197 protein-coding genes and 11 pseudogenes (1 of these 208 running past the window's edge) are annotated in these 230,686 nt (G+C 61.2%); 100 read left to right on the top strand and 108 right to left on the bottom strand.

All coding sequences use genetic code 11. The features are described from left to right. Positions 1-203 precede the first annotated feature (203 nt). Together B0G76_RS17870 and B0G76_RS17865 are read left to right on the top strand one after the other, a co-directional pair. Positions 204-368, top strand: coding sequence for a glycine zipper 2TM domain-containing protein (locus B0G76_RS17870; protein ID WP_259460840.1), 165 nt, complete (start codon positions 204-206; stop codon positions 366-368). A gap of 222 nt (positions 369-590) precedes the next feature. After that, on the top strand, positions 591-2,555 hold the full coding sequence (locus B0G76_RS17865; RefSeq protein ID WP_120293779.1) for a carboxypeptidase-like regulatory domain-containing protein: 1,965 nt from the start codon (positions 591-593) through the stop codon (positions 2,553-2,555). A 93-nt stretch (positions 2,556-2,648) separates the two neighbouring features. On the opposite strand, the gene B0G76_RS17860 is transcribed toward B0G76_RS17865, so the two are convergent. The 6 genes from B0G76_RS17860 to B0G76_RS17835 form a co-directional block, all read right to left on the bottom strand. Further along, positions 2,649-2,999: a copper-binding protein gene (locus B0G76_RS17860; protein WP_120293778.1), complete on the bottom strand. Its 351-nt coding sequence runs from the start codon at positions 2,997-2,999 to the stop codon at positions 2,649-2,651. Further along, on the bottom strand, positions 2,996-6,202 hold the full coding sequence (locus tag B0G76_RS17855; protein WP_120293777.1) for an efflux RND transporter permease subunit: 3,207 nt from the start codon (positions 6,200-6,202) through the stop codon (positions 2,996-2,998). Before B0G76_RS17855 ends, B0G76_RS17860 begins: the two co-directional genes overlap by 4 nt. Further along, complete coding sequence (locus tag B0G76_RS17850; RefSeq protein WP_120296477.1) at positions 6,199-7,731, bottom strand: efflux RND transporter periplasmic adaptor subunit; 1,533 nt, start codon at positions 7,729-7,731, stop codon at positions 6,199-6,201. Before B0G76_RS17850 ends, B0G76_RS17855 begins: the two co-directional genes overlap by 4 nt. Positions 7,732-7,742: 11 nt before the next feature. Further along, the gene (locus B0G76_RS17845) at positions 7,743-9,038 is read right to left on the bottom strand and encodes a TolC family protein (RefSeq protein WP_120293776.1); all 1,296 of its coding nucleotides are present in this window, start codon (positions 9,036-9,038) and stop codon (positions 7,743-7,745) included. Positions 9,039-9,130: 92 nt separating this feature from the next. Then, positions 9,131-9,493, bottom strand: a complete 363-nt coding sequence (locus tag B0G76_RS17840) for a hypothetical protein (RefSeq protein ID WP_120293775.1) — start codon at positions 9,491-9,493, stop codon at positions 9,131-9,133. Positions 9,494-9,637: 144 nt separating this feature from the next. After that, positions 9,638-10,111: a hypothetical protein gene (locus tag B0G76_RS17835; protein ID WP_120293774.1), complete on the bottom strand. Its 474-nt coding sequence runs from the start codon at positions 10,109-10,111 to the stop codon at positions 9,638-9,640. 821 nt (positions 10,112-10,932) lie between these two features. Here B0G76_RS17835 and B0G76_RS17830 point away from each other — a divergent pair. After that, positions 10,933-11,283, top strand: a complete 351-nt coding sequence (locus tag B0G76_RS17830) for a DOPA 4,5-dioxygenase family protein (protein ID WP_120293773.1) — start codon at positions 10,933-10,935, stop codon at positions 11,281-11,283. Between the two features lie 39 nt (positions 11,284-11,322). Here B0G76_RS17830 and B0G76_RS17825 read toward each other — a convergent pair whose 3' ends face one another. Further along, positions 11,323-11,634 (bottom strand): high-potential iron-sulfur protein, encoded by a 312-nt coding sequence (locus B0G76_RS17825; RefSeq protein WP_120296475.1) that lies wholly within the window; start codon positions 11,632-11,634, stop codon positions 11,323-11,325. Positions 11,635-11,662: 28 nt separating this feature from the next. Then, a complete protein-coding gene (locus B0G76_RS17820; protein WP_120293772.1) occupies positions 11,663-12,352 on the bottom strand; it encodes a nitroreductase in 690 nt (229 codons plus the stop codon). Positions 12,353-12,545: 193 nt separating this feature from the next. Between B0G76_RS17820 and B0G76_RS17815 the strand changes: the two genes are divergently transcribed. After that, complete coding sequence (locus tag B0G76_RS17815; RefSeq protein ID WP_120293771.1) at positions 12,546-13,541, top strand: aldo/keto reductase; 996 nt, start codon at positions 12,546-12,548, stop codon at positions 13,539-13,541. Between the two features lie 64 nt (positions 13,542-13,605). On the opposite strand, the gene B0G76_RS17810 is transcribed toward B0G76_RS17815, so the two are convergent. From B0G76_RS17810 to B0G76_RS17790, 5 genes are all read right to left on the bottom strand, one after another. Next, positions 13,606-14,175: a YbhB/YbcL family Raf kinase inhibitor-like protein gene (locus B0G76_RS17810; protein WP_120293770.1), complete on the bottom strand. Its 570-nt coding sequence runs from the start codon at positions 14,173-14,175 to the stop codon at positions 13,606-13,608. A gap of 166 nt (positions 14,176-14,341) precedes the next feature. Continuing rightward, the gene (locus B0G76_RS17805) at positions 14,342-15,142 is read right to left on the bottom strand and encodes an ROK family protein (RefSeq protein WP_120293769.1); all 801 of its coding nucleotides are present in this window, start codon (positions 15,140-15,142) and stop codon (positions 14,342-14,344) included. 35 nt (positions 15,143-15,177) lie between these two features. After that, a complete protein-coding gene (gene zwf, locus B0G76_RS17800; RefSeq protein WP_120293768.1) occupies positions 15,178-16,788 on the bottom strand; it encodes a glucose-6-phosphate dehydrogenase in 1,611 nt (536 codons plus the stop codon). 21 nt (positions 16,789-16,809) lie between these two features. Further along, entirely contained in the window at positions 16,810-19,626 is a 2,817-nt protein-coding gene (locus B0G76_RS17795; RefSeq protein WP_120293767.1) for an MGH1-like glycoside hydrolase domain-containing protein, read from the bottom strand. Between the two features lie 69 nt (positions 19,627-19,695). Further along, complete coding sequence (locus B0G76_RS17790) at positions 19,696-21,720, bottom strand: amylo-alpha-1,6-glucosidase (RefSeq protein ID WP_120293766.1); 2,025 nt, start codon at positions 21,718-21,720, stop codon at positions 19,696-19,698. A 211-nt stretch (positions 21,721-21,931) separates the two neighbouring features. Here B0G76_RS17790 and B0G76_RS17785 point away from each other — a divergent pair, with 211 nt between their 5' ends. After that, complete coding sequence (locus B0G76_RS17785; protein WP_120296473.1) at positions 21,932-22,267, top strand: hypothetical protein; 336 nt, start codon at positions 21,932-21,934, stop codon at positions 22,265-22,267. Between the two features lie 63 nt (positions 22,268-22,330). Then, the gene (locus B0G76_RS17780) at positions 22,331-24,463 is read left to right on the top strand and encodes a phosphocholine-specific phospholipase C (RefSeq protein ID WP_120293765.1); all 2,133 of its coding nucleotides are present in this window, start codon (positions 22,331-22,333) and stop codon (positions 24,461-24,463) included. Positions 24,464-24,873: 410 nt separating this feature from the next. On the opposite strand, the gene B0G76_RS17775 is transcribed toward B0G76_RS17780, so the two are convergent. Beyond that, a complete protein-coding gene (locus B0G76_RS17775) occupies positions 24,874-25,992 on the bottom strand; it encodes a succinylglutamate desuccinylase/aspartoacylase family protein (protein ID WP_120293764.1) in 1,119 nt (372 codons plus the stop codon). A 33-nt stretch (positions 25,993-26,025) separates the two neighbouring features. Beyond that, positions 26,026-26,793: a transporter substrate-binding domain-containing protein gene (locus B0G76_RS17770; RefSeq protein ID WP_120293763.1), complete on the bottom strand. Its 768-nt coding sequence runs from the start codon at positions 26,791-26,793 to the stop codon at positions 26,026-26,028. A 123-nt stretch (positions 26,794-26,916) separates the two neighbouring features. Here B0G76_RS17770 and B0G76_RS17765 point away from each other — a divergent pair, with 123 nt between their 5' ends. Then, positions 26,917-27,837: a LysR substrate-binding domain-containing protein gene (locus B0G76_RS17765; RefSeq protein ID WP_120293762.1), complete on the top strand. Its 921-nt coding sequence runs from the start codon at positions 26,917-26,919 to the stop codon at positions 27,835-27,837. 11 nt (positions 27,838-27,848) lie between these two features. On the opposite strand, the gene lysA is transcribed toward B0G76_RS17765, so the two are convergent. Next, positions 27,849-29,186 (bottom strand): diaminopimelate decarboxylase, encoded by a 1,338-nt coding sequence (gene lysA, locus B0G76_RS17760; protein ID WP_120293761.1) that lies wholly within the window; start codon positions 29,184-29,186, stop codon positions 27,849-27,851. 16 nt (positions 29,187-29,202) lie between these two features. Between lysA and B0G76_RS17755 the strand changes: the two genes are divergently transcribed. Then, a complete protein-coding gene (locus B0G76_RS17755; protein ID WP_120293760.1) occupies positions 29,203-30,132 on the top strand; it encodes a LysR family transcriptional regulator in 930 nt (309 codons plus the stop codon). A gap of 57 nt (positions 30,133-30,189) precedes the next feature. Further along, on the top strand, positions 30,190-31,044 hold the full coding sequence (locus B0G76_RS17750) for an oxidoreductase (protein ID WP_120293759.1): 855 nt from the start codon (positions 30,190-30,192) through the stop codon (positions 31,042-31,044). A gap of 62 nt (positions 31,045-31,106) precedes the next feature. On the opposite strand, the gene B0G76_RS44570 is transcribed toward B0G76_RS17750, so the two are convergent. From B0G76_RS44570 to B0G76_RS17720, 5 genes are all read right to left on the bottom strand, one after another. Further along, positions 31,107-31,523, bottom strand: coding sequence for a rubredoxin (locus tag B0G76_RS44570; protein ID WP_120293758.1), 417 nt, complete (start codon positions 31,521-31,523; stop codon positions 31,107-31,109). Positions 31,524-31,912: 389 nt separating this feature from the next. Next, on the bottom strand, positions 31,913-33,151 hold the full coding sequence (locus B0G76_RS17735; protein WP_120293757.1) for an aromatic ring-hydroxylating dioxygenase subunit alpha: 1,239 nt from the start codon (positions 33,149-33,151) through the stop codon (positions 31,913-31,915). Positions 33,152-33,349: 198 nt separating this feature from the next. After that, complete coding sequence (locus tag B0G76_RS17730) at positions 33,350-34,801, bottom strand: glycosyltransferase family 2 protein (protein ID WP_120293756.1); 1,452 nt, start codon at positions 34,799-34,801, stop codon at positions 33,350-33,352. A gap of 71 nt (positions 34,802-34,872) precedes the next feature. After that, positions 34,873-35,472: a cytochrome b gene (locus B0G76_RS17725; RefSeq protein WP_120293755.1), complete on the bottom strand. Its 600-nt coding sequence runs from the start codon at positions 35,470-35,472 to the stop codon at positions 34,873-34,875. A 184-nt stretch (positions 35,473-35,656) separates the two neighbouring features. Beyond that, positions 35,657-36,256 carry a uracil-DNA glycosylase family protein gene (locus B0G76_RS17720; RefSeq protein WP_120293754.1) on the bottom strand — a complete coding sequence of 200 codons (600 nt, stop codon included), beginning with the start codon at positions 36,254-36,256 and terminating at the stop codon, positions 35,657-35,659. A gap of 163 nt (positions 36,257-36,419) precedes the next feature. On the opposite strand from B0G76_RS17720, the gene B0G76_RS17715 reads away from it, so the two are divergent. The 3 genes from B0G76_RS17715 to B0G76_RS17705 all read left to right on the top strand — a co-directional run bounded on the left by B0G76_RS17715 (position 36,420) and on the right by B0G76_RS17705 (position 39,136). Then, positions 36,420-37,484: a DMT family transporter gene (locus B0G76_RS17715; protein ID WP_120293753.1), complete on the top strand. Its 1,065-nt coding sequence runs from the start codon at positions 36,420-36,422 to the stop codon at positions 37,482-37,484. 187 nt (positions 37,485-37,671) lie between these two features. Continuing rightward, a complete protein-coding gene (locus B0G76_RS17710; RefSeq protein ID WP_120293752.1) occupies positions 37,672-37,875 on the top strand; it encodes a DUF3562 domain-containing protein in 204 nt (67 codons plus the stop codon). A gap of 157 nt (positions 37,876-38,032) precedes the next feature. Beyond that, positions 38,033-39,136, top strand: coding sequence for an FAD-binding oxidoreductase (locus B0G76_RS17705; RefSeq protein WP_120293751.1), 1,104 nt, complete (start codon positions 38,033-38,035; stop codon positions 39,134-39,136). 2 nt (positions 39,137-39,138) lie between these two features. Here the strand turns inward: B0G76_RS17705 and B0G76_RS17700 are convergent, their stop codons facing one another. After that, positions 39,139-40,638, bottom strand: coding sequence for a PLP-dependent aminotransferase family protein (locus tag B0G76_RS17700; RefSeq protein WP_120293750.1), 1,500 nt, complete (start codon positions 40,636-40,638; stop codon positions 39,139-39,141). Positions 40,639-40,795: 157 nt separating this feature from the next. On the opposite strand from B0G76_RS17700, the gene B0G76_RS17695 reads away from it, so the two are divergent. From B0G76_RS17695 to B0G76_RS17685, 3 genes are all read left to right on the top strand, one after another. Next, a complete protein-coding gene (locus B0G76_RS17695; protein WP_120296472.1) occupies positions 40,796-41,257 on the top strand; it encodes a GNAT family N-acetyltransferase in 462 nt (153 codons plus the stop codon). Between the two features lie 279 nt (positions 41,258-41,536). After that, a complete protein-coding gene (locus tag B0G76_RS17690; RefSeq protein WP_120293749.1) occupies positions 41,537-43,246 on the top strand; it encodes a molecular chaperone HscC in 1,710 nt (569 codons plus the stop codon). 6 nt (positions 43,247-43,252) lie between these two features. After that, positions 43,253-44,962, top strand: coding sequence for a J domain-containing protein (locus tag B0G76_RS17685; protein ID WP_120293748.1), 1,710 nt, complete (start codon positions 43,253-43,255; stop codon positions 44,960-44,962). A 137-nt stretch (positions 44,963-45,099) separates the two neighbouring features. Here B0G76_RS17685 and B0G76_RS17680 read toward each other — a convergent pair. From B0G76_RS17680 to B0G76_RS17615, 14 genes and pseudogenes are all read right to left on the bottom strand, one after another. Next, positions 45,100-46,504: pseudogene (locus tag B0G76_RS17680) on the bottom strand (MFS transporter). 25 nt (positions 46,505-46,529) lie between these two features. After that, complete coding sequence (locus tag B0G76_RS17675; protein WP_120293747.1) at positions 46,530-47,795, bottom strand: NAD(P)/FAD-dependent oxidoreductase; 1,266 nt, start codon at positions 47,793-47,795, stop codon at positions 46,530-46,532. After that, positions 47,788-48,753 (bottom strand): VOC family protein, encoded by a 966-nt coding sequence (locus tag B0G76_RS17670; RefSeq protein ID WP_120293746.1) that lies wholly within the window; start codon positions 48,751-48,753, stop codon positions 47,788-47,790. The genes B0G76_RS17675 and B0G76_RS17670 overlap by 8 nt, the downstream gene beginning before the upstream one ends. 26 nt (positions 48,754-48,779) lie before the next feature. Continuing rightward, positions 48,780-50,270: an aldehyde dehydrogenase gene (locus B0G76_RS17665; RefSeq protein WP_120293745.1), complete on the bottom strand. Its 1,491-nt coding sequence runs from the start codon at positions 50,268-50,270 to the stop codon at positions 48,780-48,782. Between the two features lie 32 nt (positions 50,271-50,302). Further along, positions 50,303-51,133, bottom strand: a complete 831-nt coding sequence (locus tag B0G76_RS17660; protein ID WP_120293744.1) for an aspartate dehydrogenase — start codon at positions 51,131-51,133, stop codon at positions 50,303-50,305. Further along, positions 51,126-52,784 (bottom strand): thiamine pyrophosphate-binding protein, encoded by a 1,659-nt coding sequence (locus B0G76_RS17655; protein ID WP_120293743.1) that lies wholly within the window; start codon positions 52,782-52,784, stop codon positions 51,126-51,128. The genes B0G76_RS17660 and B0G76_RS17655 overlap by 8 nt, the downstream gene beginning before the upstream one ends. After that, a complete protein-coding gene (locus tag B0G76_RS17650) occupies positions 52,777-53,574 on the bottom strand; it encodes an SDR family oxidoreductase (protein WP_120293742.1) in 798 nt (265 codons plus the stop codon). The genes B0G76_RS17655 and B0G76_RS17650 overlap by 8 nt, the downstream gene beginning before the upstream one ends. Continuing rightward, positions 53,571-54,464 (bottom strand): IclR family transcriptional regulator, encoded by an 894-nt coding sequence (locus B0G76_RS17645; protein ID WP_120293741.1) that lies wholly within the window; start codon positions 54,462-54,464, stop codon positions 53,571-53,573. The genes B0G76_RS17650 and B0G76_RS17645 overlap by 4 nt, the downstream gene beginning before the upstream one ends. Further along, positions 54,465-55,355: an alpha/beta fold hydrolase gene (locus B0G76_RS17640; RefSeq protein ID WP_120293740.1), complete on the bottom strand. Its 891-nt coding sequence runs from the start codon at positions 55,353-55,355 to the stop codon at positions 54,465-54,467. A 46-nt stretch (positions 55,356-55,401) separates the two neighbouring features. Then, positions 55,402-55,929, bottom strand: a complete 528-nt coding sequence (locus B0G76_RS17635) for a cupin domain-containing protein (protein ID WP_120293739.1) — start codon at positions 55,927-55,929, stop codon at positions 55,402-55,404. 26 nt (positions 55,930-55,955) lie between these two features. Continuing rightward, on the bottom strand, positions 55,956-56,732 hold the full coding sequence (locus B0G76_RS17630) for an SDR family oxidoreductase (RefSeq protein ID WP_120293738.1): 777 nt from the start codon (positions 56,730-56,732) through the stop codon (positions 55,956-55,958). Further along, positions 56,725-57,828, bottom strand: a complete 1,104-nt coding sequence (locus B0G76_RS17625; protein WP_120293737.1) for an aromatic ring-hydroxylating dioxygenase subunit alpha — start codon at positions 57,826-57,828, stop codon at positions 56,725-56,727. The genes B0G76_RS17630 and B0G76_RS17625 overlap by 8 nt, the downstream gene beginning before the upstream one ends. Before the next feature lie 49 nt (positions 57,829-57,877). Beyond that, positions 57,878-58,189, bottom strand: coding sequence for a recombinase-like helix-turn-helix domain-containing protein (locus tag B0G76_RS17620; protein WP_120293736.1), 312 nt, complete (start codon positions 58,187-58,189; stop codon positions 57,878-57,880). A gap of 1 nt (position 58,190) precedes the next feature. Further along, positions 58,191-58,505 carry a non-heme iron oxygenase ferredoxin subunit gene (locus B0G76_RS17615; protein WP_020068683.1) on the bottom strand — a complete coding sequence of 105 codons (315 nt, stop codon included), beginning with the start codon at positions 58,503-58,505 and terminating at the stop codon, positions 58,191-58,193. A gap of 440 nt (positions 58,506-58,945) precedes the next feature. Here B0G76_RS17615 and B0G76_RS17610 point away from each other — a divergent pair, with 440 nt between their 5' ends. Further along, positions 58,946-60,022, top strand: a complete 1,077-nt coding sequence (locus B0G76_RS17610) for a porin (protein ID WP_120293735.1) — start codon at positions 58,946-58,948, stop codon at positions 60,020-60,022. On the opposite strand, the gene B0G76_RS17605 is transcribed toward B0G76_RS17610, so the two are convergent. Next, positions 60,023-60,994 (bottom strand): IclR family transcriptional regulator, encoded by a 972-nt coding sequence (locus B0G76_RS17605; protein ID WP_120293734.1) that lies wholly within the window; start codon positions 60,992-60,994, stop codon positions 60,023-60,025. A gap of 199 nt (positions 60,995-61,193) precedes the next feature. Here B0G76_RS17605 and B0G76_RS17600 point away from each other — a divergent pair, with 199 nt between their 5' ends. Together B0G76_RS17600 and B0G76_RS17595 are read left to right on the top strand one after the other, a co-directional pair. Further along, positions 61,194-61,481, top strand: coding sequence for a hypothetical protein (locus B0G76_RS17600; protein ID WP_120293733.1), 288 nt, complete (start codon positions 61,194-61,196; stop codon positions 61,479-61,481). Positions 61,482-61,596: 115 nt separating this feature from the next. Beyond that, the gene (locus B0G76_RS17595; protein ID WP_120293732.1) at positions 61,597-63,282 is read left to right on the top strand and encodes an acid phosphatase; all 1,686 of its coding nucleotides are present in this window, start codon (positions 61,597-61,599) and stop codon (positions 63,280-63,282) included. A gap of 80 nt (positions 63,283-63,362) precedes the next feature. Here B0G76_RS17595 and B0G76_RS17590 read toward each other — a convergent pair whose 3' ends face one another. Continuing rightward, positions 63,363-64,037, bottom strand: a complete 675-nt coding sequence (locus tag B0G76_RS17590; protein ID WP_120293731.1) for a DUF4410 domain-containing protein — start codon at positions 64,035-64,037, stop codon at positions 63,363-63,365. Between the two features lie 160 nt (positions 64,038-64,197). Here B0G76_RS17590 and B0G76_RS17585 point away from each other — a divergent pair, with 160 nt between their 5' ends. From B0G76_RS17585 to B0G76_RS17575, 3 genes are all read left to right on the top strand, one after another. After that, positions 64,198-64,560 (top strand): DUF3564 domain-containing protein, encoded by a 363-nt coding sequence (locus tag B0G76_RS17585; RefSeq protein WP_120293730.1) that lies wholly within the window; start codon positions 64,198-64,200, stop codon positions 64,558-64,560. 367 nt (positions 64,561-64,927) lie between these two features. After that, positions 64,928-65,677, top strand: a complete 750-nt coding sequence (locus B0G76_RS17580; protein ID WP_120293729.1) for a DNA/RNA non-specific endonuclease — start codon at positions 64,928-64,930, stop codon at positions 65,675-65,677. Continuing rightward, complete coding sequence (locus B0G76_RS17575) at positions 65,670-65,930, top strand: hypothetical protein (protein ID WP_120293728.1); 261 nt, start codon at positions 65,670-65,672, stop codon at positions 65,928-65,930. The genes B0G76_RS17580 and B0G76_RS17575 overlap by 8 nt, the downstream gene beginning before the upstream one ends. A 26-nt stretch (positions 65,931-65,956) precedes the next feature. On the opposite strand, the gene B0G76_RS17570 is transcribed toward B0G76_RS17575, so the two are convergent. From B0G76_RS17570 to B0G76_RS17550, 5 genes are all read right to left on the bottom strand, one after another. Next, entirely contained in the window at positions 65,957-68,620 is a 2,664-nt protein-coding gene (locus B0G76_RS17570; RefSeq protein WP_120293727.1) for a bifunctional diguanylate cyclase/phosphodiesterase, read from the bottom strand. Between the two features lie 154 nt (positions 68,621-68,774). Beyond that, a complete protein-coding gene (gene argE, locus B0G76_RS17565; RefSeq protein ID WP_120293726.1) occupies positions 68,775-69,938 on the bottom strand; it encodes an acetylornithine deacetylase in 1,164 nt (387 codons plus the stop codon). Further along, a complete protein-coding gene (locus B0G76_RS17560) occupies positions 69,931-70,608 on the bottom strand; it encodes a DUF1028 domain-containing protein (protein WP_120293725.1) in 678 nt (225 codons plus the stop codon). Before B0G76_RS17560 ends, argE begins: the two co-directional genes overlap by 8 nt. Before the next feature lie 10 nt (positions 70,609-70,618). Beyond that, positions 70,619-71,056, bottom strand: coding sequence for a RidA family protein (locus B0G76_RS17555; RefSeq protein ID WP_120293724.1), 438 nt, complete (start codon positions 71,054-71,056; stop codon positions 70,619-70,621). Between the two features lie 9 nt (positions 71,057-71,065). Further along, on the bottom strand, positions 71,066-72,382 hold the full coding sequence (locus B0G76_RS17550) for an NAD(P)/FAD-dependent oxidoreductase (protein ID WP_120293723.1): 1,317 nt from the start codon (positions 72,380-72,382) through the stop codon (positions 71,066-71,068). Between the two features lie 179 nt (positions 72,383-72,561). Here B0G76_RS17550 and B0G76_RS17545 point away from each other — a divergent pair, with 179 nt between their 5' ends. The 6 genes from B0G76_RS17545 (at position 72,562) to B0G76_RS17520 (ending at position 78,649) form a co-directional block, all read left to right on the top strand. Continuing rightward, positions 72,562-73,488: a LysR family transcriptional regulator gene (locus B0G76_RS17545; RefSeq protein ID WP_120293722.1), complete on the top strand. Its 927-nt coding sequence runs from the start codon at positions 72,562-72,564 to the stop codon at positions 73,486-73,488. A 264-nt stretch (positions 73,489-73,752) separates the two neighbouring features. After that, positions 73,753-75,225 carry an aldehyde dehydrogenase gene (locus tag B0G76_RS17540; RefSeq protein ID WP_120293721.1) on the top strand — a complete coding sequence of 491 codons (1,473 nt, stop codon included), beginning with the start codon at positions 73,753-73,755 and terminating at the stop codon, positions 75,223-75,225. A 48-nt stretch (positions 75,226-75,273) separates the two neighbouring features. Continuing rightward, positions 75,274-76,665: an aspartate aminotransferase family protein gene (locus tag B0G76_RS17535; RefSeq protein ID WP_120293720.1), complete on the top strand. Its 1,392-nt coding sequence runs from the start codon at positions 75,274-75,276 to the stop codon at positions 76,663-76,665. Positions 76,666-76,853: 188 nt separating this feature from the next. Continuing rightward, entirely contained in the window at positions 76,854-77,225 is a 372-nt protein-coding gene (locus B0G76_RS17530; RefSeq protein ID WP_120293719.1) for a hypothetical protein, read from the top strand. Positions 77,226-77,420: 195 nt separating this feature from the next. Beyond that, positions 77,421-77,762: a hypothetical protein gene (locus tag B0G76_RS17525; protein WP_120293718.1), complete on the top strand. Its 342-nt coding sequence runs from the start codon at positions 77,421-77,423 to the stop codon at positions 77,760-77,762. Between the two features lie 2 nt (positions 77,763-77,764). Next, positions 77,765-78,649, top strand: coding sequence for a 4-hydroxy-tetrahydrodipicolinate synthase (locus tag B0G76_RS17520; protein ID WP_120293717.1), 885 nt, complete (start codon positions 77,765-77,767; stop codon positions 78,647-78,649). 126 nt (positions 78,650-78,775) lie between these two features. Here the strand turns inward: B0G76_RS17520 and B0G76_RS17515 are convergent, their stop codons facing one another. Next, entirely contained in the window at positions 78,776-79,498 is a 723-nt protein-coding gene (locus tag B0G76_RS17515; protein ID WP_120293716.1) for a Crp/Fnr family transcriptional regulator, read from the bottom strand. A 91-nt stretch (positions 79,499-79,589) separates the two neighbouring features. On the opposite strand from B0G76_RS17515, the gene B0G76_RS17510 reads away from it, so the two are divergent. Beyond that, the gene (locus B0G76_RS17510) at positions 79,590-80,129 is read left to right on the top strand and encodes a DUF962 domain-containing protein (protein WP_120293715.1); all 540 of its coding nucleotides are present in this window, start codon (positions 79,590-79,592) and stop codon (positions 80,127-80,129) included. An 89-nt stretch (positions 80,130-80,218) separates the two neighbouring features. On the opposite strand, the gene rarD is transcribed toward B0G76_RS17510, so the two are convergent. Then, a complete protein-coding gene (gene rarD, locus B0G76_RS17505; RefSeq protein WP_120293714.1) occupies positions 80,219-81,115 on the bottom strand; it encodes an EamA family transporter RarD in 897 nt (298 codons plus the stop codon). 576 nt (positions 81,116-81,691) lie between these two features. Between rarD and egtD the strand changes: the two genes are divergently transcribed. After that, positions 81,692-82,675 carry an L-histidine N(alpha)-methyltransferase gene (gene egtD / locus B0G76_RS17500; protein ID WP_120293713.1) on the top strand — a complete coding sequence of 328 codons (984 nt, stop codon included), beginning with the start codon at positions 81,692-81,694 and terminating at the stop codon, positions 82,673-82,675. A gap of 47 nt (positions 82,676-82,722) precedes the next feature. Here egtD and B0G76_RS17495 read toward each other — a convergent pair whose 3' ends face one another. Continuing rightward, positions 82,723-83,016 (bottom strand): acylphosphatase, encoded by a 294-nt coding sequence (locus B0G76_RS17495; protein WP_120293712.1) that lies wholly within the window; start codon positions 83,014-83,016, stop codon positions 82,723-82,725. 167 nt (positions 83,017-83,183) lie between these two features. Here B0G76_RS17495 and hpnA point away from each other — a divergent pair, with 167 nt between their 5' ends. The 4 genes from hpnA to B0G76_RS17475 all read left to right on the top strand — a co-directional run bounded on the left by hpnA (position 83,184) and on the right by B0G76_RS17475 (position 85,576). Continuing rightward, positions 83,184-84,194: a hopanoid-associated sugar epimerase gene (gene hpnA, locus B0G76_RS17490; RefSeq protein ID WP_120293711.1), complete on the top strand. Its 1,011-nt coding sequence runs from the start codon at positions 83,184-83,186 to the stop codon at positions 84,192-84,194. A 142-nt stretch (positions 84,195-84,336) separates the two neighbouring features. Next, complete coding sequence (locus B0G76_RS17485) at positions 84,337-84,912, top strand: hypothetical protein (RefSeq protein WP_120293710.1); 576 nt, start codon at positions 84,337-84,339, stop codon at positions 84,910-84,912. Between the two features lie 95 nt (positions 84,913-85,007). Then, positions 85,008-85,259 (top strand): type II toxin-antitoxin system Phd/YefM family antitoxin, encoded by a 252-nt coding sequence (locus B0G76_RS17480; RefSeq protein WP_120293709.1) that lies wholly within the window; start codon positions 85,008-85,010, stop codon positions 85,257-85,259. Further along, positions 85,259-85,576, top strand: a complete 318-nt coding sequence (locus tag B0G76_RS17475) for a type II toxin-antitoxin system RelE/ParE family toxin (protein WP_120293708.1) — start codon at positions 85,259-85,261, stop codon at positions 85,574-85,576. Before B0G76_RS17480 ends, B0G76_RS17475 begins: the two co-directional genes overlap by 1 nt. Positions 85,577-85,686: 110 nt before the next feature. On the opposite strand, the gene B0G76_RS17470 is transcribed toward B0G76_RS17475, so the two are convergent. After that, a complete protein-coding gene (locus tag B0G76_RS17470) occupies positions 85,687-86,859 on the bottom strand; it encodes a glycosyltransferase (protein ID WP_120293707.1) in 1,173 nt (390 codons plus the stop codon). A 357-nt stretch (positions 86,860-87,216) separates the two neighbouring features. Here B0G76_RS17470 and ispH point away from each other — a divergent pair, with 357 nt between their 5' ends. Both ispH and hpnH read left to right on the top strand, forming a co-directional pair. After that, positions 87,217-88,161: a 4-hydroxy-3-methylbut-2-enyl diphosphate reductase gene (gene ispH, locus B0G76_RS17465; protein WP_120293706.1), complete on the top strand. Its 945-nt coding sequence runs from the start codon at positions 87,217-87,219 to the stop codon at positions 88,159-88,161. A 10-nt stretch (positions 88,162-88,171) separates the two neighbouring features. Beyond that, on the top strand, positions 88,172-89,332 hold the full coding sequence (gene hpnH / locus B0G76_RS17460; protein ID WP_120293705.1) for an adenosyl-hopene transferase HpnH: 1,161 nt from the start codon (positions 88,172-88,174) through the stop codon (positions 89,330-89,332). Positions 89,333-89,400: 68 nt separating this feature from the next. Here hpnH and B0G76_RS17455 read toward each other — a convergent pair whose 3' ends face one another. Then, complete coding sequence (locus tag B0G76_RS17455; RefSeq protein ID WP_120293704.1) at positions 89,401-90,006, bottom strand: phospholipid-binding protein MlaC; 606 nt, start codon at positions 90,004-90,006, stop codon at positions 89,401-89,403. 213 nt (positions 90,007-90,219) lie between these two features. Here B0G76_RS17455 and B0G76_RS17450 point away from each other — a divergent pair. Together B0G76_RS17450 and B0G76_RS17445 are read left to right on the top strand one after the other, a co-directional pair. Then, a pseudogene (locus B0G76_RS17450) lies at positions 90,220-92,836 on the top strand (MMPL family transporter). 2 nt (positions 92,837-92,838) lie between these two features. After that, positions 92,839-93,813, top strand: a complete 975-nt coding sequence (locus B0G76_RS17445; protein WP_120293703.1) for a VacJ family lipoprotein — start codon at positions 92,839-92,841, stop codon at positions 93,811-93,813. 413 nt (positions 93,814-94,226) lie between these two features. On the opposite strand, the gene B0G76_RS17440 is transcribed toward B0G76_RS17445, so the two are convergent. From B0G76_RS17440 to B0G76_RS17410, 7 genes and pseudogenes are all read right to left on the bottom strand, one after another. Beyond that, the gene (locus tag B0G76_RS17440; RefSeq protein ID WP_120293702.1) at positions 94,227-94,958 is read right to left on the bottom strand and encodes a phosphorylase; all 732 of its coding nucleotides are present in this window, start codon (positions 94,956-94,958) and stop codon (positions 94,227-94,229) included. Positions 94,959-94,961: 3 nt separating this feature from the next. Beyond that, positions 94,962-97,034, bottom strand: coding sequence for a squalene--hopene cyclase (gene shc / locus B0G76_RS17435; protein WP_120293701.1), 2,073 nt, complete (start codon positions 97,032-97,034; stop codon positions 94,962-94,964). Beyond that, entirely contained in the window at positions 97,031-98,326 is a 1,296-nt protein-coding gene (gene hpnE, locus B0G76_RS17430; RefSeq protein ID WP_120293700.1) for a hydroxysqualene dehydroxylase HpnE, read from the bottom strand. Before hpnE ends, shc begins: the two co-directional genes overlap by 4 nt. Before the next feature lie 4 nt (positions 98,327-98,330). Continuing rightward, complete coding sequence (gene hpnD, locus B0G76_RS17425; RefSeq protein WP_120293699.1) at positions 98,331-99,179, bottom strand: presqualene diphosphate synthase HpnD; 849 nt, start codon at positions 99,177-99,179, stop codon at positions 98,331-98,333. Positions 99,180-99,414: 235 nt separating this feature from the next. Next, positions 99,415-100,352 (bottom strand): annotated as a pseudogene (locus tag B0G76_RS17420) (GGDEF domain-containing protein). After that, on the bottom strand, positions 100,349-100,972 hold the full coding sequence (locus B0G76_RS17415; RefSeq protein ID WP_120293698.1) for a chemotaxis protein CheC: 624 nt from the start codon (positions 100,970-100,972) through the stop codon (positions 100,349-100,351). Before B0G76_RS17415 ends, B0G76_RS17420 begins: the two are co-directional and overlap by 4 nt. Further along, entirely contained in the window at positions 100,965-101,333 is a 369-nt protein-coding gene (locus B0G76_RS17410; protein ID WP_120293697.1) for a response regulator, read from the bottom strand. The genes B0G76_RS17415 and B0G76_RS17410 overlap by 8 nt, the downstream gene beginning before the upstream one ends. Before the next feature lie 678 nt (positions 101,334-102,011). On the opposite strand from B0G76_RS17410, the gene B0G76_RS17405 reads away from it, so the two are divergent. Next, positions 102,012-104,300, top strand: coding sequence for a hybrid sensor histidine kinase/response regulator (locus B0G76_RS17405; protein ID WP_120293696.1), 2,289 nt, complete (start codon positions 102,012-102,014; stop codon positions 104,298-104,300). A 268-nt stretch (positions 104,301-104,568) separates the two neighbouring features. After that, positions 104,569-105,603 carry a hypothetical protein gene (locus tag B0G76_RS17400; RefSeq protein WP_120293695.1) on the top strand — a complete coding sequence of 345 codons (1,035 nt, stop codon included), beginning with the start codon at positions 104,569-104,571 and terminating at the stop codon, positions 105,601-105,603. Between the two features lie 83 nt (positions 105,604-105,686). On the opposite strand, the gene B0G76_RS17395 is transcribed toward B0G76_RS17400, so the two are convergent. Next, positions 105,687-106,241, bottom strand: a complete 555-nt coding sequence (locus tag B0G76_RS17395; protein ID WP_120296471.1) for an NADPH-dependent FMN reductase — start codon at positions 106,239-106,241, stop codon at positions 105,687-105,689. 476 nt (positions 106,242-106,717) lie between these two features. Beyond that, on the bottom strand, positions 106,718-106,849 hold the full coding sequence (locus tag B0G76_RS43840; RefSeq protein WP_256390494.1) for a hypothetical protein: 132 nt from the start codon (positions 106,847-106,849) through the stop codon (positions 106,718-106,720). A gap of 450 nt (positions 106,850-107,299) precedes the next feature. Between B0G76_RS43840 and B0G76_RS17390 the strand changes: the two genes are divergently transcribed. Both B0G76_RS17390 and B0G76_RS17385 read left to right on the top strand, forming a co-directional pair. Beyond that, positions 107,300-107,908 (top strand): RNA polymerase factor sigma-70, encoded by a 609-nt coding sequence (locus tag B0G76_RS17390; protein ID WP_120296470.1) that lies wholly within the window; start codon positions 107,300-107,302, stop codon positions 107,906-107,908. Next, on the top strand, positions 107,895-108,098 hold the full coding sequence (locus B0G76_RS17385; protein ID WP_120293694.1) for a zf-HC2 domain-containing protein: 204 nt from the start codon (positions 107,895-107,897) through the stop codon (positions 108,096-108,098). The genes B0G76_RS17390 and B0G76_RS17385 overlap by 14 nt, the downstream gene beginning before the upstream one ends. Positions 108,099-108,178: 80 nt before the next feature. Here the strand turns inward: B0G76_RS17385 and B0G76_RS17380 are convergent, their stop codons facing one another. Both B0G76_RS17380 and B0G76_RS17375 read right to left on the bottom strand, forming a co-directional pair. Further along, positions 108,179-108,469 carry a DUF1272 domain-containing protein gene (locus B0G76_RS17380; RefSeq protein WP_120293693.1) on the bottom strand — a complete coding sequence of 97 codons (291 nt, stop codon included), beginning with the start codon at positions 108,467-108,469 and terminating at the stop codon, positions 108,179-108,181. Positions 108,470-108,609: 140 nt separating this feature from the next. Next, on the bottom strand, positions 108,610-109,986 hold the full coding sequence (locus B0G76_RS17375; RefSeq protein ID WP_120296469.1) for a gluconate:H+ symporter: 1,377 nt from the start codon (positions 109,984-109,986) through the stop codon (positions 108,610-108,612). Between the two features lie 250 nt (positions 109,987-110,236). On the opposite strand from B0G76_RS17375, the pseudogene B0G76_RS17370 reads away from it, so the two are divergent. After that, positions 110,237-111,221, top strand: a pseudogene (locus B0G76_RS17370) (sulfonate ABC transporter substrate-binding protein). A 27-nt stretch (positions 111,222-111,248) separates the two neighbouring features. On the opposite strand, the gene arsC reads toward B0G76_RS17370, so the two are convergent. After that, a complete protein-coding gene (gene arsC / locus B0G76_RS17365; protein ID WP_120293692.1) occupies positions 111,249-111,608 on the bottom strand; it encodes an arsenate reductase (glutaredoxin) in 360 nt (119 codons plus the stop codon). Positions 111,609-112,823: 1,215 nt separating this feature from the next. On the opposite strand from arsC, the gene parA reads away from it, so the two are divergent. After that, positions 112,824-113,486, top strand: coding sequence for a ParA family partition ATPase (gene parA / locus B0G76_RS17355; protein ID WP_028195981.1), 663 nt, complete (start codon positions 112,824-112,826; stop codon positions 113,484-113,486). Positions 113,487-113,510: 24 nt separating this feature from the next. Further along, positions 113,511-114,554, top strand: a complete 1,044-nt coding sequence (locus B0G76_RS17350) for a ParB/RepB/Spo0J family partition protein (protein WP_120293691.1) — start codon at positions 113,511-113,513, stop codon at positions 114,552-114,554. Positions 114,555-114,623: 69 nt separating this feature from the next. Here B0G76_RS17350 and B0G76_RS17345 read toward each other — a convergent pair whose 3' ends face one another. Beyond that, positions 114,624-115,973 carry a replication initiation protein gene (locus B0G76_RS17345; protein ID WP_120293690.1) on the bottom strand — a complete coding sequence of 450 codons (1,350 nt, stop codon included), beginning with the start codon at positions 115,971-115,973 and terminating at the stop codon, positions 114,624-114,626. Positions 115,974-117,931: 1,958 nt separating this feature from the next. On the opposite strand from B0G76_RS17345, the gene B0G76_RS17340 reads away from it, so the two are divergent. Continuing rightward, positions 117,932-119,137 carry a DNA-binding protein gene (locus tag B0G76_RS17340; protein WP_120293689.1) on the top strand — a complete coding sequence of 402 codons (1,206 nt, stop codon included), beginning with the start codon at positions 117,932-117,934 and terminating at the stop codon, positions 119,135-119,137. Positions 119,138-119,224: 87 nt separating this feature from the next. Here the strand turns inward: B0G76_RS17340 and B0G76_RS17335 are convergent, their stop codons facing one another. The 3 genes from B0G76_RS17335 to B0G76_RS17325 form a co-directional block, all read right to left on the bottom strand. Then, positions 119,225-120,292, bottom strand: coding sequence for a tyrosine-type recombinase/integrase (locus B0G76_RS17335; RefSeq protein ID WP_120293688.1), 1,068 nt, complete (start codon positions 120,290-120,292; stop codon positions 119,225-119,227). Between the two features lie 76 nt (positions 120,293-120,368). Continuing rightward, positions 120,369-120,767, bottom strand: a complete 399-nt coding sequence (locus B0G76_RS17330; protein ID WP_120293687.1) for a DUF2471 family protein — start codon at positions 120,765-120,767, stop codon at positions 120,369-120,371. Positions 120,768-120,882: 115 nt separating this feature from the next. Beyond that, entirely contained in the window at positions 120,883-121,509 is a 627-nt protein-coding gene (locus B0G76_RS17325) for a helix-turn-helix domain-containing protein (protein WP_120293686.1), read from the bottom strand. Between the two features lie 164 nt (positions 121,510-121,673). Here B0G76_RS17325 and B0G76_RS17320 point away from each other — a divergent pair, with 164 nt between their 5' ends. Beyond that, complete coding sequence (locus tag B0G76_RS17320) at positions 121,674-122,873, top strand: glycine C-acetyltransferase (RefSeq protein ID WP_120293685.1); 1,200 nt, start codon at positions 121,674-121,676, stop codon at positions 122,871-122,873. A gap of 13 nt (positions 122,874-122,886) precedes the next feature. Then, positions 122,887-123,918, top strand: coding sequence for an L-threonine 3-dehydrogenase (gene tdh / locus B0G76_RS17315; RefSeq protein ID WP_120293684.1), 1,032 nt, complete (start codon positions 122,887-122,889; stop codon positions 123,916-123,918). Positions 123,919-123,994: 76 nt separating this feature from the next. Here tdh and B0G76_RS17310 read toward each other — a convergent pair whose 3' ends face one another. Then, a complete protein-coding gene (locus tag B0G76_RS17310) occupies positions 123,995-124,645 on the bottom strand; it encodes a YceI family protein (protein ID WP_120293683.1) in 651 nt (216 codons plus the stop codon). Positions 124,646-124,754: 109 nt separating this feature from the next. On the opposite strand from B0G76_RS17310, the gene B0G76_RS17305 reads away from it, so the two are divergent. The 11 genes from B0G76_RS17305 to B0G76_RS17250 all read left to right on the top strand — a co-directional run bounded on the left by B0G76_RS17305 (position 124,755) and on the right by B0G76_RS17250 (position 135,524). After that, entirely contained in the window at positions 124,755-125,456 is a 702-nt protein-coding gene (locus B0G76_RS17305) for a TetR/AcrR family transcriptional regulator (protein WP_120293682.1), read from the top strand. Positions 125,457-125,469: 13 nt separating this feature from the next. Further along, the gene (locus tag B0G76_RS17300; RefSeq protein ID WP_120293681.1) at positions 125,470-125,949 is read left to right on the top strand and encodes a nuclear transport factor 2 family protein; all 480 of its coding nucleotides are present in this window, start codon (positions 125,470-125,472) and stop codon (positions 125,947-125,949) included. A 223-nt stretch (positions 125,950-126,172) separates the two neighbouring features. Next, positions 126,173-126,691 carry a hypothetical protein gene (locus B0G76_RS17295; protein ID WP_120293680.1) on the top strand — a complete coding sequence of 173 codons (519 nt, stop codon included), beginning with the start codon at positions 126,173-126,175 and terminating at the stop codon, positions 126,689-126,691. A 376-nt stretch (positions 126,692-127,067) separates the two neighbouring features. Continuing rightward, entirely contained in the window at positions 127,068-127,316 is a 249-nt protein-coding gene (locus tag B0G76_RS17290) for a hypothetical protein (RefSeq protein ID WP_120293679.1), read from the top strand. A gap of 654 nt (positions 127,317-127,970) precedes the next feature. Continuing rightward, positions 127,971-128,666: a DNA alkylation repair protein gene (locus B0G76_RS17285; protein ID WP_120293678.1), complete on the top strand. Its 696-nt coding sequence runs from the start codon at positions 127,971-127,973 to the stop codon at positions 128,664-128,666. A gap of 280 nt (positions 128,667-128,946) precedes the next feature. Continuing rightward, the gene (locus B0G76_RS17280) at positions 128,947-131,337 is read left to right on the top strand and encodes a HAMP domain-containing protein (protein ID WP_120293677.1); all 2,391 of its coding nucleotides are present in this window, start codon (positions 128,947-128,949) and stop codon (positions 131,335-131,337) included. A 54-nt stretch (positions 131,338-131,391) separates the two neighbouring features. Continuing rightward, complete coding sequence (locus tag B0G76_RS17275) at positions 131,392-132,126, top strand: methyl-accepting chemotaxis protein (protein ID WP_120293676.1); 735 nt, start codon at positions 131,392-131,394, stop codon at positions 132,124-132,126. After that, positions 132,123-132,662, top strand: coding sequence for a hypothetical protein (locus tag B0G76_RS17270; RefSeq protein ID WP_120293675.1), 540 nt, complete (start codon positions 132,123-132,125; stop codon positions 132,660-132,662). The genes B0G76_RS17275 and B0G76_RS17270 overlap by 4 nt, the downstream gene beginning before the upstream one ends. 44 nt (positions 132,663-132,706) lie before the next feature. Continuing rightward, complete coding sequence (locus tag B0G76_RS17265) at positions 132,707-133,678, top strand: chemotaxis protein CheX (RefSeq protein ID WP_120293674.1); 972 nt, start codon at positions 132,707-132,709, stop codon at positions 133,676-133,678. 20 nt (positions 133,679-133,698) lie between these two features. Further along, positions 133,699-134,064: a response regulator gene (locus tag B0G76_RS17260; RefSeq protein WP_028196001.1), complete on the top strand. Its 366-nt coding sequence runs from the start codon at positions 133,699-133,701 to the stop codon at positions 134,062-134,064. 713 nt (positions 134,065-134,777) lie between these two features. Further along, the gene (locus tag B0G76_RS17250) at positions 134,778-135,524 is read left to right on the top strand and encodes a winged helix-turn-helix domain-containing protein (protein WP_120293672.1); all 747 of its coding nucleotides are present in this window, start codon (positions 134,778-134,780) and stop codon (positions 135,522-135,524) included. A 62-nt stretch (positions 135,525-135,586) separates the two neighbouring features. Here B0G76_RS17250 and B0G76_RS17245 read toward each other — a convergent pair whose 3' ends face one another. Beyond that, positions 135,587-136,345, bottom strand: a complete 759-nt coding sequence (locus tag B0G76_RS17245; protein ID WP_120293671.1) for an SDR family oxidoreductase — start codon at positions 136,343-136,345, stop codon at positions 135,587-135,589. Between the two features lie 59 nt (positions 136,346-136,404). After that, positions 136,405-136,563: pseudogene (locus tag B0G76_RS17240) on the bottom strand (helix-turn-helix domain-containing protein); the annotation flags it as partial. On the opposite strand from B0G76_RS17240, the gene B0G76_RS17235 reads away from it, so the two are divergent. Next, complete coding sequence (locus B0G76_RS17235) at positions 136,562-137,146, top strand: HD domain-containing protein (RefSeq protein WP_120293670.1); 585 nt, start codon at positions 136,562-136,564, stop codon at positions 137,144-137,146. The pseudogene B0G76_RS17240 and the gene B0G76_RS17235 sit on opposite strands and share 2 nt — an antisense overlap. Positions 137,147-137,408: 262 nt before the next feature. Continuing rightward, positions 137,409-137,702 carry a hypothetical protein gene (locus B0G76_RS17230; protein WP_120293669.1) on the top strand — a complete coding sequence of 98 codons (294 nt, stop codon included), beginning with the start codon at positions 137,409-137,411 and terminating at the stop codon, positions 137,700-137,702. A 55-nt stretch (positions 137,703-137,757) separates the two neighbouring features. Here the strand turns inward: B0G76_RS17230 and B0G76_RS17225 are convergent, their stop codons facing one another. The 3 genes and pseudogenes from B0G76_RS17225 to B0G76_RS17215 all read right to left on the bottom strand — a co-directional run bounded on the left by B0G76_RS17225 (position 137,758) and on the right by B0G76_RS17215 (position 140,804). After that, entirely contained in the window at positions 137,758-139,344 is a 1,587-nt protein-coding gene (locus tag B0G76_RS17225; protein WP_120293668.1) for a Na+/H+ antiporter, read from the bottom strand. A gap of 476 nt (positions 139,345-139,820) precedes the next feature. Beyond that, positions 139,821-139,973, bottom strand: a pseudogene (locus B0G76_RS17220) (IS5/IS1182 family transposase); the annotation flags it as partial. 105 nt (positions 139,974-140,078) lie between these two features. After that, a complete protein-coding gene (locus B0G76_RS17215; RefSeq protein WP_120293667.1) occupies positions 140,079-140,804 on the bottom strand; it encodes a GntR family transcriptional regulator in 726 nt (241 codons plus the stop codon). Between the two features lie 162 nt (positions 140,805-140,966). Here B0G76_RS17215 and B0G76_RS17210 point away from each other — a divergent pair, with 162 nt between their 5' ends. The 4 genes from B0G76_RS17210 to B0G76_RS17195 all read left to right on the top strand — a co-directional run bounded on the left by B0G76_RS17210 (position 140,967) and on the right by B0G76_RS17195 (position 147,547). After that, positions 140,967-142,187 carry an alanine--glyoxylate aminotransferase family protein gene (locus tag B0G76_RS17210; protein WP_120293666.1) on the top strand — a complete coding sequence of 407 codons (1,221 nt, stop codon included), beginning with the start codon at positions 140,967-140,969 and terminating at the stop codon, positions 142,185-142,187. Positions 142,188-142,428: 241 nt separating this feature from the next. After that, positions 142,429-143,715, top strand: coding sequence for an MFS transporter (locus B0G76_RS17205; RefSeq protein ID WP_120296468.1), 1,287 nt, complete (start codon positions 142,429-142,431; stop codon positions 143,713-143,715). A gap of 37 nt (positions 143,716-143,752) precedes the next feature. After that, a complete protein-coding gene (locus B0G76_RS17200) occupies positions 143,753-144,502 on the top strand; it encodes a 2-keto-4-pentenoate hydratase (RefSeq protein ID WP_120293665.1) in 750 nt (249 codons plus the stop codon). A 24-nt stretch (positions 144,503-144,526) separates the two neighbouring features. After that, positions 144,527-147,547 carry an FAD-binding and (Fe-S)-binding domain-containing protein gene (locus B0G76_RS17195; RefSeq protein WP_120293664.1) on the top strand — a complete coding sequence of 1,007 codons (3,021 nt, stop codon included), beginning with the start codon at positions 144,527-144,529 and terminating at the stop codon, positions 147,545-147,547. 50 nt (positions 147,548-147,597) lie between these two features. Here B0G76_RS17195 and B0G76_RS17190 read toward each other — a convergent pair whose 3' ends face one another. Continuing rightward, positions 147,598-148,518 carry an AraC family transcriptional regulator gene (locus B0G76_RS17190; protein WP_310793940.1) on the bottom strand — a complete coding sequence of 307 codons (921 nt, stop codon included), beginning with the start codon at positions 148,516-148,518 and terminating at the stop codon, positions 147,598-147,600. A 160-nt stretch (positions 148,519-148,678) separates the two neighbouring features. On the opposite strand from B0G76_RS17190, the gene B0G76_RS17185 reads away from it, so the two are divergent. Then, entirely contained in the window at positions 148,679-149,578 is a 900-nt protein-coding gene (locus tag B0G76_RS17185) for a DMT family transporter (RefSeq protein ID WP_120293662.1), read from the top strand. 136 nt (positions 149,579-149,714) lie between these two features. On the opposite strand, the gene B0G76_RS17180 is transcribed toward B0G76_RS17185, so the two are convergent. Continuing rightward, the gene (locus B0G76_RS17180; protein ID WP_120293661.1) at positions 149,715-150,629 is read right to left on the bottom strand and encodes a LysR substrate-binding domain-containing protein; all 915 of its coding nucleotides are present in this window, start codon (positions 150,627-150,629) and stop codon (positions 149,715-149,717) included. Between the two features lie 175 nt (positions 150,630-150,804). Between B0G76_RS17180 and B0G76_RS17175 the strand changes: the two genes are divergently transcribed. From B0G76_RS17175 to B0G76_RS17160, 4 genes are all read left to right on the top strand, one after another. Beyond that, entirely contained in the window at positions 150,805-152,133 is a 1,329-nt protein-coding gene (locus B0G76_RS17175) for an MFS transporter (RefSeq protein ID WP_120293660.1), read from the top strand. A 169-nt stretch (positions 152,134-152,302) separates the two neighbouring features. Further along, a complete protein-coding gene (locus tag B0G76_RS17170) occupies positions 152,303-153,562 on the top strand; it encodes a CaiB/BaiF CoA-transferase family protein (RefSeq protein WP_120293659.1) in 1,260 nt (419 codons plus the stop codon). Positions 153,563-153,692: 130 nt separating this feature from the next. Then, on the top strand, positions 153,693-154,493 hold the full coding sequence (scpB, locus tag B0G76_RS17165; RefSeq protein WP_120293658.1) for a methylmalonyl-CoA decarboxylase: 801 nt from the start codon (positions 153,693-153,695) through the stop codon (positions 154,491-154,493). Between the two features lie 443 nt (positions 154,494-154,936). Continuing rightward, the gene (locus B0G76_RS17160; RefSeq protein WP_259460608.1) at positions 154,937-155,947 is read left to right on the top strand and encodes an IS110 family transposase; all 1,011 of its coding nucleotides are present in this window, start codon (positions 154,937-154,939) and stop codon (positions 155,945-155,947) included. Between the two features lie 525 nt (positions 155,948-156,472). On the opposite strand, the pseudogene B0G76_RS17155 reads toward B0G76_RS17160, so the two are convergent. Both B0G76_RS17155 and B0G76_RS17150 read right to left on the bottom strand, forming a co-directional pair. After that, a pseudogene (locus B0G76_RS17155) lies at positions 156,473-157,790 on the bottom strand (IS701 family transposase). Between the two features lie 376 nt (positions 157,791-158,166). Next, positions 158,167-159,573 (bottom strand): MFS transporter, encoded by a 1,407-nt coding sequence (locus B0G76_RS17150; protein ID WP_120293656.1) that lies wholly within the window; start codon positions 159,571-159,573, stop codon positions 158,167-158,169. A gap of 128 nt (positions 159,574-159,701) precedes the next feature. Here B0G76_RS17150 and B0G76_RS17145 point away from each other — a divergent pair, with 128 nt between their 5' ends. The 4 genes from B0G76_RS17145 (at position 159,702) to B0G76_RS17130 (ending at position 164,013) form a co-directional block, all read left to right on the top strand. Next, complete coding sequence (locus B0G76_RS17145) at positions 159,702-160,571, top strand: LysR family transcriptional regulator (protein WP_220700789.1); 870 nt, start codon at positions 159,702-159,704, stop codon at positions 160,569-160,571. 217 nt (positions 160,572-160,788) lie between these two features. Beyond that, positions 160,789-162,972 (top strand): hypothetical protein, encoded by a 2,184-nt coding sequence (locus B0G76_RS17140; RefSeq protein ID WP_120293654.1) that lies wholly within the window; start codon positions 160,789-160,791, stop codon positions 162,970-162,972. Positions 162,973-163,092: 120 nt separating this feature from the next. Further along, positions 163,093-163,350, top strand: a complete 258-nt coding sequence (locus tag B0G76_RS17135) for a hypothetical protein (protein ID WP_120293653.1) — start codon at positions 163,093-163,095, stop codon at positions 163,348-163,350. Positions 163,351-163,413: 63 nt separating this feature from the next. Next, a complete protein-coding gene (locus B0G76_RS17130) occupies positions 163,414-164,013 on the top strand; it encodes a LysE family translocator (RefSeq protein ID WP_120293652.1) in 600 nt (199 codons plus the stop codon). 22 nt (positions 164,014-164,035) lie between these two features. Here the strand turns inward: B0G76_RS17130 and B0G76_RS17125 are convergent, their stop codons facing one another. The 6 genes from B0G76_RS17125 to B0G76_RS17100 form a co-directional block, all read right to left on the bottom strand. Then, a complete protein-coding gene (locus B0G76_RS17125; protein WP_120296467.1) occupies positions 164,036-165,259 on the bottom strand; it encodes a winged helix-turn-helix domain-containing protein in 1,224 nt (407 codons plus the stop codon). Between the two features lie 90 nt (positions 165,260-165,349). Beyond that, on the bottom strand, positions 165,350-165,628 hold the full coding sequence (locus tag B0G76_RS17120) for a hypothetical protein (protein ID WP_120293651.1): 279 nt from the start codon (positions 165,626-165,628) through the stop codon (positions 165,350-165,352). Positions 165,629-165,854: 226 nt separating this feature from the next. After that, positions 165,855-167,570: an FAD-dependent oxidoreductase gene (locus tag B0G76_RS17115; protein WP_120293650.1), complete on the bottom strand. Its 1,716-nt coding sequence runs from the start codon at positions 167,568-167,570 to the stop codon at positions 165,855-165,857. A gap of 92 nt (positions 167,571-167,662) precedes the next feature. Beyond that, entirely contained in the window at positions 167,663-168,658 is a 996-nt protein-coding gene (locus B0G76_RS17110; RefSeq protein WP_120293649.1) for a DedA family protein/thiosulfate sulfurtransferase GlpE, read from the bottom strand. A 342-nt stretch (positions 168,659-169,000) separates the two neighbouring features. Next, entirely contained in the window at positions 169,001-169,252 is a 252-nt protein-coding gene (locus B0G76_RS17105) for a hypothetical protein (RefSeq protein ID WP_007178686.1), read from the bottom strand. A gap of 484 nt (positions 169,253-169,736) precedes the next feature. After that, positions 169,737-171,413, bottom strand: coding sequence for a PAS domain-containing methyl-accepting chemotaxis protein (locus tag B0G76_RS17100; RefSeq protein WP_120293648.1), 1,677 nt, complete (start codon positions 171,411-171,413; stop codon positions 169,737-169,739). A 298-nt stretch (positions 171,414-171,711) separates the two neighbouring features. Between B0G76_RS17100 and B0G76_RS44565 the strand changes: the two genes are divergently transcribed. Both B0G76_RS44565 and B0G76_RS17095 read left to right on the top strand, forming a co-directional pair. Then, entirely contained in the window at positions 171,712-172,797 is a 1,086-nt protein-coding gene (locus tag B0G76_RS44565) for a hypothetical protein (protein WP_310793939.1), read from the top strand. A gap of 60 nt (positions 172,798-172,857) precedes the next feature. Further along, positions 172,858-175,317, top strand: coding sequence for an ATP-binding protein (locus B0G76_RS17095; protein WP_310793938.1), 2,460 nt, complete (start codon positions 172,858-172,860; stop codon positions 175,315-175,317). Between the two features lie 22 nt (positions 175,318-175,339). Here the strand turns inward: B0G76_RS17095 and B0G76_RS17090 are convergent. After that, positions 175,340-176,741: pseudogene (locus B0G76_RS17090) on the bottom strand (GntP family permease). A gap of 312 nt (positions 176,742-177,053) precedes the next feature. Between B0G76_RS17090 and B0G76_RS17085 the strand changes: the two are divergent. The 5 genes from B0G76_RS17085 (at position 177,054) to B0G76_RS17065 (ending at position 181,332) form a co-directional block, all read left to right on the top strand. Beyond that, positions 177,054-178,529 (top strand): sigma-54-dependent Fis family transcriptional regulator, encoded by a 1,476-nt coding sequence (locus B0G76_RS17085; RefSeq protein ID WP_120293647.1) that lies wholly within the window; start codon positions 177,054-177,056, stop codon positions 178,527-178,529. A gap of 87 nt (positions 178,530-178,616) precedes the next feature. Continuing rightward, positions 178,617-178,877 (top strand): hypothetical protein, encoded by a 261-nt coding sequence (locus B0G76_RS17080; RefSeq protein ID WP_120293646.1) that lies wholly within the window; start codon positions 178,617-178,619, stop codon positions 178,875-178,877. 510 nt (positions 178,878-179,387) lie between these two features. Beyond that, entirely contained in the window at positions 179,388-179,591 is a 204-nt protein-coding gene (locus tag B0G76_RS17075) for a hypothetical protein (RefSeq protein ID WP_120293645.1), read from the top strand. Between the two features lie 94 nt (positions 179,592-179,685). Continuing rightward, positions 179,686-180,885, top strand: a complete 1,200-nt coding sequence (locus tag B0G76_RS17070) for a serine hydrolase (RefSeq protein ID WP_120293644.1) — start codon at positions 179,686-179,688, stop codon at positions 180,883-180,885. 156 nt (positions 180,886-181,041) lie between these two features. Continuing rightward, positions 181,042-181,332: an H-NS family nucleoid-associated regulatory protein gene (locus B0G76_RS17065; protein WP_120293643.1), complete on the top strand. Its 291-nt coding sequence runs from the start codon at positions 181,042-181,044 to the stop codon at positions 181,330-181,332. Between the two features lie 109 nt (positions 181,333-181,441). Here B0G76_RS17065 and B0G76_RS17060 read toward each other — a convergent pair whose 3' ends face one another. Continuing rightward, positions 181,442-181,657 carry a hypothetical protein gene (locus B0G76_RS17060; RefSeq protein WP_120293642.1) on the bottom strand — a complete coding sequence of 72 codons (216 nt, stop codon included), beginning with the start codon at positions 181,655-181,657 and terminating at the stop codon, positions 181,442-181,444. A gap of 319 nt (positions 181,658-181,976) precedes the next feature. Between B0G76_RS17060 and fae the strand changes: the two genes are divergently transcribed. The 7 genes and pseudogenes from fae to B0G76_RS17025 all read left to right on the top strand — a co-directional run bounded on the left by fae (position 181,977) and on the right by B0G76_RS17025 (position 190,066). Further along, positions 181,977-182,501, top strand: a complete 525-nt coding sequence (fae, locus tag B0G76_RS17055; protein WP_120293641.1) for a formaldehyde-activating enzyme — start codon at positions 181,977-181,979, stop codon at positions 182,499-182,501. A 105-nt stretch (positions 182,502-182,606) separates the two neighbouring features. Then, positions 182,607-183,644: an aldo/keto reductase gene (locus B0G76_RS17050; protein WP_120293640.1), complete on the top strand. Its 1,038-nt coding sequence runs from the start codon at positions 182,607-182,609 to the stop codon at positions 183,642-183,644. Further along, positions 183,641-185,080 (top strand): NAD-dependent succinate-semialdehyde dehydrogenase, encoded by a 1,440-nt coding sequence (locus B0G76_RS17045; RefSeq protein ID WP_120293639.1) that lies wholly within the window; start codon positions 183,641-183,643, stop codon positions 185,078-185,080. The genes B0G76_RS17050 and B0G76_RS17045 overlap by 4 nt, the downstream gene beginning before the upstream one ends. A 59-nt stretch (positions 185,081-185,139) precedes the next feature. Continuing rightward, a complete protein-coding gene (locus B0G76_RS17040) occupies positions 185,140-186,462 on the top strand; it encodes an IS1182 family transposase (protein WP_120289662.1) in 1,323 nt (440 codons plus the stop codon). A 217-nt stretch (positions 186,463-186,679) separates the two neighbouring features. Next, positions 186,680-186,904: pseudogene (locus B0G76_RS44830) on the top strand (fimbrial protein); the annotation flags it as partial. 818 nt (positions 186,905-187,722) lie between these two features. Beyond that, a complete protein-coding gene (locus B0G76_RS17030) occupies positions 187,723-188,145 on the top strand; it encodes a fimbrial protein (RefSeq protein ID WP_120293638.1) in 423 nt (140 codons plus the stop codon). Between the two features lie 319 nt (positions 188,146-188,464). Then, the gene (locus B0G76_RS17025; protein ID WP_120293637.1) at positions 188,465-190,066 is read left to right on the top strand and encodes a peptide chain release factor 3; all 1,602 of its coding nucleotides are present in this window, start codon (positions 188,465-188,467) and stop codon (positions 190,064-190,066) included. 703 nt (positions 190,067-190,769) lie between these two features. Here B0G76_RS17025 and B0G76_RS17020 read toward each other — a convergent pair. The 3 genes from B0G76_RS17020 to B0G76_RS17010 all read right to left on the bottom strand — a co-directional run bounded on the left by B0G76_RS17020 (position 190,770) and on the right by B0G76_RS17010 (position 192,577). Then, entirely contained in the window at positions 190,770-191,198 is a 429-nt protein-coding gene (locus tag B0G76_RS17020) for a RidA family protein (RefSeq protein WP_120293636.1), read from the bottom strand. A 195-nt stretch (positions 191,199-191,393) separates the two neighbouring features. After that, complete coding sequence (locus B0G76_RS17015; RefSeq protein WP_120293635.1) at positions 191,394-192,140, bottom strand: SDR family oxidoreductase; 747 nt, start codon at positions 192,138-192,140, stop codon at positions 191,394-191,396. Between the two features lie 161 nt (positions 192,141-192,301). Further along, on the bottom strand, positions 192,302-192,577 hold the full coding sequence (locus B0G76_RS17010) for a hypothetical protein (RefSeq protein WP_220700760.1): 276 nt from the start codon (positions 192,575-192,577) through the stop codon (positions 192,302-192,304). Positions 192,578-192,647: 70 nt separating this feature from the next. Between B0G76_RS17010 and B0G76_RS17005 the strand changes: the two genes are divergently transcribed. After that, positions 192,648-193,970, top strand: coding sequence for an IS1182 family transposase (locus B0G76_RS17005; protein WP_120289662.1), 1,323 nt, complete (start codon positions 192,648-192,650; stop codon positions 193,968-193,970). A gap of 104 nt (positions 193,971-194,074) precedes the next feature. Here the strand turns inward: B0G76_RS17005 and B0G76_RS17000 are convergent, their stop codons facing one another. Continuing rightward, positions 194,075-194,806 carry an SDR family NAD(P)-dependent oxidoreductase gene (locus B0G76_RS17000; RefSeq protein ID WP_220700759.1) on the bottom strand — a complete coding sequence of 244 codons (732 nt, stop codon included), beginning with the start codon at positions 194,804-194,806 and terminating at the stop codon, positions 194,075-194,077. A gap of 123 nt (positions 194,807-194,929) precedes the next feature. On the opposite strand from B0G76_RS17000, the gene B0G76_RS16995 reads away from it, so the two are divergent. Continuing rightward, positions 194,930-195,544: a TetR/AcrR family transcriptional regulator gene (locus tag B0G76_RS16995; protein ID WP_120293634.1), complete on the top strand. Its 615-nt coding sequence runs from the start codon at positions 194,930-194,932 to the stop codon at positions 195,542-195,544. Positions 195,545-196,417: 873 nt separating this feature from the next. Here B0G76_RS16995 and B0G76_RS16990 read toward each other — a convergent pair. The 3 genes from B0G76_RS16990 to B0G76_RS16980 form a co-directional block, all read right to left on the bottom strand. After that, positions 196,418-197,746, bottom strand: coding sequence for an FAD-binding oxidoreductase (locus tag B0G76_RS16990; protein ID WP_120293633.1), 1,329 nt, complete (start codon positions 197,744-197,746; stop codon positions 196,418-196,420). 465 nt (positions 197,747-198,211) lie between these two features. Further along, on the bottom strand, positions 198,212-200,323 hold the full coding sequence (locus B0G76_RS16985) for an acetate--CoA ligase family protein (RefSeq protein WP_120296463.1): 2,112 nt from the start codon (positions 200,321-200,323) through the stop codon (positions 198,212-198,214). A gap of 17 nt (positions 200,324-200,340) precedes the next feature. Next, positions 200,341-201,123 (bottom strand): enoyl-CoA hydratase/isomerase family protein, encoded by a 783-nt coding sequence (locus tag B0G76_RS16980; RefSeq protein ID WP_120293632.1) that lies wholly within the window; start codon positions 201,121-201,123, stop codon positions 200,341-200,343. A 231-nt stretch (positions 201,124-201,354) separates the two neighbouring features. On the opposite strand from B0G76_RS16980, the gene B0G76_RS16975 reads away from it, so the two are divergent. Next, positions 201,355-202,692: an MFS transporter gene (locus B0G76_RS16975; RefSeq protein ID WP_409076719.1), complete on the top strand. Its 1,338-nt coding sequence runs from the start codon at positions 201,355-201,357 to the stop codon at positions 202,690-202,692. 18 nt (positions 202,693-202,710) lie between these two features. Here the strand turns inward: B0G76_RS16975 and B0G76_RS16970 are convergent, their stop codons facing one another. Next, positions 202,711-203,502, bottom strand: coding sequence for an IclR family transcriptional regulator (locus tag B0G76_RS16970; RefSeq protein WP_120293631.1), 792 nt, complete (start codon positions 203,500-203,502; stop codon positions 202,711-202,713). A 64-nt stretch (positions 203,503-203,566) separates the two neighbouring features. Here B0G76_RS16970 and B0G76_RS16965 point away from each other — a divergent pair, with 64 nt between their 5' ends. Beyond that, on the top strand, positions 203,567-204,367 hold the full coding sequence (locus B0G76_RS16965) for a substrate-binding domain-containing protein (protein ID WP_120296459.1): 801 nt from the start codon (positions 203,567-203,569) through the stop codon (positions 204,365-204,367). Positions 204,368-204,906: 539 nt separating this feature from the next. Here B0G76_RS16965 and B0G76_RS16960 read toward each other — a convergent pair. The 5 genes from B0G76_RS16960 to B0G76_RS16935 form a co-directional block, all read right to left on the bottom strand. Further along, complete coding sequence (locus B0G76_RS16960; RefSeq protein ID WP_183082073.1) at positions 204,907-205,866, bottom strand: restriction endonuclease; 960 nt, start codon at positions 205,864-205,866, stop codon at positions 204,907-204,909. Between the two features lie 541 nt (positions 205,867-206,407). Then, positions 206,408-206,983 (bottom strand): helix-turn-helix domain-containing protein, encoded by a 576-nt coding sequence (locus B0G76_RS16950; protein WP_120293628.1) that lies wholly within the window; start codon positions 206,981-206,983, stop codon positions 206,408-206,410. 239 nt (positions 206,984-207,222) lie between these two features. Continuing rightward, positions 207,223-207,852 carry an NAD(P)-dependent oxidoreductase gene (locus B0G76_RS16945; protein ID WP_120296457.1) on the bottom strand — a complete coding sequence of 210 codons (630 nt, stop codon included), beginning with the start codon at positions 207,850-207,852 and terminating at the stop codon, positions 207,223-207,225. A gap of 140 nt (positions 207,853-207,992) precedes the next feature. Continuing rightward, on the bottom strand, positions 207,993-208,865 hold the full coding sequence (locus B0G76_RS16940; protein ID WP_120293627.1) for an NmrA family NAD(P)-binding protein: 873 nt from the start codon (positions 208,863-208,865) through the stop codon (positions 207,993-207,995). 44 nt (positions 208,866-208,909) lie between these two features. Continuing rightward, complete coding sequence (locus B0G76_RS16935; RefSeq protein WP_259460607.1) at positions 208,910-209,305, bottom strand: DoxX family protein; 396 nt, start codon at positions 209,303-209,305, stop codon at positions 208,910-208,912. A gap of 116 nt (positions 209,306-209,421) precedes the next feature. Between B0G76_RS16935 and B0G76_RS16930 the strand changes: the two genes are divergently transcribed. Continuing rightward, positions 209,422-210,327 carry a LysR family transcriptional regulator gene (locus B0G76_RS16930; RefSeq protein ID WP_120293625.1) on the top strand — a complete coding sequence of 302 codons (906 nt, stop codon included), beginning with the start codon at positions 209,422-209,424 and terminating at the stop codon, positions 210,325-210,327. Positions 210,328-210,539: 212 nt separating this feature from the next. Here B0G76_RS16930 and B0G76_RS16925 read toward each other — a convergent pair whose 3' ends face one another. Beyond that, entirely contained in the window at positions 210,540-211,334 is a 795-nt protein-coding gene (locus B0G76_RS16925) for an SDR family NAD(P)-dependent oxidoreductase (RefSeq protein WP_120293624.1), read from the bottom strand. 104 nt (positions 211,335-211,438) lie between these two features. Between B0G76_RS16925 and B0G76_RS16920 the strand changes: the two genes are divergently transcribed. From B0G76_RS16920 to B0G76_RS16900, 5 genes and pseudogenes are all read left to right on the top strand, one after another. After that, positions 211,439-212,329 carry a LysR family transcriptional regulator gene (locus B0G76_RS16920; protein WP_120293623.1) on the top strand — a complete coding sequence of 297 codons (891 nt, stop codon included), beginning with the start codon at positions 211,439-211,441 and terminating at the stop codon, positions 212,327-212,329. Positions 212,330-212,760: 431 nt separating this feature from the next. Beyond that, a pseudogene (locus tag B0G76_RS16915) lies at positions 212,761-213,174 on the top strand (integrase); the annotation flags it as partial. A gap of 14 nt (positions 213,175-213,188) precedes the next feature. Then, on the top strand, positions 213,189-214,049 hold the full coding sequence (locus B0G76_RS16910) for a hypothetical protein (protein ID WP_259460606.1): 861 nt from the start codon (positions 213,189-213,191) through the stop codon (positions 214,047-214,049). A gap of 56 nt (positions 214,050-214,105) precedes the next feature. Continuing rightward, on the top strand, positions 214,106-214,408 hold the full coding sequence (locus B0G76_RS16905) for a group II intron maturase-specific domain-containing protein (RefSeq protein ID WP_120293622.1): 303 nt from the start codon (positions 214,106-214,108) through the stop codon (positions 214,406-214,408). A gap of 235 nt (positions 214,409-214,643) precedes the next feature. Further along, positions 214,644-214,964: a DUF4148 domain-containing protein gene (locus tag B0G76_RS16900; protein ID WP_120293621.1), complete on the top strand. Its 321-nt coding sequence runs from the start codon at positions 214,644-214,646 to the stop codon at positions 214,962-214,964. 45 nt (positions 214,965-215,009) lie between these two features. On the opposite strand, the gene B0G76_RS16895 is transcribed toward B0G76_RS16900, so the two are convergent. From B0G76_RS16895 to B0G76_RS16845, 12 genes and pseudogenes are all read right to left on the bottom strand, one after another. Then, on the bottom strand, positions 215,010-216,353 hold the full coding sequence (locus tag B0G76_RS16895; RefSeq protein WP_120296455.1) for an IS4 family transposase: 1,344 nt from the start codon (positions 216,351-216,353) through the stop codon (positions 215,010-215,012). A gap of 421 nt (positions 216,354-216,774) precedes the next feature. Then, positions 216,775-217,539 carry a GntR family transcriptional regulator gene (locus B0G76_RS16890; protein WP_259460605.1) on the bottom strand — a complete coding sequence of 255 codons (765 nt, stop codon included), beginning with the start codon at positions 217,537-217,539 and terminating at the stop codon, positions 216,775-216,777. Continuing rightward, on the bottom strand, positions 217,536-218,585 hold the full coding sequence (locus B0G76_RS16885; protein ID WP_120293620.1) for a proline racemase family protein: 1,050 nt from the start codon (positions 218,583-218,585) through the stop codon (positions 217,536-217,538). The genes B0G76_RS16890 and B0G76_RS16885 overlap by 4 nt, the downstream gene beginning before the upstream one ends. Before the next feature lie 12 nt (positions 218,586-218,597). Beyond that, positions 218,598-220,079, bottom strand: a complete 1,482-nt coding sequence (locus tag B0G76_RS16880; protein WP_120293619.1) for an aldehyde dehydrogenase family protein — start codon at positions 220,077-220,079, stop codon at positions 218,598-218,600. 12 nt (positions 220,080-220,091) lie between these two features. Further along, the gene (locus tag B0G76_RS16875) at positions 220,092-221,384 is read right to left on the bottom strand and encodes an FAD-binding oxidoreductase (RefSeq protein ID WP_120293618.1); all 1,293 of its coding nucleotides are present in this window, start codon (positions 221,382-221,384) and stop codon (positions 220,092-220,094) included. After that, positions 221,381-222,397, bottom strand: a complete 1,017-nt coding sequence (locus B0G76_RS16870) for a 4-hydroxyproline epimerase (RefSeq protein WP_120293617.1) — start codon at positions 222,395-222,397, stop codon at positions 221,381-221,383. Before B0G76_RS16870 ends, B0G76_RS16875 begins: the two co-directional genes overlap by 4 nt. A gap of 47 nt (positions 222,398-222,444) precedes the next feature. Then, complete coding sequence (gene dapA / locus B0G76_RS16865) at positions 222,445-223,323, bottom strand: 4-hydroxy-tetrahydrodipicolinate synthase (protein ID WP_120293616.1); 879 nt, start codon at positions 223,321-223,323, stop codon at positions 222,445-222,447. Positions 223,324-223,353: 30 nt separating this feature from the next. After that, on the bottom strand, positions 223,354-224,019 hold the full coding sequence (locus tag B0G76_RS16860; RefSeq protein WP_120293615.1) for an amino acid ABC transporter permease: 666 nt from the start codon (positions 224,017-224,019) through the stop codon (positions 223,354-223,356). An 8-nt stretch (positions 224,020-224,027) separates the two neighbouring features. Then, positions 224,028-224,414: an ABC transporter permease subunit gene (locus B0G76_RS43835; protein WP_259460838.1), complete on the bottom strand. Its 387-nt coding sequence runs from the start codon at positions 224,412-224,414 to the stop codon at positions 224,028-224,030. An 18-nt stretch (positions 224,415-224,432) separates the two neighbouring features. After that, positions 224,433-224,699, bottom strand: coding sequence for an ABC transporter permease subunit (locus B0G76_RS43830; protein ID WP_259460604.1), 267 nt, complete (start codon positions 224,697-224,699; stop codon positions 224,433-224,435). A gap of 10 nt (positions 224,700-224,709) precedes the next feature. Beyond that, positions 224,710-225,541 (bottom strand): annotated as a pseudogene (locus B0G76_RS16850) (amino acid ABC transporter ATP-binding protein). Positions 225,542-225,895: 354 nt separating this feature from the next. Continuing rightward, positions 225,896-227,026 carry a porin gene (locus B0G76_RS16845; protein WP_120293614.1) on the bottom strand — a complete coding sequence of 377 codons (1,131 nt, stop codon included), beginning with the start codon at positions 227,024-227,026 and terminating at the stop codon, positions 225,896-225,898. 420 nt (positions 227,027-227,446) lie between these two features. On the opposite strand from B0G76_RS16845, the gene betC reads away from it, so the two are divergent. The 3 genes from betC to B0G76_RS16830 form a co-directional block, all read left to right on the top strand. After that, positions 227,447-228,997: a choline-sulfatase gene (betC, locus tag B0G76_RS16840; protein WP_120293613.1), complete on the top strand. Its 1,551-nt coding sequence runs from the start codon at positions 227,447-227,449 to the stop codon at positions 228,995-228,997. A 102-nt stretch (positions 228,998-229,099) separates the two neighbouring features. Continuing rightward, positions 229,100-229,813: a GntR family transcriptional regulator gene (locus B0G76_RS16835; protein ID WP_220700758.1), complete on the top strand. Its 714-nt coding sequence runs from the start codon at positions 229,100-229,102 to the stop codon at positions 229,811-229,813. 191 nt (positions 229,814-230,004) lie between these two features. Then, positions 230,005-230,686: the 5' portion of an ABC transporter substrate-binding protein gene (locus B0G76_RS16830; RefSeq protein WP_120293611.1), read on the top strand. Its footprint extends 152 nt past the window's final position; 682 of the gene's 834 nt are visible here — the first part of the coding sequence; its start codon is at positions 230,005-230,007; its stop codon lies off the right edge, out of view.

The following is a 230,686-nucleotide window of genomic DNA, read 5'->3' as shown; positions in this document are numbered from 1 at the left end:
AAAACCCGCTTACAGTTGGGTTGCGAAAGCCAGTCTAGCAAGCACGGATAACTCCAGCAAACCCGTTTCGCCGCCCGGGCGCCGATGGACTGCGGGCCCTACGGACACTCGTAACGTAATACGGACGCGGCATGGGGATTGCTGCTTCGCTGGTATCCACACATATCAAGGGTGACATCATGCGGAATCTATTTGGCGTGGGCATGATCGCAATGGGACTGGCGTTGCTGACATTGACAGCCGGTTGCACGCTGGGCGGTGCGGCGGCGGGTGGGGTCATCGGCAACGAGGCGACCAATCACAGCACGGTGGGCACGGTCGGCGGCGCGGTGGCCGGGGGGATTATCGGACACGAATTGGGCAAGTAATTGAAACGCTCAACAGCTTCCGCGGCGAGCGACACAAAACCGCCGCTTTGAAGTATTCTCCGATCGCGCTAAAGCCCGTCAGGAATTTGCCGTTTATCGATTAATCGCAGTCGATAATCCGCGTTCAATCCGGCGGCACCGCGCGGCAATCACAATCAAACTCATCGGCATAATCTGCCGGCAAAAGAAACAAATCATATAAACAGAGCATCGGGGAAATTCATGTATCGATCGTTCGTGCGTACCGGCGTCGCGGCCGCCGTGGCCTTCGCCTTGATCCAGCTCGGCGGTTGCGGTGGTGGCGGCGGCTCCAGCTCGACGTCATCGAGCACGCCGACGGTCACGGCCACCTCGGTGGGCGGCACGGTCGCCACCGGCACCGCCATGGTGGGCGCAACCGTCACGCTGACCGATTCGACGGGCGCGCAGGCCACGACCACCACCAACGCCCAGGGCGCGTACACGATCTCGGTGAAGGGCATGACCGCGCCGTTTCTGATCGTCGCCACGGACCCCACCGGCGTCTCCGCTCCACTCGTCTCGGTGGTCGCCAAACTGCCGAACGGCACGGCGCCGGCGGTTGTCAACGTCACCACGCTGACCACTGCGATTGCCGCCATGCTCACGGCCTCGGGCAACCCGCTCGACCTCGCCTCCACCACGGCGCTGGCCAAGGTCACGCTGCAGTCCGTGCAGATCGCCACCATCACGCTCGACGCGATACTCGCGAAAATCCTCGCGCAGAACGGCATCCAGGCGGCCGGCTTCGATCCCATCGGTACAGCCTTTACGCCGAACCACACTGGCGCCGATGCAGTGCTCGACATAATCTCGGTGGTGTCGGCGGCCAACGGCGGCTTGCTGCTGCTGTCGAATGCGGCGCCGGGCACGACCGTCGCGCTGAACAACCAGACTGGCCAGACGCTCACGCTGGCAGCGCCTTCCGCGGCGGCAAACTATCTGGCGCCGCTGGCCTCCCTGCTGACTGCCTGCGCGGCGAACGGCACGCTCAACACCTCATGCTCGCCGGCCATCGACTCCGCCTACCTCGAAAGCGGATCGACCGATCTGGCCGTAGCCCACGGTCTGACCGACGCGATCTTCAGTGGCGCGGTGTTCGGTTCGCCAAAGACGCTCGCCTTCTTCACGCGCAACGGCAAGCAGTTCGCGTTCGTGCAGTTGCCGGTCACGCTGGCGAACGGCGCGGCAAGCGGCGTGCTCTATACCGTCGCGCAACAACTTTCCACGCCCGTCACGCTCGCCAACGGCACGCAACTCGGCTGGAATCTGATCGGCAATCAGTCGCAATTCGCTGTATCGATCATGTCGCAAATGCAGCGACGCACTTTCCTCGATACGAAGCTGAACGACGTGAACCGTTACGAGTCCGGTCTCAGGATCGCGATCCCGACCGCGTCGAATCCGACGGTGTATTCGGCCTCCGTCACGGGGCCAGGCCTCGCCGCGCCGGTCTGGCTGATGCCGCGCAATGCGCTCGGCGTCAGCTCGCTGGGTCTGTCGGATCTGCCGTTGAGCGCGGCGCCGGTTTCGCCGGCGACGACCAACAGCAATACGGAGCTGTACCGGTGGTCATGGCAATCGCTGTCGTCGACCGCGAACTTCACGCCGCCGGCCTCGAACGGCTATTACTCGGCGCAATCGGTCGACGCGAGCACCGTGCCGCTCTACTCGGCCTACACCGTCACGTTCTATGACAAGAACGGCGCGCAGCTCGGCCAGTCGTCGATCATCAATCCGGGGAGTCCGTTGAATGCGGCGGCGGGCAGCACGGTCGCGTGGCCGACGTTGTTGCCGGACTTCGCGACGCAGTTCCTCACGCCGGGCGGGGCGCTGTCCGGCGTGCAGTACGCGATGAGCGTAACGTGGTCGAGCGTCGTGACGGGGCCGAATCCCACCTATCCGGTGACGTCCGTGCAGATCCAGGCTTCCCCCGGAACAGGCTCGGGCTCGACGACTGAAATCGACGGCTTCTTTGGCGGCGCGCCGAACAACACATCGGTGGGTCAGTATCAAACCACCGTTTTTGCGGGACTCAACGCCTTGGGCGTGCAGACGTGCACGAATTGCCCGTTCCCGGCGTTGACGTCCGGCGGTTCGCGGCTCGTGCAGTTGGGTAGTGGGCAGAATGGGACCCTGTACTACGATATTACGAAGTACAACGATTAAAGGCGGATCAATCGGCGAATGTATTGATCCAACCGCCGCCCTGCAAACTCGCAGGCCAAAGTACCAGGCCCGCGAGTTTGCATCAACAACGCATCACGACGCTTTTTCCAGTTTCACAATGGTCAGCGTGCCGTCAACGTCTTCAATGCGGACCTTGACCTTGTCGCCTTCGTGAATCTGCTTGACCATCGCGGCATCCTTCGCCTTGAAGGCCGTGGTCATGGCCGGCATTCCAACGTTGTGCAGCGCGCCGTGTTTCAGCGTGATCATGCCGGACGCCCGGTCGATCTTTCGCACTTCCGCATCCGTGAGCGCCGCATTCGACGACGCCATTGAAGCCGCCGGCTTGGTGGACATGTTCATCCCCGCCATATCGTCGCCCGCGAATGCAGGTGTTACGGCCATGGCGCCGAAAGCCGCGAATGCAATCATCAATTTCGTCATCGAATTTCTCCAGTTTGAGTGGTTGGCACGGTGGTGCCGGAAGGTACTGCGTGAGGAAGCCGCGCGTCGTGCAGACGCGTCGCGCGGCGGCGTTGCAGCAGAAACCACGCTGCAGGAATAACCAGCATCGAGAGGAGGGGGGCCGTAATCATTCCGCCGACCATCGGGGCGGCGATGCGCTGCATGACTTCCGAGCCGGCGCCGCGCCCGACCATGATGGGTATGAGACCCGCAAGCACCACGGCGACCGTCATCGCCTTGGGTCGCACACGCTGCACCGCCCCCTCTCGAATCGCGTCGAGCAGCAGCGCTTCGGTTAGCGGCTCGCCGGCGTCGAGCCTGCGATTCAATGCGCCCTTCAGGTAAAGCAGCATCACAACGCCGAACTCAGCAGCCACGCCCGCGAGCGCAATGAATCCCACCGCGGTCGCGACAGATACGGCATGCCCCAGCATCCAGATGAACCAGAAGCCGCCGACCAAGGCGAAGGGCACGGTCGACATCAGCAGAAGAGCATCGCCAACGGAGTTGAACGTCAGGAAAAGCAGCACGAAAATGACCACCAGCGTCACTGGAATAACGGTGCGCAACTTGGCCGCCGCGCGCTCGAGATATTCGAACTGACCGGACCACGCAATCGAATACCCCGCGGGAAGCGTCACCTTCTCAGCGACCGCGCGCTGCATGGCCTGCACGGCCGAATGCAGATCCGTGTCGCGAATATCCACGTACACGTAACCAGCGAGCCGGGCGTTCTCGCTGCGAATCATCGGCGGGCCATCGGCAATCGTGATGTGCGCCACGTCGTCAAGCCGGATTTGCGCGCCACGGTCTGTCACGACCGGCAGCTCGCGCAGCTTCTCGAGCGAATCGCGGATCTCGCGTGGATAGCGGATGTTGATCGGAAAGCGCTCCCGCCCGGCAATGACCTCGCCGACGTTTTCGCCGCCGACCGCTGTGGACACGATCGACTGGATGTCGGCAACCGCGAGGCCGTAGCGTGCCGCTGCCAGCCGGTCGATATCGACGTCGATGTATCTGCCGCCGTTCAACCGCTCGGCCAACGCCGACGTCACGCCGGGCACGGTCTTGACCGCCGCTTCGACCTGCATGGCGACCTTGTCGATCTGCCCGAGGTCGGGGCCCGAAATCTTGACGCCGACCGGCGTCTTGATACCCGTCGACAGCATGTCCAACCGATTGCGGATAGGCGGAACCCACACGTTCGAGAGTCCAGGCACTTTGACGGTGCGGTCCAGTTCGTCGACCAGCTTCTCCGGCGTCATGCCGGGCCGCCATGCTTTGCGCGGTTTGAACTGGATCGTGGTCTCGAACATTTCGAGCGGCGCCGGGTCGGTAGCCGTATCGGCGCGGCCGGATTTGCCGAACACGGTCTGCACCTCCGGCACGGTCTTGATGAGCCGGTCGGTCTGCTGCAGCAGTTCACTCGCTTTCTCTGCCGAAATGCCCGGCAGCGCTGTCGGCATATACAGCAGATCGCCTTCGTCGAGCGGCGGCATGAATTCACCGCCGAGCTGCGAGAGCGGAATCGCCGATGCCGCGAGCGCAACCACCGCCAGACCGATAGCGCGCCACGGACGGCGCAATGTCGCCTCCAGTAACGGCCGGTACAGCCTGATCAGCACGCGATTGATGGGGTTCGCGCTTTCGCGCGGAATGCGGCCGCGAATCAGCAAACCCATCAACACCGGCACCAACGTCACCGAGAGCCCCGCCGCCGCCGCGATCGTGTAGGTCTTGGTGAACGCCAGTGGAGAAAACAGCTTGCCTTCCTGGCCTTCGAGCGAGAACACCGGGATAAACGACAACGTGATGACGAGCAACGAGAAGAACAGCGCCGGCCCGACCTCGGCGGCCGACGTGGCAATGAGTTCCCAACGTTCAGCCGAAGTCAACGGCGTGCCGGGATACTCATGCTCGAACGCCTCAAGATGCTTGTGCGCGTTCTCGATCATTACGATGGCCGCGTCGATCATCGCCCCGATGGCAATCGCGATGCCGCCGAGCGACATCAGATTCGCGTTCACGCCTTGGTACCGCATCACGATAAAGGCGGCCAGCACACCCAATGGCAGCGACATAATGGCGACGAACGCACTGCGCAGATGGAACAGAAAGACCGCGCAGACCAGCCCGACGATGATGAATTCCTCCACGAGCTTGTCTTTCAGGTTGTCCACCGCGCGTTCGATAAGCTGTGAACGGTCGTACGTCGTCACGACTTCGACGCCCGCGGGCAACGAACGCTTCAGCTCGGCAAGCTTGGCCTTCACCGCCGCGATGGTTGTCAGCGCGTTCTTGCCGGAACGCATCACGATGACACCGCCCGCGACTTCACCCTGACCGTTCAGCTCCGCGATGCCGCGCCGCATCTCCGGTCCGATCTGAATGCACGCGACGTCGCCTAGCAGTACTGGCGTACCGGCTTCGTTCGTTCTCAGAACGATATGGCGGAAGTCATCGAGGGTGCGCAGATATCCGGACGAACGCACCATGTATTCGGACTCGGCCATCTCGACGACCGAGCCGCCCGATTCCTGATTCGCCTTGCCCAATGCGTCGGCGACCATCGTCTGCGTGATGCCGTACGCGCGCAGTTTGTCCGGGTCGAGAACGACCTGATACTGGCGCACCATGCCGCCGATGCTCGCGACCTCCGACACGTCCGGTACCGATTTCAGCTCGAACTTCAGAAACCAGTCGTTCATGGCGCGAAGCTGTCCCAGGTCGTGCTGTCCGCTTCGGTCGACGAGGGCATATTCGTAGACCCAGCCGACACCGGTGGCATCGGGCCCGAGAGAAACCGTCGCGCCCGGCGGCAGCTTGCTCTGCACCTGGTTCAGATACTCGAGTACGCGGGAACGGGCCCAGTACTGATCGGTTTTGTCGTCGAACAGAACGTAGACGAACGCATCGCCGAATGACGAATACGCGCGAATGGTTTTCGCCCCCGGCACACCGAGTAACGTCGTGGTGAGCGGATAGGTCACCTGGTCTTCGACGACTTGCGGTGCTTTGCCAGGGTAAGACGCCTTGATGATCACCTGCGTGTCGGACAGGTCCGGCAGCGCGTCGAGCGGCGTTTGAGTGACCGAGTAGACACCCCACGCGCTAACCAGCACAGTGGCGAGCAGCACCAGAAAGCGGTTGTGGATAGACCACCTGATAAGACGCGCGATCATTTGGCGCCTCCTACCGGTTCGACTGTCGTCAACTGGTAGCCGCTGTCCGTCTGCCGGAACGCGAAGTGCACCATGTCTCCGGGCTTTGCGTCCGGAAAGGCAGTCGACGATGCTTTGCCGAAGGCCATCGTCATCTTGCCCCAGCCCAAGGCCGGAACCGGCTGGTGGGAGAAGGTGATGTCTTCGGCGGTCACCTTTTCGACCCTGCCGGTGGTCTCGTAGGTTTCGGATGCAGCGGCCGTGGCGGACGCCGACGCAGGTGCGACTGCGCCTGCGTTTGCGCTGCCCCCCATGCGAGGAAGAACCGATTTCAGGCTGGCTTCCGAGTCAATCAGAAACTGGCCGGACGCCACGACCTGATCGCCGTCGTTCAGGCCGTTCAACACTTCGGTTTCATCGCCGGTATCCTGGCCGACCGTGACATTCACTGGCTGTAAGCGGCCGTTTCCGTCCTTGACGATAACCACGCTGCGCTTGCCCGTCGTGATGACCGCCTCGGACGGGACCAGCAAACGCGAGACCGGCGTGTGAGCGCCGACCCGCACGCGCATCAGCATGCCGGGCGTCAGCTTGAAGGCGGCGTTATCGATCTCGAGACGCGCCTGCAACGTGCGGCTGCCGGCGCTGATACCCGGCAGAATTTCGCGAATCTGCCCTTTGAAGCGCTGGGTGGAATCGCCAGCGAATGCCGCGTCTACCGTCATGCCGGGCCGCACGGTCAGCGCCAGGGATTCCGGTATCTCGACGATGAGCCACAACGTCGAGAGGCCCGCGATCTTGGCGAGCGTCTGTCCGGGCGCCACCATGGCGCCGTCGCGGACATTCAGTTCGCTGACAACGCCCGTTTCGGGCGAGCTCAGCACAACATGCGTCTGCGCCTTTCCGGTCCGGTCGAGATTCGCGACGACACCGTCAGGTATCGACATCGCCCGCATGCGCGCGCGAGCGGCTTCCAGCAGGCCGCTATCCATGCTGCTGCGTTTGAGCGCGAGATACTCCTCCTGCGGCGCCAGCCAGTCCGGCACAAAGAGCGACGCGATCGGCGCGCCTTTCGCTATCCGCTGCATCGGCGCGCTCGCGTACAGGTGGTCGATGTAGCCGGTCACGCGCGACTGCACGACGTCAGAACGCGACTCGTCGAATTGCGTGGTCCCGACGGCATCGAATCCTTCAGCGATGTCTTGCCGCCGCGCGGTTGCGTAGCGGATGCCAAGGTTCTGCTGCAAGCCCGGGTCGATTTTGATGCCACTCGTGCCCGCATCATCGGCGAAGACGGGTTCGAGCTGCATGTCCATGAAAGGCGACTTGCCCGGTTTGTCGAAGTGCTGATTCGGCACCATCGGGTCGTGCCAGTACAGCACTTTGCGCCCCGTCTTCGGATCGATCCTGTCGCCCGTGGCAGACATCGTGGCGGCGGACGCGGAAGCCGCCTGCGCCGAATGACGCGTACCGGCCAGGTAGCCTGCGCCTAATAAAGCCGCGGCGGCGAACGTAACGAGCACTGCGCGCACCAGTTGTTTCTTTTGCATGGCGTTCTCCTTCACTGGCTGATGGACATCGACGCGGGCACAACCTGGTATTCGAGCTGGGCCCATGTCTGGGACACTTCGCGCCGAAGATCAAGCACCTGTAGTTGAGCGTCGAGCAACGCCCGTCGCACGGCAAACGCGTCCGCGAGCGAGCCGCTACCCGCCTGATAGGCCGCGGCAGCAAGCTGGACGCGGCGATCCGCAGCGGGCAGCAGAGAGTCCGTGAGATGCGCGATGCGCTCTCGGCCGCTGGCGAGCGTGGCCGACTGGGTGCGGATATCCGCTTCGACTTGCCGCTCGGCGTCTTCGTACATCAGTCGTGCTTTGGTGCCGAGTTCCGCCTTCTCCGCGGCGTCGCGGTCCTGGCGATTCTTGCGATTGATCGGCAGCGGAATGCTGACGCCAACCGACACCATGTTCGAGTACTGCCCGCCGCGCTGCTGATAAGAGACTTCCCACGTCCAGTTAGGACTGCGGTTGCTGTTGGCGACGGCCGTGTCGGCATCGGCTACCGCGATATCCCGCGAAGCTGCAATGAGCACCGGTTGAACGTCGCGCAGTTCGTCGGATGGCAGGGATGCAACATACAATTGCGGCGCGGGTGGATCGCCGCTCACGTCGGAAACGGGCGTGGCAGTCCAGCGGGACAGACCGATAAGAGCGGTTTGAAACGTCTGTTGGGCCTTGAGCTGCTGATCCTGCGTTTGCGCAAGCATCGCCTGGGCTTGCACGACGTCGACGGCCGTTGCCTTCGCTCCACGATAAGACGCTTGCGTCGCATCCAGTTCGTGCTGCATATGACGCACCAGATCCTGCTGCAACACGAGCGCCTGCTTGGCATAGACGGCGCTCAGCCACGCAGCCGCCGTTTGCTGCCGTGTATTCACGAGCTGCACCAGATATCCGGCGCGCTCGCGGTCCACCACATCGTTCGCCCGGGCGGTGCTCAGGCGGCGTTTATCGGCGGAGACCCATTCCTGTTCGATGCCGATACGGCGCATCGTCATGAAGTCCTGACCGATGGTGAACCGTTGCGGTCCGTTCACCGGCAGGTTGTCGATACCTGCTTTGAGCATCGGGTCGGGCAACTGCCCGGCCCGCGCTGCGGCATTGGAGCTGGCGCGCACGGATGCCTGCGCGGCCCCCATGGCGGAAGAACGGTCGGTCGCGGCCTGAAGCGCCGCGTCGAGCGTATAGCCTGGCTCCTGAGCGTGCGCCGCACCGCTCGCGAAAATCAGCGCGGCGCAAAGCGAGCGCGCGCGCAGTGGTGCACGCCGGTTTGACGGCGTGCGAAGAATGAATGGCATGTTCTAACCCCAACGGCGAACTCCCAAAGGGAGTCCACGTCCTGGACGCAGGACGACCTCACCGCAAATGCGGTGAACCTGTCAGCAAGGGATTAGATGGCGCGAGGAGGTCGCCACAAGCCGGTCGGCTCACGGACCGGCAGCGACTGCGAGTAGTGGAAAGCAACGGTGCTCGATAACCCGGCAGGGCGGGTTATGCCGGCCGGAGAGACCGGGTGATACAGACTGCCAAGCTGGCATTGCGCCGTTACTTTGCAGAAAAAGCTTTTGGCCTTTCCGGTCTGCGATGAAGGCTTGGACTCGCAGCCGGGCATGTCCGCCGACATCGAATCGCCTTCGTCGGCGTTCATGCTCATCTGCATGGGACATTCTCCAGTCAAGCCGCTGGCCGCCAGCCCACTAACGGGCAACGCAGCACACAGCAACAGGAGGAGCAAGGTCCGCAGAAATTTCATGACCGAGATTATAGCCGCGGTGCTTTAACCTCGGTACATCGGATTGGCAAGCAACAGAATTTGCGTCGAGATACAAAAACGCCCCGGGTAAGCAGGGCGTTCCTTGTTTGTGCGTTCGTTGCCGCAGAGCGGCGACGCGGTTTGTTAGGCAACCGCTTCGACAATTGCCTGCGCACGGGCCGATCTCATCAGCCCTTCAACCATCTTCGCTTCCGCGTTCGCGATTTCGCTCAACGATGCGGCGGACAGTTGGCCGTCGAGAATCGCCAGCGCCGTGCAAAGACGGGCGTATTCGCCGTCCTCGAGAATCCAGGCGCCGTCTTGATGCTCACGCGCGTCAAGCTGCACCATCGCCGCATGCGCGCTTTCGATATCGGCCAGAACGTCTTCTCCAAGACCCAGACGCGCCAATTCTTGCGACACCAGCAAATGCCGGCTCAAGGTCAGGTGCAAATCCCGCGAGCCGCGGCCGCGCTGGAATGCATCGAGGGCGGTGTAGCACTGCAGGAGCATCGCCGTGGTGACCGGCTCGTGGGCGGTGCGGCTATAGGTCAGCGCGCGCAGTAGCGGCGACATGGCCGGCTGGGTGTGCTTGCGGACTCGCGATTTACTGGACATATGAATTCAACCTCCTTCGCTAACTCTTGGCTTTGCCACCGAATGGTGTGTTCTCCGGTGACAAACGCCGCCGATACGCCGGCGGCTTGACAGGCCCTAATGTGAGTCTGTGCAGCCATCATGGCAAGCAACTATTAAGACAGACTTAAACGACTCAAAGTCTCGATTGCGCGTGACTTGTGCAGGACTTGCGCGTGACTTGTGCGTGACATCGCGCCGCGCGCGAGCAGAATGTCCCCTGCTGCGAGCCTGAAATGCAACTCTGCCATATAGGTTCGGACCGGCGAAATACAAGTCGTATTGGCCGCACGGACGAAAAAAAACCCTGTTCCCGCGAGGGAACAGGGTCGGACAGGATGGAGAGTCGTACAGGCGCGTGGATGCTTGCCGACCTATACCCACCACAAACTAACAAAGCTGTTGCTACTTGAACTGCTACTGCGTTACAGCTCGGTCCCTCGCTATCAACATCACCTCGCTGCAACCCCCTGCGGATTCGCGCGCATTGTTGCTTCGATCGCGCACTTTTTGCATTGCTTCGACTTCCTACTGCTTTACTGCCCTGCCACGTTAAACAACCGCGGCAAACTGCTATCAACGGTACGGTTCAAAACAACGCGGGGGAAGACCGCGTCGATGGGCTCGGTGACTTGTCGCTCCATGGAAAACAGTTTATGTGAGAGTGCGCGAATGCAATTGCGCGAAACGAGGGGAATTGGCAGGTCAATTTGCCGAATCGGCGCGTAGGTATGCGCCGCACGCGTCGGCGGAAACTCAAGCAGAATGGGTGTCTGATAAACGGAACCGGTACGGACCTTGTTATGACCCTTCGCGATATTTCGGCCATCGAAAGCTGGCACGCCCACGTTTACTTCGATTCAGACAGCCGCGACGCCGCGTGGGCTTTTCGCGAGCAGATCGAAGCACACTGGAACGGCAAACTGCAAATGGGCCGTTTTCACGAACGCCCGGTTGGGCCACATCCGATGTGGTCGTATCAGCTCGCGTTCGCGCAAGAGCAGTTCGCCGAACTCGTCGGCTGGCTCACGCTGAATCACGGCGCGCTCGATATTTTTCTGCACCCGAATACCGGCGACGCCTTGCGCGACCACCGTGACGCGGCGATTTGGATCGGTCATTCGCATGACCTGGTATTGAGCGCGTTGAACTAGGGCCACGGCGTTTTTTTAATCACCCCTGCCCGCGCGCGGTCACATATTCGAATACGAACTGCACCAGCCGCGCGCGGCGACCTGCTTGTCGCCGAACAGAGTGCAGCCGCCGTAGGTGTCCGTGGCTTTACCCTGGAACAGCGAGCAGTTGGCGCAGGTTTGCCCGGCGGTATAGGCCGGGAATTTCGCCTTGTCGACCATCGATGCATCTTCTTTATAGCCGACGGCTTGCGCCTTCGGATCAGCTTCGCTCAGTGTGTCCGCGGTGTCGGCGAAAGCAATGCGGGACAGCATGAGCGATGAGCTCATGCCCACACTCAGCATCAGAAAATGGCGGCGTGAGGTTTTCATCATGGTCCGAGGGGAAGTGGGGATACCGTCAATCCAGGAATCGCGTGAACCGTTCAACCGGTTCGCGCTCGGTGCGTAACGTATTGATCAGCGCGCTTTCGTCAGCGAAACCGAGCGACATGCCGCACACCAGTTGCTCTTCGTCCGGCAGCCCGAGATGCTCGGAAATCACGCGATGAAACGGCGTAAATGCTGCCTGCGGACAAGTATCGAGACCACGGCCGCGCGCCGCCGTCATGACCGCTTGCAAGAACATGCCGTAGTCCAGCCAGCTGCCGCGCTCCATCACCCGCTCGATCGAAAAGAACAGGCCGACCGGCGCACCGAAAAAACGATAGTTCTGAGCGTGCTGTTCATGCATGCGCGCCTTGTCGCCCTTTTCGATGCCCAGCAGGCCGTACAGATCCCAGCCAACCTTGCGGCGGCGATCGATATACGGCGACACCCATTGATGCGGGTAGTAGCGATACTCTTCCTGATACAGCGCGTCGCGCCGGGGATCGTTATAGGCGGCGACCAAAGTCTGCGACAGCCGGGCGAGCGACTCGCCCGTCATCACGTAAACCCTCCACGGTTGAGTGTTGGTGCCCGATGGCGCGCGGCTGGCCGTTTCGAGAATCGCTTCGATATCGGCGCGCGCGACCGGCGTGGGCAGAAAGGCGCGGATCGAGCGCCGCGACATCAGCGCGGCGTCGATCTGATTGGGGAGTGTGGTCATCGGCAGAATTCCGGCGGGGCCAACATTTTGGACGTCTGCGAAGATTCTAGCGCGGGTGCCTACTTTCCCGCTGGCGGGCGTGCAGGGTTCCGGGCGGGCGAGCCACGGGTGATCGAACGCGAAATCGCCACATCGTTTATCCTTTTTTCAACGCCGCATACCGCTACCGTTCCGTCCTGCTTCGGAGTTGACCATGCAATACCGCAAATTCGGCCGCACCGGCCTGACCGTTTCGCGCCTGTGCCTCGGCACGATGACCTTTGGCCTGCAAACTGAAGAAAACGATTCGCATCGCATTCTCGACACGGCGGCGGATGCCGGCGTGAACTTCATCGATACCGCCAACGTCTATCCGCTCGGCGGCGGCGAGAGCATTGCCGGGCGCACGGAGGAGATCGTCGGCCGGTGGCTGAAGGGCAAACGCGACCGCTTTATTCTGGCGACCAAGGCGGTTGGCAAGATGGGGCCGTCTGCGTGGGACCAGGGTGCGTCGCGCAAGCATCTGCTGGACGCGATCGACGCATCACTGCGGCGGCTCGGCACGGATTACGTGGACCTGTACCAGCTCCATTCCGACGACGCGAATACGCCGCTCGATGAAACGCTCGAGGCGCTGGACGTGATCGTACGATCGGGCAAGGCACGGTATATCGGCGTGTCGAATTTCCTGGCCTATCGGCTGGCGCGGGCTCTAGGCCGCGCCGATGTGTTGCGCGTGTCGCGATTTGTATCGGTGCAGCCCCGGTATAACCTGTTGTTCCGGCAGATCGAGAGAGAGTTGTTGCCGTTGGCGGATGAAGAGGAACTCGCCGTCATGCCTTACAACCCGCTGGCGGGTGGCTTGCTGACAGGCAAGCATCGGGTGGATGCAGCGCCCACGTCCGGGCGATTTACCGATACAGTCGGCAAGGCGGGGGCGATGTACCAGGAGCGGTACTGGCATCAGCGCGAGTTCGAAACGATCGAAAAGTTGAAGGCGATCGCGTCATCGACCGGCGAGTCGTTGACTCGGGTTTCGCTTGCCTGGGTGTTGGCCAATCCGCTGATTACCTCGGCGATTATTGGCGCCAGCCGCGCCGAGCAATTGAGCGATACGCTGGCTGCTCCGGAATTTGTGCTCGACGCGCATGTCAAGGCGCAGCTCGACGAGGTTAGTCTGGAATATCGATGGGGCGATGCCGCCAGGTAGTGTTTTGCTTCTTTGACGGCGGCGCTGGTTGGTTGCACGGCCGCCGCCGTCAAGGCAGGAGAAATCATCGTCCGTATCGCAGCACCGTACTGGTAGCGGCAAGCACATGATTCTTCATGGCCGCCTGCAACGCGTCCCGTGTCAAACCTGCCGGCAATGCGTCGGGCGGCAAATCAAGTGCATAAATCTGCACGGTGTAATGATGCGGAACCTCTCCGACGGGTGGACAGGGTCCGTAATATCCCGGGCCGCCCGTCCGGTTCGTTCCGGCCACACTGCCGGCCGGCGGCGTAGCGCCGGCATCAAGCCCGGTCGCCGAAGGCGCGACGCCATAGAGCACCCAGTGCACAATTCCCAATCCCTTTGCGCCGTCCGGGTCGAAAATCGTAATTGCGTAACTCTTCGTGCCGGCAGGTGCGTTCCGCCATTGCAAGGCCGGCGACACATTCCCGCCACCGCAATTGTTCGCGCTCGCCGCATGGCTCGAATCCAGCGTGCCGCCATCGGTCACACCCGGCGACGACAGCGCGAAGGCATCCGCCGCGCGGACATTGACCGCAGTTAAAGCCAGAGAAACGCAAACACTTGCAGCGAGCAGGCGTCGCGCAATGCTGGCGTCATTGATTCGAATCATCGTTGACCGTCCCTCGTTTCAGGTTTGATGGCTAGTCGAAAAAAAGCGGCCGCAGGGAAACGCGCGAGCGTAGGTGTCGCGGCACCGGATGGTCAAACGTATCGACCTGCCGCTTTATTCCGCCGACGCAACGTGAATCGCTCAACGACATCGCACGCATCACGTATCACTTGAACCGGCCAGTCCGCGCATTCGCCTCCGGCAACTGCCGCGTTTCACGCAATGACTTCGGATGCCACAGCCGCGCGCCGCCTTCTATTCCTGCATCGTTCGATACTGTCGCGACGTTCTCGGGCAACTTGAACGTCAACCGCGCCGCGTTGCCACCACCAATCCACAGCTTGTCGTAGTTCACCAGCGCATCGAGAATCCCGATCACCTTCTGCACCCGGCGATTCCAGCGCTTATTCCCCGTCTTCTCTCGCGCCGCGTCGCCGATGTACTCGTCGTACGCCACGCCCTTCTTGCTGACAGGATGATGCGCAAGCTCAAGGTGAGGCATCAGCTCGCCGTCGCGGAACATCGCCGTGCCCGCGCCTGTGCCAAGCGTCAGCACGAATTCGAGCCCATGACCTTCGATCGCGGCAAAGCCCTGCATCTCGGCATCATTGATCATCCGCACCGGCAAACCACCCAGGCGCTGCGCCAGCGAATCCGCTAGCGGGATGTCGTGCCAGCCTTCAACGCCAAAGTGTGGCGCCGTTAGAATGCGGTTGTTGCGCACCACGCCAGGAAAGCCGATCGACATCAGCGTGGGCGTCTCCTTTTTGACGAGCGGCTCGACCAGCTTCGCCAATGCATCGACCAGTTGATCCGGCGTGCACGGATGCGGCGTAGGCACGCGCAATCGGTCGGTTTTCATCTGCCCATCCGCATCGATGATCGCGGCTTTCAAGCCGGTGCCGCCCACGTCGATCGCCAGAATTCGCTCGGTACTGCTTTTTACTTTCGTCTTACGTGTGACCACGGTGTCCCCCGATTGTGTCGGTGCGTCTCATGGAGTTACTTCTTTTCGATTGCATCCTGTTTCAAAGGCCGCCATGCATGGCCGTCTCGTGCGAGCAGCGCGTCCGCTTCGGCAGGTCCCTCGCCGCCAGCCGCATAACCGTGCACCGGTATCGCACCGCCGGTCTTCGGGTGCAGCACATCGTCCACCGCGCACCAGCTTGTTTCGATGCTGTCGGCGCGCTGGAACAGTGTCTCGTCGCCCAGCATGCAGTCATATAGCAAGGTCTCGTAGCCGACATTGGCCTGGTCCGCGAAGAAGTCGGCGTAGTCGAATGACGATTGAACCGCGCCGACCCGCATCACTGGTCCCGGCGTCTTCACGTTGAAGTCGAAACTCGTGCCGTGCGCGGGATCGATGCGCAAGGTCAGCACATTCGGCGTCAGCGCGTCGACCGGCGTGTCGCGGAACAGGCGAAACGGCACCGGCTTGAGTTGCACCGATATCTCCGTGCGGCGCGCGGCAAGCCGCTTACCGGTGCGCAAATAGAACGGCACGCCCGCCCAGCGCCAGTTCTCGACATACACGCGCGCGGCGGCGTAGGTTTCCGTCGTGCTGCCCGGTGCGACGTCCGGTTCCTCACGATAGCCAACGCCCGCCGGCCCCTTTTCGTATTGACCGAAGACGACATCGTCAGCGGTCAACGGCAGGATCGCGTCGAAGATTTCAGCCTTCTTGTCGCGCACGGCTTCCGCATCGAACGAATTGGGCGGTTCCATGGCGACCATGCCGAGCAATTGAAACAGATGATTCGGCAGCATGTCGCGGAACGCGCCGGTCTGCTCGTAAAACTTGCCGCGCCCTTCCACGCCGATCGTTTCGGCGGCGGTGATCTGGACGCTGTCGATATGTTCGCGCCGCCAGATCGGCTCGAACAACGCGTTCGCGAAACGCACAGCGAGAATGCTCTGCACCGTGTCCTTGCCGAGAAAGTGATCGATGCGATACACCTGCGACTCGTTCGCATACGACAGGATGTGCGCGTTCAGATCGCGTGCCGAAGCGAGATCGGTGCCGAACGGCTTCTCGATCACGAGGCGGCGAAAGCCAGCCGCGCCACCCGCGCGGCCCTCGCCTTCTTTCAGCAAGCCCGCCTTGCCGAGATGCTCGACGATCGGCTTGAAAAAGCGCGAGCTGACCGCCAGGTAAAAAATCACATTGCCGCCCGACGATTGATCGAGCTTTTGCTTGAGCTTCGTGAACGTATCGTCGGTTTCGAACTCGCCGGCCATGTATTCGAGCCGCTGCGCGACCCAGTCCCACGCTGTGTCGTCGAGCTTGCCCGCGTGGAAGGTGCTGGCTTTGTCGGCGGCGAATTGCTGCAGCGACGTGTGCAGGTCTTCGCGCCATGCGCTCGTCTCGCGCGCGCCGTGATTCACGCCGATGATCTTCATGCCGTCGTCGAGCAGGCCGTCCACCGCGAGGTTATACAGCGCGGGCATCAGCAGGCGCTTGGTCAGGTCGCCGCCGGCACCGAAGATCACCAGCGTGCAAGACGGCGCGGGCCGCTTGCCGGCCGGCGACGACGGTCCCTCATGCGGACCCGCGCGGACTTTGCAACTGGGTTCGTGGCTCGTGGAAGTTGGGGTATTCGGAGTAGTCGACATGGGATTCGCCTAAGGAAGCCGTTACTTGGTCACCGCCGCTGCCAGCGCAGGCGCGGGTTCGGGCGCGGACTCGGGTGGGCATGCAGGAGCAGGCGCCGAAGTGGAGTTTGGCGATGTTGGTATGGGCGCCCGGTCCGGCTCGCCTGCCAGTGGCACACTGCCCGATGCGGCCACTGCCCTCGGTTGCAGGAGCAACGCCACCAGCCCGCTCCAGCCGGTTTGATGCGACGCGCCCACGCCGCGCCCGTTGTCGCCATGAAAATACTCATGGAACAGCACGAGATCGCGCGAACGCGGGTCAGCCTGCAAGAGTGGATACGCGCCCATCACCGGACGTTCACCGTTTTTGTCCTTCAGGAACAGGGTGGTCGCCCGGCGCGCCAGTTCATCGCCGATTTCGCTGAGCGAGAACTTCTGCCCCGAACCGGTCGGATATTCGACACGGAAATCATCGCCGTAATAGCGATGAAATTCGTACAGCGATTCAATCAGCAGATAGTTCACCGGCATCCACACCGGTCCACGCCAGTTCGAATTGCCGCCGAACACGCGCGTATCGGATTCGGCCGGCAGATACTTGACGGTGACGCGGGTGCCGTTGTGGTCAAACTCGAATGGATGGTCGCGATGGATTTGCGACAGCGCCCGCACGCCGTGATCGGAGAGGAATTCGCTTTCGTCGAGCGCACGGCGCAGCAATGCTTTCATCCGATGCCCGCGCAATAGCGAGAGCAGCAACGCATTGCCCTTGCCGGGCTGGTTCCAGCGCGAAACCAGCTTCGCCAGATCGGGGCGATGTTCAAGGAACCAGACGAGCCGCTCGCGCAGACCCGGCAAGTGACCATGCAGACGTTCTTCGAGCACATGTACGGCAAAAAGCGGAATCAGGCCGACGATCGAGCGCAGGCGCATGGGAATATTGCTGCCGTCGGGCAGGCGCAGCTTGTCGTAGAAAAATTCGTCTTCGCTGTCCCATAGGCCGGTATCGCAGCCGTCGTCGCAACTCACGGCCTCGGCGATATACAGGAAGTGCTCGAAGAACTTCACGCCGATATCGACGAACACGTGGTTCGCATACGCCAGTTCGAGCGCGATCCGCATCAGGTCGAGCGCGTACGCGGCCATCCACGCGGTACCGTCGGCCTGATCGATATGGCCGCCGGTAGGTAGCGGCGACGAGCGGTCGAAAATGCCGACGTTGTCCAGCCCGAGAAAGCCGCCCTGGAAAATGTTGCGACCGTCCGCATCCTTGCGGTTCACCCACCACGTGAAGTTCAGCAGCAGCTTGTGGAAGACAAGTTCCAGAAAATCGCGATCCGCTTTGCCCGTGAGCGCACGGTCGATTTCATACACGCGCCACGCAGCCCAGGCATGCACAGGGGGATTCGCGTCGCCGAGCGCCCATTCGTAGGCGGGCATCTGGCCGTTCGGATGCTGAAAACGGTCCTTCACCAGCAGCAGCAATTGACGCTTGGCAAACGCGGGATCGATCAGCGCGAACGCAGTCGCATGAAACGCCAGGTCCCACGACGCGTACCACGGGTATTCCCACTTATCGGGCATCGACACGATGTCCGCGTTGCACAGATGCCGCCAGTCCACATTGCGGCCGCGCTTGCGGGACTCCGGCGGCCTGGGTTGCAGCGGATCGCCTTCGAGCCAGCGCTGCACGTCGTACTGGTAGTACTGCTTGGACCACAACATGCCGGCGAGCGCCTGGCGCTGCACAAGGCGCGCGTCGGGATCGTCGATCTCGTGTTGCAGCGCGCCATAGAACTCGTCGGCCTCGGCAATGCGGTGAGCGAACACCGCATCGGCATCGAGTTGCACGTTATCGGGACTCGACTGCGGACGCCAGCGCATGTACACCACCGCGCGGCCATGCGGGCCGAGCTTGATCGATGCGTGCGCGCCCGCCTTGGTGCCGGCGTCGCGGCGTATCGCCTGTTCGTCGCCGTGGACGAGGTAGTCATTGAAGCCGTCCTTGAACGGCCCGGCGCCGTCCATGTTGAACAGGCGCTTGACGTTGGTGTCGTTCTCGCAGAACAGCCACGCCATCTGCGGCGCGTCTTTCGACCACGCTGTCACGACGATCGGCTCATGGCCATGCTGACGGCCGGTCACGTAAGCCTCACCGTCGTGGTCCTTGCCTGCTACGAGCGACGGCTTGTCCTTGTTCTCCTTCCACGACCACGAATTGCGCGCCCAGATCTGCGGCAGCACGTCGAGCGAGGCCGCCTCGCCGGCACGATTCTCGATCGTGACGCGCATCAGGATGTCGTCGGGCGTATGTTTCGCGTATTCGACCTGCACGTCGAAGTAACACAGATCGTCGAACACGCCGGTGTCGAGGATTTCGTATTCCGGCATGTCACCGCCACGCCGCGCGTTTTCCTCAACCAGGTTCTCGTACGGAAAGGCGGCGTGCGGATACTTGTAGAGCATCCGCATGTACGAATGCGTAGGTGTGCCATCGACGTAGAAGTACAGCTCCTTCACATCCTCGCCGTGATTGCCCTGCGCGTTGGTGAGGCCGAACAGACGCTCCTTCAGGATCGGGTCTTTGCGGTTCCACAGCGCGAGCGACACACACCAGCTGAGTTTGTCGTCGCCGAAACCGGCGATGCCGTCTTCGCCCCAACGGTAGGCGCGGCTGCGCGCGTGATCGTGCGGAAAGTGGTCCCAGGCGGTGCCGTCCGCGCTGTAATCCTCGCGCACGGTGCCCCACTGACGCTCGCTGAGGTACGGCCCCCAGCGCTGCCAATGGGCGCAGTCGGCGGAATGGAGGCGGGAGCCTTCGATCGTGGCGAACAGATTGGCAGCGCGCAGCGGTGGCATGACGATGTCCTTGCGACGGGCCTGGCGGTGGGATTCACATCGTAGCGCGGTTTAGGCGGCGATGGGCTCCTACCGGGCAAGCAGGTTTTCGATGCGCAGCAACTCCCCCAGCGACCATGCCTGAAACGGTGTGCCGGCGGGCGTGTGCGGCGCGTCGCCGTCGGCGATTTCGGAGAGATGGTCGAGGCCGGCGTGATCGAGATGCGCGTACAGGGGGGCGAGAAAACGCGCTGTGGCTTGTGCACGGGCATCTGGCTCGGTACCGTGAACCCGTAGCCATGCTTCGACGAACGGGCCTAGCAGCCATGGCCAGACCGTCCCTTGATGATAGGCGCCATCGCGCTCCAGCGGCGTGCCGCCATAGTGCCCGCGGTAGGCCGGATCGGACGGGGCCAGTGTTCTGAGGCCAAGCGGCGTGAGCAATTGCGCTTCGACCTGATCGACCACGGCCCGCGCAGCCGCGCCTTCGAGTAACGGAAATGGCAGACCGCCTACGGCGAAAATCTGGTTCGGGCGGATCGAGCGATCGACCGTGCCTTGCACAAAATCCACGTCGACGATGTCGACCAGCGTTTGCGTCGACGGATCGGTGAAGCGTTCATGAAACGCTTGCAACGCTCGCTGCGCAGATTGCTGCCACTGCGGATTCCACGTTGCTGCAATGCGCAATGCGTTGATCCAGAGCGCCTGCACTTCCACCGGTTTGCCGATGCGCGGCGTGACCACCCAGTCGCCGACCTTTGCATCCATCCACGTAAGCTGTACGCCTGGAACGCCGGCGCTGAGAAGGCCGTCGTCGGCGGATGCCTTGATGTTGAAGCGCGTGCCGTTCGTGTAACCCGTGAGGATGGCTTCGACTGCCTGCTGCAGGCGCGCTTGGGTGTCGGCCTTTGCGTGGTTCGTTGCCAGATAGTCGTGGACGGCGATGACAAACCATAACGATGCATCGACGGAGTTGTATTCCGGGGTATCGCCATAGTCGGGGAAACGATTCGGCAGCATGCCTTCGGACAAGGTGCCTGACCATCCGAGCAGGATCGCTTCGGCTTCGTCGAGGCGGCCCGTCACGATCAGCAGGCCGCGCATGGCGATGAACGTGTCACGGCCCCAATCGGTGAACCACGGAAAGCCGGCGAGGATCGTGCGGCCTTGGTTACGTGCTACGACGTAGGAGTCGGCGGAGCGCTGCAGGCGCGAGCCGAGTGCGCAACGGCGCTGCTGTTCGATGCGCGCGAGTTCGGTTGCGTGGGCGGTGGCTGATTGGGTGCTTAGTGATTCGGTTACACGTGCGGCAGTGCCAGCCGGTTCCGTTGCGTAGCTGGCTGTCTTCGTGCCTGTCGGCGCTGACGATTCGATCGACGCGCTAAAGATCATCACCGCTTCGCCATCAGCGAGATCGAAGCTGAACACGCCGGGCGTGGCGAGGTCTTCGCTGAAATCCAGGCCCCGCTCGCGCTCGCGAACGTAGCAAAAGTTCCGGTACCAATCAGGCGCGTGCATGTAGACGCCGTTTGTTACAGCGTTGATGACCGGCAGGTCGCCATAGGGTTGCCAACTCGCACAGGCCAGGTCGCCACTCGTCTGCGCGTTGAAGTTGAACGCGGAATTCTCGTGGTGCAGCGCGTGATAGTCGCGGCCGGACAGCAAAGGCCTGACTTTCAGACTGAACGCGCTCGCAGCGGTCGCTACTCCCGAACCTTCCAGCCGCCAGCGCAGAACAGTTTCGCCCGTCGCCTTGCTCACGAATACTTTAGCCGTCATCACGCTCTGCGAATCAGGCTGGAAGCGCCACGTGGGCCATGGCTCGGTACTAAACGCGAGGAGACTCGCGCTCAGGTCCGGATAGATCACGTCCGGCACGTAGCGCTGCATGCTCAATGGATAACGCTTGCCGTCCGCTTCGAGCCACGCCTCGATGCCGTTGACTAGCACCACGCGCCCGCCGGGCGCACGCGTGGCGGTAAGCAGCAACGCGTGATAGCGGCGCGTGCGCAGCGTGCCGACGGTTCCCGATGCGAAGCCGCCGAAGCCGTCTGTTTCGAGCCATTCGTCTTCGAGACGCGTGATGTCGAAAGGTCTGTCGATGTGTGTCATGCGCGTACCGGAGTGATGCAAACCGCAATTCTTTCGGTGTGCCTGGACTTCAGGCGGGTGGCGCTACGGTGACTATTCTCCTGCTTATCGCTTTCCGCTTCCTTTCGATTATCTGACGCGAATTGTTAAGCTTTGTTCACTCGCAAACGTTTCACAATTATTTCTCGAAAGGAATGGAGACTGCATTCGCAGCCACAAAATGGATGCAGACATGAGAACAGACACTCGCCTGGTCAGCGTCGCTTTCGTTGCAATTGCGACTTTCGCGTTGAGCGGTTGCGGCGCCGACGACTCCACCTCGGTCTCGACGTCTTCAACGTCTTCATCACCGGGCGCCGCTAATAACGATGCTGCGCAAAGCGCCACGCTAGCCCCCGCGGTTGGCATGCTCAATGCATCAGCGCCACTCGCAGCCGAGCCCGCTGCCGGGTCTGCTGCCGCCTCCGACGCCATCACCCAGATCATGCAAGCCAGTCTCGCTGCCGACAGCCAGCAAGTCGCGCCCGTGATGCATTACGCACCGGGCGACAACGCCAATAGCAACTGACCTGACTCCACCGGCGCGCGCGTGGCGCGCTATTCTTTCTCTACTCGCAGAAGGTGATATTCGATGACATCAAATAGCCGTCGCCGTTTCCTGCAGACCGTGGCTTCATCCGCCGGCGCTGCTGCCGCGCTGACCGCGCTGCCCGAGTCCATTCGCAACGCGCTTGCCGTGCCCGCGTTTTCGCGCACCGGCACGATCCGCGATGTCGAGCACATTGTCGTTTTCATGCAGGAGAACCGTTCCTTCGACCACTACTTCGGCCATCTGCGCGGCGTACGTGGCTATAACGACCGCTTCCCGATTCCGCTGCCGGGCGGCCAGCAACCCGTGTGGTACCAGCCGTCGAAAGAAAACGCGGCGCAACCTGTGCTGCCGTTCCATCTGAACACGCAGACGACCAGCGCGCAATGCATCGGCGATCTCGACCACTCGTGGTACCCGACGCACTACGCGATCAACAACGGCGCGTACAACCAGTGGCCCCAGTACAAGACCGACATGACGATGGGCTACTACTTGCGTAGCGACATTCCCTTCCACTACGCACTAGCCGACGCCTTTACGGTTTGCGATGCTTACTTCTGTTCGCTGCCGGGGCCGACGCACCCGAACCGTTCGTACCTGATGACCGGCATGGTCGATCCGACCGGCACGATGGGGGGCCCGCTGCTCGACAACAGCGACTACGTCGACGGCGACGGACCGCCGAATTATCAATTGCTCTCGTGGACCACGTACCCGGAGCGTCTGCAAGCCGCGGGCATCACATGGCAGATCTACCAACAAGGTCTCACTGGCGCGGACCCGTTGAACGGCAACTATGGCACCAACGTTCTGCAAAACTTCGCGAACTTCATCAACGCGCAGCCGGGTTCGCCGTTGTACGAGCGCGCGCAGACGGTGCGCACGATCACGGACCTGAAGAACGACGTGCTCGCGGGTAATCTGCCACAGGTATCGTGGCTGTGCCCGCCCGCTGCCTATCCGGAACATCCGAGCTATACGCCCGCCTACGGCGCGGAATACACGTCGCAGATTCTCGATGCATTGACGTCGAGTCCCGAAGTGTGGAGCAAGACCGTGCTGTTCATCATGTACGATGAGAACGACGGCTTCTTCGACCACCTCGTGCCGCCGCAACCGGCGACGACACCGGCACAAGGCCAGTCGACGGTCAGCACCGACGGCGAGATTCACAACGTGGTCAATCCTGCGCGTGGCGGCACGTACACGGCAGACGGTTTGCCGTACGGCCTCGGCCCACGCGTACCGATGACGATCGTGTCGCCGTGGAGCAAGGGTGGATTTGTATGCTCGCAGGTGTTCGACCATACGTCGGTGATTCGCTTCATCGAAACGCGCTTTGGCGTGTATGAGCCGAATATCACGGCATGGCGCCGTGCGGTGTGCGGCGATCTGACGACAGCGTTTGACTTTCGCACGCCGGACGCCAGCGTGCCGCCGCTCCCGGATACGAGCAACTATCAGCAGATCGCCAACGAGTGTACGTCGCAGCCGAAACCCACGGTGCCTGCGACGCCAGTCGCATTCGATCCGCAGGAATCGGGCATTCGTTTCGCTCGTGCGTTGCCGTACGAATTGCACGTGAACGGTCACGCGGATGTGAAGAAGAACACGTTCGAGATCGTGCTTGCCAACACCGGCGGTCAAGGCGCGCATTTCTACGTGTACTCGACGAATCGCACGGATGGCCCGTGGCGCTATACGGTCGAGGCCGGCAAGTCGCTCAACGAGACCTTCGATCTGACGACGACGAACGGCGTGTACGCGGTCGAGGTGTTCGGGCCGAACGGCTTCGTGCGCAAGTTTGAGGGCAATACGCAGCAGGCGACGGGTGGGCGCGGCCACAATAAACCCGCGCTACCGGAGATCAAGGTGCAGTACGACGTTGCGAACGGCAATGTGTTTTTGAAGTTCAGCAACAAGGGCGGCGGCGTTGCGCGATTGACGGTGACGGACAACGCGTATGGGGCACGGACGCGTCCGGTGCTGGTCCCGGCGGAGGCACATATCGAAGAGGCGTGGGTGCTGGCGTCGAGCCATCACTGGTACGACTTGACGGTGACGAGCAATGACGACGCCAGCTTCTCGCGTCGTCTGGCGGGGCACGTGGAAAATGGCCGGCCGAGCATTAGCGATCCGGCGGCCGTGGCGCCGGTGCTGGTGGTGAATTAAGGGCTGGGGGTTGCGAACTGGGCTTCGGTTGGGCGGCTGCTTGTTGGACCACTCGATCGAAGCCCGGACGAAGTACGGAGCGTCGGGCGAACCTCCCACGAAACCAAACAGATGGTTCAATGAAGTACGCGTCGGCGCGCGCAGCGCCGCCGGAAGTATGAGTGCTTTGTCACTCACGCCGAATGTGCGAGAACCCAGATTCCAGATGCACCACTACCGTGACTGTGCGGGGGACCCGCTTATAAGCTCGCGGTGTGAGCCGCTTTCTTTTGCCTACTTTTCTTTGCGGCAGGCAAAGAAAAGTAGGTGCTGCCCCGCACAGGGGCGACACTAATAGACCACTAAGAAAACAAGGAAAGGCCAACACCCCAAGCGAACAGACAAAAAGCGCCGCGAAGGCAAAAAAACCGTCACGCCCCCAACAAAACCCCAGTCCTAAAAGCCGTCACCCCAGTCACCCGCCCCAACGGCGCCCCAGCCGTAACAAATCGAATCGCTCGCCGCATATAGAACACACCGTCTGTATTACTAACAAGCGTAGTCGTCTCATCAGTCAACGGATCGACAATATCGAACAGCGCCTGCCCGACGCGAATCATGTCCCCAATCTTCGCCCGATGAACAAGAATCCCACTAACGGGCGCATAAAACTGCTCACTTCCAGCAAGCGGCGTCGCAGGCGACAACAACTCGGGCAACGGTTTAACAACATCAAGCTTGATAGCGTTCCGCCAGACCAGATAATCGATCAACGCGTCAGCGTCCTCCTGCGCGACTTCATAAGAAACATCCCGCTGCCCACGGCACTCCACCGTCACAGCAATCGTCCCATTCGGCACAGGCTTATCAGCGGGCATTTCCTGTTGCAACGTCCACCACAACAAGCTATGCGTCTCATCGAAAGACTCACCACCCGAGTTAGTAGCCAGCAACGAAGCCTGCGCCCCCAAATACCGCGACAAAGCCTCAAACTCAGGCCACGCAGCCTCACTGGTATACAGATGCATTGCCGCTTCCAAAGAGCAATGCAAATCGATCACCACATCCGCATCGAAAGAGAGCTTCAGCAACGCCAATTGCAGCGACTCAAATTCAGTCAACGGTTTCTGTTCAGCCAACTCAGCCGCGATCAACTCACGAACAATCCGCCGATTCTCCACAGCATCCGAACCCAAAACCTCCTTAGCCCGCGCCACCAACTTCGAAAACTGCGGAAAATGTCGATTGAAGTTCTTGCCACTGCCCAGATCGAAACGCCCGAGAAACTGCCCGAGCACATACTGCCCAAGCCCTACGGGATTCGCCACCGGCACCAGCACAATCTCGGCGTTCAACGCGCCCTGCTTCTCCAGCTCAGTCAATCGACGCTTAAGCAAAACCGTCGTCAACATCGCTGGCGTTTCATCAGCATGCAACGACGATTGGATGTAAATCTTCTGTCCGCTATCCGCAGGACCAAAATGAAACGACACCAGTTCACGGTGCGTACCGATAGCCGGCGATAGAAGCGGAATCGATTGCTTATTCATGAGCGCAAGGTTTAAAAAGAGAAATTAGAAGAGTCAATTACCGTACGGATCGAAGTCGAAGTACTTCTTCGCGATCTGCGCGTACGTACCGTCCTTGAGCATCGAAGCAATCGCTTCGTTAATGGACCCCTGCACCGCAGTCTCGTCCTTACGCAAACCAATGCCCACACCGCGATCACCCATCGAAAGCGGCTCGCCGACAAACGCAAAACCCTTCCCCGCAGCCGTGCGCAAAAACCCGTAGTCGGCTTCGACGGACCCAAGCAACGCGCCATCAAGACGACCATTCTGCAAGTCGGCGAACACTTCATCCTGACTCTTGTACGCGACCACATGTACGCCGAGCGGCGCCCAATTCTTCAACGCGTACCCCTCGAACTGCGTGCCCGACTGCACGCCGATCTGCTTGCCGGCCAACGCATTCGTACCGCCCGCGAGCGCCGAACCTTGCCGTGCGATCAGCCGCGATTTGAACTGGAACAGCTTCGACGAAAACAGAATCTGCTGCTCGCGTTTCTCGGTGATCGCCATCGACGAAAGAATCGCGTCGATCTTGCGCGCCTGCAACGCGGGAATCATTCCCGAGAACTCGAGTTCGACCCACTGGCAACGCGCATGGATGCGCCGGCAGATTTCGTTGCCGAGATCGACGTCGAAACCTTTGAAGCTGCCGTCGGGCGCCTTTGCGTCCATCGGCGGGTAGCTCGGATCGATACCGAGGCGCAGCGTCGTCGGCTCGGCGGCAATCGCACCACTGCTAAAAGCCAGCGCGGCGCTCAAGATCATCAGCGGGATTTTCATGGGAGGCAGGTGTGGGTTGGGCGGATTACTACGGAGTACAGGGCCATCCTATGCCGCCGCCGCGCCTCAAAGAAGCCCCAAAAGTAATATCATGATCATTTTTACCGATCACAGAGTTTCTTCATGGCGTTGACGATCTCCCAGTTGCGCGCGTTCACCGCCGTTGCCGAGCATGGCAGCATCCGCGCGGCGTCGCGGGCGCTCGGCATCGCCCAGAGCGGCATCACGCAGCAGTTGCAGAACCTCGAATCGATGTTGGGGGCGACTTTATTCACCCGCACGAATCGCGGGATTGCACTGACGGCGCTCGGTCAGCGCCTGTTACAGCGCGCCGGCGCGATTCTCGGCGAATGCGAGCGGGCCGAACAGGAGGTGCAGCAATTGCGCGGCGATTACGCGGGCGAGGTCACGTTCGGCATGACCACTGAGCCGCTCATCGATGCCTTCGCGCCGGTGCTGATGGAATTCCGCGCGCGCTTCGAACGGGTCGCGGTGCATTTGCGCACCGGCACTTCGCGGATGATGATCTCGTGGATTCGCGAAGGCACGCTCGATTTCGCTGTCGCGCTTGTGTCGAAACATACCGACACAGCCGATCTGTCCGTCACGCCGCTCTATCCGTCCGATCCGGTGATCGTCTGCCGTCGCGGTCATCCGAAAGCCGGCGCCACCACGCTTGCCGAGCTCGCCGATTGCACGTGGGTGGCCACGCGTTCGCCGAATCTCACCGACGATCCGCAAATCAACCGTTTGAGCCATCTGTTGGAGAGCCACGGCTTGCCGCCGCCGAAAATCATCGCGACGGTGGAAGGTTTGTACGAGACGCTGCATCTGGTCGGCGCGACGGACTGCCTGTCGCTCGAGTCGTCGATCGTCGCGAAGCGCGGGCCGTTTGCGAGCACGCTCACGTCGATCAACGTGCGCGAGCGCGCGATCGAACAGAACGTGTGCCTGCTGCAGCGCGCGGCGATTCCGGTCACACCCGCCGCGCAGGAACTCGCGACGATGATCGCGTCGTACACGCGCACCGTACGGGCGCGATGAAATCAGCGTGCTCAGTCCAGCGTTTCGAGCGCGATCAACTCCTCGATGGTTTGCCTGCGCCGAATCAAACGCGGCTTGCCGTTCTCCAGCAACACTTCAGGCGCCAGCGGCCGGCTGTTGTAGTTCGATGACATCGACGCGCCATACGCCCCCGCGTCATGAAGCACGATGAAGTCCCCCACTTCCGGCGTCTGCATGGAACGGCTCGTGACGACGCCACCCGCCGCCTGCGTGAACACATCGCCCGCTTCGCACAAGGGCCCGGCCACTGCGAACGGGCCGACCGGCGCTTCACTCCGCATGCCATTGCATTTCATCACCGTCATCTCATGATGACTGCCGTAAAACGACGGCCTCACCAGATCATTAAAGCCCGCATCGACTAAGGCGAACTGCCGGTTCGGCCGCCGGTTCAGCGCATGCACCTCGGCAACCAGCACGCCTGCTTCGGCAACCAGAAAACGCCCCGGCTCGATCTCCAGCCTCACGCGATGCCCGAGATGCGCTTCGATCTGCCGCCGCGCCGTGTCCCAAAGACGAAAATAATGCTCGGCGTCAATCCGCGGCTCACCTTCGCTGTACGGCACCGACAAACCGCCGCCCGCCGAAATCGCTTCGATATCGTGCCCCAGGCTTTGCACCGCTTCGACCATCGCATCGCACACGCGCGAAAGATGCGTGTAGTCGACGCCGGAGCCGATATGCATGTGCAGCCCGACCAGCTTCAGGCCGTAACGCCGCACCATGGCGATCGCCAGCGGCAGGTCGTCGAGCCAGATGCCGTGCTTGCTATGCTCGCCGCCCGTGTTGGTCTTGTTGCTGTGTCCGTGACCGAAACCGGGATTGATCCGCAGCCACACACGGTGACCCTCAGGCGCATGCTGTCCGACACGTTCAAGCATATCGAGCGACCCGGCGTTGACCGTGATGCGATGTTCGATCACGGTGGCCAGCGTCGCGTGATCGATGAGATCCGCCGTAAAAACCACGCCCTCGGGATCGCCATCCGGTGTAAAACCCACCGCGAGACTGCGCGCGATTTCGCCCAAAGACACCGCATCGACCATCGTCCCTTCGTCTCGCATCAGCTTCAGGATGTGCACGTTCGAACATGCTTTCTGCGCATAGCGAATCACGTCGAAGCGGCGCAATTCGGCAATACGCTGGCGAATGACGTCGGCGTCATAGACCCAAAGGGGTGTGCCGTGCTGATGCGCGAGTTCGCCAAGTTGTTGTGGATTGAACGTGGTCACGATTTGCGGTTTTCTATATCGAAGTATGGGTATGAGCAAGATGATGCTGAAAACCGGCCATTCAGTAAAATACCTATTCTTCGCAGACTCATTCATTCTTGATATAGGCATCATGGCGCTCACTCATCGACATATCGAAGTTTTCCGCGCGTTGATGACGGCAGGCAGCGTCACCAAAGCGGCCGACATGCTCTTCACCTCGCAGCCCACCGTGAGCCGCGAACTCGCGCGCATGGAGCAGAGCATCGGCTTTGCCTTGTTCGAACGCGTGCAGGGTCGATTGCGCCCCACCCTGTCCGCGTTGACGCTGTTCGACGAAATCAAGCGCGCGTATGTCGGACTCGAACGAGTGGTGTCCACGGCGGCAAGCCTGCGCGAGTTTCAGGGCGGCCAGCTTTCTATCATCGCGTTACCCGCGTTTTCGCATTCGATCCTGCCTGGCGCGTCGAAACGTTTCCACGACGCACAGCCCGGTGTCAGCCTCTCCATCGCGACGCAGGAATCTCCGTTTCTCGAAGAATGGCTGACCGCGCAGCGCTACGACCTCGGCTTGACCGAACACGGCGCGCCGCCCGCCGGCACCCGCCTGACGCCGTTGCTCGAAGTGGACGAAGTCTGTGTGATGCCCGATGCGCATCCCTTGCTCGCCAGGCGCGTGATCGAGTTGAAGGATTTCCTGAATCAGCCATTTATCAGCCTGTCGTCGAACGATCCCTACCGGATCCAGATCGACGAAGCCTTCACGCAAGCGGGCATCGCGCGCCGCCAGATGATCGAGACGCCCACCGCCGTCTCCGTTTGCAGTTTCGTGCGGCAAGGCCTCGGCATGGCTATCGTCAATCCGCTTACCGCGTTCGATTTCGTGGGCCGCAATCTGCATATCCGGCCGCTAGCCGTGTCGCTGCCGTTTCGCGTGAGCGTGATTCATCCGGAGCATCGTCCGAGCCATCCGCTGGCCGGCGCGTTCGTCGAAGCGCTGCAAAGCGAAGCCGCCGCGCTCCGACTACAATTAAAAACCCACTCAAAACGCAAGCAGCAGTAAGGGCGCCATTCGACGATTGGTCCGCGCCACGTTGGCCCATCAACAGGAGCTTCCCAAATGATGAATCGAGACCATCCCGTCTGGCTGATTACAGGCTGTTCCACTGGCTTCGGCCGCGAGTTGGCGAAGTTGGTGCTGGAGCGCGGCTGGCGCGCGGTCGTCACCGCACGCGACTCGTCGAAAGTGAAAGATATCGCCGAAGGACACGGCGATCGCGCGCTGGTTCTGCCGCTCGACGTGACGAACCGCAAGCAGATCGACGACGTAGTCGCGCAGGCCAAACGGCATTTCGGCCACATCGACGCGCTCGTCAATAACGCGGGTTACGGCTATCTGGCCGCGATCGAAGAAGGGGAGGACGACGAAATCCGCGCGATGTTCGAGACCAACGTGTTCGGTCTGGTCGATATCACGAAGGCGGTGCTGCCGATCATGCGTGAGCAGCGCGGTGGCCTGATCGTGAATGTGTCGTCGATTGGCGGCATTACCAGTTTCGCCGCGACCGGCTACTACCACGCCACCAAATACGCGGTGGAAGGTTTATCCGAATCGCTCGCAACGGAGGTGAAGCCGCTCGGCATCGACCTACTGATCGTCGAACCCGGCCCGTTCCGCACGAACTGGGCGGGCCCGTCGATCAAGCAATCGACCACGGTGATCGACGACTACGCCGCCACGGCCGGCGAGTGCCGCAAACAGACCGAGGCGCGAAGCGGCAAACAGGCGGGTGATCCGGTGCGCGCCGCTCAGGCGATCATCGACGCCGCGCTGTCGGAGAAGCCGCCGCTGCGTTTGCTACTCGGCAAGACTGCGCTCGAACTGGCGCGCAAGAAACTGGACTTCATGCGCGGCGACTTCGATACGTGGCAAGCCACGACGATCGGCGCGGATTTTCCAGAGGGAGCGGGCTAAGGGTTAAGTTCGCCGTGTTGCCCGGCGTCTAACCTGATTAAAAGCCGGTTTAGAAATCAGATTTAAAACTCGACCAACGCAAAATCTTCCTTGCCCACGTCGCACAGTGGGCAACGCCAGTCGGCCGGGACATCTACCCAGCGGGTGCCCGGCGCGATCCCTTCTTCCGGCACGCCGGCGGCTTTATCGTAAATCCAGCCGCAGATCACACAGACCCATTGTTTGAAGTCGTCGGCCGAGGCTGCGCTTTCTTCTGAGGTATGCGCTGCAGCGAGCAGGTGCGACGCCGGCGTCTGATCGAGGCTCACCACTAACGGCGGGGCCGTACCCACGCTGCTTTCGGCAAGACGTGCCTGCAGGCTTTCCAGTAGCCGTTGCGCTTCAGCCTGCGTTAAATCGATCCAGTACGGATCGCCTGCGCCGTCATTGAGCCGCTCGGGGGAAAACTGGATTTCTACGGCTACGCCCTTCTTGTACATGGCCAATCGGAATATCGATGAAGCCGGCGGCGAGCGCCGGCATAGGGTCGGATGCTTGAAGCGAGCGCTTCGTGGCAGGAGTCAGGGTCAGGCGAACTGGTTCAGCACGATGGCCGCGATCAGTCCGGCGGCGCCGATGAGGCCCAGCAGTTGCAGCAGAGTCAGAGATTTACGGGATGTGGTGGGGATGTGTTGCGTAGTCACAGGGAGGTTCTTAAAGATCGGAAAAAGCGAAATGGTACACGGATCGAAGGCCGCCGCATCTCGATTGGCGCAAACCCAAGTGTGTTAGATGCCATTATCGCTGCTCGATCGGGCTGAATTCCCTACCCGGTGGAGATGGATTCATTCTCCAGCGGGTGGAAACGCAGCGCCAAAAACCTCGAATATCAAGTATTCGACAATGGGTTGCCGTGACGCGAGTCCCAGAAGCGGATCACTGCTTCGCCGCCCGTGCCGGCGCCCACCCGCAGATCCGGCGCGCCGTTCTCGCGCAGCAAGGCGCGTAGTTCGTTGATGACCGGAAACACCTCGTGATTCCAGTCCGCACCCTGCGAATCATGCGCGCGCTGTTCGGCTTCGACGATGGCGCGGTCTTCCTTGAAAATGCGTTCGGTGAACCACACGAGCAGCGGCCACGCGAGATTCAGCACGCCGGGAATACCCGGTTTGCGAATCGATAGGAGGCCGAACGTACGGTTCGTGCGCTGCTCGCGATCGAGCGGCACGTAGACAATCCACAAATCCATCACCAGCGTCTGATCGGACGTGCGGATCTGCAGCGTCTGATACGGATACTCGGTGCGGATCGTCATCACGTCCTTGTCGTTGTCGCCGCCGGTCTTGCGGCTCTGGCCGAACACAATCGCTTCGCCGATCGGCTGCTGGCCGGCCATGCGCGCAAACGTGTAATCGACTTCGACCCAGCCTTCGCCGCGCCGCCGCCCGATCGAACGCGCACGCATTTGCCCCATCTGCCGGCGATGCAGGAACTGATGGTTCATGTCCATCAGGTTCTCGTGCATGAACGAATAGTGGCAACTCACTGGACGGCCGAAACGGCGTGTCTTGTACTTCTTGTCGGATACGGCGCCAAACGCGGGTAGCGCCCGCTCCTCGGCCAAAGCGGCATTGCCGGGGAAGACGAAAATCAGGCCTTCGATTTCGCGGCACGGATAAGAACGCACGCCATTGGGCAGACGCTCGCGGCCCAGATACGGCACGTCGATGCACGCGCCCGAGCAGTCGTAGGTCCAGCCGTGATAGCCGCAACGAATCGATTCACCATCCACCACGCCCTGATGCAACGGCACCTGACGATGCGCGCAGCGATCTTCGAGCGCAAACACCTTGCCGGACTCTGTACGCGCCAGCACGATCGGCTCGCCCGCGAACGTCACACCATGCGTCTTGCCCCGCTTCACTTCCTGCGACCACGCGAGCGGATACCAGTAATCAGGGTGAATACCGACACGGCGCAGATCGCGCACCGGAGCTTCGTTGGCGGCCTGATCCGGCGCGTGTGCATTCCCTGCTGCGGGAGCGTTGGTTTGTGCGGCTGCATCAGCAGCCGACACATCGACCGGCGCATCGACGGTGTCTTGTTCGAGCGGGGGAACAGCATGCATGGGTGGAGCCTCCGTGCACCAGCGGATAGAAGGTTGCCGCCCTGCAATTCGCAGGCCGACATCGATGCACAGTCTACTCGAACCCGAAGGGGCATGGTTCCGCTGTCGGGACCACATGCTCCTCCGCGCAGCCGATGGGCGCATTCGCGCCTGTCTGCCGCCCTGCATGCACGCGTCCAATAAGAAGGCGATGGGCTGTTAGCTTTCGTCGTGCGTCACGAGCCCGGAGCGGCGCTGCACGCCCCACGAGCGGCCGCCACGCAGGAAATGCAGCCAGCCGAGCAGCGCGCCGACATGACGCACCAGCTGGAACGTGAACGGCTCGGCGATCGCAGCGAGCATCGCCATCCATAAACTGGAGCGGGTGCGCTCGCCGGTCCAGCAGCGGTACAGATGGATACACCAGAGATAGAACGCGAGATCGATCGCCGTTTTGAGGCCGATCACGCTGAAGATCGACACGACGATCGCGCCGTGTCCGCCGAACAGAAAGCCGAGTAGCAACGCGAAGGCAGTCAGTCCGTAGATCGGCTGCATGGTGTCGATGGCTTTGACCGGCAGCATCAGCATACCCATCGTGCCGTAACGCGGGTTGCCGGTCATGTCGCGGTTCCAGTATTGCGTTTGCAGGAAGCCCGCAAACCAGCGGCGACGCTGCCGCAGGAAACTGCCGAGGTTGCCCGGCGCGTCGGTATGCGCGTGGGCATCGCCAACTACACGTACGTCCCAGCCGAGACCATGATCGACCGAATAGCGGCGCAGCCGATGAATCAGTTCGTAGTCTTCGACCAGACACTGCGGATCGAAGCCGCCCACGTCGACTAACGCCTCGCGTTTGAACGATGCGAAGGCGCCTGAAATCAACAGCAGGCTGTCGGCGCGCATCCACGCAAAGCGAGCGATGAAGTTGCGCATGTACTCGTAGGTCTGGAACCACTGGAACACGCGGTCCGATAGCGATTTGCCGCACACCGGCACGAGAATGCCGGCCGCCGCGACGAGCTTCGGCTCGCTCGCGAAGGCGGCGCGCATCGCGTAGGTGGCGTCGTCGTCGAGCAGCGTGTCGGCGTCGACGGTCATCACGGTGTCGGTGGTCATGACCGTGATGGCGGCGTTCAGCGCACGGGCCTTGCCGCCGTGCGGCACGCGCAGCCAGTACAGATTCGGGTAGGGCGCACTCGGCGCGCTCAGCACACCGTCGGCCGCGGCTGTGAGACCAAAGCGCCCGGTGAGCAGCGCGTGAGTGGCATCGGTGGAACCGTCGTCGGCGATCACGATTTGCGCCGGGCCATGCGTCTGGCGCAGCAACGCCGCGAGCGTCACCGGCAACACCGCCGCCTCGTTGTGCGAAGCGACGATCACACCCATGTCCGGCAAGCTGCGCGAATCGAAGTCAGGCTCGAGCGGCCGCGTGGGCCGCATCAACGGCAGTGTTTTCCATGTGACGAACGCGAGCAGCAACGTGTCGTACACCACGTACGCAATACCCGTCGACCACGCCACCACGCCTTGCAGGAAGAACGCGCGCGCGAACAGTAGCAGCCACAGTACGACGACGCTGAAATGAATCATCGTGCTCAGCAGCGTAGTGGGGCGCGGCACAATGCGCGGAGATGCGAGGGCGAGCGCCTGTTCGAGAGTTTTCTTCAAAATGACTGCCGAATCCGTCGTTGATGCGGTTGTTAGAAAGGAAGCAGATAGCAGACAGCATGGCGCGGTGCTTACGGCACCATGCGTTTCAGAACCGACTTGCGATCGATCCATTGATGCTTCAACGCGCCGCCGATATGCATCGCCAGCAACGCATACAGCGCGTAGCCGAGCCATGTATGCAAGGCGCCGAAGCGATCGTGCAAGGTCTCCTTGAGCGCCGGGTCGAGATTCATCACATAGCCGATGCGCGGCCAGGGGACCAGGTTGAACAGGCGCATTGGATGCGTGGCTGCGTCTTTCCACGCGGAATCGTGCAACCAGCCGGACAGCGGCAACGCGATCATCAGCAGATACAGCAGGAAATGAGCGACATGCGCGGCGATTTTCTCCCACGAGGGAAACTCGCGCGGCAACGGCGGCGGCTTGTGCGACACGCGCCACAAGATGCGCATGAGCGCGAGACCGAGCACCGTGATGCCGATCGACTTGTGGGTATCGACGACCGGACGCACCCAGTCGTCGGGCCATGATTCGGCGGTCAGGCCGAGTACGACATTGCCGATCATCAGCAACGCGATCAGCCAGTGCAGCGTGATCGCCGTGCGGGTATAGCGCGACGGCAGCGGCATGCCGGTCGAATCGGTCAGGGAATCGGCGTGAGTGTTCATAGGTCGTTCCGTCTGCAATGGGTTTTGTTGCGAAAGCTATTTGAAAATTCGGCCAATACCTGAGCCTGGATGCCGGAGCAGGTCCGGCCGCGCCGCCGATATGAAGCAAACGCTTTAGTGTGACGTTTTATTCCATCAGGCGCTTGGCGACGTGTTTCGGATTATTTCGACCGCGCGTAGCGAGTCATTCCTTGAGCGCCGCAGCAACCCGAGTCCGCAAAGTCGGCAACACCTCCGCCTCGAACCACGGATTACGCTTGAACCAGGCGATATTGCGCGGCGAGGGATGCGGAAGCGGGATCACCTTCGGGCCATATTCTCGCCAGCGCAGCAACGTATCGGTTAGCGTCGGACCGAATGCGTCGCCGAGACCGAAACGCTGCGCGTATTGGCCAATCAGCAAGGTGAGCCGGACCTGGCGCAACTGGGCAAGCAAGGCCTGATGCCAATGCGCGGCACATTCGGGCCGCGGCGGCAGATCGCCACTCGCGCCTCGGCCCGGAAAGCAGAAGCCCAACGGCACGATTGCAAATTTGGAGGCGTCGTAGAAAGTCTCGTCTGAGACCTCGAGCCAGTTGCGCAAACGTGCACCGCTTGCGTCGCTCCATGGAATGCCCGAAGCATGCACGCGCGCGCCGGGCGCCTGGCCGATGATCAGAATGCGCGAGTCGGCGGACGCCACGACGACCGGCCGCGGCGCATGCGGCAGCACCGGCGCGCATACGGTACAGGCGCGTATGTCACGCAATAGCTGATTCAGAGGAATGGGTTTGCTTACGGTCATACCTTGACGCTGATCTGGATTCAATTTCGCCGCCCGCCTACGCAGCGACATCCATTAGTACTTTAAGCCCCACGCGTCACCGAGATCGAAATCCCGCTGAGGCGTGCGCGCCCCGATAGCGGTATCGTGTCGGCAACGCCCGCATCCACCGACTTTCCCGCTCATGCCTACCCGCTTCAACGCAGCTTTCACTGCCCTGCTCGCCGCCGCCTTGTTCGGTGCGACCACGCCGCTCGCCAAGGCGCTGCTCGGCTCGCTGTCGCCGTTTCTGCTGGCCGGACTGTTCTACCTCGGCAGCGGCACCGGCCTTGCCGCCGTGATTCTGGCACGCCGCCTGAAAGGTCGCGCGGACGGGCAACCGGTCAGTCACCACCGCTTCCCGTTGCGCGACGTGCCGTGGCTCGTTGGCGCGATCGTGGCTGGCGGTGTCGCGGGACCGGCGCTGTTGATGCTGGGTCTGAAGACGACGCCGGCCGCCACCGGTTCGCTGCTGCTGAATCTCGAAGGCGTATTCACTGCGCTGATCGCGTGGATTGTGTTTCGCGAGAACGTGGACATTCAGGTGTTCCTCGGCATGGCCGCGATCGTTGCGGGCGGCGTCGCGTTATCGTGGCAGCCGGCCGCGGTCGGCCTGCCGGCCGGCACGTTGCTGTTGATCGGCGCCTGCGCGTGCTGGGCAGTCGACAACAATCTCACGCGCAAGGTGTCGACTCACGACGCCATGTTCATTGCCTGCGTAAAAGGACTCGTCGCCGGTTCGGTTAACGTGACGCTTGCGCTCACTTTTGGTGCATTGTGGCCCAAGGCCGCGACCGTCGCGCTCGCCATGCTGACGGGTTTCGCGGGCTACGGCGTGAGTCTCGTGCTGTTCGTCGTCGCGCTGCGCAATCTCGGCACCGCGCGGACCGGCGCCTATTTCTCGGTTGCCCCGCTATTTGGTGTGACCTTATCGTGGCTGCTGTGGCCGGAGATGCCGCCGCCGCTGTTCTGGGTGGCCGCAGCGCTGATGACGCTCGGCGTCTGGCTGCACATTCGCGAACGTCACGAGCATCCGCACACGCACGTTCCGCTGGATCACACGCATCGCCATCGGCATGACGCGCATCACCAGCACGAGCACGATTTCCCCTGGGACGGCAACGAGCCGCACACCCACCCGCATTCCCATGCGCTGATCACCCATGCACACGCGCATTTCCCAGATATTCATCATCGGCATACACATTGATTTTCCGCAGCGCCATGCAGCGCGAGCGCTTGCGGCAGTGCAAGACAAAAATCTCTGTGGAACGGTTTATGCGATAGACCGATTCAATTGGCATCAACGCCAAACGCATCCTCTAATGAAACTCCTGTCGTGCGCGCCCGCTCATGGCAACCCCGCCAGTCCACCCCCGCCTGCCCCGGAGATATCCATGTCTCAACCCGAGCCTAAAGTCGACGAAGTCGTGAAAAGCATCGCTGAGGAAACCGACACGCCCACGGAAACGGTCTCGAAGATGTACGCAGACACACTGGCCGACTACCGGCTCGAAGCGCGTGTGTTTGATTACGTTCCCCTGTTCGCCGCGAAGAAAGTGCGCGACCAGTTGCGCCTTACGTCGAAGCACAAACACTGATACGGCGGCGCGCGGAGACCACTGCTTGCCCGTAATACGCTGAATCGACCTCGCTGGCTCGCGTGGCGATTTATTTTTTGATTCGCTGGAACGCGTACGATTTATTTTCCCGCTGCTAGACTCTGACCCGGATACATCGACTCGGGGGGAAGGCGGCATGCGGGTGACAATCGTAGGCGCTGGCATTGCCGGCTTGAGCACGGCGTGGTCGCTCGCCAAGCTGGGACACGACATCACGCTGATCGAGCAGGGCTCGATTCCGAATCCACTCGCCGCCTCGGGCGACCGTCATCGCATGATCCGTCGCGCTTATGGCGACGCCGACGGCTACGCACGCACTATCGCCGAGGCGTTCGATAGTTGGGACCTGCTGTGGAATGACCTGGGCGTGTCCCACTATGCGAACTGCGGCATACTCGGCATTTCGCAACACGCGGGCGATGGCGCCGAGCAATTCCGTGCCGGCCTCGACCGCCTGAAATTCGATTATGAACAGCTCGACCCGCGCGAAGCGGCCGAGCGCTATCCGTTTCTCGATCCCGCCACGTTTCGCTACGCCTACCTCGATCACGATGGTGGCGCGCTGTTTAGCGAACGCATTGCACGCGACATGAAAGCGTGGCTCAAGATGCGCGGCGCGGAAATTCGCACCCACACCAAGGTGCTCGCAGTCGATGCGCACTCGGCCTCCGTGCGTATCGAGGACGACACCCTCATCCGCGCCGACCGGCTCGTGGTCACCGCCGGCGCGTGGACGCTGCAACTGTTCCCCGCGCTCGCTGAAAACCTGATGACTTATCGCAATGCGGTCGCGTATATGGAGCCGCCCGCGGACTTGGAGGACGCATGGTCGAATGCGCCCGCTATCGTCGATATTGGCGGCGATAACGGCGGTTACGTGTTGCCGCCGATCGACGGCGTCGGTTTGAAGTTCGGCGCCGGCGTGCATAAATCACGCGCGCCTGATCCTGACGCCAATCGGGTCGCGGCGCCCGGAGAAGGCGATAGTCTGCGCCGGTTGTTTTCACCGCCCTTCAGCCGCATCGACGAATATACGGTCACCGAAGTAAAAACCTGTGCTTATACGTTTACTGCGGACGACCGGTTTTTTTCGAAACGCGTCGGCAACACGCTGGTGGTGTCGGCATGTTCGGGCCACGGCTATAAATTCGGTGCGGCAGTCGGCCGCCGGGTCGCGCAAGCCCTGGATACCGACGACGACGCTACGCTCGCGCGCTGGCTGCGGGCGGAAGCGGCCTAGCGTTATTTCTTCGTAATAATGCGGCGTTCACGGTTTAGCCCACGCACCACGGCAGCGAGCCGCGCCACTAGCGCGTCCGCTTCGTGCGGTTTGATCCCCGCGTAGCCAAGCATGAAGCCGTTGTAGCGCGCGGCATTTTTAGCAGACGGCTGACAAAACGCACTGAGCGCCGCGATATGCAAGCCGTGCGCACGCGTCGCTGCGCTCACGTCCTGATCGCGCAGCGGTGCATCGAGCCGCACCGTCAAATGCATGCCACCTCCGTCTGACGAAACCGTCACCAGGTCGCTCATGTGCCGCTCGATCGCATTCACCAATGCGGTGCGGCGCTGCTGATATAGCCGCCGCATGCGCCGCAAATGCCGCGCATATTTCCCACTGTCGATGAAATCCGCTAACGCGATCTGTTCAGCCACGCGCCCTTGCCGGGCGATCTCGCTGAGCGCCTCGTCGATTTCGGCGACGAGGTGCGCAGGCACGACCATGAAGCCCATCCGCAGCGCCGGAAACATCGTCTTGCTGAAGGTGCCGAGGTAAATCACCGGCGTGTTGGCCGCGAGGCCCTGGATCGACGGCAGCGGCGGACCGCTGTGGCGCAGTTCGCTGTCGTAGTCGTCTTCGATGATCCAGGCGCCACGCGCTACCGCGTTCTCGATGATCGACCAGCGCCGCTCCAGGCTCAGCACGCTGCCCAGCGGATATTGATGCGAGGGGGTGATGTACATCAGACGTGGCGGCGTCTGGTCCCAGTGATCGGGCGTCGGCGCCATGCCGGCGGCATCCACAGGAATCGGCACCGGTTGCAAACCGGCGGCCTGAAACGCAGCCTTCGCGCCGTGATAGCCGGGGTCCTCGACCCAGACGCTGTCGCCGGGGTCGGCCAGCATGCACGCGCATAGATCGAGACTCGCCTGCGTGCCCGAGGTGATGAACACCTGCTTCGCCGAACATCGCACGCCGCGCGACACGCGCACGTATTCGGCAATCGAACGGCGCAATGCGGGGTGCCCGGCGTTGTTGCCATAGCCGAGTTCGCTCGGGTCCACCAGCCGCCATGCACGCTCCATTGAAGCACGCCATTGCGCGAGCGGGAATTCGTCGAGCGCGGGCACGCCGGGACGAAACGGCGTGGGGTCGTCGGGGTTCGTGCGTTCGCGCGGCAGATCGGCGACGCGGCGCGACAGGCGATTTTCAGGCGTCCGCGTGCTGCCGCTTGTTGCTGAGATCGACGTAGCGGAACCGCTCACCATGCTGACGATGGACCCATGCCGGCTCGCCGTGATGAAGCCCTCGTCGGTCAGCCGTTCGTAGGCGTAGAGCACCGAGTTGCGCGCAATGCCCAATTGTTCGGCGAGCGCGCGCGTGGCAAGAAGACGGCTGCCGTGACGGATATCGCCATCGAGAATGGCGCGGCGCAGACTCTCATAAAGCAAGTCCTGCTGCGTGAGCTTGCGCCCACCCATTGCGCGTTCCACGTTCGACATCAACAGGCCGTAGTCCAATTTCGTGGCTCCAAATTCTGGTCACATTGTGGAGCTAACAATGGTGCCACAAATTTCTTATGCTGACGACTTGCACGGCCGTCTATGCTTGTTCGACCCAGCCTTGGCAGCGGCGATCCGCTCGCCGACAACCCTCACCACACAAGGAGCCACGCCCATGCCCGATTCGATTCAAATCCGCCCCGTCACGCGCGCCGACTTCGACGCCTGGCTGCCGTTGTGGGACGCCTACAACGCGTTCTACGGCCGCTCGGGCGAAACGGCCTTGCCGCGCGAGGTGACAGAGGTCACGTGGGGGCGTTTCTTCGACGCCTACGAGCCGATTCACGCGATGGTCGCCGAACGCAACGGCCAGTTGCTTGGCCTCGTGCACTTCCTGTATCACCGTCACACCACCATGGTGGCGCCGACCTGCTATCTGCAGGATCTCTACACGCTGGAAGCGGAGCGCGGTAAAGGGGTCGGCCGTGTGCTGATCAAAGCGGTGTATGCGCGAGCCAAGGCTGACGGTTTGGAGCGGGTCTACTGGCAAACGCATGAGACGAACCACACGGCGATGAAACTGTACGACAAGGTCGCTGACCGCTCTGGCTTCATCATCTATCGCAAAGCCTTGTGATTCTGCAAAACACGCCCGTATAGCAGGCGTTCGCTCCCCTCCTCGCGCCGCCGGCCACCCGCGGCGCACAGCATTCGTATGGCGGGCTGCTTGTCCAGCTGCCATGCGAATCGCATCCCCTAAGCCGATTCGAATCGCAGCTGCGACCCAGCGCGGCTCAAGTTTGTATGCAGTCTGCCGTTATCGCCATTGGACGGGGCTACACCTGGCCCCCACGCGACCTTAGCGACCTTGGGCGATCTCCTCACGGAGGGGCGCAGAACGAATCGGAAACTGTACATGCCTTCGATCATCGGCATCGATCTTGGAACCACGCATAGTCTTGCGGCGGTCTGGCGCAATAATCAGGCGGCCCTCATCCCGAATGCACTGGGCGACGTGCTGACGCCCTCGTGCGTCTCGATCGACGACGACGGCTCGATCCTCGTCGGCCGTCCTGCCCACGATCGATTACATACGCATCCCGAACGCACCGCCGCCAACTTCAAACGCTACATGGGCACGAATCGCAACGTGTCGCTTGGCGTGCAGACACTGCGTCCGGAGGAACTGTCTTCGCTGGTGCTCAAATCGTTGAAGGCCGATGCCGAGGCGTTTCTCGGCGAAGCCGTATACGACGCCGTGATCGCCGTGCCCGCCTATTTCAGCGACGCGCAACGCAAAGCCACGCGCATTGCCGGCGAACTGGCGGGGCTCAATGTGCTGCGCCTCGTCAACGAACCGACCGCGGCCTCGCTCGCGTACGGCGTGCATCAGCGCGACAGCGAACGCAAATTCCTGATCTTCGATCTGGGCGGCGGCACATTCGATGTCTCGGTGCTCGACTTCTTCGAAGGCGTTATGGAAGTGCGCGCCAGCACGGGCGACAACTTTCTGGGTGGCGAAGACTTCACCGAGGCGCTGGTCGAGTTGTTCTGCAAGCGCAATAACCTTCGAGTCGAATCGCTCACGCCGATTGCCGCGCAGCGCCTGCATCAGCAGGCCGAACGCGCGAAACGAATGCTCACGCAAAACGGCGCCGATAGCGTCACGCTCAAGCTCACGATTGGCGACGGCGAGCATAGCCTCGAACTCGATGCGGCGGCTGCGGAGCGGACCTGCGAACATTTGCTGCAACGGCTGCGCAAACCGGTTGAGCGCGCGTTGCGCGATTCGAAGATCGCCGTCGATGCACTCGACGAAATTATTCTTGTCGGCGGCGCCTCGCGTATGCCGATGGTGCGCAAGCTGGTCTCGAAGATGTTCGGCCGTTTGCCCGCCGCCCATCTGAACCCGGACGAAGTCGTCGCGCTCGGCGCTGCGGTGCAGGCAGGGCTCGTTACGCGTGACGCAGGCCTCGACGAAATGGTGTTGACCGATGTCGCGCCGTATAGCCTCGGCATCGATACCGCGATGCAGGTCGGCGCCAATCAATATGTGCCGGGGCATTTTCTGCCGATCATCGAGCGCAACACGATCGTGCCGGTCAGCCGCATGCAGCGCATTTTTACAGTGAGCGACCGTCAGCAGGCCTTAAGCATCAAGGTGTTCCAGGGCGAAGCGCGCTTGACCGCCGGCAACGTGCCGCTCGGTGAATTCAAGCTGGAGGTGCCGGTCAAGCCTGCCGGCCAGGCTGGTGCGGATGTGCGTTTCACGTATGACATCAACGGCGTGCTCGAAGTGGAAGCCACGGCCTTTCCCGACGGCGTGAAGCGCGCGATGGTGATCGAAGAAAACCCCGGCGTGCTGACCCCGGAAGAAATCCGCGAACGACTCGCCGCATTGAGCGCGCTGAAGATTCATCCGCGCGATCAATTGGAGAATCGTACGCTGCTCACGCGCGCGGATCGTGTCTATGAGGAAACGCTCGGCGACCAGCGGCAACATCTGGCCGCGCATATCGCGCGGTTCCAGTCGCTGCTCGAACGGCAGAACACTGAGGAAATCGCTCATGCGAGAAGTGAACTGAGCGCGCTGCTGGATCGTTTCGATGTGCACGTGACGTATTGATCGGCTATGGATACGACTTCTACCTATCACTGGCCGTGGGACCTGCTCGGCATCGCGGCGAACGCCGACGAGCGCACCGTGCGCCGCGCTTATGCGCGTCTTTTGAAACAGCAACGCCCGGATGAAGATGCGGAGGCGTTTCAGCGTCTGCGGTACGCGTATGAGTCTGCTTTGCAAATGGCGGCGGGCGCCGCGGCGCCCGTAATTGCCGAGACAGCTAGTGGTGAGCCCGCGAAAGCACCCGTCATAAACGTGACGCCAACGCCGCGAGCATCTCCTGAGCCCGCGCCGGAAGCGCCCGTGCCATCCGCCGCGATGCGCGCGGCGCAATCGCGAGAAGACGCGACCCGGCTTTGGCATGCGTTTCTGGCGAACCCCGACAAGGTATCGCTGCGCCGCTCGGTAGCCGATCTTTTCGAATCCGTCATCAGCTTCTCGATACTCGACGAACTCGAATGGCTGGCGCTGTGCCACTGCCTGAACGAAGACATGCCAGCAGAACTTAGAACCGCGCTTTGCACGGTCCTCCGCTGGCGTGAAAACGCAGAGCATCTGCTGCGACGTGATCGGGCCACGGCGACCCGCGCATTGACGCGCATCTACACTGACGAAGACTACCTGGCGTTGCGGGTCCGATTTCCACGCGCGATCGCTCTGATGGACGCGCCTGCGCCGGGCCTCACTCGTGGCTTATGGGCGCTACGTACGGAAACGGTCCGTGACGAGATGGCCGAGCTCGTACCGGCACTGCTTAACTACTACCCGAACGTCGTGAAGGCCCGCGGCGAAACAGCCAGGCTCGACTTCTGGGCGCGATGTCTTACCCTGCGCGCAGGTTTCTCCGGATTGGTCGGCACCGCACTGCTGATCGGCACGACGAGCAGCATGCTGCTCGTCGGTACGCTCGTGCCGGCGGAGAAACATCGCTCGATCGTCGCATGGGGCCCACGCGAATTGTTCGCGGCGCTGGCTATCGTCGCGATCCACCTCGGCATTGCAGCAGCACGCCTGTATGACCTCGCCCCGGCCATCATGCGAAAAGTGCACGCGCTGCGCCTGTCGCCCTTTGTGCGCTATGGATGGGTGGTGTTGTGGCTCGTGGTCGTGACGAGCGATCTGGCCACCGGACCCGACCCGTCGACTACACCCACGGCGATGGTTTTGCTGGCGCTATGTATCGGGTGCGCGATCATCGCGCACGGGCCATTGCGAAGCACGATGAACGTCCTTATCCTCGCGGCGCAGGTGGCCTACTGTTGCGGCTATTACGGCCATTGGACGTCGGTCGATCCCGGCTCATGGACCTTGCCGATTGCGCACGGCGTGCTGATCGCATTGTTCTGTGAGTTTTCGCTGCCTGCGCTGCGTGGCTTGCTGCAGCACCGACCTGCGCTGATCCGGCTTTTAGCTGCAGGCTGGTTTTTCGGCGCCGCTGTGTTCGTCGCGCTATCCATGTCGTCGGCGCCGAACGCGGCGCAGTTTGCGTGGTGCCTGTTTGCGGTATTGCCGGTTGCCGGCAGCATAATCGGCAAGACGTCATGGCGAAAAACGATTGCAGCGGTCAACCCGCTTGCCAAGGTCTATCTCTTTCTGATTAGTCTGACGGTCGCGATAGCGATGCCCAAAACGCTCGCCGCAGCGTCGGTTGGATTGATGGCTTTGTGGATCCTGGGTGAGTTGTGGAACAACTACTCCGCCAAGCAAGTTTCGCAATGACCGGCTCGCCTGGCGCCACACCTCTCGCTCAAAAGCGAAGGGCGCACCACCCAGTGCGCCCTTCGCTTTCCTGCCATTGCGGTACCGCTACCTCAACCGCCCACCAAACTCATCAAACTCATCGCACGTAATAAGCATCAAGCCTCGAGCTGCTCAAGCACCTTGCCCTTGGTCTCAATACCCAGAAAGTGCACTGCGATCGCCGCCATGAACGGCACGGCCGCGAGAATATAAAACGCCACGTCCAGATTGCCGCCAATCATCGTCTTCGACACGATCGCCGGCGCGAAGATCGCCGCCACCTTCAGCCACGCGCCGCCCACACCGCAACCCATCGCACGAATACTCGTCGGATACAACTCCGGCGTATAAACATAAGCCGTGATGAAGCCGCAAGCGAGGAAGCCGAGCGAAAACGCGCAACACGTCGCCACCACATACACCGACGAATTGTGAAACACACCCGCGAGCAGCAACGACAACGCACACGCCAAGAACGACACATTGATAATCGGCTTGCGACCCACCTTATCGACCAGCAACGCACAAGTCAGCGAACCCACTACACCCAGCACCGAAGCCGCCACCGCCAGATTCAACGCCAGTTGCAGCGGCGCGTGATAAACCGTGCGATAGATCGTCGGCAGCCACGTCGACAAACCGTACTGAATAAAGCCGCATGTAATCCACAACATCGCCACAGCCATCGTGCGCTTCAGATAGGCCGGTCCAAAAAGATCGCCCATACGGCGCTTCGGATGGCGATTGGCCATCGCTTCGAATTCAGCCGAATTAAGAACTGGCGGCAGCGGACCCTTCACAGCGCGCTCGAAAGCGTGCGCCGCAACATCGGCGTCGGCCATCCGTTCACGCTCGGCGAGCCAGCGCGGCGATTCCGGCACCAGCTTGCGCAGCACGAAGAACAGGATCAACGGCATGCCGCCGATAAAGTACATCGCCTGCCATCCGAAACGCGGCACGATCCATGCACCCAACGCGTTCGATGCGAGCAAACCAACCGGAAAAAACGATTTCATACAGGAGCACGAAACGACCACGGCCATGCGCACGGCTGATCTCATTGATATAGGTCGCCGCTACCGGCAATTCACCGCCGAGCCCGAGCCCTTGAATCACGCGCAACACGACAAACGCCGCGAAGGTCGGCGCAAAGCCGCAAGCAATACTCGTGATACCGATAATCCCCGAGCTCAACGCAATTGCCTTCACGCGGCCCTTACGCTCCGCGTACCACGGAAACACGAACGCGCCGATCAATTGCCCGACCGAACCGGAACCGATCAGGAAGCCGATTTCCCAAGGCGTCAGATGCCATTTCGCAATCAGGATCGGCAGCGTCGCCGCGATCGCGATCACGTCGAAGCCGTCGAAGAACGTCGCGAGTCCGATCAGTATGCGCGCGCGCACCTGCATCGCATTCTTCGGCAAGCGCTCGAGACGCGCGATGATCGAGCCCCGGGTCACGGGGCCTGAGACACCGGCGCTGCTGCGGTCCCCCATGGTGTTGTCGATGGTTCTCATGCCGTGGTGCCGTCCGTAGATGTGGTTAGGCAAGCGCCGTTGAGGCGTCAGTCAGGGTGGCCAGGTCGATGGTTCGGCCCTGGTTCATCCACTTGCGCGACAATTTCAGTTCGCGCGGAGTGTTGATGGAGATCACGCCGCGAATCGTGCCGTCTTCCAGATGGAAAAGCGTGGCGCGTTTGCCCGGCACATCGCCGCGTACGGCGAGTTGCGCATCGCCCGGAATGTCGCCGAGGATTTGCAGGTTCACGTCGTATTGATCGGACCAGAACCACGGAATATCCGCATACGGTTCGAAATTGCCGAGCAATGCTTTCGCCGTCGAGATCGCCTGGTTCTGTGCATTGGCCCACGATTCGAGCCGCACGCGGCGCTTCAACCACGCGCTCGGATGATTCGCGACGTCGCCGCACGCGAAGATGCGCGGGTCGTCAGTCGCGCCGAAGTGATCGACGACGATGCCGTCTTCCACCTTGATGCCCGCTGCTTCCGCGAGCGCCGTATGCGGCGTGAGGCCGATGCCGGCGACGGCGAAATCGGCGTCCAGTGTCGAACCATCAGCGAACGTTGCGCGAATACGGTTGGCGTCGTTCGGATGATCCGCAATCGAGACCAGCGCCGCCTTCAACCGTACATCCACGCCGTTCGCACGATGCAGTTGCAGCAGGAAATCCGACACCATCGGCGGCAACGAGCGAGCGCATAAACGCGGCGCACCTTCTACTACGGTTGCCTCGACGCCGAGCTTGCGCGCAGTAGCCGCGACTTCGAGGCCAATCCAGCCACCGCCGACTACCAGCACGCGCTTGCTTGCACGCAAGCGTTCGCCCAAAGCGACGGCTTCGTCGAGCGTACGCAGATAAGTGATGTGCGAGGTCTTCACCAGCGATTGCGGCAAGCGGCGCGCCGCGCCGCCCGTAGCGATCACGAGACGGTCGTATTGCACCTCACGGCCCGACTGCGTGCGCACGACCCGCTGTTCACGATCGATCGACGTCGCGCATTCCGGTTGCCATGTTTCGACATTCAGCGCGTCGAAATCGTCGGGTGTCACGAGGCGCACGGTTTCGATATTCGCTTCACCTGAGAGCACAGCCTTCGACAACGGCGGGCGCTCGTACGGCAAATGAATCTCGTCGGCGATCATCACGAGGCGGCCGGCGAAACCTTCCTTGCGCAATGTCTTCACGACCCAACCCGCCGCCTGACCACCGCCGATCACGACGATCGTGCGCGGCGCTTCGAGTCCGGCATGCGCGGCTTGAGCCTTTTCAGCAGCAGCGTCAGTCATTTTTTCGCTCCGTCATGAACTTGCCTTCCGGCGCCTTCGCGTTTTTCTGCCGACGTGTATTACCATCGATGCCGCCATCGATCGCCCATTCAGCGAACACGTTCGGACCCGGTTCGAAATCGCGCGGCTGCCATTCGGGCGTGAGATGGTCTTCGTCGGCGTAGTACTCGATCAGGCCGCCGGCCGGATTCTGGAAGTACCAGAAGTACGCCGACGACACCGGATGACGCCCCGGGCCCAGTTGCGTATCCCAACCGCAACGGCTGACGTGCATGCCGCCGCCGAACACTTCGTGGATATCGCGCACGGTGAACGCGACGTGATTGAGACCGCGCTTACCGCCCGGCAAGGCCAGCAAAAAGATGTCATGGTGGCCACCGTGCGGTGCGCAGCGCATGAACGCGCCGCGGCCCGGATAACGGTCCGACATTTCGAAGCCGAGCAGCTCCTGGTAAAACTTTTCCTGTTCCGCGAGTTGATTCGTGAAGAACACCACGTGACCCACTTCGACCGGTTCGGCACGTTCGTAAATCGGCGACGGTTGATCGACTCGCAGCGTTTGCCCCCACACGTTCGAAGGCGAACCGTGAATATCGAGCGCACGCTTGCGGGTCACTTCAACGCGAATCGCCATGCCGTTCGGATCGATACAACCCACAGCGTCTTCCGTTTCGAAATGACCCGGCTGACCGGCGAATCGCCCGCGCAATGCGTCGAGTTCGCCTTTGGTTGCCACACCCCATGTCACTTCGCGCAACGTCGGCCCTTCTTCGAACGCGGGCGGCAGCGACGGGTCGTTCGCATCGACCGCAAGAATCGTGCAGCCGTTCAGCGTTTCGAAGCGTGCGTGCTGGTCGTCGTGCGCGATCTCTTTCAGGCCCCAGTCAGCGAAAAACCGCCGACAGGTCGCGAGATCCGTCACACCGTAAATAATCTGTTCAATGCCGAGAATCGTCATAACGTGCCTCTTGCGTATCTTGCGTATTAGTTCGCCCACGCCAGCGGCGCGTCGTTCAAGCCCCAGTAGAGGCTCTTCTGCTGCATGTATTCGCGGATGCCGAGACGGCCCTTCTCGCGTCCCATGCCGCTCTCCTTCCAGCCGCTGAACGGCGTCGAGATCGAGAACAGCTTGTAGGTGTTGATCCACACAGTGCCGGTCTCAAGCGCGCGGGCGATCCGGTAGGCGCGTTTGTAATCGCGCGTCCAGATGCCGGCGGCGAGGCCGAACACACTGTTGTTCGCTTCTTTCAGGAGCGAGGCTTCGTCGTCGAACGGCATGGCGACAAGCACGGGGCCGAAAATTTCCTCCTGGCAAATGCGGGCGTCGTTCGCGAGGCCTTCGAGTATCGTCGGCTGGAAATAGGTGCCCTGTTCGCGGCCATCGCCCACCGGACGCTCGCCGCCGCACAGCAGGCGGCCGCCCTCTTCCAGACCCAATGCGACGTAGCGTTCGACGGTTTCGCGATGGGCCGAGGTAATCAGCGGACCCATCTGCGTTTCCGCACGCGACGGATCGCCGACGCGCAACTTGCGTGCGCCTTCCACGAGACGTTTCATGAATGCGTCGTAGATCAAGCGCTGCACGAACAGGCGCGAGCCCGCGATACACGCTTCGCCCGACGAACTGAAAATGCCGTACAGCACGCCGTTGACCGCGTGGTCGAGATCGGCGTCGTCGAATACGATGGTCGGCGACTTGCCGCCCAGTTCGAGCGAGACCGGCATCAACTTGTCCGCAGCGATGCGCGCGATACCGCGGCCAACTTCGGTGCCACCCGTGAACGACACTTTCTTCACCAGCGGGTGGCGCACCAACACGTCGCCGATCACCGAGCCTTTACCGGGCACCACGCTAATGACGCCCTTCGGCACACCGGCTTCTTCACAGATGCGAGCCAACGCAAGCGACGCCAAAGGCGTCACTTCAGCCGGCTTCAGCACCACGGCGTTGCCGCCTGCCAGCGCCGGAGCCAGCTTCTGCGCGTCCGATGCAATCGGCGAGTTCCACGGCGTAATCGCCGCAATCACACCGATCGGCTCGTAAATGCTCATCGTCAGATAGTCGCCACGCGAAGGCGTGACTTCTTCGTCAAGCGTTTCAAGGCAGGCCGCGAAATAGCGGAAGGTGTTCGCCGCGCTCGCCACCAGCACGCGCGTTTCGCCGATTGGCTTGCCGTTGTCGCGACGCTGCAATTGCGCGAGCGCTTCGTGGCGCGCCATGATCAGATCGGCGATGCGGTACAGAATCAGTGCGCGTTGATGCGGCTTCAAACCCGACCAATCCGCGCGGCGCCAGGCGATATCCGCGGCTTCCACGGCTTCGCGGGCGTCGTCGGCATTCGCCGTCGAGATTTCCATGTTGACCGACTGATCCGCCGGATACAGGCTTTTGTACGGGTTGCCACGCCCTTGCCGCCATTCGCCGCCGATGAAAATATCGCCGGTGGGCACGAGGCTGGTATCGAAGTGAGTCATGTCGGTCGTTCCGGTTTGCTTCAGCTAATGTCTTAAATCACGCAGCGGGCCGCGCGATTGCGTAGCGCACGAATCGCGCTGAACGCGGTCAATGCGGACGTCTTGGGGTTATCCGGCAGCGGCTTGCCGCACATTTCCAGCGACATCTCGCCGAATGCGCCGCGCGCCACGATGCGGTGCACGTTGCGCGACACCTGCGGGTCGGCGATCAGGCGGACCATGGTCTGATCCAGACCCAGCCCGGCAAGCGCGATCGTCGCGGCAACGTTGGCGTTCTTCGGATACAGCCGCGCCGCTTCGCGCGCGCTGCCTTCGAAAATCACGGTTTCTTCGCTCAGCGTGTGCAGATTGCAGACTTGTTCGGCGGGCGTGCCGAGCCAGCCCGTGGGCGGCTTGCGGCCCGTATACAATACTTCGTCGAGACCGCCGAGCTTGGCGGCGGACAACGCATCCACCCCACCGATCGCGCCCGCCAGCAGCGTCAACGTTGCGTCGCCTTCATCGGCTGCGGCGGAAAGCGCGTCCAGCAACATCATGTCGGACAGCGCGCCGATCGAGGCGACCGCGCAATCCGTACCGGCTTTCAGCAACGGCACCACGTGGTCGACCAGTGCGCTATGCCCCGCGCATTCCAGCGCGAAATGCGGCCGGCTGCTCAACGCGGACACCGACGCCACGACATCGACCGACGAACCCACCACCTCACGCACCGAAGCCATATGACGCTCCGGCACGATCACGTGCGACACGCGCACCGTCGGATCCGACTCGACCGAGCGATACACCGCCTGGCCGATCGCGCCGAAGCCGATCATCGCGACGTCGATGGGTGCGTGATGCCCCGCGTAGCCGGCGTCATGCATGTTCCGGCTCCTGTTCCTTGACCGGTGGGCCCGCGAACGCGGTGGCGAACGAGCCGACCGACAGCATGTCCACTTCAACCAGCACGGGGCCCGTCTTCGCCATGCCTTCGCGGATGATGTCTTCGGCCTGGTCGAGCGATTTGATGCGGTAGTGCGTGAGCTTCAGGCTCTCGCAGAACTGCGCGAAATCCGGCTGGTGCAGATCGACGTAGCAGCGGCGGCCGCCGTATTGCGCGTCCTGAATGTTGCGGATCACGCCGTAGCACTGATCGTTCATCAGCACGATCATGACGTTGGCGTTTTCCTGCACGGCCGTCGCGAGTTCACCGACGTTGACCATCAGGCCGCCGTCGCCAACCAGGCACACGGTCTTGGCCGCATTGCCGGCGAGCGCGGCGCCGATGCCCATCTGCATGCCCTGGCCGATGCCGCCGCCGAGTGCATGAACGCCCGCGCGCGGCGAGAAGATCTTCAGCATGCGGTTGCCCCACGTGCTGTTCGAGATCGTGACGTCGCGCACCCAGTTGTAGTCGCGGCCCACGGCCTGTTGCAACGCGTCGACGAGCCGCTTGTACGGGCCGAGGCCCTTGCCCACATCCGCGACAGCGCTTTCGCGCGCGGCGGCCAGGTCTTGCGCGAAGGTCGGATCGACCTTCAGGCGGCCTTCGAGCAGCGTCGCGAGTTCTTCGAGAACGGCCGATGCATCGCCGTGCACGAACATGTCGTTGCGATAGCCGCGGTTGTCGGCGAGCGCGTCGGCGTCGATGCGATACAGCGGTTGCGGCAACGCCAACTTATATTTCAGCGTTTCATTGCCACGCAGACGCGAACCGACCACCACCAGCGCGTCACACGTCTTGTAGAAGCGCTCGACAGCGGCGTGCACGTTGAACGCGCCGAGCGTTGCCGGATGATCTTCCGGCAGCACGCCACGGCCTTGCACGCTGGTCACGACACCGAAGCCCAGCGCCACGAGACGTTCGATCGCAGCGCGAGCGTGACGCGTGCCGCCGCCGAGCCACAGGAGCGGGCGCTTCGCATTCGCGAGTTGATCCGCCAATTGCGCGACGCGCGTGCTGCAATGCGTGAGCGTGGTGACGTGCGGCGCGCCCAGATCGGCGGGCCATTCAATTTCGGCCGCTTGAATGTCGATCGGAATTTCGACGCTGACCGGACCGCTCGGCGCGGTTTGCGCGACACGTACGGCTTCGCGGATCGTCGGCAATGCGGTTTCGACCGAGCGCACGCGGAACGCGGCCTTCGAAATCGACTGCAGCATCGACAGTTGATCCGGTGCTTCGTGGATGTACGCGAGGTCCTTGTCGAGGTATTCGGTTTCGATCTGGCCGGTGACGTGCAGCAGGGCGGTGCCGGCCGTCAGTGCTTCGACCATTGCGCCGGCGGCATTACCCGCTGCCGTGCCGGTGCTGGTGAATGCCACGCCAAGGCCGCCGGAGACACGCGCGAGGCCATCGGCCATGTTCACCGCGCCCGCTTCGCCGCGTGCGCCGACGTAGCGAATCTTGCCGCGATTGTGGATCGCGTCGAGGATCGGCATGTTGTGGATCGAGATCACGCCGAATGCGGTTTGAACGCCGCATTGCTCGAGAAAAGCGGCGATCAGTTCGCCAACGGTGGTTGTGTTAGACATGTCGTGCAACGCCTCCAGAAACATCGATGTGACTGCCCGTCGTATAGGACGACAGCGTCGTAGCCAGATAAAAGAGCGCTTGTGCGGCTTCTTCGGGGCGACCGAAGCGGCCTAGCGGAATGTTTTTCTTGCGCGCCAGTTCGGCGGTCCAGTCTTCCCAGCTCTGGCCCGGCTGCGCTTCTTTCGCGTAACGCCGGCGCCATTGACCCGATTCGACGATGCCGATCAGAATCGAATTCACGCGGATGCGTTGCGGCGCGAGTTCGACCGCGAGCGATTTGATGAGGCTCAGCACGCCGGCGCGCGCCGACGACGTCGCCACCATGTGCGGCTCGGGTTGCAGCGCGAGCAGCGAGTTCACGCAGACCACCGCTGCGTTTGCTGCATCACGCAGCATCGGCAGGAAGGCGCGGGTCGGGCGGATCACGCTGAAGTACTTCAGGTCCAGTTCTTCGCGCCAGGCGTCGTCGGTGGTGTCGGCAAAGGTCGATACGCGGCCCTGGCCGGCGTTGTTCACCAGCATGTCGGTGCGACCGAAGCGTGCCCGCACCGCTTGCGCGAATGCGTTCACTTCGTCGGCGTCGAGCACGTCGCAGGTTTGCGCCAACAGTTGCCCTTGAGGAAACTGCGTCTTCAATGCAGCTTCCGCTTTTGCAAGCCGTTCGGCATCGCGTCCGCAGATCGCGACCGTTGCACCTGCCCGCAGAAACAGTTCGGCAGTCGCGAGGCCGATGCCGGACGAGCCACCCGTCACCACCGCTACCTGTCCGGTCAAGTCGATTTGAATCATTTGAGCCCCAGTGCCTTCATGTATTTCGTGCCCGCATTCGGGCTACCCTTCGGCCGATAGTTGAGCCGCTGCGAAAGTTCATCAGCCGCGTGGCGGACCTTGTCGATCAGGCCGCTGTCGAGCAGCGAGGCATCGATCTCGTGGCGCGGAATCGTCGTCGTGATCACCGCGACGATGCGGCCCGTGTCGTTGCGAACCGGCGCGCTCACCACCGAAATACCGCGCTCGAATGACGACTCGCTGATCGCGAAACCGCGCTTGGCGTCGTCGCGAATCCGTTCGTACAGATCGTCGACGGTGGCGGGCGTCTGTTTCGTGAAGCGTTCGAGTTCCGGCTCGGGATAGAGCTTTTTCAGCTCGTCGAGCGTCATGTCGCCCATCAGCACCTGGCCGTGCGTCGTCGCGTAAGCCGGCAGACGCGTACCGACATTCACCTTCACCGAGCTGAAAATCGGCGCGTGGCTTTGCGCTTTGGCGACGAACACGACGTCGCGTCCATCGCGAATCACAATGTGGCTGGTGAGACCGGTGTCGTCACGCAGCGCTTCGATGATCGGCAAGCCGAGATCGGTCAATTCGAGCGAGCTCAGATATTCGAAACCGAGCCGCAGCACCGCGACGCCGAGGCGATAGTTACGGTCTTTGTCGGCACGCTCGAGAAAGCCGAGCGATTCGAGGGTTTGCAGCAGACGGAACACCGTCGTGCGGGGAATCTTCAGGCGCTTGGATAATTCCGGTGCGCCGAGAACCGGCTCGCGTGGCGAGAACTCCGTCAGAATCTTCAGACCGCGTTCCAGACCCGGCACGCGATAGCTGATCTCGCTGCTGGTGTCTGCGTCATTGCGGTCGTTGTCCGCGCCGCGCTCGGCGCTAATCGTGTCGGGCGTCATTCATAGGCTCCGTTGTCCGTCGCTCGCGCGGCAGAACGTGTCGATGATCGCGGTGTACGCGGCGGGTGCTTCGATATAACCGGCATGCCCCGCGCGTGGCACGACCTGCAGTTGGGTGCCGGCGGCCAGCGCGAGTCGCTCGCAGGCTTCGGGGGGCGTAATGGCGTCGTCGGCGCCGACCGCGATGTTGATGCGGCCTGTGTAGCGCGCGAGATCGCTGGCAAGATCAGCGTTGGCGAGCAGATGCGTCGCTTGCGCATAGCCGTGCGGGATCACGCGTGACATGTTCCAGCGCACCCATGCGCGCGCTTCGTCGCTCGCGTGCGCGGACAACATATTGGTGCTGCGCTTTTCGGCGAGGCCTTGCGGACCGAGTTCTTGCAACATCGCGAGACGCTGGTCGCGCTTCGTTTCCCGCACTTCCGCTGACGAAGCGCCATAACCGCCGGCGGGCGACAACAAGAGCAAGCCGGCCACCCGCTGCGGATTCGTTACGGCAAACGCACCCGCGATGATCGCGCCAAGCGAATGCCCCAGCAGCACGCAACGTTCGATGCCGAGCGCGTCGAGCCACGCCTTCAATACAGTGACGTAATCGCTCGCAACGGGCGATTCGGCCTCCACAGGTGTGGATGCTGCGTAGCCCGGCGCATCCCACGCCAGCACGCGGCGCGTTTCGCCCAGCACTTCAAACTGCTGTACCCACGAAGCCGCGCCCGAACCGATACCGTGCAGCAGCACCACAGGCAGTGCTTCGCTTGTGGCGCTATCCACCTCGCGATAGCTCACGGCGCGTTGTGACGCGAGCCAGATCTGCTGCGCGGGAAAGCGCGCAAGGCGCGCTTCGAGCGTAGCGTTCTGATCGGCGGTAGCGGACGGGACTGCGGACATGATTTCCTTCGCGGGTGTTTTCAAAACGGCGTAGATAACGGAAGGCTCAGCGCTTGAGCCTGGCCAACGGCGAATCCGGCGGATACGTCGGCGTAATCGGCTTCGGCGAACCGAGCATCACGCACATCAATGCGTCTTCTTCGCCGATGTTCACTTCCGTGCGGTACACGCCAGGCGGCACCGAGATCAGATCGCGCTCGCCGAGCACGGCTTCCCACGTTTCGCCGTCTTTCTCGCAGATCACTTTCATCTTGCCGCGCAGCACGAAGAAGATTTCTTCGACATCCATATGAATATGGCTCGGACCGATATTGCCGGCCGGGATCACCATCGTCGAAAACGTGAAGCCGCCCGCGGGCACCGTGTTCACATCCTTCGCGACGCCTGTGCCGCCCGTGCCGACATAGCGCATTTGCGCGCGGCGGTATTTCGGGTCGTAGTCGGCCTGGAACTTCAGCGCGTCCCAGTCATAACGACGCGTTTCCAGACGCGCGACGCGGCTGTCCAACCATTGTGCAAAGTTCGCGTCCGCGGGTTGTTCCCACGATTTGCGTTCCAGTTCGGCGTCCGCCATCTCTTTCTCCTTTCGATTCGACAAGATCAATTCATCACGAAGCCGCCGTTGACCGGCAGCAACTGGCCGGTCACGAAGCGCGCGGCGTCGGACAACAGGAACAGCACCGGCCCGGTGACGTCGTCGGGCACTTGTGCGCGCGTGAGCGCGCGGCCTTGCAGGTAATACTGGTGGCGCTCGGCGGGCACGTAAGCCGTGGCTTCGACTTCGGTGAGGCCCGGGGCGATGGCGTTGACCGTCACGCCGTGGGCGCCGAATTCGCGCGCCAGCGAGCGGGTCATCGAGATCACCGCGCCTTTGCTCGCGACATACGCGAGCAGCTTCGGCGCGCCCCACATCGCCGTGTCCGACGCGATGTTGACGATGCTGCCGCGGCCCGAGTCGCGCAGATACGGCAGCGCCGCGGTGCTCATCAACCAGGTGCCGCGCACGTTGACGTTCATCACCGCGTCCCACGTGTCGACCGACAATTCGTCGGCGAACTTCCCGCCGGAGTTCGTGATCGCCGCGTTGTTGATCAGTGCGTCCGCACCGCCAAGCTGCGCCGCCGCCTGATCGGCAAATTGCTTGATGCTGGCGGGGTCGGCGAGATCGAGCGGCAGATATGTCACCGCATGACCCTGCTCGACGAGCGATGCGGCAAGCGCACAGCCTTCGTCATGCAGCACATCGCCAAACACCACTTGCGCACCGGCTTGCACCAGCGAGCGAACAAACGCCGCGCCGAGACCGCGCGCGCCGCCGGTCACCAAGACGCGCCGGCCGTTGAGTGCTGACAATGCCGGTGCCGCTTCGTTATGCATGGCTGTGGCCTGCTTCGGTTTGAGCCGTGCCGGCTTGCGTGGCTTGATCCGCTTGAACGCGATACGCGTCCAGCTCGGCGAAATGTTGTTGCGCGCGCTGACGGAACATGCGGCGCACACGCGTCATGCCGACGTCGTGCTGATAGAGGAATTCGTGCTGACGTGCATTCGGCGCCATGCTTTCGAGAACATAGCGATCCTGCTCCAGCACGTCCCAATGCAGACCTTCCAGACGGTTGCGATACATGAAGCGCCATGCGTCGCGCTGCCAGCCCGACACCTTGCGCGTGCGCCAGAAGTAAACCTGGCAGTTGTTTTCGTCGACCGGCGTAGTAAAGCCGATGATCCCGAAGTTGCCGCCCGGGCCGAATTTCTTCTTGTACGGAATCGCGAGGCGCATCCACAGCGTGCCGGTTTCGCCAAGCTCGACCCAGTCGAAATTCACGTCGCGCTGGCCGACCTTTTCGAACATCAGACCGGTTTCGGTCTTGCGCACGCGCATGTCGGCCTGCTTGTCGCCTTCGGCCATCGAGTGCGAGGTGGCGTGCAGATACGCGCCGTGCATCGGGTCCATCACGTTGTCGATCGCGTACTGGTAATTGCACTTCCAGTTCGACATGCACAGGAAGTTGGCGTACTCCTCGCCGACCAGTTCTTCCGGCAGCACGAGGGGCGCAGGTTCTTTGTGGGCGTCGTCGCCGAACCAGAGGAAGATCGCGCCGGCATGCTCTTCGACCGGATACGACTTCACGCACTTCTGGCCTTCCAGCGGACAGTTCGAGACGGCCGGGACTTTCGTGACCGTGCCGCCGCCGTCGATTTCAATGCCGTGATACCAGCAGGCAACACTGCCACCAAGGTTCCAACCGAGCGACAGACGCGCGCCGCGGTGCGGGCAGCGGTCTTCGAGCGCACGGACTTTGCCTTCCTTGTCGCGCCACAGCACGATCTGGTCGCCGAGACGTGTGATGCCGACCGGCGCGTCGCCGACTTGCCAGCTCGGCGCGACGGGATACCAGTAATTGCGCAGCCCGCGGTCCAGATAGGACTGGATCGGATCGGCCGCGCCTTGAATCGTTGTATTGGGGGACGTCATAAAGAGACTCCGGATACGAAAGCGATGAGACGTGTTCGGGAAAGCGCGCTTATTCGGCGAGCAGGCGGAATTCGGCGGCGAGACGGTCGGCATCCCACGTATTGCCTTCCGGAGTGCGGAAACCCACGTGGTTCAGCCCGTCGACGACTTCCTGCAACTCGTTCGCGCCGGCTTCGAAAACTTTCTCGAGCGCGTCGCCGAAGTCGTTTTCGTATTGGGTCGGCACCGCCTTACGCGTTTGCCAGATGAAGTTTTCGGTCTCGCCCGGTTTTTCGATCACGCCCTTGCCGGCGACGTTGTTCGGCTGCGGCGCGAGCCACGGCTTCAGGAAGGGATTGAAGTTCACGATTTGTTCTCGCATGTCATTCCACCTTGATCTGGATTTCTTCACCGGCGAGACGTACGGAGTACATCTTCAGGTCGCGGCCGCCGGGCTCTTTCAGGCATTTGCCGGTCGGGATATGGAACACGGCTTCGTGCAGCGGGCATTCAACGGTGTCGCCGTCGACAAAGCCCTGCGTCAGCAACGCGTACGCATGAGGGCAGACGTTTTCCAGCGCGTACAGCGCATCGCCCACCTTGTAGATGCCGATTTCGGTGCCGTCGAGTTTGAACTCGAGCGGCGCGTCTTCGGACAGGTCGCCGGCATGGCCGGCGCAGCGCCATTGTTCAGTCATTTCTCGCCTTCTCCTGAAGCCTTATGTTCCATACAAGGAACATCAGTTCGTGTATGGATAATTATAGGAGTGGCTTTGATTCGAGAAAATAAAAATCTGGGCTGGTAGGGGAAAACACCGACTGTCGCGTTCATCACACAGCTTTGTGTGGACTGACATGAATGGCCAAATGTGCTCAGAAGCCTTTCTGGGCTTGAGTTTCCCTATAATTTTCAGACAAATGCCAAAGCGCGCATGCGGGTTTGTACGGGGTCCGAAAATTTATTTTGACTACGCCAAGACTCACTATACTTTTCCATAGGCGATACAAACGCCCATAGGTGGAACATAAAGCGATGCAGTTTTGGCGCATAAACCCGAAGCTGCTTTCAACCCAAAGCAAGGATCAGGGACGACGACAAGGGCGCGAGCTATCCGTCGTGTGATCAGGAGAACCAACGGTGAAGCACATCATTGCGGCGGCCGGCTTGACGGCAATTTGCGCAACGACTGGCGCATGGGCGCAGAGCAGCGTGACGCTATACGGCAGCCTGGATGCCGGTATCGCGTACATCAGCAATGCAGGCGGCCATGCGAAGTGGATCGAGGAACAAGGCAACATGCAGCCGGACCGCTGGGGCCTGAAAGGCGTCGAGGATTTGGGCGGCGGTCTGAAGACAGTTTTCCAGTTGGAAAACGGCTTCTATACGAACACGGGCGCATTCGCCAAGGCCGGCACACTGTTCAATCGCCAGGCGTTCGTGGGTTTGAGTTCGGACCAGTTCGGCACCGTGACGCTCGGCCATCAGACGCCGTTCAGCTTCGACGTGCTGGGTCCGCTTAGCACCGCTTATCAGGCCGCGAGCTGGTACGCGTTCCACCCGGGCAACATCGACGAACTCGCTGACACGGGCGTGGTCCCGTTCGACAATTCGGTGAAGTTCCGTTCGGCGAGTTTCTACGGTTTCTCGGTCGGCGCGATGATGGGTCTCGGCAACACGACCAACTTCTCCACCGGCAAGACACTGAGCTTTGCGCTTAGCTATGCGAACGGTCCGTTCAAGGCCGGCGCGACTTATGCAAATGAGCACGACCGTACGCCGTCGATCGTGACGACGGGTATCACCACCTTCCAGGGTGTCGCGGCCGCGACCTACACCGCGGCCAAGGTCGAGAACATGGGCGCGGGCGCGTCATACCAGTTCGGCAAGCTGCTGGTGCATGGTTTGTACACGCGCGTGAAACTGGAATCGTCCGGCCATTCGGACACGTATCAGAGCTACGACGTGGGCGCGAATTATCAGTTCACGCCGTTCAACAGCGTCTCGGGCGGTGCCGCGACCACGACCATGGCCGGCCATCGCTGGACGCAGTTCGAGATCGGCGATATCTACGCGCTGTCGAAGTCGACGCAGTTATACGTGAATGCGCTGTATGAGCGCGCGGGCTCGAATACGGACGCCGCGTTTTTTACAGCAGGTGTATCGAGTGGCCGGAATCAGACGATTGTCCTGACGGGTATTCACCACTCGTTCTGATCAGTTCGCCGTCACCGGTCTGCGACGCGCTTGAGCCGCGGTCGGATCATCCGGCCGCGGACGATAGCTGAGGCGTTCGGACAATTCGAGCGCCGCCTGGCAAACCGCGATCACGAGCGGCTCGCGCTCTTCCGCTTCGCCGATATCGGATCGCGGAATGGTGACGGTCAACGCGGCCGTGATCTTGCCGCTTTGATCGCGCACCGGCGCGCTCACAACCGAAATCCCCCGTTCAAAAGACGCTTCGCTCACCGCATAACCGAGCGCCGCGCTTTCGCGCACTCTTCCATACAGCTCTTCGACGGTCGCCGGCGTGCGTTCGGTGAAACGTTCGAGTTGCGGCTCGGGGTACAACTGGCGCAATGCTTCGAAACTCAAATCGCCCATCAGCACCTGGCCGTGCACCGTGGCGTGCGCGGGCAGACGCGTGCCGACATGCACCTTCACCGAACTGAACATCGGCTCATGGGTTTGCGCCTTGGCGACGAACACCACGTCGCGCTGGTCGCGGATCAGCAGATGCGTGCTGAGGCCGGTCGCGTCGCGCAAACGTTCGAGAATCGGCGTGCCGACGTCGGTCAGTTCGAGCGAACTCAAGTATTCGAAACCGAGTCGCAGCACCGCGACGCTCAGGCGGAAATAGCGGTCACCGTTCACGCGCTCTAGAAAGCCTAAAGCTTCGAGCGTTTGCAGCAGACGAAATGTGGTCGTGCGCGGAATGCCAATACGCTTCGACAATTCGGGCGCGCCCAGAATCGGCTCGCGCGCGCTGAATTCGGCGAGGATGCGCAGGCCGCGCTCCAGCCCCGGCACGAGATAAGTCGATCCGCCGGCGTTATCTTCGTCGGTGGAATCGGGGGATTCGGCGCTTTCCGCGTGGGACAACGCCGTATCGTTCTGCGAAGTCGCGACCGTCGCGCCGCGTGGCCTCGCGTGCTTGCGTCCCGCTCCTGTCTGCTCTTCTTTTGCCATCTTGGCTGCCGTCTTTGCCGTTGTCTCTGCTGTTCATCGGATACAGATCAACATCATAGCGCGAAGCATCCGCAGGTCATTTATCGCCACCGCGATCGTTTCGCGCGGTGCTATCCCGGTGCTATTCTTTGGTGCGGTCCATCGCGCGAGGTCTCATTGCCGCCCGTTGGCTCCCGCCAGGCGTCCGGAGGCCACGCTCATGTCCGATTCCGTCCAGATCCAGGTTGCCGATTCACATCTTTATCCGGGCTGCGCCGTGCAAATCGCGCATCTGCCCGAACCGGCCGGCGCGGCCGCAGCGATAGTCGAATTCGCGGACGGCTCCGGGGCGCACGCCACCTGCCATCGGCGGACTTTCGATGAACTCGAGTTGACCGTTGACGGTTACGCTACGCAGCGGCGTCATCCTGTGGACGCCAGACATTGGCTTCTATTCGCCATCGATTCGACGCACAGCAGTTGGCGCGTGAAGCGACGATTACCTTAGCTGTGCCGGAACCTTCCGGCCCCTTCGATTCTGAACCCGGTGCCGCGCGCACGCCGCCCCGAGCGGCAGCTGTCTGATTGTCATGCGCCCGTCACGCTAACCTCGAAACCTACCGATGACAGACAACGACTCCACCCTGCCGCCAAACCCCGACGACACCCCCGACGACCCCGAACGCCGCCGTGTCCTGACCGGGATCGCCGCGGTCGGCCTCGGACTCGCGCTGACCGGTTGCAAGACCGAGCAAGGTGCCGCGAGCGAGATGGCGCCGCGCAGCGCCGCCGACTTGCGGCTCGACGCCGCGCTACGCGACCAGGTCAAACAGATCGTGGTGATCTACGCCGAGAACCGCAGCTTCGCGAACCTGTACGGCAACTTTCCCGGCGTCCAGCATCCACTGGATGCGGTGAGCGCCGAGCGCTATCTGCAACTCGACCGCGACGGCAAGACGCCGCTGCCGCGCCTGCCGGCAATCTGGGGCGGCCTCGTGCCGCAAGCCCAGGAGGTGGACGGCAAGCGCTACATGATCGGTCAGAAGGATATCGGCAACCTGCGCAACGGCCCGTTCCATATCACCGACGCGCAAGGCGCACCATTGCCGAACGGCGTGATCACCCGCGATCTGATACACCGCTTCTATCAGAATCAGATGCAGATCAACGCCGGGCGCAACAATCAGTTTGCCGCATGGGGCGACTCCGGCGGCCTGGTGATGGGGCATTACCGTAATTCCGCCGACACGCTGCGTCTGTGGAATCTCGCGCAGCAATACACGCTGTGCGACAACTTCTTCATGGCGGCCTTCGGCGGGTCGTGGCTGAACCACATCTTTCTGATCGCGGCGCAGGCGCCGTTCTATCCCGACATCCACAACAGTCCGGCGAAGAAAATGGTCTCGGTGCTCGACGGAGACGATCCGACCGGCACACGGCTCAAGGTGGCGCCGGACTCGCCGGCATCCGCGCTCGACGGTCCGCCGAAATTCGTCAACGACGGTGCGTTTACCGCCGACGGCTACGCCGTCAACACGATGGCGCCGCCGTTCCAGCCGAGCAGTGTGCGTCCGGCCGAAGGTGGCAATCCCGCGCTCGCCGACCCGTCGAATCCGCGCGTGATGCCGCCGCAGAACTTCGCGACGATCGGCGACCGTCTGACGGACAAGGGCGTCGACTGGGCGTGGTACAGCGGTGCGTGGCAGTACGCGCTGGAGCATCAGGATACGGGCGCGGTGCCGGACTTCCAGTACCACCATCAGCCGTTCAACTACTTTGCCAATTACGCGCCGGGCACGGCCGCGCGGCGCAAGTATCTGCGCGACGCGGGACTCGGCGACGACGCGTCCACCAATCGTCTGCTTGCCGACATCGACGCGGGGCGTTTGCCGGCGGTCACGTTCTACAAACCGCAAGGCGACCTGAACATGCACGCGGGGTACGCGGACGTCGCTTCAGGGGATCGTCACATCGCGACGGTGATTGAGCATCTTCAGCGCGGCCCGCGGTGGGCCAGTACGGTCGTGGTCGTCACGGTCGATGAGAACGGCGGCTGGTGGGATCCGGTCGCGCCGCCAAAGGGCGACCGCTGGGGGCCGGGATCGCGGGTTCCCGCGTTGGTGATTTCGCCGCTGGCGAAGAAGGGCTATGTCGATCACACGGTGTACGACACCAATTCGATTCTTCGCCTGATTAGCCGCGTGCATGGGCTGGCGCCGCTCGATGGAATTGCCGCACGAGATCGGGCTTTTGCGCAGAACGGCCTGGCGCCGCTTGGCGATTTGACGGGTACGCTGAATCTGGCCTGAGAGGCTTAGCTGCGTCGCTTAGTTGCGTCACTTACCTGCGTCACTTACTTAGCTCGCGGGGTGAGCAAGCAGTGCGTCAATCACTGCGCCACCCCGTGCAGCTTCGCAATCACCGCATCCGAGATCTCTTGCGCGGTCTTCTTGATCGTCTTTTTCTCATCGCCGCTCGCCATCACGAACTTGGCCGCGATCACGTAGGGATTGAGTTTGATCACCGCGCCCGGCTTACTCTTGCTGTCGGCCTCTTCCACAGCCTGATAGAGCGGCGGCAAGTCAGCCGACCCCAGGCTGTCGCACGACACCACGACCTGAATATTGTTCTGACCCGCACCGAGACCGACCATGGCGCGTCTTAGACGATTGCCGTCGTCGACATTCAGAAACACGCCGCGCACTTGCCAACCCGTTGCGGGCAACGGCTGACCGGACGCAAGGCGGCGTGCATCGACGCCACCTTTTTTCAGATCCGCCGTAAGCGCGTCCGCCATCTCGTTCACGATGTCCTTGGCGTGATCCTGCGGATTCTTGTCCTTGCCCATCGGGCCGGGGCCGCTCGGCAGCAGACCCCGCAGGCGGCGCAGTCGTTCCCCGGGTCCGCTGTCAGGTGTCACGTTGGCCACGTCGAGGTCGAAGTCGGCCACATAGACGATCGGCGCCGGCGCCGCGAAGGGCGCGCTATCCGCCGCGGCACTGAGTGCCGGTACCGCACTCAGGCATCCCGCGATTACCGAAAGTTGGAAAAATCGACGCAGCATGGTGCGGCTCCGCGAAAGTTTTACTGAGGCGGCTATCGTACAACCGGATGCGCTGGACGTATGTTTTTTCGTTCCCGATCGTCGACCCTTTTTGCCTTGCATAACGCACGTTGCGGCATAGACTGATAAAGCAATACTTCGCAATTTGTACGGAACTGCTATGCGCCTGACCATCCTCATCAACGGTTCCGATCCCACCGTCAGCCATGACTACGCTGTGCTATGGCTCGACACCGAAGAACACCGGTGGTCGAGAGAAGCGCATCAAGGGATCGATCTGCCCCCGTGGGGCGAGTTACACGACGACGACGACGGCGTGACAACGCTCTGTGCGCCAAGCGCGGATGCGCCGCTATGCACGCTGCGTGGATTGCATGTTGATCGCAAGCAACGTGTGAGCGCGGCGCAAGGCGCCGCGGCCTGGACAGCCTTGCCCACACACGCAGCGACGAGCGGCTTCTGGCGCTTGCAGGCCGTCGACCGCCAGAACGTGCATGCCGAGCACAGCGTATTCGGCAATTAAGTTCCGGCACTTTTTCGCCGGTCGAAATTTTTACTCGTTCAAACCGCACCGTTCGTGTGCGGGGGATTGGTTTGCGAGTTCGATCTTCAACCTATTCGATACTCTGCACCGCGCGCTTAAGTCGATCTTAAGTTTGCGCGCGTAGAGTTTGAATTCCACGCATTAGGGTCGCTGCAAAGCGGCCCGTTTTTTTTGGTGCGGCGCTTTTGCCGTGCGCCATGCACTTCATACGCTTTGCACCATTTTGATCGCCGCCGGCGCCGCGCAAAATCCGCTTCGTTCCTCTGTAATTTCCTGCATTCCACCTCTCTCGATACAGGCCTCCGACGCTATACTTGCGCCCCCCGATCCTTCAACTGATTGAAACATGAAGAAGTGGTTTGCCTGTCTGTTGTTCGCCGTTGCCGCTCACGCGAGCGCGGCGCCTTCCTGCACCCAGTTCACCCCGAATGCGCAATGGCCGGTTCTGACCAATCAGAAGATGGCGCCGAAAACGCGCATGCTTTGCTACAGCGATTTCGCTGTGCTGCATTCGGGTATCACGCATGGTCCGCTGTGGTCCGCCGAGCATCTGACGCGCGACCATATCGAAGCCGCCAAAGACATGGTGCGCACCAACAAATTCTTCGAAGACGCGCGTTTGCCCGACGGCGAAGGCGCAACGCTCGCGGACTATAAGCGCAGCGGCTTCGATCGCGGGCATATGAGCCCGGCAGGCAATCGCTGGAATCAGGAAGCGATGGCACAATCGTTTTCGCTGGCCAACGTCGTGCCGCAGAACCGCGAGAACAATCAGCGCCTGTGGGCGCGTATTGAAACGTCGGTGCGTAAGATCGCGGTGTCGTACAACGATGTCTATGTGATTACCGGACCGATTTTCAACGGCCAGCAACTGCAGACAATCGGACCGACGCGCGTCTTCGTACCGACGCAATTGTTCAAGGTGGTCTACGTGCCGTCCCGGCAAATGGCGTTCGCGGTGGTGGTGGACAACGTTTCGACCAACCGCTACGACCTCAGGACGATTCACGAGCTCGAGGCGGCCTCGGGCATCCGTTTTCCGGGTATTCCGGAGAATCTCAAAGACCAGCGACCGGGAGGACTGAAAGGTGTTTAAACCCTATTCGAACGATGACGACGTGCTCAACATCCAGGGCGACGCACTCACTGTCAGCAACGGCACCACACGCGTGGTGCTGAACGGAACGCTGGAGTTGACGCAAGATCAGCGCGGGCTGAAGGCGGCGCTTGCATTGAAGGAAGCGATCGATGCGGTGGTGACTGCGCTGCAGGCGCAGCCCAATTTGCCGGCGAAGGTGAAAGACGAGCCGGATGCGAAACCGGGCGTGGTGCAGAATCCGTTTCAATAACGCATTTCCAATTTGCACCGTCACACTCATACCATTGTCGTTGCCGGTCGCCTCGCTTTCGCACCGGCCGAATCTTTCGACAACCACTGCGCGGTCATCTCCTCCGCTCCCGCCGGCCGGCCATAGAAGTAGCCTTGCGCGATATCGCATCCCATGTTCGTCAGTAAGTCGGCTACCTCGGACGTTTCCACCCCCTCGGCCACCACTTCCAGATTGAAGCTATGCGCCAGCGCGATGGACGATTCCACGATCCGGCGATCCGCTTCTTCGGTCATGAGTGAGGCAATAAAGGAGCGATCGATCTTCAGGATGTGGACAGGAAGCCTCTTCAGATAAGCGAGCGAAGAGTGGCCCGCGCCAAAGTCGTCGATAGACAGTCTGACGCCGATGTCCCGAATCTGACAAAGTTGCATCAGTGCCGTACCGGGATCGCTCATCAGTGCGCTTTCCGTGACTTCCAGTTCGAGTTGCTCGGGCGAAACATCGAACTCGACGAGCAATGCGCGTACTTGCGCCACGAAATCCCGATGCAGCAGATTGTTCACGCTAACGTTGACAGATACCGACGCCCTCCGATCCAGCAGCGACCACCACTTCAGTTGCTGCATCGCCATCCGGATCACGCGATCCGTAAAGGGATAAATCAACTCCGTCGTTTCCGCCAAAGGAACGAAAATACCAGGCGATATGGCACCCTGACTCGGATGTGTCCATCGCGCCAATGCCTCGAAGCCGACCAGGGCCCCATCGCTCAAGCGCACTTTTGGCTGGTACGCCAGCGCCAGATCGCCGTTGCGGATGGCGCGCGCAAAATCGGACTTGAAGGTCAATGAGCGCGGCGCGTAGCAATCCAGCTTCGACGAATAGTGCTCAAACGGAATCAATGCCCGTTTTGCGGAATACATGGCAATGTCGGCACAGCGCAGAAGCTGCTCGGGATCGGTTGCGTCATCGGGATAGACCGCGATGCCGACACTCGCGGAAATTTCGAAATTCGCATCGTTGAGCGTGAAGGTTCTTTGCACGGCTGCGTGCAATTCGTCGCAAAACTCGGCGACGCCACCTGCCCATTGCGTCGGGTCCGCGCAAACCGCAATTTCGTCCCCCCCAAGTCTGCCAATGCAGCCAGACCGGCTTCCAAGCACGCGGCTTAGTCTCCCGCCCAGAATTTCAAGGACCGTGTCGCCAGCGTGATGCCCCAATGAATCGTTAATGTCCTTGAAACGGTTCAAGTCCACAAACGCAACGAAGAACGACGTGTTCGAATCGCGGCCGATTCGGCTAGCAAGATGATCGAGGAACGCGGAACGATTCAGCAGCCCCGTGAGCGCATCGTGCCGGGCGAGAAATTCCTGCCGCGCAAGGTACTCGCGCTCGGCCGTCACGTCTCGCAGCAGCGCGGTGACGCATGCATCCGTCTCGTGCGGAGACGCGAATAGCTGCATTTTCACGTGGACCATGCCCGACTGGCCAACGCGCCGAAATTGCCAGTCATGGATGCACGTTTCGCCCGGCTGGAGTTTGCGCAGTTGTCTTAGTCCGCGGGACTCGACCACCGCTGAATCTCTATCCGTAACAGTCAGATGGAAAAGATTCACACCGGCGAGATCCTGTTCCGATCCAACACGCAAAAGGCGGGAAGCCGCCTGATTGCATTTCTGGATGACGCCGTCGCGATTCAGAATAACCAATCCGTCGCCCACCGATCTGAACAGTTGCCGATACTGGCTGTGGCTGCCCCTCAGGTCCAGAACGGTCTTCTTCAGTCGCAAACCGAAGACAAGCGATGCAATAGTCCCTGCCAACAGTAAAAAAAGCTGCACGGCAGACTGTCTCAACCACGCGATTTCAAGCGAACGCTTAGGCACGCCCACCACCACAAAGAGCGGTAGCGCGTCGGAGTGTGAGTAACCGAATATGTCGTATTGTCGATCGACGGAGGATTCGCTTTCAAATGTCCCCGATTGCTGCGCCGCCAGGATTCGTAGCGCGTTCGGTGGAACCGGAGCCGGGCGAATCTCGAAGACGCGCTCGCGGCTAAGGTAGCGGAACAGCCTTTTCCCGTCGCCCGTGAACAAACCAAAGCGTCCATCCGTTACCAATTGAAGACTGGCGGCCGCTTCGATCAACTTCTCCGCCGGAACGAGTGAGAAGAAAACGTCCGCGTCCCTGCTGGACTCCGCGCTGCGTAACGCCAGGGGTAAATACCAGATGCCGCTCTCATCGTCATGGATCAGCGGGAGGGGCTCGACAACGTTCGCCTGCAGGGTCCTGAACGCCGCCTTTAGCGCGCTTGCCATGGCGGGTTGATTGAGGAAGAAGCCCGCGCGGTCCACCATCAGGACTTCGCCACCGTGGTCGACCCCAACACGCGCCGAAACGGTGTCGTAGCGCATCGCATCCGACAGGCTAGCCTGCATCAGACGCGTGCCTGCACCCGGATGGCCTTGTAAATCCGAGCGAACGCCCAGGATGCTATGGGTGGCCCGCACAAGTTCACCCGAAATATGCAGCTGCACGGCCTCTGCAATGGTCAGCGCGTCCTTGTGCCCCGTCTCTACCAACTTGATGCGGTCCCGAGCAAGGCCGTAGCCGGCCAGTCCGATCAACACGAACACAGACAGGAACAGGACCAACTCGAATTGGCGACGACGAAGAAGATCCAGCCAGAGTGGGGAACGATTCAGCATGGGTAGACCTGATAAGCCAGTGTGCGAACAACAAAGATCCAACTAGGCACAAAGGGCTTAACGGTCTGCTTCGCCACTTCTTAATGGGTACAAATACCGGTTGAAGTGCGATTAGCGATCGACGAATCGATGCGGCTCCGGTGCGGAGACTGAATCAGACTGGGCTCCGGAGATAGTCGGCGAGGCGAGCCAACATGGCATTGCAGCGCGACAGTTGCTCAAGGGTAATGAATTCGTCAGGCTTGTGCCCTTGATCCATGCTTCCCGGGCCGCAGACCACGGTAGGAATGCCCGCCTGATCGAACAGTCCGCCCTCTGTGCCGAAGGCCACCGTGCCGAACCCGGTGGAACCGCTCAGCAGCGCCAGCAGGCGCGCCGCTTCGCTGTCGGGTGAGGTGGCCAATCCCGGATAGGCGGAGAGCGGCTGGAAGCGAATGTCCGTATCGGGCTGGACCGAACGCATCTTCGGCAGCAGTTCGGCTTCAGCATAGGCCTGCAGCTCGTCCGCGACTGCGTGGGCATGAAAGCCTGGCAGCGTGCGTACCTCGAAATCGAATTCGCATTCAGCCGGCACGATGTTCAGCGCACGGCCACCTTTGATTAGGCCGGTCTGCACGGTCGAGAACGGCGGATCGAAGCGTTGATCATGATGTTCAGGCCGTGCCAGTTGTGCACCGATCTCTCCCAACCGGCCGATCAGTCGCGCCGCATATTCAATCGCATTGACCCCATAAGGTGCATAGGCCGAATGACAGACTGCCCCTTTCACCTGGCAGCGCATGGCCAGTTTGCCCTTGTGACCCAGCACCGGTTTCATCTCAGTCGGTTCGCCGATCAGGCACAAGCGTGGCTTGCGCGGACGCTTTGCCAATTCCGCCAACATCGGCCGCACGCCCAGGCATCCCACTTCCTCGTCGTAGGAGAAGGCCAGGTGGACCGGCAACTCCAGCATCCGTTTGAGAAAGACCGGTACCGCCGCCAGCACCGAGGCGATGAAGCCCTTCATGTCGGCCGTCCCGCGACCGTACAACCGCCCGTCTCTTTCGGTGAGATGGAACGGCTCCATCGTCCAGGCCTGCCCCTCCACCGGCACCACGTCGGTATGGCCGGAAAGCACCACGCCACCTCGATCACGCGGACCGATGGTGGCGAACAGGTTGGCCTTGGTGCGCTCCGGGTTGTGGAAAAGCTCGCTCTCCACGCCGAGTTCCGCCAGGTAATGCTGGATGAAAGCGATCAGTTCCAGGTTGGAATCCCGGCTGACGGTGGCGAAACCGATCAGTCGTTCGAGCAGTTCACGGCTGGACACCTCACTCATTGCCCGGCACCCCGTAGCTGGGCGCAGCGGTGGGATTCAACGCCCGGGCCAGGTAGTCCTGCATCTGCGGCCGATAGGCTTGCCAGAGCGCGTCCAGTTGGCCAATTGGGTTGTCATCCGCCCAATCGACACGCAAATCGACGATCGGCCACGCCACGTCGCCAACAACTTTGAGCGCCGCCGAGTGCACGGGCCCCGCTTCGCCACCGGCGGCCATCGCGGCATGCATGGCCGCCAGCAGGCGGTCGGCCAGCATCCCGGAAGCTTTCTCGAAAGCCTGAACCATCGCCTCGATGACCTGGACACCGGCCAACAGGTTGCCGGCGGCTACGCATTGCTCACCCGCCACAGCGTTGTGCACGCCCAGAGCTTCTTTACCACTGAAGAACGCGGTACGGCCCTCGCCATCGATCACCGTCACCTGTCGATACTCGCTCCAGCCGTTGGCACTGAGCGCCCTGTCCAGCGCCGCCGCAGGCTCGATCGACTGGTGTTCGAGGAGGTCGAGAATCTGCGGGCCGAGTGCAGGCAGGGTGACGTTCTGGGTTGCCACCGCACCCACCCGTGCACGCACCCAGGGGCATCGCGCGCCCACCGCGATACTGGACGAGCTGATGGCGATCCCAAGCAGCCCCGTTTCCGGGCAACGACCGACAATAGAGAATGTCATGTCCTACTCCTCAGGCCTCGGTCGGCTTCCAGTTATCCGGGATCACTGCGATCACATCGATCTCCATCAGCCACTGCGGCTGGCCCAAGGCGCTCACCACCAGGCCGGTGGAAATGGGGAACACGCCCTTAAGCCATTTGCCGACCTCCTGATACACCGGCTCGCGATAGCGCGGGTCGATCAGGTAGGTGGTGGTCTTGACGATGTGGGACATGTCGCTGCCCGCCTCTTCCAGCAACTGCTTGACGTTCTTCATCGCCTGCGCGGCCTGGGCGCCCGCATCGCCGAGCCCGACGAGGCGGCCTTCGAAATCGGTGCCCACCTGACCGCGCACATAGACGGTGTTGCCGGCGCGCACGGCCTGACAGAGATCGTTGTCCAGCGTCTGGTTCGGGTAGGTATCCCTGGTGTTGAACATGCGGATTCGGGTGTGTGTAGGCTGGCTCATTAGTGCACCTCAATACTCAGAAAGAAAATCTGCTTTGCAGAACTCGCGACCGTCTTCTGCCTGACGTTCTGAGGCATCGCGGTAGGAGAGATATTTGCGCTGCGTGACGATATGGTCGGCAATATGCCGGGCGTCGTGCCAGACGCCCCAGATGAAAGCGGAGCCACGACGCGAGAGCCACGGCAGACCCAGGAAATAGACACCAGGCTCGCTCGACACGCCGCGCTGATGCCGCGGCCTTCCGTTTGCATCGAAGGCATTCACATGCAGCCAGCTGTAATCGACCGCATAGCCGGTTGCCCAGACGACCGAGGTGACGCCGGCCTCGGCGAGATCGAGCTCAGGAATGGGATGCGTCACGCATTCCGGGTCCGGGAGCGTATGGCGGGCTTCAGGTTCTTCCGGAAGGTCGAGACCATTACGGGCAATGTAGGCGTCAGCTGCATTCAGCAGCGACAGATAGTTTTCGTCGCCGCGAGCAAGGTTGTCTGCCAGATCCGATTCGAAAGTCACTACGCGGTCATTGAACGACTTCGTCAAACCAACCAGCGCCATTCCCTGATTGGCAAGACGCCGGAAGTCGACCGTATGGCCGCCACGCGCACCGCTTACCGCAATCGTGACGTGCTCCTTGCCCGGTCGCATGACCTCGGCATCCCATTCGCCGAGAACGCCCAGCCACCAGCAAAAGTCACGGCCGCGATAAGCGCGTGGAGGACGATCGTGCGGTCCAACCGAGAGGTAAACCATCTTGCCCGCGCGTTGCAACTCATCCGCGATCTGCACGCCCGACGACCCGGCGCCGACCACCAGAACACCCCCCTCGGGCAATTGCTTCGGATTGCGATATTCGGCGGAGTGGATCTGCGCGATCGTTCCAGCCTTTGGAGCGATCGGTGGAATAACCGGGCGCTGAAAAGGTCCGGTTGTAACCACCACGCGGTTGGCCTCGATTACACCCTCAGTTGTTTCAACAGTGAAGCCCGAGCGGCCGGCATTGCGCACAACCTTCGTCACTTCCACACCCGTGCGGATGGGCGCGTTGAACTTCCTGGCATAAGCTTCAAAATAGTCCGCAACCTGATCTTTCGTTGCAAAGGCGTCGGGGTCGAGATCGTCGAACTCCATGCCCGGAAAACGATCGTGCCAGGCCGGTCCATTGGCAACCAAAGAATCCCACCGTCCCGTGCGCCAGCGTTCGGCGATACGGTCGCGCTCCAGAACGAGGTGGGGCACCCCGAATTTGCCCAGGTGTTCACTCATGGCGATGCCGGCCTGACCGGCGCCAACCACAAGCGTGTCGATTGATGTTCTTTCAACTGTCATGGCTCTCTCCCTCCAGGATCGACTAACGAAAGCAATCTACGCGGATACGCACCATCTGAAAAACACATTTAAAAAATGCAAATCATCTGTTTTAGCTATGCAAAGCGCGGGATAATCGGCCTGTAACCGGGCGCCGCGCCCGGCGCCGCCAGAATGATTTTTCTCATGGGGACAGTTCAATGGAAAGCCCACTGCTTCGGTATTCGCTGCGCCAGTTGCGATACTTTGTCGTGACGGCAGAAGCGCTGTCATTTACCGGCGCGTCAAAAATCCTGCACATTTCGCAGCCCTCGATTTCCACGGCGATTGCCGAGCTGGAGGAGTCTTTTGGTGTGCAACTGTTCCTCCGTCACCATGCCTCCGGGCTCTCTCTGACCCAGGCAGGGCGCGAGATGCTCGGCAAGACGCGTGACCTGCTGAAGAACGCAGAGGAACTACAGGTTGCCGCACGCGGAATGGACACCGGCATATCGGGTGGCATTGCGTTCGGCTGCCTGGTCTCGCTTGCTCCGCCGTTGCTGCCGGGGCTCATCAGCCAATTTGTCGCTCAACATGCCGGCGTCGTATTCCAGACGCTGGAGGCGCATCAGGAAGATTTGTTCACGGCCCTGCACGACGGATCGCTCGACCTCGCGCTGACCTACAGCATCGATCTGACCGACGACATTGAATTCCTGCCGATGCTGACGCTGCCGCCGTACGTCATCTTGCCGAAAACCCACCATCTGGCCCAGCATCGCTCGGTCGCGCTTTCGAATCTCGTGGGGGAACCCTACGTGATGCTGGACCTGCCCCATAGCCGCGAATATTTTGCGGCGCTGTTCGATGCGGTGGGCGAGCGTCCGGTTCCGGCGTTCAAGTCCGCGCAACCCGAGGTGGTTCGCGGCATGGTGGCGAACGGTCTGGGATACAGCATCCTGAACTTTCCGCTCAAATCGACTCATACCGTGGATGGTGAGGATTTCGTCGTCAAGCGGTTCAAGGACGACGTGACAGCGGCCACGTTGGGCATTGCACAGTCGCGCAACATGAAGCCGAGACAGGTTGTGCGGCATTTCACGGCTTTCTGTGAAGCGCAGATAAAAAAACAGCACGCGAAGCGCTGAGTTTTTTGCGCTGAGGCCCGACCACGATCATGCTGTCGACGGGTACTTCACTACTGGAAAGGAATGCAACTGTCAAAATGAATAGGAAAAACAGATGCAATGAAGAGCAAATTTGTTCTTTCCGGTCCCTTTTTGTTGGTCGACAGTGGGGTGGTAGAGCGGTAGCTGTTTCGATCATCGACACACGAGATGGGCGCGCAGAGTTTCCCATCTCCAGACCGGAGTTAATCCTTGAGTCACTCTTCAGCCGATATTCACAGCCATATGGACTGGCGGCGACTGGCCGCGGACGTTCTCCCGCGAACGCAGGCACACATTGACGGACGCTTCACGGACGCATTGAGCGGTGAGACTTTCCAGGCGATCAATCCGGCAACCGAGACGGTGATTGCCAACGTTGCATCCTGTGGCGTTGTGGATATCGACGACGCCGTTCGTGCTGCCCGTGTTTCGTTTGATGCAGGACACTGGTCGCGTTGTCCGCCGGCGGAACGCAAGCGTGTCTTGTGCCGGTTAGGTGCATTGATTGCGTCCCACGGCGAAGAGCTCGCCCTGCTCGACTCGCTCAATATGGGCAAGCGCGTGGCCGACGCCTTCAACATCGACGTGCCGGCCGCAAGCAGCCTGTTCTGCTGGTATGGCGAAGCGCTAGACAAACTGAACGGCGAGGTCGCCTCGACCGATCCGGGCAATCTCGCTGTTGTTACACGCGAGCCGCTCGGCGTGGTCGGCGCAGTCGTGCCGTGGAATTTTCCGCTCGATATGGTGGCCTGGAAAATTGCACCCGCACTTGCAGCGGGCAACAGCGTCGTACTGAAGCCCGCGGAGCAATCGCCACTATCCGCACTGCGTCTTGCCGAACTCGCGCTCGAGGCTGGACTGCCACCGGGCGTGCTGAACGTCGTGCCCGGGTTCGGAGAGACGGCTGGACGCGCGCTCGGATTGCATCCGGACGTCGACGTCCTGGCGTTTACGGGATCGACGGTCGTCGGCAAGAAGTTTCTCGAATACACCGCGCAATCGAACATGAAGCAGGTCTGGCTCGAATGCGGCGGCAAGAGTCCCAATCTGGTTTTCGAAGACGCTGACGATGTCGATCTTGCAGCCCGCAAGGCGTGCTTCGGCATCTTCTTCAACCAGGGCGAAGTGTGCTCGGCTAATTCACGACTGCTGGTGCATCGCTCGATCCATGATGAATTTGTCGATCGATTGATCACCCATTCGCTCGACTTCATGCCGGGCGATCCGCTTGATCCTGCCAGCGGCATGGGCGCAATCGTCGACCGCGCCCAATTCGACCGGGTAAAAGGATGGATCGAGCGGGGCCGCACGAGTTCGACGCTCGCAACCGGTGGCGGAACACGTCTTGTCGACGGCAAGGGGTATTTCGTTGAGCCGACCATCTTTGTCGATGTGAACGCAAGCGATCCGATTGCGCGAGAAGAAATCTTTGGGCCGGTTCTCTCGGTTCTCAAATTCGATACCGAGGACGAGGCCATCGCGCTTGCCAACGATTCGATTTATGGACTCGCCGCATCGGTCTGGACGGGCGGCCTGTCGCGTGCGCATCGCGTGGCGTCGCGCCTGCGTGCCGGCACGGTTTCCGTCAACACCGTCGACGCACTCAGCGCGCAAACTCCGTTTGGCGGTTTCCGGCAATCGGGGTTCGGCCGCGATCTGTCGTTGCATGCACTCGACAAATACACGGGACTCAAGACGACGTGGATTTCCTACTGATCCGGCGATCAACCGTCCGTTACACGTCACACAACTGGAACCTTGAACATGAATGCGCCTAATTTTCCGCACCGCGCCACTCGCGATTACCAACAAAGCGATGCAGCCCATCACCTGCATGCCTTCGTCGATCAGAAAGCCCTGAACAACGAAGGGGCGCGCGTGATGGTTCGAGGCGACGGTGTCTATCTCTGGGATAACGACGGCAACCGTTACATCGATGGCATGTCCGGTCTCTGGTGCACCAACGTCGGTTACGGCCGTCAGGAACTGATCGACGCGGCGTCGCGGCAAATGAAGAACCTGTCGTACTACAACATGTTCTTTCACACCACGCATCCCGCCGTGATTGAATTGTCGGAGCGGCTCTTCTCATTGCTCGGCGATCGCTTTAGTCATGTCGTGTACACGAACTCGGGTTCCGAGGCGAATGAAGTGCTCATTCGTACGGTCCGGCGGTATTGGGACATCCAGGGCCAGCCCGGCAAGAAGGTTTTGATCGGGCGAATCAATGGCTATCACGGGTCGACTGTCGGCAGCGCGTCGCTGGGCGGCATGGCCTTCATGCATGAGATGGGCGACCTGCCGATTCCGAACGTGACGCACGTCGACGAACCCTACTGGTACGCGAACGGCGGAGATCTTAGCCCCGAAGCATTCGGCAAGCAGGCCGCGTTGTCACTCGAAAAGAAGATTCTCGAACTCGGTGCGGACCGGGTCGGCGCCTTTGTCGCTGAACCATTTCAGGGCGCGGGCGGCATGATCTTTCCGCCGGACGGCTACTGGCAGGAGATCCAGCGCATTTGCCGTCAGTACGACGTGCTGTTGTGCGCGGACGAAGTGATCGGTGGTTTCGGGCGAACCGGAGAATGGTTCGCGCATCGGCACTTCGGCTTCGAGCCGGATTTGATCTGTATTGCGAAGGGTCTGACATCGGGCTACGTGCCAATGGGTGGCCTGGTGATGAGCCGGCGGATCGGCGAGGCGCTTGTCGAAAAAGGCGGTGTCTACGCGCACGGACTGACTTATTCGGGTCACCCAGTCGCAGCAGCGGTCGCGCTTGCCAATCTCAATGTTCTCGAGAACGACCGTCTTGTCGAGCGCACGAAGAACGATACCGGACCATATCTGCAGAAAGCATTGCGCGATGCCTTCGCCGATCATCCGCTGATCGGCGAGATCCAGGGCGTGGGCGCGGTGGCCGCGATACAGTTCGCGAAAAATAAGGCCACGCGTGAGCGCTTTAGCGACGAGGCCGAGTTGACCTGGCACAGCCGGACGGTCGGCTTCGAGTTGGGTGCCATCGTGCGCTCGACGAACGGCCGGCTGATCGTCGCCCCGCCGCTCGTGATCGACCATGCGCAGATCGACGAACTGGTGGACAAGATGCGGCAATCCGTCGACGCGACCGCACAGAAGGTATTCGCCAATACTCGTTGATCCTGTTCGGTGTGATCGAACGCCCGCCCAATAGCGGGCGTTCGAATTGCGCCTGGGAATATGTATCCGCCGTTACGTTTTGTCACCAGAGCACCGTCAACTGCTGTCCTCCCGCCTGCGTTAAACCGGCAGCGCTGAAACATTTCAGCCGCGACACAAAAAACCACCGGTCAAACAGGAGTTACATCATGAAGACGCTTTTCGCTGCTCTCGCTTCCGCTCTCGTCGTGTCGACCGCATTCGCACAAACCGCTGCGCCGTCGGCCGCACAACCCGCCCAAACGCAACCTGCCGGCCAGGCAAATCTGAAGGCGAGCACCGCCGCGCAGACCAGCGCAACGGACGAAGGCGCCACCGCCACGAAAGCGCCGACCAAAGCCGCGACGAAGGCGCACGTGAAAAAGACTTCCACGAGCCACACCGCAAAAGCCCATAAAGCCACCAGGAAGGCCACCGTCGACACAAGCGCGAGCAAGACCAAGACGGAGAGCGCGAAAGAGGCCAGCAATGCCCCGGCAAAAGCCGACGGCGCAAAGACCGACACGACGAAGACGCAATAACACGTGATCGGCTTTCGGCACACACCGGCCACGCATGTGTAGTTAATCGAAGCTGAACGGTGCCGTTCAGGGAGGGCGAGTCTGATGACTCGCCTTTTTTTTGTCTGACACCCCAATTTTTGCACTGCGTTTATTCGTGGACGTCTAATCTCGAACTGTCTTGATCAACCATGGCGTCAACGAACGCCGCATTAAATGGCTCTCACGCAATCAATCGACAGCTTCGAAACGCAGCCGCCCAGCGCGCCGCCGGTCCGGCGTAACAATGTCATTCCCTTCCCCGCGGCGCGCGCCCGCTTGCAGGTGACCCTGCCCCATCCCTCGCACGATCTTCCCGGCACTCAGCTCCGCACCCTGCTTCGTTCTCCGCTCGGCGTGTATGTGGTGAGCACGGAGGCCGTGCGCGAAGAAGTCCGCGTGCAACTCGACATTGCACTCGACGACCTCGACTTCACCTTGCATACGCTGATCTCAACCCTGCCCGCCGCAATGATTGGGCCACTGAAGCGCCGCCATGCCGTCGCAAAGGGGCGCTAATCATGTTTTCAGGAATCTGGCTGCCCATCGTTACACCGTTGCGTAACGGCGAAGTCGACGTCGACGCGTTGCAGCGTCTCGCGGACAACTACCTGCGTACGGAGATCAGTGGTTTTGTCGCCTTGAGCACGACGGGCGAAGCCGCTTTGTTACAGGAATCCGAACGCCTCACCGTGTTGCAGGCGCTGACCGATGTAATCGGCTCGCGTCTGCCGATGCTGATCGGCGTTGGCGGTTCCAACACCCACGACGTCCTGCACGATATTCAGCGCTATGAACGCTGGGATTGCGCGGGTTACCTGGTATCTGCACCGTCGTACGTCTGTCCGGATCAGGCCGGCATGCAATGGCATTTCGAACAGGTCGCGCTCGCCACCGAACGCCCTATCGTTTTGTACAACGTGCCGCATCGAACCGGCGTGACGATCCAGCCGGACACGGTTGCGCGCCTCGTCGAGCACGGCAACATCGTCGCGATCAAGGAATGCGTCAAGGAACACTTCAGCAAGCTGCGCGGCCTGCCAATCAACGTGCTATGCGGTACCGACGAAGCACTGGACGACTGCCTGAACAACGGCGGTTCCGGCGGCATTCTGGCGAGTGCCCACGTTTGCGCGGATCTTCTGGTTGCGGTACAGGAATTGATCGCAACCCATCGCGACGCGGATGCGCGCAATCTGTTCGCCTGCTTGCTGCCCGTGCTGCGTCTGCTGTTCTCCGCGCCCAATCCGTCCGCGATCAAGGCGATGCTGGCATTCGATCACGCGATGACCGACGAAACGCGCATGCCGATCACGCGCGCTTCGGCACAACTCGTCGAGCGCGTGAGCACCGCGCGCGACAGGTTGCAAGACCTGCGCGCCGAGTTTGCCGGGGCGATGAGCTAACGAATAGCGGGTTGCGCTTCAATGTGCATGCAACTGCGCCGCGAATCAGTTCATCATTCGTGGCGCAAACTTGCGTCCAGGCGCTGCATTCGTAACACGACACGCCGCGCGGGACCTCAGCGCGACTCAGTTCGATCCATCTCCTGCCGGATTCAGATTGGCTAGCGCGCTGAGCTTTTGCACGTCCGTGATTTCGATTTCCGCATAGCCCAGCTTCAACGCGCCCTGCGTTTCGAACTGCTTGAGTACCTGATTGATCGTCTGCCGCGACAAAGCCAGCATCATCGCCAGGTCCTCCTGTGGCACTTTGAGTACACGCCGCGATGCGCCGGGTTCGCCGTAGCCGCCCGCCATCAACAGCAGCCGGCGCGCCACGCGCGGCGCGGCGGGAAGCAAGGCGGCTTCTTCTATGGCGTCGAAAGCGAGGCGCAGTTTTTGCGTCAACAACAAACCGAAAACGTGCCAATACTCGGGCGTGCGTTGGAGCAGCGTAGCAAGCGCGGCGCGCGGTACGTGAAACAGTTCGGAATCGCGTTCGGCATACGCATCATGGGTTCGCGGGCGGTTATCGAACAGCGCGATCTCGCCGAACCAGTTGACCGGCTCGATGACCGCGAGCAACGCTTCCTTGCCGGCCGGACTCGCCGCGCCGATTCGCACCAGACCGTCGAGCACGGCGTAGAGGCCGTCGTCGGAATCGCCGCGCGTGAAGAGCCGTTCGCCGGCCGCCAGGCGCTCGGCACGCCCCGCCTGGATCAACTGCGCCTGCATGGCGGCCGGCGCCGAGCGGAACCACGCGCTGCGCTCGAGCAGCGTGGCAAGCTCATTCGATGAAAAACGCGCAGTCATAGAACGGTATTCGTGCCCGATTGTCGGTTACCCGATGGTTTCATATTTCGCTGCCCGCGATTATGCTGACTTTGATTGAGGAGCGGCATCCATGAGAACGCTGACGCAACAGCTTACGCAATACGCGGCCTATCATCGCGACCGGCGCAATATCGCCACGCATTTCATCGGCATTCCGATGATCGTGCTGGCGCTGGCGGTGTTGTTGAGCCGGCCGGCTTTTGGCCTGGGCGCGCTGCCGCTCACCGTATCGCCCGCGTGGGTGCTGTTCGCCGCGGCGACCGTCTATTACCTCGTGCTCGACGTGCCGCTCGGCGTGATGATGGCCGTGGTATCGGTAGTGTGCGTTGCATGCGGACAGTGGCTCGCCGCGCAAACGACGCTCACCTGGCTCGCCTCGGGCATTGGACTCTTCGTGGTCGGCTGGGTGTTTCAGTTCATCGGCCACGTCGCCTACGAACATCGCAAGCCGGCCTTTGTCGACGATGTGATTGGTCTGCTGATCGGGCCGCTATTCGTCCTCGCGGAAGCGTTGTTCGGTTTTGACTGGCGGCCGGCGCTGCGTGAAGCGATCGAGGCGCAGGTCGGCGCGACGCGTATCAATGCGGATCGCGCGGCAGCGCACCGCTGAACCGCGGCGCGTGATTCGGCGGCCAAAGGTCAACGCTGCGCGCTGCATCGCCCCAACTCAATCACCCGCCGCGACTCAACCAACGCGCCTTAGCGCTGCGCAAACCCAACGAGCCGTACGCTATGCAATGCCGTCAGCGCAACCGCAATCCAGATCGGAATATACGTGGCTATCTGCGTGGCGCTGAGCGTCTCGCCGAGCAACGTGATCGAGACAAACACGAGCAACACCGGTTCGACATACCCGAGGATACCGAACAACGCGATCGGCAATAAACGGCTCGCCTTCAGATACGAAGCCAGCGCAATGGTGCTGAGCGCGCCGAGCCCTGGCAAGAGCAGGCACCACATGTCGATACGGTCGCCGATCGCCGCGAGCGACCCGCCGATGACGACGAACACAGCCGCCGCCGGCAACAGCAGCGCCATTTCCACCGTAAACATGGCCAGCGAATCCTGGTTGATTTTGCGGCGCAGCACGAAATACGGCGGATAGCCGAGCGCGACGAGCAAGGTGGGCCACGAAAAAGCGCCCGTCATCCACAGTTCATGCGCGACGCCCAAAGCGGCGAATATCACAGCGAGCCACTGCAAACCGTCGAGGCGCTCGTGATAATAGAAGCGGCCCAGCAGCACCATCACGAGCGGCAGCAGAAAATAACCGAGCGAGACTTCAAGCATGCGGCCATGCAGCGGCGCCCATAGAAACACCCACAACTGCGCGCCCAGCAAAACTGCGCTGACAACCATCGCCGCGCCGAGCGTCGGCTCCGTCACCATGCGGTAAAGAAGCCACCGGAGAATAGGCAGGCATTTGCGCAACACGATCAGCAACAGCGCGCCAGGCACGGTCCACACGACGCGCCACGCGAAAATGTCAAGGCCGCTCAGCGGCGCAAGCAGCTTGGCGTAAGCGGACAGTAAAGCAAACATCGCCGACGCGCCGACTGACAACGCGATACCGCACTTTGGGTCATACTGGTTCATTGCGCGGCCCGTGGCGCAATCGGTTTGGCGTGCGATGCGGATGCGGGTGTATGCGGCACAGCATATGGCTGCGCGCCACGAGTTGTTGTCATTAGAAGTGAAGTCTCACAGATTGGCAGTGCGGCTGAAGTGCAGATCAAGCGCCACATTTTTATCTTCGATAGGCGATGCAAGCGGGCATTCTAGACGGGTTCCCGGCCAACATGCCCGCATGCTCCTTGCAAATAGCAGCAATTTTTCCCATGCGCATCGCGCTCCGATGCACTAAAACATAACTTCACGCGCGCCAGGCGAATCCGCAACTGCAACACCGGCAACCTCCTGCGCTGTTGCTCAAGCGCGAATCTTGCTACGAAGTCTGGCGACACCGTTTGCAACGTCATCCGGGACACCTTGGATATCCGTCGCAACCGTCATTTTCAACCGTCGTCTGCAGCATCAATGAGCCGGGCCGGCACAGACAGTCCACGTGGACCGGGCCAGCCCTTCTTTCCCACGGCATGCAGCCACTGCGTTTCACCGCGCATGCCGCCTAGCCTGTAATCCCGCTCATCGAATGTGACTACTGGAGCCAGCATGACCCAGCCAGCCCTCTCGCTCGACGCATCGCCCGATCTACTACGCGCCGCCTTCGCCGCCGAGGTGCGCGCCGGACTCACCCACGCACCGCAAAAAGAACTGCCGTCGAAGTATCTGTATGACGAAGTCGGCTCCGCGCTATTCGAAGTGATCACCGTACTGCCCGAATATGGCGTGACACGCGCCGAGGAGCGGCTGCTCGCAAAGCACGCGGCGGATATCGTCGCGCATCTGCCGCACGACGTGACCGTCGCCGAACTGGGCAGCGGCAGCGGACGCAAAACGCGGCGCATTCTGGAAGCACTGTGTAAAAAGCGCCCTACTTCGTACTGTCCGATTGAAATTTCGCGCAGCGCATTGCAGTTGTGCAGGCGCGAACTGGGCGACATCGAGCGGATTTCGATCGTCGGTTATGAACGCGATTACCTGGCGGGACTCGCCGAGGTGAGCAAGGACCGCGCGGAGGACGAACGGTTACTCGTGCTGTTTCTTGGCAGTACGATCGGTAATTTCGGCAGACTCGCGGCGACGCGTTTTCTGCGCGATATCCGCAACATGCTGGCGCCAGGCGACGCGCTGCTGCTCGGCACGGATCTGATCAAGCCGACCCCCGTGCTCGTGGCTGCTTACGACGATGCGATCGGTGTGACCGCATCGTTCAATCTGAATCTGCTGGCGCGCATCAATCGCGAACTCGAAGGCGATTTTCCGCTCGATGCCTTCGAGCACGTCGCGCGCTTCAATCCGGACGCGCGCAGCATCGAGATGCATCTGCGGGCGAAACGCGACGTCACCGCGCACGTGGGCGCCGCGCAACTGACGGTCTCGCTCAAAGCAGGCGAAACGATCTGGACCGAGAGCAGCCACAAATATCGCGCTGACGAGGTGCCCGCGATCGCCAACGACGCCGGCTTCATGTGCAGCCATCAGTGGATCGAAGACGGCTGGGGATTCGCGGAGAGTTTGCTGGTGGCGCGCTAGCGCTCAGTGCCACCTCAGTGCCACCTCAGTGCTGTCTCAGTGCTGTCTCAGTGCTGCTCAAAACGCTCAAAACGTTTTTCCGTCGCGCGCTCTTCACCGGTCACCTCGGTGACGCGCGCCGCCGGCGGCCCGTGACGCAACCATGACAGCATCCGGTCGACCTGGTTGGCCGAGCCCTGCAACATGGCTTCGACGGAACCGTCGTCGAGATTCGCCACCCATCCCTTGATACCGAGCGCGTGGGCCTGCCGCACGGTGGCGTGGCGAAAGCCAACGCCCTGCACGGTGCCGCGCACTCGCACGTAATACGTTTCGATCCGCTGATCCAGATCCGGGGCCATGCCATCCTCTCCTATGCAACGCAAATCTTTCAAGCCGGCATTCTAGTCGCGTCGCGACGAGAATGCTCGGCGGCGTCTCAGTTCACCTGCACCTCGGCCGACCGGCGCGACACGCGGTACGCGCGACACGTACAATCCGTCGACTGTCACGCAGGGAATGAAACAGAATGACCGAACAGAATCGCGATCTCGTGCTCGTGACCGGCGCTTCCGGCTTCGTCGGCTCGTCGGTGGCGCGCATCGCGCAGCAAAAAGGTTTCAAGGTGCGCGTGCTGGTGCGCGCCACCAGTTCGCGCAAAAACGTCGAGTCGCTGGACGCGGAAATCGTCGTCGGCGACATGCGCGACGAAGCATCCATGCGCAACGCGCTACGCGGCGTGCGTTATCTGCTGCACGTCGCAGCGGACTATCGGCTGTGGGCGCCGGACCCGAGCGAAATCGAGCGCTCGAATCTCGAAGGCACCGAGGCCACCATGCGCGCGGCGCTGAAGGAAGGGGTCGAGCGCATCGTCTATACGAGCAGTGTGGCCACGCTGAAAGTCACGAGTTCCGGCCAGTCCGCGGACGAGGGCTCGCCGCTCAAAGCCGACCAGGCAATCGGCGTGTACAAGCGCAGCAAGGTGCTGGCCGAACGCGCGGTGGAGCGCATGATCGCCGAGGACGGCCTGCCGGCCGTGATCGTCAATCCATCCACGCCGATCGGTCCGCGCGACGTCAAGCCGACGCCGACCGGACGCATCATCGTCGAAGCGGCGCTCGGCAAGATTCCCGCGTTCGTCGATACGGGGCTGAATCTCGTGCACGTGGACGACGTGGCCGCCGGCCATTTTCTCGCGCTCGAGCGCGGCAAGATCGGCGAGCGCTACATTCTCGGCGGCGAAAATCTGCCGCTGCAACAGATGCTCGCGGATATCGCGGCGCTGACGGGCCGCAAGGCACCGACCTTGAGTTTGCCGCGCTGGCCGCTGTATCCGCTCGCCGCGGGCGCCGAAGCAGTCGCCAAGATCACAAAACGCGAACCGTTCCTCACTGTCGACGGGTTGAAAATGTCGAAGAACAAGATGTACTTCACGTCGGCGAGAGCGGAACGCGAACTCGGCTATCGCGCGCGGCCCTATCGCGAAGGCTTGAGCGATGCGATCGAATGGTTCAGGCAAAGCGGGTATTTGAAGTCCTGATGCGTGCATGACGATCAGGTCACGCCGCGCCGGGCGATCCGGCGCGGCCTGCATGCACTTTGTTACAACGTCACTGTGTTTGCGACAGGTAAAAGCCTACGCGCAGCAGGTAAAATCGTAGGTCTTACCAGAGAAACCTCGCATGAATCTTCACGAACAGCTCGGCGCGCTGGAAATGGGCGTCGATCAGCTTATCCAGGCTGTCGTGGCCCCACAGGCCGAAAACATCCCAGAGACACCCGCAGTCGCAGCAACCGCCACGCAGGAAGCGCCGCTGGCGAATCATGTCGCGTCCGGATCGAAGGCGGAAGACGTCGCGCCAGAAGCAGCGGCGGTCGCGGTAGAAGCAGCGGAGTCTGCACCTACCTCCGGCGAAGCGCGGGCTGCCCAGTTGCAGCCCACGCTCGAAATCAACCGTCCCGCGCAAAACGAGATCACGATGACCATCGGTGGTCAGACGGTCGCGTTGCGTGCCGAGCAGATCGGGCAATTGATCGAGGAATTGTCGAACGCGCGCGCCTCGATGACGCCTGAACCGCCGCCGGGCATCCCGCCGGGCTGGCGCTTCGTCTCGACGAAGAATCCCGTCATGGCCGTGCAGAAACAGTCGAATGGCGACCGTCTGCTGGTGATGCGCCACACCGGCCACGGCTGGGTGCCGTTCACGTTTTCGCCCGACATGGTGATCCAGATGTACATGATGCTCACCAAGGGCTGATGGTCATGTGCATCGCTCAGCCGCAATGGCTGAATGAGCACACTGGATAAATCTGGCGTAAAATAGGGCTAAATTTTGACCTATTTGGTGTCGCCATGGAAAACATCCACAGCCTGCTAACCGTCAGCATCTCGGAATTCAAGCAAAACCCGGGGAAAGTGGTCGAAGAGGCGCATGGTCAGCCTGTCGCCGTGCTCAATCACAATCGTCCAGCCTTCTACACGGTGTCGCCAGAGCTGATGGCTCAGATGGCCGAGTTATACGACGAGCGCCAGCTGACGGCGCTTGTACAGTCCCGCCTCAAGTCGGTGAAACGCGCGGTCAAGGTCAATCTCGACGACCTGTGATGGCGCACGAACTCCGATTTGTACCTGAAGCACTTGAAGACTGGGCAGACCTCGACGGCTCGGTCAAAGCGCTTTTCAAGAATGCGCTGAAGAAACGCCTGCTAACCCCGAGAGTGCCGGGCGCCGAACTCCGGTCGCCACTCGTCGACTGCTACAAGATCAAGCTGCGGGGTATCGGGTACCGGCTGGTCTATCTGGTCCGCGATAACGAGAATTCGCCGGATATCGTCGTGCTAGCGGTCGGCCGCCGCGATGGCGGCATCTACGAGGCAGCGGCGGTTTCGTGGGAGGAAGGGCGCACCCTTGAAGGGGACTGACCTGACAAGACGAACCATCCTGGACGGCAGACGCAGAAGGCCCAGCGTCGGCGCCGAGGCACTCTGCCTACCACTTCAGCGCGGCACGTTCTTGCCTCCGCTTGCGCCCCTCAACGCTCCTGCACCGGCGCCTGCACCCGCGCCTTCCATTGGCCGCCCTTGCCGCGCCAGTAGCGCACCGCCGACGCAAACGTCGCGCCGACATAAAACAACGCTACCAGCGGCAGAAACGGCGCCCACAGCGGCGAGCGGCGGTAATAGCTGAGCATCGGCGCATAAGCACAGCACATCAGCGCCCAGGCAAGCCACGCCGGCGCGCCCTGCGGGCCAAGCACCAGCGCGGCCACCGGCGGCATCAGGTAGATGATCGTCATGCCCAGCAGCGTGCCCGCCAGCAGCAGCGGCGAGTAACGCAACTGCGTAAAGGCTGTGCGCGCAATCATGTTCCAGATGTCACGCCAGCTATCGTAAGGACGCAGCGACACGCTGCGCGCCGCCACATCCAGACGGATCAGATGCCGCCCCGTGCCACGATGTTTGATGCGCGCGGCGAGGCTGCAATCGTCGATCAGCTCGGCGCGGATCGACTCGATGCCGCCCGCTTCTTCGAGCGCGCTGCGCCGGACCAGCATGCAGCCGCCCGCGGCCGCGGCCGTGCGGTTGCGCGGGTTGTTGACCCACGAGAACGGATACAGCTTGGCGAAGAAGAACACGAAGGCCGGAATCAGCGCCTTCTCCCAGAACGAATCGCAGCGCAGACGGACCATCAGCGAGACGAGATCGCGCTTTTCCGCATCCGCGCGGACGGCGAGTTGCGCGACAGCGTCCGCGGGATGGCCGATGTCCGCGTCGGTAAGCAGCAGGAAATCGGCCGGCAGGCCGAGCGTGCGCACCGCCTCGATACCCTGCGACTGCGCCCACACCTTGCCGGACCAGCCCGGCGGCAGCGGCTTCGCGCTCAGGACCGTCAGGCGGTCCGGGCATTGCAGTTGCAACGCGGCCGCGCGGGCGGCGTCGGCGGTGCCGTCGGTGCTGTGGTCGTCGACGACGATCACGTGGAACTCGCCCGGATAGTCCTGCTCGAGCAGGGTGGTAACCGCTTGCCCGATGACGTCGACCTCATTGCGTGCCGGCACCACGGCGACAACCGCCGGCCACGTCTCGCGCGGTTCGAGCGTGAGCGGCGCGGCGGGACGCGCCCGCCAGAATCCGCCACGGGCGAACAGCAACACGCACCAGATCAGCAGGGAAAGACACGAAAGAAGAAACAGAACCACCGCCATTAAGCATTACCCTCGAGTGAACATCCAGCGAGTGTCGAAACCATTCTGTAATGTGACGCGCACACGCGCGCCGCAGGACCACGTAGTTTAAGGGTTCCGCCAGACCGGCGCAGCGTGTAATCATTGCCATCTGCGCAGGGACACGCCGCCGGGCGGCAAGCCCACGGCGCGGCGCTGTCCCAACACCTTGACGGGGCACCAGAGCAAAGCCGGGCTGATAGCGTTAGAATGCGCGTTTGGTTTTGCTGTACCGGCTTGTCGCCGGGGCTCAAGACGTCAACTAAATAGATGGTCGCGGCGATAAAGTCATATTTACCGACTTCTTCGAAATCCGCGTCAGTCGGAGTTCGCCAATTTATGCGAGTCATCCTTGCTCAGCCCCGCGGCTTTTGTGCGGGTGTTGTTCGTGCAATCGAGATTGTCGATCGCGCGTTACAGCAACACGGCGCGCCCGTGTATGTTCGCCACGAGATCGTTCACAATCGCCACGTGGTGGACAACTTGCGCCAGAAGGGCGCGCGCTTTGTTGAAGAACTCGACGAGGTGCCGCAGGGCGCCGTGGCGATTTTCAGCGCGCACGGTGTCGCGCAGACGGTCGAGCGTGACGCGGAGCAACGTGGCCTCGACGTGCTCGACGCGACCTGCCCGCTCGTGACCAAGGTTCACGTGCAAGGGCGCCAATATGTGGCGGCCGGCCGCACCCTGATCCTGATCGGCCACGCGGGCCATCCGGAAGTGGAAGGCACGATCGGTCAGATTCCGGGCAAGGTGCTGCTGGTGCAGAGCGAGGCCGAAGTCGCGCATCTGGACCTGCCGCTCGATACGCCGCTTGCGTACGTCACGCAAACCACGCTATCGGTCGACGACACCCGTGGCATCATCGACGCTTTGCTGCGCCGTTTCACCGACATCGTCGGTCCCGACACGCGCGACATCTGCTACGCCACGCAAAACCGCCAGGCGGCAGTGCGCGAGCTGAGCAAAGAAGTCGAGGTGCTGCTGGTAGTGGGCGCAACCAATAGTTCGAACTCGAACCGGCTGCGCGAGATTGGCAGCGAAAGCGGCGTGGCGAGTTATCTCGTCGCCGACGGTTCGGAAGTGAAGCCGGAGTGGTTTGCCAACGTGCAGACTGTCGGCATCACGGCCGGTGCTTCGGCGCCGGAAGAGATGGTGAAGAACGTAATCGATGCGCTGCGCGCATTGGGGCCCGTCGATGTCACGACGATGGCGGGCCGTGAAGAAAAAGTCGAATTCAAGTTGCCATCGAAACTGATGCAACCACTCGCTGCACGCGAAGTTTAAGGAGGACGTCTTGTCTATTCCGCTGCTACAGAAAGTCCGGGTCGGCGCTTACATCATGCGTCAGCATCTCTCTGGCAACAAACGCTACCCGCTCGCATTGATGCTGGAGCCGCTGTTCCGCTGCAATCTTGCCTGCAATGGCTGCGGCAAGATCGATTATCCGGATCCCATCCTGAATCAGCGCCTGTCGCTCGAAGAATGCCTTGGCGCAGTCGACGAATGCGGCGCACCGGTTGTCTCAATCGCAGGCGGCGAGCCGCTCCTGCACAAGGAAATGCCGCAGATCGTGAAGGGCATCATCGCGCGCAAGAAGTTCGTGTACCTGTGCACGAATGCGTTGCTGATGGAAAAGAAGATGGACGACTACGAGCCGAATCCGTACTTCGTCTGGTCGGTTCACCTGGACGGCGACCAGCAGGCGCACGATCACTCGGTGTCGCAGGAAGGCGTGTACGACAAGGCTGTCGCCGCCATCAAGGAAGCGAAGCGCCGTGGTTTCCGCGTGAACATCAACTGCACGCTGTTCAACGACGCCGTGCCGGAACGCGTGGCCGCGTTCTTCGATACGCTCGGGCCGATGGGTGTGGACGGCATCACCGTCTCGCCGGGTTACGCCTATGAGCGCGCGCCGGATCAGCAGCACTTCCTGAACCGCGACAAGACCAAGCAGCTGTTCCGCGAGATTTTCAAGCGCGGCAACAACGGCAAGAACTGGTCGTTCAGCCAGTCGGGCATGTTCCTCGACTTCCTGGCCGGCAATCAGACGTATGAGTGCACGCCCTGGGGCAACCCGGCGCGTACCGTGTTCGGCTGGCAGAAGCCGTGCTATCTGGTCGGCGAAGGTTACGTAAAGACCTTCAAGGAACTGATGGAAACCACGGAGTGGGAAAAGTACGGTACGGGCAACTATGAGAAGTGTGCGGACTGCATGGTGCACTGCGGCTTCGAAGCGACTGCCGTGATGGATACGGTGGCGCATCCGTTGAAGGCGTTGAAGGTTAGCCTGCGTGGCCCGAAAACTTCCGGTGCTTTCGTCAAGGATATTGCTTTGGATAAGCAACGTCCTGCCGAGTACGTGTTCTCGCGGCACGTCGAGATCAAGCTCGAAGAAATTGGTCGCGCGGGTACGGGCAAGAAGGTGCAAACGGCGGCTTCCGCTTCCGCGCACTAAGCTGTTTTTGAAGCATAAAAAAAGCGCGGTGGCCTGATTGCCACCGCGCTTTTTCTTTTTGCGTGAACTCAGCCCGCGCTTCGTGCGTTGTGCGCAGTCAGGAACTTGATCAGGCCATCAATGCCGCCTTTGGAAATCTGATCGGCAAACTGCGTCTGATAAACCTGAATCAGCCAGGCACCCATCATGTTGATGTCGTAAATCTTCCAGCCGTTGGCGCCCTTGGTCATCCGGTAATCGATGGCATCGTCGCCGCCATTGCTGATCACGTGCGACTGCACAACCAGGTCCTTGGAGCCGGCCGCGACATTGACGGGCAGAAACTTGAACTTCACGTCCTGATCCCGCAACTGCGAAAGCGATGCGGCGTAGGTGCGTACCAGCAGCAGCGTGAACTGGTCATATAACTGCTTCTGCTGCTCAGGGGTTGCCGTGCTCCATGCCTTTCCCACCGCGATCCGCGTGGTCCGCTGGAAATCGGTAGCCGGCACGAATCGCGTTTGAACCAGGTCGGTAATCTTCGCCATATCGCCGCCGCGTGCCTGCGGATCGGCCTTCATTGCGGCAACGGTGCCTTCGACAGCACTCTTCACCACCGCATCGGGCGCGCTTTGCGCATAGGCCGCAGTGGAGACCACGGCCGCAGCCAGAAAAGCAGAAAGATAACGTTTCATACGCTCGCCTAAACCCCAAGAAGTAAGCGCCGGCAGGCTCGCAAGCCCGCAGCGCAAGCAGGATAGACCAGTATACCGATATTGCGTTCCCGCCCCCCACCGCGCCGCCCGGGAGCCGGCCTTGCTACCGAAGTGGAGCCGAGTCGCTCCGGCTCTGTATACTTGTGCACTTTCGTCAAAAACACCGTCCGTGATAAGGCCACCTCCGCCTACATGCTGAAGTCATCTATTGTCCGTCTCGTCGCCTATTCGGTGCGTCATCCGTCACGGATCATCGCCCTGTCTCTCGTGCTCGCCGTATTGAGCAGCTTCTACGTCGCCTATAACTTCAAGATCAACACGGATATCAGCCGTCTTGTCGAGACCGACAAGCAATGGTCGTCGCTCGAAAATGCCATGGACGCGGCCTTCCCCGATCGCGGTCAAACCGTGCTGGTGGTGGTCGAAGCCCGCGCGCCGGAGTTTGCCGATGCCGCCGCCAATGCGCTGACGGCCGCGCTCAAAGCCGATCCGAAGGAATTCGTCGCGGTGTCGCAGCCCGCCGGCGGCCCGTTCTTCGAACACAATGGTCTGTTGTTCCCGTCAATCGACGAGGTTCTCTCGACCACTTCGCAACTCGTTCAGTCACGCCCGCTCGTCAACGCCCTCGCGCACGACCCGAGCCTCTCCGGCCTCGCCGGCACGCTCACCACGAGCCTGTTGCTGCCGCTGCAACTGGGTCAGGTGAAGCTGGCCGACATGAGTCATTTGCTCTCGCAAAGCGCGACCACGCTCGATCGCGTGCTGGCTGGACAGCCGGCGGCGTTCTCGTGGCGCGTGCTGGTCGATAAGAGCGCCGCCACGGAGCCGGCGCGCGCCTTCGTCATGGTGCAGCCGGTCGTGAACTACGACGCGCTGGAGCCGGGCGCGAGTGCGTCGAAAGCGATCCGCGGCACCGCTGCCTCGCTGCACCTCGATACGCGCTATGGCGCAACGGTCCGCCTGACCGGAGAACAGCCTCTCGCGGACGAGGGAATTCGCATCGGTCCAGGACGGCGCCGCCCTCAACGGCATTGGCACCTTCATCGTCGTGCTGATCATTCTGTGGCTGGCGCTGCGTTCGGGCCGCATGATCGTCGCCGTGTTCATCACGCTGTTCGTCGGGCTCGCGATCACCGCGGCGCTCGGCCTGATGCTCGTCGGCGCGCTCAATATGATTTCGGTCGCCTTCATGGTGCTGTTCGTCGGACTCGGGGTCGATTTCGGCGTTCAGTTCGGCGTCAAGTATCGCGAGGAGCGCAATCGCGACAACCGTCTTTCCGCCGCCCTCATGCATACCGCGCACAGCATCGGCGTACCGCTGACGCTTGCTGCCGTGGCGGTCGCGCTGAGCTTCTTCTCGTTCCTGCCGACGGCTTACCGTGGCGTGTCGGAATTGGGCGAGATCGCCGGCGTCGGCATGTTCGTTGCGTACTTCACCAACATGACGCTGCTGCCGGCGCTGCTGAAGGTCTTCAACCCGCCGGTCGAGCCCGTTTCGCCCGGCTTCAAGCAACTCGCCCCCGTCGACGATTTCCTCGATCATCACCGCCGGCCCGTGCTGATCGGAACGCTCATCGTCGTGATCGGCGCGGCGCCGTTGCTCACGCATTTGCGTTTCGACTTCAACCCGCTGCATCTGAAGGATCCGCATACGGAATCGATGGCGACGCTGCTGTCGCTGAAGGATTCGCCGGAAGCGGCGGTCAACAACGTGAGTGTGCTGGCGCCCACGCTTGCCGACGCGGATCAGAAGGCCGCACGCCTGCGCGCATTGCCGGAAGTGGGCCGCGTGACCACGCTGGACACCTTCGTTCCGACCGAGCAACAGCAAAAGCTGATGTTGATTGCAAGCGCGGCACAGCAACTCCTGCCCGCGCTGCAGCAGCAACCCGCGCCTCAGGCTACTGACGCGGTGCGCGTCGCCGCGTTGAAGCGCGCGTCGAATCAACTCTCGCTCGCCGCCGACGACCACCCGGGCCCGGGCGCCGCGGAAGCCAAACATTTGTCCGCGACGCTGCAAAAGCTGGCCGCCGCCGACGCCGCCACGCGCGACCGCGCCGAAACGGCGATGTCCGAGCCGCTGCGCATCGCGCTGAAGCAACTGGCGGATCTGTTGCAGCCGACCGAGATTACGCGCGACAACCTGCCTAAGGAGATATCCAAGAGCTGGGTCTCGAAGGACGGCCGCGCGCTCGTCGACATCGCGCCGAAGGTAAAACCCGGCACCGATCCGAACGACGACGCCATGCTCGCCCGCTTCATCCACTCGGTGAAGAAAGCGGAACCGGGCGCGATCGGCGGGCCGATTTCGATCCTGAATTCCGCGGACACGATCATCAAGGCGTTCCTGCAGGCCGCCGGCTACGCGTTGCTGTCGATTGCAATCCTGCTGTGGATTGCGCTGCGGCGGCTCAGCGACATGTTGCGCACCCTGGTTCCGCTGCTGGTGTCGGCGCTGGTGACGTTGGAGTTGTGTGTGGTGTTCGACATGCCGCTGAACTTCGCGAACATCATTGCGTTGCCCCTGATGTTGGGCGTCGGGGTAGCATTCAAGATTTACTTCGTGATGGCGTGGCGCAACGGGCAGACCGGCCTTTTGCAGTCGAGCCTCACGCATGCCGTGTTGTTCAGCGCGGCGACCACGGCGACGGCGTTCGGCAGCCTCTGGCTGTCGCACCATCCGGGTACGTCGAGCATGGGACGCTTGCTGGCACTTTCGTTGTTTTGCACGCTGATCGGCGCGGTGGTGTTCCAACCGGTACTGATGGGCAAGCCGCGCCAACGTCGCGCGAAGCACAAAGGAATATAAGTATGAAGCTGCGAACCACCGTGCTGGCGCTGGCCGCTACCGGTCTGATCTCGGGCTGCGCGACTGGCCCCGACCGCAAACCGGGCGACCCGTTCGAGCCGGCGAACCGCGTGATTTTCAAAATCAATGACGGCGTGGATCGCTTCGTCGCCATTCCGGTCGCCAAGGGTTATCAAAAGGTGACACCGCAACCGTTGCGCACGGCGGTGAGCAACTTCTTCTCGAATCTGGGCGACCTGACCAACGCCGCCAACAACCTGTTGCAGCTGAAGATCACGGATGCGACCGAAGACCTCGTGCGCTTCGCGTTCAACTCGACCTTTGGACTTGGCGGCCTGCTCGACTGGGCGACGCTGGCTGGTCTGCCGAAGCACCACCAGGATTTCGGTTTGACGCTGGGCCACTGGGGCGTCCCGTCGGGCCCTTACCTTGTCTTGCCGCTCTTCGGCCCGAGCACGGTGCGTGACAGCATGGGGCTGGTGGTGGACGTGAAGTTCAACCCATTGAACTACATTGAGCCGGCGGTTCGCAATCCGCTGTACGTGCTGCAATTCGTGAGTGTGCGTTCCGACTTGCTGGGCGCATCCAGCTTGCTGGACCAAGCCGCGCTGGACAAGTATTCATTCGTTCGCGACGCTTATACCCAGCAGCGTAAAGCGCGTCTGCGCGGCGCGGGCGACAACGCCACGCCTCTCCCCAACTACGACGACCAGAGCGACTCCGGCGCGGCTGCGCCCGCCAAGGGTGCTTCGGGCGCGGCGGCAGGCTTGCCGAATTACGCGGACCCCGGCGACGCGGCGGACGCCCCGACCGCAGCCTCAGGAAGCGCCACAGGCGCTCCGGCGGGCGTCCCGGACTACACCGATCCAGGCGAGACGCCGAGCGCCCCCGCGGCGGCACCCGCTGCCGCGTCGGGCGTAGTGACAACCGCGCCGACGGATAAGAAACCGCAGGAAGCCGCACCGGCACCGCAATAAGGGATTGAAGTCACGTGCCCCGGCGCCCACAGCGTGCCGGGCGGCGTATGCAGGTGTGAATTCGCACTTCGAATGAAGCGCTGATGCAAAGCAGAAACGTTGGGAATGCAACGGCGAGCCGCGGCATCGAGTGAGGCTCGCGCGCAAAACCGAACAGATGGTTCTATGAGGTAGGCGTCGGCGCGCGCAGCGCCGCCGGAAGAATGACTGCTGTGTCACTGACGCCGAATGTGCGAGAACACAGATTCCAGATGCACCACTACCGTGGCTGCGCGGGTGCCCCGCTTATGAGCTAGCGGTGTGAAGCCGCTTTCTTTGCTTATCTTTCTTTGCGGCGGCAAAGAAAGTAAGTGCCGCCCCGCACAGGGGCAACGCTAATAAACCACTAAGAATTCAAGGAAAGGCCAAAACGCTCAAGCCCCCCCCAGCGGCAAAACCCCCGCCACCCCCATCGCATGCCGGGCCTGAACCAGCGAAGTCCGCGCGGCCCGCGCATCGACCGCAACCTGAATCAGCGCCCCGATCTGCGCCGGCTGCCGCAACAGCTCCCGCAAAATCGGCCCCAACGCCGTGGTCCCGTCGTCACGCAACCCCGCGGTAGCAGCAGAAGGCAACGTCCGCCACGCAGGATCAACAATCGCGCGGCACACGGCAAACGGCAAACCATGAGCGGCAGCCGTCGCCCCGGCAATATGCGACTCCATGTCCACAGCCAGGGCCCCGGTCGACCGATGCAACGCCCGCTTATCCTCAGAAGTGACTAAAGGCGCGGTCACAGCCGCCATCACCCCACGCCGCAGCCGCGCCACAAGCGGCCCAGTCGACAGCGCGGCAGCGAGCCTATCAGCCCACCCCCGATCCGTCTCAAGCCGCCCAAACGGCCCTTCAACAGCCTCCGCGACGATCAGCGCCCCGGGCTCGAGATCAGGCGCCAACCCACCCGCCGTCCCAAAACTAACAATCCCGGAACAGCCCCGCGCAACTGCCGCACTCAACGCCCGCTCCAGCAAATCGGCACGCGCCGCGTAGACCACTTCAACACCCTTACCACGCGCAATGCGCGCCTCAAACGCCATCCCCGTGACCACGATCACCGGCAAGGTGCTGCGGCCAACATCGACGCCCGGCATTGTCGAAAGCGCCATCCGTTACATCCCGACCGCGACGCGCGTGAGCCCGTTGCGTTTCAGATGACGGAAGCGAGCCAGCGCCCACAACGGGAAGAACTTGCGATAGCCGTGATAACGCAGATAAAACACGCGTGGGAAACCGGTCGCCGAGAAGCGCGTTTCGTCCCACAAACCATGCTCGCGCTGTTCGCGCTGCAAATACTCGACGCCGCGCGCCACCGCCTCGTGATTCACCTCGCCCGCCGCCATCAGGCCCATCAGCGCCCACGCGGTTTGCGAAGCTGTGCTCGGTGCGCGCTCGTAGCCGCGATAGTCGAGCTTGTAGCTCTCACCGCCCTCGCCCCAGCCGCCGTCTTCGTTCTGGATCGACAGGAGCCACTGCGCGCCACGCTTCATGCGCGGGTCGTCGTGCGGCAGACCCGCGGCGTTCAGCGAACACAGCGCAGTCCACGTGCCGTAGATGTAGTTCAGGCCCCAGCGGCCGTACCAGCTGCCATCCGACTCCTGTTCCTTCAGCATGTAGTCGAACGCGCGCTGCGCCGGTTCGCTGCCCTGCGGAAATTCGCCAAGTTGCGCGAGCATCGACAGACAACGGCCCGACACGTCCGCAGTCGGCGGATCGAGCAAGGCGCCGTGATCGGAGAACGGAATATTGTTCAGGTAGTACTGCGTGTTTTCCGGTTCGAACGCGCCCCAGCCGCCATCGCTGCTTTGCATGCCGACCACCCATTCGCGCGCCCTCGAAATGGCTTCGCGATCGACGTCCGATTGCGTGAGCGCCGCCGAGCGAACCATTGCCATTGCCACCACCGCCGTATCGTCGACGTCCGGATAATGCGCGTTGTTGTACTGGAACGCCCAGCCGCCAGGACGCACGTTCGGGCGGCGTGAAATCCAGTCGCCGCGCACGTCGAGAATCTGCAGCGGACGCAGCCACGCGAGCCCGCGTTCAGCCGCTTGCTCGGCATGCGCTTCGCCGGTCTCGAGCAGCGCGTGCGCCACGAGCGAGGTATCCCACACCGGCGACAGGCACGGCTGGCAATATGCTTCGTCATCCTTGATAACGAGCAGCTTTTCGATCGACTGACGGGCAATCGCGCGATTCGGGTGATCGGCCGGATAGCCGAGCACGTCGTACATCATCACCGAGTTGGCCATGGCCGGGAAAATCGCGCCGAGGCCGTCTTCGCCATTCAGCCGTTCGTCGACAAAGCGCACCGCCTCGCGCACCGAATGCTCGCGTGTCGCTTTCGGGAACAGGCCGTCGATCATGCGCAACATCACGTCCACGCCGCGGAAAAAGCGGAACCAGCCGAGATGCTGATGCGGCGCCCGGTCGCGCATGCCGGTATTGACCGGCGCGCCGCGGAACAGCTCATCGATACGCACACGGCGCGGATTGCGCGCCACCGGCCGCTTCGCGTTCAGCACCAGCAACGGCACGATCACCGTGCGCGCCCAGTACGACACCTTCGACAGATGGAACGGGAACCACTGCGGCAGCAGCATGATTTCGACAGGCATCATCGGCACGGCACGCCACGACACCACGCCGAACAGCGCAAGCAGAATCCGTGTGAACACGTTCACCGTTTCCGCGCCGCCGTTCGCCAGAATCGCTTCGCGCGCGCGGACCATATGCTCGGCATCCGGCGAGTCGCCGATCATCTTCAGTGCGAAATACGCCTTCACGCTCGCGCTGATGTCGAGCGCGCCGTCGGTGAAAAGCGGCCAGCCGCCGTCCGCGAGCTGGATGCGACGCAGATAGCGGCCGATCTTCTGCTCCAGTTCCACGTTCGGCGTTTCGCCGAGATAGTGGACCAGCAGAACGTATTCGGCAGGAATCGTTGCGTCGGCTTCGAGTTCGTAGACCCAGTGGCCGTCCGGCTTCTGCGCGGCGAGGATCGCGTCGGTGGCGCGCGTGATCGCGGCGTCGAGCGGGGCCTCAGGCGAGGCGTCAAGCGCGGCTGTGGACGCTTGCGGCGCGGTCGCGGGCGCCGCGCCCGGTGCATCGTCCGGCGCAGTCGGCGCCGCATCGGCGAATTCGGGCAGGACGGCGTCCAGCGGCTGGGCTTGAGATAAGTCGTTCATCGGCGTTCCATCGGTTGATTCAGCAGCGTGTCCGCGGCCTTCTGGCCGGAGCGGATTGCGCCTTCAATCGTCGCGGGCAGGCCGGTGGCCGTCCAGTCGCCCGCGAGCATCAAGTTGTTCCAGCGAGTGCGCGTGCCGGGGCGCAGCGTTTCCTGGTCCGGCAAGGCGGCGAATGCTGCCCGCTTTTCCATCACGACCTGCCAGGCCGGCATCGGCTCGGCTGGCACGCTGGCGACCTGAGCCACTTCGGCCCAGATGGTTTTCGCGAGCGCTTCATGCGGCGTGTCGAGCAGGCGCTCGGCGGCGTTGACCGTGACCGAGACGCGGCCCTCGAAGGCAAACAGCCAGTCGGCCGTCGCATTGAGCAACCCCGTGATCGGCGCCATGCCGAACGGCGGCTCAACGGCGAAATGCACGTTGAGCGTTGCCGCGAAACGAGTCGGCGAGCGCAAGCCGGGCACGAGCGTCTGTGCAATGTCCGGCGGCACCGCGAGCACCACGGCCTGGTTGGCGTCGATCGCGATGCTTTCGTCCGCGAAATTCAATGCCGACACGCGGCTGGGGCCGGAGCCGGGGCCGGCGTCGGCGTCGGCGTCGGCAAACACGATGTCTTTCAGGCGCGACCCGAGACGGATGGCCGCGCCGCCATGCTGCAACAGGCGCAGCGCCGGGTCGACAAAGGCGCTGCCCAGACCGTTGCGCGCCACCAGCGGCCGGCACGACAGACCACCGGCAACCAGCGTCTCGCGCACCACTGCGGCCGTCAGCTCCGCCGACGCTTCACGCGGCTCGACATTGAGCATCGCGAGAAACAGCGGCCGCAGCAGGCGGTCCCACAGCGGGCCATTGCAGCGCATGGTCTGCGCGACACTGCGCCCAGGCTTGGCGAACAGCAACGGCACGAGCGCCAGATAGTCTCCCGGCCCGGTGTTCGGCACGCGTGCGTTCGGGTCGAAGACCCACCAGGGCAGACGGCCCGGCGACATGCGTACGGTCCAGCGCGCCCGCGTCGCCAGATCCATGAACGGATACTCGGGCTGGGCCGGACCGGACAGCTCGTCGGCGGCGCCGATCGCGCGCAAATAGTTGAGCGTGGCGAAATTGCCCGACAGCACCATGTGATTGCCACTGTCGATGGTGGCGCCCAGCTTCGGGTCGTAATACGAACGGCAACGGCCGCCCGCCTGGGGCGCCGCTTCATGCAGCACGACTTGCGCGCCGCGGCGCTGCAATTGCACCGCCGCGGCCAGGCCGGCGACGCCGGCGCCGATCACATGGATAAGCTTCGGCATCAGCTCAGAAGAGCGCGTAACGCGCGACGATCCATAGCAAGCGCAGTTTCGGCTTGCTGACCTTCGTGCGCGGAATATCGAAGCCGCGATCAAGCGTTCGGTCGAGCAGCACGCGATAGACGCCCGACATGATGCGCGGCGCACGCACGTGGTTGCGCGGCTCGCGGTTCATGATCGCGTCGGAGGCGGCGAAGTGTTCCTTGGCCCGCTCGGCAAGCGTCGCGCAGACGCGCGGCAGCGACGGATCGTCGGCGATCTGCGCCGGGTTCGTCACCGCGATACCTTCGCGCGCCAGCAATTCGTGCGGCAGATAGCAGCGGTTGATACCGGCGTCTTCGTCGATATCGCGCAGGATGTTGGTCAGCTGCAGCGCGCGGCCCAGATGGTGCGCGAGCAAACGGCCCGGCTCTTCCTGCATCCCGAATATCCTCACCGACAGACGGCCCGCCGCACTCGCGACGCGGTCGCAGTACAGGTCGAGCGTGGCTTCGTCGGGCGCGCAGATGTCGGCGGCGGCGTCCATCGCCATGCCGTCGATCATTGCGTGAAAATCTTCGCGTTGCAGATGAAACGTATGAATGTGCCGCGTCAGCGCGCGCAAGGAAGCGCGCGGTGAGCCGGCATAGCACGCGTCGATGTCGGCGCGCCAGCGCTCGAGTCCGGCGGCGCGTTCGGCGCGCGGCATGTCGCTGTCGGCGATATCGTCGACAGCACGGCAGAAGGCGTAGACCTGATACATCGCATCGCGCTGCGCGGCCGGCAGGATTCGCATTGCGAGATAAAACGAGCTGCCGGACGTGGCGGCAGCGGCGTCGATTTCTGTATCGTCCACGACAAGATTGGAAACAGCCAAGACGATCTCCGCTGGAGGCGCTGCTGAAAGGCGTTCAAGAAGTTTTAATGCTTACGGGCAGAACAGGCGGCCCGCGCGCGCGGACATGCGCGAAACACCCGGCAGGGATGCCGGAAACGGCGAAAAGTATAACAACCTTTGTGAGATGCCGCAGTTTCGAGGGCGAATAAGGGGCCGGAAAGAGGGCGAGGGAAGCGGAGCGATGTGCGCCGTCAGCCGGCCTTGCGGGCCTGGCTCAGGAGAACGCCACCGAGCGGTTGCGTCCTTGCCGCTTCGCGCTATACAGCGCCGCGTCGGCTTCGTTGATGAGCACGTCGTACGCCGGCACGCCCACGCGCGCCGCCGCGCCGCCGACGCTGGCCGTCACCGGCACGCTCGTGCCCTGCACTTCGACCGGCGTGTCGGCAATCGTGCAGCGGATCTTTTCCGCGACCCGCATGGCGTCTTCGAGCGGCGTACAGGGCAGCAGCAAGGCAAACTCTTCGCCACCGAAACGCCCGAAGGTATCCTGCGCTCGCACCACCTCGGCGACCCGTTGCGCCATCACGCGCAGCACCGTATCGCCAACGCCGTGGCCGAACTGGTCGTTGATTTTCTTGAAGTGGTCGAGATCGAACAGCAGCACGGACATCTCGCCGCCGTAGCGCTGCCAGCGCGTGTATTCATCGCGCAGGCGCGCTTCGAAGTAACGCCGGTTGGCAATGCCCGTCAAACCATCGCGGTCGGCGTATTCCTGCAGCTTGGCCACCGCTTCTTCACGTTCGCGCTGCACGATGCTGACATGCGTGACATCGGAGATGGTCACGCACACCGCCACCACTTCGCGATCGCGCATGAGCGGCATGAAGGTGCAATCCTGCTGCATGAAATCGACGCCGCCGGTAATCGCCGGTCGTGGTCGAACTTGAAGAGATACGGGCGCTGCTCCCACGAACTGAATGCAAAGCTGCCAAGCTGAAACACGCTTTCGATCTTGCGCGACAGCCACACGCGCGGCAATTCCGGAAAATGCGCAAAGAGCGATTTACCGACCACCTGTTGCGGCAACAACCCGCTGTGATCCTGCATGAACCGATTCCACATCAGCACGGTCATGTTGCGATCGAGCACGAAAATGCCGAAACCGACACGTTCGACAACCAGATCGCTCAACGAGTCAACGGGCACATTCATAGGCTGGACAACAGCTCGTCGAGCGCCTCGTTCATATGGCGAATCGACTCTTCGGCCATCAGCATCACAAGATGCGCGCGGAAGCTCTGGTCCTCGAGCGTGAAATTGACTTCGACCAGCAGCGCGACTTCCCATTGAAGCACGCCGGGCTGGAACACTTCGTCGAGCGTCATCGCTTCGCCGAGCAGGCCGGGCGCCGAGAAGACCGGCGTGCGGCCGAGCTGGTCGAGAATGCACGAGACACACGCGCCCGTCAGCACGTTCGCGACGTCGAACACGAGTTCTTTCTGGCTCACCGCCTCGTAGCTCGAACGCGAGTACGGGTCGCTCACGAGCGAGCACAACTGGTCGATGCTGTCGCTGCGGCAGATCACCAGCGCTTCGCCCTTGATGTCGGAACGAAAGCCCTGGCGCACCGCGCTCACTGTGTCCTCGATCCCGGTCATCTCGCGCAGCGCCTCTGCCGCCTCGCTCACCGCCACCACCTTCACGCGCGGCACCGACAATTCGATGAACGCATCGAGCAGGCTCGCAAGACGCGTCGCGGCCTGGCCCATCGCCAGATTGGCGACCTCCTGGAGCGCGTCGCGCTGGTCTTCGGTGAGGGCTGGCTCAGACATACAACCCGTACTCCTTGAGGATGGGCAGTACCGCCTCGGGCGTCACGGGCTTGGCGATGAATGCGACGGCGCCGAGCGTGCGCACGCGCGCCTGGGCCATCGGCTGAACATCGGCGGAGACGACAATGACGAAGGTGTTCAGGTCCTCGTGCTGCAAGGCTTCCAGCACCTGGTAGCCGGTCATGTCCGGCATCGTCAGGTCGAGGAACATCACCGACGCTTTGCCTTCGCGATACAGGCCGAGCGCTTCGCGCCCGTTCGTCGCGTAGGACACGTCGACATCCCAGTCCGGCGGCAATGCCTTGGTGAGCACCTTGCGGGCAAGCAACGAATCGTCGGCGATCACAATAGGCAAAGACATGGGCGGGTCGGTAAGCGGAATTAGCTCTTGCGCGTTAACGGCGGGTAGAGTCGGTTTCTTTAACGCGCGGTCTGTCGACTGGCGGTAAAGCGGGCTGAAGCTTGCGAGAATGCAGCTTGCAAACGAGCGGGGGGAGCGCGCAGCGAGGCGTTTTTGACGGAAGCCGTGGGCGCGCATGGATGCGTGCGAGCACGGTGGACGACGGCTATGACCGGCATGTTCGAAGCCTACCCCGTAGATGAATCCGCGCGGCTTCACGGATCGGGCTGGTCCCCTTGCCGCGCGCCAGTTCCCGCGAGCGCCTCAGCTCACGCGTTGTGCGCGTTGTCTGGCGGCCCTCGCGGCAGATGCATCCGGACATGGCGGATACATTATTTGTGATGGCATCGATTTTCGAAGCAAAACGGCGGAAAGGCAACACGCCAATTTCGCATTGGTTAAAGAGATTTTCCCATTAAGCACCAATTTTTAAAATAATTTGGTAGATTCGGAAGGCTTTCTTTTGCATTTATACTTTTGTGTACGTTTGCGCTTCTCGATTCGTCACTGATTTAAACGCCAGACAAATCGCGGGCCGACCCTTGTCACAGTAACCAGTGCCGCCGCTGCATGTCTATGCTTTTCGTGTGAGGCCGACTCCAGGCCCTTTCGTCCCGAACGACCTTAGCGTTATCGACCATGACACCAGACCGGTTCGACCCACCCGAAGCGAGCCGCCGTCCCGCTAACCGCCGGGACGAGGCGCGTTTCCCGGCCGTGCCGGAACAGAATTTCCACGTCCGGCGCATCACGCTGATCGCGCTGCTGGTCGCGGCTATCGTGCTGCCGTGCGTGTACGTCGCGGCAATGGCCTTCAACGATCTGCGCGGGCGCATGGCCGACGCGACCGACGTGACGCTGCGCACCGTGCGCGTGGCGGAAGAACATGCGCTGAAAGTGTTCGATATGAACGAGACGCTGGACGCGCGCATCGTCGATCTGACACAAGGTCTGGACGACAACGGCATTCGCGCCAAAGAAGGCGAGATTCACGAGAAGCTGCGCACCATGGGCGGCGGCTACCCCCAGGTGGCGGCCGTCTCGATTTTCGGCCGCGACGGTGATCTGCTCGCCACCAGCCGCTTCTATCCCTCGCCGGTGTTATCGATTGCCGATCGCGACGATTTCATCGGCATTCGCGGCGGCAAGAGCCTCGACCATGTCTCAAAGGTGATGGCGGGACACGTGGTGGGCGAGCAGGTATTCAACACCGGCGTGGAGCGCCTCGCCGCCGACGGCTCGTTTGCCGGGGTCGTCTCGGTCGCGCTGCGGCCCAGCTATTTCGACGCGTTCTACCGGGAGCTGCTCGGCGGCAGCGACGGCACGCCGATGATCATGAGCCTGTTGCGCGCCGACGGCGCGATCCTTGCCCACTATCCGCGCCGCCCGCGCGAACCCGTGGCGACGGCGCCGGCTTCGCCGCTGGCCGAAGCGCTGGCGCAAGGGCGACGAGCCGGCGTCGTGCGAATGCATTCCGACATCGACGGCGACAATGTGATCCTCGCATTCCGGCGCGTCGGCGCCTATCCGGTGTACGCGTCGTGCGCTTATCGCACCTCGGCGATCTGGGCCGCGTGGTACCGGCATCTGAGCGTGCTGACCCTGTCGATGTTCACGCCGTCCATCGTACTGTGGTGCGTGATCTGGTTGTCGCTGCGCCGCCTTGGCGCCGAGGAGGAAGCGTGGGAGCGCTGGCAGGCCGAAGCCTCGATGCGCCGCTCGATCGAATCTGCGTATCGCCAGTCGCGCAAGATGGAGGCGCTCGGCAATCTGGTCGGCAGCGTGGCGCACGATTTCAACAACCTGCTCATGATCGTCTCAGCCAACGTGCAGATCGCCCGGCGGCGCGGCACGCCGGGACTCGAGCGCGAGTTGTCGGCCATGGAACGGGCGCTCAAGGGCGGCCAGTCGCTTACCCGGCAATTGCTTGGGGTCGCGCGCAAGCAGCCGTTGCGCAATGAGACGCTGGCGCTCGAGCGCTGGTTGCCGGCATGCCGCGAATTGCTGCGCGCATCGCTCGGCGCGAAGATTTCGCTGGTGATGGACATTGGCGTCGATATCTGGCCCATGCGTGTCGACGTCGCCGAGCTCGAACTGGCGCTGATCAACGTCGCCGTGAACGCGCGCGACGCCATGCCCAACGGCGGCCGCTTCACCGTTCGCGCCGCCAATATCAACTTCCGCCATCAGGACGGTTTTCCGCTGACGGGCGACTTCGTGCAACTGTCGCTTGAAGACACCGGCGGCGGCATGCCGCCTGAAGTGCTCGCACGCGCCTTCGAACCGCTGTTCACCACGAAGCCGAAGGGCATGGGCACGGGCCTCGGGCTGCCGCAGGTTTTCGCCTTTTGCGAGCGCTCCGGCGGGCTTGCCGCCATCGACAGCGCGATCGGCGCGGGCACCTCGGTGCGTCTCTATCTGCCGCGCGCCACGGCCGCGCCCGAGGCCGAATTGCCGGCAGAGCCGAGCGTCGCGGAAAGCGGCGCGCCGCACGGCTTGCGCATTCTGCTCGTCGAGGACAACGACGAAGTCGCCGCCGGCACGGAAGCGCTGCTGCAGATGATGGGCCACCAGGTTACGTGCGTGTTCAATGCCGACACCGCGCTGTGCCTGTTCGACGACGCCCACGCAAGGCATGCGCGCACTGGCGAGCCGCTGCCGTTCGATCTGGTGCTGTCGGACATCCATATGCCCGGCACGATGAACGGCATCGACCTGGCCGAAGCCGTGATGGCTTTCGACACCAGGATGCCGGTCATTCTGGTCACCGGCTACGCGGAGGAACTCGATCGCGCGCGGCATGTGAATGTGCGGGTGCTGTCCAAACCCTTCGATATCGCGTTGCTGGAAACACTCCTTCAGGCAATCCAGCGCGATCTCGCGCAAACGGGCGCCGATCCGGCCGCGGAGACGCATCCGGCGGGGTAAAAACCGTGCCTTGTCAGCGTTGCCGCTTTCGCCGCATTCACCTCTTATTACCGGCGGTTGTAAAAAGCGCAGCAACGATATGTCACGGTTCCAGCGTGCCCCAGACGGCCCTGGCCGCCCAAAGCCGCCCAACCGGCCTGGGCAGGCAACAGCAGGCGTGGGGGCGCATCGCGCCGATCCCGGCATGATCGTTGCGGTGTTTTTTCAGGGAAGGTGGCTGGCGCGTTCTTGCGCCATCCGTTCCAGCTAGATACGCCGGGGGACAGCCATGCGACACACTGTGATTGGTTTATTCGACACCTATTCTCAAGCGGAAGCCGCGCGCGACACGCTTGTGCAGACCGGGTTTGCGCGCGAAACGATTGAGTTGCAGGCGAATCCGGAACCCTCCGTCGGCTCCGCAACCGAAGAGGTTGCCGGTTCCGGCGTGCTCGCCAATATCGAGCGCTTTCTTTCGAGCCTGTTTGCGACCGGTCCGCGCGCGTCGGAGACGGCCCGCTATACCGAGGCCGTGCGCCGGGGCGCCGTGCTGGTCTGCGTGAGCGCGGCAAGCGAATCGCATGCGGATCTCGCTCGCATTACCTTGAAGAGGCTGGGCGCGACCGACATCGGCGAGCGACTGCCCGATTGGGACACGCCGTCGGCATCGAGCCGCGAACATTCGATACTCGACGAACTCGGCATCGGCGCAATGACGCCCGGCACGCCGCATACATCGCGCGTGGCGACGCCCGGCGTAGCGACGCCCGGCGGGGCAACGCCGGGTTCAGCCACGCGGCCTGCAACCTCGGCAGATTCGCTCTATCCGCCGCCGCTCATGGGCACCGACGCCGAGCCGTTTGTCCCGCCGTCGCCAGGTGAGCGGCCGGTGCGCGATCCGGTCAACGAGCCCATCACCGATCCGCTGGTCGGCGATGCGGAACGTACCGCGATCGCTGCCGGTTCTATGCCGGGCTCGGGCGCGATCCTGCAGCCGCAAGAGATCACTCCGGAGACCGGTCAGCCGGGCGCGGGTTCAGGCGGCCAGATGCCGAACGAGTATCTGGAATACGAAGAGGATTTCCGCACGCACTACGACGAACAATACGCGGCGGAGAACGCACGCTATGAAGACTACGTGCCGGCCTATCGCTATGGCGCGGAGATCGGGCAGGACGCACGTTATCGCGACAAGCATTGGGACGATGTCGAACCGGAAGCCCGGCGTCACTGGGAAACCACCTCGCCGGACAGCACGTGGGAGCGCTTCAAGCTCGCCGTGCGTCATGGCTGGGAAAGGGTGACGGGGCATCACCACGTCTAGGCGGACGCGGTGACCGCGTCGGCGTGCCGCGAGGTCGCGGCACGCCGGCGTGTCCTGGTGCGGACGGGTAAGCGAATTGGCCGTCAGGCGACGGTGTGACGTTTGACCCACGCAACGTAGCGGTCGACGAAACTCTGCAAGAACTTGCGGGTGCCGTCGTTCACGATTTCGCCCTTCTCATTGATGGTCGCCGGGTCGTGCTTGATGAACACTTCAGGCTGGCCGAGTGTGGCGACATCGAGGTACCCCAGCACATTGCGCAGATGCTGTTGCGCCAGCGCCGTGCCGGTCGCGCCGAGCGACGTGCCGATCACCGCGCCAGGCTTGTTGCCCCACGAATTGGTACCCCACGGCCGCGAGCCCCAGTCGAGCGCGTTCTTCAGAACGCCCGGCATGGAGCGGTTGTACTCGGGCGTGACGAACAGCAGAGCGTCGGCGGCTTCGACACGCTTCTTCAGGTGTTTGGCGACGTCGGGATAATCCGCGTCGTAATCCTGGGAGTAAAGCGGCAACGAGCCAATATCGATGAATTCGAACGTGAAGTCCGCGGGCGCGAGTGAAATCACGGCTTGCGCCAACTGGCGGTTGAACGACTCGCGGCGCAGGCTGCCGACAACGACTGCGATGTGATAGGCCATGTTCGCTTCCTTGAGGTGAGGCGCTTGACGCGCAAAAGGGTACGAACTGTCCATCATAGGCAAAAGCCGTAAGGGATGGCGGCGGCGGGTACAAAAACGCCCACTTCGGGCCGCGCGGGCTTCCGTCGTGGAAGTTGCTACCGGTGGATAACCCGGTAGCACCAAAAGTTATCCACAGAATCACTGAATAACCTTGTGGATAACTGGTACTTTTGCCTTGTCAATCAAGCATGCTTTCGGCCTAGGGCGTTTTTAGGCACAAGCGTGTTTTTTGCTGTCATTCCGGGACGGCGAAATTGCCGTCCACACGCTGCCAGCCCTCAGTCCCGGCAAACAGTCGGGCATCATCGGCATTTTCAAAAGCGCGTCAAACGTGTTGGATTAAATGCAAAAAGGCGTCTTTATCGACGCCCTTTTTTGATTTCGAGAACCCGTCTCGTCAGCAGACCCGCGCTGGACCTGTGTCCTGCAGACAATCAGTTACCGAAGAACACGTTGCAGTACGATGCCGGGCCGTTGCATTGGGCCGGCGCAGCCGCTTCAGCTGCGCCCGAAGCAGCAGCAAACAGGGCGACGGAAGCGATCAGGGCCGTGAGAATGCGTTTCATGGTGCGACTCCTCTTCAGCGTTTGGTTTGCGATCTGGTGCGATCGATGGACTGAAGAGTAACGATTCAGTGTCCGCCTAAAAATAGCGAAGACAGGAAGACATTTTTTCAAATAATGAAAGAATCAGGATGGGTATTTAGGGCGGGTTTGAGACATGCCTGACAGCATGCCTTTGCCTGGGCGCTGCGAGTGATGATTCGCCGCCGCAACGTTGATTTCATTTTTCGCAATAATGTTTTTTCCTGTCATAAAGCCCGTTGCGGCACGACTAAAGTCATCAGGTCATCGCTTGTTGGCGGGCACATGTTCAATACCGATTCGCTTGCGCAGGAAGGTGCGGCAGAATGGCGCACATTTCCGGGAACTGCGCGAGGAGACTCACCCGCCTATGAACCACCACGATTCAGAAGAAAGCGTGCGGCAACCGCGAGCGCGGCGACGGAGCATGCCATGGCGCAAGTAAGCGGGCCGGCGCTCGACGATCCCGTCTATCTGACGCAACTGCGGCGCGACCTGTTGCGCTTCGCCCGGTTGCAACTCCGCGATGCCGCTGCCGCCGAAGACGCCGTCCAGGAGGCTCTCGCCGCCGCCTGGACGCAAGCCGACCGGTTTGCCGCGCAATCGGAACACAAGACGTGGGTGTTCGGCATCCTGCGGCACAAGCTTGTCGACACCTTGCGCGCCCGGCAGCGCACGGTGAACCTGTCGGCGCTCGAATCCGAAATCGACGGCGAGACGCTGCTCGATCGCGAACTCTTCAAAGATAACGGCCACTGGTCGCGCGAGACCAAGCCGCAACCGTGGCCGACGCCTGAGACCGCGTTGCGTCAGCAGCAATTCTGGACCTTGTTCGAGATGTGTCTGGAACACCTGCCCGAGCACATCGGGCGAGTGTTCATGATGCGCGAGTTCCTCGATCTCGAAACCGAAGCGATCTGCGCCGAACTGCAGATGACCGCCAATCACTGCAGCGTGCTGATTTACCGCGCGCGGCTGCGCCTGCGCACTTGCCTGAGCGAAAAGGGACTATCCAGAGAGGATGCGAATGGGGAAGTGTAAGCACATCACGCGCCTGTTGTCCGACGCGCTCGACCGCCGTTTGACGACTAGTGAATGGGTCGCGATCCGGCTGCATCTGCCGACGTGCAGCGGCTGCCGCAATTACCGCAAACAGATTCGCCTGCTGCGTTTGGCTGCGCGCACGGTGAGCGGGATTGCGACGCCGGGGACGGGTGGAAGCGAGGATTGAAGGCGGGGCGTCTGGCGGAGGGCGTGTAGGCTGCGGCGAACGGCGGCGAATTGAACGCCGCCATTCTGCGAGTGGCTTGTTTAGCGATCGCCAGGCGGCGTGTTGCGGTAGCGCTCGAAGAATCCGGCATGCGACGCTTCATCGATGGAGACGGGATGCGCTTCGGCGCGAGCCGGATGCCTGGCCAACTGCGCGCGCGTGCGGATCGGCCGATGCTGGAAATTGCCGCCGCAATTCGGACACACGTTGCGCAGCGTGCTGAGCGCACACACTTCGCAGAAAGTGCATTCGTACGTGCAGATCATCGCGTCGGGCGCGTTCGGCGGCAGTGATTTGCCGCATCCTTCGCAGGACGGTCTCAGTTCAAGCATGATGGGTGGCTCCACGTTGGCAGGAGCGAGGTGCGGGACTGCACCTCGTCTATGGCAAAGCAGTGTAAGCATCTAATGCCGTACGGAATTGACACCCAGGCGTCAATTCCTGCCACCGTTCGCGATTCCCGTTACCGGGCTCAGGTCAACACGGTCCACAACACGAACGTCAATACCAGGCCGACGACGGATACGATCGTCTGCAGCACCGACCAGACCATCACCGTCTGCTTCAATTGCAGCCCGAAGTATTCGCGCACCATCCAGAAGCCGGCGTCGTTCACGTGGCAGAAAAACACGGAACCGGCGCCGATCGCGAGCGCCATCAGCGAATTGTGCGTCGTGCTGAGACCCGCGACGACCGGCGCGACAATGCCCGCGGTCGTGGTGGTCGCCACCGTCGCGGAACCGGTGGCCTGCCGCAGCGCGACGGCGATCAGCCATGCCAGCAGAATCAGCGGCATGTGCGCGCCGACGGCGATCTTGCCGATCGTTGTGCTGATGCCGGCCACCACGAGCGCCTGCTTGAGGCCACCGCCTGCGCCGATGGTCAGCAGCAGCGCGGCGATCGGCGGCAAGCTCTTGCGCAGAATGCCGCCGACGCGGTCGCGCGCCATGCCACGCGACCAGCCCAGCGCGACCACCGCGAATAGCACGGTGAGGCCGAGTGCGACTAACGGCTCACCCAGAAAATTGAGTGCGTTGAACAGGAAAGTCTCGGGTTGAAGCAGAAGTTTGGCAACCGTGCGGCCCAGCATCAGCACGACGGGCAACAGGATCGTGATCAGCGAGATCGCGAAGCTCGGCGGCTCGCCAGTGGTTTGATGCGCGGTGAAGAGCTTGCCCATTTCTTCCGGCTCGACCACGTGCATCCGTTTCGACAGCCAGATGCCATAGACCGGACCCGCGAGAATAACCGCCGGAATCGCGACGATCAGGCCAAGGCCGAGCGTCAGGCCGAGATCGGCATGCAGCGCGCTCACCGCAATCAGCGGACCCGGATGCGGCGGCAGCAGTGCGTGCAACGTGGTCATACCGGCAAGCGCGGGAATCGCAATCCGCAGGATCGGCTGCTGCGAGCGGCGCGCCATGACGAAGATGATCGGCACCATCATCACCAGACCCACTTCAAAGAAGAGCGGCAAGCCCACAATGATCGCCACCAGCGCCATCATCCACGGCAGCGTGCGCGGCGTGGAATGTTTGAGGATGGTCGAGACGAGCCGGTCGGCAGCCCCTGATTCCGCCATCAGCGCACCGAGCATCGCCCCAAGCGCAATGATGATGCCGACGTCCCCGAGCAACGCACCGGCGCCTTTGCTGAATGCGCTGGCCACCGCTTCCAGCGGCAGGCCGGTGGAAAAGCCGGCCGCGAACGTGCCGACCAGAATCGACAGAAACGGCGCGAGCTTCAGCGCGCTGATAAACACGATGATCAGTGCGAGCCCGAGCACGCACGACAAGATCAGTTGAGTGTCGTGGGATGACCACGGCGCGAGTGTTGTCGTTGGATGCACGATGTCCCTTTGTTCCATTAACCCAACCGCGACTGCGCGCGGATGACGGATTGTAGCGGGGTGCGGCGGCTTGACGCAGCCGGGCACGCAGATAAGAACCGCCGGTGCGTGCCGCGCGTGTGCCGTGCCTGCCCCGTGCCAGTCAGCGTGATTTGCTTATGCGAATTTATCGGTTCGTCCAGGCTTGCAGACGAATTATCGTCGACGCCAATCGGTCCGTTTTGCGGCCGTCTTTTGAACGAGCACTTTTATGTCCCGTCATCCGCTGCTCAACCGTCGCGCGTTTATCGCCGGCGTGGGCGCCTCGCTGGCCGCCGCGGCCTTGCCCCTTGTGTCCCCGTCTGTCTTCGCCGCGGACGCCCATGCAAAGGAATTTCGTATCGGTTATCAGAAGGCGGCCAACACCCTCGTCTTGCTGAAGGCGCACGGCACGCTGGAAAAGCGGCTCGCGCCGCTTGGCGTGACGGTTAAGTGGACCGAGTTTCCCGCCGGACCGCAGCTGCTCGAAGGGTTGAATGTCGGCGCGATCGACTTCGGTTATGTCGGCGAGGCGCCGCCCGTGTTCGCGCAGGCGGCTGGCGCGAACTTCGTCTACGCCGCTTATGAGATTCCGACGCCGCATGCCGAAGGCATCCTCGTGCATCGGGATGCACCGATCAAAACGCTGGCCGATCTGAAGGGCAAAAAGATCGCGCTCAACAAAGGTTCGGATGTTCACTGGTTTCTGGTCGCCGCCTTACAGAAGAGCGGCGTGAACTACAGCGATATCCAACCTGTTTTTTCTGGCGCCCGCCGACGCGCGCGCAGCCTTCGAACGCGGTGCGATCGACGCATGGGCGATCTGGGACCCGTTCCTCGAGGCGGCAAAACGCCAGTCGAATGCCCGCTTGCTCGTCGACGCCGAAGGTATCGTGAGTCACCATCAGTTCTTCCTGAGCGCGCGGCCGTTTGCGCAGCAAAACGGCGACGTGCTCGCGATCGTGATGGACGAGGTAGGTAAAGAGGGGGCGTGGGTACGCGGCCACTACAGTGAGGCAGCCGCACAGCTCGCGCCGATCCAGGGGCTCAACGCAGGCGTGATCGAAGCGGGTTTGCGGCACTACGCGCATATCTACAAACCCGTCGATGCAAACGTATTAGAAGAACAACAACGTATTGCCGACACGTTCAGCGAACTGCGCATTATTCCGACGAAGATCGTCACGAAGGACGCTGCATTGCCTGCCAAGGCCTAGGTCACGCAGATGGTGGTGGTTCGACGCCTACTTGAATAGCGCTTCGACATTTTCCGGCGGACGGCCAATCACGGCACGCCCGTTTCGCACGACGATCGGTCGTTGCAAAAGGACGGGGTGTTTTGCTAATGCTTCGTATAACTGAGCGTCGCTCAGCGTGACGTCGGAGAGATCGAGTGCTTTGTACTCGGCTTCTGTGTCGCGGATCATCTCTCGAACTGTGCAGCCTAGTTGTGCGTTGAGTGGCTTTAACTGCGCGACCGTGAGCGCCTGCTTCAGGTATTCGACAATTTCCGTTGGTTCGTTTGCGCTGTTGTAGGTGCCGGCAATCAGGTCGCACGTCGCTCGCGATTTTGAACAGTGCGGGTTGTGGTAGATGGTAATCATGGCTATTGGGTAGGCGGTGGTTGTGTTGGGCTGCAGGGAGCTTTTTGCGGGGATTTTAGCGGGTGGAGGATCGGGTGGGGTCCTTCGCCGAGGTGGGCGATCAGGTTTCGTTGGGTTGCCGAAGGGGCTCTTTGTCTGTTGGTGATGGCGTCGTTCGGTTTATGCGCATAAAGCGCATGTGGGATGTTGTCGTCGCGTGACTTGGGATGGCACGCGTCACTCTGTTGGACGCTTCGGCTCATAGTGTGGAGCTTGCCTGCTACAAGCGTGAGCGCGGTGCTTTGCGCCAGTCCCAGTCCCAGTCCAGTCCCAGTCCCAGTCCCAGTCCCAGTCCCAGTCCCAGTCCCAGTCCCAGTCCCAGTCCCAGTCCCAGTCCCAGTCCCAGTCCCAGTCCCAGTCCCAGTCCCAGTCCCAGTCCCAGTCCCAGTCCCAGTCCCAGTCCCAGTCCCAGTCCCAGTCCCAGTCCCAGTCCCAGTCCCAGTCCCAGTCCCAGTCCCAGTCCCAGTCCCAGTCCCAGTCCCAGTCCCAGTCCCAGTCCCAGTCCCAGTCCCAGTCCCAGTCCCAGTCCCAGTCCCAGTCCCAGTCCCAGTCCCAATCCCAGTCCCAGTCCCAGTCCTAGGCGTTCGGCGTTCGGCGTTCGGCGTTCGGCGTTCGGGTGCCGTGCCGTGCCGTGCCGTGCCGTGCCGTGCCGTGCCGTGCCGTGCCGACAGCATCATGCGTCGATCCGCGTAGTCAGACACCACGACGGCGACGACTCGATGCGCGACTGCGGCCCGAAGGGTTTATGCGCATAAAGTTGTCTGCGGGAAATGGCTCGCCTGGGCTCACTCATGGCCAGCAAATGCCTCTCGCCGCCAAAAGACCGTCCATCCGAAAAGCGATGCTGTTGAGCATCGCCAGACCGAGCGGGACCGCGTCGAATCCGAAATGGTCGATGCTCCGCTATCCAAGCAGTGCCGCCTCTTATCGCGCTGTATCGCGCCGCCGCCTCATCCCTTTCGCGTCCCACAGCGTCGGATATCTCACAGACACCACCAACGCGTCACCGCTGATCGCAATTCACGGCCGCCACGCTATCGCTCACCATGCCCCAATCCTCTTTATGCGCATAAACCTATCCCGAACGGCTAATTCTTCCCGCGTTTACACAAAAACGATTGAAATGCGAATTCATCCAGGTAAAATCCATCTGCGTCTAAAAAGAGGAGGTGAAGATTGGCAGCAGAAATCATCGCGGTAACTCAGCAGAAGGGTGGGGTCGGGAAGAGCACAATCGCGATGCACCTCGGCGCTGCGTTCCATGAGAAAGGCAAGCGCGTCCTCGTCGTAGACGCAGATGGTCAAAACACACTGATCCATTGGGCCAGCGCATCATCAGACGGCGAAACCGGCATCCCCTTTCCGGTCGTCAACCTCTCCGAAGCCGGCAGCCAGATCCATCGCGAGATCAAGAAGTTCGTGGCGGACTACGACATCATCGTCGTCGACTGCCCCCCCTCCATCACCGAGAAAGTTTCGGGCGTTGTATTACTCGCGGCCAGCGTCGCGATCATGCCGACGTCGTCGTCACCCGCTGACTATTGGTCGAGCGTCGGATTGGTGAAGCTCGTCCAGCAAGCCCAGGTCATGAACGAGGACCTGCGCGCAGTCTTTCTGTTGAATAAGACCGAAGAGAAACGGATGCTCACGCGCGAACTGAAGCGCGCGTTGGAAGAGCTCGGTTTCCCACTGCTTAAGACCCAAATCCCGACGCGCGAAGCCTATAAGCAGGCAATGGCGTTGGGGCAGACAGTGCTTCAGATGAACGATCGCGGCGCCAAGCTCGCCGCCATCGAAGTACGGGCGTGCGCCAACGAGATCGCAGCCTTGCTCCCCTGAATTTATGCGCATAAAGGACCCTGAATGAAACCCTCCCAATTTGCCAAAGGCTTTCAAGCACGTCCTGATACGACCAGCAGCGAAAAGCGAACCGCCCTCGACCGCCTGAATGCGATCGACGGCATGGTCAAGACCGGCGAGGTGCCGAGCCGCATCATCCAGCCAGTCATATCGCAAGACGTCGCGGAAGCCGAAGCTGCCGATATCGCCAATGAGTCGACGGCCTACCGCGCGTGGCGGATCGAACACGCTTACCGTCCGGGCCAGGTCATCGAACTCGCGCTCAAAACGATCAAGCCGAGCCCGTTCAATCCGCGCCATTTCTATCTGAAGTCGTCGATTGCCGAACTCGCCGTTAATCTGGCGAAGCAGGGACAGCAGCAGGCGATCCACGTCATTCCCGACTACGACAATCCCGGCACCTACTTCGTCAGCGACGGCGGCCGGCGTGTACGGGCGCTCAAAGAAGCGAACAAGGAATCGGTGAAGGCGATCGTTATCGATCTGCCAATCGGCATCCAGAGCTACAAGCTCGGCTACGACCTGAACGTCCAGCGCGATTCGCAGACGGTGTTCGACAACGCGGTCGTCTGGAAACGCTTTCTCGACGATCGGCATTTCCAGAGCCAGAAGGAGCTCGCCGAGCACCTTGGGTTGGACGAGTCGACCGTCGCGGTCGCCCTGTCGATCGCCAAGCTGCCCGAGACGGTGATGCATGAGATGGTCGCCAGACCTGACCGCTTTGGTTCGAACATGGCGTATCAGGTGGGACGGTATCACACTGCCCGCGGCGCCGACGCCACGCTGCGTCTGATCAACAAAATCCTCTCGGACGACCTGAGCACGCGACAAGTCGCGGACATCGTGAAGGGCAGGGCAAGCGCGCAGGAGAGTACCAAGCCGGCGGGTCGGCAACGCTATGCGCAGCGTCTGGAAATCAAGCTCGGCGGTGTCGCGGTCGGCGATCTGAAGTCGTATGGGGACGATCGGATCGAACTACGTCTGAAGGGTCTCACGCGCGAAAAGCGTGACGACATTCTTCGTCAGATTGAAAAGATGCTGAAGTAAAGGAGGGGAAAGTCCCAGCAGGAAAAGAAACGGCGGCGCACTCTCGTGCGCCGCCGTTTTTCTTGATGATTACGCCGCGCGCGATTGGCTCAGCGTGAAGGCAAGCAGGTCGCCATCGGTGGGTTCACCCCACGTTTTGCGAGCCAGCCAATCGAAGAACGCCGTTTCGACGATCTTCGAGTCCAGCCCACGACGGCGCCAATCGTCCCGCATGTGGGTGCCGAGATCCGGCAATTCGTCGTCCTCAAACGACTTCCGCGCGATCTCCCGTTCGGACTCACCTTGCTCGTCGTAAAGCTCCCGCGCTTCCTTGCGGCGAACCGCCGAGTACTCGCCAAGCAGACGTGCTTTCAGGTCGTCCGCCGGCGCAGCCACTGCGGCTTTGCCACCGCTACCGGACGCCAGCGCCTCGACTGGCGGCGCATAGCCCTTCTTCAACGCATCCTTGAACAGCGCCGGTGCGCTGCGCACAGCGGGCAACGACGTGCTGCGCATGCGTTGCTCGGTCATCTGGAGCGCCGCGCGAATCCGGTTCTCTTCGCTATCGGCATACAGGGTTTGCGCTTCTTTCAGCGGAATCCCGATCTTCACCATCCGGTCGACCAAGGTGCTGTCGAACACATTCGGGTGTTCGTCGAGTGCAAGCATGGGCTGCTTGCGCTCGGTCACGCGGAACTGGATTTCGGCGACCCGCCGTCCTTCCCGGTGCTCGATCAATTCGACAAAGATGTTGGTGACCGCATTCACCTCGGCGATGGCCGGACGCAGGTAATCGCGCTTGAAGTACTTGTACTCGCGCTTCGCCTCGTCACCCGCTTCAGTGTCGGGGGTGCCTGAGAGGATAGGACGCCACCATTCCCATGATTCGCGCATCGTTAGATGGCTCGGGTTGGTCAGGTAGCGAACGCAAATCTCGTAAAGGGCGAGACCCGCGCTACTTCGCAACTGGCTCTGGAATTGCAGACTCAGTCGCGCATACTGAACCGGGTCGAGCAGCTTCTTCTTGATCTTCGGTGCGAACGAAAACTCCACCCAGACGCGGCGAGTAGTAGGGTCTTCGAGAATTTCTGCGTCGGCGATCAGCGTGGAGATACCCCATTTCCGGCCCGGCTTCTGGCTGGACGTGCCGGTACTCCATTCGACCTGCACCGACACCATCCGCCGCAAGTGCTCTTTCACGAGCGCCGTGTCGTTCGAATCGAATGCCGAATTAGCAACGATGTCGGACAGCAAGGCCCGATAAGTGTCGCCAGACTCGTCAGCTTGCTGAGCGACGGCAAGGAGAACGTTGAACAGCTTGCGGGTGAGAAGGGTGATCTTGCCGCTCTTGGGCTGGATGGCGATCGCCTCGACGGCCTTGCGCAATTCGGCCGAGCTCGGGCTGACTACATCTGTCTTCTTCGCGCGCTTCGTGGCCATGCGTCTGGTCGAGGAGGGATTTGGCGAGAGCATACCGGCTGCGGTGATACACGTCTATAGCACGGATCTCACCGTTCCCGGTGAAGTGAGTTTACGGAGCGAAACTCACCTCGAGCAACTCCCGAAAACCCTCACCTCACCCGTTTCACACCAGGTTCAGGGCATCCTTACAGGTCGCGGCCTCCCGAAATGCTGACCGATTTCTGACCTACCGCGAACGGGAGCTAGTCGATCCCGAATCTTCTCACCTCAAAAAATTCTCGTGAATTTTGGCCAGGCGCATGTTGCGAGCGGGACGCACTCGCGCAGAGTCAGCAGCTCGAACGCGCTTCGGCTCATTTCAGCGGAGAGGGGAGGGGAAGCACCCGGCAGATGCGCCGAGCCCCAACCTGAGCGGGCGCCGCAACGGAGCTCGCCGGCATACATACCCGTCGATCTCCACGGCCATCCGGCCTTCCCCGCACAGATGCGCATGGCAATCGCTCCATCGCCATCTGAGTCAATGGCTGCCGGACATGGCGGACAGACACCCCGGCAACACAAGCGTGAGATCCGAGTCTGGACAAATGCCCCCAAAGGCTCCCGAAAAATCTCACCTCAGCCTCGGCCGAACGCTCGGAACGACGCGGCCTCCAGACCTGGTGGCCTGGAAAAACACCGATAAATACTCCCGAAAAACCTCACCAATGTGCCGGGAAGAGGCTTGCGCAAGCCGCGAAAAAGGCCCCCCGAAAAACCTCACCTTTGCGCTGCGCACAAAATTTATTCAATGATTTCATCGCGTTATGGAACAACTGTCAGCCGGGCTATGCGTGCGCACTCCCGTATATCCTCACCTTTAACAGCGTTCTGGTGAAATCCGCCGTCTCTGGCCGCAGCGCGAAGGGCCCCGAAAAACCTCACCTTAAGGATTCAGCAGCCACAAAATCGAAATCGCTCTGACAGCGTCCGTAGGGCTTTTCCGAGCCATTGCAGCAATTTTGGTCCTGTATTTCCTCACCTTTGCGATCGCAAGCGTCCCAAAAGACTCCCGAAAAACCTCACCTCAGGCAAAAAGCAGGCCAATTGACGAGCTGGCGATCGCCTGGATCCAGGCCCCCCGAATTCCCTCACCTTTCCCCACAGGGGAACAAGGACTCCCTTGACGTAGCCGACAGATTTTCGGACGAAATCCGGTTCAGCTCCCGCAAATGCTCACCTTAAGCCTCGGAATGCACAAAATTGAGGCAAAAATGGCACCTCGGCCCCGGAAAGTCTCACCTTCGGTTCGCGTTTTCTCCCGTCTTGACTCACCAATGGGGTTAACGAGGCCCAAATAAGGTCCAAAATTGGCGTCCAAGACGGTCCCGAAAGCGCTCACCTTCAGGGTTATCTGGCGCTGAACCGGCTTTTGAGTGCTGCCGGGCGATCTGGCGCGCTCAGGTCCCGCAAAATCTCACCTTTAGCCAAACCGCACTTTTGCAGTGGCTCCTGAACCCGCTCACGTTCTGTCCCGGACCCACTCACCAAGGCCCCCGAACCTCATCACTCCACACTCCTGCAAGATCTCACCACCTCTCCCGCAAAGCTTCACCTTACCGGGCTGAAACCCCTGCCTGGTAAGGGTTTGCCATGGCGTTAACGTTTTTAACATGGGTTCAAGGGTGTTTACTTTTATTACTCTCTAGCATTTCCCCGCGTGTCCTTCGGACAAAACATCTCCCCCCCTCAGCTACCATGACGTGCTCGTGAAACAGTGCACGATCAGAAAGAAACCGATGAAAGCGCTTTATTTACAAAGGCTTATTGGCTAGTCTTCGTTTTGTTTCACGGAAAAAACCGGCTTGGCCCAATCTCTTGACCTACCAGCAGCCCTAAACTACCGCAACTAGCCAAATAACACGCACCACAAACAAATACGTAGCAAACAATACGTAAATTGTTATGATTTATCCAATTCGAGCAACATCGAGGTATACATGAATCTGGATCAGGAACGGCAGGCTATCCGCAACGAGCTTGAATCCTTGAGGGCGAGTGGGGCACGGCGCCAAGAACTCTCGCTGCATGCCTGCAAGCGACTCTTTTTCGATTTGGGGATTCGTCCGTCCATGGCGGCCGTTCGCGACCTGACCCAAACAGGCAGCGCAAGCGATATTCCAAAAGACATCGACCACTTCTGGGAACGGATCAGAACGGTGTCGCGCGTAAAAGTCGGCGCAGGCGCTATCCCGAAAGGCTTGGAAGAGCGCGCGGGAGAACTGTTGGGCGCACTCTTTGAAGAAGCCGTCGTCCGTGCCCGCTCCACCCTTGACAGCGAGCGCGAGGAAATTCGGGTCCAGGTTACCGAAGCCGACCAACGCGCCCGAGAAGCAGAAATTCGCCTCGACGTGTCGGAAGAGGCAATCAAGCGCAGCGAATTGAGAGCGGAAGCCGCGTGGGAACGCGTCCGCGCTCTCGAGGCGGAGCTTTCCAGCACCACGACACATGGCACCGCTCACCAGGAAGGTTTGCAGGCAACGGTGCGCCGGCTCGACGGGGAAAACGAAACGCTGCGTCATCGTCTTGAGACCGAACAGGCGACCAACGCGGCGCTCCGCGACCGGATCGACGCACTGCATGTCGAATTGCGCCAAAGCACTGAACACTATGCGCAGCAGATCAAGGACGCCGTCGCCGAAGCCGAGCGGCGCGTGAAGCCGATGCTGGTCGAGCTTGATTCTTTACGCAGCATGGCCGCCACCTATCAATCGGGGGTGCGTGATGCGAGCCGCAAGGAATTCGAGTTTATCCAGCAGATCGCCGCAGCCAAGGCGCGAGGCGACCGGCTCGACGCGCAACTGCGCGAGCAATCGGATGAAGTGGATGCTTTGACGAAAGAAGTTGCCATGCTGCGGAGCCAACTGGGCATCGACCCGGCGATCGCGGGTCTGCTGTGTTCGCTGGTCGAAGCGGGTCGGCTCACGACCGACGAGCTGACAGCGATCGGCACGGCAGCGGACGGCCAGGTGAAGTTGCCGCTGCGCTGCCCGAAATGTGAAGAAGGTGAGCCCGAGCTATCGCAAGTCGATCACCGCTTCGAACTGCAGTGTCCTGAGTGCGACCACTCGTCAGGACCCGGGAAATCAAGACTGGAGGCCGTCAGCCGGTTTTTGTCGCTCGCTTCGACTGCGGCGTCGGCATGACCGCTCGGCGCGGACGTCATAGCGGCTAAATCGCCAAAGGTGAGGAAATTCGGGACTCCAAGGATGAGTACTTTCAGGACTCACCGATCACCCTTCCCGCGTCAAACGCCCGTCGCGCCGGGGCGTGGGCATTGGCGAAGCGGCCGGATCCGGTTCATCTACAACCGGCGAATCCTGCTGATCCATCCACCTTTGCCACGACCGATACAAGCGGTTAGCAGACACCGCTTGGACAAATCCCAGCCATTGCCCGACCAGTTCTGCCTCAACGCCGCTCTCGAACAGGTCCGCGGCAAAGGTGTTGCGCAAAGTTTGCGGACTGGCGCGCGAGGCCCGCGACGCGGCGATTCCAGCCGCGTCGATCAATGCGTCGACGGCGCGCAGCATGGTCGCCTTGTGCATGGGGCGTCCTGAAGGCGAAGCGGGAAAGACCAGATTGCCGGCCAGTTCGGAGAGGCGCCGTTCGGCAAGCCATGCGTCGAGAATGGCGGCCGCGAAGGGCGCGAGCCGGGTACGCCGCGTGAGCAACGGATTCGCGGACTCGATCGTGACCCACGGAGAGCCGACATTCACGCAACTAACCGCAAGTGCCGCAGCCTCGCCCGTTTTGAGTCCGCCGCCAAGAAACACCGCAATCAATGCACGGTCGCGTCGCTCTCTCCAGCGTTGCGCCGCGGACAAGGCCGGCACGGGCGAAAACAGATGCGCAATGAGCGTGGCTCGTTCGGCATGGTTGAGAAAACCGGTCGGCTCGTTATCGCGTGCATTTCTCCACGCTGCTTCGCCATCCTGAGCAATGAAGCGTGCAGGATTGGTCGACGCGGATTCGACTTCGCGCACATGGTCCAGCACCCGTTCAATGAGTCGTAAATACCTGACGCGTTGCGGCTTTCTGATCTCAAGCCCGCCCACGAATTCTGCGATGGTTTGCGTATCGACCGTAACCAGACTCTTGTTGCGAACGGCAAGCCAGTCGAGGAAAAGTCCCCACTGCGCTTGATAGACCTCAGCGGACGAGCGCCTGAAATGCTGCCTGGCAAGCCAGGCGTCGAAAGCGATTTGCGGATCGCGGCGCCAGTCTTCACGTTCCCGATCGAAGAGATCGGTCGACGGTGCAGGGCGCGGAACCGGGTCGGACAGATGAAGAGGTGACATACGCTATCTTTCCGTTAGTTGCGCATATTGTAGGTGGCAACCGATGAAAGTACAGCGCCTAATACAGCGACTTAAGTCAGTCGCCCCACGCCCGCGCGTGCTTGAGCGGCGCAGCTTTAGACGCAGGTTGCGCGGCGCGGCGTGCCGCTTCTTCGTAGGCCGAGACGGCAAACGCAAACACCGCCGGCAACGCGGTGGAGGTGCCGAAGTCCACGGCCTCGTCCGTTTCCGGATAAGGCAACTCGGACGGCCGTTGGAACAGGCCGAGCATGATCGCGTCATGCCGGCTGGCAAACCCGAGATCCGCTAATGCTTCGGCTTCGATTGCATGGAGCAGGCGCCATGAAAGCGGCACCTGCTGGACGATGTAGCGCGCGGCGATGTTGCGCACGATGCGTTCAAGATCGCGCGCCGCGGTTCGATAGCGCAGCGCGGCCAGAGCATGCTCGGCTTGGTCGGTGGTCAGGTCGTTCATTATCGGCTCCAGTCGATACCCTGTACTGTACAAATATACAGTGTCTCGCGCAACCTCCGCCGAGCGTGCAATTCATCCCGATTTCGCCAAAAACCCGTAGTGGCGCGCTCGCCGCTCAGCCGTGAATCACCACCAGCAGCGCTTTTGCCTCGCCTTTTCCGGCGTTGCGAATCGCGTGCGGTTCGTCGGCGACGTAGCGTGCCGTGTCCGCGGCCTTGAGCCGCTTCGTCGCGCCCGCTGCCTCGATCTCGACCGATCCCTGCAACACGGTCAAATGTTCACGCGTGCCGGGTTCGTGCGCGTTGGACACCAGCGCCCCGCCCGGCTGCAGCGTCAGTTCGTACCACTCGAACTTGCCGGCCAACTCGATCGGTCCCCAAACGCGTAACTGATACTTGGCTTCGTGCCCACTCAACGTCGGGATGTCGTGCGGACCGGAGACGGCGATCGCCTCCGGCGCCTTCTGCGGCGCGAACAGCGAATCGAGACTGACGCCGAGCGCATTGGTCAGACGCCAGGCGACAGCGATCGTCGGATTGGCCTTGTCGCGTTCGATTTCCGAAAGCATCGACTTCGATACGCCGGCCGCGCGCGACAGGTCGTCGAGCGTCATGCGCCGTTCGGCGCGCAGACGCTGAATCTGCTCGCCGACACGGGGCGGCGCTGCGATCGCTGCGACCGTGCCCGTGCCTGAAGAAGGTGCCGTGTTGGCTGCTGCACGGCGGTTTCCCGAACTTGCCATTTACTGACCTATCGTTTAGAGTTGTTCGGCATACCAGATTTTAGTTCGGAAAAACGAAAATATCCGATAAAACTGACAGCCGACTATAACAGCCCGCCTTGACGTCGACCATGCCGCAAATGCCGGACATGTCGGGGCGCATCACCCATTCAGGAGTCTGGTTCATGCGTGACCTTTACCTTGCTCATCTGCGCGGCACGCTCGAGCAGATTCGCGCCGACGGTTTTTACAAGAACGAGCGTGTGATCGCCAGCCCGCAATCGGCTGATGTGCGTCTCGCGAACGGCACGGAAGTGCTGAATTTCTGCGCGAACAACTATCTTGGCCTCGCCAACGACTCGCGGCTGATCGAAGCCGCCAAGCTTGGCCTCGATCACGACGGCTTCGGCATGGCGTCGGTGCGTTTCATTTGCGGCACGCAAACCGTGCACAAAGACCTCGAAAAAGCGCTCGCCGCATTCCTGCAAACCGACGACTGCATTCTCTACTCCAGCTGTTTCGATGCGAACGGCGGTCTGTTCGAAACCCTGCTCGACGAAAACGACGCGATCATCAGCGACGAGTTGAACCATGCGAGCATCATCGACGGTGTGCGGCTTTCGAAGGCGAAGCGCTTTCGCTACAAGAACAACAACCTCGCCGATCTCGAAGCCAGGCTGAAAGAAGCCGAAGCCGCCGGCGCGCGCTTCAAGCTGATCGCCACCGACGGCGTGTTTTCGATGGACGGCATCATTGCCGACCTCGCGGGCATTTGCGATCTGGCCGACCGCTACGGCGCACTGGTGATGGTTGACGATTCGCACGCGGTCGGTTTCGTCGGCGAACAGGGGCGCGGCACGCCGGAACATTGTGGTGTGCTGTCGCGCGTCGACATCATTACCGGCACGCTAGGCAAAGCACTGGGTGGCGCATCGGGCGGCTATGTTGCCGCGCGTCAGGAAGTGATCGATTTGCTGCGTCAACGTTCGCGTCCCTATCTATTCTCGAACACGCTCACGCCGAGCATTGCCGCCGCCTCGCTGAAAGTACTCGAATTGCTCGCCAGCGACGAAGGTGCGCAACTCCGAGCGCGCGTGCGCGAAAACGGCGCGCATTTCCGTAGCGCGATGAGCGCGCTGGGCTTCACGCTCGTGCCTGGCGAACACCCGATCATTCCGGTCATGCTGGGCGACGCGCAACTCGCGTCGAACATGGCCGACGCGTTGTTGAAGGAAGGCGTCTACGTGATCGGCTTCTCGTTCCCCGTGGTCCCCAAAGGCCGTGCGCGAATCCGCACGCAAATGAGCGCGGCGCACACGCCGGAACAAATCGATCGAGCCGTCGACGCATTCGCGCGCGTCGGCCGTCAACTCGGCATCATCTGAAGCGGAGGCGCACATGAAAGCATTGGCAAAACTCGAACGCGCACCGGGCCTCACGCTGACGGATGTGAAGAAGCCCGAAGTCGGTCACAACGACGTGATGATCCGCATCACGCGCACCGCGATCTGCGGTACCGATATCCACATCTGGAAATGGGACGACTGGGCGCAAAAGACGATTCCGGTGCCGATGCATGTCGGCCACGAATACGTCGGCGAAATCGTCGAAATGGGTCAGGAAGTGCGCGGCTTTGCAATCGGCGATCGCGTGTCGGGTGAAGGGCATATCACCTGCGGCTTCTGTCGCAACTGTCGTGCCGGGCGCCGGCATCTGTGCCGCAATACGGTGGGCGTCGGCGTGAATCGTGAAGGCGCGTTCGCCGAATACCTCGTGATTCCGGCGTTCAACGCGTTCAAGATTCCGCCTGAAATCTCCGACGACCTCGCCGCGATCTTCGATCCGTTCGGCAACGCCACGCATACGGCGCTGTCGTTCAACCTGGTCGGCGAAGACGTGCTGATCACTGGCGCCGGGCCGATCGGCATCATGGCGGTGGCAATCGCGAAACACGTCGGCGCACGCAATGTGGTGATCACGGACGTCAACGACTATCGCCTCGAACTCGCGCGCAAGATGGGCGCGACGCGTGCGGTGAACGTTTCGCGCGAATCGTTGCGCGACGTGATGATGGATCTGCACATGACCGAAGGGTTCGACGTCGGGCTGGAAATGTCAGGTGTCCCGAGCGCTTTCACGAGCATGCTCGAAGCGATGAACCATGGCGGCAAGATTGCGCTGCTCGGCATTCCGCCGGCGCAGACCGCGATCGACTGGACCCAGGTGATCTTCAAAGGCCTCGAAATCAAGGGCATCTACGGCCGCGAGATGTTCGAGACCTGGTACAAGATGGTCGCGATGCTGCAAAGCGGGTTGGACCTGTCGCCGATCCTCACGCACCATTTCAAGGTCGACGATTACCAGGAAGCGTTCGCCACGATGCTCTCTGGAGAGAGCGGCAAGGTGATTCTCGACTGGACCGCTGCGTGAGTTGAACGAGCTTGAACAAGCTTGAATAAGCGGCGCACCCAGGCGCAGCCGCTGAAACGAAACGCCCGCATCGTGCTCACGCGCCTGCGGGCGTTTTCACGAATTCAGCCTGAATGCGCACATGAATATCGTCGCCGACAGCCGGATACCACGTTGCCAAACCGAACCTCGCGCGGCTGAAATGGCCGTCCGCGGAAAAGCCGAGCGTGTCTTTCTTCGTGAGCGGATCGGGCGCGAAGCCGTTGAAGGTTACATCGAGCGTCACGGGTTGCGTCACGCCGTGAATCGTCAGATCGCCGCTCAGTGTGCCGCGCGATTCGCCGGTGCGCTCAAAGCGCGTACTGACGAAGCGCACCTCCGGATAACGCTCCACGTCCAGCATGCTCGCGCTCTTCACCATCTTGTCGAGTAGCGGCACATTCGTATCGATGCTCGCCGCGTCGATCGTGATCGTCGCGCTACTCTTGTCCAGTCCTCCTTCGTTCCAGTCAAGCTGCCCCTTCTTGCGATCAAAGCGCATGGTGAAGCGCGAATACTTGAAGTGATCGATATCGAAGGTAATGCTGCAATGATCCGGGTCGAGGTCATAGCGTCCGGCCGGCACACGCGCTTCGTTCTGGCTAACCGTATGAGTGAGCACTTGCAACGGCGTACAGGCCGTCGCCGCCAGCAGCGTTGCGCTGAGCAGCGTACGTACAAACGTTGCGCGGAGAGTAGAGCGATTCATGAAATTCGTTCCAGTTGATCGATCGTTACCACGATAGCAGCAAGCGTACCCAGTCCGCCGAAGCGCAAAAAAACTTGACGAAGGAGAATGATCGTTCTACCATTCGGGCATGGCTACTCAAAACCCAACTGAATCCGCTGCGTCCGGCAGCGCGCGTGACAGGCTGCTCGAGGCTGCTGAAGCGTTGATCTACGCCGGCGGCATCCACGCCACGGGTGTCGATGCGATCGTCAAGCAGTCCGGTACCGCGCGCAAAAGCTTTTACACGCATTTCGAATCGAAAGATGCGCTTGTCGTCGCCGCGCTGGAGCGGCGCGATGAACGCTGGATGAACTGGTTTGTCGCGGGCACGCTGCAGCATGGCAAGACTGCGCGCAAACACCTGCTCGGCATGTTCGACGTGTTGCGCGAATGGTTTGCGTCCGAGGATTTTCATGGTTGCGCGTTTATGAACGCCGCCGGCGAGATCGCCTCCGCGGAGGATCCGATCCGGATCGTGGCGCGTCAGCACAAGGAACGCCTGCTCGCGTTCGTACGAACCCAGTTCGATGAATATGCGGTCGAATCGGACATGGACGCCCGCCGCGCCGCTCGCTTGTCGCGCCAATGGCTGATCCTGCTTGACGGCGCCATTGCTGTGGCGCTGGTGAGCGGCGAGGCTGACGCCACGCTCGACGCGCGAGCCGTCGCGGAAGCCTTGCTCGATACCGAGTCCGCAAGCGAATCGAACCCACTCGCAGGCCAATCAGCGAGCAGGTCCCGAGGCAAAAACCCAAGCAAACGACCGCCATCCCGGCGCACCGCAACCTGACTGAGGAACCACCATGGCCGACTCGATCGAAACCCGCCCGCCACTCCCGCCGTTTACACGGGAAACCGCTATCGAGAAGGTACGCGCCGCGGAAGACGGCTGGAATACCCGCGACCCCGAGCGCGTGTCACTCGCGTACACACCCGACAGCATCTGGCGCAACCGTGCCGAGTTCACGCATGGTCGCGCGGAAATCGTCGGACTGCTGCGCCGCAAATGGGCAAAAGAACTCGACTACCGCCTGATCAAGGAACTCTGGGCATTCACGGATAACCGCATCGCCGTGCGCTTTGCCTACGAATGGCACGACGACTCGAACAACTGGTTCCGTTCATACGGCAACGAGAATTGGGAGTTCAACGAGCACGGGTTGATGGCGCGTCGTCATGCCAGCATCAACGATCTGCCGATCCGCGAGACCGACCGTCTTTATCATTGGCCGCTCGGCCGCCGTCCTGACGATCATCCGGGCCTGTCCGACCTCGGCCTCTAGACGTCTCTCAAGCATTGAAGGTGGATACCTGCCGGGTGTTCACCGCTTTGCCACCGGTTCTCCGTTATGGTTGCGTGTGCGCCGCGGGGCACGTCCTGTGCCCGCGCGCCCGAGCGTGTCCTCCACATGGCCCGTGCCGGTTGAGGTACAGTGCGCGACGGGCGTCAAGCAGGCATACCTGGACCATAGATGACACCGGCACTCGACTGGTGACGGAGAGCACATGCATTTTCGGCAGATCAAGAAGAACATCCGGCGTACCGCCGTGGCCCTCGTCGCGAGCCTGGCCGCGGCGTCCGCTGCGCACGCGGGCAGCTGGTGCGACGGCGGCGTATGGGTCGACGCCATGCTCGGTTCGTATCACATCAACCCCGACCCAAATACCCATTTCGAGCAATTCAATCCCGGCCTTGGCGTCGAATGCTGGCTCAACAATCAATGGGCGTTGACCGCCGGCGGCTTTCGCAACTCGCTTCGGCGGCCCTCTTACTATGGCGGCGGCGTCTGGGCACCCGAGTTCCTGCACTGGGGCATCGTGCGGATCGCGGCGATGGGCGGGATCATCTCGGGCTATAACTACGGCAACTGGGGTCTCGGCCGCAACCATACGATCGGACCGGTGGCCGCGCCGATCGTGATGGTTGAATACAAGCGCGTCGGGGCGAACTTCATCGTGATTCCGCCGATCCCCTCGGACAATCTTCCGTTCACGATCGGGTTTCAGTTGAAGGTGAAGTTTTAAACTGGCGTAATAAGCTCCGGTCCTGGCGTAAAAAACCGCTTGCGAGTGCATCAACGGCTCGCAGCCCAAATATTCGCTATCGCTTCGGCATTCCGCGCCCTATAACAGGTATTTGCAGGGCGATTATTCCGTGCCGAGGGATTCACGAAATCCGTTGACACTGCCAGTTCGCACGCCTCCTTGCGCCCCGGATCCTCGGTTCGGCGCACTGCTCTCCCTATTTTCATAACTACCTAAAACTTTGGCCTCGGGCAATTCGCCCGCAGGCCCGAAGAGCGTTCGCGCGCCCGAAAATCCCCATCTCGATGCCGGCTTGCGGGCCTGCGGATAACGATCTGCATCAGTGAGAGACGCACCCTAAATCAAGGAGCTGAAAGTGAAATCACGACTGATGGTGGCTTCTGCTGCCGGATTACTCGCCATGGCTGGATTCGCGCATTCGCAAAGCATGCCGGAACCTCAACAACCTACCCCACAGGAAAATGCAGTTACTCAGGCTGCTCCCTCCGACTCTGCGACGCAGGCATACGGCGGCATGCCCGACACGAAAATGCAAAGCGGCTGGAAAAACAAGAAATCCTGCAGCAGCGACCCGCAATGCAATATTTTCTTTGGCGGGAGCTAAAGACAAACTGAAGTCGCGCGGGACAAAAATGGCAAACAAAACGGGCTCGCAGCGCGAGGCGTGATTGACGTCTGCGCATCCTGCGCGGCTATGCGTTCAAAGGTGAGTGATTCCAGGATGGTGAGGAATTCCAGGAGATGGCGTCACCTCGCTCAATGGTGAGGATTTCCAGGAAATGACGTCACCACCGCCAAAGGTGAGGAATTCCAGGAGACGCCGTTAAATCGACGAAAGGTGAGCTGTTCCAGGGCGTCAGGCATCACATCACCAGGAGGTGAGTTGTTCCAGGCGCCGAACAGCACCGTGGCAGTAAGCCGAGACACAATAAGGTGAGGAGTTCCAGGAGACCACTCGCGAAGGTGAGCGAATCCAGGGGGGGAGCTGTTGCCGCATTGAATTCTCACCGGTAGACAGATTAGGTGAGGATTTCCAGGGAATCCTCATCAGGCTAATCTTGTGACCTTGTACAAGGTGATGGGTGGCAATTCTCGAGGGAAGCTATAAACCCAAAGGTGAGAACATTCGGGAGCGCGTTGGGTGATAATGTTGATACCTGTCGACGCACTTTCGATTCGAAGGTGAGGAGATTCGGGAGGCTTAATCCGAACGTAGCCGTCTACGAGTTACTTTCCATTCACCTGGAGTACGTTCCCAATGACGCCCGAAGCCTTTGGCGAAGAAATCAAAGCAGCACTCGCGCCGCACGCCGACGCTGAACGCGCGATCGCGATGCGCGCCTATATGCGTGACCACTTCGAGTTCACCGGTGTGCCAACGCCGCTGCGGCGGAAATCGGTATTGCCGGTATTCAAGCGGCTGCCGGTGGAGAATGCCGACCATCTGCTGGCGTGTGCGAATGTCTTATGGTCAATGCCGGAACGCGAATTCCAATACGTCGCGACCGACCTGTTGGCGCGCAAATGGAAAACGCTTGCAGCGGCAGACATCGCGCACCTATTGAAGCTCGCTCAGCGGAGCGCCTGGTGGGATTCGATCGATCCGCTGGCGGGTGTCGTCGGCGACGTTCTGAAAGCGGCGCGAGCGCACACCCCGCGCGTGCAGGCCGCGATGGATGCGGCACTCAAGCATGACTCGCTGTGGGTTCGACGTATTGCCATGATTCACCAACTCGGCTGGCGCGAGCACACCGACGAAGAGCGTCTTTTCGGCTACGCGCGTTCGCTGGCCGCAGAAAGCGACTTCTTCATTCGTAAGGCCATCGCGTGGGCGCTGCGGGATTACGCGTGGCATGCTCCCCACGCCGTGAGCGATTTTCTTTCCGCTTCGCGGGACATCATGTCGCCGCTTACTTTACGTGAAGCGTCGAAGCATCTTCCGTCGATCCGCTGACGCGTCTGGCGCAGAATATTCGCCGTTCAATTCGCGGCGCGGGTTAACGCAACGCGCAATTCGCAGTGCGCAATTAAACGGGCCTAAATTAACGGCCTAAAAATCGAAAACTTTAGAAGAATATTTAGCCCTCGAAACGTGGTCAAAAACCCCGTCGTCATCGCTCGGTAATATGCGTCGGCAATACTCGGCAGCGCTGCAAGCTTGACCCAAAATTTGCAAAAAACGCGCTGCTCCCATCGAGGGGCTGACGCGAAGGCCATACCCTCGGGGGTTTCACATGACTATCCGTCATCGCATCACACTATTGGTTGTTTTGATGTTCGTCGCCTTGTCGGCGATCGGTGGCTACGCGGTGTATCAAACGCGCGGCAGCGCGGGCGAAGTGCGCAAGGTGACCGAAGGCGTCGTTCCCAGCGCGCTGGCTTCCGCCGACCTCGTCTCGCAGGTCAAAGACGTCCAGCTCGCGACCATGACACTGGTCTACGCGCCGGACGCCAATATGGTCTCCCAGGCGCAGGACGAACTGAAGAAGAAAAAGGCCTCGTTGCAACAGGCCCTCGCGCTGCAGGGCAAAGATGCCGCGAGTCACGCGCAGCAAGGCCTCGTCTCCCAGGCGAACGAGAGCCTCGAGAACTACTTCTCCGCGATCACCGAGACGGCCAAAATGAAGGCCGACGGCAAGAACGAACTCGCGCAAGCGTATCTGTTCGCCAACGTCGCGCAGTATCGCGACGAACTCGAAGGCATCGTCGAAACGCTGCGCGTCGAGAAGAACCGTCAGAAAGACGAAGCGATCACCGCGCTGAACGCCACGCTCGCCACCACCACGACGGCTATCGCCGCCGTCACCGGTATCGCGATCATTCTGCTGACGTTCATCGGCACGCTGCTTTACCGGCAGATCACCCGTCCGCTGAGCCGCATGCAAGCCATGATGAGCGAGATCGCGTCGAGCCAGGATTTCACGCGCCGCGTGCCGGTGGGCCGGCTGGATGAGATCGGCCATTCGATCGTCGCGTTCAACGGCATGATCGAAAAGATTCAGGAAAGCTCGGCGCAACTCAAGCAGAAGACCGCCGACATTCAGGCCATGTTGCAGAACATGCAGCAAGGTATTTTGACGGTGGTCGACGGCGCCGTGATCCACTCGGAATACTCGGCGTATCTGGAAGACATCTTCGAAACGAAAGACATCGCCGGGCGCGGTCTGATGGACCTGGTGTTCTCGGATACCGATCTCGGCTCGGACGTGCTCTCGCAAGTCGATGCGGCCGCGCATGCGTGCCTCGGCGAAGACTGCATCAACTTCGCGTTCAATCAGCACCTGCTGGTCAGCGAAATTACGAAGCGCATGCCCGATGGCCGCGTGAAGATTCTCGACCTCAGCTGGTCGGCGATCACCGACGAAAACGACGTGATCTTGCGTTTGATGCTGTGCGTGCGCGACGTCACCGAACTGCGCAAGCTCGCTGCGGAAGCCAGCGAACAGCGCCGCCGTCTCGACATGATCGGCGAGATTCTTGCGGTGAGCGAAGAGAAGTTCCATCACTTCATCGAAAGCTCCGCGGGCTTTGTCAGCGAGAACGAGCGCATCATCCGCAAGCACTCGGAAGCGGACCATGCGGCAATCGCCGAGCTGTTCCGCAATATGCACACCATCAAGGGCAATGCGCGGACCTATAACCTGGCGCACCTGACTAACGTCGTCCACGAAACCGAAAAGAGCTATGACGAACTGCGCCAGCCGGACGCGGACCGCTCGTGGGACCAGGAACACCTCATGCAGGAGCTGACGCGCGTGCGCGAGGCGATCGAGAGCTACGCCCGGATCAACGAACAGAGCCTCGGCCGCAAGACCAAAGCCGGCTCGAATAACGCCGGCAATGCGGGTCACTACGTGATGGTCGAAAAGGACCAGATTCAGCAGACCCTGAGCATGCTGGACAAGACGAACGCTGGCGAGCTTCACGAATTGCAGTCGATGCGCGATGCGATGCGCCGAACCTTGCTCGCGCTAGGCAGCGAAAGCGTGCGCGATGCGCTCTCCGGCGTACTGGACTCGCTGCCTTCGCTCGCGCAGGAACTGGGCAAGCCGGCGCCGACCGTGCGGATCGCCGATAACGGCTACCGTCTGCGCGGCCAGGCAGGCGGCACGCTCGGCAACGTGTTCATGCATCTGCTGCGCAATTCGATGGATCACGGTATCGAAGCAGCCGACGCGCGCAGCGCGCACGGCAAGGCACCGGCAGGCACGATCGATATCGAAGTGGGTGTCGACAACCACGCGCTGCAGATCACGCTCAGCGACGACGGCCGTGGCCTCGCGCTCGAACGGATTCGCGGCATTGCCATCGAGCGCGGCTGGATCGGCAGCGACGAACAACTGAGCGACGAAGCCATCGCCGAATTCATTTTCAGGCCGGGCTTCTCAACTGCTGAAACAGTCACGGAAGTGTCGGGCCGTGGCGTGGGCATGGACGCTGTGCGCGATTTCCTCAAGCGTGAGAAGGGCCGCATCGAACTGCGCTTCACCGACGATCACAAGGGCGCGTCGTTCCGCCAGTTCCAGACGATCGTCTGCCTGCCGGATAGCGTCGCCGTCGATACGCTGGGTGTGGAAGCGCGTGGCGACGCCGGCGAACTGCAACTCGACGCGATGGCGGATTGAACGTCGGCCGAACGCTGATTGACGCGTTCGCGACGGATTTCGGAAGGATAGGTTGTGATTCAACAGTACGTATTGGCGGCGGTGGCAGGCAGCGCGGTGACCGCGCTGCTGGCATTTGTCGCGCACAAGTTGCAAAGCACGAGGCTGACGGCACGCTTGCGCGCCGAAGCGGATGCGCGGATCGAAGCGTTCTCGGCGGAACACGCGGACCACGGTGACGCGATCCGCGAACGTGAACAGGCGGCGCAAGAGATGGAAGCGTTGGCCGCGCAGTTGCGTGAGGAGCTGAGGCAGCAATCGGCCAGCGTCGACGAACTGCGCGCAACGCTGAAAGCCGCGACCGACGACAAAGACCAGTGGGCGCATCACGCGCATCAGATCGCCGGCGAAGCCGCGCGTCTGAAAAGCCTTGGCGCGACATTCGAGCGTTGGCACGAGCAGATGATCTCGCTGATGACGCAGAACCACGACATGCACGCGAAGAATCAGGAGCTGTCGTCGATTGTCCGCCATGTGGTGATCGTGTCGCTGAATGCCTCGATCGAGGCCGCGCGCGCGGGGCCGGCAGGACGCGGCTTCGCGGTGGTGGCCAGCGAGGTCCGGGCGCTCGCCGCGCGTTCCGAGGAATTGTCGAAGAGCTATCGCGACAGCCTGCACCGCAACGACCTGACCACCACCTCCACCTTCCAGGACATTCAGGCCGGCGGCAAAATGATCGCGGCGTCGCTTTCCAGCGTCGAATCGCTCGCCAACCAGTTTCACTCGAAGCTGCACCAGGTGCCGATGTGATCACGGGCAACGCGAAGGACAGCTTCGAACGCATTTTCCGCAAGGCGGTGCAGGCACGCCTGCCACTGGATTCCGGCGACACGTGCGAGATCGCCTCGCTCGCCGAGGCTGGTACGGGCGCAACGAAGGACACCCAGGTGGTCGTGCTGACCATTTCGTCTATCGTGTTCAGACTGCTGCTGATTCTGCACTTCGACGAAAACGACAGCACTCGTGGCTACTACCTGAAAGAGGACGATGAGCGTCCCTTCCAGGAAGTGTTTCTGGAAATCTGCAATCTGTGCTGCGGCGCGATGAATCAGGAACTGCTGCATTATTTTCCGGACCTCGGCATGTCGACGCCTTATGTGTTGAGCGCGCGTTGTCTGGAACATCTGCCGGAATTGAAGCCGGGTTTGCTGTCGTCGTATTCGATCACGCTTAACGGTTCCGTGCCGTTTGCCGCGACGATATGCGTGTGCGCGCATGCACCGATCGACTTCGTGGCGGACACGAGCGTAATCGAAGAAACCAGCGGTGAGCTGGAGCTGTTCTGAGTGATGATCATGACATCGATAGACGAAGTGAGCAGGAATCCGAAATGAACATGAACAAACCGGTCAGCAAGGTCCTGGTGCTGGACGACTGCCCGGTGCATAAAGAGGCGCTGAAACGCTTCTGCGACGAGCACAATCTGGTCGGCGTGAAAGTCGGCAAGAGCCGTTTGCAGTCGGTGCTGCGCTCGAACATCGATCTGGGCGCCGTTCTATTCGCAGAAAGCTACGGCGGTTCAGCCGAAGCGAGCGCTGAGATCGCGATCAGGATCAACGCGGTGCGTCCCGAGTTGCCGATCATCATGCGGCGCGATGACGATCCGAGCCTCGACGGTTTGCCCGAGAGTTTGCGCCGCGTGGTCTGCGCGGCCTACGTCGCGCACGATATGGCGCCCTTGCGCAAGGTGATCGACGAATACATTTTCAGTCTGGATTATCCGAACGCGTTGGTGCGAGGCATCGCGGACATGACGCAGGCGATTCTCGGCGACGTGTTCAAGGACCTGACCATCACGTGCGACACGCCGTATATCGTGCGCGACCGGATCATCTTCGGCGAGGTGTTCAGCCTGATTCCGCTGGAAAGCGCGTGGTGCCGCGGCTACATGATGATGCAGGCGGAAGAGGCGCCGATTCTCGAATTGCTCGATCGCTATCGGATGATCGACAACGAAGAGGATAGCGAAGCAAACTTCCGCGATCTGAACGGCGTGCTGGGTGAAGTGACGAATCTGATCTGGGGCTCGTTCAAGAACCGCTATGTCGGCGATGCGGACGCCTGGACGCGCAGCCAGGTGCAGGTGCCGCTGCTGGTGAATCACAAGCATAAGTACATCTCGTTCGGCAGCGGCAATCCGCAGCTGTGTTTCATGTACGCGCTGACGGACGCGCAGTCGGGCCGTTCGGTCAAGCTGCATCAACGTTTTGTGTTCAGTCTGAGCTGGTCGCCGGAAGACTTCAGGGAAATCGCGGACGATGTCGGCGCGATGGTCGAAGCGGGCGAACTGGATCTGTTCTAAGTGTTGTCATAGGAAAAAATATGTCGAAAATTCTGGTGGTGGATGACTCGAGCACCGTGCGCGACGAAGTGGCCGGTTTTCTGAAGAAGAACGGTCTGGACGTCGATACGGCGGTGGACGGTAAGGACGGCCTCGCCAAACTGAAGGCCAGCCCCGGCATCAAGCTGGTGATCAGCGACGTCAACATGCCGAACATGGACGGCCTGACGATGGTCGAGAAGATTCGCGGCGAACTCGCGAACACGACCGTCAACGTCATCATGCTGACGACCGAGAGCAGCCCGGCGATGAAAGAGCGCGGCAAGGCGGCGGGCGTCAAAGGCTGGATCGTCAAGCCGTTCAAGGGCGACGCGGTGCTGGAAACGTTCCGCAAGCTGGCGAGCTAGACGCTGCACGCACGGCGGGTTTTGGCGAAGGTGAGAACTTTCGGGAGCCGCGCGCCGGTGTCGTGCACAGCAGGATTCGTGACTGCGGCTGCCGTCAAAAACACGCTCAATGCGTGAACAAGCCCGCTGTCGCGATGTTGACGGCACGGCGTTGCTCGTGCGTTCGTCGACCTAAAGGTGAGAATATTCGGGAGCGTGCCGCGATCGCGGACACGTGAGCTGCGCCACATCATTGCGCCTCACCTTCCAGCCATTCCACGGCGACTCTCGCAAGCGCCACTCAAACCGTCTCTTACCTGGGTATGCAGACTACCTGCAACCCTTCAAAGGTGAGGGTTTTCGGGAATGACCTGTTCGGAATGCCCGATATCCCGCCCAGCATGCCTTTGCGGCCTGCCTCAACGCTCGAAAGGTGAGCGTTTTCGGGAGTGGCCGCTGAACACTTCACGCAGAACCCCGATCGCTCCGTGCCAAAGGTGAGACTTTTCGGGAGCAGGCGCGCGCATCGTGCGGTGACGTCACGAGCAATCCCATATCACGTTCCGCGTTGAAAGAGTTGGGAAGAAATTGCCAACCTTGGGGGCTGTTCCGCGTTTTGAGAACATCCGCCTACAGGGAAGATGGCGACGCGGACGACAAGCGGTCAGCGGCTTTGCTATTCCTGCAAGCCATCGCCTGTCTCTGAAAACCGATCGTCTCCTGGAATCAGTTGGATGAGTCAGCACGTTCTTTTTGTTGGCGCCGACGCCGGCTTAACGGCCGTGGTGGGCGAATCTTTACGCGGACAGGGCTGCGGCGTGTCCGCACGTCCGCATTGCGCGGGGCTGAAGCACGTGATCGAGATGGAGCGGCCGGCGTTGCTGGTACTCGATATCTCCGCACCGCACGGCGACGGCCTCGCTGTCTTGCGCGACTTGCGCATGAGCGGCAACGACGTGCCGGTGATCTTGCTGTCGGCGAGCAGCAAGGCGATTGATCGCGTGATTGGTCTCGAACTCGGCGCCGACGATTTCATGAGCAAGCCCGCCGATCCCGCTGAACTGCTCGCCCGCATTCGCGTGTTGTTGCGCCGGCGCGGCGCGCTCGCGCCAGGCGCACCTGAAACGCGGCCGCCGTATCGCTTCGGACGTTGCGAGCTGAATTTCTCCGCGCGCGAATTGCGCCGCGACAACGAGCATTTCGCGCTGCGCAGCTCGGAGTTCGCGTTGCTGAAAATCTTCGTCAATCATGCGATGACCGTGCTCACGCGCGTGCAACTCAACGAGAAGTTGCGCGGCAATAGCGTGCTGCATCAAGGGCGCAGTCTCGACGTCTCGATCTGGCGGTTGCGGCGGCTGATCGAGATCGATCCTTCCGAGCCACGCTTTGTTCAGACGGTATGGGGACGCGGCTATGTGTTCGTACCGCACGGCGAGATCGGGGCGGCCGAGCGCGGCGCGATGGTTGCGCCCGGCGTTTGAGCATCGACGTATCTACGTATCAACCGAAAGGTGAGGTTTTACGGGAGCGTGGCGCGCGCGTGTCAGCCTTGCTTCGCGACCTCGCGAATATCGGCCACCGGCGTTTGCCCGAATGCATCGCTGAAGGCGTAATCGAGCAACTGGGTCGCGCATTGTTCAGGTGTCGAAAGCTGGCCATTGCGCTTGAGGTCTTCGAATTTTTCACGCAACGGGAACTGCTCGGTGCCGCTACCGCGAATTTCCGCCTGCATGTTTGTATCGATCACGCCCGGCGCCAGACTGCAAATGCGCAGCGCGCGATTCGCGTCGAGTGCAACGGCGCGTGCGTGATGATCCAGCGCGGCTTTGGTCGCGCAGTAAATGCTCCAGCCGGAATACGCATTGCGCGCCGCACCGCTCGAGATATGCACGATGCGCCGATCGGTTGCGTCGACGCTGGCTGCGGCGAGCGCGCTCGCCAGCATGAGCGGCGTGGCCACGTTCAGGCTCACGGCGGTGGCGATGTCCGCGGCGTTCTGACCTTCGATCGGACCGATTGGCTGAACCATGCCCGCGTTGTTGATCAGCAGGACGCTCTGTGCGCCGCTGACGAAGCGCTTCAGTGCATCGGTTGCGACCCACTGCGCGACGCGCGTGGGATCGGCAAGCTCGAGCTCGATTTCTTCGAGCAGTGCCAGGAAACGTGCTTTAAGCGTGGCATGACGCGAGCGGGACAAGCCCAGTACCGCGACGCCGCGCGCCAGCAGTTGTTCAGCAAGGGCGGCGCCCAGACCGCGCGCGTGGCCGGTCACGATCGCGCGGATCGGAGAAGAGATGGACATGTCGTTCCTTGTGATCGTTGGCTTGAGAAGACCGTCATTTTCTCACGCGAATCTCTCGTTCACTCGGAACGAAAGCGCTCGCGATATTGCATCGGCGTGACGCCGATCCGCTTCGTGAAGACGATACGCATCCGGTCCGCGGTGCCGAAGCCGCAGTCGTAGGCAATCGCTTTGAGCGCCGCGTCGCTGCTTTCGAGCAACTTGCGCGCCGCATCCATGCAGCTTATGCGCGATACTGAAACCGAATTGCTCTATCACCATTCGCGGCGCGTGTTCCTGTTCGGCTCGCTGGAGGGCGCGCGCAAGCAATTCAAGTATGACCCCGAGTTGCTGTACATCGGCGCGATGTTTCACGACATGGGACTCGTCGCGCCGTATAGCAGCGAGCATGATCGATTCGAGGTGGACGGCGCGAACGCGGCGCGTGATCTTCTGAAGCGCCACGGTATCGGCGAGGACGATATCGAACAGGTATGGAATTCGATTGCGCTGCACACCACGCCTGGGATTCCGCAATATATGAAGCCGGTGGTGGCTTTGGTCACGGCAGGTGTCGAGATGGACGTGCTGGGTCTCGCTTACGATGAGTTCAGCGAGCATCAGCGTCATGAGGTCATTCACGCCCACCCGCGCGGCGCGCATTTCAAGGAAGGGATTATCGACGCATTCGCGCACGGCACGATCCACAAACCGGAAACGACTTTCGGCAACGTGAAGGCGGACGTGCTGGCGCTGAAAGACCCGCATTACCATCGCGAGAATTTCTGCACGATGATTCTGGGTTCGGCCTGGAAGGATTAGTCGGCACTTCGTAGCGAAAGTGACAGCGACATAGAAAAAAGATTATCGGCGTAATTTCCATCCAGCATGTCATTTCCAGTCAGCGTTCGCGACTAAACGCATGAAACACCTGGACGATCGTGCACGGCGGCCAGCCCCGGGTGTTGCAATCCCAGACCTGGCGTGTGCAGCGGCTCGACCGCGGCTTGTCTGTCTGAGCGTTTGAACGTCGCCTATGTAGCCGATTCTGAAACCCGGCTACTAACTTGAGACTGGAGATGTCATGAAATCGATTCGAGCTGTCGTGATGTGCAGCCTGTTGCCACTCGCGCTGATTGCGGGTTCCGTACAGGCTCAGGGAATAGGGCGTGCCGGCACCTATCTGATGCCGCCGAACTTCGGCATGATGATGGAGAAGCTGACGCCTGAGCAGCGCACCCAGGCCATCGGCATCGAGCAGAAAATGATGCAGATGGAAATGGAGTATCAGGACTCGATGGCGCAGATGGAGATGAAGCACGCGCACGAGATGATGCAAATGCAGAATCAACTGCTGGATATTTTCAAAGGTCATTGAAACGGGCCAGGCATCGACCGGGTTCGCGTGTGGACTAACGTCAGGCGCGGCCCGGTTATCCTCTGCCATGCAGCGCGGCGATCTCCTGCAAATCGAGATCCCGCTCCAGCTCGGTCAGCAGTTCATCATGAATCAACCCTGACCGATGCATCCGCAACAACTCCCGGCGACCGGCCGCCACGGCGGCAAGCACGACGTTGTAATGCGCCTCTCGAACATCGGCGGGATACTCTGTTTCGTCCTGGTGAGCTTCGGTTATCCGCGCCCGATAGCTGTATTGCTCCAGCAAGCGTGGATGAATCACTTGTCCCTCTGCGTCGTGCACGAGCGGCTGAATCGCGGCAAGCTGCGTTGCTTCGAGCCTCGCCCAAGCCTGCGGTTCGCCCAAATGCTGTTCATTGCGCTCCTGGACGCTGTCCAGTTTGACCCAGCGAATCAACGCGCCGATCGTGGTTCCCTGCCCGAGCACAGTCACGAGAATGACCGCGAATGACGCGACCAGAATCAGGTCACGCCCCGGCATCGCCTCGGGCAACGAAAGCGCGATCGCCAGCGTCACCACGCCACGCATGCCGGCCCAACTCGTCACGGCTGCCGAGCGCCAGTCGAGCGCGATGTTTGTACGCTGCATCAGCTTGCACACCAGTCCTTTCAACCATTCGACGACGAACACCCACACGAAGCGTGACAGCACGACCGCTGCGATCACGGCGCCGACCGTGGGCGCCAGCGCGGTCAACGTATCGCCGACACCGCCCAGCCGCACGATCACACCGCGCAGCGACAGCCCGATCAGAAGGAACACCAGGGCTTCCATCAGGAAGATCAAGATCTGCCAGAAAGCCGTGCCGCGCATGCGAACGGAGGCGGAGAAAATTTCATGCTGATGCCAGCCGAGCACCATCCCGCAACTGACGGTCGCGATGACGCCCGAGACGTCCAGCATGTCGCCGGCGATGTAGCTAATCCATGGGGAGAGTGCGGATGCGGTGATGATGAGGTAGGCGTCGTCGAGATAGTGCAGCAGCTTGACGACCACGAAACCGATCGCGATGCCTACCGCCACGCCACCCAGTCCGAGCACCGTAAACTGCCCGAGCGCGTGTTGCGCGCTGAACATGCCGGTGAGCGCGGCCGCGACGGCGAAGCGAAACAGCACGATGCCGGCGGCGTCGTTGAGGAGGCTTTCGCCTTCGAGGAGCACCATCAAGCGGCGCGGCAGCGCGACGCGTTCCAGCACAGCCTTCGCGGCGACGGCGTCGGGTGGCGAGACGATCGCGCCGAGCGCGAAGCACGCGCTCCACGGTAGGGCCGGCACGACCCAATGCACGACCAGGCCGACCGCGAGGGTCGTAAAGGCGACGGCACCGATCGCGAGCAGCAGGATGCCGCCAAGGTTGCGTTTGAACTCGTCCCAGACGGAGAAGTACGCACCGTCCATGAGGAGGGGCGGTAGGAACACGACCAGGACCAGTTCGGGATCGAGGTTGATGGGAGGCAGTCCAGGCACGAAGGCCATCGCGGCGCCGCCGACCAGAAGCGCTGCGGCTGGGGGGAGTTGCAGCCGCTTGGCGAGCAGTTGGAGACCGATCATCGCGGCGAGCGACAGCAGGACGAGTTTGAAGCCCATGACGGAGGACATGCGGGAGCCTCGGCACTTGATATGGGATGGGAGTTACTTTTTATCACACGCTTGCAGGTGCGCCGGGGTTCCTGCCTGCTGTTGAGACGTTTGTGTATACGCCTGCGGCATCAAGTACTTGGCTTGTCTGTGCTCAGGTTGTCCACAGGATTGGGCACATTTTGTGGGGATAAGTTTTGTTGCCTGCTCGGCGGTTTGTTTGGGCTGTGTTTTTTTATGGCGTTGGCCTTTCCTTGTTTTGTTAGTGATCTATTAGCGTTGCCCCTGTGCGGGGCGGCACTACAACTTACTTTCTTTGCCGCCGCCGCAAAGAAAGATAAGCGAAGAAAGCGGCTCACACCGCTAGGGAAACGCTGATCAATGGACCAACTGCCCAAGTTGCAGGCGAGATGGCATCGAATTTTCTGGATGACGAAGCGAATCGATGCTCAATTCAGTGAAGTGGGCGCGTAAACGAGCCTCCCTGCTCGCATTTTTCATACGCATGACGGTTTGCTCCCATGGACCGATCGCAACAGATTTCGCGCAATCACCAGATTCGCGAGAGCGAACAGGCTGAACAGTTGCGCGGTGTTCCTGGCCAAGCCCTGGTATCGTGTCTTGCGATGGTGAAACAGGTTCTTGACGATACCAGGTCCGACAAAAAGTGCCTAACACCCTCTAACAAGACAAGGAAAGGCCAACACCATAAAACCACAGCCAACCAAAGCGCCGCGCAACCAAAAAAAACAACATCAAGCCTTAAGCGGCGACCCCGCGACATCTTCCCGTGACTGCACCTGCAAAACCGCATCCCGCTTATCCAGCAAATGCTGCCGAAGAATCGCGCTCAGCTTCTTCCCATCCCGCGCCTCGAGCGCCTTCAACATTTCATCGTGATCATGAATCGCACTATCCCACTTAGGGATCTGAAAATTCGACCGAAACCTCAACGCCTGCAAGCGCCGATTCACAGCAACATAAGTCTGCCGCAGTGCTGAATTCCTCGCCGCCTCATTGATCTTGTCGTGAATCGCCTGGTTGCGGCTGTAATACCCCGCCAGATCGTTCTGCGTCCGGCAAGCCAGCATCGCGTAGTGCAACGCCTTGATCTCAGCAAGCTCCGCAGCCGTCATCCGCTCCGCCGCCAGTTCGCCGGAAAAAGCCTCAAGACCACTCATCAATTCAAAGGTCTCGCGCAACTCGGCTTCCGACATCTTCGACACCGACGCGCCCCGGTTCGGCGAAATCTCGATCAGCCCTTCCGCGGCCAACACCTTCAGCGCCTCCCGCAACGGCGTGCGCGAAATCCCAAGCGTCTCGCATAACTCGCGCTCGTTCAGTTTCTTGCCCGGCTCGAGCACCCCCTCGACGATAAAACGGCGAATGTGCTCCACCACCGTGTCGTGCAAGCGCTGGCGCTCGACCTTCGGCATCAGCGGGGAAGCGGTCACACCTGCATCGAAATCCGAATTTTGCATACAAAAGCCCTCAACATCATGTCTGCTGAGATTTTATCGGAAGCATAAAGATTAGTTAATAGCGCGGGTAAACACCGGTGTCCACACGCAAATTTTGGCTTGGAATCGTCACAGATCGTCTGATATAGTTTTTTGCATGCAAAATTCAATCGGAGGAGCCCAATGCTCAAGCTAGACTTTCACCCCGCTGGCCGTCACTTTCTGCAGATTCCGGGTCCGAGCCCGGTGCCCGATCGCATTCTCCGCGCGATGAGCTACCCGACCATCGATCACCGCGGCCCCGAGTTCGGCGAACTCGGTCTGAAAGTGCTCGACGGCATCAAGAAAATCTTCAAGACGCAGCAGCCGGTAGTGATCTATCCGGCGTCCGGCACCGGCGCATGGGAAGCGGCGCTGTCGAACACGCTGAGCCCTGGCGACCACGTGCTGATGTTCGAAACCGGTCACTTCGCCACGCTGTGGAAAAAGATGGCGGAAAGCGTCGGACTGAAGCCGGAGTTCCTCGGCTTGCCTGGCATCGAAGGCTGGCGGCGTGGGGTTCAGCCGCACATGATCGAAGAGCGGCTGCGCGCCGACACGCAGCACGCGATCAAAGCGGTGTGCGTCGTCCATAACGAAACCTCGACGGGCGTCACGTCGGATATCGCCGCCGTGCGCCACGCGATCGACGCCGCCGGTCACCCGGCGCTGCTCTTGGTCGACACGATCTCGGGCCTCGCCTGTGCCGACTATCGCCACGACGAATGGGGTGTCGACGTCACCGTGTCGGGCTCGCAAAAGGGTTTGATGCTGCCGCCGGGCATCAGCTTCAACGCGATCTCGCCGAAGGCGTTGGCCGCCAGCAAGCAGGCCAAGCTGCCGCGCAGCTTCTGGGACTGGACCGACATCGTCGAGATGAACAAGACCGGCTACTGGCCGTACACGCCGAACACGAACCTGCTGTACGGGCTCAACGAGGCGCTGGAGATGATTCTCGGTGAAGGGCTCGACAACGTGTTCGCCCGTCACGAGCGTCTCGCCGAAGCCACCCGACGCGCGGTTCGCGCCTGGGGCCTGGAGATCCAGTGTGCGGACCCCACTGTGTATAGCCCGGTGCTGACCGGCGTGATGATGCCCGAGGGCATCGATGCCGACGCCGTGCGCAAAGTCATCTATGAACGCTTCGACATGTCGCTCGGTACCGGCCTCGGCAAGATGAAAGGCCGCATGTTCCGCATCGGGCATCTGGGCGACTGCAACGACCTTATGCTGCTGGCAACGCTGGCCGGTTGCGAAATGGGCCTGCGGCTCGCGGGCGTGCCGCTCAAGGAGAGCGGTCTGCCTGCCGCTATGGAGTGGTTGAGCCAGCCGACGCAAGCCTCTGGGCTGAAAGCCGCGGCTTAAGCGCCTGGGAGCATTGGTGCTCGATGCATCGGTGCGCCAGCACAACAAGCAACAAGCGGCAAGCAACAAGCAACACGCATCTCGCAGCAAGGGAAGGCGGTGAGCACTTCCCTCACGAAGCCGCGCATAGAACGCGGCCCACGAACAACGTGCGATGTTCCCGCGGCGTATGTCGCCGGCGGGCAGCGACGCAGCGCGCCATTTCAGGCGCGCCGTCGATAGACTGCAATGGAGAGAGACGATGAAGCGGTTTCGTGTGAGCAGTGCGACCAGTATCGTTCTAGTGATGCTATGCATCATGTACTTCATCACTTACCTGGACCGCGTCAACGTCAGCACCGCGGCGGCAGGATTCGGCAAGGAGTTCGGCCTTTCCCATACGGAAGTGGGCCTCGTGTTCTCCGCCTTCGCTTATCCGTATCTGATTTTTCAGATCATCGGTGGCTGGGTCAGTGACCGCTTCGGTGCAAAACGCACGCTGATTTTCTGCGGCGCCATCTGGGGCGTCGCGACGTTGCTGACCGGTTTCGCCGGCGGCCTGGTTTCATTGCTGGCCGCGCGTGTATTGCTCGGTTTCGGCGAAGGCGCCACGTTTCCTGCCGCGACCTCCGCGATGGCGCGCTGGGTGGCGAAAGAAAAACGCGGCTTTGCGCAGGGCATTACCCACGCGGCATCGCGTATCGGCAATGCGGTTGCACCCGGCCTGATCGTGCTGGTGATGGCGACCTGGGGCTGGCGCGAATCGTTCTATATCTGCGGCGTGTTCAGCTTGGTGTGGGTGGCGGTGTGGGCGTTCACGTTCACCGAACATCCGAAAGATCATCCGCGTATCACGACCGAGGAACTCGAAATCTTGCCCACGCCGAAGCAGAAAGCGGCCGGCGTGCCGTGGGGAAAATTGTTTCGCCGCATGTGGCCGGTCACGATCGTGTACTTCTGCTACGGCTGGACCTTGTGGCTGTTCCTCAGCTGGATTCCGCAGTACTTCCTGCACAGCTATCACCTGCAACTTCAAAAGTCCGCGATCTTCGCCTCAGTTGTGTTCTTTGCTGGTGTGATCGGCGACACGCTCGGCGGCATCGTGACCGACTGGATCTTCACGCGCACGCGCAGCCTGAAGCGTGCCCGAAGCTGGATGGTGTCGGTCTGCATGCTGTTCTGTCTGCTCTCGCTCATTCCGCTGATGTTCACGCACAGCCTGTACCTGTCGATGGCATGTCTCGCGTCAGGCTTCTTCTTCGCCGAAATGACGATCGGCCCGATGTGGGCGATTCCGATGGACATCGCGCCGGAATACTCAGGCACGGCGAGCGGCATGATGAACACCGGCTCGGCCTTGGCGGCGATCATCTCGCCGGTGGTCGGCGGGTTTCTGATCGACTACTTCGGCAGCTGGGAGTTGCCATTCCTCGGCAGCATGCTGTTGATGGCGATCGGCGTGGTGCTCGCGTTCCGCATGCAGCCGGAAAGCAAGTTCGAACTCGGCGCGGCCGACAAAGCGCACGCCACCACGGGCGTGGGTGCATAAGCAGACTGCACCGTTCCCTCTCTTCGCCTTTAAAGCAATGACAACATCATTGAGTCAACGTCTCGCCGACGCGCGCCGCCATCACCTGACGCTCGATGCGTTGCCGCCGGAGCAAACACCCGCAGACGCGGCCACCGCCTACGCGATCCAGCATGACATCCTGCGCGTACTGGGCGCGCCGATCGGCGGCTGGAAGATCGGCGCGAAGTCCGACAGCGGTCCAATCCAGGGCGCACCGCTGCCTGCAAACGATCTGCACGCCGATGGCGCACGGTTGCCACGTGCAGTCTTCGCGCCGCTAGGGCTCGAACTGGAGATCGCATTCCGCTTCGGCCGCCGCTTCGAGCCTTCCACCACGCCCTATAGCGAAACCGACGTGCGTGCAGGCATCGGCTCGATCGGCGCGACCATCGAGATCGTGGCGAGCCGCTATGCCGGCTGGCCCAACGTCGACAAGCTCGCTCAACTCGCGGATTTGCAGAATCACGGCGCGCTGATCGTCGGCGAATTCATGCCATATCGCGAGGACTTTCCGTTTGTGGCGCCGTCGGCCCGCTTCAGTTTTGAAGGGCGTGACGTGGTCGAAACGACGCCCGCCAATCCGGCCGGCGATCCGCAGCGCCTGCTCACGTGGCTCGTCAATCACGCCACGTCACGCGGCATCGCGGTCACGCCGGAGATGGTCGTCACCACCGGTTCGTACACCGGAATGTTTTTTCCGCAGAGCGCGGGCACGGCGAGCGGGCGTATTGAAGGGCTCGCGCCGATTAGACTGACGCTGTACTAGCCCGCTTTCCTATAGGCCGACGATATGACGAATCCCACTTCCGCTTTACTCGTCAAGCCGGTTCATCTGGTACCGTCCGCCGCGCGTCTGACGACCCCGCTCGCACAGCATCTGCGCAAATCTTTGCGCGGCGACGTGTTGTTCGACGCGGCGAGCCGCGGCCGTTATGCGACCGATGCGTCCATCTATCAGATCACGCCGATCGGCGTGGTGGTGCCGCGCGATCAGGACGATCTGCGCATCGCATTAGAAATCGCGCGTAGCGAGAAAGTACCGCTGCTTGCACGCGGCGCGGGCACGAGCCAATGCGGCCAGACAGTCGGCGAAGCGCTGATCATCGACACCAGCAAATGGTTGAACAACATCGTCGCGTTCGATGCCGATGCGCGCACGGTGACGGTCGAGCCAGGCGTCGTGCTGGACCATCTGAATGCATGGCTGAAACCGCATGGCCTGTGGTTTCCGGTCGACGTCTCGACGGCGGCGCAATGCACGATAGGCGGAATGGCGGGTAACAACTCGTGCGGTTCGCGCTCGATCGAGTACGGCAATATGGTGCACAACGTCGAGGCGATCGACGCGATTCTCGCCGATGGCAGCGAGGCACGTTTCGCGTCATTGCGCGAGGCACCGCAAGGCGCGCGCTTGCAGCAAATAGTGGAAAGCGTGAAGCAAATCGCCCAACGCGAGCGCGATGAAATCGTGGCGCGGGTGCCGAAGGTCCTGCGTCGTGTCGCGGGCTACAACGTCGACCTGTTCGATTGCCAGAATCCGCGCGCTTATACCGACGACGGTATCGCCAATCTCGCGCATCTGCTGGTCGGTTCGGAAGGCACGCTTGCGTTCAGCCGGCGATTGACATTGAAGCTCATGCCGCTGCCCGTCCATAAAACGCTGGGCGTGGTGAATTTTCCAACCTTCTGGCAGACGATGGATCTCACGCAGCACATTGTGAAGCTGAAGCCGGTGGCCGTGGAACTGGTCGATCGCACCATGATCGATCTGGCGATGAGCAATCCCGCCTTTCGTCCGGTGATCGGAAAGGCGCTGGTCGGCGAGCCGCAAGCGATCCTGCTGGTGGAATTCGCCGGCGAGGACCGTGAGGCGCAACTCGCGTCGCTCAGGCAACTCGGCGAGCTGATGGCCGATCTGGGCTTGCCCGATTCGGTCGTCGAGATGCCTGACGCGAACGAACAGAAAGCGCTGTGGGAAGTCCGCAAAGCTGGGCTGAACATCATGATGAGCATGAAGGGCGACGGCAAGCCGGTCTCCTTCATCGAAGATTGCGCGGTGCCGCTCGAACATCTGGCGGAATACACGAGCCGTTTGACTGAGGTGTTCCATCGTCACGGCACGGAAGGCACCTGGTATGCGCACGCGAGTGTCGGCACGTTGCACGTGCGGCCGATCCTCGATATGCGGCGCGACGGCGCGGTGAAGATTCGCGCGATCGCCGAGGAAGCGGCCGCGTTGGTGCGCGAATACAAAGGTGCGTATTCCGGTGAGCACGGCGACGGCTTGTGCCGCGGCGAGTGGGTCGCATGGCAATACGGGCCGCGTCTGAACCAGGCGTTCACCGAGATCAAGGCGCTGTTCGATCCGGACAACCGCTTCAATCCCGACAAGATCGTGCGTCCGCCGAAGATGGACGACGCGCACAATTTCCGCTTTGCGCCGGGCTACCAGGTGCATCGGATCGAGACCGCGCTCGACTGGTCCGCATGGAACGTCGAACGCGATCCGCTGACGGGGCAGGAGACGCTGCCGGGCAGCGGCAACGATCTGTCGGGCGGTCTCGCGAAGGCTGTCGAGATGTGCAACAACAACGGCCATTGCCGCAAGTTCGACGCGGGAACCATGTGCCCGAGTTATCGTGTGACGAAGGATGAGCAACATGTGACGCGAGGACGCGCGAATACGTTGCGTCTGGCAATCTCCGGGCAACTCGGCGAAGCAGGACTCGCCAGCGACGACGTCAAGGACACGCTCGACCTGTGCGTCTCGTGCAAGGGCTGCAAGCGCGATTGCCCGACGGGCGTCGACATGGCGAAGTTCAAGATCGAGGCGCGGGCGGCGCGCGTCAAACGGCATGGACTGCGTCTGCGCGACAAGCTGGTGGCTTACATGCCGCGCTATGCGGCAACGGCGAGCCGCGTGCCGGGTTTGATGGCGCTGGCTGATAACGTGCCGGTGCTGTCGGCGTGGTTCAAGCGAACGGTGGGCTTTGCGCCTGAACGCACGTTGCCGCGTTTCAGGAAATCGTTTCTCTCTAACGCAGTGCCGGGCAAACCGGCCCAAGGTGGCGCGCTAAAAGAAGTGCTGTTGTTCGTCGATACATTCAACAACACCATGGAACCTGAAAACGCGCGCGCCGCGCAACAGGTGTTGGAGGCTGCTGGTTACACGGTGCACTTCAATATGCGCCAGGGCGAGCGCCCGGTGTGTTGCGGGCGCACCTTCCTCGCGGCCGGTTTGGTCGATGAAGCGAAGCAGGAAGCGCGGCGCATGCTCGATCTGTTCAAACCGTTTGTGGAGCGCGGCGTACCGATCGTCGGGTTGGAACCATCGTGTTTGCTGTCGTTGCGTGACGAATTTCTACACTACGGTTTCGGCGAGGAAGCGCAACGGCTTTCGAAGCAGGCGTTTCTGTTCGAAGAGTTTCTGGTGCGTGAGGAAAAGGCCGGGCGCTTGCAGCTTGCGTTGAAGCCGCTGGCAAAAGAGCAGGCGCTCGTACATGGCCACTGCCACCAAAAGGCCTTCGACGCGTTCACGCCCGTTCAAACCGTGCTGAAGTGGATTCCTGATCTCAAGGTGTCGACGGTGGAATCGTCGTGCTGTGGGATGGCGGGCAGCTTCGGCTACGAAGCTGAGCATTACGCTACGTCGCAGGCCATGGCGGAACTCTCGTTGCTGCCCGCAGTGCGCAAGATCGACGGCAATACGGTGATGGTCGCGGACGGCACGAGTTGCCGGCATCAGATTCATGATGGCGCGGGCGTCGACGCGATCCACGTGGCGCGCGTGCTGGCGATGGCTTTGCAGTGAGGGTGGTGAGCTTCGATTAGCGCTCAGCCCGGTTCAGAGGCACCCAGCCACTACCCAGCGCCGACCACCTGCCGATACGCCGCCGGCGCCACGCCGACGCTCTCGCGGAAACGATGGCTGAAATGGCTGGCGTTCGCATAGCCGCATTGTTCCGCGACCTGAGCGAGCGGCAGTCGGGTGGTACGCAGCAGCGTGCGTGCGCGTTCGAGCCGTTGCTGTGCGATCCAGGCTGCGGGTGGTAGTCCGAACGAGGTGCGGAACATGCGCGCCAGATGAAATTCCGACAGCGCGGCTACACCGGCAAGCTCGCCGAGTGTGAGCGTTTGTGCGAGATGACTCTCGATGTAGTCGCGCAAGCGCCGCCGGGTCGCGACCGACAGACCGCCCTTGAGTGACGCATCCGTGCGGCGCACGCCTTGTGCGCGCAGCAGCAGACTCAACACCTGATGCGAGGTTTCATTGGTCCGCAGCAGGCCATCGGGGTCTTTCCAGTCTTCATTGGCGAGCGATTGACACAGACTCGCAATGCAGGCGTCTTCGAAATAGGTGCGATCGGCAAGCGTCAGTTCGCGCGGCTCGCGATCGAGTTCCTGCACGGCGCGCTGCGTGAAGTGTTCGGGCAGGAAGTAAAGATGCATGAAATGCATGTGGCCGCGCACCCACCAGCGCGATTCATGCTCGCCGGGCAACGCGCAAAGCCGCGACGGTGCACCGTAGCGCCCTGGCATCTTCTGACGCTCGGTGCGATAGCCGCCATTCAGATAGCACGACAACGTGTGATGCCCGGGCCGGTCATAGATGGTTTCGGCTTCCTCCGTGTCGCGGGTCCAGACGGCGATGGCGAGCCGGTCGCCCAGCCACGCGAAGCGTTCGAGATTCGCGTTGGCGCTCTGCAGCGTGTGACAGACCGACTGAAGGCCGAACGGCGTTTCGGTGGATTCGATCACGGAGGCGGGCAGTCTGGCGTTCACGGAACGAGCGGGATGCATGCGATGACAGGGGAAGCGTCAGTATAGGGCGTGCGATCGCCGGCGGTGCGTCACTCCGAAAAAGTGCGCAATCCTGGACAAGTGCGGCCGCCAGCGCTGCCGCATAGTGGAGTTTCCGCTTACTGCTGCTGCAGGCCTCGTCATGAATCTTTCGCTCTATGCCGTCACCGTGCTGATCTGGGGCACCACGTGGATCGCGATCAAATGGCAATTGGGTGCGGTACCGCCGCCGGTGTCGATTGCGTGGCGTTTCTGGATCGCGGCGCTCGTGCTGTTCGCGCTGCTGCGCATCATGCGCCGGCCGATCTGGCCGCCGCGCGCCGCCTGGCGCTTCCTGGCCGCGCAAGGCCTGGCGCTCTTCTGTCTGAATTTTTTGTGCTTCTACTACGCCGAGCAGGTGGTGCCGAGCGGCCTCGTCGCCGTGGTGTTTTCCACCGCGCCGCTGCTGAATTCGATCAACGGCCGGCTCTTTATGGGCCGTCCTTTGCAACCGTCGGCGATTGCTGGTGCGGCGCTGGGGCTCGTCGGCATTGTGTGCCTGTTCGTCCAGCAGATGGCAGGACACCTGGGTGACCACGCAGTGTGGTTGGGACTCGCTATCGCCTTCCTTGGCACCTTGTGTTTTTCGGCCGGCAATCTCCTGTCGAGCCGGATGCAATCGATGGGCTTGCACCCGTTCGCCACCAATAGCTGGGCAATGCTGATCGGCGCCGGGATCCTGACGGTGGGCAGCGCGCTGGCCGGCTTTTCATTCTCCATCGAGCCTGACGCGCGTTATCTCGGTGCGCTCGCCTATCTGGCCGTGCTCGGCTCGGTGATCGGCTTTACTGCGTATCTGATGCTGGTCGGGTGCATTGGGCCGGAGCGGGCTGCCTACTGCACCGTGCTGTTTCCGATTGTGGCGCTGACGGCGTCGACGGTATTCGAGGGCTACCGCTGGTCCGCGTTGGCGGTGCTCGGGCTCCTGCTCGTGGTGGCGGGAAATCTGGTGGCGTTCGATCTTACGCGGCGACTCTTTGCGCGGCGCTTGAGGGCGTCCTGAGAGCGCAGCGGTGCGCTCGGTGCAGCGACAACCCCAAAGGATGACACCTTTGATGACGGCGCTTTGGCGGGGAGTCCTTTCGAAGAGGCGCTTTGGAAGAGGTGGCTCGGAGGAGGTGTTTTCGAGGAGCGATGCCCTAATCCGCGGTCCACTCCGGCCGCTTGCCAAGGGTATCGAACAGTTCGAGTATCGTCGCCTTCACCTTCTGCACGGCATTGCTCAGTAACGCGGTGTCGTGCCAGCAGAGCGACAGGTCGCGCGAGAACAACCGGTGATCGACCTTCGCAAGCTTGAGCTTGTGCTCATCGAGTTCGACGTGCGCGGCCGTCCACGGCAGGATCGTCACGCCTAACCTGGCCATGACCGCCGCGAATAACAAGGCGGTGGAACTGGCCTCGAACAGAATCTCGCACGGCAGCGCCGCTTCACGCAGGGCCCACTCGACGCGGCTGCGAATCGTATTCGGCGCGCTCGGCAGGATGAGCGGCATGTGCGCGAGTTCGGCGATCGACACCGGCTCGCGCGGCATCTGAAATTCCGGCCACGCGATCAGATAGAGCGCCTCGGTGAGCAGCTTTTGCGCGGCGACCCCGCGCGTTTCGACCGCGTCTACCACGACGGCCAGTTCCACCCGTCCGCTGCCGATCAGGCTGCCCAGTTCCGCGCTCGGTGCTTCGAGCAACTCCAGCGCGATGCCGGGGTAACGATCGCGGATCGTGCGGGCAAGCGGGATCGCCACCATCCGCGCCGTGCTCGACGGCATGGCGACCGACACTTTGCCCTGCGGAAGCTCGGCGTCCTGCCGCAGCAGTTCGCGCGTGCTGTCGGCCTGCCGCAGCAACTCGATCGCGTGCCGGTAAAGCGTCTGCCCGGCTGCGGTCGGCGCCACACCTTGAACGCTGCGCTCCAGCAACTGCATGCCCAGATCGCGCTCCAGATTGCGCATCTGCTGGCTGATTGCGGGTTGGGCGATGTGCAGCGCTTCGCTCGCGCGCGTGACGTTGCCGCACTCCACCACTTTGACGAAATACCGCAGTTGCCGCAGGTCCATGGATGTCGCTCGCTCCTTCATTTCATAAGAAAATCCGATCGAACAAGAGAAATATCATATTTTTCGATTATCGAGTGCGTTCTTATACTCAACCCACAAAAAACCGAAGCGTGCCCAGCCTGAACTGTCTGGCGCAGCTTCAAAACGGCCGGCGTCTGCCGGCTAGGAGACAAGAATGTCCAAAACGATCGCTGTATCGGCGTCCGGGCTCAAACCTCGGCGCACGCCTCTCACCCGCGAGCAGATCGGCGGTTTCTGGGCGGTTTACTCGGGATGGGTACTGGATGGCGTGGATTCCGTGATCTACGCACTCGTGCTGATTCCGGCGCTCACCGAGTTGCTGCCCGTCTCGGGGATTGCCGCGACGCCCGGGAATCTCGGCATGTATGGCTCGATCCTGTTCGCGCTGTTTCTGATCGGCTGGGGGTTGTCGTTCATCTGGGGGCCGCTCGCCGACCGCTTTGGCCGGGTCAAGACGCTGGCCGCCAGCATCCTCATCTACTCGGTGTTCACCGGCGCGGCGGCGTTCGCGCACAACGTCTGGGAACTGGCCGCCTTCCGGCTGATTGCCGGCATCGGCGTGGGTGGCGAATGGGCGTTGGCGGGGACCTATGTCGCCGAGAGCTGGCCGGAAGATCGCCGCAAGATGGGTGCGGGCTATTTGCAGACCGGCTACTACGTCGGATTCTTTCTTGCCGCTTTGCTGAACTACACGGTCGGCGCGACCTACGGCTGGCGCGCGATGTTCCTGTGCGGTCTCGCACCGGCGCTGCTGGCGATTTTCACGGTGCTCAGGGTGAAGGAGCCGGGTCAGTGGCGCAAGGCCACGCATGGCGTCGGCCAGACGAACGCCGCGGCGGTGGCAAAGCGCCGGCCGCTGCTCGAGATATTCGCGCCGGCCTATCGGCGTCGAACGTTGACGAGTGCGAGCCTGGTGGGGGTCGCGATCATCGGCTTGTGGGCGGGTTCGGTGTACGAAGCGAGCGCGGTCGTGACGCTGGCGACGCGCGCCGGGATCGACCGCGTCGGTGCGGTGCATCTTGCCTCGATCGGCGCGGCGGTGTTGTCGGTTGGGACGATCCTTGGGTGTCTGGCGGCGCCGTGGCTGGCGGAGCGGCTCGGGCGCCGCGTCGCGCTCGGCGCGTACTTTGCCGGCATGGCGGTGTCGATCGTGTTTGCTTTCGGCTGGGTCTTCTATCTGCCGAACGGACTCAACCTGTTCATGGTGTCGCTGCTGTTCCTTGGCTTCTTCGGCGGCAATTTTGCGATCTTCTCGCTGTGGCTGCCGGAGCAATATCCAACCCGGATACGCGCTACCGCGTTTGCCTTCAATGCGTCGGTGGGCCGCCTGCTCGGCGCCGGCGTGAACTTCTTGCTGGCGGCCGCGATTCATTGGCAAGGCTCGCTCGGCTTGCCGATTGCGTGGACCGCTGTGGCCTTTGTGATCGGCCTGCTGATCTTGCCGTTTGCTGTCGAGACCCGTCATCAGACGTTGCCGGAATAACGCCTTGGCGAGTGCGTTATTTGGGCTGTCCGCACGGGTCTCTAGACGCTGTGGGCATAGCGCTGGCGCACCACTCGGGCTATGCGCACCGGTCCTTAGACGCTGTGTGCGTAGTGCAAACGCGTCGCTCGTGCTGTCCGCAGCCGTTATCAATTCGCTGGAGAACTGAATGCAAGCGTTAAAAGGAATCAAGATCGTCGAACTGAGCCGTGCGCTGTCGGGGCCGTTCTGCTCGATGGTGCTGGCCGATCTCGGCGCGGACGTCATCAAGGTCGAGCCGGGACCGGGCGGCGACATGAGCCGAACCTGGGGGCCATTCGACCGGGGTGTGAGTACCTACTATCTCTCCTGCAACCGCAACAAGCGCGGCGTGTGCATCGACTTTCGCAATCCGGAAGGACTGGCCGCGATCCACCGGCTGATCGACGATGCCGACGTGGTGATCGAGAACTTCAAGCCTGGCACCATCGAGAGCATGGGGCTCGGTTATGACGTGCTCAGCGCGCGCAATCCGCGGCTGGTGATGGGCAGCATCAACGCGTTCGGCGCCGATGGCCCGATGAGCGGCTGGCCTGGTTTCGACCAGATCGCGCAGGGTTATTCCGGGCTGATGAGCCTGACCGGTTTCGCCGATGGCGACCCTACGCGCACCGGCACCGCGATCGGCGATCTGAGCTCGGGTATGTGGCTCGCGATGGCGATACTGTCCGCGTTACTGGCGCGTGAGCGAACCGGGCTTGGCCAGCATGTGAGCACGTCGTTGCTCGCGAGTCTGGTGGGGCTGCTGAGCGTGCATGGCCAGCGCTACCTGAGCTTGGGCGATATCCCGCGCCGCACAGGTAACGCGCATTCGGTGATTGCACCGTATGGCGTGTTCGAAACCGCCGATGGACCGCTCAACATCGCGCCGATTACGTCCGACATGTGGCTGCGCTTGTGCCAGTTGCTCGATTTGCCCGCATTGCCAGACGATCCGCGCTTCGCGACCAACGAAGCCCGCGTTGAGCATCGCGATGAATTGAAGGCTGCGTTGGAAGCGCGTTTGAAGACGCGCAGCAAACGGGAGTGGACAGAACTTTTCATCGGCGTGGGTTTGCCGGCGGGGCCGATCAATACGTTGGACGAAGTGTTCGCCGATCCGCAAGTGCAGCATTGCCGGTTGGTCGAAACGGTCGACCATCCGACGCTTGGCGCGCTGCGCCAGGTTGTGACGCCGGTGTCGAGTTCGGCGGTGACGGGCGATTCTTCGCATCATGTCAGCCGTCATGCGCCGCCGGGCCTTGGCGAACATACTGTCGATGTATTGCGCGAGGCGGGGTTTGATGAGAACTCGATCGAGGCGCTGCTTGCGGCAAAAGCGGTGCATCAACAGGGGGAGTATTTGCTGCCGGAGAAGGTTCGGGAACACGCGGTTGGCGCTACGCTATGAGTGCCGATGCAAAACTCCAAACACGTCAGTCGGCGTCGCGCAATAAGCGCGCCGCAAAGCTTGGAACGCGCGGCGGGAGTTACACGATGAGCAGGCCGAAAACCTTGGAACATGCTGCAGAGGTCACACAATGAACACACCGAACGCATCGCCGTTTGCGGTAACCGTCGATATGGTGGATGAACGGATGGCACGCTTGACGTTCAGTCATCCTACGCGCAGGAATGCGCTCAGCGCGGAGTTGTTGAACGAACTTGATGCTCGCCTTGCCGACCTTGCGGCGCGGCGGATACCGGTCGTGATACTTGGCAGCGGCGTTGGACAGGACGTTTGGAGCGCGGGTCATGACCTTGGAGAGTTGATGCACGACCGCGATCCGATTGCCTATGACAAGCCGTTGGAGCGGGTGTTGCGCCGCGTGCGGGCTTACCCGGGCGTGGTAATTGCGATGGTGTCGGGTTCTGCTTGGGGCGGCGCGGTCGATCTGGCGATGAGTTGCGACCTTGTTGTTGCTGACGGCAGCGCGCGCTTCGCGATGACCCCGGCAAACATTGGTTTGCCTTATACGACGAGCGGCTTGCTGCGGTTCTTCAACAATGTGCCGATTCACGTGCTGAAGGAAATGTTCTTTAGCGCGCAGCCGCTTGACGCGGCGCGCGCCGAGCGTTTCGGCGTAATCAACCGTCTGGTCGACGGCGACGATCTGGAAGCAACGGCGCTTGACATGGCGCGCGGAATCGCGAACAAGGCACCCTTGGCGATTCAGGCCGTGAAGGAACAACTACGGATACTTGAAGACTTGCAGCCTATGCCTGTGCAGGCGATGGAACAGATTGCCGAGCTTCGCCGACAGGCATGCGAAAGTGCGGATTTTAGCGAGGGGCTGGCGGCGTTCTCGGAAAGACGGCCCCCGGTGTTCAAAGGAGAGTGAACGAGGCGCTTGCCGCGGCCCGAGACGATGTTCGAGGAGAGCGGTTCAATGAATGGTGACGTCCCAAACGACAACGCCAAAGGTGAGTCATTCCGGGAGCAAAAAAATGAACGAAGGACACCACGGTGAGCTTTTCCGGGAGCACCAAGGCGCGAAGCGCATAACCGCAAGCGCTTTGCTGAACAACTCACCAACTTACGTGCACGCAACAGGCTACTAGATACTATGAGGGCAGCGAAGGCGAAGGCGGTGGAGTAAAACGGAGTCGTCATCCGTTTTCTTCGTAGGAGCACGCAAATGAACGCACCGGACATGGCCCGTGGTGGGCAGGATTCAAAGGTGATCGGCTCGCTATCGGCTCGCTGTATGTCGCCTTCGAGTTAGGCGATAGAAGCTGGAGGCTTGCACTGGGAGATGGAGTTCGCGCCCCGAGCCAGTGTACTGTGAGCGCAGGCGATACCGAGGCAGTCCTGAAGGCAATTGCCAAAGCAAAGGCGCGCTGCCATCTGTGCAACGATGCGCCGGTGCGCAGTTGTTATGAGGCGGGGCGTGATGGTTTCTGGCTGCACCGCTGGGCGAGTGCACATGGGATTGCCAATCTGGTGGTGGACCCTGCAAGCATCGAGGTTAGCCGGCGGGCACGGCGTGCCAAGACCGACCGGCTTGACGCTGAGAGGTTGCTGTCGATGCTCATGCGCTACTACGCTGGCGAAAGGCGGCTGTGGGCGATCGCGCGCATCCCAAGCCCCGAGCAGGAAGATGAGCGCCGCGTACACCGTGAGCTCGGAAGGCTGCGGCAGGAGCGCACCGCTCACAGCAACCGGATCCGCTCGCTGCTGGTGCTGCACAATTTGCGCACGGAACACATTGGTGGGCGCACGTGGGTGGACTGGTGGGCAGCGCACGCCGCGCAGCTGCAGCCAGGTTTGCGCGCCGAAATTGAACGTGAGCTCGAGCGGCTCTCTCTTGTCGCCAGGCAGATCAGGTCGCTTGAGACAATGCAGGCTCATCAGGTGCGCGACGGCGACCAACCGGCCATCGCAGTGCTGGCACGACTGGCGGGCATCGGCACAGGCAGCGCATGGACTCTGGTCAAGGAGCTGTTCGGATGGCGGCAGTTTCGCAATCGCCGCGAACTCGCCGGCTGTCTGGGTCTGGCGCCGACGCCCTATGCAAGCGGCACCAGTGAAGTCGAGCAGGGTATCAGCAAGGCGGGCAACAAGCGGGTGCGGTGGCTGATGGTGGAGCTCGCCTGGAGCTGGCTACGCTTCCAGCCGGTCAGCGAGATGAGTAAATGGTTCAACCAGCGCTTTGGCAGAACTGGCAAGCGCTCGCGACGCATTGGCATTGTCGCGCTTGCGCGCCGTCTCGCGATCGCACTATGGCGTTATCTGGAACATGGCGAGATTCCGGCAGGAGCAAGGCTCAAAGCGGCGGCAACACCGGCGCTGTAACCTGGGCGACGACAGTCAGGCAGGATTGAAAAAGGTTCGCGTGCCCGGACAGTAAGTGGGTTGCCCTGACGGGTGACCGTAGTTCTAGATGGGGTACGTCGTTAACGGAGTGGTTCCAGCGCTTTGCGCATGCGGTATGTGGTGACCGGCCTCGCGCCGGCACGGATAGAAGTTGGCCCGGGGCAATCGCCCGGATGTCAGACACTCCGACCTCGAACGTTTTAATGACTCACCTGATGCAAAGGATTCCAGACCGAATTCGATCCGCTCAGCAAACAGCCGGTTATCCACCGCTGGTCAGCGGTTCGAGTGTCAGGACCGCGACGCTGACCAGCGGTGGATAACCTGACTCTGTCAAACGGAGGCAAGACCTATGGAAAGCACATCGAAATGGGGTTGACTACCAACTCCCCATAGAAGTCTTACTGTGTCACATATTTAGTTGCGCGCTCGATCACCGTACAGGAAGCATGCCATCGTTGCATGAGGCGTAGTCCAAGCAGGATGCGCAACGTGGTAATGGAATCAGGAACGTGGCGTTGAGCGCGCTGGACTGCCCCGGGGGACGTAATCCGGGGGAAGGGCAGGCAGCGCACGTTCAAGGAAGTTTTTTTTATCGCGTCCATCTGATTGCATTCGGAGTCGCTGAGCCATCAGAAACCCATACGCAGCGATACTCAGTGTGGCGTGGTGGTGAAAGCCACGCCAGCCTCGCCCTTCATAATGACCGAGCCCGAACTCCTGTTTCAGGTCCTGATAGTCGCGCTCGATGCGCCAGCGCATCTTGGTCACGAACACAAGCTGCTCAAGTGCCGCCTCTTCGGGAGCGGTAGTGAGAAAGTATTTGAGCGGCTCCGAATCGCCATCAGGCCATTCAATGAGCAGCCATTGTTCGTCGCGAACGGTACTTCGCCAATAGTCGCGATGTGCGGGACGAACCCGTACGGGCGGCAAAGCGTGAGGAAAGTGCGGCGTTGCTGCCTTCGCGCCAGGTAACGGCTTGCCAGGCGTTCACGGGTAATTGCATGGCCAGTTCCTTCACCACGATCGGTTCGTGGCCGGGCGCACGGCGCAACAACGTTGGCGGCTTGCCGCGCCCGCTCCAGGGCCTGGGCGGAAGCGGTGCCGTACCTGGTGCCCACACAGAGGTGCCCGGCCTGATCCCTACCGCGTACAACAATCCCAGTTCCGTTAAGCCATCCCGGAAAGCGGTTTCGTCGCCGTACCCAGCATCGGCCAGCACGATGCCCGGCGCAACGCCGGATGCTATAGCCTCGCGAAGCTGGGCCAGCGCAATCTGCGGCTTGGTCTCGAAAGCCAGATCGTCGGGAATGCCCGCGCGACGGGCACGTTCCCGGTCGTCAATCCATTCCTTGGGCACATGCAGCTGCCAGGCAATTGGCAAACTGCCGCGCTGTGTTGCGATCGACAGGCTCACGGCGACCTGACAGTTATCCTGTTTTCCGAGCTGCCCGCAGTACTGACGTGCCACCCCGACCGAATGACGTCCCTTCTTCGGGAAACCCGTGTCGTCAATAATCCAGTAGTAGCCGGTTTCTTCAGCAGCATGTGCGTCTAGCGCGGGCATCACCCATTCGCGTACCCGCTGCAGGACCGCACGATCAGACCAGTCTGCCTTGGCCACAAAGTGGTGGAGTGACTGGTGCTTCGCACTCGCGTGAAGTGGGTCAATGTGCGCGGCCATCGGCTCGACGCTCTTGCGCGATAGCGGCAACACCAGGCCCGAACAGTAACCCTTGAGGCCGGCATGACGATCGGCGTGCCCTAACGCCTGCGCCAGATGATTCAGATACACGTCAAATTCGTCGACATCTTCTCTCATCGCGATCGCCCGAAGTCTGTATTATTCAATACTACCAGGTATCGCTTCGCTGCAAATGATTTTTGTGACACAGTGAGACTAACGGTTTTATAAAGTGCGCTTCGGCGCGCGCAGCGCCGCCGGAAGTATGACGGCTTTGTCACTCACGCCGAATGTGCGAGAACACAGATTCCAGATGCACCACTACCGTGGCTGCGCGGGTGACCCGCTTATGAGCTAACGGTGTGAAGCCGCTTTCTTTGCTTATCTTTCTTTGCAGGCAAAGAGAAGTAGGTGCCGCCCCGCACAGGGGCAACGCTAATAGACCACAAAGAATTCAAGGAAAGGCAAAAAAACCCATATCAACGACCAGCCCCAAAACCCAAACAAAAAAACCTCACCACCGCAGGCGCCCCGCCCACGCCGCCAACCCCGCCGCGCCCGCATACGTCACAAACCCCATTCCAGCCACCCACCCCAACGCCACCGCCACATGCGGCGCAAGAATCGTCGCGGCCCCGGCCATAGCAACACCAACAAGCCCCCCCGCCTGCCGCAACGCATTCAACAACCCTGAGGCCACACCGGCCAACTCCCCCGGCACCTGCTCGAGCACAGTCGAAATCATCGGCGGCACCGACAATGCCGTCCCCCCACCAAACATCACCATCGCTGCATAAGTGAGGACCCATGGCGCACGCCATTCCAGACTCACAGCCATGGCCGGCACGGCAATAGCAGCCAATACAAGCCCAATCGTCATAAACTGCGTCGCAGTAAACCGCCCATGCAACCTGCCAACAATCACATTACCAAGCGACAGACTCCCGGCCAACGGCAACAACGTAAGACCAATCTGCCGCGCGTTGAAACCGAACTCGCCATGCAGATACAAACTCAACTCAAACAACAATCCAAAGTAGCCGATGTAAACGAGCGTCCCCATCACATTCATCGTCACGAACAGGCGATTGCGGAACCACTCGACCGGCACCATCGGATGATGCGCACGCCGCTCGACGGCAACGAGCGTCAGCACGGCCAGTACGGCGAGTAACGCCGCGCCCCACACCTCGCTAGCGGCGATCCCACGCGACGGCAATTCGATCGCCGCATAGCAGAGCGCCCCGAGCGCGACGATGCTCGCCAACTGTCCGCGCCAGTCAAAATGGCGGCCGACGCTGCGCGTCGAATGACGCACGACGGCCCAGGCACCAGCGAACGCAGCCAGACCAGTCGGCACATTGATCAGAAATGCACTGCGCCAGCCGAACCCTTGCACGAGGAGGCCGCCCAGCACCGGTCCGATTGCCGCCGCCACCGACGCAATCCCCGCCCACGCCGCGATAGCACGCCCACGCTCGACAGGGTCGTCAAAGGTGCTGCGCACAATGGCAAGCGACGCCGGCAGGAACAGCGCCGCACCGCTGCCCTGCACGAAACGCGCGGCGACCAGCGCGCCGACGTTCGGCGCCAGTCCGCACGCCGCGGACGCGGCGACGAACAACGCAAGTCCCCATAGATAGATCGCCTTCGCGCCGAAGCGATCGGACGCGACGCCGCCCGCGAGGATCAACGCGGCGAAACTCAACGTGTACGCATCGACGATCCACGCGAGACCGCCGACAGACGCGCCCAGGCTGGCGTGCATCGCCGGCAGCGCGACGTTGACGATGGTGGTGTCGAGCACGGCCATAAACATGCCGCTTGCCACCAGCGCGAGCGTCAGGCGCCGGCGCTGGGCGGACCGCTCCGTGTCGGCAAGCTCGGTGGCGAGCGGTGGTCCAGCGGCGCATTCGGTCATCGCGCATTCCTTGGGCTGTATCTGCAATTGAATCGGTCGACGAAGTCTAGTCACATCCGCGAATGCAATAAAGCAGTGTTTTCGCATGTGTATGATGCAAATATGCATTGCGGACGACACAGCCAATGATTAACTGGGACAACGCACGATTTTTTCTCGCCGTAGCGCGCACGGGAACGCTGCGCGGCGCGGCGGCGCAACTCGCTGTCGATCAGGCGACGGTCGGCCGGCGGATCGCCGCGCTCGAAGAGTCGCTCTCGGCGACGCTGTTTCTGCGCACTCCCGCCATGTTCGTGCTGACGCCCGCTGCCGAAGCGTTGCTCGGGGCGGCGGAGACGATGGAGCAGGCGGCCTTATCGATCGAGCGGCGGATTGCCGGACTCGACGATCGACTGGCGGGCACGATCCGCGTCGCCACCACCGATTCGCTCGGCAAACACTTCGTAGTGCCGGCCATCGCCAAAGTACGGCGGGTGCATCCGGGCATCGAGATCGTCTGCGTGACGTCCGCGCAGATCACCAATCTGACGCGGCGTGAAGCGGACGTGGCAATCCGCACGCTGCGGCCCGATGCGCCCGACCTGATCGCGCGCAAGCTCGCGCAGCTGGAGATGGGCATTTACGCGTCGCGCGAATACCTTGCCGCACGCGGCGAGCCGCGCGAGGGCGAGGCGTTCGAGGGTCACGATCTGGTGGTGTATCAACAGCCGGTCGCGCCGTCGATGTGGGGGGCGTTGTGCGGCGAGCCGACTTCGCGCGGGCGTGTCGTGTTCCAGACGCAATCCACGGCGATGCTGTTCGAAGCGGCGCTTGCCGGATTCGGTATCGCCGAGCTGCCGCGTTTTCGTGCCGATGACGAACCGGAACTGGTGCGCGTGATGCCGCATCGAGCGGACCCATTTGACGTCTGGATGGTCGCGCACGCCGATCTGTACAAGACCGCGCGGATCCAGGTGCTGATTGCGGCGGTGGCGGAGGAATTCGTAGGGGCGCGTTGAGACGCACCGGCGGTTTATGCGCTTCGAATGCGCTTCGAATGTTTTAGCCAATCAACTGCTTTCCGCGAATTTTTTGCGAATTAATTTCCGCCTTTTCTATGCGAGGATAAAAAGCCAACTTTCACGTATGCGCGACAATTAATCGATCCGCATACACGCGATAGTGCGCCGGACACGCCGGCCGTGCGCGCTTCGCCCCTCGCAAGGAAAACCCGTCGTGAAACTTTTCGCTCGCCTTGGCGCGGCTGTTCTTGTCGTTGACAGTCTCCTTCCTCTCAGTGCATCCGCGCAGTCGCAACTGACCTACACCACATCCTGGATCGGCAATAGCTTTGGTTTTGGCGACGGCAAATGGATGCAGCAGGACATCCAGGCGATCAGCGTCGGCGCCGACGGCACCGTGTACACCAACGCGCCCTGGGATGAAAGCGGCAGCGAAATCGCCGCCTATCGTGCGGGCGACAAGATCGCCGTGGCCGGCTCGACGCATGGCTGGGGCGCAGCGGGCGGCGATGCGGTCGCGACGAACCGTACGTACCTGTACGCGGCGATGTCGATCGGCAATGAGAGCAACGGACTGGTCGGCGCGGACTATCCGCCGGCGAACCAGACCTGGTACGGCATCACGCGCCGCACGATTGCCAATCTGGCGACCGGTGCGCCGTTCAGCGGCGGCATCGGCAATAGCGCCAATGCGACGAAGAACAGTTTCCTGATGCTCAACGCGGTGACGACCGGCACCGATGCCGGGATTCGCGGCATGGCCGCCACCGATACCGAACTGTATGTGGCCGATACCTACGGCAACCGGATCGTTGTGTTCGACGCGAACTCGATGCAGCGCTTGCGCTCGTGGAACGTGACGTCGCCGGGACGCATCGCGGTTGACACTGATTCGACGCTGTGGGTGATGAGCGGCATCTCATCGGGAAACCTAAGCATTATTCACTATGTCGCCGACGGCACCGCGCTCGCGGGTACATTGACGTTGCCCGCCGGCGCGGTGCCGACCGACATTGCGATCACGCCCGCCGGACAGATTCTTGTCGCCGACAACGGACCGTCGCAGCAGATCCTCGTCTACAACAAGGACGCTAGCGGTCAGCCGCAGCCTGGCGCGTCGATCGGCACGCGCAACGGCATCTTCCACCCGGTCAAAGGCGTGCCGGGCAACTGGCGCTTCAACGGTATTACGGGCCTCGGTCTCGATCCCGCGGGCAACCTGTACGTCGCGCAGAACGGCGAAGGTCCGCGGCCGCTTGGTTCGGCGTCGGTCGGTCAAGGTGCGGTGCTCGAGAGTTACGTGTACGGCACGCACGCACTCAACTGGCGCCTGTACGGGCTGACGTTCGTCGATAGCGCCGCGTTCGATCCGGCAACGCCGAATTCCGTGTACACCGGCTCGAAGCGTTTCGCGCTCGATTACAGCCAACCGGTCGGCCACGAATGGTCGTACGCGGCCTTCACGCTGAACCGTTTCGATTATCCCGACGACCCCGCTTTTCACCAGCCGCGCGGGGTGCGTGGTGAGCCGATGGTGCGGCGAATCAACGGCCAGCCGTTTCTCTACACGCTCGATCCGGGCGCGCACTATCTGAACGTCTATCGCTTCGACGCGGCGCATGGAGAAATGGCGATACCGTCCGGCTTGCTGGCGCAGGATCCGCTGCCGGGCACGTGGCCCGCGGCGCAACCCACCTATGGCGAATGGCTGTGGCGCGACAGCAATGGCAACGGCACCGTCGACGCAAGCGAGATCACCGGCAATCCGTCAACGGGCAGCACGGTCGGCAACGGCTTCTGGTGGGTCGATACGCCCGGCAACGTGTGGCTTTCGACGCCGACGAGCGGCATCCGCGAGATGCCGTTGCAGGGGCTCGATTCGGTCTGCAATCCGATCTACACGTACGCGAGTTCGAAGATTTTCGCGATGCCGGCGCCGTTCACGCGGATCGCGCGAATCGTCTACGTTGCCGAAACGGACACCATGTACATATCGGGATTTACGAGCGCGATCCCGTGGGACTCGACGCACTGGAAGGAGGCCGGCCCGGTGCTCGCGCGCTATGACAACTGGAGTTCCGGCACGCCGACGCAGCAATACACGGTCTCATTGCCATGGAACACGCAGACCAGTCCGCAGACGACGACGGTCGGCGTCGCGGTGGCGGGTAACTACGTCTTCGTCGCAGAGTTGTACACGGCGAAGGTGGATGTGTACGACGCGCGCACCGGGCAGGCGGTCGGTTATATGACGCCGGGTGCGAGCGTCGGCGGCACGACCGGCTGGGTGGATGTTTATCTCGGCATCAGCGCGGTGCAGCGCGGCAATGGAGAATATGTCGTCCTGCTTGAAGACGACGCGCGCGCGAAAATCCTGATGTATCGATGGACGCCTTAAGCTTGATCGCGTGGATCGCGCTGGGTCCGAGCACGAATGGACGCCAGCGCACGATCGGTATATAACAACGTGAAAGGATGGCTTTGTTCACTGATGCATCAACCTGAGAGAAGCTTCATCATGACGCAAGACGTAACCCCTCAGCCGCCCCCGGGTGACCGCCCCGACCTGGAACACCTCGACGCAGCGCTCAGTCACGTGAACCAGCAGGTATCGTCCGGCAGCATCGCTTCGGGTGCCGCCAAGGGCATTCTGTATAGCCTGATCGAAACCCTCGGCGCGTTCGTCGGCGATCCTGATTTGCCGGAGCACGCACGTTCGGGTTACGAGGGTCTGCTGGAAGCTGCCCGCGAATTGCGCGCGAAGCTCGACCGCTGAGGGCGGTGGCGCGCCGCGCGCTGTGATAAAAAGGCGCATTGTTGCCAACATTGTGCCTTTTTTATGCTTTCCTCGTCTGCTATCGCATTGCTGGCTGTCGGCATTGTCGTCGTGCTGATTACGCCGGGTCCCACCAATACACTGCTCGCGGCGGCCGGTTTGCGCCAGGGCGTGCGGCGTTCGTTGCCGCTGATCGCCGCTGAACTGGCCGGCTATCTTCTGTCGATTTCAGTGTGGGGACATTTTCTCGCGCAAGCCGCGCACGCGTTGCCATGGTTGCCTTCGCTAGTGCGCGTAGCGGCCGGCGTGTACATCGCGTATCTCGCTGTGGATATGTGGCGCGCGGCGGTGGCCTTGCCCGATTCGACGCAGCGCGCGAGCGGCTTGCGCACACTATTCGTCGCGACGCTGCTCAACCCGAAAGGCTTGCTGTTCGCCGGAACGATCTTTCCCGCCATCGCGTTCGCGCATGTTGCCGCCTATGCCACGGCGATGCTGATGTTCGCCTGCCTGCTGGTGCCGATCGCGCTTGCGTGGATCGCGTTTGGCGCGGCGCTCGGTAGCGGCAAACTCACCTGGCTCAATCCGGTGAAGATGCAGCGCGGCGCCTCGATCATGCTGGGCGTGTTTTCCTTGTCGCTCGCGTGGACGGCGCTGCATTAAGACCGCGTCCTGTGCCGCGCGGTCACGCTTCCATTCGGCTGTCTACGCTCAACGCCTCAAGCCACTCCGGCGGCGCAGATGCGATTTCCAGTTGCGGCGTGCCGTGCCAGTCCGCACAGCGCTGCAGGGCGCGGCGCAGATCGCCTGCAAGCCTTGCGCTGAGCCGCACACCGGGTTCGATGTGCAGCGATTTCAGTTCGAACACGCCGCTGGTCCGATGCGCTTTCGCATCCACGCGACCCACCAGGCGCCCCCGGCTCAAAAGCGGCAACACGAAGTAGCCGTATTTGCGCTTCGCAGCCGGTGTATAGCATTCGATCGCATAGTCGAAGTCGAAAAGCGCGGCGGCGCGCTTGCGGTCCCACACCACTGGATCGAACGGCGACAGTACCGTAGTGACGGTTGAAACGAGCTTGCCGGTCGCTGCGTCGTCGATCATCGGAGCGAAATCGTGACGGACGAAGGTGTCCTGCTTCCAGCCCTCCACCTGCACCGGGATCAGCTCGCCCTGATCGGCGAGCGCACGCAGATCGTCGCGATAGGGGCGGCGCGGCAGCCGGTAGTAATCGGCGACCCAATCGGCGCGCACAACGCCAAGCGCGCGGCAGGTCCGGCGCAACGCCTCTTCGGCAACGGCTTCGCGCGGCTGCAGGTCGCGCGCGTCGTCCCAGTCCGGTAGCACGCGCTCGGTCAGATCGTAGACACGATGAAAATTGCGCCGCTCGGCCACCATCAATTGCCCGATCGCGAACAGGACTTCCAGGTGGCGCTTTTCCGGCTTCCAGTCCCACCAGCCGTTGCTCGTGCCCGCCTCGCGGGCGAAGTCCGCTGAACGCACGGGACCCGTCGCACGGATATGCGCGAGCAGTTTGTCGATTTCCTTGCGATGCTTCTTGTGCCACTCGGCCGCGTATTTCCACCCCATGCCGCTCGGGTCGAGCATGCGGTGACGCAGCAGGCCGTAGTCTTCGGTCAGGACGAAACAGGCTTCATGCGACCAGTATTCGAACAGCTTGCCTTCGGCGAGATGCTCGTCGAGCCATTGCTGCGGATATGCGCCAAGCCGGCTGAACAGCACCAGATACGGACTGCGCGCGACGACGTGGATCGTGTCGATCTGCAATTGCGCCATGCGGCGGATCGCGTCGAGCACGTCGGCTTTGACGGCCTTGCGGCGCGGCGGCGTCAGCAAACCTTGCGCGGCCAGATGCAGGGTGCGCGCGGCGGATAGCGGAAGAGTCTTCACGCGGGCGTCGATCAAGGGTTTGAGGCAGTGAGTGGCGGCAATGGGCGCGGACCCGAGGCCAGGCCTGGATCAGCATCCGCTACTTTAGCTTCACCAGTCGTGCTTGTGGTGCTTGTCCCAGCCGCGGTGCCGGCCATGGTCGTGGCGTTCGCGATATCCGCGGTAGTAATCGCCACGATATCCGTAGCCATACGCGGGTTGCACAGGCGCATAAACAACCGGTGGCGGCACATAAACCACGGGCGGCGGGGCGTACATGAGACCGGGCGTGTTGACGAACACGCCGACGTCCACCCGGGCCGAGGCAGAGGTCGACGCGCAGGCGGCGGCAAGGCCGAAGGCGGCGAAAACGATCGCGCGTTGGATCATGCTTGTCTCCAGTTCCGAAAGGGTCAGCCATTCACTGTCGAATGGCTGACGATATATTACGAAACAGAAAGCAAGGCAGGTGAAACCAGTTGAAGGCGTGTGTAACAGCAGATTACCCGGCGGTCTTTGCGGTGACGTGAGGGTGGCGGGACGGCGGAGCGAGCCGACGCCCGGCACGCCGCGCGGACGGCGGCCGAACGCACGACTGGGCCGGACGCCGCCGCCTTCAAGCCCCCAAAGCGACCGCTTCCCCTGCCGATACCGCCAGCAGTTGATGGATTTGCGCGACCACCGCCGCGCCTTCTCCGACCGCCGCCGCGACGCGTTTCGTCGACCCGGCGCGGGCGTCGCCGATTGCATACACGCCCTCGACAGTCGTAGCGAGATCGCAGACGGACGAGCCGTCCACGCTGGTGCCAGTCAGCACGAAGCCCTTCTCGTCGAGCTGCACGCCGCAGGTGCGCAGCCAGTCGGTATTCGGATCCGCGCCGGTGAAAAGGAACAGATGCCGCGTATCGAAGCTCCGGGTGCCGTCCGGCAGCGGTTTTTTCAGCGCGACCGATGCCAGTCCGATTTCATCCGCCTCGAGCCCGCCGATTTCCGAATGCGGATGCACGACTACGTTCGGCAGCGAGCGGATCCGGTCGATCAGATAGCGCGACATGGTGGCTTCAAAACCGCTTCGGCGGATCAACACATGGACCTTGGCAGCGTGCGTCGCCAGATAGACGATTGCCTGGCCCGCTGAATTGCCGCCGCCCACGAGCACGATCTCCTGGCGCTTGCACAGCTTGGCCTCGACCGGCGACGCCCAGTAGTAGACGCCGCGCCCGTCGAAGCGGTCCAGCCCTTCGATCGCCGGGCGCCGGTAGACCGCGCCGCTCGCGATCACGATGGTGCGGGAGGTGATCTGGCCGCCGCACTTGAGATCCAGCCGATACGGCGATTCCGCGCACTGCAAGGCCTTCACATGGACCGGAATCGCGACATGCGCGCCGAATTTCTGCGCCTGCACGAACGCACGGCCCGCCAGCGCCTGACCGGAGATGCCGGTCGGAAAGCCGAGATAGTTTTCGATCCGCGAACTGGCGCCCGCCTGACCCCCTGGCGCGCGGCTGTCGAGCACGATCACCGAGAGGCCTTCGGAGGCCGCATACACGGCCGTAGCAAGGCCGGCCGGTCCCGCGCCGACGATCGCGACGTCGTACACATGCGAATCGTCGAGATCGGGCAGCAGGCCGAGGCAGGTGGCGAGCTCCGGCATGCTCGGATGGCGCAGCACCGAGCCGTCCGGACAGATCACCAGCGGCATGTCTTCTTTCTGCGCGGCGAATTGCTCGATCAGACGCAGCGCGTCTTCATCGCGTTCGTCGATGACCGAGTGAGGATGACCGTTGCGTGACAGGAAGCCTTGCAACATAACGAGCCGGGCGTCGCTGCTGTTGCCGATCAGAATCGGGCCGCCCGCGCCTTTCTCGATCAGCGATACGCGCCGCAAAATCAGCGCGCGCATGATGCGCTCGCCCAGTTCGGCCTCGGCGACAATCAGCGCGCGCAGCTTTTCCGGCGGAATCAATAACGCGTCGACCGGGCTGAGGGCCATGCCGTTGACCAGCGCGGGCCGCCCGGACAACTGACCGACTTCGGCGAGAAAATGTTTGGCACCGTGCTCAGCAATCAGGACTTCGCGCCCGATGCCATCGCGCTGATAAATCTTCACGCGCCCATTCAATATCACGAACATGCCCGGGCCGGTGTAGCCGGTCTCGAACAGCAGTTCACCCGCTTCCCAGTGGCCCATCTCGCCGAACCGGCGCAGACGATCGATTTCCGCGCACGTGAGTTCGGGGAACATCTGATGCATACGCGTCGAGAGCGACGAAAACGGCGCGTCGGCGACGACGGTTTGTTGTTGCCCTTCTGCTTCTTGAGTCGACAGCATTGAACCGCTCCTTCGGTGTTCATCCTGATTGATCGACACGAGGGCGAAGCGGCGCGGGCGCGCGAGGGCGCCGATGTGAATGCGCTGCTGCGCTACACGGCCTTCGGCGCGATATCGTCGTCGACCGCTACCTCGGGCGGCGGCGTGCCGGGCAGCGAGTCCACCGCTTTGCCCGAATCGCGCCAGGCTTCCATGCCGCCGCGTAGCGGCAGCACGTCGGCGAAGCCGGCTTCGTTCATCTGTTTGGCCATCCATGCCGCGGATATTTCATTTGGGCATGAACAGTAAATCACTACCTTCTGATCGTGCGGGTACGTTGCAACGATCTCGTCGAGTTGCCGCTCGTCGGCGAATTGCGAGCCCGGAATCACAAACGGATCGAGCGCGCGTTTTTCCTGCGAGCGGATGTCGAACATCACCGGCGCTTTGCCGGCCGCGACCAGCGCCGCCAGCTCGTCGACTTCGATTCGCTGGGTCGCGAGCTTGGAAATCAGCTGGCGCCGGCGAATCCAGCGATACGCCGCATACAGCAACAGCAACGCGACGGCCACCAGCGCGGCGGTGCGGCCAAGGCGTCCGGCGATCGCGAACAGCATGTCGATCTGCCGCGCGAACAGCGCGCCGATGATCAAACCGGTACCCGACCACAAGGCGGCGCCGATGCTGTCGTAAGTGAGAAACGTGCGGTAGCGGGCACCCATGGCGCCGGCCATCGGAATCGACACGATCGACAGGCCCGGCACGAACTTCGCCACGGCCAGCACGCGCACGCCCCACCGGCCGAAAAAGCGTTCGGTCTTTTTTACGCAGGTGTCGCGTGACAGCGAAAGACGGCAGATCGTTTTCAGCGTGTTGCCGCCGTAAATACGGCCGGCGAGATACCAGGCGCTGTCGCCGATCAGTGTGGCGAATATCGACAACACCAGGACCGGCATCAGCTGCGTGCCCACTGACCCGGGATGCATGGCTGCCATCGCCCCGAACAGCACGAGCGACGGCATCGCCGGCACCGGCAGCCCGATCGAGGCGGCCAGCACGTTGGCGAAGACGAGCGCCGGGCCATATTGCTCGACGAGATCATGTAGCATCGGCTTACATCCGCAGCCCTTTCGAGCGCGGCGCAGGTAGGGAAAGCAACGGAGTATGTAAGGATTATGGACGCATTTTCAAGACGTGCAAACGCCCGGAAAACCGACCCGCTATTCAGAAGTTAAAAGCACGACCGCGGCATGCCTGGCGGGCCAAAAGCGCGGAGTAGAGGCGCAAATGGAACAAAGGGAAATGATAAAGCTTTCGCGACAAACGAGTGGCGAATAACGCTCTACGGACGTCCGTAGGGCGTTATTCCGCAATAGGTTGTCGACTCAAACTGGCGATGCAGAGGCCGCGTACAGCATTTGCGCGTGAGCGCTATGCCGCGCACGGCAGCTTTACTGGCGGTGATTGTGCTGTTCGCCCGGCAACTCCGCGCCATGCGCGCGAATCGCCGCAATCAGTTCGGCAGGCGTGATTTCGTAGCGCACTTCGCGGTGGATGCCTGGCTTGCGCTCATCGACCTCGATCAGAAGAATGCCTTTGCCGTCTTCTGTCGATTCGAGGCGCAGCGAGCGGAGTTCGCGCGCCGTTGCGTCGTCGTATTCGGTGAGCAGGGCCATTGACCCGGAGGACCCGGTAGTGCGCATCGAGGTTGTCCTTGTTCCGTTGTTGATAGAACCATTGTACGGGCAGGCCGGCGCGCCGTCTGTCGCGCCCCGCTCACATCTCGCGAATCTGCCCGTCCACCTATTTGCTTGCCGGGCGCCGCGCCGCGCTGTCCTGGCCAATAGGTGGCAAGGCCCGCAGGGCAATGCGAGCCGTGACGTCCGACTGGGATAGCCAGTTTAACGCGACTCCCCGCCACGACGGCCTCATTTTTCGTGCCCCGTGGCGGTGCAGCGCTTCTCCCCGGCTGTCATGGCGCTGACGCGCGCGTCGGTTAGGGGCGCGCGCAACGTGAGTAACAGGCAGCAAAAAAAAAGCGGCAAAAAAATAGCCCGTCCTTGAAGGGACGGGCTGCTAAACGCCGTTGTTACTCGGGTCAGCCTGCCCGTGCAACCAATTGGGCGCTGACGTTTGCATCCTGATGCGTCAATTGTGGGCTGTCGAGGTGGGAGTAACGCCGATCTATCAGATTAATGTCAATTCTTCCTGCCCGACTTCGTGCGCTGACGCGCGCGCGGGATGCGCCTGCGTTTTGTGCGTGGCTTTCTGCTGCGGTGGCTGCGTCGTGCGCCGTGCGGGCGTGGCATCGGCGACGGTGAAAAGGCGCACCGCTTCGTCCAGCACGTCGGCCTGTTCCGCGAGACGTTGCGCCGTGGCTGCCGCCTGCTCGACCAGTGCCGCGTTCTGCTGCGTGGCGCCGTCGAGATGCGAGACCGCCTGATTGACCTGGCGAATCCCTTCCGCCTGCTCGCTGCTTGCATTCGCCACTTCGACAATGATCGACGACACGCGGCTCACCGCTTCATCGATCACGCGCATCTGCGAGGTCGTGCGTGCAACCAGTTCCGTGCCGAGCGCCACTTCGGTGGCACTCGCCTCGACCACCGATTTGATCTCCTTCGACGACGCCGCGCACCGTTGCGCCAGCATCCGTACTTCGCCCGCGACGACCGCGAACGAGCGGCCCGCTTCGCCCGCGCGCGCCGCTTCGACGGCGGCATTCAGCGCCAGGATGTTGGTCTGGAAAGCGATGCCGTCGATCACGCCCGTGATGTCCGCAATGCGCTTCGACGCCGCCGTGATGCCGGCCATGGTCTGCTCGACCTGGCCCGCGATCTTGCCGCCGACGGCTGCCGCCGCTTGCGCGTCCTTCGCGAGATCGAGCGCGCGCACGCTGGCGTCGGCGTTGGCCTGCACGGTGGTGGTCAGTTCCTCCATGGTGGCCGCCGTTTCTTCGAGCGACGCCGCCTGCAATTCGGTGCGACGCGCGAGGTCGACATTGCCGCTGGAGATTTCACGCGCGTTGTCGAGCATGCCGGTAATTTGCGCGCGCACGTCATAAACGATCGCCGCAAGATTGGCTTTCAGTTGATTCAATGCTTGCAGCACGTCGCCGAGATCGTCATGACGCGCGATCATTAGATCGGCGGTCAGGTCGCCTGCGGCGAGGCGGGTCGCGAAGCCGGACATGTCGCGAATCGGTTTGCCGAGTTGCCGCGTCAGCATCCGCCAGGATAGTAGGCTGAATGCGGCGGTGACGCCGAATGCAATCCAGAACGGCACCGGCGGCGCGCCTTGCCATGCAGCGAGCCCGGTCAGCAGCAAAGCCAACGGCGTGATCGCATAGCCGACCGCCGCACGCGTCGCGACGGGCAGACGCATCAGTGCTTGCACGCGACCGAGCATGCCCGTGCGCACCACCACGCCGCGATGCAGTTTGAACGCCCGCGACTCGCCAGTGCGGATTCGCGCGTACAACGCATCGGCGGCGCGCACCGTCTCGCGTGCGGGTTTCACGCGCACGCTCAAATAGCCCACTATCGCGCCTTTCTCGACGACCGGCGTGACATTCGCATGTACCCAGTAATGGTCGCCGTTCTTGCGCCGGTTCTTGACGAGCGCGGTCCACGGGCGACCGTCGCGGATCGTTGTCCACATGTCGGCGAAGGCTTCACGCGGCATGTCGGGATGACGGATCAGGTTGTGCGGCTGGCCGATCAGTTCTTCGCGCGTGTAGCCCGAGACGGCGATGAAGGCCGGATTGCAATACTGGATGCGGCCGGTGAGGTCGGTCGCGGAAACAAGCATCTGTGACGAAGCGAATTCGTACTCTTGCTCGGTGGCAGGCCGGTTGTTGCGCATGGCGTTCCTTGCTGGTGCGGACGCGCGTCCGCGCGGTCCTTACATTTATGCAAGGAATAACGGCATTAACCCCGCATCCTTTAGGGTTTCCTGGTAAACCACTCAGGTTTATGTCGCGATGGGCCGTTATCACAGGGTTGTTTTCATGCGCACTGCGTCGCCGGCGGAATGAGTGCCGGATGCGTTTCGCGGGGCCTTCAAAAGCGTTACACTGCACCGGACAAGGCCTGCAGACGCATCTCGTCTCTTCCACGCCCGCGGCGGTCTGCCTGCGTGAATCCGCTAATCAAGCGAGCCGATGCAGAAGATCCTCGACCGTACTCAGGAGTCGCTGGCCCACGCGTTCGCTTCGCTCGCGCAAAGCGCGAAGCGTCAACAGCGCCTGTATCTCGTGACGATCGGGTCGCTGATGCTGATCGTGGTGGTCTTTGCGCTGGTCCTGGCGGTGCTGGCCGCGGATAAGCAACTGGATTACCGGCGTGCCTTCGCCGCCCAGAACGCCACTGATATCTCGCTGCTCCTGCACCGGGAAGAGTCGTTTCTACGGCGCGCGGAATTTACACTCGACTTCTATGGCGAGACCCAAAACGTCCTGCGTGTGCCGGAAAACGTCGAGCAATCGGTCCTGCTGAGCGGCATCGCGCGGGGCACGGTCGAGCGGGTCACTGCGCAATTCGACGTGCTGGTGGGCGACGCGACGCGCAAGGCCTGGGGGCCCGCATTCGGCGCGAAACTATGGCGCCTGTACGAGGCCGCGCAGTCCACGCTGATGACCCAGCAGGCCTTCGAACTGCGTCAGCGCTCGATGCTGCTCGGACTGAACGAGGACTATGCCGCGATTTTGCCGTCGCTCGCTCAAGCGCAGACGGGTGCCGCAGACGCGCCAACGCCGCCGCTGCAACCGGCGGTTGTGAGCACCTTGCGCGAGACCCTCGAACACGAATTGGAAACGCAAACCGGCAAGCGTGTGCCGGGTAAGGGCGAGCGCCTCTGGCTCGGTCCGTATCTCGACCCATTGCAGGGCGTACCGGTGATTTCGGCGGTCGCAGCGCACTACATCGGCGATACACCGGCCACGCTGATCACCATGAGTATTCCGGTCGATGCGCTTGCGGCTTACCTCGCCCGACCCACTAGCGAGGGCACGTTGCTGCTGCTGACGGTCGACCGTCGCGTGATCGTATCGTCGCCACCCGTGGACGGACAGACGGCGAAGAGGTTGCAGGACGTTCTCGCGCATTCGTCACCCGGTGCGTATCGCTACACCCGTGACGGCATGATTCTCAGCGAGCCGCTCATGCCGGGCTTCGGCACGCTGGTTGGCTATATCTCGTGGCGCGCGCTGATTGCCGCGCTCGGCTGGGAGCTGGCGGCGCTCGCGTGACTCACGCTGCTGATTCTGCTGGTGATCGTCCTGACGGCGCGGTTTTAGGGGCTGCGCCTGTTGCACGCCTCCTTTGCGGAAACGTCGCGCGCGCTGGAAAGCGAGACCATCAATCACATTCTGGTGAGCGCGACGCCGATCGGCTTGTGCATCGTTCGTCAGGGCGACTACTCGATCATCACGGCCAATGCGCTGGCCGGCCAGCTGCTGCATATCGAACCGGACAGCAGCCGCTTGCCGGCGCACATGGTCGGCGAGTTTTCGGCGCAGGCGCCGGACAAGCCGTCGGCGACGGCGTTTGCGAAAGTCGCCGCGTTTGTCGCGCGGGCGCAGCCCGTTCAGTCGCACGCGTATTCATCGCCAACGGCGACACAACCGGCGATGCAACAAGTGCCTCAGCCGTTGCCGCAGCCGCAACCCGACGAGAGCGACGCGGTGCCCGCCCAGTTTCTGCAATTCACCTACGCACCGGCGCGTTATGCCAATGAGGACGTGCTGTTCTGCGCGATTCTCGATGTAACCGCGCGGCATGCGCTTGAACAGCACCTGCGGCTCGCGCAGCAGAGTTCGGAAACCATGATGCGGGCACGCTCCAATTTCTTCGCGTCGATGAGCCACGAAATCCGCACGCCGTTGAATGCGCTGCTGGGCAATCTCGAACTATTCGCGCGCACGCCCGGGCTCGAAGCCCATGCACAGCGCCTTACCACGCTGGGCGTGGCGGCCGACGCGTTGCGCCGCATCGTCAACGACATTCTCGACTTTTCGAAGATCGACGCCGGCGAGATGAGGCTCACGAGCGAATCGTTCCGTCCGATCGACGACTTCGAAAACATCGCGCTCTCCTACGCGTCGATGACAGCGGATCGCGCGATCCGTTTTTATTCGCATCTGTCACCGACGCTTGACCAGTTGCTGCGCGGCGACCGCACGCGCATCGCGCAGATCGTCAACAACCTGCTGAGCAATGCGTTCAAATTCACCTCGTGCGGCAAGATCACGCTGAACGGGGAAGTGCAGGACGATCTGCAAGGCCGCCCGGTGCTGACGTTTCGGGTCTGCGATTCAGGGATCGGCATGGATCAGACGCTGGTCGCGCGCATCTTCAATCCGTTCGAACAGGGCGAGACGAGCACGTCGAGCCGTTATGGCGGCACCGGACTCGGTCTGTCGATCTGTGCGCGGCTGTGCGAACTGATGGGCGGGCATATTTCGGTCGAGAGCGTGCTTGGCGTGGGGAGTGCGTTTAGCGTCTCGATACCGCTTGCGCCACCGCCTGATGAGTTGCGTGCGCCGGCTGTCGAACCCGCACGTCGTGGCAATGCGCTGGTGCTGTGTCAGGAGCGCGAGTCGGGGCAGATACTCGAGCGCTGGTTCCGTCGCGCGGGTTGGGCGGTGCATACGTTGACCCCCCTGCGCGGCGCAGAGGCATGGTTGCGCGTGAACCGGCCAGAGGTGATGGCGGTGAGCGGCGAATACAGCCTCGAGGCCATTGCGGCGTTGCGCGCGGTGCAGGCTGTCGGTGTGGTGTGGATCACGCGCACCGGACCGCATCGCCCGACCGTGCGCGGCGAGGGGGTGCTTGAAGCCAGTGAATTCAGCCGCACGGCGATTTTGTCGGCAGTTGATATGGCGGCAGAGGGTGGCGGTGGCGCGGACAGTGTTGCAGCGCTGCCTGGCGACGCCGCCGTGGCGCCACAGCCTGCGGTCAATCCGGCGTTGCAGGGCCTGACAGTTCTGGTTGCCGAAGATAACCCGTTGATCCAGACCTTGATCGTGGAGCAACTCGATGCACTCGGTTGCGTGCCGACGATCGCGGGCGACGGGCGGCAAGCGTTGGTGGCATTCGAACAGGGGTGCTTCGACGTTGTACTGAGCGATATCCACATGCCGGTCATGGATGGATATGCGTTGCTGGTGGCATTGCGCAAAGCGCACGAGGATTTGCCGGTGCTGGCCTTTAGCGCGGTCACGGACGGCCAGCAGCAGGAAGGCTGGCGCGAGCGCGGCTTTACCGGTTATGTCGCGAAGCCGGCCTCGCTGGGTGAACTGGAGGCGGCGTTGCTCGCGGTGGTGTCGGCGGGGTTGCCGCCAGCGGCGGTGGCAGGGGCGGGGGCAGCGGCGACAACATCAGGCGCGCAGAAGCAGACGCAGACACAGGCAGGTCCAGCGGTCTCGGCCACGCCTATTGCCAGCGCAACCATCGACCCCGCCGCTGCGCTCAACGCGGACGACAAGACGCGTTACATGGCGATGCTCAAGGAGCACCTGCAAGACGATTTGCCGAGGCTGCTGGCGATTGTCGACCAGGAAGACAAGGATGCATTGGCCGGCTGGGCGCATAGCGCCGGGGGCGGATTCCTCGTCGTCCAGGAGCGGCAGTTCGCGCAGCAATGCCGCGAACTGCAGCGGCTATGCGAGAACAGCGAGCGTTGGACGACGGAGATGGACGAGCGCGCGATCTCGCTGCATGAAGCGGTATGCGATCACTTCGGACTGGACGAAGAATCGATGCATTGAGTCGCGCTGCCAGCGATAAAAATTAAACCAGCCCCGTCACGTAATACACCGAGATCACAAAGAAAACCGCCAGCGTCTTGATCACCGTCACCGCAAAAAATATCGCGGTACGACTGACGGTGCGTCAAACCCGTCACCGCCAGCAGCGTGATCACCGCGCCGTTATGCGGCAGCGTGTCCATGCCGCCGCTCGCCATGGCGACGACCCGGTGCAACACTTCCATCGGGATATGCGCCGCTTCCGCGCCCTTGATGAACGTATCGGACATGGCCGCGAGCGCGATGCTCATACCACCCGACGCCGAACCCGTGATACCCGCCAGCGAGCTGACCGAAACAGCCGCATTGACGAGCGGATTCGGAATGCTCTTCAGTGCATCGCTGACTACCAGAAAGCCCGGCAAAGCCGCGATCACGCCGCCAAAGCCATACTCCGACGCCGTATTCAACGAAGCCAGCAGCGCGCCCGCCACCGCGGCCTTGGTGCCGACCGCAAAGCGTTCACGCACGCGGCCGAACGCCGTCACCACGACCATCACGATACCGAGCAGCAACGCGCCTTCGACGGCCCAGATCGCGACGACGCTTTTGATCGTCGTCGTCACCGGTGCATGAATGCCCGGCAGGATGTCCGGTGCGACGGTGTACGTAGCGCCGTACCAGTTCGGAATCCAGCGGGTCAGCAGGAAGTTCGCCACGCCGACCAGCACGAGCGGCGCGACCGCCAGCAACGGATGCGGCAGTTGCTTCGATTCGACGCGTTCCGGCTCGTTGACGAGATTCGTGCCGTAACCTTCGCCGGTCGCCATCGCCGCGCGGCGGCGCCATTCCAGATACGTGAGTCCGACCACGATGATGAACAGCGAGCCGATCACGCCGAGCGCGGGTGCGGCCCACGAGGTGGTCTTGAAGAAAGTGGTCGGGATGATGTTCTGGATCTGCGGCGTGCCCGGCAGTGAATCCATCGTGAACGAGAACGCGCCGAGCGCGATCGCGCCAGGCATCAGGCGTTTCGGAATATTGCTCTGGCGGTACAACTCGGCCGCGAACGGATACACCGCGAACACCACCACGAACAGCGAGACGCCGCCATAGGTGAGCAGTGCGCACACCGCGACGATCACCGCATTGGCGCGCGAGCGGCCGATATAGCGGATGGCCGCGGCCACGATCGACTCCGAGAAACCGGACAGCTCGATGACCTTACCGAACACGGCGCCCAGCAGAAACACGGGGAAGTAAAGCTTCACGAAGCCGACCATCTTCTCCATGAAAATGCCGGAGAACACCGGCGCGACGGCGCCCGGATCGGTCAGCAGCACCGCGCCAAGGGCGGCGATCGGCGCGAACAGAATGACGCTGTAGCCGCGATACGCGGCAAACATCAGAAACGCCAGGGCGGCGAGGACGATAACAAAGGACATTGAGTCTCCGAAACTTGGTTGTTCTACGTGTACGCCGTCTCGATGAGTGCGACGGCCCGGCGCCCGCAAATGCAGATTCCATGCCACGTGCGCTCAAGCGGCCTGCCCGTTGATTTCACAGGCCGAAGCTCGAAACGTGATGCGGCCGATTGTACCCAAACGTCTCAAAAACGGGACGCAAATCAGCTGAACATAGGCTCAATTGAGGTTAAACCCTTATGGGGCGAGCTTGCTGGCGATCTCGGTGATGAGATAAGCTGTCTACGAAATGAGACAAGCATAAATAAGACGATAGCCGGAGACAGCGACACCATGATGAACGACTGGGCGGGCCTTCCTGCCACCTACGGCGACGTACTTCGCCGGGCGATGGATTCGCTTTTCCGTACGTTCGAAAACTTCAGCGAAGGCACGTTTATCGTCGACGCCGAGGCGCGCGTCGTCTGGATCAACAAACGCTATGCGGCGCGTTTCGGTTTTTCGGACCCGCAGCAGGCCATTGGCAGGGATTGCGAGGAGGTGATTCCCAACAGCCTGATGCGCGAGGTCGTGAAGACCGGCAAACCGATTCTGCTCGATATCCTCGAAACGGACCGCGAGCCGCTCGTTGTGACGCGGCTGCCGCTGAAAGACGATGCGGGCGAAACGGTCGGCGCGGTGGGTTTCGCGTTGTTCGACGAGTTGAAGGCGCTGACGCCGCTTTTTTCCCACTATTCGCGCGTGCAGGAAGAGTTGATCGCGACGCGTCAATCGCTCGCGCAGGCAAGACGGGCGAAGTACACGTTCGGCAGTTTTGTCGGCACGAGCGCGGCCAGTCTCGAAGTGAAGCGCCAGGCCCGCCGCGCCGCACAACTCGAGTCGCCGGTGCTGTTGCTCGGCGAAACCGGCACCGGCAAGGAACTGCTGGCGCACGCGATTCATGGCGGGTCGGCGCGGGCGAATCAGCCGCTCGTGACCGTCAACGTCGCGGCGATTCCGGACACCTTGCTCGAAGTCGAATTCTTCGGCGCCGCGCCTGGCGCTTATACCGGCGCCGACCGCAAGGGACGTGTCGGCAAGTTCGAACTCGCGAACGGCGGTACGCTGTTTCTCGACGAAATCGGTGATATGCCGTTGCCTCTGCAGGGCAAGCTGTTGCGCGTGCTTCAGGACAAGGAGTTCGAACCGCTCGGCTCGAACCGGATCGTTCGCGCGGACGTGCGGATCATCGCCGCGACCTCGGCCGATTTGCCGGCGCTGGTCGCGGCAGGGCGTTTCCGCGCGGATCTGTTCTATCGGCTGAACGTGTTGACGATCCAGGCGCCGGCACTGCGCGAGCGTTCGTCCGATATCGAAGCGCTGGCCTACGCCATGCTCGAAGACCTGTCGACGCAAGCGCGCGGCGCCAGTCACCTCGAATTGCAGGACGACGCGTTGCGGCTGCTGTGTTCGTATGCGTGGCCCGGCAATGTGCGCGAACTGCGCAACACGCTGGAGCGGGCGGTGATGCTCGCGGACAGCGAGCGAATCGATGCGCGTGCGCTGGCGCCGTTCATTGGTTCGGCGCATAGCGGGCATCGTCCGCATGGTTCCATCGTTTCTCAAGCGCACACTTCAGGCGCGGCCTCAGCGGCCTCAGCGCCGTCCGAGGCGATGTCGTGGAGCGACGCCATGGCCGCGTTTGAAAAGCGCTACCTTTGCGACGCCTTGCGGGCCAACGGCGGTCGCGTGATCGAGACGGCCGTGCAGATTGGCATGGGCCGCGCGACGCTCTACAAAAAGATCGCGGCATACGGCATCGAAGTGTGACAAAGTCCGGCGAGATCGAATGACGCAGTGCAATTGCCGCGTGGCACAATCGCGTGATCGAAAAACAAGATGTGATCGGGGTTTCAAATGAAACGCAGTCTCTTCTCTTTCGCGCGCCTTACCTGTGCCGCGCTGGCGCTTCCCGCAGCCGCCGTGCTGAGCGGTTGCAGCAGTAGCGCGCCGCTGTTTCTATCGGACGGCCGCCCGACTACGCTGGTTCAATGTCCGGCAGGCTCCGACTCCTGCTCGCAACAGGCAAGTGCGGCTTGCGGCGGCACTTTCGACGTCGTGCGCCAGTCCAGCGACAACGGCACGCTCAGTCTGATATACGCCTGCCGCGCGAAATGACGTTATGCCGGCCAATGGCTGGCGTAATCGAATTGAAAATTTCCTTCCTTTATCCCGCCGCCCTGCTTGACGGCGGGCATCTCCCGCTCAGCGCCGATTCTGTTTGAGCGACCCAAACCCGGTCATGCGACAAACTGATGTCGTGCAAAATGCATATGACCGTCATAAATATCTGTCACTAATGCACATCGTCGAAACGGCTATGATGCGCATTGGATTTTTATTGAGCTGATTCGAGACTATTAATCACACTGTTTGCACCGATAACAAAACACTTCGGTTTTTCCATTAATTCAGGTCAGTGCGGCACCTAACGGAACGCGAAGATCCTTCGCAGTATCGTCACCTGGCCGACTCAAAGATAAAAAAATATACGCAGATTTTGCCGGGGGTGCGGCGGGTTGGATTAACGGTTTAAGAAAGATTTTCCGTTTGAGTGGACTGGATTGTGTAATTACGGCACGTTTTATGCTTTTTATACGAACTCAATGAGTAATTCCAGGGAAAGCAATGAATCACCATCAACTCGAAAAAGATATCGTACATCTTGAACATGTAATCTCGCATATTTCCGCTGAAGACCGTATCCCACTGTCCTATTGGCGCAACCGCATCGCTTCGGTGTCCGGGGCGGCACTGGTGCCGGCCCAGGCGAGCCGCGTCAAACGGCTCGACGCAGCCCTATCGGCATTGGAGGCGCGGCGAAAAGCATGACCGTCCGCCGGAGTGAAGGGTGACGTGTACCGTCTGATCGGGTAACGTTCTCTGCAAAAATTAGGGAACGTAACGCCTATAGATCAGGAGGAGCATGCAACCTGCACGACTTTCGGCCGCCCGGCTGACGGCGCTCACAAACGCCATGCAAGGCTATGTGGAGCGCGGCGAGGTGCCGGGCGTCGTTTCGCTGATCTGGCGGCGCGGTGAAATTGGCTATTTCGAACCGCTCGGCTGGTGCGACGAGGCCGCCCAACTGCCCATGGAGCGCGACACGCTGTTTCGTATCGCCTCGATGACCAAGCCGGTGACGAGTGCGGCGATCCTGATGCTTATCGAAGAGGACCGGCTCGCGCTCGACACACCGATCTCGCTCTGGCTGCCGGAGCTGGCGTCGCCTTCCGTGCTACGCGACCCCGGCGGCCCGCTCGACGAAACCGACCCGGCCCGAACGCCGCTGACCGTGCTCGATCTGCTGACGCATCGCGCCGGCTACGCCTATCACTTTACGGCCACCGGTCCGTTGGCCGAGGCCTACGCGGCCGCCTTCAACGGAATCGAAGCGCGTGGCGATGCCAACGCGTGGTTGAAGCGGATCGCCAGCTTGCCGCTGATGTTTCAGCCCGGTTCGCGCTGGCACTACGGCATCGCGACCGATGTCCTGGGCGTGCTGATCGAGCGCGTCAGCGGCATGCGGCTCGGCGACTTCTTCCGGACACGGATATTTGAGCCGCTCGGCATGCGCGACACGGCGTTCTCGGTGCCCGACTCGCAGCTTACGCGTTTGGCGACGGCGTATGGCGTTGAGCCGGGCACGCGGCGGCGTGTGGTCGAAGACCATCCGTCGGCGAGCCGCTGGGCGAATTCCGACCGCTTCCAGAGCGGTGGCGGCGGCCTTGTCTCGACGGCGCAGGACTATCTGCAGTTCGCACAACTGCTGTTAGGGCGTGGGCGCGTCGGTTCGATACGGTTGCTGTCGCATCGCTCGGTCGATTTGATGCGCTCGAATTTTCTGACCCGTGACCAGCGCCGCGTGCCGGCGTTCGGTCATGTGATGTGGGCGGGCCAGGGCTTTGGCCTCGGTTTGTCCGTCGTCGACGATCCCGCGCAGCAGCTGCCGCTCGGCTATCGCTCGATAGGTTCGTTCGGCTGGCCGGGTGCGTATGGCACGACATGGTTCGCCGATCCGGTGGAAGACCTGATCGGTCTCATGCTGATTCAGCGGCGTGCTGTCGAACCCTTCCCTATGTCGGTCGATTTCGAACGCCGCGTGTACGATGCAATTGACGATTGAATGCATGGACCACGGCGGTTAGTCGCGAGCCATCCTGTGCGAATCACCTGCGCAGGCCGCCCTTTCCGGCGCATTATTCGTCTGATAGTGTCCCCAAAAGGGACTACCTCCGGGGCGTCCGCACCACAGTTCGTCAAATCGATCGGAGTACCCGTCATGCCTTCGTACAAACAATTGACTGCCCAGCTCGAAAAGCTCCACAAGGAAGTCGCGGTGGCGCGCGAAAAAGAAATCGCGCAGGCGATCGCCGAGATCAAGCAGAAGGTCGCCGAATACGACCTGACAGCCGAAGAGCTGGGTTTCACGAGCAAGCGTGCGACGGCACGCAAAACGGCTTCGGTAGCCAAGTACCGCAACCCGAAAACCGGCGAGACGTGGAGCGGCCGTGGCCGCTCGCCCGGCTGGCTCGCGGGCAAGAATCGCGAACGCTTTCTGATTGAAGTCTGAAGTCGTTTCTCGTTTCGACCATGGCGCTTGCGCTCGCTACGCGCCGAATTGTTCTGAAGTGAAGTTGCGTCAGGTTTTTCTCGCACCGCTGAGAGGGTCCCGAAAACGCTCACCTTTCGCGCGGTCTTGCCAGGCGCGCCGTGAGTTTCGCGCCGTGCCGCGTGTCAGGATTCATTGTTTCGGTGAGCCTGGTTTTGTCGGATGACGCACCGTGCGGTGCGATGCCCCAGTTGTGCTGCGTGCCTGCACGACTTTCCTCGAAACCCGCACCAGCCTTTGCTGGCGGGCGTTCCCAGGCTATGCGAAGCATCGCGTAGGTTTTCATTCGGTTCTCACGCTGTCTGTTCCGTCGACTTTGCTTTGGTATCGGATTTCGCGCCGCTGGTGCGTGAGCGGCCGCTGGTGTGTTCACCTTTCATATCAATTCGAGGTTCGCCATCATGAGTCCCGAAAACCCTCACCTTTACGCTCGTCCGCGTGCAGGAGCCGATGCGCCACCTCATTGCCACCCAAGCGCCAGCTAAAGCGCTCGGGGCAAACCCGGAGATGAGTTCGCCTCATACCCCGGATCAAAACTCATCGATACAGGGTCGCGAAGACCGGACAGCACAATCGATCATTCACCCACCCCCGACGGAAAGACCATGAGCGTATCGACGGACAAACAACTCTTTATCGGCGAAGGATTCGAAGGCCCCGGCGTCAACCTCGCGCACATCAACGTGCTCGTCGGCCCGCGCAACGGTCCTGCGGGCCAGGCCTTCGCCACCGCCCTGGCAACGCCTTCCGCGGGGCACGCGCCGTTCGTCGTGATCGCGAAGCCGGGCATCCCGACCAAGCCGTTGACGCTGTACGTGAACAAGGCGCAGATTGGCAGTGACTTCCACGGCAACGCAACGTGGGGGGCGTCGCAGGCCGGCATTGCCAAGGCCGTGGCCGAGTCGCTCGAGAACGGCACGCTGCCGCCCGAAGCCGAAAACGATTGGGTGGTGGTGTCGGCGAACTGGGTCAATCCGGCTACCGACGATCTCGACGCTGTCTTCGAGAACAACTATCGTGCGTGTAAGAACGCGATCCTCGCGGCGATGAAGGGCCTTCCGCATCGCGATGAAGTGTTTGCGGCCGCGCGCGACGTATCGAATCCGTTCTACACCCCCAAACAACGTTAACCACACTTAATCACGCTTAATCACGCGCAACGCAGCAGTTGGCGCGCCGTGCGTGCTGCGCGACCGCTTGCGCAACTGGATGCGATCAGGAAGGAGACAAGCACTATGGATTATGTTCGCCTCGGTCACTCGGGCCTGAAGGTTTCGCGTCTGTGCCTCGGTACGATGAACATGGGCACGCCGCAATGGAAGCCATGGATTTTCGACGAAGCGCAGAGCGAGCCGATCGTGCGCCACGCGCTGGAAGCCGGCGTCAATTTCATCGACCTCGCGGATTTCTATTCGACCGGCGTGGGCGAAGAAGTCGTGGGCCGCATTTTGAAGCGCATTGCGCGCCGCGAGGAAATCGTCGTGACGACCAAGGTCGGCTATGACATGGGTTCATACCAGAACGCCGGCGGCCATTCGCGCAAACACATCATGGACGGTATCGACGCGTCGCTTACGCGTCTCGGCATGGATTACATCGATATCTACATGCTGCATTTCTTCGACGTGAATACGCCCGTTGAAGAAACCATGGGCGCTATGAACGATATCGTGCGCGCGGGCAAGGCGCGCTACATCGGCGTATCGACAATGTACACGTGGCAGTTCGCCAAGATCATGCAAGTGTGCGAACGCAACGGCTGGCACAAGCCGATCAACATGCAGTTGCAATTGAACCTCGCGTACCGCGAGGAAGAGCGCGAAATGATTCCGTATTGCCAGGATCAGGGCGTCGGCGTGTCGGTGTTCAGTCCGCTGGCGCGCGGTCTCCTGACCTGCGATCCGAGCTCCACGCGCAATCAGACCGATTTCTTCACGGCACAAATGTACGGCGATACGGCATCGCGCGAGATTGCCGCGTCGGTGGCGCGCGTGGCGGCGCGGCGCGGCGTGTCGGCTGCGCAGATTGCGCAGGCATGGGTGCTGAATCATGGCGGCGTCGCCAGCATGCTGGTTGGCGCGGACACGCCCGCGCAATTCGATAGCGCGCTCGCCTCGCTCGGCACGAAGCTCAGTGACGACGAACTGTTCGAACTCGAACGCAATTACACCCCGTGCGATCTGATAAACGACTACACCGCAGGCAAGCGCATTGCCCGCGAAGCGCGAGTTGCGCAAGGCGTATTCGCCGGGAATATGGAGAAGGCAGCATGAAGGAACTTCTTCGCACAGGGCACTACATTGCCGGCGAATGGGTTGGAAGCGCAAGCACGTACCCTGTTCTGAACCCGGCGACGGGAGAGGTCATCGCTCAGGTCGCGAAAGGCGGCTCGGCGGAAACGACGCAAGCCATTGCTGCGGCCGAACGCGCTTATCCGGCGTGGCGGAAGCTGACCGCCAAGGAGCGCGGCGCGCGCGTTAAACGCTGGGGCGAATTGATGCTCGAGAACCGCGAGGCGCTCGCTGAACTGATGACGCTCGAGCAAGGCAAGCCGCTTGCCGAAGCGCGCGGCGAAGTGGGCTATGCGGCGAGCTTCTTCGAATGGTTTGCCGAGGAAGCGAAGCGCAGCTACGGCGACGTGATCCCGAGCCCCAATCCGAACGCGAAGATCATCGTGACGCGCGAGCCGGTCGGCGTGGTCGCGGCCATCACGCCGTGGAACTTCCCGCTCGCCATGATCACGCGCAAGGCCGGTCCGGCGCTCGCAGCGGGTTGCACGATGGTGCTCAAGCCCTCCGAAGAAACGCCGTTGTCCGCCTTCGCATTGGCGGTGCTGGCGGAACAGGCCGGCATTCCACCGGGCGTGTTCAACATCGTCTCCGGCGACGCAGTGGCGATCGGCGCCGTGATGACGGAATCGGACGTGGTGCGCAAGCTCTCGTTCACCGGCTCGACGCGCGTCGGCAAGCTGCTCGCGAAGCAGTCCGCGGATACGCTGAAGAAGCTGTCTCTGGAGCTCGGCGGCAATGCACCGTTCATCGTGTTCGACGATGCGGACATCGACGCTGCCGTGCAGGGTGCAATGGCTTCGAAGTTTCGCAACACCGGGCAGACCTGTGTGTGCGTGAACCGTTTCTACGTGCAGGACGGAATTTACGATGCGTTCACGCAGGCACTGACACAGGCCGTCCGGAAAATGCGTGTCGGTAATGCGCTGCAAGGCGAGGTCGAGCAAGGTCCGCTGATCAACCAGGCAGCGCTGAAGAAGGTGGAAACGCACGTCGCCGACGCGCTGCAAAAGGGCGCGAAGGTATTGACCGGCGGAAAGCCGCACGCGCTCGGCGGCACGTTCTATGAGCCGACTGTGCTGGCCGATGCGTCGAAGTCGATGTTGATCGCGGAGGAAGAAACCTTCGGCCCGGTGGCAGCCTGTTTCCGCTTCAAGTCCGAAGAGGAAGCCATTGCCGCGGCAAACGACACGCCGTTCGGCCTTTCCGCGTACTTCTACACGCGCGACCTGGCCCGCGCATGGCGCGTCGCCGAGGCGCTGGAGAGCGGTATGGTCGGCATCAACGAGGGCATTGTGTCGACCGAAGTCGCACCGTTCGGCGGCGTCAAACAATCGGGTCTCGGCCGCGAAGGCTCGAAGTACGGGCTCGATGAATACACCGAACTGAAGTACATGATGATGGGCGGCCTCGGCCGCTAGGAGCGTGCGCGGCAGAAGTCTGATGTCATCCGGTCGGGCAGGGTAAACGTTGTTAGCAGATGACAACAAGCTATCTCCCCTACGAGCCGCAGCAGCAGATGTTGCTGCCCCACGCGCTGCAAGACTGGCTGCCCGAAGGGCACCTTGCCTACTACATCAGCGACACGGTGGACTCACTCGACCTCTCCGCTTTCCATGCGCGGTATGCCGGCGGTGGTCAGCGCAACCAGCCCTTTCATCCGGCGATGATGGTGAAGGTGCTCGTGTACGGCTATGCGACCGGCGTGTTCTCGTCGCGCAAGCTGGCCAGGAAGCTGCATGAGGATGTCGCGTTCCGGGTCCTGGCGGCGGGCAACTATCCGGCGCACCGGACGCTGTGCGACTTCCGCGCCTTTCACCTCAAAGAACTGTCGGACCTGTTTGTGCAGGTGGTGAAACTGGCCAGGGAGTGCGGACTGATCAGGCTCGGGACGATTGCCGTTGACGGCACGAAGATCAAGGCCAATGCCTCGCGCCACAAGGCGATGAGCTACGACCGGATGAAGAAAGCCGAGCTTGAACTGAAAGAACAGATCGATGCGCTGCTGGCAAAAGCGAAAGTGGCCGATGACGCTGAGAAGAACGAGCCTGAACTCGATATTCCGGCCGAGATCACGCGGCGCGAGGACCGGCTTGCGGTCATCCGTGCTGCGCGTGCGCGTCTGGAAGAGCGCCAGCGCCAGGCCGATATCGCGCGTGGTCGTAGCGACGACGACACGCCGCCGGACGGCGGCGACAAGCCGAAAAAGAAGTCGCGCTTCAAGTACAGGTTCGGCGAGCCCAAGCCCGACGCCCAGGAGAATTTTACTGACCCGGAAAGCCGGATCATGAAGCACGCCGGCGGCGGCTTCGACTATTCCTACAATGCCCAGGCTGCCGTCGACGACACGGCCCACATCATCGTCGCGGCCGAACTGGGTAACAGTGCCGCCGACAGCGGCCAGTTGCCAGGCGTTCTTGCTGCCGTGCTGCGTGACGCTGGCGCCAATCCCAGGCAAGTCCTTGCCGACGCGGGCTACCGGTCGGAAGCGACGTTCGAGCAATTGCGCGAGCATCCCGCCGAGCTGATTGTGGCGCCCGGACGCGAGGGCAAGAAAGATGTGAGGGTCGATGCCCTGAAGCGCCCGCTGTGCGCCGCGATGGCAGAAAAGTTTACTTCTGCGCAAACTCAGGCGGCCTATCGAAAGCGCAAATGGCTGTCCGAACCGCCGAATGCCTGGGTAAAAAGCGTTCTCGGATTTCGACAATTCAGCATGCGCGGACTGGCCAAGGCTCAGGCCGAGTGGAAGCTCGTCTGCGTGGCGCTGAACCTGCGCAGAATGTCGAAAATGAAACTTGCGTAAGCCCGGAAGGGGGCAAGTTTGCCTGATTTCGCCCCCGGGCAAACCATTTTTGCGCGCACTGGCGGGCAAAACTGCAATCGCAGTTGACGCCGCCCGATCTGGCGTCAACTCCGGAGGCTCAAATTCTGTCTGCCGCGCGGACTCTTAGCCCTCGCATCGAGCGTTTACGCGTCCGCTTCTTGCCGCACGTGCAAGAGGCGGACGATGCAGCCCTGCGTCTCCGAAGCCGGCCACCGGCGTAGGCATTCAGGTACTTAACGGTTCGGGTCCGGTTTCGTTCGGCGCGGATTCTGCGACGCCGGGAAATACCAATCAGTGGCTGGTCGGTAATTCGCCTAATGGTCAACTGCAAGTTCCGCTGACTGCTCGCTATATCAGCACCGGGTCGGTTTCTGCGGGAACGGTCAAGGCGCTCGCCACGTTCACCCTGTCAGATGAGTAACGCGGCAAAGGGCGGCGATCCGCTGCCCTTCATTGCGTGGACGATGAGCGAGCGAATCTTGCCGAACATGGCTCGGTATCGAGTGTGCCGGTGCTCACGAATTAAACGTCGGGTTCGTTATACCGAGCCATTGGAATGCCGATCTTTGCAAGGAAGAAGAATCATGAAATCTGAATCTGGAATCGTCAGCAAGTTATCTCGGCATCTCTTGATGGCACGTCGAGGAAGAAGGTCATTGCGACTTCTGTTTACATGTCTTGTGTTGTTACTTGCGGGCGCCGAAGGCGCATGCTGAGTGCACCCGAACAACGTTCCTCGGTAACATGCCGGTATCGTTGCCAGCGACAATCAATACTAGTCCAGACGCACCCGTCGGGAGCGTTCTTTACTCCACGACAGTTCCTGTGCCGGGCGCGACTGCTGGCTACCAATACGCGACCTGTACCGGGAGCGGGACTATCACTTGGGAGCTGGCATGGGCGAGGGCGGTCACGCCCAACCGCACAGGTCAGACGTCTGTGGCAGGGATAGGCTACAAGGCGTCCTTGTCCGGCGGCGGATTTGGTGCCAAATTACTATGGATTCGCAATTCGCCTCTGCGAATGTTCCAGGTGGAAATGCTGCGCCTACCTTCACCAGCCAGTTGTACGTCAAATTTGATCTGGTCAAAACGGGTCCGATTACACCGGGCAAGCTCTCGATTAATACATCTGGGGGGGCGTCCGTGGGGTGGCGGCTATGCTTTATATAGGCACTGGCGGCCAAAGCCTGTTCAACGTTACAGTGCCTGACGATGCGTCGACCGTCGTTTCTTCCGCGTGCACGGTAACAACGCCGTCGACCCTGATCGATTTGCACACTGTGGCACTCGATCATTTACTGGTGTTGGTTCTACTGCACTTGAAACAGCGTTCTCTGTCAGACTCAATTGTGCCGTTCCCGGTAGCCAGATTTACATAACCCTGACCGATAACGCTAACCCTGCCAACACATCAAATACGCTTTCTCTGAAATCGGATTCGACTGCAAGTGGCCTCGGCTTTCAGGTGTTAAACAAAGGGATACCCGTTAGCTTCGGGCCGGACTCATCGGTGGCGGGGAATACGAACCAATGGCAAGTGGGCGTGGCGAGCACCGGTTCCATCAATATCCCGCTCTCGGTGAGGTACATCCAGACGCCCGCACAGGTCCGGCCGGGCACCGTGGACGCCGTTCCCACCTTCACGATGTCATATCAGTAGAGCGCGGGAGGCGCCAGCGCGCCTCCCGCAAGCACCTCGGCAGTCTCCTGCGCGAAGGCGCCGCATCGGTCCCCAAACCCCGTTTCCATACGCTCGTGCCCATGACGTGTATCATTCGCACCTTGCGCTGTTCTGCGCTGGCGATTCCCGCATTGTCGAACGCTCGTTCGTGACCTGTTTCCAACGCGGTCGAGTTGCCTTGTGACGCGGGTCTCCGACCCAGCTCCCGCAGCTCGACGCCGCCGCGCCTGACGTGGCAGACCAGAAGCCACAAGCTTCTGGACACCGCCCGAACCCCTATCCGTGACCGCCAGACCCGATGTCAGTCTCCGAACTCAAACGCCGCCGCACGTTCGCGGTTATTTCCCACCCGGACGCGGGCAAGACCACGCTTACTGAAAAGCTGCTGCTGTTCTCGGGCGCGATCCAGATCGCCGGTACCGTGAAGGGCCGCAAGAGCAATCGCTACGCGACGTCCGACTGGATGGAGATCGAAAAGCAGCGCGGCATTTCGGTGGCCAGCTCGGTCATGCAGTTCGAGTACGGCGACGCCGTCATCAACCTGCTCGACACGCCGGGCCACGAAGACTTCTCCGAAGACACGTATCGCGTGCTGACCGCGGTCGACGCGGCAGTGATGGTGATCGACGGCGCGAACGGTGTCGAAGCGCAAACTTTGAAGCTGCTCGAAGTCTGCCGCAGCCGCAAGACGCCGATCGTCACCTTCATCAACAAGCTCGACCGCGAAGTGCGCGAGCCGCTCGAACTGCTCGACGAAATCGAACAGCACCTGGGCGTTGCTGCCGTGCCGTTCACGTGGCCGATCGGCATGGGTAAGGAATTTCAGGGTGTCTACGACATCCAGCGCGACCAGGTGCGCCTGTTCCGCGCCGGGCAGGATAAGGCGGGCGGCGAAGTCGAAACGCTGCAAGCGCTCGGCGACGAAGAAGGCGAACGCCGCTTCGGTCATAGCTGGGTCAAGGCGAAGGAAGAAATTGACCTGATCACCGGCGCGTCGCCCGATTTCGATCGCGAACAGTTCCTCGCGGGTCAGCAATCGCCGGTGCTGTTCGGCTCGGCGATCAACAACTTCGGCGTGAAGGAAATTCTCGACGCGCTGGTCGATCTGGCGCCGCCGCCGTCGATGCGTATGACCGTGCAGCGTCCGGTGCTGCCGGACGAGCCGAAGTTCACGGGTGTCGTGTTCAAGGTGCAGGCGAACATGGATCTGGCGCACCGCGACCGCGTGGCGTTCATCCGCGTGTGCTCGGGGCATTTCGAACGCGGCATGGCGGTGAAGGTGACGCGCACGAACAAGACGTTCCGCGCGAACAACGTGGTGACATTCCTGTCGCAGCGTCGTGAGACGGTGAGCGAGGCGTATCCGGGCGATATTATCGGTATTCCGAATCACGGCACGTTGAGTCTCGGCGATACGCTGACCGAAGGCGAACTGCTGCAGTTCGTTGGCCTGCCGTTCTTTGCGCCGGAAATTTTCCAGACCGTCGAAGTAGTCGATCCGATGCGCGCGAAGCAACTCGGCGAAGCGCTGAAGCAGCTCGGCGAGGAAGGTGCGATTCAGGTGTTCCGTCCGGAAGTCGGCGGCTTGATGATTCTCGGCGCGGTCGGCCAGCTGCAGTTCGAAGTGGTTTCGCACCGCTTGTCGACGGAATACAAGGTCGACGTGCGGATGGCGCCGGCTCGTTACCGGATGTCGCGTTGGGTGACCTGCGACGAAGCCGCCGAATTGCGTCGATTCACCGATTCGTACGCGGCGCGGATCGCGCTCGATGCGTCGGATGCACCGACGTATCTGGCGTCGCACGTGTCTGAAATTGAAGTCGCGCAGAAGGCGTGGCCGAAGATCGTGTTCAACGAATTGCGCGAGCATTCGGGTGCGCCGTTCAAGAAGGCGATGTAAGCAGATATCTTGTGGTTTTTGAATAGAGTTCTCATTCTCAAATTAAAGTCTTCATTCTTGAAATAAAGTCTTCATGCGTCGGTTCGGCCCCGTTTGGTCGTCCGGAGGCAGCCGCCGTGAGGATAGCGTCAGAGACGCGATGGGGACCGTCAAGACAAAGCCTGCGGCCGCTGCAGGCGCGTCGGGGCGCATGTCGACAAAACGTGGAATCTGGCGAAGTCGGTGACGGTGGAAGTTACCAAGCACTTAGCAGTCTGCATTTGGTTCGTGACAATAAAGTTGAGAATCGAGCAATAAAGTTGCGAATCACGGCTTCGTGGTGGCCAATAAAGTTGAGAAGTAACAGGGATCCATCAGCAAGCGAAATAGTGTCTTTCCCGCCGGACATTTGGGGTAATCGGCCCGGTTTTTTCGCCCAGTATGGACAGGACCCTCAGTCCGTAGAGATCGAGTGCAAGTAACTCACGTCCCACCAAGTATTCAGAAGGCTCTCGAGCGATCGGGAGCCTGTTTTGTTTGGCTATCCGATTGCATGGGGCAGTGATCGGCCAACTTCCGACACTGGCCGGCGTACGCGCGCGGACACTCGAACGGCTGCTCCTCCCTCCCCAACGGACCTTCAAGCGTTGAGCCGAATGGCCCGACCGCGCTTGACGGGGCGCACTGTACTCACGGCGATGACGTTGATTCGCGCAACTGAAGTTCAAGGTACTCGGACGACCATCTCGACCTCAAGTTGATAGTCCGGCGTATACAGCGCCTGCACGCCGATCGTGGTGATGCTCGGCTTGCCGCCGCTGAACGTGTCCCGAAGTGCCGTGAGCGCCTGTTGGAAGCGACCGGTCGTCGCGTTCACAACATAGAGCCGGACCATCACGACGTCGTTTGCCGAGGCGCCCAATTCGGTCAGCGCCTTCTTGAGGTTAGCGGCGACGATGTATGCTTGTGAGGTGAGATCCGGCGGCATGTGCTCCCCATCGGGGGCGCCTGCGACCTGGCCTGACAGGAATGCCAAGCGGCCGGGGTCTGCCACGCTGATCTGCGCGAACCCTCCCGCAGACATGTCCCATAGAAAGGAAGGGTTATGATGGGTTACCGGTGCCGCAACGGCTTTCTGTGGTTCTGATGACATCTTTCTCTCCTGTAAGGGATGTGCCGCGACACCGGACGCGGCTGGTAGTACACGCCGGTCCGGTTCAGTCCAAATAGCTCGCACTGCCGCTTCGCAGGCAGCTTCCCACTTCGCTCGATCATCGCTTGCCGCTCGGACCAGGGAATCGCCCGAGCGCGCGATCTAAAAGATCAGGGCCGTACCCGCGTAACGTCTTCAGAGTTGCGACCAACCGCCATCGACTGGAAGTTCCATGCCTGTCGTGAAGGTCGCATCGAACCCGAGGTAGAGGACCGCCTTCGCAATTTCCTCCGACGTGCCGAAGCGCTTCATCGGAGTCATGCCGATCGTCTTCTCCCTAACCTGGGCGACCACGGCTTTATCGGGAAACACTTTGTTGAGGATCGGCGTGTCGATGGGGCCGGGCGTCACCGCGTTGACGCGAATTTCGCGAGGAAGCAGCTCGACGGCGAGCGTCCGAGCGAGTGATCGCAGTGCAGCCTTGGCGGCTCCGTAGGTGGCTTGGCCCGGCAGTCCCTTGACGTTGGCGACGGAGGTCGTGAGGACGACGGAGCCTCCCCGATTGATCAGCGACGCGAACTTCTGGACCGCGAAAAAGGGGCCCTTGGCGTTCAGGTTGAACATCTCGTCATAGATGGCTTCGGTCACGCTCCCGAGAGGCGTTGGAATGCTGAACCCGGCGTTGACGAAAAGCAGGTCGATGGTGTCGAACTCGGTCTTCACCTGAGCGGCGAGGGCGTCGATGTCGGTTAGCGACCGCGCGTCGCTCGAAACCACGATCGCGCCGTCCCCAAGCTCTTGCTGCGCCGACTCCAAGCCCTCCTGCGAGCGGCCGGTCACCAGAACGCGCGCGCCCCCGTCGAGGAGCATCTTCGCTGTCGCGAGCCCCATGCCACTCGTGCCGCCGATAATCACCACCTTTTTATCTTGGTACCGGTTCATATGTGTTCTCCTTGAGAGGGTTAGGGTTACTTTGCCGATACTTCGCTACTTTGCACTACTGTTCATTTCAAAATACCGTATGGCCCGTGGGCGATCATGTAACTACGCAATCTCCCGCTGATTCTGGCAACTGCGACCATTTCGCCGCGACCGGCGCGCCTTCAGGACACCGCGCGTAAGGATTCCGCGTACGACCAGTTGACGCCAGAGACGTTGACGACGGCCTGCCACGCGGCTTCTTGATTAGCGCCATCGAGGAGGTGTGGGTGTAGCTGCGCCTCAATTGGGCCTGAGAACTTCCCTTGAGCGGAGGCGAAGAATTGCCCTGAGATCTCGGTTCCGAACTTCGAGGCCTGGATATACCGGCCCGCTGCCGTCTCCGGCGTCTGATTCATGCCGGGAATGAGGTTCGCGATCGGGATAAACAGATACTTCACGGCCAGGCTAGGAGCGTGCGCGGCAGAAGTCTGATGTCATCCGGTCGGGCAGGGTAAACGTTGTTAGCAGATGACAACAAGCTATCTCCCCTACGAGCCGCAGCAGCAGATGTTGCTGCCCCACGCGCTGCAAGACTGGCTGCCCGAAGGGCACCTTGCCTACTACATCAGCGACACGGTGGACTCACTCGACCTCTCCGCTTTCCATGCGCGGTATGCCGGCGGTGGTCAGCGCAACCAGCCCTTTCATCCGGCGATGATGGTGAAGGTGCTCGTGTACGGCTATGCGACCGGCGTGTTCTCGTCGCGCAAGCTGGCCAGGAAGCTGCATGAGGATGTCGCGTTCCGGGTCCTGGCGGCGGGCAACTATCCGGCGCACCGGACGCTGTGCGACTTCCGCGCCTTTCACCTCAAAGAACTGTCGGACCTGTTTGTGCAGGTGGTGAAACTGGCCAGGGAGTGCGGACTGATCAGGCTCGGGACGATTGCCGTTGACGGCACGAAGATCAAGGCCAATGCCTCGCGCCACAAGGCGATGAGCTACGACCGGATGAAGAAAGCCGAGCTTGAACTGAAAGAACAGATCGATGCGCTGCTGGCAAAAGCGAAAGTGGCCGATGACGCTGAGAAGAACGAGCCTGAACTCGATATTCCGGCCGAGATCACGCGGCGCGAGGACCGGCTTGCGGTCATCCGTGCTGCGCGTGCGCGTCTGGAAGAGCGCCAGCGCCAGGCCGATATCGCGCGTGGTCGTAGCGACGACGACACGCCGCCGGACGGCGGCGACAAGCCGAAAAAGAAGTCGCGCTTCAAGTACAGGTTCGGCGAGCCCAAGCCCGACGCCCAGGAGAATTTTACTGACCCGGAAAGCCGGATCATGAAGCACGCCGGCGGCGGCTTCGACTATTCCTACAATGCCCAGGCTGCCGTCGACGACACGGCCCACATCATCGTCGCGGCCGAACTGGGTAACAGTGCCGCCGACAGCGGCCAGTTGCCAGGCGTTCTTGCTGCCGTGCTGCGTGACGCTGGCGCCAATCCCAGGCAAGTCCTTGCCGACGCGGGCTACCGGTCGGAAGCGACGTTCGAGCAATTGCGCGAGCATCCCGCCGAGCTGATTGTGGCGCCCGGACGCGAGGGCAAGAAAGATGTGAGGGTCGATGCCCTGAAGCGCCCGCTGTGCGCCGCGATGGCAGAAAAGTTTACTTCTGCGCAAACTCAGGCGGCCTATCGAAAGCGCAAATGGCTGTCCGAACCGCCGAATGCCTGGGTAAAAAGCGTTCTCGGATTTCGACAATTCAGCATGCGCGGACTGGCCAAGGCTCAGGCCGAGTGGAAGCTCGTCTGCGTGGCGCTGAACCTGCGCAGAATGTCGAAAATGAAACTTGCGTAAGCCCGGAAGGGGGCAAGTTTGCCTGATTTCGCCCCCGGGCAAACCATTTTTGCGCGCACTGGCGGGCAAAACTGCAATCGCAGTTGACGCCGCCCGATCTGGCGTCAACTCCGGAGGCTCAAATTCTGTCTGCCGCGCGGACTCCTAGCTTGTCGCGAAACGTTGGTCGCAGTCGCCGCACCGGGCGAGACAGCGTACACGGCCATGCCAGAGGGTAGCCGCCGCGCCAGCGCTGCGACCCACCAGGCGACGAAGAGCTTCGCGTCGGCATACGCATTGTTGGGCACATACTTCACGTTCGGCCCGTTGCGAATCAGGGCTTCCATAGCAGCGGTCAGGTCGCCCTGGTGGTATTTGGCAGCGAGTGCGTCCACGTCGGTGTACTTGAACATGGGTACGCCCCCTCGGGCAGGCTCCGCGCTGGTGATGACAATCCGCGCGTTGGGGCTCAGCAGGTTGGCGCGGAGCAACCCGACCGTCAATTGATGATGACCGATGAGCGGGGCCTGAGAAGCCTCGACGCCCTCCGCAGTGATCACGCGCGCCTTGCCAGGAACCATCCCTGCATTGAGCAGTAGGAAATCGATCGGCCGACCTCGCTTGACGAGTTCGGCGAGCGCGGACAGGACGCTGGCCGGCGTGTCCAACTCCAGCTCCAGCGGCGTGAAGACCTGTCTTTTAGTTTCCGCCGCGAGGCTAGCGGCCGTTTCCTGGGCCCGAGCCAGGCTACGGCCAGTGACGATGATCTCGCGCCAGCCCTCTCCGGCAAGTGTGCGGGCAGCCGCATAACCGAGCCCGGAGGTGGCACCGGTGACGAGCACGATCGAATGTTCCATGGGCGTCTCAGTGGTAAAGGGAAAGGGGGAAGGTCGAGTCGTGAGGCCACGGACGACTTGCTAATTTCGAACTATTCAGTTATATATTGATGCGATGACGAGTGTCAAGGAGTTTTGAACCAAATGATTCAAAATGCTGCTAGGCCGAGGGGCCGACCACGCAGCTTCGACGAGACAGGGGCGCTGGAAAAGGCGACTCAGGTGTTCTGGTCGAAAGGCTACGACGGAGTGACGATTGACGATCTCGTCGCCGGGATGGGTGTGGGACGGCCGAGCCTGTATGCCGTCTTTGGGGACAAGCGGGCGATATTCTTGCGGGTCCTTAAGGCGTACGCGGAACGGAAAGGCGCATCAGCCGCGAAGGCACTCCTCTCACCACTGAGTCTTCGCGACTCGATCACGGGCTTTCTGAGGTACGCCGTCGAAAGTGCGACCGAGAAAGGGTCCGCCCGGGGCTGCCTTCTGATTTGCGTCGCGCCGCTTGTGGACGACCCTGAGGTCCGGCAGTTCCTGCAAAACGCGGCCGCTGGTGGCACCGCGCTGGTGGAAGGTCGTTTCCGGGACGCTATCATCGCGGGAGAAATCCCATCTGACTTTCCCGTCGCCGCGCGCGCAACCCAAGTCACGGATTTAGCGCGTGGGCTAACCATGCGTGCGCAGCTAGGAGTGCCGCGCAAGATGCTCCTCAAAGATGCCGAGGAAGCGGCCGACTTGGTGCTCCTGCCGCGACGCGTCTGACGGGTTATTGGACAAAAATTAATTGAGAAATGACCACGACAACTGACATGTGCGGCGGATCCGGGCGTTTCGTCGTCTGATGAACAAAGTGGCGACGTGGTCAATCGACTCCAAGCGCGCCGATGGGAACGCAACAGTTTTTTTCACTTACTGCGGCAGTGCGGGACGGATATTTCATTTTCCTTGGCACGTGCTGGTTGCTCGACGCCACTCTTGCTGAAAAAATCGCCGCAACTTCAACGACGTATTTTTCATTATTGGTGGCACCCGACAGGTACAGTTCTCTTTCGCGGCGAAACGGAATTCGTGAGACTGGTGCGCTTTTCGCCAGACAGGAAATCGAAAATTGAAAGACCGACCGCCTTGATCGGGCGCAACCACCCACGATAGTCGACGTCCGTTGTACAACCGGAAGCTACCGTTCAGGAGGCAAGGTTGTGAGCGTCTCAGAAGGGTCGCGTGTCGCCGATCGCAGGCTCGCGAGTTTCAGGCGGCGTATGCCGACCGCATCGGACAGCCATCGGCCACGACCCGCCGTTGAGCGAGCGGGGAAACATGCCGTTCGAACGGCAGCATTACTCCGGAACCTGACGGACGAGCTAAGCGCGCAATTCGGCCTTAGCCGTCATTCGAGTATCGACGTCGGTCAGGTCGCTATGGGTTGTTTTCCTGACATTCGAAGGTCAGCATTCGCGAATGCCCGGCCTCCCCGCTAGCGAATGCGTACTTGCGACCCTTCTCAGTCATACGAGGTCAATCAAGATCTCCTGCCACGTTCAGCATTGCGACTGTCATTAATCAATACAGCTGAACCGTACTGGAGGTTCAATCTCCCGAAGTGGGTTGCCGCGATAGGCCGCTCGCGGCCTCGACTCACATCATTTCGGGGCTGCTCAGTTTCGTTCCGTCGGAAAAGCGGGCCAGTCTGTAGGGTTCAATGTCGAACTGCGGCGCCTCGTCCATTACCAGGCGGCTCACGAGCATGCCTGCACCTGGCCCTAGTCCAAAGCCATGTCCGCTGAAGCCGGATGCGATCACAAGACCGGGTTTCGCATTAACCTCCGAGATGACGGGAACGAGGTCCGGCGTCGTGTCGATCGCGCCCGCCCATGCATGAGCGATCCGCAAGCCCGCCAGCTCGGGAAACACGCTGGCCACGTTTTGTAGGGCACGTTCGAGCCATTCGGTATCAGGCCGGGGATCCAGCACCCGCGTTTCTTCGAACGGCGAGACGTCATCGTCGCGCCAGGTTGCGCTTGCCTCCGGTCCGTGGAAGAAGCTGGCGCCGACGCGAATCTTCAGTTTTTTCTTCAGCTTGCTGCGGAACATGGTGCGAAACTTCACCGAATGCCGCAGGTTTTGCGGCGCGAGTTCCACGCGTCCGTAGCCGGGAACAGCGATGGTGTAGCCGCCGTCCAACCGTCTCCTCAGCGCGAAGTTAGGCCCGGAGAAACAGCCTTCGATGACCCCCGGCGCCTCAGCGGTTCGCAACGCCGTTCCCATCACGTTGATGGCGGGCAGATCGATGCCGTGATGCTGGCAGAACAACGCGCTCCAGGCGCCTCCCGCGAGAACGACGGTGTCGGCTGCCAGCCGGCCGCGCTCCGTCCAGATGCCTGAGACACGCCCAGCACTCGTGTCGAGACTTCGTACCGCGCAGTTCTGATACACCATCGCGCCGAGACCTTGCGCGCCGCGAGCAATCGCAGGCGCGGCTTTCGACGGCTCGGCGCGGCCGTCCGTGCCAGACCACAGCCCTCCAGCCCACTTCGCGCGTCCGGACGGAATGCGCGCTGCCAGTTCGCGCGCACTGAGGATCTCGCTGTTAAAGCCGACTTCCCGGGCGCGGGCAAGCCACGATTCCCATTGCGCGATGTCCGATTGATGCTCCGTGCCGTACAGTATGCCCGCCTTACGAAACCCTATGTCCTCGCCCAGTTCTTCGCTTAGTTCGCTCCAGCGCTTGAGGCTTTGCATCGCGAGCGGCAGCTCATAGAGGTCGCGGTTCTGCTGACGTACCCAGCCCCAATTGCGCCCCGACTGCTCGCAGCCGATGGCGCCCTTTTCGAGCAGAGCCACCCGGACGCCGCGTCGTGCCAGTTCATACGCGGTGCTCACGCCAATAATGCCGCCGCCAACTACCGCGACATCGCATCGCTCGGGGAAACCTTCGCTATCCGTGACTTCGTCGATCCCTAACATTTCATAGCCGTTGGTTGCCGTTTCTTAGTACGTCACTGCAGTCGACACCGTCGGCAATGCGCACCTGAAGCGCGATTTCGCCATTCGCAGATAGTGGCTACGATTCTGGTATGTTCCACCGCTTCGCTGATAGGACGATCCTGTTGTATCCGAAAGGGATACAACGATGATCCACCAGGCGCTGAGGCAAATCTTGAATTGCTATCTTGCAGACTGTTGCCGAGACCAGGTTTCTGCCTAGCCACATTCTCACGCTCTTACTCCCTGGTTACCGGTGGGCTCGCACACCTACTTTTCAAATGCGAGCGAACCACACTTCGTCGAAATGAACGTAGCAAATGGTTCGCTCGCCGGGCCCTTCGATCGGCAATCGGGAGGTCGATGTGGGCGGGATTTGCCACCTCGCTTCCGGTACGCGCACGATAGGCGAGCGGGAATGTTTCGTCGAGGGTGACCAGAGCATCGTCACTCGTCGTGAGCCTCCGATGCGAGTACAGCAACGCCGTCAGCCGCCCGTACGCCTTGGCCCGCAGGCAGCACGAAGATCGGATTGATTTCTGCTTCGACAATACGCCCGCCAAGCTGCACCGCCATTCGCGCAAAGGCGACGATTGCGCTTACGAGGGCATCAATATCAGCGCGCGGCCGTCCACGATACCCGTCTAGCAGGGGCCACGTTTTCAGTTCGTGGATCATCGCGAGCGCGTCTGCGCGCGACAGCGGCACTTCGGTGGAGAGCAGGCGCATTGTCGTGTCCTTGAACAGTTCCGCTGTGACGCCGCCCATGCCGAGCAGCAATGCTATGCCTAACGGGTCTCGATGAAGGCCGAGAATCAGTTCCGTTCCACCGGCCACCATTTCCTGAACGAGAAACGTATTCGCGGATACGCCAGTCGCGGTTTCAACGTCGTCCCGCATACGGTTCAGGCGCGCCCCGATGCTGTCGGCTGTGACACCAACCGCGACGCCACCGACATCGCTCTTGTGGGTGATCGTGTTCGAAAGCAGTTTGAGCACGACTTTGTCGCCCAGCTCGCGAGCGGCGCTCGTGGCTTCATTCGCGTTCGTGACGACACGCTCGCGTACCGCCGTCACACCGAAGCGGGCAAAAAGCTCTTTCGCCTGCGCTTCGTTTAGTGATCCGGCGGGTAGATCGCTCACGTTGACGTCTGCTTCGGAGTGTTGTTTGTCCAAACTCACGGCGCGTTGCATGTACTCGCCGTGCTGCCACATCGCCGCAAGTGCGCTAGTCACGCTTTCGGGCGATGGGAACGCCGGCACTGCCTGCTCGTTAAGCAACCGCGTGATCTCCGGCGCGTGAGGGCTCACAAATGCCATCACGGGTTTGTCACTCCCGGGCAGCGAATCGCGGATCGCGTTAGCCATCAGGTCAGGCATCGCGAGGCCTGACGATCCAACGATAACTACGACTGCGTCGTAAGCCGGACTGTCGAGTAGCGTGCCGATCGCACCGCGCAGCAGAGCCGGCTGCAGACCCGCGAGCGTCACGTCGATCGGATTGCGGTCGAGCACCGCATGATCGCCGGTCTGGAGCGCGCGCAGCTTTGCAGCAGTCGCTTCATCGGGAGGCGGGGTCTCAAAGTTCGCCATGCCGAGGCTGTCGGTGAGGAGCGTGCCGGCACCGCCGGTCGAGGTCAGAATCGCCACCCGTCGCCCGGAGAGCTTGCGACGCGTCGCGAGCGCATGAGGGATGTCGAGCAAATCGGAAAACGTCCGGGCGCGAATGACGCCGACCTGGCTGAAAAGCGCGTCATACATGCGGTCCGAACCGGCCAGCGCGCCCGTATGCGAGACCGCCGATCGTGCGCCTGATTCCGAGCGTCCGATCTTGAACACGACGACCGGCTTGCCCGCGGCGGTCGCCCTTAGCGCGGCGCGGCGAAACCGGTCCGGATGACGAAGCCCCTCCATGTAGAGCGCGATGACGGAAGTCGAACCATCGTCAACCAGATAATCGACGAAGTCCGCCATGTCGAGATCTGCTTCATTGCTCGTCGACACCAGCTTTGACAGGCCAATACCGCTTGCTGCCGCCCGCGACAACAGTGAGCCAAGAATCCCCCCGCTTTGTGACACCACGCCGATCCCGCCGACTGTAAAAGTGTCGGTCTCCAGCGCCCCGCTTGCCGACAACGTGATGCGATCGGTGAGGTTGACGAGCCCGATCGTATTCGGGCCGAGCAGGCGCATGGACCCTGCTGCCTCGATCAATTGCGCCTGCCGCTTCGCGCCTTCCTCGCCAGTTTCTGCATAGCCGCTCGCCAGCACGATTGCAGCGCTCGTGCCGCGGCTCGCCAGATCCCGCACTGCAACGTGGGCGCGCTCGGCGCCGAGCAGCACGATGCCGACATCCGGTGCGTGCGGCAACGACGCTACATCGGGATAGCAGGGCAGGCCATTGATTGAGTCGTAACGTGGATTGACAGGGTAGATGTCGCCGGCGAAGCCGTGCTTCCTGAGGTAAGCCACCGGTCGGCCTGAAGTCTTGGCTGTGTCCGCCGATGCGCCGATTACGGCGACGCTCGCCGGGCGCATCAGTTTTGAAATTGCATTCATGTCGATCTCCTTCGTGCTCACTTGGTTTTGTTCAGGAATGCGAGCACCGAGTCGCGATGTTCACTGCTTGTGTAGCAGACGGCCTGTGCCTGGCTACCTTGTGAAAACACCTGATGCGCGGACAGTTCGTAGCTCTGGTTGAGGATGCTCTTGCCAAGCGCGAGCGCGGTGGCCGAACCCTGGCTCAATTCGGCGGCCCAGGCGTGGGCGTCGGCGATGAGCGAATCCGGATCGCTCAGGCGATCCGCGATGCCGATTTCCAGCGCTTCCTTTGCATCTACCTTGCGCCCGCTGAAGATCAGTTCCTTCGCCCGCGCGAGGCCGACCCGTCGCGGCAAAAAATACATGCCGCCACCGTCCGGAATCAGCCCGCGTTTGATGTAGCTCCACGTGAAGCTCGCTTCCTGTGACGCGAGGATAAAGTCGCAGGAGAGCGCCATATCGGCACCGAGACCCGCCGCTGCGCCGTTGACGGCAGCGATGGTCGGTTTGGGCATCGAGTAGAGCAGATTGACCGTGTGATGCACGAGTTGCTGGCGGGACCAGCCATTGAACGCAATCTCCCCGGCGGGTGCTTCCATGCGCTGCGCCATACCGCTGATGTCGCCGCCAGCGCAGAACCCCTTGCCGTTGCCGGTCAACACTACGGCGCGCACCCCCCGGTCGCGCGAAACGGTGTCCAGTGCCTCGATCAGTTCGGCGCGCATTTCGTTGGTGATGGCGTTACGTTTTTCAGGACGATTCAGCGCGATCATGGCGACCTGCGAGTCGATAGTGACTTGAATGGTGGATGTGCTCATGCGTGTCTCGATGGTTGAATTGGAGTCGACTGACATGCAGCTTAGCCCCACCTGTCACCCAAGACAGCCCGCTAATTCCACTCTGTGGAACGGAGCGCGTTTCATCTGAGGGCCTGAGAAATTCCACTGGATGGAATTGGTGGATTGTCATCGAGCGTTCGGTGCCGATAATGAATTCCAACGCAGGACACTTGCCACGACGATCCTGCGGTCCAATACAAGCCCGGAGACATGATGCACGCAGCCCGTTCCAATCCAATCGACGTCAGCGCCGTCGCGCAACCGCAGACAGAGGCCATCTACCGGAAAGTCACCTGGCGGCTGCTGCCGTTCCTCTTCGTTTGCTACGTCTTCGCTTATCTGGATCGCGCCAATATCGGCTTCGCGCACCTGCAGTTCTCGCGTGACATTGGTCTTTCCGACGCCGCATTCGGTCTGGGCGTAGGACTCTTCTACGTGGGTTACATGCTCTTCGAGGTGCCGAGCAACCTGTGGCTTGCGCGAGTCGGCGTGAGAAAGACGCTCATGCGAATCATGGCGCTATGGGGCATCGTTTCGGCGGGCACCGCGTTCGTGCAGACGCCGACGCAGTTTTACGTCGCGCGCGTGTTGCTGGGCGCAGCGGAGGCAGGATTCTTCCCGGGCGTGATTCTCTACTTCACCTACTGGTTTCCCGCCGCGCGCCGCGCACGCGTCACGTCAATCTTCATGACGGCGATCTGCGTATCCGGCATCATCAGTGGGCCAGTGTCGGGATGGATACTCAATAGCATGTCGGGCTTACTCGGCTATAACGGCTGGCAATGGCTGTTCCTTCTAGAAGGATTTCCGTCAGTCATCGCCGGTGTCTTTGCCTATGTCTATCTGACGGACCGGCCGGAGCAGGCGACATGGCTCACGGACAACGAGAAGGCCCTCCTGCTGGAGGAGCTTAACCGCGACGCGCAAACGAAGGCCGCACGCGCTCAAGGTTCGATCTGGGTCGCATTGAAGGAGCCGAAGTTTTATTTCCTGACGTTTGCATATTTCAGCGTACCGTGGGCGAGCATCGTCGTGCATATCTGGGCTCCGAGCGTGATCCAGAAAAGCGGCGTGTCGAACTACTGGCACATTGGGCTTCTTTCTGCGATTCCTTATGTGGTCGGCGCAGTTGTGATGTATCTGCTTGGCCGGAACTCGGATCGTATGCTGGAGAGGCGGTGGCACTTCATGGTAAGCGCATTGATGGCCGCGCTGGGCGTCGTGCTTCTGCCGGCAGCGGCGAATCACGCAGCCATCCTGGTGGCACTGCTTTGCGTCGCGACGGCCGGTTATCTGGGCATGCTGTCGCTGTTCTGGACGATGCCACCCGCGTATCTGTCGAGCACGGTCGCAGCAAGCGGCATTGGCCTGATTAGCAGCATTGGCCAGCTTGGTGGGATTTCGGCGCCATCGGTGATCGGCTACGCATCGACGCACTTCGGCAGCAGCGCGATGGGTCTCTATGCGGTTGCGGTCGTCTCGATTCTCGGCGGCCTTGCCGTGGTGCTCGGCATTCCGGCCCGCGCGATCGGCGAGCGTCGGAAGTGAAAGATCCGCTTGCGGGCCTCAATTTTCGAGGCGCACGCATTCGGCTTTGATCTCGTCGCGCAGACGCAGCAGAGCCGGTGCCAGTTCGCTCACAACGCTGTCTTTTGACGCCGCCGTGCGGACGCTAAAGTTGAGGATCAACAACCGGTGTCCGGGAATGGCGAGCGGAGTCGCGAGTGCAATTACTTCAGGCTGCCAGCTTGCGACGCAATAGCCGTTTCGATGCACATCATCCACAGCCTCAGCGATTTCTCGCGCTAGACGCTCCCAGCCGCTCCGTCCGCGACGCTTGAACGCGCCCATCAGGTGGGCAAATTCGGCCTCCGGCTGCGTGGCGAGATACGCCCGGCCGAGCGAAGTCAGTTCCATCGGCACACGTTGTCCCGAGACGATCGTACGCAATGAGGCTCGCTGGTTATAACGAATGGACTCGAGGTAGACCATCTCTTGCCGGTCGGCGCCCGCAATTCCGACATTGATGCGCTTTGCTTGGGCAGTATCGCGGATTAGCGGTCCTGCAGCATTCAGTACTGTGGATCCGCTGCGCAACGCCTGCGCCAGACTGAGCACGGGTAGGCCCAGTCTGTACGCCCTGCGAGCCGCATCGTGCTCGAGATAACCCGCCTCGACGAGCGTTCTCGTAAGGCGGCTCACCGTTGCCTTCGGCAGGCCGGTGCGTTCCGCGAGTTCTCCATTGCCGAGAAGTGTCGCACCGGGGCCGAACGCGCGCAGCAGTTCGAGCCCGCGTTCGAGCGATCGATTCGATGGGGTAGCGTTCGATTGCGGTTGTTGATTCGTGTGGTTCGCCATAGAAAGTAGGTTTGCCGTGCTTAACGTGAAAAGAACCGTAGCTTTACTAAAAAAGGATTATCCGATGGTCACCATCAATGCAAAGCTCCGACGCGCGACCGCGTCTGCTGCACTCTGCACCGCGTCACTATTGTCAAATGCGGTGCAAGCCGCTGACGTTCATGTTCTGGCAACTGGAGCGCTCTCAGCAGCGTTTAGGGAGCTAGGACCAGGGTATGAACGGCAGACCGGGGATCACCTCATCATATCGTGGGGGCCTTCATACGGTACGTCCACTGACGCGTTGCCCATACGCATTAAGAATGGCGAAGCAATGGACGTCTGCTTCATGATCCGCCCTGCGCTAGACGAACAGATCAGACAGGGTAAGTTTCTCCCGGACACTCGCACAGATCTCGTTGCGTCCCGAATTGGTGTCGCGGTCCAGGTGGGTATGCCGACGCCAGATGTCAGTACTGTGGAAACACTACGTAGTGCACTGCTCGCAGCGAAATCAGTAGCTTTCTCGGAAGGAGCTAGCGGCACCTATATTACTGAGACGTTGTTCCCCAAGCTTGGCATCGCAGATCAAATGAAAGGCAGGAGTGTTCAGATTAAAGGCAAGGAACTGGTCGGAACGGCCATTGAGCGCGGCGACGCCGAACTTGGATTGCAACAGATCAGTGAACTTCGCGCCATTCAGGGGATCCAGTACGTCGGGCCGCTCCCGCAAGAAGTCCAGAAGGTGAGCGTCATTTCCGCCGCTTTATCAACAAACGCGCAGGAGCGCGAAGGCGCCGCAGCCCTCATTTCTTACCTGAGAACGCCGACAGCGTCGGCAGTATTCGAAAAGACGGGACTTGATCCAATCGAGCCCGGGAAATAAATCGCATTGGTCCTCCCGTCGTGGTGCCCCCGGAAGATGGGCCACCGAGACACTCATTTCTTTCGTCGGTAGCCCTGTCCGAGCGTGAATGGGGGCATGACCTTTGAGCAAGATTGGGTCGAGAGCACGCATCCGCTGAGATTAGACAGGACGTCGGCGGCCGTTAGGTTGTAAGCGTCCGGTCAGTAGCGCATAGCAGACGTGCAAGCCAGGATGTGCGAACGACGGCAATGGCCGAATTGCTGTCCCGGAGAAACCGGCTTGAATGGCCGGACCACTCTGATACCTGCCGTTGAACCCGCGACCGCGCGACCGGCTGCAGGGGGTCGCGTGCTGTCAATCGCTGCCCTGCGAGGTTCAAGGTGCGCATGCGGTTGGCATAAGGCAGTAGCCGGCCAGGAAGGGACGTTTGACGCTGTCCGTTGAGCGACACTCAATCGTCAGTTCGCCGCTCAAAGCAGACGCACCCCATTGCCTTGCGGTCGATTGCCATCTACTTTCTGCGACGCTTCGACATTTCAGGCGATCAAGAGCGCATATTAGTTTCCGCCATCGTATCCCCATCCACCTAAGAATGAAGGAATTGCACTCAGGCTTTGGATCCGCTCGTGGTTCTGGGCTGACGGTTCTCGTGCAACCATCGGGAATAGGTTTAGAAGCAGCTCTTTTGTCGCTTCAAACGCTTCTTTAGAATATTGCTCACTGCCTTGCAACTCGTTCAGCGTAGACATCACCCACCGTATGTATACGATGGGGATTACGAGATCGGGAATATCTTCCCATCCATCGATGAGCCCTGGTTTTCGATATTGCGCTTCGAGCCGATCGTCGCAACGACCCTTACAGCACCAGTAGACATACTCGTGCTTTGGTTTGAATGACGGATCATAGCTTTCGGAATAGGTTCTCCAACCTACGACGATACCGGCTGGATGTTCTCCGAGAAGCTCCTTGCCGCATGCCTTGCATTGCAGCGAGGGCTCGTCTGAAAATATCTTCGCAGCCTTTGGATGGTCCTTCTCCCACAACGAGGACGAGACAGGCATAAATCTGCGCGCGAGCAGAAGCCCTTCCCGGGATGCGAGCAACGCTGCTTCGATCTTTTCTCGATCAAAGACGATGGTTGGATATGTCTTTTCCAGTGCGCGTAACTTCGTGGCGAGGCCGCTACTGGGTACGGTTGAATAAAAACCTACAAAGCCGGCGCAGTCATGCGTTTCGATCCGGTCTCGGATGTCATTTTCCACGCTCTGGAGTACCGATACTCCAGAATTAGCGTTATGTTTGCAGCTCACCAGCCATCTAACTTTGGTTTCCCCGGCAATACCCGTTCGCGTTTCTTCGATAACGAGATCCCGTCCAGCATCGGGTCCTCGGTCGGGATCAGTCAAGATGGCGAACCCTTTCATCGTGAGGAATTCGCGCGCAAAAAGCTCAAATTGATCTCGATCCTTCCCTGTGGTCGGGGAGGCAATTTCCGTGAAGTCTAGGGCAGCCACCGTCATCGTCCTTTTGGCGTTTACTTTCGGTGAGCATACTATATTGGCCCATCGGTTCAGATCGAAGAATGCTGCGCACCGATCTGGAGATAGTAAGTCTTCACGACACGTGCGCTCGTCTAAAGTGTCGGGTTCAGATTGTGTTGCATCGACCGGTTGAATCCGCAATCGAAAGCAGCTATTCACCTCTTGGGTGTTCCACCGACCGCTTGGGGTCGCGTGCTGCCGATGGCGGCCTTGCGACGTTCAGGGCCGCGCATGCCAGGTGCATGAGACCGCACTCGGCCACTTACGGACATTCAACGCTGGCCCCTGGATTGTCGACGATCGTCGCTGCGCAACTTTGCTGGAAAACACGCAAGTTGCCTATTTGGACGCGGACCGCGAACGCACCTTGGTCATTATGAGCGCTGAGTGCAGCCTAGCGAACGGTGACTATTCTTCGATCGGGTTGCGCAGCGTTGCGATTCAAGGTCACGCAATCGTTGGCTCCCAGGTGATCGCACTAAATTGGTGGCTTGCGATTACTCTGTTTCAACATTTAAAGTAGGTTCGGCGTCCCGACCCAGATCGCAAGCGCCTCAGTGGATTGGTTATTCAACCATCCTTGGGGCAGCGTCGATTGGTAATGCGCACTGTCCCCTGTTTTGAGCACAAATGTCTTGCCCTCAAGAGTCAACGAAATTTCACCCGAAGTGACGTAAAGAAACTCTTCTTGCGCGCTGGTTGGCATATCGGCAGGTCCGCTCTGATAAGGCGGGAATCTCACAAGGACGGCCTCAAGCCGCCGGCCGCCAGACTTATGCGTAAGTCTGGCGAACGAGTTTGCGGTATCCGCGAACTCGAAGAAACTCACTTCCTCACCCCGACACACAAATTTCTGTTCGTTTGGAGCGTCAACAAAGTATTGCACGGCAACACCAAGCGCGTCGGCAATGCCTTTCAACGAGGCAATCGAGGGCATGGCCAATCCGCGCTCTATCTGTGACAGGAAGGGTTTCGAAATCCCTGCGGCCCTTGCCGTACAGTCAAGAGTGAGCTTTAGTCGCTGTCGCAGCGCGCGGATCTTGCCGCCGAATTGCGCGGATGGAATATTTTTTTTCATTTCGGTAAACATAAAAAAATGAGGTGGACTTCGAGGCCCATGGTTCCTTCTTGGCCTTCTCCAGTGTTTCCGGTTGGCGCCCGTGGCGATCACCGTGGCCCCTTCTGTCTGGAATCGTTTCGCGATCACCGCCCCCGTCCCGGTTGTGCCTCCCGAGATGAGCGCAATCTTGCCTTCCAATCTGTTCATTCGTGACCTCTTGTATGCCTGACTACGAGGTGGTTGAAGAACGTGATCCACGAGACCCGTCCTCACCATAGGAGTACAGGTGTCTGTTTCAACCACGTATCCTTCGCCAGTTGCTCCACCACGAACTGAGCGACATCCGCGCGTGCGACCTTGCCGCCGTTGACGTCGGCGAGGTCAACGATGGCCCTGACGCTTCCGCGAGCTGGGTCGTTGGTGAGCATCGCGGGCCGGATTAAGACCCAATCGAGTGAGCTGTTGCGAATCGCGGCTTCCTGGCGCCCCTTGTCTTTGTAGGCATGGCGAAGCAGCAAGGGCTGGAATAGCCGGTCGAACACGAAGCCGCCGTGGCCGCGGCTATCTCCTACCCCCAGGGCGGAGATGCAGACCAGACGGCGGACGCCGCTACGACTCATCGCCGGGAGCAACGCGCGTGTCGCTTCGGTCAGAACGCTGACTTCGCTGAAAGGGCTAACGCCCGTGCCCAGCGAGCTGACGACCGCATCGCAGCCTTCCAAGGCGCGCATCAGGGCGCCTTCGTCGCGGGCATCCCCCTCAATGAGGTCTGCGCCTGCGAAGTCGGGCGCGCGCGCCTTCGAGCGAACTAACGCGACTACGGAATGACCCTTCTCCAAGGCGTCGTGGACGATCAGCCGTCCGGTTCCGCCCGTTGCACCCAAAACAAGAACCTTCATCGTCGATCTCGATAGTTGTTGGTATGACCGCCGCATTTCATATGGAAATGGGCTCTTTGGGTTGCTCCGCCATAATCACGTAGGAGTACGAATACCCGGAGTAAATTTACAAAATCGTATCCCATCGCTGATCCGCTGACCTATTTTGCAGCGGATTTCAGGGCCGCCGCGAAGACATCGCGGGCAGACGTCGCGCCCGGGAGGTGCTCTGTACCCTCGACGCCGAGGTCCATCCAGCCCGAGTTGACGGCGTCATACATCGCTTCGGCCGGTCCCGTCTGGCCCTTCGGAACGCCGAGCTGCTCGAACGCTGCCGGCCACGCGGCTCGCGGCACAGCAAAAGCGTTGACGTCGACCTTCAGGACTTCACCCAATTGCGTCGCTACTTCATCCGCACTGACCATCGAACCGAGCTCGATGGCGCGATGCCCCGACCATGCCGGCCCGTTCAGAAGCGCTGCGACTTCGGCGCCGATGTCGTTGGTCGCGACCATGGTCGATTTCCGATCGGTCGGGTTGTAGTAGACGGGGAGCGTGCCATCTTGGGCAACATGCAAGCCGTAGAGGAAGTTTTCAAAAAATCCGCCGGCGCGCACATAAGCGATCGGCAATGTCAGGTCGCGAAATCCTTGCTCCAGAAGCGACAGCGCCGTGATCATCCCCAGCCCGCTGGTTCTGTTCGCCCCCATCGACGAAAGCGCAACCACTCGCGGCGGCGATGCCCTGGTGAGCGCCTCGACATAGTTTGCAATGACGCCCCTGGCTTCTTTGAAATCGGGCGAAGGCGCCCAGACAGCCGGCAACATGACGAACACGCCTTCGACGCTTTTGAGCGCGTGCTCGATGGCTGCCGGATCATTCCAATCGCCGTCTACCAGTTCCACACCCTGGTTCGCCCAGTGAGCCGCCTTCTCGCGATTGCGGACCAGCGCGCGTACTTTCTTGCCGTGCGCCAACAGATGTTCTGCCGTTGCGCCGCCTACTTTTCCCGTGATTCCCGTTACTAAAAACATATGCTTTCTCCGGATATTGAGGGCAGAGGGCTGCCCCAGTTGGCTTAACGAATCTGCGGCAGAATGGCTCGGATACGGGCGTTGCGCGCGTAGAGGCCACCCCATGTCAACGCGCCCAGAACCAGCGAAATGATTTCTGGCGGCGATCCCAACTCGCCAATGCGGACATGGGCGCAGATGGCACCTCCCAAATAGCCCGTCACCAGGATCGCGCCGAGGACGGCGGTAGCCGGGGTGGCGTAAAGGATGGCGCAGGCAAGGACGATCGGACCCACGACACGGGTAACGTCTATCGCAAACCCGGTTTCCTGCAACATGCTCGCGATCTGTGCTGGCACGAAAAGCTGAATAATCCCGTCTGCCACCAGAGCGATAACAACAAACGCGCTCATCACCCGGCCAGCCCACAGGGCGCGATGCAAGGTCATAGTTTCAGTCACTTGTTGCTCTCCGATCCGGTCTCAATTTCGAAGCGTATTGTGTTTTTCAGGTATGGTAAACGCCGAAAAAGTTAACTAACTGTTCTCTCTGCGGAGAACAATGCTGAGGCGCGAAAATGCAGAATCTCGAACCCCTCCTCATATTCGTAACGGTCGCGGAAATGGGGAGCTTCACTCGCGCGGCCGACAGCTTGGGCACCCAAAAGGGAAGGGTCTCAACAGCTGTCCGGAAGCTGGAAGAAGATGTCGGTGTCAGACTCCTGCACCGGACGACGCGCAGCGTGCAGTTGACAGAGGACGGACGTGCGTTCCATGCGCGCGCCCGCGATCTGCTTGCTGAAGTAGATGACCTGCATTCGATGTTCGCAGGCGAGCATGTGGCACTTCGCGGGCGTCTAAGGGTGGATCTTCCGTCCGAAGTGGCGCGCACCACGATCGTGCCGGCGTTGCCGGAGTTCATGGCGACTCACCCCGAGTTGGAGCTGGAGGTGTCGAGTACGGATCGGCAAGTCGATCTGGTTCAAGAGGGATTCGACTGTGTATTGCGGCTTGGACCGATACGGGACGAGACGCTGATTTCCCGCCCACTGGGCCTGCTGCGCATGGTCAACGCTGCCAGTCCCGCTTATCTGGCGCTCCACGGCGTCCCTCGATCGCTAGAGGATCTCCAGCGTCAGGAACATCGTGCAATTCATTTTTCGCCGATGCTCGGCTCAAGACCTTATGGATGGGAATATCCGAACGGCGACAGCTACGCGACGCTTCAGTTGCCGGGTACGCTACACGTCAACAACGCGCAGATCTACGAAGCCGCAGCGCTCGCCGGCGTCGGCCTCATTCAGGCGCCGCTCCTGGGGATTGGCCGATACTTGGAAAGTGGGGCGCTTGTGGAGGTTATTCCTGACTCTCGTCGACGAGCGCTCGCCGTGTCCCTCGTCGTAGCACATCGGAGCAATCTGTCGCGCCGAGTCCGCGCATTCATGAAATGGATTGAAGGCGTGCTGACGCCGTATCTGGAATGAGGGGGGATGGAGAACATCGATCCAGAGTGCCCTAATGCGTCACCATGGACCAACCGGTCGGCGCGATTAAGACAACTCTGGGCGGCCATTTTCGAGTGGAATACTCGTACAAATGCAGGCGCGTCCAACTTGGGCTGTCGTCTACTCCGGAAGGGAACCGATGGTTTGGTCCCCTCCCGAAGCCGCGTTGAACGAGTGAAAAAGCGTGCGCCTTATGCAATTGTCCGAACGACACCGCCGTCGACACGCAAGGAAGTACCTGTTGTCGCCGACGCCTGCTCCGAGCAGACATAGACAACCAGGTTGGCGACTTCTTCGGTCGTCGCGAAGCGCTTGAGGAGCGTGGTCGGGCGATTCGTTTTCAGGAACTGCTGCTCGGCTTCCTCACGCGTAATGCCTTGCGCATCTGCGTTCGCCTGCGCCCAACCACCCATGATCTCCGAATTCGTCGGCCCAGGGAGAACCGAATTAACGGTGACGCCGGTTCCGCCGACCACCTCGGCCAAGCCCCTCGCAATGGCGAGTTGAGCGGTCTTGGTCGTGGCGTAGTCAATCATGTCCTTGGGGATGGCAAGCGCGGACTCGCTGCTGATGAAGACGACGCGCCCCCAGCCGCGCTTCGTCATGTTCGGCACATAGTGGCGGGAGGCGCGAATGCCGCTCATGACGTTAAGTCCGAAGAGATCGATCCATTCGCTATCCTCAATTTCGAAGAAGGACTTCGGACGCCCAGTCCCCACATTGTTGACGAGAATGTCCGCATCCGGCGCCTGAGCGAATAACTCCGCCGCGCCTTCCGGGGTCGCAAGATCGGCGATGACGCCAGTAAACTCCGTCTTCGGCAAGAGTTCGCGAAGCTCCCGAAGCGCCCTGGAGACGCGCTTCTCTGTGCGGCCGTTGATCACGACCGCGGCGCCTGCGCGCCCCAGCCCTTCTGCAATGGCTCGGCCGATACCCGCCGTTGACCCGGTAACGACCGCCTTGCGGCCAGTGAGATCGATATTCATGGCACCAGTCCTTCAACGTGTGGAGAAAGCTGGATTGTGGGTGATGTCTGAATCAATGATAATGGCTTAATTTGTCATAATATTAATTCCATGGGGGAATTAGTATGGATCGATTCAACGAATTAAGCGCCTTCATAGCCGTGGTGGAAGCAGGCGGTTTTACCGCCGCCGCGCGTAGAACGGGTGATTCACAGTCGGCAATCAGTAAGGCTATTGGCGCGCTCGAGAAGCGCCTCGGCGTGGTGTTATTTAACCGAAATACGCGCAGCGTGACCCTGACGGATCAGGGGCAGAGATACTACGATCGGGCAAAACCGCTGCTTGACGAGATGGATGATGCCGACAGCGAACTGACCAGCAGCACGCATGATGTCTCAGGTCTGATCAGGATCGCTGCATCAGGTACATTCGGCCGTCTTCATGTCTTGCCGCTGATCCCCGAGCTGTTATCACTCAATCCTGGCCTTCAGGTCGATCTCATTCTCTCGGACTTCGTGCGAGATATGGTGGAGGACGGGATCGATCTGGCGATCCGGGTGGGGCCTGTCAATGATCCCGACGCGATCGCCAGACGCGTGGCCAGCACTCCCCTCGTATGCGTCGGATCCCGTCGCTACTTCGAGCAACACGGAATGCCAAAGACCCCCGCCGAGCTCGTTGATCACAATTGCCTTGTATATAGCGGCTTGACGGAGTCAACGCATTGGCCTTTTGTAGGACCAGAAGGTCGATTTATCGCGTCCGTGCGCGGAAATCTCACGTCCAACAGTATCGAAACGATCCGGGCTGGTGTTCTCGCCGGTGTGGGAATCGGCCTGTTCGCCAAGGTCTCTCTTGCCGATGATCTCCGGCATCCGGACGTCATCACCGTTCTCGACGAATTTATAGGCGACGCCAGAGACATAAGCCTCGTCTGGCCGAGACGCCGGTTTGTACCGGCGCGTGTGCGACGGGTCACCGATTTTTTCGCAGAGGCTATACCGCGACGTATTTAGTCGCCCAAACGTAGGAAAAATGGTCAGCGATGGCGGAGGGGGGCCTTCGGATCAGTCAAGCGGACTTTCTATTGACCGCGCGAGCCATGAAAGGTGCCGATACGGTCTTCTAGTCGCGACCAGTCCTTGTCCGAAGGGAACTCAGGCTGAACTTTCGGTGGCAACGGAACCGATCTGAGATCGTTGATGGACATGGATTCAACCTCGTGTCGATAGAGTCGATTGTCAGCGATCGCGGGGACGAAATCGAACGTCCCTTACTGGCCGATTGGGTGAGGTCGCGAGCGGCCGCTTAGCGGCACTCAAGCCTGCGGAATCTGGATTTGGCTGACTGACCGGTTTGGAGAAAGTTGTCTGACCGGAGTGGGTCGGACAGCGCCCGCGGACAGGTGGCTCAGACTAGTTCTTCCTTCACTTGAAAGGAGAACGTCATGAAAGCGATTGACGAAGGAATCGCCGCGAGGATACCTTGGAACAAGGGCAGGCTGACGGGGCAGAAGCCTCCGCTGAAGCTCAGGGAAATCTGGGCCATTCGGATCCGCCTCCAACTTTCGGCGCGAGTTCGCGATCTCGCGATGTTCAATCTGGCAATCGACAGCAAACTGCGCGCGTGCGATCTGACGAAGCTGCGGGTTTGCGACGTTTGCCACGGGTACGCTGTCGCCAGCCGAACGACGATCATGCAGCAGAAAACTCAACGGCCGGTTCAGTTCGAGATCACAGAGCAGACCAGCGACAGTATCGGGACATGGATCAAGGCGGCAATGCTGACGCCGCCCGACTTCTTGTTCCCGAGCCGGCTCCACGAATCGCCGCATATCTCTACGCGTCAGTATTCGCGCCTAACGACACCGCCTTCATGAACGAATCCGTGTTCGACTTCTGCAAAGCGACCGGCATCGAGCTGACGCGTTCGCGCCCGTACAAGAAGAACGATCAGGCATGGGTCGAGCAGAAGAACGGTTCGATCGTGCGGCGGCTGGTGGGATACGGCAAACTGCGCGGGCTGGAGGATACGGAAGCGTTGGCCTCGCTGTATCGGGTCTCGCGGCTTTACATCAACTATTTCCAGCCGTCGTTCAAGCTTAAGTCCAAGACACGCCACGGGGCGCGCGTAACGAAGCGCTATGAGGCGCCGCTGACGCCACTCGAGCGCGTACTCCGTTCACCCTCTGTCCCTGAGGCGACCAAACTGGCGCTGCGAGAGCAGTTCCGCTCGCTCGATCCTGTCGACCTCTTACGCCGTATGCGCGAAGCGCAGCGACGTATCGCTGCATGCGCCGCCACAGAAGTAGCTGCAGCAGACGCCACGCCAGAACGCGACGCGACGATAGGTGACTTTCTGGCGGGTTTAGCCACGGCGTGGCAGGCGGGCGAAGTGCGTCCGACACACCGCAGAAAGGCCACGGTCCCACACGACTGGCGCACACGTCCTGATCCGTTCGAACACACATGGCCGAAGATACAGCAATGGCTGGAAACGGAGCCCGCGATCACCGCGAAGCAACTGCAGAACCGACTGATTGGGATGGCGCCGGCGATGTACTCAAGCGCTCAGCTTCGGACGCTACAGCGACGCGTTGCAGCATGGCGATCAAACCGCGCGAGGGAGCTGGTTACCAGAATCCTCGGTGAGCCCGATGCGATGGAGGCTGGCGCCGCTACGCAGCGCCAGCCTCCATCGCAGAACAACCCCGAGGTGACGATTACCCCGGAGTAACATCATTCCGTGAGGCAACACGACCGGCCATGCTGCTTGACGCTGTCTAGGCGTTACTGCGAAAGCTCAAGGATGTGTTCAGGCGATATAAGTCACAGCCAGTGGGTCGGGTTGTCGAATTGATCAACCCGGTGCTACGCGGCTGGGTGAACTACTTCGCTATTGGAAATTCCAGTGAGTGCTTCAGCTTCGTGAAAGACTGGGTGGAAAAGAAGATCCGGCGCCACATGCAGCGATCCCGGCAGCAACATGGCTTCGGCTGGAAGACGTGGAGTAAGCGGTGGCTGTATGGCGAACTGAAGCTATTCAATGGCTACAAGGTTCGCTACCAGACAGCGTCGAAAGCGTCCCCAGCATGATAGGTCCCATAAACGTTGACATGAAGCAAACAGGAGAGCGTAGTGCCGGAAAACGGCCCGCTGCGTTCGATGAGGCGGGAGCTGGAAACGTGGCCATGGCAGCCGGATTGAGGCCCACTGCGAAAGCGGCGGAACTGCCACCGGAGCCTAACGTGCGCGCGCCAGTTCTCGACCCTACAAGACTAATGGCTGCATGGAGCACCTATCTTTCAATGTCTCAACGTCGGAGGCTGATATGAACCGTCGCAACACAGTTTCATCGACTCTTGCCATATCGATTATTCTCGGATTGATTTGCCCGACAATTGCCTTCGCGCAGGATGGAAGCAGCGGGCCAACGATTTCAGCCAATTCCGCGACTAAACAATCACAAAATGCACAGCGAAAAGCTGAGCGCAAAGCTAATCGGGCACAAAAAAATGCAGAGTTGGGTCAGCTCGAGAAACATGGCTACAATCCCGCCAAAGACCAAACTACCTATCCGCAAGATTTACACAACGCTCAGAAAAAGTTAAATTCTGAGAAGCAAGGTGCCAAGCCGACTTCGGAACCTTAAAAGCTATATTACTGTACCGCGAAGGTCCCCGTTATGCGCATCGGCTTATACACAATTTCCAGCGTGACCGCCGGCACGTAACTTCTGCAATGTCTTGGCAGCGACATGAACCTCTTTGAGTCCCAGCCAAATAGCTTTCGCGCCGGGTTCGCCATCGCCCTTGCGGCCGAGGAATCCGCCTAGGCGCGCGATCAAGCGCAGCACCTCGTTGAGCTTGGGCTTGGCCGGCTGCTTGACGTCGGTCAGCAAATACGCGCCGCGAATTTCATCGACATCGAAGAACAGTTCGGCATCCAGATCGGGGCAACTGCGGCCCCTGTGCATCAGATGGACGATTCGCCAAGCCGCGACCAGAAACAGCGCCAGCGCGCGCTCGAGCCGTTCGATCGCGCCCAGTTGCAGCGCCTCGACACGACAACCGTTCTTCAGCACGTTGAACAGGATCTCGATTTCCCAGCGCGCCCGATACCAGTCGATCAGTTCAATCGCTTCCTTCAGCGTCGTGGCTTCGCGGTTGGTAAGCAAGCGCCATTCGATCGGCTTGACGCCGCTTGGTGCATCAAACTCACGCGCCACCAGACACGTGGCCGCTACGCTTTGACCCACGCCTGCCGGCAGTTCGATGCGCCGCAACCATACGTGCTGACGCACCTGGCGCGCCTTCACGCCGTGACGCGAGCCCATCGTGAAGGCAATCTCGCCGAGCGGTGCGTCTTCTGTCGTCGCCGTCCACAGCTTGGCTCCCTCGGGCAGCGCGCGATCGTGGGTCGAGCGAATCAGCCAATCCGCCGGCGTGCCCAACTCCTGCGCCCGCACCATCAGCGCGAGCATGTCTGCCTCGCGATCAGCGACGTACACCAGTCGCGTGTACGGCAGGCTCGATGCCGTTTCCGCTACCCGCTCGTAACCCTCGATCCAGCGCAGGCTTTCCTTGAGGCCGCCGCGCTTGCCCTGCGCGTCCTTGGGCTCACGCGCCCACATCCACGCGTCGAGTACACCCAGCGGCACCCGCTCAGGCGTCACCGCATAGGTCGGGTGCAAATACATCCCGCGCTGCATCTCGTAAGACAGTGGCCCAAGGCCCGCGGCCTGCCGGCCGTTGAAATCCAGTTCCGTGGTGTCCTGCAGGCACAACACGACCGACTGAGCGGCCATTCGTTGCTCGGTCTGCCGCCAGTGCGGCTCCAGAATCGCACTCCACTCGACCTCGCCGTTGTCGAAGAAGCGGTACGCCGCCATCGTCTCGCCCCAGCCCCGACACGCCTGCGGCACGCCAGCCGTCGGCTTGGCCGCCAATCGTTCCATCAATGTCCTCGCTCGCTTGTTCAGGCGCGCGTCGCCAAGGTCGAGGTCAGCAAATTCGGTTTCCGTCCAGTACGGTGCTTCCAGGGCCAAGGCGTTCACGCAAAAAGCGAGAGTAAACGCGGCGCGCCGAAAGTTTACAAGCCCCGGTCTATCTCATTGCTCGACGACGGTTTGTTCCGGCCTACCGTCGCGGAGGCCAGACTTGTGTATAAGACGATGCGTTATGCGACGTTCCGCCTCGCTCTGACCGGTTAGGTTTATGTGTCTCTTACACGAACGAGGCGTGGAGCAAAGCTTATGTGTCTCTTACACGAACGAGGCGTGGAGCAAAGGTATCCGGCGTGCTCCCGGCTCATACTTCCGACCGGGGGAACCCGTTTCTAAGTGGTTCAGATTCAACGGCGACGTCTGACGTCCCCGAGCTACGGGCGTTTATGAAAGGACTGTCGCGCAATTAGTAGACTTGAAAAAGGCAGCCTTGGAGAGACCAAAGCTGCCTGGAATTTCATAGAACCGCCATCGATTCGGTCATGTTCTGGCGCATGTAGTCGAGGAATCGCTTCTGGAATAGCATGGTATGTTCGTGCGCCAGCTTTTCTGCAGCATCTGCGTCTTTTCGTTCAATAGCGTCAATCAGCTCTTCGTGGTCTCGCCCCAGCTTCGTCGCGGTTGGCGAAGTGACCGTGAAGTCAAAATGCAAATGAAGCAGTCGCTGACCTTCGCCTAGGAGCCGCTCGTAATATCCAACGAAGTAGGGGTTGTTCGCTGCATGTGCGATGACCATGTGCAGCGCCTTGTTCGTTTCGGACATTTCCTGAAAATCGCCACTTCCGACTGCATGCATGTACACGTCATCTGCTTTTCGGATACGCGCAAGGTCCGCATCGGTCCGATGCATCGCAGCCAGTCGCGTGACCGCACGCTGGATGAGGTCTAGTGCCGAAATGTATTTGGGGAATTCTTCAATTTCGAACGGCGTGACCAGCGTTGTCCGGTTCGGAAGAATTGTCACCAGTCCTTCGCTAGTCAGTCGAGCGAGTGCATCGCGCACAGGCGAGCGCGAAAGTCCGAACTGCGCGGCGAGAGAAACTTCATCTAGCGGGGCGCCCGGCTTGAGTTGCAGCGTCAGAATCTGCTTTCGCAGTTCTTCGTAGATGTATCGCCCGCCATGCCGGCGCCCAGGGGCCTCTGTCTCAGTCTTACTTTTGCTCATCGCTTCACCGCCATAATCGTGGGCCCGGAAAGACGGGCGCGCAATTGAGTTTATCATCGCGTGCCCTCCTCATCGGGATTGGGGAAACCTTGGCCCCACGTATCGCTCAGCATGAAGCCATCGGCTAGCGGGTCGTCAGGGTCGACCCCGATTTGCTGAAAGCCATATACCCAAGCCCGACCATGAATGCGCGGAAGCACCGCCGGTCTACCGCCGACCTCGGTTTTCCCGAGCAACTCGATGTTAAATTCCCCGCCAATGGTTGACCGCGATTTCAGCCGACTGCCAATTCCTACCAGCCCTCTCGCGGACAGCGTTGCAAGATTGGCCGAGCTTCCAGTTCCGCACGGCGACCTGTCAACTCGACCCGGGGGCAAGGTTGTACACGTCTGATAGAGCTCGTCACTGACGCGATTGCGGAACATCACGTAGGCGACCTCGTTAATCTGAGGGTACAGCGGATGCCGGACCCGAATCTGCTGGTTGATGACGTCCCTCAGCGCGACGCCGAGTTCCGCGAGCTCACGAGCATTCTCAGGAGCAATCTTCAACCCAACCTGTGTGACATCAATAAGGGCGTAATAGACCCCGCCAAAGGCGATATCCGTCTTAATCTTTCCAAACTGTGCTGTATCGAAACAGAAGTCCAACTGCTCGACGAACGAAGGAACCATGTCCAGCGACACCCCCGTGCAGCGTCCATCGGCGCAGGTCGCGCGCGCAGTCACCAAGCCCGCTGGCGTATCGAGCACAACGGTTGTTTCCGGCTCCTGCATCTCGACCATGCCAAGTTCGAGCAGCGCGGTAACTACGCAGATAGCGTTGCTCCCGGACATCGGATGCGCCTTATCCGCCTGAAGCACGATAAAGCCGGCATGTGCTTCCGGGCGAGTCGGCGGCAGCAGTAGATTGACCGACATCTGCAGGCAGCCGCGTGGTTCGAGCACGACCAGTCTGCGCAGACTGTCGTCGACCTCGTTGATGTAGTTCATTTTGTCGAGCATGGTCTCACCCGGAATTCCGACAACACCTCCAGTGATGACCTTGCCAATCTCGCCTTCGCAATGCACATCTACGAGTTGGAGCGTCTTTTTCCAGCGCATGATTGACCTGCCTTACTTGATGTACCAGCCCCACGGTTTGTCACTGTCGTACCGCGTAATCTGCTTCGTTTCCAGATAGTTGTTCAGGCCCCATTCGCCGAGTTCACGGCCGATGCCACTTTGTTTATAGCCCCCCCATGGGGCTTCCGTGAACGTGGGCTGCGAACAGTTTACCCAGACGATACCCGCGCGCAGCGCTCGCGCGACACGCTCACAGCGCTCATTGTTGCGCGACATGACTGCGGCAGCGAGACCAAAGCGTGAGTTGTTTGCGGACCGCACAGCCTCCGCCTCATCGTCAAACGGTCGAATACAGACTACAGGTCCGAAGATTTCTTCATTCCAGACCCAACTGTTTTCTGGAACATCCGCGAATACGACGGGCTCCATGAAGTAACCCTTGTCGAGGTGGGCCGGCCGCCCTCCGCCTGTCACGAGCCGTGCACCATCTTCCTTGCCTCGCGCCACGGCCTCGAGCACCTTGTCGTACTGCCCACGGCTAACGAGTGGACCGAGCAACACATCGTCCTGAAGCCCATTCCCGATGGTGATTTTGCGCGTTTCCTCTTCGAGACGTTTGAGCAGACACTCATAAATTCCGCGCTGCACGAGAACTCGTGACGTCGCGGAGCAAACCTCGCCCTGGTTCCAGAAGATACCGAACATAATCCACTCGACCGCCGCGTCGATGTCGCTGTCATCGAAGATGATAAAGGGCGACTTGCCACCCAACTCAAGGCTAATGTTCTTTATGTCGCGCGCCGCGGCCTGCATGATGCGGCTACCCGTAGGAACGCTGCCCGTGAAGGCGAGCTTGTCGATGTCGGGATGCTCGGACAGCGGCGCACCAGCGTCTGCGCCGAGGCCCGTAACAACGTTCAGGACGCCCGGCGGCAAGTCAGCAGCAGCTGCGATGTTGGCCAACTCGAGTGCTGTGAGCGGAGTAAGCTCGGACGGCTTCAGGACCATCGTGCAACCCGCTGCCAATGCCGGCGCAACTTTCCAGGCCGCCATCAGCATCGGGAAGTTCCAGGGAATGATGGCGCCGGCAACGCCAACAGGCTCTTTGCGCGCAATCGAGCTGAAACGGTCATCGGAGAGCGTGACTGGCTTCTCAGCGCTTTCATCAAGCTGCTCGGCCAGGTTTGCGTAGTACTCGAAACAGCCTGCCGCATCGCCCAGGTCCCAAAGTGCTTCGGGAAGTGGCTTGCCGTTATCCCGGACCTCAATTTCTGCAAGTTCCTGCAGGCGGTCCCTGATGCCCTTGCCGATGCGGCGAAGAATAACGGCACGGTCGGCGCCACTCATTCTTGCCCACGGCCCTTCGTCGAACGCCTTACGAGCCGCCTTGACCGCAAGGTCTACGTCCTCCGCTGTCGCGGCCGCCACCTTTGCAATGACCTGTTCATTGCTCGGGTCGATAGTTTCAAAGGTCCCGTTTTTGACTGGCGCAACCCACTGGCCGTCAATAAAAAGTCGTTCGTACGATTCCATGTATTCGTCTCTTCAGGAGAAGCGGTATGCGCTGAACGGCGCGAGATTTTGCTTGGTAGGCCGTCCGGCGACCATGTCTGCGATAAGTTTGCCAGTCGTCGCGCCGAGGGTAAGGCCCAGTTGCCCATGACCGAACGCCATGAAGACGTTTCCAAGTCTCCGGGACCGGTCGATGATGGGTTTCGTGTCGGGAAGGAATGGGCGGTATCCAACTCCATACTCAACCTGCGAAGTTTGCAATTCCGGCAGTACGCGCCTGGCCTTCTCGAGGATGATGTCCGCGCGCTTGAAGTTAGGCTTTGCGCCGGCTCCCGCAAATTCGATAGTGCCGCCAATCTGCAAACCCCGTGTCATCGATGCGAAGCAGAAGCCGCCGTCCGCGTAAATGGTGGAGTGACGAATCTCAACGCCAGGATTCGTGACAACGGCCTGGTAGCCCGCAATACCTTCCAGCGGGACGCTTATGCCGAGAGATTTAAAGAAGCGCTTCGCGCCGGTACCTGCGGCGACCACAACGTGTTGAGCTGCAACCCGTTCTCCATTGGCGAGCGCGACCCCGGTCGCACGGCCGTTGGACTCGTCGATGCTTTTCGCTTCGGTTCGAACTCGCCGGCCTCCTTGCGCGATAAAACTTTCGGTCAACGCGGCGATGAAACCCATCGTGTCGCTGACTGCACGCCAGTCGGGAAAGATGAGGCCATGTGAAAACTTGCCGGCAAGAGCAGGCTCAAGGTCGCCGATTTCCTGCGCGTTAATGCGTTGCGACTTGAATCCAAGCGACTGGCGAAGTTCGAGGTGGGGCAATTCGTGAGTCAGTCCTTTCGGGTCGTCGAAGACTTCCAGGACGGGACGTTCGCCCATCAGGGTCTTGTCGTCACAAGCATCGAGCAGCGGGGCGTAGTCATCGTAGACGTCGTGTGTCAGTGTCGCCATGGCCTGCGCAATGTCAACAATCTTCGCGTGCCTTGCGTTCATCATGAACCGGAAGAACCACGGGATGATTCCCGGAAGAGCGCTCGGGCGAAGCGCAAGCGGCCCCTTCTGGTCCATCAGCCAGCCTGGAATCTTCATGAGGATGCCCGGCTTCGACAGCGGAATGATTTCACTGACCGCCATCTGGCCGCAACTCCACTTCGCCGTGCTGTCTCCCGGGACCTCCGGGTCGATGAGCGTGACTGCGTAGCCGCCGCGTTGGAGATATAGCGCGCAGCACACACCGACTATACCGCCCCCAATGACAACGGCGGACTCCTCGTTGGAGGGAAGTAGGTTACACGAAGAAAACTCGCGAGGAACTGCGTTCAATTCACATACTCCTGCAAGCTGAAGCCATGAGCGTATGGCTGTGAGTCGTCAACATAGTGGTCCGTTCGCCCCGTAATCCACGCACGTCCTTCAATACTGGGGAGGACCGCGTCCAGACCACTTTTTAATTTTGTTGTTGCTTCCACCCGACCGGTGAAGCAACTTCCAATCAGGCTCTGATGGCGAAAAGGCTGTCCAAGACCGAGCTGGCCGCGTGCATGCCGCTGTGCCACGCGCGCTGAGGTTCCGGTTCCGCAGGGAGAGCGGTCAATCAGACTGTCGCCGGCGATAACCACCGAGCGCGCGTCTGCGTCGTCAGATACCGGCGCCCCGGTCCACATCGTGTGCCTCACACCGCGGATGCCCGGGTTGTCAGGGTGTACAACGTCAACGGCCTCGTTCACAGCGAGCTGCATCCGTCGCCCCCATTCAAGCAACTGTTCCGGGGAGAAGTGATGGCATCCCGGGAAGTTCGCCTGAATTTCCACAATTGGATAAAAGTTTCCGCCGTACGCGATGTCGATGACGAGCGTGCCGAAATACGGATGCACAATTTCAACGTCGCGATGAAGGAGGAAACTCGGCACATTCGTGAACCGAACGGATTCAACACGGCCCCTATCCATCACGTAATTCGCTGTCAGCTTTCCGGCGGGCACGTCTACGATGACGGTGCCGGGCGACCTCGGACAAATCAGACCTGCTTCAAGAGCAAACGAGATGGAACCGATGGACGCGTGTCCGCACATCGGAAGGCACCCCGACGTTTCGATGAAAATGAGGCTCATGTCTGCATCCGCCGAAAGTGGTGGATACAAAAGCGTCCCGGACATGTGCGAATGCCCGCGGGGCTCAAGCATCAATGCGCGACGAACCCAATCGTGGCTCTCGATGAAGGATTTCCGGCGCTCATCCATCGTCGCGCCGGAGAGTGGCGGCGTTCCGTCGATTACCATCCGCACGGGCATACCCTCGGTATGTCCTTCGATGCTCTTAAAGCTATGGTTGCTCATCGAGTTGCCTGGAAAGAGTGCCGACGAATCGCTTCTCCGGCTTCGCGTTACGCCTGAGCGCCTTCGAAAACGTTGCGGAAGTCGGCTTTCTCTTCATCCGTGAGCGGCTGGAGAGGCATGCGGGCCGCACCAACCTTGAAGCCAGCAAGCTCACAGCCGTACTTCACTTTTTGCACGAACTTGCCAGCTTCCATGGTCGCCATGACGGGGAAGAGCGAGCGCATCACTTCCTGGGCGCCGCGGATGTCGCCCGCGGTGAACTTGCTGTAGAAATCCACGACAGGCTTCACAAAGCAGTTCGCCGGGCCGCAAATCCAGCTGCTCGCGCCCCAAAGGAAGAAGTCAAGGGCCTGGTCGTCGGAACCGCAGGATAGTTGATAGTTGTCCTTGTACTTCTCACCGATTTCGATTGCGCGGAGCAGGTTGCCGCTGCTTTCCTTGATGCCGATGACGCGCGGATGGTCCTTGAACGCCTCCAGCACACCGAAGCCGACTTCCACGTTCGTGCGAACCGGATAGTTGTAGAGAACAATGTCGACGTCCGGAACTGCCTTCAGAATCGCATCGTAGTGACCGATGAGTTCTTCCTGCGACGGCAGAGCGTAATACGGCGGAGCGATGAGAACGTTTTTGTAGCCAGCGTCGCGAACGAGTTGAACCTGTTCGATGACTTCGCGCGTGCACGAGCCGTTTGCGCCGCCAATGAGCATGCCGCGGTCACCGACGACCTCGAGGACCGTCTTGAGAATCGCGCGACGTTCGTCATGCGTCAAGGCGTAGTATTCACCCGTCGAGCCGAGGGGCACGAAGCCGTTGACGCCGGCCTTCAACTGGAATTCGAGAATGTTCGCGAGCGTGTCGTGGTCGACTGCGCCAGCTGCGTTGAACGGCGTGACGAGTGCGGGCAGGATGCCTTTCATTTGCATTTGAGTTTCTCCAACTGTTCAGCAGGTAAGTTAATAGGCGAAGCGTCTGAGAAAGCGCAATTCGATAAAGCCAACCAGACGGGTCAAGGGGAACGCCACAAGGAAGTAGATGACTGCAACGGCGGTCAGGAACTCCACCGGGCGTGCGGTTGCATTCGAAATGCTCTGGCCGACGAACATGAGGTCAGCGATACCGACCGACGAAATCAGCGCGCTCTCCTTGAAGAGGCTGACGATGTTCGAGAGCAACGGCGGGATAGCGCGCAGCAGCGCTTGCGGAAAAATCACGTAGAGAATCTTCGCTTGCGGCGGCAGGCTCAATGCGATACACGCGTCGTGTTGTTCCGACGAAATCGACTTCAGTGCTCCGCGGAAGGTTTCGCTGGTAACTGCCGCCATGTACATAGTCAGAGAAATGACCACCGACGCGTAGGGCGGAATTGCCACGTGAAACACAACAGGGAAGCAGAAGAATACCCAGAAGAGCTGAATGAGCAGTGGCGTGCCTCGGAAGAACTGCACGTAAAACGTTGTCACACCTTTGATGAACGGGTTCGTCGACATCCGTAGCAAGCTAAGAATGAAGCCGGCAACACTGCCCATAACTGCACAGCTGCTCGTGAAGGCAATCGTGATACCGAGGCCCTTGAGAAGCACGGCCCAGTAGGGGAGGACGGAAGAAAAATCGAAAGTCATCGTGAACCTCAACGCTGAACGGCCGCGTCTTGACGACGCTCAACAACATGGACCAGCTTCGAGATGGGCAAAGTGAGAGCGAAATAGATGAGCGCAATAACCGAGTACGTCTCCAAAGGACGGTAGGCCTCAGTTGCCAGGCTCTTCCCGACGTACATCAAGTCCGCTACCGCAACGATTGCCACCAAAGCGCTCTGCTGCAAGCTGCCGATACCGTTGGTCATCAGGACGGGCATTGCGTTTCGCAGCGCCTGCGGCAGCACAACGTAAATAGTCCGTTGCCAGGGACGCAAGCCCAGCGCTACGCATGCATCAAGGTGCTCCTTCGGCACTGCCTGAACTCCGGCACGATAGGCCTCTGCATTGAAGGCGGTCAGGTTCAGCCCGAGTGCCAGGACCCCATGGTGAGCGGGTCAATGAACACGTCGAAGAGCATCGGGATGGCAGTAGAAGAACCAGACAATCTGCAAAAGCGCCGGCGTGCAACGGAAGAACTCGATGAAAAGCTGTGCCGGCCAGCGAAGCAACACCAGGCGGCTCATTGCGAGCAGGCAGAGCAGGAAGCCGAAGGTGAGTCCAATGGCGTTGGACGCGATTGCCAGCTCGAGAGTCACTCGCAGTCCTGAAAGCAACTGGCCGATGTTGCCTTCGAGAAAACTGAAGTCAAAGTGATAGTTCATGGCTTCGCCTTCAGTCGAAATGCAGGACTTTTTCGAGGAATTCGCGCGTGCGGGTTTCCTTCGGCGACTTGAACATCTGGGCCGGCGCCCCTTGTTCGACGATTTTTCCGCTGGCGCAGAAGACCACGCGCGTGCCAATGTCGCGGGCAAAATGCATGTCGTGGGTCACGATAATCATGGCCATCTTCTGCTCGGCCAGCTGCATCATCACGTTCTGCACTTCGACGACCATTTCGGGGTCCAGGGCGCTCGTCACTTCGTCGAACAGCATCAGCTTGGGTTCGAGCATGAGTTGCACGAGCGATTGCCACCCGCTGCTTCTGACCGCCGGAGAGCTGGCTTGGGTATGCGTTGAGCTTGCTTTCGAGACCCAGGCGAGCGAGGTACATGCGGGCTCGCTCGGTGGCTTGGGCCTTGGACATCCCAGCGGTCTTCATCGGCGCCAGGATGAGGTTGCCCAGCACGGAAAGATGGGGAAAGAGCGTGTAGTGCTGGAAGACCATCCCAATCTGCTTTTGCAAGCGCGCGTCGATGCGCTTGCCGCCGCTCTTCTCACCGCGGATGTACGTCTGACCCTGGAAGCCGATTTCGCCGGATTGCATGCCTTCGAGGCCCATCATGACGCGCAGGAGGGAGCTTTTTCCGCTGCCACTGGGACCAATGATGACGAGGCGGTCGTCGGCTCGCATGTCGAGGTCCAGATGGTCCATGACGACCAGGTTCTCGCCGTAGGATTTGTAGACCTGGCGGAACTGCACGAAATCGCCAGTGGTTTGAACGGGAAGGTCGTAGCCAGCAGATTGCCGGTTCGGATTAAGGGCCATGGTTTGAGGTGACAACATTGAAAAATCTCCAGCAATGCGCCCCGCGGACGCTTCGATGCGGTGGTGCCACGTTCGCCGCCAGAAAGACCAAGGTCGAATCGGATGCAGCGTTGTGTGGCTCAATGTGTGCAACTATGTACACATAGTAGGAAGTCAAAATTCTCTTTGTCAACCAACAAATGCCGTGGCCAGGGAAATCCCGCACGCTTTCTTTGTACCGTTCGCGCGCACTGCAGGAACGACTACTAGAGCCACGTGAGTCCGATAGTCAGTGCGGTGGGCGCTGACCCCCATATGACTGAACAATAGTCACTGACGGGGCGACGGTTAAAGCGCCCGGTGACAGCCTTAGAATGTGCGACGTACGCCGGGTTAGAACCTGTGGCGAATGCCGAGGCGGACGACGGTTTGACGAGCGCTACCCGGTGCTTCCGTCGAGGTCGGTCCGATTGCGTAGATGGTCGCGAACGTCGCATCGCCAGCGGCTTTCTGAAAAATTCCCATGGCAAAGACGTCACTTCGCTTCGACAGGTTGTAGTCGAGCATCAGATTGGCTTCGTGCCACTTCGGCCTAAGGTCCCCAGTCGCTGATGCCTGTTTGCCATTCGTGAAGAAGTAGCCGCCCGAGAGCGACAGTTGAGGCGTAATCGTGTACGTGGCATTCACTTCATAGTTGTCGAGCCGGAGATAGCTCGAGACGATGGGGCCCGACGTTATTCCGTCCAACACAGTGCGTGCCCAGGACGCAGCCAGTTTCAGGCTGCCGATAGTGTACGTACCGCCCGCCCCGTAAATTCGCTGCCGTCCAGCCACGAAAGGTGCGTCGGCAGTTGAAGAGACCGCGCCGTCCGTGTTCTTGCCCGGATTGTCCAATTGCTCAAAGGCCGCGGCCAGGTACAGCGGACCGTTTGCATACGAGCCCCCTACGCTGAACGACCGGTTCTGCTTGAACCCGCCAGCCTGGTTGCTGAAGCCGTACATCGTGCCGAACGTGAGGCCGTTCCAGATTGGGCTTGTGTACTTGACCGAGTTGTCCGTACGGAAGTCGTTGCCGATGTTGTCGCTATCGAACGGATGGCACATGTAGCCGCCGCCGTACGTCCCGCACGAAGTCAACGGATAAAGATAGTCGACCACCGGGTCGTACTGGCGCCCCATCGTCAACTTGCCCCAGTTCTGGCCGGTCGCTCCAATCCACGCGAGGCGTCCAAACATTCTGCCGCCCTGGCCCAGGTTGCCGTTCGCAACACTGAATCCGTTTTCGAGCGCAAAGATGACCTTGTTGCCGCCACCTATGTCTTCAGCACCCTTAAGCCCGAAGCGGCTCGCCTGCGGCGGTCCGTCGGATAGGGTGAACGCGTGCCCCCCGTTGCCGGTTTTGAGATTGCTGACGTAGTTGAACCCCGCGTCGATGATGCCGTAGAGGGTCACGCTACTTTGTGCTTGAGCAGCACTCGCGAGAAGCAATGTACTTGCTGCCGCGACAAGCCTGGAAGTTTTCATTGTGGACTCCTAATTGTAGGATGCAACGAACCTAGGTTGTCTAACGCCTTTATTTGCGCAGCCTGGCAAATCACCCGCCACTGGCTGCGCTCGTCATCTGCTGGTTGATGGCGACTCCCCATTCACATCGCCAGCTCACCAACTAGCCGCGCTCACTGTATACAGCGCAGTGTGCAGTTGGCCAATTATGTCGCCTCATTTTCGACAAGGTCAAGCCGCCAAAAACACCAGATACGGCCAGACACCCGAAAATATCGGTAAAAACCATGGTTAACGATAAGCAGAATTGTCGTGGGCGTATGACAAACCGCTTGCATTGTCGTTTTATTTTCGACAAACTTCTAATCAAGCGTCGCCGCGGGCCAGCCCAAATCTCGCCTCGCAGTAGCGACATTCGCCGCCGAAACAGGAATCGTGTGAATGAAAAAGCCGAACATTGTCTTCATCATGGCCGACCAGATGACTGCCTACGCGTTGTCGGCCTACGGGAATAAGGTCACGAAAACGCCCAACCTTGACCGCCTTGCCGCCGAAGGCACGGTGTTCGAGAACGCCTACTGTCCTTATCCGCTGTGTGCCCCGTCCCGCTTCGCACTGATGGCTGGAAGGCTTCCTTCGAGAATTGGCGCGTACGACAACGCAACTGAATTCCCGGCAGCAGTGCCGACGTTCGCGCACTATTTGCGAGACGCTGGTTACTACACCTGTCTGTCCGGAAAAATGCATTTCGTGGGTCCCGACCAGCATCACGGTTTCGAAGACCGACTCACGACTGAGATTTATCCGGCCGATTTCAGTTGGACGCCGTTGACCTACGACGAAGTGGGCGACCCGGAGAAGCCGACTACGCATGTGAAGACTCAGGGTGTATCGAGCGTCGAGACAGTCGCAGATGCAAGTGCCGTCGCGCGGTCCCTGCAAATTGACTACGACGACGAGGTGGCGCGTCGAGCTGTTCAGCAGATTTATGACTGGCGCCGTTATGGTGATGGACGGCCGCTATTCATGACGGTTTCGTTCACGCAGCCGCACGACCCGTACGTATCGACGCCAGAGTTCTGGGACCTGTACAAAGATGAGGACATCGATGCGCCTCGTGTTGCGAAGATTCCTCTCGAGCAGATGGACCCGCACAGCCGCGGACTCTTCTTCCACTACGGCCTCGACAAGTTCAACGTCACCGAAGACGTATATCGGCGGGCGCGCCACGGCTACTACGCGATGATTTCGTACATCGACAAGCGCGTGGGCGAGATTCGTGCGGCGCTGGAGGCGACAGGGATGGCGAAAGACACCATCCTGATGTTCACTTCGGACCATGGAGATATGCTTGGCGAGCGAGGCTTGTGGTTCAAAAAGAATCTCTTCAACCCGGCGCTCTCCGTTCCGCTCCTTTATTTCGACCCCCGCAAACAGGGCTTGAACCGGGTAAAGGCGCCGGTCTCGCTTGTTGACGTGTTGCCTACCCTGGTCGATATCGCAACCGGAAGCGAAGACGCAATTGTTACCCCGTTTGAGGGCAGTAGCCTTCTCCCCCTTATGTGTAAGGACGAGCCTGAGCGGGTTGTGCTCGCAGAGCACCTTGATGGCGGGACGAAAGCGCCTCGGGTGATGGTGCGCAAGGGCGACTACAAGCTCGTGTATTCGAAAGCCTATCCGCCGCAGCTTTATAATCTGGCGGACGACCCCGGCGAGCGGCTGAATCTGGCCGAGAACCCGGACTACCGTGCCGTCTTCGAGGAACTCAAGCGGATTTTGTCGAAGACCTGGGACCTTGGTCACTTGCGGGACGAGGTCGTCGCAAGCCAGCGTACCCGTCAGTTCCTCTTGCGCGCATTGCAGACAGGCAAGGTCATGGATTGGGAAACATATCCCAACGCCATTCGCGAACATACGAAATTTGTCCGGCGCGGGGAGTATTTCCCGGAGGTCGAACAGCGTTCGTACCTTCGACTTCCCGACAGCGATTGAGTCGAAGAGTGGATTGCGCCCGTCGCTCCCCGTTCGAAGATTCGAAGCCAGCGCTCGCGCTGCACTGCTTCGCCAGGAATCTGTGACCAAATGAATAGCAACGTGAACGACGACGACCGCCGCGGTAAGGGGCCGAGCTCAAAAGTTGTATACGACACCTTGCGCGACGAGATTCTGAATCTTGTCCAGCGCCCGGGACGACTTCTCGACGAGGCGACCCTTGCTGACCGGTTTCAGCTCTCCCGTTCACCTATCAGGGAGGCGCTGATACGACTCGTTGGGGACGGTCTGGCCGCCGTGCTGTCAAACAGAAGCACCATTGTTTCGCCTATCGACCTTGAGGCTTTCCCCAAGTACGTGGAAGCGCTTGGCGTAGCCCACCGTCTGAACTGCAGACTCGCCGCAGAAAACCGGACAGACGATGATTTGGAGGCAATGGCGTCAACGAACGGATATCTGCTTGAGTGTATTGCGACGGAAGATTATCTGCTGGTTTCAGCGGCAAACAAGTCATGCAATATGGCTGTCGCACGTGCAGGTCGCAATCCATATCTGGCGGCGTTCTACGAGCGTTTGCTGGACGAGCGGCGACGTATGTTCAACCTTCACATCGAGCATCTCGGCAAGTCGCACCTGGCGACCCAGTTGTACCAGCAGCACGACCTGATGCTCAAGGCCGTTCGCTCTGGTGAGCCCGACCTTGCGGACAATCTCGCACTTGACCAGACGCGACAGTTTCGGGAGAGCTTTCTGCAGTTCATGCGAACCGACCAGATAGCGGCCATCGACCTGGGCCAATCTGTCTATGTTCCGTGAGATGGTGAACCAGGTCAATGTTATCTGATTCGCGTCCGGCCTCTCCCGTAAAGGGAAGGACCGGGCGATAGCAGCAAAAATGATTCACACAATGTTAGGAATACTACAGTTACACCCACGTTTCAAACCTGTTCTGTGCAACATCATTGTTGGCAGAATTTTCGAAGACGACGAGTCTCCCGGAGGCTGTAATGCTACGCACTTCCCCCTCGATTATCGGCGTCGCGTTCGCGGCGCTCCTGGCAGCGATTTCCTTGCATAGCCCTTTTGCGAGGGCTGACGATACTGCCGTCTGGCAGAGCGTGAAGAAGGCCGGCGTGCTGCGTTGCGGCGCGGCTACAGCCCCTCCATATGTCATGCGCGACCCGGCGACCGGGAAGTACAACGGCTTCTTCAGCGAGTTGTGCCGGGAGTTTGGCGAGAACGTTTTGAAGGTCAAAGTCGAGTTCGTCAACACGACGTGGGACAACATCGTCGCTGGCCTGCAGTCCGAGAAATGGGACCTGTCGCTTGCACTCAACGACACGCCTGCACGCCGCGAAGCCATCAGCTTCTCGAAGCCGGCTATTGATTACACCGTTTCGTTCGCCTACAACAAGAAGAATCCGAAGTTTGCGAACGGGGTCAAGACGCTGGCGGACATGGACCGAAAAGATGTGACCGTTGCGGTCATGTCTGGAACGGCGGCGGACAAGGCGATTAGCGCAGCACTCAAGCAGGCTAACATCGTCCGGTTGCCGGGCGACGATGAAGTGCGACTCGCCTTGCTATCCCGGCGTGTGGACATGGTGGCGGACCCGAGCATCACGAACATGCTACTGACGCAAGCCCATCCGGACTGGGCTGCCAGCTTCAATCCGAATCCGCCGCTCG

It is taken from the genome of Paraburkholderia sp. BL23I1N1 (assembly GCF_003610295.1).
Taxonomy (GTDB): domain Bacteria; phylum Pseudomonadota; class Gammaproteobacteria; order Burkholderiales; family Burkholderiaceae; genus Paraburkholderia.
This window is presented reverse-complemented; position numbering and strand designations above follow the sequence as displayed.

What these genes read in the sequence shown, in the direction of transcription:
- B0G76_RS17870 (WP_259460840.1), top strand. Translation starts at nt 204, where the DNA reads ATGATCGCAATGGGACTGGCGTTGCTGACATTGACAGCCGGTTGCACG.
- B0G76_RS17865 (WP_120293779.1), top strand. Translation starts at nt 591, where the DNA reads ATGTATCGATCGTTCGTGCGTACCGGCGTCGCGGCCGCCGTGGCCTTC.
- B0G76_RS17860 (WP_120293778.1), bottom strand. Translation starts at nt 2,999, where the DNA reads ATGACGAAATTGATGATTGCATTCGCGGCTTTCGGCGCCATGGCCGTA.
- B0G76_RS17855 (WP_120293777.1), bottom strand. Translation starts at nt 6,202, where the DNA reads ATGATCGCGCGTCTTATCAGGTGGTCTATCCACAACCGCTTTCTGGTG.
- B0G76_RS17850 (WP_120296477.1), bottom strand. Translation starts at nt 7,731, where the DNA reads ATGCAAAAGAAACAACTGGTGCGCGCAGTGCTCGTTACGTTCGCCGCC.
- B0G76_RS17845 (WP_120293776.1), bottom strand. Translation starts at nt 9,038, where the DNA reads ATGCCATTCATTCTTCGCACGCCGTCAAACCGGCGTGCACCACTGCGC.
- B0G76_RS17840 (WP_120293775.1), bottom strand. Translation starts at nt 9,493, where the DNA reads ATGAAATTTCTGCGGACCTTGCTCCTCCTGTTGCTGTGTGCTGCGTTG.
- B0G76_RS17835 (WP_120293774.1), bottom strand. Translation starts at nt 10,111, where the DNA reads ATGTCCAGTAAATCGCGAGTCCGCAAGCACACCCAGCCGGCCATGTCG.
- B0G76_RS17830 (WP_120293773.1), top strand. Translation starts at nt 10,933, where the DNA reads ATGACCCTTCGCGATATTTCGGCCATCGAAAGCTGGCACGCCCACGTT.
- B0G76_RS17825 (WP_120296475.1), bottom strand. Translation starts at nt 11,634, where the DNA reads ATGAAAACCTCACGCCGCCATTTTCTGATGCTGAGTGTGGGCATGAGC.
- B0G76_RS17820 (WP_120293772.1), bottom strand. Translation starts at nt 12,352, where the DNA reads ATGACCACACTCCCCAATCAGATCGACGCCGCGCTGATGTCGCGGCGC.
- B0G76_RS17815 (WP_120293771.1), top strand. Translation starts at nt 12,546, where the DNA reads ATGCAATACCGCAAATTCGGCCGCACCGGCCTGACCGTTTCGCGCCTG.
- B0G76_RS17810 (WP_120293770.1), bottom strand. Translation starts at nt 14,175, where the DNA reads ATGATTCGAATCAATGACGCCAGCATTGCGCGACGCCTGCTCGCTGCA.
- zwf (WP_120293768.1), bottom strand. Translation starts at nt 16,788, where the DNA reads ATGTCGACTACTCCGAATACCCCAACTTCCACGAGCCACGAACCCAGT.
- B0G76_RS17795 (WP_120293767.1), bottom strand. Translation starts at nt 19,626, where the DNA reads ATGCCACCGCTGCGCGCTGCCAATCTGTTCGCCACGATCGAAGGCTCC.
- B0G76_RS17790 (WP_120293766.1), bottom strand. Translation starts at nt 21,720, where the DNA reads ATGACACACATCGACAGACCTTTCGACATCACGCGTCTCGAAGACGAA.
- B0G76_RS17785 (WP_120296473.1), top strand. Translation starts at nt 21,932, where the DNA reads ATGAGAACAGACACTCGCCTGGTCAGCGTCGCTTTCGTTGCAATTGCG.
- B0G76_RS17780 (WP_120293765.1), top strand. Translation starts at nt 22,331, where the DNA reads ATGACATCAAATAGCCGTCGCCGTTTCCTGCAGACCGTGGCTTCATCC.
- B0G76_RS17775 (WP_120293764.1), bottom strand. Translation starts at nt 25,992, where the DNA reads ATGAATAAGCAATCGATTCCGCTTCTATCGCCGGCTATCGGTACGCAC.
- B0G76_RS17770 (WP_120293763.1), bottom strand. Translation starts at nt 26,793, where the DNA reads ATGAAAATCCCGCTGATGATCTTGAGCGCCGCGCTGGCTTTTAGCAGT.
- B0G76_RS17765 (WP_120293762.1), top strand. Translation starts at nt 26,917, where the DNA reads ATGGCGTTGACGATCTCCCAGTTGCGCGCGTTCACCGCCGTTGCCGAG.
- lysA (WP_120293761.1), bottom strand. Translation starts at nt 29,186, where the DNA reads ATGAATGAGTCTGCGAAGAATAGGTATTTTACTGAATGGCCGGTTTTC.
- B0G76_RS17755 (WP_120293760.1), top strand. Translation starts at nt 29,203, where the DNA reads ATGGCGCTCACTCATCGACATATCGAAGTTTTCCGCGCGTTGATGACG.
- B0G76_RS17750 (WP_120293759.1), top strand. Translation starts at nt 30,190, where the DNA reads ATGATGAATCGAGACCATCCCGTCTGGCTGATTACAGGCTGTTCCACT.
- B0G76_RS44570 (WP_120293758.1), bottom strand. Translation starts at nt 31,523, where the DNA reads ATGTACAAGAAGGGCGTAGCCGTAGAAATCCAGTTTTCCCCCGAGCGG.
- B0G76_RS17735 (WP_120293757.1), bottom strand. Translation starts at nt 33,151, where the DNA reads ATGCATGCTGTTCCCCCGCTCGAACAAGACACCGTCGATGCGCCGGTC.
- B0G76_RS17725 (WP_120293755.1), bottom strand. Translation starts at nt 35,472, where the DNA reads ATGAACACTCACGCCGATTCCCTGACCGATTCGACCGGCATGCCGCTG.
- B0G76_RS17720 (WP_120293754.1), bottom strand. Translation starts at nt 36,256, where the DNA reads ATGACCGTAAGCAAACCCATTCCTCTGAATCAGCTATTGCGTGACATA.
- B0G76_RS17715 (WP_120293753.1), top strand. Translation starts at nt 36,420, where the DNA reads ATGCCTACCCGCTTCAACGCAGCTTTCACTGCCCTGCTCGCCGCCGCC.
- B0G76_RS17710 (WP_120293752.1), top strand. Translation starts at nt 37,672, where the DNA reads ATGTCTCAACCCGAGCCTAAAGTCGACGAAGTCGTGAAAAGCATCGCT.
- B0G76_RS17705 (WP_120293751.1), top strand. Translation starts at nt 38,033, where the DNA reads ATGCGGGTGACAATCGTAGGCGCTGGCATTGCCGGCTTGAGCACGGCG.
- B0G76_RS17695 (WP_120296472.1), top strand. Translation starts at nt 40,796, where the DNA reads ATGCCCGATTCGATTCAAATCCGCCCCGTCACGCGCGCCGACTTCGAC.
- B0G76_RS17690 (WP_120293749.1), top strand. Translation starts at nt 41,537, where the DNA reads ATGCCTTCGATCATCGGCATCGATCTTGGAACCACGCATAGTCTTGCG.
- B0G76_RS17685 (WP_120293748.1), top strand. Translation starts at nt 43,253, where the DNA reads ATGGATACGACTTCTACCTATCACTGGCCGTGGGACCTGCTCGGCATC.
- B0G76_RS17675 (WP_120293747.1), bottom strand. Translation starts at nt 47,795, where the DNA reads ATGACTGACGCTGCTGCTGAAAAGGCTCAAGCCGCGCATGCCGGACTC.
- B0G76_RS17670 (WP_120293746.1), bottom strand. Translation starts at nt 48,753, where the DNA reads ATGACGATTCTCGGCATTGAACAGATTATTTACGGTGTGACGGATCTC.
- B0G76_RS17665 (WP_120293745.1), bottom strand. Translation starts at nt 50,270, where the DNA reads ATGACTCACTTCGATACCAGCCTCGTGCCCACCGGCGATATTTTCATC.
- B0G76_RS17660 (WP_120293744.1), bottom strand. Translation starts at nt 51,133, where the DNA reads ATGCATGACGCCGGCTACGCGGGGCATCACGCACCCATCGACGTCGCG.
- B0G76_RS17655 (WP_120293743.1), bottom strand. Translation starts at nt 52,784, where the DNA reads ATGTCTAACACAACCACCGTTGGCGAACTGATCGCCGCTTTTCTCGAG.
- B0G76_RS17650 (WP_120293742.1), bottom strand. Translation starts at nt 53,574, where the DNA reads ATGATTCAAATCGACTTGACCGGACAGGTAGCGGTGGTGACGGGTGGC.
- B0G76_RS17645 (WP_120293741.1), bottom strand. Translation starts at nt 54,464, where the DNA reads ATGACGCCCGACACGATTAGCGCCGAGCGCGGCGCGGACAACGACCGC.
- B0G76_RS17640 (WP_120293740.1), bottom strand. Translation starts at nt 55,355, where the DNA reads ATGTCCGCAGTCCCGTCCGCTACCGCCGATCAGAACGCTACGCTCGAA.
- B0G76_RS17635 (WP_120293739.1), bottom strand. Translation starts at nt 55,929, where the DNA reads ATGGCGGACGCCGAACTGGAACGCAAATCGTGGGAACAACCCGCGGAC.
- B0G76_RS17630 (WP_120293738.1), bottom strand. Translation starts at nt 56,732, where the DNA reads ATGCATAACGAAGCGGCACCGGCATTGTCAGCACTCAACGGCCGGCGC.
- B0G76_RS17625 (WP_120293737.1), bottom strand. Translation starts at nt 57,828, where the DNA reads ATGACGTCCCCCAATACAACGATTCAAGGCGCGGCCGATCCGATCCAG.
- B0G76_RS17620 (WP_120293736.1), bottom strand. Translation starts at nt 58,189, where the DNA reads ATGCGAGAACAAATCGTGAACTTCAATCCCTTCCTGAAGCCGTGGCTC.
- B0G76_RS17615 (WP_020068683.1), bottom strand. Translation starts at nt 58,505, where the DNA reads ATGACTGAACAATGGCGCTGCGCCGGCCATGCCGGCGACCTGTCCGAA.
- B0G76_RS17605 (WP_120293734.1), bottom strand. Translation starts at nt 60,994, where the DNA reads ATGGCAAAAGAAGAGCAGACAGGAGCGGGACGCAAGCACGCGAGGCCA.
- B0G76_RS17600 (WP_120293733.1), top strand. Translation starts at nt 61,194, where the DNA reads ATGTCCGATTCCGTCCAGATCCAGGTTGCCGATTCACATCTTTATCCG.
- B0G76_RS17595 (WP_120293732.1), top strand. Translation starts at nt 61,597, where the DNA reads ATGACAGACAACGACTCCACCCTGCCGCCAAACCCCGACGACACCCCC.
- B0G76_RS17590 (WP_120293731.1), bottom strand. Translation starts at nt 64,037, where the DNA reads ATGCTGCGTCGATTTTTCCAACTTTCGGTAATCGCGGGATGCCTGAGT.
- B0G76_RS17585 (WP_120293730.1), top strand. Translation starts at nt 64,198, where the DNA reads ATGCGCCTGACCATCCTCATCAACGGTTCCGATCCCACCGTCAGCCAT.
- B0G76_RS17580 (WP_120293729.1), top strand. Translation starts at nt 64,928, where the DNA reads ATGAAGAAGTGGTTTGCCTGTCTGTTGTTCGCCGTTGCCGCTCACGCG.
- B0G76_RS17570 (WP_120293727.1), bottom strand. Translation starts at nt 68,620, where the DNA reads ATGCTGAATCGTTCCCCACTCTGGCTGGATCTTCTTCGTCGTCGCCAA.
- argE (WP_120293726.1), bottom strand. Translation starts at nt 69,938, where the DNA reads ATGAGTGAGGTGTCCAGCCGTGAACTGCTCGAACGACTGATCGGTTTC.
- B0G76_RS17560 (WP_120293725.1), bottom strand. Translation starts at nt 70,608, where the DNA reads ATGACATTCTCTATTGTCGGTCGTTGCCCGGAAACGGGGCTGCTTGGG.
- B0G76_RS17555 (WP_120293724.1), bottom strand. Translation starts at nt 71,056, where the DNA reads ATGAGCCAGCCTACACACACCCGAATCCGCATGTTCAACACCAGGGAT.
- B0G76_RS17550 (WP_120293723.1), bottom strand. Translation starts at nt 72,382, where the DNA reads ATGACAGTTGAAAGAACATCAATCGACACGCTTGTGGTTGGCGCCGGT.
- B0G76_RS17545 (WP_120293722.1), top strand. Translation starts at nt 72,562, where the DNA reads ATGGAAAGCCCACTGCTTCGGTATTCGCTGCGCCAGTTGCGATACTTT.
- B0G76_RS17540 (WP_120293721.1), top strand. Translation starts at nt 73,753, where the DNA reads ATGGACTGGCGGCGACTGGCCGCGGACGTTCTCCCGCGAACGCAGGCA.
- B0G76_RS17535 (WP_120293720.1), top strand. Translation starts at nt 75,274, where the DNA reads ATGAATGCGCCTAATTTTCCGCACCGCGCCACTCGCGATTACCAACAA.
- B0G76_RS17530 (WP_120293719.1), top strand. Translation starts at nt 76,854, where the DNA reads ATGAAGACGCTTTTCGCTGCTCTCGCTTCCGCTCTCGTCGTGTCGACC.
- B0G76_RS17525 (WP_120293718.1), top strand. Translation starts at nt 77,421, where the DNA reads ATGGCTCTCACGCAATCAATCGACAGCTTCGAAACGCAGCCGCCCAGC.
- B0G76_RS17520 (WP_120293717.1), top strand. Translation starts at nt 77,765, where the DNA reads ATGTTTTCAGGAATCTGGCTGCCCATCGTTACACCGTTGCGTAACGGC.
- B0G76_RS17515 (WP_120293716.1), bottom strand. Translation starts at nt 79,498, where the DNA reads ATGACTGCGCGTTTTTCATCGAATGAGCTTGCCACGCTGCTCGAGCGC.
- B0G76_RS17510 (WP_120293715.1), top strand. Translation starts at nt 79,590, where the DNA reads ATGAGAACGCTGACGCAACAGCTTACGCAATACGCGGCCTATCATCGC.
- rarD (WP_120293714.1), bottom strand. Translation starts at nt 81,115, where the DNA reads ATGAACCAGTATGACCCAAAGTGCGGTATCGCGTTGTCAGTCGGCGCG.
- egtD (WP_120293713.1), top strand. Translation starts at nt 81,692, where the DNA reads ATGACCCAGCCAGCCCTCTCGCTCGACGCATCGCCCGATCTACTACGC.
- B0G76_RS17495 (WP_120293712.1), bottom strand. Translation starts at nt 83,016, where the DNA reads ATGGCCCCGGATCTGGATCAGCGGATCGAAACGTATTACGTGCGAGTG.
- hpnA (WP_120293711.1), top strand. Translation starts at nt 83,184, where the DNA reads ATGACCGAACAGAATCGCGATCTCGTGCTCGTGACCGGCGCTTCCGGC.
- B0G76_RS17485 (WP_120293710.1), top strand. Translation starts at nt 84,337, where the DNA reads ATGAATCTTCACGAACAGCTCGGCGCGCTGGAAATGGGCGTCGATCAG.
- B0G76_RS17480 (WP_120293709.1), top strand. Translation starts at nt 85,008, where the DNA reads ATGGAAAACATCCACAGCCTGCTAACCGTCAGCATCTCGGAATTCAAG.
- B0G76_RS17475 (WP_120293708.1), top strand. Translation starts at nt 85,259, where the DNA reads ATGGCGCACGAACTCCGATTTGTACCTGAAGCACTTGAAGACTGGGCA.
- B0G76_RS17470 (WP_120293707.1), bottom strand. Translation starts at nt 86,859, where the DNA reads ATGGCGGTGGTTCTGTTTCTTCTTTCGTGTCTTTCCCTGCTGATCTGG.
- ispH (WP_120293706.1), top strand. Translation starts at nt 87,217, where the DNA reads ATGCGAGTCATCCTTGCTCAGCCCCGCGGCTTTTGTGCGGGTGTTGTT.
- B0G76_RS17455 (WP_120293704.1), bottom strand. Translation starts at nt 90,006, where the DNA reads ATGAAACGTTATCTTTCTGCTTTTCTGGCTGCGGCCGTGGTCTCCACT.
- B0G76_RS17445 (WP_120293703.1), top strand. Translation starts at nt 92,839, where the DNA reads ATGAAGCTGCGAACCACCGTGCTGGCGCTGGCCGCTACCGGTCTGATC.
- B0G76_RS17440 (WP_120293702.1), bottom strand. Translation starts at nt 94,958, where the DNA reads ATGGCGCTTTCGACAATGCCGGGCGTCGATGTTGGCCGCAGCACCTTG.
- shc (WP_120293701.1), bottom strand. Translation starts at nt 97,034, where the DNA reads ATGAACGACTTATCTCAAGCCCAGCCGCTGGACGCCGTCCTGCCCGAA.
- hpnE (WP_120293700.1), bottom strand. Translation starts at nt 98,326, where the DNA reads ATGCCGAAGCTTATCCATGTGATCGGCGCCGGCGTCGCCGGCCTGGCC.
- B0G76_RS17415 (WP_120293698.1), bottom strand. Translation starts at nt 100,972, where the DNA reads ATGTCTGAGCCAGCCCTCACCGAAGACCAGCGCGACGCGCTCCAGGAG.
- B0G76_RS17410 (WP_120293697.1), bottom strand. Translation starts at nt 101,333, where the DNA reads ATGTCTTTGCCTATTGTGATCGCCGACGATTCGTTGCTTGCCCGCAAG.
- B0G76_RS17405 (WP_120293696.1), top strand. Translation starts at nt 102,012, where the DNA reads ATGACACCAGACCGGTTCGACCCACCCGAAGCGAGCCGCCGTCCCGCT.
- B0G76_RS17400 (WP_120293695.1), top strand. Translation starts at nt 104,569, where the DNA reads ATGCGACACACTGTGATTGGTTTATTCGACACCTATTCTCAAGCGGAA.
- B0G76_RS17395 (WP_120296471.1), bottom strand. Translation starts at nt 106,241, where the DNA reads ATGGCCTATCACATCGCAGTCGTTGTCGGCAGCCTGCGCCGCGAGTCG.
- B0G76_RS43840 (WP_256390494.1), bottom strand. Translation starts at nt 106,849, where the DNA reads ATGAAACGCATTCTCACGGCCCTGATCGCTTCCGTCGCCCTGTTTGCT.
- B0G76_RS17390 (WP_120296470.1), top strand. Translation starts at nt 107,300, where the DNA reads ATGGCGCAAGTAAGCGGGCCGGCGCTCGACGATCCCGTCTATCTGACG.
- B0G76_RS17385 (WP_120293694.1), top strand. Translation starts at nt 107,895, where the DNA reads ATGGGGAAGTGTAAGCACATCACGCGCCTGTTGTCCGACGCGCTCGAC.
- B0G76_RS17380 (WP_120293693.1), bottom strand. Translation starts at nt 108,469, where the DNA reads ATGCTTGAACTGAGACCGTCCTGCGAAGGATGCGGCAAATCACTGCCG.
- arsC (WP_120293692.1), bottom strand. Translation starts at nt 111,608, where the DNA reads ATGATTACCATCTACCACAACCCGCACTGTTCAAAATCGCGAGCGACG.
- B0G76_RS17350 (WP_120293691.1), top strand. Translation starts at nt 113,511, where the DNA reads ATGAAACCCTCCCAATTTGCCAAAGGCTTTCAAGCACGTCCTGATACG.
- B0G76_RS17345 (WP_120293690.1), bottom strand. Translation starts at nt 115,973, where the DNA reads ATGGCCACGAAGCGCGCGAAGAAGACAGATGTAGTCAGCCCGAGCTCG.
- B0G76_RS17340 (WP_120293689.1), top strand. Translation starts at nt 117,932, where the DNA reads ATGAATCTGGATCAGGAACGGCAGGCTATCCGCAACGAGCTTGAATCC.
- B0G76_RS17335 (WP_120293688.1), bottom strand. Translation starts at nt 120,292, where the DNA reads ATGTCACCTCTTCATCTGTCCGACCCGGTTCCGCGCCCTGCACCGTCG.
- B0G76_RS17330 (WP_120293687.1), bottom strand. Translation starts at nt 120,767, where the DNA reads ATGAACGACCTGACCACCGACCAAGCCGAGCATGCTCTGGCCGCGCTG.
- B0G76_RS17325 (WP_120293686.1), bottom strand. Translation starts at nt 121,509, where the DNA reads ATGGCAAGTTCGGGAAACCGCCGTGCAGCAGCCAACACGGCACCTTCT.
- B0G76_RS17320 (WP_120293685.1), top strand. Translation starts at nt 121,674, where the DNA reads ATGCGTGACCTTTACCTTGCTCATCTGCGCGGCACGCTCGAGCAGATT.
- tdh (WP_120293684.1), top strand. Translation starts at nt 122,887, where the DNA reads ATGAAAGCATTGGCAAAACTCGAACGCGCACCGGGCCTCACGCTGACG.
- B0G76_RS17310 (WP_120293683.1), bottom strand. Translation starts at nt 124,645, where the DNA reads ATGAATCGCTCTACTCTCCGCGCAACGTTTGTACGTACGCTGCTCAGC.
- B0G76_RS17305 (WP_120293682.1), top strand. Translation starts at nt 124,755, where the DNA reads ATGGCTACTCAAAACCCAACTGAATCCGCTGCGTCCGGCAGCGCGCGT.
- B0G76_RS17300 (WP_120293681.1), top strand. Translation starts at nt 125,470, where the DNA reads ATGGCCGACTCGATCGAAACCCGCCCGCCACTCCCGCCGTTTACACGG.
- B0G76_RS17295 (WP_120293680.1), top strand. Translation starts at nt 126,173, where the DNA reads ATGCATTTTCGGCAGATCAAGAAGAACATCCGGCGTACCGCCGTGGCC.
- B0G76_RS17285 (WP_120293678.1), top strand. Translation starts at nt 127,971, where the DNA reads ATGACGCCCGAAGCCTTTGGCGAAGAAATCAAAGCAGCACTCGCGCCG.
- B0G76_RS17280 (WP_120293677.1), top strand. Translation starts at nt 128,947, where the DNA reads ATGACTATCCGTCATCGCATCACACTATTGGTTGTTTTGATGTTCGTC.
- B0G76_RS17265 (WP_120293674.1), top strand. Translation starts at nt 132,707, where the DNA reads ATGAACATGAACAAACCGGTCAGCAAGGTCCTGGTGCTGGACGACTGC.
- B0G76_RS17260 (WP_028196001.1), top strand. Translation starts at nt 133,699, where the DNA reads ATGTCGAAAATTCTGGTGGTGGATGACTCGAGCACCGTGCGCGACGAA.
- B0G76_RS17250 (WP_120293672.1), top strand. Translation starts at nt 134,778, where the DNA reads ATGAGTCAGCACGTTCTTTTTGTTGGCGCCGACGCCGGCTTAACGGCC.
- B0G76_RS17245 (WP_120293671.1), bottom strand. Translation starts at nt 136,345, where the DNA reads ATGTCCATCTCTTCTCCGATCCGCGCGATCGTGACCGGCCACGCGCGC.
- B0G76_RS17235 (WP_120293670.1), top strand. Translation starts at nt 136,562, where the DNA reads ATGCAGCTTATGCGCGATACTGAAACCGAATTGCTCTATCACCATTCG.
- B0G76_RS17230 (WP_120293669.1), top strand. Translation starts at nt 137,409, where the DNA reads ATGAAATCGATTCGAGCTGTCGTGATGTGCAGCCTGTTGCCACTCGCG.
- B0G76_RS17225 (WP_120293668.1), bottom strand. Translation starts at nt 139,344, where the DNA reads ATGTCCTCCGTCATGGGCTTCAAACTCGTCCTGCTGTCGCTCGCCGCG.
- B0G76_RS17215 (WP_120293667.1), bottom strand. Translation starts at nt 140,804, where the DNA reads ATGCAAAATTCGGATTTCGATGCAGGTGTGACCGCTTCCCCGCTGATG.
- B0G76_RS17210 (WP_120293666.1), top strand. Translation starts at nt 140,967, where the DNA reads ATGCTCAAGCTAGACTTTCACCCCGCTGGCCGTCACTTTCTGCAGATT.
- B0G76_RS17205 (WP_120296468.1), top strand. Translation starts at nt 142,429, where the DNA reads ATGAAGCGGTTTCGTGTGAGCAGTGCGACCAGTATCGTTCTAGTGATG.
- B0G76_RS17200 (WP_120293665.1), top strand. Translation starts at nt 143,753, where the DNA reads ATGACAACATCATTGAGTCAACGTCTCGCCGACGCGCGCCGCCATCAC.
- B0G76_RS17195 (WP_120293664.1), top strand. Translation starts at nt 144,527, where the DNA reads ATGACGAATCCCACTTCCGCTTTACTCGTCAAGCCGGTTCATCTGGTA.
- B0G76_RS17185 (WP_120293662.1), top strand. Translation starts at nt 148,679, where the DNA reads ATGAATCTTTCGCTCTATGCCGTCACCGTGCTGATCTGGGGCACCACG.
- B0G76_RS17180 (WP_120293661.1), bottom strand. Translation starts at nt 150,629, where the DNA reads ATGGACCTGCGGCAACTGCGGTATTTCGTCAAAGTGGTGGAGTGCGGC.
- B0G76_RS17175 (WP_120293660.1), top strand. Translation starts at nt 150,805, where the DNA reads ATGTCCAAAACGATCGCTGTATCGGCGTCCGGGCTCAAACCTCGGCGC.
- B0G76_RS17170 (WP_120293659.1), top strand. Translation starts at nt 152,303, where the DNA reads ATGCAAGCGTTAAAAGGAATCAAGATCGTCGAACTGAGCCGTGCGCTG.
- scpB (WP_120293658.1), top strand. Translation starts at nt 153,693, where the DNA reads ATGAACACACCGAACGCATCGCCGTTTGCGGTAACCGTCGATATGGTG.
- B0G76_RS17150 (WP_120293656.1), bottom strand. Translation starts at nt 159,573, where the DNA reads ATGACCGAATGCGCCGCTGGACCACCGCTCGCCACCGAGCTTGCCGAC.
- B0G76_RS17135 (WP_120293653.1), top strand. Translation starts at nt 163,093, where the DNA reads ATGACGCAAGACGTAACCCCTCAGCCGCCCCCGGGTGACCGCCCCGAC.
- B0G76_RS17130 (WP_120293652.1), top strand. Translation starts at nt 163,414, where the DNA reads ATGCTTTCCTCGTCTGCTATCGCATTGCTGGCTGTCGGCATTGTCGTC.
- B0G76_RS17120 (WP_120293651.1), bottom strand. Translation starts at nt 165,628, where the DNA reads ATGATCCAACGCGCGATCGTTTTCGCCGCCTTCGGCCTTGCCGCCGCC.
- B0G76_RS17115 (WP_120293650.1), bottom strand. Translation starts at nt 167,570, where the DNA reads ATGCTGTCGACTCAAGAAGCAGAAGGGCAACAACAAACCGTCGTCGCC.
- B0G76_RS17110 (WP_120293649.1), bottom strand. Translation starts at nt 168,658, where the DNA reads ATGCTACATGATCTCGTCGAGCAATATGGCCCGGCGCTCGTCTTCGCC.
- B0G76_RS17105 (WP_007178686.1), bottom strand. Translation starts at nt 169,252, where the DNA reads ATGCGCACTACCGGGTCCTCCGGGTCAATGGCCCTGCTCACCGAATAC.
- B0G76_RS17100 (WP_120293648.1), bottom strand. Translation starts at nt 171,413, where the DNA reads ATGCGCAACAACCGGCCTGCCACCGAGCAAGAGTACGAATTCGCTTCG.
- B0G76_RS44565 (WP_310793939.1), top strand. Translation starts at nt 171,712, where the DNA reads ATGCAGAAGATCCTCGACCGTACTCAGGAGTCGCTGGCCCACGCGTTC.
- B0G76_RS17085 (WP_120293647.1), top strand. Translation starts at nt 177,054, where the DNA reads ATGATGAACGACTGGGCGGGCCTTCCTGCCACCTACGGCGACGTACTT.
- B0G76_RS17080 (WP_120293646.1), top strand. Translation starts at nt 178,617, where the DNA reads ATGAAACGCAGTCTCTTCTCTTTCGCGCGCCTTACCTGTGCCGCGCTG.
- B0G76_RS17075 (WP_120293645.1), top strand. Translation starts at nt 179,388, where the DNA reads ATGAATCACCATCAACTCGAAAAAGATATCGTACATCTTGAACATGTA.
- B0G76_RS17070 (WP_120293644.1), top strand. Translation starts at nt 179,686, where the DNA reads ATGCAACCTGCACGACTTTCGGCCGCCCGGCTGACGGCGCTCACAAAC.
- B0G76_RS17065 (WP_120293643.1), top strand. Translation starts at nt 181,042, where the DNA reads ATGCCTTCGTACAAACAATTGACTGCCCAGCTCGAAAAGCTCCACAAG.
- B0G76_RS17060 (WP_120293642.1), bottom strand. Translation starts at nt 181,657, where the DNA reads ATGAAAACCTACGCGATGCTTCGCATAGCCTGGGAACGCCCGCCAGCA.
- fae (WP_120293641.1), top strand. Translation starts at nt 181,977, where the DNA reads ATGAGCGTATCGACGGACAAACAACTCTTTATCGGCGAAGGATTCGAA.
- B0G76_RS17050 (WP_120293640.1), top strand. Translation starts at nt 182,607, where the DNA reads ATGGATTATGTTCGCCTCGGTCACTCGGGCCTGAAGGTTTCGCGTCTG.
- B0G76_RS17045 (WP_120293639.1), top strand. Translation starts at nt 183,641, where the DNA reads ATGAAGGAACTTCTTCGCACAGGGCACTACATTGCCGGCGAATGGGTT.
- B0G76_RS17040 (WP_120289662.1), top strand. Translation starts at nt 185,140, where the DNA reads ATGACAACAAGCTATCTCCCCTACGAGCCGCAGCAGCAGATGTTGCTG.
- B0G76_RS17025 (WP_120293637.1), top strand. Translation starts at nt 188,465, where the DNA reads ATGTCAGTCTCCGAACTCAAACGCCGCCGCACGTTCGCGGTTATTTCC.
- B0G76_RS17020 (WP_120293636.1), bottom strand. Translation starts at nt 191,198, where the DNA reads ATGTCATCAGAACCACAGAAAGCCGTTGCGGCACCGGTAACCCATCAT.
- B0G76_RS17015 (WP_120293635.1), bottom strand. Translation starts at nt 192,140, where the DNA reads ATGAACCGGTACCAAGATAAAAAGGTGGTGATTATCGGCGGCACGAGT.
- B0G76_RS17005 (WP_120289662.1), top strand. Translation starts at nt 192,648, where the DNA reads ATGACAACAAGCTATCTCCCCTACGAGCCGCAGCAGCAGATGTTGCTG.
- B0G76_RS17000 (WP_220700759.1), bottom strand. Translation starts at nt 194,806, where the DNA reads ATGGAACATTCGATCGTGCTCGTCACCGGTGCCACCTCCGGGCTCGGT.
- B0G76_RS16995 (WP_120293634.1), top strand. Translation starts at nt 194,930, where the DNA reads ATGATTCAAAATGCTGCTAGGCCGAGGGGCCGACCACGCAGCTTCGAC.
- B0G76_RS16990 (WP_120293633.1), bottom strand. Translation starts at nt 197,746, where the DNA reads ATGTTAGGGATCGACGAAGTCACGGATAGCGAAGGTTTCCCCGAGCGA.
- B0G76_RS16985 (WP_120296463.1), bottom strand. Translation starts at nt 200,323, where the DNA reads ATGAATGCAATTTCAAAACTGATGCGCCCGGCGAGCGTCGCCGTAATC.
- B0G76_RS16980 (WP_120293632.1), bottom strand. Translation starts at nt 201,123, where the DNA reads ATGAGCACATCCACCATTCAAGTCACTATCGACTCGCAGGTCGCCATG.
- B0G76_RS16975 (WP_409076719.1), top strand. Translation starts at nt 201,355, where the DNA reads ATGATGCACGCAGCCCGTTCCAATCCAATCGACGTCAGCGCCGTCGCG.
- B0G76_RS16970 (WP_120293631.1), bottom strand. Translation starts at nt 203,502, where the DNA reads ATGGCGAACCACACGAATCAACAACCGCAATCGAACGCTACCCCATCG.
- B0G76_RS16965 (WP_120296459.1), top strand. Translation starts at nt 203,567, where the DNA reads ATGGTCACCATCAATGCAAAGCTCCGACGCGCGACCGCGTCTGCTGCA.
- B0G76_RS16950 (WP_120293628.1), bottom strand. Translation starts at nt 206,983, where the DNA reads ATGTTTACCGAAATGAAAAAAAATATTCCATCCGCGCAATTCGGCGGC.
- B0G76_RS16945 (WP_120296457.1), bottom strand. Translation starts at nt 207,852, where the DNA reads ATGAAGGTTCTTGTTTTGGGTGCAACGGGCGGAACCGGACGGCTGATC.
- B0G76_RS16940 (WP_120293627.1), bottom strand. Translation starts at nt 208,865, where the DNA reads ATGTTTTTAGTAACGGGAATCACGGGAAAAGTAGGCGGCGCAACGGCA.
- B0G76_RS16930 (WP_120293625.1), top strand. Translation starts at nt 209,422, where the DNA reads ATGCAGAATCTCGAACCCCTCCTCATATTCGTAACGGTCGCGGAAATG.
- B0G76_RS16925 (WP_120293624.1), bottom strand. Translation starts at nt 211,334, where the DNA reads ATGAATATCGATCTCACTGGCCGCAAGGCGGTCGTTACCGGGTCAACG.
- B0G76_RS16920 (WP_120293623.1), top strand. Translation starts at nt 211,439, where the DNA reads ATGGATCGATTCAACGAATTAAGCGCCTTCATAGCCGTGGTGGAAGCA.
- B0G76_RS16910 (WP_259460606.1), top strand. Translation starts at nt 213,189, where the DNA reads ATGAACGAATCCGTGTTCGACTTCTGCAAAGCGACCGGCATCGAGCTG.
- B0G76_RS16900 (WP_120293621.1), top strand. Translation starts at nt 214,644, where the DNA reads ATGAACCGTCGCAACACAGTTTCATCGACTCTTGCCATATCGATTATT.
- B0G76_RS16890 (WP_259460605.1), bottom strand. Translation starts at nt 217,539, where the DNA reads ATGATAAACTCAATTGCGCGCCCGTCTTTCCGGGCCCACGATTATGGC.
- B0G76_RS16885 (WP_120293620.1), bottom strand. Translation starts at nt 218,585, where the DNA reads ATGCGCTGGAAAAAGACGCTCCAACTCGTAGATGTGCATTGCGAAGGC.
- B0G76_RS16880 (WP_120293619.1), bottom strand. Translation starts at nt 220,079, where the DNA reads ATGGAATCGTACGAACGACTTTTTATTGACGGCCAGTGGGTTGCGCCA.
- B0G76_RS16870 (WP_120293617.1), bottom strand. Translation starts at nt 222,397, where the DNA reads ATGAGCAACCATAGCTTTAAGAGCATCGAAGGACATACCGAGGGTATG.
- dapA (WP_120293616.1), bottom strand. Translation starts at nt 223,323, where the DNA reads ATGCAAATGAAAGGCATCCTGCCCGCACTCGTCACGCCGTTCAACGCA.
- B0G76_RS16860 (WP_120293615.1), bottom strand. Translation starts at nt 224,019, where the DNA reads ATGACTTTCGATTTTTCTTCCGTCCTCCCCTACTGGGCCGTGCTTCTC.
- B0G76_RS43830 (WP_259460604.1), bottom strand. Translation starts at nt 224,699, where the DNA reads ATGAACTATCACTTTGACTTCAGTTTTCTCGAAGGCAACATCGGCCAG.
- B0G76_RS16845 (WP_120293614.1), bottom strand. Translation starts at nt 227,026, where the DNA reads ATGAAAACTTCCAGGCTTGTCGCGGCAGCAAGTACATTGCTTCTCGCG.
- betC (WP_120293613.1), top strand. Translation starts at nt 227,447, where the DNA reads ATGAAAAAGCCGAACATTGTCTTCATCATGGCCGACCAGATGACTGCC.